Source organism: Chelatococcus daeguensis (assembly GCF_001887265.1).
Classification (GTDB): Bacteria; Pseudomonadota; Alphaproteobacteria; order Rhizobiales; family Beijerinckiaceae; genus Chelatococcus_A; species Chelatococcus_A sambhunathii.
Genome location: NZ_CP018095.1, coordinates 2,186,969 through 2,411,869, shown reverse-complemented (window position 1 = coordinate 2,411,869; position 224,901 = coordinate 2,186,969). Strand labels below are relative to the sequence as shown.

Sequence of the window (224,901 nt, the reverse complement as noted above, 5' to 3'; positions counted from 1 at the left end):
TCGTGCGCATGGCGGTGGAGGACATCGGCCTCGCCGACCCGCAGGCCCTCGTCGTCGCCAATGCGGCGAAGGAGGCCTACGACTTCCTCGGCACGCCGGAGGGAGAACTGGCGCTGGCGCAGGCGGTGATCTATCTCGCTACTGCGCCGAAGTCGAACGCGACCTATGTCGCCTTCAAGGCGGCGAGCCGCGCCGCCAAGGAAGCAGGCTCCCTCATGCCGCCGATGACCATCCTCAACGCGCCGACGCGCTTCATGAAGAACGAGGGCTACGGCGCCGGCTACGCCTACGACCACGACGAGCCGGACGCCTTCTCGGGGCAGGACTACTGGCCGGAGAAGCTCGGGCGCCAGCATTTCTACGAGCCGGTGGAGCGCGGCTTCGAACGCGAGATCCGCAAGCGGCTGGAGTGGTGGGAAAAGCTGAGGGCCGAGCGGCGGCGGTGACTTTGCCCGCTGAAGAGGCTATCGACGGGCAGGGCGCGACGACGCCAGGCCCGGCTGCATTCGGAGCATCGCATGAAGAACACGAGAACCGGCTCCGGTGGCTCAGGCCCGCGCTCCGGCCCAACTGCGCGAAACGGCCGGGGGCAAGGGCGCGCGGGCCGGCCAGCTGCTCGGGGCGCCAAGGGGCCGGGCATCGCGAAGGGCTCGGGCAATGGGTCTGCGCGCGCCACGCCCGGTCCCGAGCGCGCGAAGGCGGCGACCCCCGCCAAGACGCCCCGCGCAGGGCAGGCGCCGGCATCTTCGGCCAAGGCGGGCACCAAGGCGGCGGCCAAGGCGGCAGCGACCGAGACGCTCGTTACCGGCGTGCAGACCCTGACGGTCGCGCCGGATGAAGCGGGCATGCGCCTCGACCGTTTTCTCGTCGCCCGTTTCCCGCAGCTCGCCTTCACCCATATCCAGCGCATCGTGCGCAAGGGCGAGTTGCGCATCGACATGAAGCGCGCCAAGCCGAATGAGCGGCTTGAGGCGGGCCAGAGCGTGCGCGTGCCGCCGCTCAAGCTCGAGGAGAAAAAGCCGGCCGCCCGCACCCCGGCGAAGGACGAGAGCGACGCGACGTTCCTCAAATCCATCACGCTCTACGAGGACAAGGACGTCCTCGTGCTCAACAAGCCCATGGGCCTTGCGGTGCAGGGCGGCTCGGGCACGACACGCCATGTCGACGGCATGCTGGAAGCGCTGCGCGACGCCGAGGGCCAGAAGCCGCGCCTCGTGCACCGGCTCGACAAGGACACGGCCGGCTGCCTCGTCATCGCCAAGACGCGCTTTGCGGCAACGACGCTCGCCAAGTCCTTCCGCTCGCGCTCGGCGCGCAAGATCTACTGGGCGCTGGTCGCCGGCGTGCCGCGCGTGCGGCAGGGCCGCGTCTCCACCTATCTCGCCAGGGAGGAGGCGAGCGACGGCGATGCCCGCATGCGCGTCGCCCTGCACGGAGACGAGGGGGCGAGCCATGCCGTCACCTATTACGCCGTCGTGGACACGGCGGCGCAGAAGCTCTCGTGGCTGTCGCTGAAGCCGGTGACCGGGCGCACGCACCAATTGCGCGCACATACGGCCCATATCGGCCACCCGATCGTCGGCGACCCGAAATATTTCAACGTCGAGAACTGGGAACTGCCGGGCGGCATCCAGAACCGGCTGCATCTGCTGGCGCGGCGCATCGTCATCCCGCATCCGCGCACGGGCAAGCCCATCGACGTGACGGCGCCGCTGCCGCCGCACATGCTGCAGTCGTGGAACCTGCTGGGCTTCGATACGGGCGGCTACGATCCGATCGTCGAGGCGCCGGAGGAGTAGCCGTGCGCTTCCTCGTCTTCGACATCGACGGCACGCTGGTCGACAGCCAGAACCTGCTCGTGGCCGCGCAGGAGGCGACCTTTGCCGCGCACGGGCTGCCGGCACCGAGCCGGGAAGAGGTGCTCTCGGTCGTCGGCCTGTCGCTCGCCGAGACCTTTCGCGCGCTCGCCGGGCCGGATGGGCCGCATGCTGCGCTGGAGGCGACCTATCGGATGACCTTTCCGCGGCTTCTCGCCGAGCCGGCGCTCGCGTCACCGCTCTTTGCCGGGGCCGATGCGCTGGTGCGCGATCTCGCGGGGCGGGAGGATCATCTCCTCGGCATCGCCACCGGCAAGTCGCGGCGCGGCGTGCGCCGGCTGTTCGATGCCCACGGCTGGCACACGCTCTTCGCCAGCGTGCAGACGGCCGACGATGCGCCATCGAAACCCCATCCGGCCATGCTCGAACAGGCGATGGGGGAGGTGGGTGCCGCGCCGGCCGAAACCGTGATGATCGGCGACAGCACCTATGACATGCAGATGGCGCGGGCCGCCGGTTGCCGTGCCGTCGGTGTCGGCTGGGGCTATTGCCGGGTCGATGCCCTGCGGGAGGCGGGGGCGCAGGTGATTGTGGAGTCGATTGAAGAACTTGCGGCCGTTCTTGCCCATTCTGATTCAGCCCGGGCCTTCGGCGCGGCGGTGTGACCGGCGGCTCGGTCGCAGATTCCGCTTTTGCCTGCAAGTCATTGGCGTGGAATCGCTTCCGCGTCGCCGCGTCGGCTTCTACGTGTTAAGGACCCACCATGCGTGACGAACTGACCAGCGACTGGTTTCCCGCGGACGGCGAGACCGTGCGTGACCCGATGCGGGTGGCCCAGCAGTCGATGAAGGCGAACCTGCCGCGCCGCTTCTACAAGGAGGCGGCGGTGGAGGAGCGCGCGGAGGGCTTCGTCCTCGTGCTCGACGGGCGTCCGGCCCGCACGCCCGGCAGGGCGCTCCTGGCGCTGCCGACGCGGACGGTCGGAGAGGCCGTGGCGGCGGAATGGGCGGCACAGGGCGAGCGCATCGACCCCGCGACGATGCCGCTGACACGGCTCGCCAATTCGGCCATCGACGGGGTCGCGCGCGAGATGGCGGCGGTGGCGGCCGATGTCGTGAAATATGCCGGCTCGGACCTCCTGTGCTACCGCGCTGAGGGGCCGGAGCGGCTCGTTGCACGACAGCGGGACGTCTGGGACCCGATCCTCGCCTGGGCGCGGGAAGCGCTCGGCGCGCGTTTCGTGCTGGCCGAGGGCGTGATGTTCGTGGCCCAGCCGGAAGAATCGCTCGCTGCCATGGCGGCCGCGGTCGCCAGGTTCGAGGCTCCCGTGGCGCTCGCGGCGCTCCATGTGCTGACGACGCTCAGCGGCTCGGCCGTCATTGCGCTGGCCGTTGCCCATGGGCACCTGACGGCGGAGGCTGGCTGGCGGGCGTCGCATCTCGACGAAGAGGTGCAGATGGAGATCTGGGGCGAGGATGAGGAGGCGCTGGCGCGCCGCGCCGTCAGATGGCGCGACTTCGCCGCGGCCGCCGGGATGCTGCGGGCGCTCGGCTGACGGGGACCTGCCGCAACCGGCCTTGCACTTATCCGCCTACCGTATCGGTTCCTGCGGCTTTGCCGGCGTGCTAATCACGCAGGCGACAAGGAACCGACCGTGGGGAAGGCGCATGAAGGACATCCTCGAAAGGCTCGAAGAGCGGCGCGCCGGGGCGCGCCTCGGCGGCGGCGAGAAGCGCATCGCCGCCCAGCATGCGCGCGGCAAGCTCACGGCGCGCGAGCGCATCGCCCTGCTGCTCGATACGGGCTCGTTCGAGGAGTTCGACATGTTCGTCGAGCACCGCTGCGTCGATTTCGGCATGGAGGGGACGAAGTTCCCGGGTGACGGCGTCGTCACCGGCTGGGGCACCATCAACGGCCGCACCGTCTTCGTCTTCGCCAAGGACTTCACCGTCTTCGGCGGCTCGCTCTCGGAAACGCACGCGCAGAAGATCACCAAGATCCAGGACATGGCGGTGAAGATGCGCGCGCCGATCATCGGCCTGTTCGATGCCGGCGGCGCCCGCATCCAGGAGGGGGTCGCGGCGCTCGGCGGCTATGGCGAGGTGTTCAAGCGCAACGTCATCGCCTCGGGTGTCATTCCGCAGATCTCGGTCATCATGGGCCCCTGCGCCGGCGGCGACGTCTATTCCCCGGCGATGACCGACTTCATCTTCATGGTGCGCGACACGAGCTACATGTTCGTGACCGGGCCGGACGTGGTGAAGACCGTGACCAACGAGACGGTCACTTCGGAGGAACTCGGCGGCGCCAAGGTGCACACGACGAAGTCCTCCGTCGCCGACGGCGCGTGGGACAACGACGTCGAGGCGCTGCTGCAGATCCGCCGGCTGATGGACTTCCTGCCCGCCAACAACACCGAGGGCGTGCCGGAATGGCCGACCGAGGACGAGGCGGACCGGGTGGAAATGTCGCTCGACACGCTCGTGCCGGACAACCCGAACAAACCCTACGACATGAAGGAACTCGTCCTGAAGATCGCGGATGAGGGCGATTTCTTCGAGATCCAAGAGGCTTATGCCAGGAACATCATCACCGGATTCATCCGGCTCGAGGGGCGCACGGTGGGCGTCGTGGCCAACCAGCCGATGGTGCTCGCCGGCGTGCTCGATGCGGATGCCTCGCGCAAGGCGGCGCGCTTCGTGCGCTTCTGCGACGCCTTCGAGATCCCGATCCTGACCCTTGTCGACGTGCCCGGCTTCCTGCCCGGCACGGCGCAGGAATATGGCGGGCTCATCAAGCACGGGGCGAAGCTGCTCTACGCCTATTCGGAGGCGACCGTGCCGCTCGTCACCGTCATCACCCGCAAGGCCTTCGGCGGCGCCTACGACGTCATGGCCTCGAAGCACGTGGGCGGAGACGTGAACTACGCCTGGCCGACAGCGCAGATCGCTGTGATGGGCGCCAAGGGCGCGGTCGAGATCATCTTCCGGCAGGACATCGGCGATGCCGAGAAGATCGCGGCGCGCACGAAGCAATACGAGGACCGCTTCATGTCGCCCTTCGTCGCCGCCGAGCGCGGCTATATCGACGAGGTGATCATGCCGCATTCGACGCGCCGGCGCGTCGCCCGCGCCTTCGCCATGCTGCGCGCCAAGAAGGCGGAGCAGCCCTGGCGCAAGCACGACAATATTCCGTTGTGAGGGGGATCGCCGCTTCCTCGCGGCGCGGGATAGTAGAGTTCCCACCGTCATGCCCGCGCTTGTCGCGGGCATCCACGCGGCGACGCTGCGCTTGGCTGAAAGGCGTGGATGGCCGGGACAAGCCCGGCCACGACGGGCGGAAAGGGTTCGCGTGAACCGGTATCTGGGGCCGGCGCCTACCGTCCGTCGATCTCCTCCACCGTCCCCAGCGCCGGTTTCTCGTTCTTGCGCAATTCGCGCCCGACGCGCTCCACCGTGCGGAAGACGCGCAGGAAATTGCGTGAGGCGATGCCGGCGATGGCGTCGTCCGACCAGCCGCGGCGGATGAGCTCGGCGAGGAGGTGAGGGAAACGGCTCGCGTCCTCCAGGCCCGGCGGCGTCGGACCGCCGAAGAAGTCGGAGCCGATGCCCACGTGCCGGAGGCCGGCCTTGTCGGCGATATACTCGATGTGATCGCAGAGTTGTTCGAGCGTGCCGCGCGGCCAGGGGCCTGCGTCGCGCGCCCGCGCCGCGACCGCGGCTCCCATGTCGATGTCGTGTCGGCTCTTGCCGAACTCGTCCTTGAGCGGACGCATCCAGTCGCGCGACTGCTGGCCGATGAAGTCCGGCACGAAGGTTGCCATGACGATGCCGCCGTTGCCCCTGACGCGGGCGAGCACGTCGTCGGGCACGTTGCGCGGGTGGTCGCACAGGGCGAAGGCATTCGAGTGGGAGAAGACGACAGGCGCGTGCGAGACGTCGAGCACCTGGCGCATGACGTCGTGCGAGACATGGGCGCAGTCGACGATCATGCCGAGGCGGTTGAGCTCCCGCACCACGGCACGGCCAAAGGCGGTGAGGCCGCCGTGGCGCGGCGCATCGGTGGCTGAATCGACCCAGTCCAGCGTCTCGTTGTGGCAGAGCGTCATCAGCCGCGCGCCGGCGGCGTGCCAGACGCGCAGCGGCGCCAGGCTGTTCTCGAGGCCGACGCCGCCCTCCACCGCGATGAAGGAGGCGATCCTGCCGAGCTTCTTGGCCTTCGCGATGTCGCTCGCCTTCGTCGCCGGCATGAAGACGTCGGGATGCGCCTCCTGCAAGCGCAGGATGACATCGATCTGCTCCAGCGTGGTGCGGCCGGGGTGGGGCACATGAGTCGGGATGAAGGCGGCCCAGAACTGGGCGCTGACGCGGCCGGCGAGGAGGCGTGGGATGTCGGTGTCGCCGTCCTGATGCTCGCGCGTCAGGTCATAGGCGAAGACGTCGCCGCGAGCCCGGACGTCCTCACGAATCACCCATGGCAGGTCGTTGTGGCCGTCGACCAGCGGCAGTGTTTCGAGAAGCCGGAGAGCCTTGTCGAGCGCATCGTCGCGCGCCGGCGACCTGCGAGCCGCAACCTGTACCAATTCTTCTTCCCCCTCGGTAGAGCCGGTCGTCGGGGCCGACGCCACACACTCCGTTGCTCTTCGGTGATTGGCAAGCGGTTGCGGGTCAGGGCTGCCGGGCGAGCCTTGCAGGGGACGCGAGGCTGCAGGTGACGGAGGAGGCGAGGGCGCAAAAAGGCAAGGCCCGGAGCGGGGCGATCCGCGCTCCGGGCCCTCCTTGTCCTTTGAGAGGCTTCAACCGGCCTCGGCCAGCCAGCGTGCGGAGAGATTGACGTCCGCCTGCGTCAGGCCGTGCCCGGCCGGCAGCACCTGGTGCTGCACCGTCGCGCTCGCCTCGCGCAGCAGGCTGGCGAGCCGCCCCGCATCGTCGGCCGGGACGATCGGATCGGCCGACCCCGACAGCATCAGCACGGGCTTGCCGGCAAGGTCGGGCAGCACGTCCGGCACCAGCGGCGTCATGACCCTCAAGAGGACGGCCCCGGCGAGCGCTTCCGGCGCGAGCAGCAGCATCGCCGCGGCGATGTTGGCGCCGTTGGAGAAGCCGAGCGCGATTGGCTGCGCGAGTGCCGTAGCGCTCGCGCGCCTCCTCGACGAAGCCGGCAAGCTCGGCCGCGCGGAGCTTGATGTCCTCGACGTCGAACCGCCCCTCGCCGAAGCGGCGGAAAAAGCGGGGCATGCCGTTCTCCAGCACCTTGCCGCGTGGCGACAGGAGAGCCGCCCCGGGGGCGAGCGTGCGGCCGAGCGGCACGAGGTCGTGCTCGTCGCCGCCGGTGCCGTGCAGCAGGAGGAGCGGCGGGCGCTCAGTGCCGCCAGCTTCGTAGTGATGGATGAAGTCGCTCATCGCAATTATCCCTGCCGTGCCCGCGCGAGGGCGGGCACGGCTCACGGGGGTGATGGTCCGGCTCAGTCGAGCGCGGGCAGGACGGCCTCGATCCGCTCCCGGTCCTTCTCGTAGAAGGGCGGCAGCTTGAGGGAGGTGCCGAGCGCCTCGAAGCTCTCGTCGATGCCAAAGCCCGGATCGTCGGTGGCGATCTCGAAGATGACGCCGCCGGGATCCCGGAAATAGACGGAGCGGAAATAGTTGCGCTCCTTCTGCTCCGTCGTGACGATGCCGAGCTTCTCGCGCAGCGCCTTCGCCATCGCCGCCTGGTCCGCGTCGCCTGCGGCCCGGAAGGCGACATGGTGCACCGAGCCGGCGCCCATCGTGCCGGGCAGGAAGCCGCCGGCAATGCGCAGGTCCACATAGCCGCCGACCTCGGCCTCGCCCCGGTAGCGGACGAGGTTCTCCGTTCGGCCGACTTCCACAAAGCCGAAGACCTCCGTCAGCACCGCGGCCGTGGGCTCCGGCCGGTCGACGAGCAGCGTCACGCCCGCGAAGCCGCGGACGGCGGCTTCCGCCGGGATGTCGGCCGTCGTCCAGGCCCTCGATGCGACGAGGCCTGGCGTTGCGACGAGCGCAAGGCGCATGCCGTCAGGATCCCGAAACGGCAGGACCGTGCGGTCGAAGCGTCTGATGGGTGCCTCATGCGTGACGCCGAGGGTCACGAGCCGCTCCGTCCAGAAGCCGAGCGCTTCCTCGGGGATGAGGAAGGCGGTTTCCAGCGTCTGGCCGACGCCCGGCCGTCCCGGCGCCACATGCGACCATGGGAAGAAGGTGAGGATGGTGCCAGGGTTGCCCTCCTCGTCGCCAAAATAGAAGTGGTAGGTGCTGGGATCGTCGAAGTTCACCGTCTTCTTGACGAAGCGCAGCCCGAGAACGCGAGTGTAGAAGTCGAGGTTGCGCCGCGGATCGCTCGCGATGGCGGTGACGTGGTGGATGCCTGCCGAACGTGCCATGGCTCTGCTCCCTGGCTGCTGTTGTGCTCTTGCTGCCAGATGGCGACGGCAGCGCAAATCCCTAGCCGCGCAAATGCCTCTTGCACCCCTGCAAGCCGGGAACCTCGGCAGGATGGCGACAGTTGCACCGATGACGGTGATTTTCCGTCAACCACGGGCCGTCAACAACGCTTAACCTGAACAAAGATTCACGATTGGCCGTTAAGAACTTGGCGAGTGGTTGGGCGCAGGATCGTTCGCGACAGGAAGCAATCACACCGGCGAAAAGAATGCCGGGGAGGCATCAAACAATGATCAACAAGAACTTCTTCCGTTTCGTCGATGAGATCCTCGACCGTCAGCGCATTACTGCGAAGGACGTGGCGTATCTGCAGCGCGAGATCTTGCCGGATGGCATCGCGTTCCGGGAAGAAGCGGATGTGCTGATCGCGCTCGACCGCGCGGTGAAGGATCAGGATGCATCCTTCGCCGATTGCCTCGTGGCGATGGTGGTGGATTTCGTCGTGTGGGGCGAGCGTCCCACCGGCATCGTGCGCGGCGAGGATGCGCACTGGCTGGTCACCTCTCTCGGCGCCGGTGGCGGGCCGACGGTCAACGCGCTGCGCATCGGCATGGAGGTGGTGCGCGAGGCCCAGCAGGTGGACGAGGTTCTGCTCGCCTTCCTGTTGCGCGGCCAGGGCAATCGCCTGCGACGGGCCTTGGGCGTGCCGGTGAAGGCCATGCCGCGCCGCTTCGCCGCGGCATAAACGGCAGAGTGCGCATCATTTCCCTTTACAAGCCATGCGAGCAGTGACGCATTCTGCGCATGGACCTCAACGATCTCTTCCACAGGCTCGCGGTGTCCCTCGCCGTGGGCCTTCTCGTCGGTGTCGAGCGCCATTGGCGCGAGCGTGACGCGCCGGCCGGCAGCCGCACCGCGGGTGTGCGCACCTTCGCGCTGTTCGGCTTCTTCGGCGGTATCGCCGCGATCACCGCGCAGGCGCTGGCGCCGCAGAACGCACCGGTTGCGGCGATCGTCCTCGTCGCAGCGCTCGCCGTGTTGTCGGCCGCGCTCATCACGTTCAAGCGCCGAGAGGCGGAGGCCGACGCCAATTTCAGCGTCACTGGCGTCGTCGCCGGGCAGGCGACCTTCGTGCTCGGGGCGCTTGCGGTCCTCGGAGATCCGGCCTTCGCAGGGGCCGCGGCCGTCGTCATGACGGCGCTTCTCGCCAGCCGCGAGGTGCTTCACGCGCTGCTGCGGCGCATGCGCTGGAGCGAACTGCGCTCCGCCATCGTGCTCGCCGTCATGACCTTCGTGGCGCTGCCGCTCATTCCCGACGAGCCGCTGCCGCAGTTCATGGGGCTCAACCCGGCGCGGGTCTGGCTGCTTGCCATCATCCTCGCCGGTGTGTCCTTTCTCGGCTATGTCGCGGTGCAGCTCTTCGGCGCGGAACGCGGTCGGCTCGTCGCCGGCGCCACCGGCGGGCTCGTGTCCTCCACGGCAGTGACGCTCGCCAATGCCCGGCTTGCCCGGATGGGGGAGGCGGCGCTGCCGCTCGCCGCCGGCGCGCTCGCGGCGGGGGCGGTGTCCTTCATCCGCACGGCCGTCATCGTCACGGCGGTCGCGCCTGAACTCGGCCGGCTGCTGGCGCCGGGCCTCGGGCTCGGAGCCGCCGTGCTCGTCGCCGGCGCCTGGCTGCTCGCCCGCCGCGAAGGGGCGCCGGCGCAATCGGCCGCCCCCGAGGGCGGCAACCCGTTCGAGCTCGGCGAGGTGCTCAAGCTCGCCGCGCTGCTCGCCTTCGTGCGCGTGGCGGGCGATCTGGCGGCCGAGCATCTCGGCGCCGTGGGCGTCTATGCCGTCGCTGCCGTCTCGGGTCTTGCCGATGTCGATGCGGTGTCGCTCGGCGTGTCCGGCCTCGTGCCCGACCGTCTCGCTCTCGGTGCGGGCGCCATCGCCATCGCCATCGCCGTCGGCAGCAACACGATCGCCAAATGCATCTATGCCGCGACGCTCGGCGGGAGGGCCTATGCCGGGCGCTTCAGCCTCGTGTCCTTGCTCGCGCTTGTCGCGCTCGCCGCCGGCTTTCTTGTCGCCTCTGCACAAATGCCCGGATGAGCATCCGTCTTTCGCCGCAATTGTCGCCCCCGGCGCTCTCGTCTAGAAGCGGAGAGGGGAAACGGTCACCAGGGAAGCGTCCATGTTCTCGAAGATCCTGATTGCCAATCGCGGCGAGATCGCCTGCCGGGTCATCAAGACGGCGCGTCGCATGGGCATCGGGACGGTGGCTGTGTTCTCCGAAGCGGACAGGGACGCGCTGCATGTGGAGATGGCGGATGAGGCCGTCTTCGTCGGGCCGGCGCCCGCCGCCCAGTCCTATCTCGTCATCGAGAAGATCGTCGAGGCCTGCCGGCAGACCGGGGCGGAGGCGGTGCATCCGGGCTACGGCTTCCTGTCCGAGCGGGCGGCCTTCGCCGAGGCGCTGGCAAGCGCCGGCATCACCTTCATCGGGCCCAACCCCAAGGCCATCGAGGCCATGGGCGACAAGATCGAATCGAAGAAATTCGCCAATGCCGCCGAGGTCTCGACCGTGCCGGGCTTTCTCGGCGTCATCGAGAGCCCGGAAGAGGCGGTGAGGATCGCCGACGACATCGGCTATCCGATCATGATCAAGGCCTCGGCGGGCGGCGGCGGCAAGGGCATGCGCATCGCCTATTCGGCGGCCGAGGTGGCGGAGGGCTTCGCCCGCGCCCGCTCGGAGGCGGCATCCTCCTTCGGCGACGACCGGGTGTTCGTGGAAAAATTCATCACCGATCCGCGCCACGTCGAGATCCAGGTCATCGGCGACAAGCACGGCAACGTCGTCTATCTCGGCGAGCGCGAGTGCTCCATCCAGCGCCGCAACCAGAAGGTCATCGAGGAGGCCCCCTCGCCGCTGCTCGACGAGGCGACGCGCCGCAGGATGGGCGAGCAGGCGGTGGCGCTCGCGAAGGCGGTGAACTACGACTCGGCCGGCACGGTCGAGTTCGTGGCGGGCCAGGACCGCTCCTTCTACTTCCTCGAGATGAACACCCGTCTGCAGGTGGAGCATCCGGTGACCGAGATGGTCACCGGCATCGACCTCGTCGAGGAGATGATCCGCATCGCCGCCGGCGAGAAGCTGCGTTTTTCGCAGGAAGACATCCGGCTCGACGGCTGGGCCGTCGAGAGCCGCGTCTATGCCGAGGACCCGACGCGCGGCTTCCTGCCCTCGACGGGCCGGCTCGTCACCTATCGCCCGCCGGCCGAGGGCGAGGCGGACGGGGCGCGGGTGCGCAACGACACCGGCGTCGTGGAAGGGGGCGAGATCTCCATCTACTACGACCCGATGATCGCCAAGCTGATCACCCACGCGCCGACGCGCGCGGCCGCCATCGCGGCTCAGCAGCGGGCGCTCGATGCCTTCGCCATCGACGGCATCCGCCACAACATTCCCTTCCTCTCGGCGCTGATGGCCCATCCGCGCTGGCAGGAGGGCCGCCTGTCGACGGGCTTCATCGCCGAGGAGTTTCCCGAGGGCTTCGAGATGCCGCGGCCGGAGGGGGAGGTCGCCATCCACCTCGCGGCGGTCGCGGCGGCCATCGACCATCTGTTCAACGAGCGCAAGCGCCGCATCTCGGGCCAGTTGCGCTCGGCCAAGCCCGTCAGGTTCGAGCGCGAGCGGGTGGTGATGCTGGGCCGCGAGGCCATCCCGCTCACCATCGACGACAAGGACGGGGCTCTCGTTCTCGCCTTTTCCGACGGGCGCACGGTCGCCGTCGCGTCGTCCTGGCGCCCCGGTGAGCCGGTATGGCACGGCCGCGTCGACGGCAAGGCGATCGCGGTGCAGGTGCGGCCGATCCTCAACGGCGTGGCGCTCGCCCACGCGGGCACGGCGACGGAGGCGCGCGTCTATACCCGGCGCGAGGCCGAGCTTGCCGCCCTGATGCCGGAGAAGGTGGCGGCCGACACCTCGAAGCAGCTGCTCTGCCCCATGCCCGGCCTCGTCAAGGCCATCGCCGTCGCCGAGGGCCAGGAGGTGAAGGCCGGCGAGACGCTCGCCATCGTCGAGGCGATGAAGATGGAGAACGTGCTCAAGGCCGAGCGCGACGGCACGGTCGCGAAGATCCACGCCAAGGAGGGCGACAGCCTCGCGGTGGATGCGGTTATTCTGGAGTTTGCCTGACTACTTGCGCACCAGCACGTAGGCGTAGGCGGACATGCTCCGCCAGTCGCGCCGTGCGGCAAGGGCGTTGAAGGCATCGTCGATCTGCCGCACCACCGGCAGCCGCTTGAAATAGCCATGTCCCCAGAAGGGCTGGATGGCCACGTCCGAGAAGCCGCAGTCCCGCAGCATGGGCAGCATCCGGGCCTCACTGGAGAAGCACCAGTCGTAAACGGCGGGGAACTTGGGGTCGTCGGTCTCTTCGCCCCGGTTGGGATAGAAGGCGCGCACGATGGCGCTCGACAGCCATTCCGGCATCAGATGATTGGCGAGGAAGGGCAACGAATAGAGGGTGGGGAAGAACGCCACCGCCACGCCGCCCGGCGCGAGCAACGTGTGAATATTACGCCAGGCCTGCCGCACGTCCTTCACATGCTCGAAGACCATGCGCGAGAACATCAGGTCGAACTGGCCGGGCGCGATCCCCGCTGCGGCGATGTCTCCCGATACGTCGAAGCAGGCTGTCGGAAAGCCCGGCGGTGCTTTTTCGAGCTCGGTGGCGCTGATGTCGTTGATGGTGAGCGTGATGCCGAGTTCCGCGGCCTCCTCGGCCGTGAACGAAGGGTCACGGCCGCCGCCGATCTCGCACAGGTGGCGAAGGTGGTCGGCCCTGACGAGATCGACGAGCGTGGACTTGTAGTTGGCCCATGCCCATTCGGAATGCCAATCCGGCCGTTGTTTCGCCAGCAATTCGGCAAGGCGGGGGGGCGCCTCACGCGCAGCGGCCATTCCGGTCGCGTTGGCATTCATGGCAATCATTCTCCCAAAGAATCGCCGCCAGTCTGTGCGCAAAATGCCAAGACCGGGTTAATGCGAGGGAGGTCTTCCCTCCCTCGCGGTGCGCTGCCTCAGAAGACCGGCAGGCTGGCCAGGCAGGGCACCGGTACCGGATCGGGCGTCTGCTGGTCGTGCACGATGTTGAGGCCAAGGTGGATCTTGGGATAGGTGCTCGGCGTGATGCCGCTCATCGTTGCGTCGATCCTCACGCCGCTGGTCTCGCCGAGATAGGTATAGGCCACGATACCATTTTCGGTAGAAACGCCCGCCGGCATCTGGATCATGTTGTCGGTCACAAGCATGTGGCCCGCATTCGCGTTGGCCGAGGCTGCAATACCGATGCCGCACCGGCGGATGACGTTGTCGGAAGCGATCAGGTTGCGGGCATAATTGTTCGTTCCGACAACGATGCCGTAGCGGAGGGCGCACTCGACGACATTGCCGTTGACGACGCAGTCGCCTTCCGCACTGATGCCCGTGCCGGTGTCATAGCTCACCGTTGGATTGTTCGACTGCCTGGCATTGCGGACCACGTTGCCGGTGATGCTCGCGAGCCTGCCGCCATTGTTGAAGTTGGTGACGGAGATGCCGCTGCCGCAGGTGTCGATCAGGTTCGAGCCGACGACGGTGCCGACGTCGTTCTCTCCGGATGCGCCGTCCGTCTCTTCGACGTAGATGGCCATCTCGCCCATCGCGTAGATGTTATTGCCGGAGATAATCGTGTCGTTGCAGACGTTGGCTCGCACCGCGCTGAACTTGCAGTAGCGAATCCGGTTGTCCGTCACGGAGCAGCCGTGGGCGCGGTAGAGATTGACGCCGTTGCCGCGCTGGCCGGTGCCGCCGCCTTGCGCCTCAATGTAGGTGATGGCATTGCCGCTCACGGTGCTGCCGTCGAACCGCGGCGAGTATTGCCAGATGAGGATGCCGTTATTGCCGCAGTTTCGAACGACGTTGCCGGTCACCGACAAGCTGACATTGGCCACGCCGAAGATGGCGGTGTCGCAGTTGTAAACCTCGCAACCGGCAATAGCGCCTGCCGGGGAGGTGGGTTCGTCGGTTCCGGTTGTCCCGATCGTCTGGCGCGTTCCGCACTGTTCGAAGACGATCCCCATGCCCGGCGCGCCATGCACCGTACAGCGGTCGATGCGGGTCCTGTGCGCACGATAGGCGGTGATGGCGCCGCCATTGCCGGACTCGGCATAGGGACGGCCGTTTGCGTTGAATGTGATGCCGCGGATCACGCAATCCGGAACATTGTCGATCTCTAGGAAAAAAGTACCAGTCGTGAAGCGCAACGTCACGGTGCCGGGATTGGCTTCCATGACAAGTGGTGCGCCTCCGCCGTTGGAGGTTCTGACCGAGAGGTTGCCCACATCGTAGGTGCCGGCAACGATGAACAGGGGCTTCCCATTGCTTCGCGCAACATTCATCGCATCCTGGAGGGTTCCGACCGTATAGCCGGCCGGCGTGCCGTTCGTGAAGACGATCTTGTCATCGGTTATCGCATACGAGGCCACGAGGGTATCTCCTGATGATAGGGGTACGCGCGCAGGTCGGAACATATAGAGAACAAATCCTAAGATCAAGGAAAATGTTCCTTATCCTCCGCGCGCGATGGCGTGGTAGGCTGTCGGAGGCCGTCGTTGTGGAGTGAGTCATGACCTCCCGCGTCATCGTCCATGCCGTCATCAAGGGTCGCGTGCAGGGCGTCGGCTATCGGGCTTGGACGGCGCGCGAGGCGGGGGCGCGGGGGCTTGCGGGCTGGGTGCGCAACCGGCGCGAGGGCTTCGTCGAGGCGGTCTTCGCCGGGCCGGCCGATGCCGTGGAGGCGATGCTCGCGGCGTGCCGCGCGGGGCCGCTCGGCGCGCGGGTCGAGGCCATCGAGCGCTATGACGAAACGGGGAGCGCGCTCGCTCCGGGGGGCGCGGCGGATGGGTTCACGGTGCTGCCGACGGAGTAGGCGCGGCGCAGGTCAGGCCATGAAGGCGGCGAGGAAGGCCTCGGCGTCCGGCTGCAGCCAGTCCACCGCGCCGGAGATGTAGCCGACGATGCCGCCGCCGCGGTCGACGAGATAGGTGATGGGCATGCCGTAGAGGGCGAAGGGCGCGCCCTTGCGGTTGCCGGCGTCCGAATAGGCGACATCCCCCTCGGGATCGACGAAGACGGGGAGCTTCTCGATGCCGTGGCGCTTCAGGAAGGGCGCGACGGCCCTTGTGCCGTCCCGGTCGAAGGAGATGGCGGCGACGTTGAGGCGCTGCGCATCGATCGTCCGCACGAAGGCCTCGAGGCGCGGCATCTCCTCCCGGCACGGCGGGCACCAGCTCGCCCAGAAATTGAGGAGATGGACGCGCCCGTCCGGCGCGAGCGTGTGCCGGCGGCCCCGGACATCGGTCAGGGCGAGCGCCGGCATCTGCCGGCGCGGCTCCAGCCAGACGAACTGGCTGCCGCCCTGCCGGAGAGAGGGGGCGGCGCGGGCGGGCAGAGCAGGGGCGGCGAGGGCAGCGAGGCCGCCGATGAGGGAGCGGCGGGAGAGGGGGCGTGCGCGCGTCATCGCACCGCCCATAGCTCGACGGGGCGGGCCTGCCAATGGCGCTCGCGCCGATGTGAGGCCCTGCGTGTCGCCGCCCCACGCTTGATGCGGCGCGGGTGCCGGCTATCCTTCGGCAAAGTGCTGCGAGGAGACGCCGTGAGCCGCAACGATTCGATCCGCCCGCGTCCGACGGACAACGCCTTTCTCGGCCCGCTCGACGGCGGCTCGCTCGAGCCGACCTATTCGGGGGCGCTGTCCTTCATGCGCCGGCGCTACAGCCGCGATCTGTCGGCGGCGGACGTCGTCGTGTGGGGCGTGCCGTTCGATTGCGCCACGTCCAACCGGCCGGGGGCGCGCTTCGGGCCGCAGGCGCTGCGCCGCGCCTCCGCGATCTTCGACGGCGATCCGCAGTTCCCCTCCGGGCTCGATCCCTTCGAGGCGCTCACGGTGATCGACTGGGGCGACTGCTCGTTCGACTATCGCCGGCTCGACCAGGTGCACGGCCTCGTCGAGGCGCAGGCGGCGGAGATCGTCGCGGCCGGATGCCATCTCGTGACGCTCGGCGGCGATCATTCCATCACCCTGCCGCTGCTGCGCGCCCATGTGGCCGAGCACGGGCCGCTGGCGCTGGTGCAGTTCGACGCCCACCAGGACACCTGGGAGGACGACGGCGAGGGCACCTCGCACGGCACCTTCGTCACCCGCGCCGAGATGGAGGGGCTGATCGACTGCTCGCGCTCCATCCAGATCGGCATCCGCACCGTGGCGCCGGACGATTTCGGCATCGCCATCGTCGATGCCTACGAGGCGCGCGGGCTCGGCGTCGCCGGCATCGCCCAGCGCATCCGCGAGCGGGTGGGCGAGGGGCCGGCCTATCTGTCGTTCGACATCGACGCGCTCGATCCCGCCTTCGCGCCGGGCACGGGCACCCCGGTCGCCGGCGGCCTTTCGAGCGCCGAGGCGCTGATGGCGCTGTGGAGCCTGCGCGACATCGACTGGCGCGGCATGGACCTCGTCGAGGTGGCGCCGCCCTACGACCATGCTGACATCACCGCCATCGCCGGCGCGACGGTGGTGCAGCACTACCTGCAGATCCTCGCCGAGCGGGCGCGGGGGTGAGTGTTTTCCCTCCCCCCATGCGGGGGAGGATCATGACCTCGACCTTCGTGTGCGATACCCCTCCCCGCGAACGGGAGAGACTGGCCGGGTCGTCATTGACACCGGCGCCCCTTTCCCGGATAAGCGTGCCCATGATCACCGTCGCGCACACCACGCCGAACCGACGCCGCCGCGCCGTCCTTGCGCGCGTGCGATGACGCGACCTCGCGTGTCGTGATCGGAGCCGCGCCCGCAGCGCGGCTTTTTTGTTGCAATTTCGTCCCCATCTTCTGTTACCACCGGCAAACGCTCGAAAACCGTCGCCCGGACAATCGTCAGGAGCCGTCCATGAACGACACCTCGCTTCTCAATCCCGCCCGGGCCAAGGCTGCGGGTGCGCGGGCGCCGCGCGTCTTCATCGACGGTGAGGCCGGCACCACGGGCCTCGGCATCCGCGAGCGGCTCTCGGCGCTGCCGCAGATCGAGCTCAGGTCCATCGCGCCGGAGCTGCGCAAGGACGTGGAGGCGAAGAAGGCGCTGCTCGCCGATGTCGATCTCGTCGTGCTCTGCCTGCCGGACGCGGCCGCCAAGGAGACGGTGGCGCTCGTCGAGGCCCTGGGAGAGGCCGGTCCGCGCGTGCTCGATGCGAGCACCGCCCACCGGGTCGCGCCGGGCTGGGTCTACGGCTTCGCCGAGATGACGCCGGGCCAGCGCGCGGCGATCGCCGGGGCGCGCCTGGTGTCCAATCCGGGCTGCTATCCGACGGGGGTGATCGCGCTTCTGAGGCCGCTCGTCGACGCCGGACTCGTGCCGGCGGATTATCCCGTCACCATCAATGCGGTCAGCGGCTATTCCGGCGGCGGACGCACGATGATCGAGGCCTACGAGGCGGGCACGGCGCCGTCCTTCGAGCTCTACGGCCTCGGCCTCGAGCACAAGCACCTGCCGGAGCTGCAGACCTATTGCGGCCTCTCGCGGCGGCCGATCTTCGTGCCCTCGGTCGGCAATTTCCGCCAGGGCATGCTGGTGTCGATCCCGCTGCATCTCGACACGCTGCCCGAGCGGCCGACGGGGGCCGACCTGCAGGCGGTGCTCGCCACGCGCTATGCGGTGAGCGAGCTCGTCTCGGTCGCCCGGCAGGACGATGCGAGCGTCACGGGCGGCAAGATCGAGCCCGAGGCGCTCAACGACACCGACCGGCTGGAACTCAGGGTCTATGCCAACGAGGCGCGGCGGCAGGCCGTGCTCGTCGCCCGGCTCGACAATCTGGGCAAGGGCGCCTCCGGTGCGGCAGTGCAGAACATCCGGTTGATGCTCGGCGTCTGAAGCTTGCGCGCCATGTGAAAAAGGGCGGGCAAGTGCCCGCCCTTAAACCGGAACTCGTGCCGATGCTCAGCTCTGATAGGCCCGCACCTGCTGCTTCTGCGTGCCGAGGCCCTCGATGCCGAGTTCCACGACCTCGCCGCCCTTGAGGAAGCGCGGCGGCTTCATGCCCATGCCGACGCCGGGAGGCGTGCCGGTGGTGATGACGTCGCCGGGCTCGAGCTTCATGAACTGCGAGATGTAGGACACGAGGAAGGGAACGGAGAAGATCATGGTCTTCGTCGAGCCGTCCTGCACCCGCTCGCCGTTCACTTCGAGCCACATGGACAAGTTCTGCACGTCCTTGATCTCGTCAGTCGTGACGAGCCAGGGGCCGAGGGGACCGAAGGTGGGGCAACCCTTGCCCTTGGCCCACTGACCGCCGCGCTCGATCTGGTACTCGCGCTCCGACACGTCGTTGCAGACGCAGTAGCCGGCCACGTAGTCGAGCGCGTCCTTCTCCTCGACGTAGGACGCCTCCTCGCCGATGACGACGGCGAGCTCGACCTCCCAGTCGGTCTTCTGCGAGCCGCGCGGCACGATCACGTCGTCATTGGGGCCGACGATGCAGGACGGGGCCTTGTTGAAGAGGATCGGCTCCTTCGGGATCGGTGAGTTCGTCTCCGCCGCGTGATCGGCATAGTTGAGGCCCACTGCGATGAAGTTGCGCACGTTGCCGACGCAGGGGCCGAGCCGCGTGCCGGCCGGCACGGCTGGAAGGGTCTTGGGGTCGACGGCGGCGATGCGCGCCAGCGAGGCCCTTGTGAGGGCCTTGCCGGCGAGATCGGGGACGATGCCGGAGATGTCGCGGATCGTGCCCTCGGCGTCGACGATGCCCGGCTTCTCCGCACCCGGATTGCCGTAGCGCACCAACTTCATGGGGTATCCTCCAATTGAAACGTTTCAAGCGGGCGGAGTGTGCTGCGGCGGGGCGCCGATCGCAAGCCGGATCGGCGCAGATACGATGCGCGCAGCGCGTAACCGGCGCTTGTTGCGGTAATGTCACATCAGGCGAAAAGTCGCCAGCCGCACGCTTTTTCCGCGGATGAGAAGGACCTGTGGGCAGGCGCGAAAATCGATATGGTTTCGATATGAACTATACCCATGTGAACCGGATTGGTGTTGTGCGGTGCATCAAAAGGCATGTTTTGATGTGTTTTTTGCGGTGTTAAGACTGAAATGTTAGTCGCCATTTCAGATATTTGTATGTGTACCAATACATTGATTGTCGAAGACGGCCTTGGCAGCATGCGAATCAAGGGCGCTCGCAAGTAACAGACGCCTCCATTGAACGTATGGGTCAGGGGAACATCCATGAGGGATTCTCGGAAATTTCTTACGTGGACGGCCATTTGTTCAGTTTCATTGATCGTTGCTATGGCCGATGCACAGGCTGGCTCCTTCGCGATCCGTGAGCAGAGTGCCACCGGACAGGGCATGTCATTCTCCGGCGTTGCGGCCGGTTCTGCCGGTCTCTCGTCGATGTTCTGGAACCCGGCGACGATCACCATGAGCCCCGGCTTCCGCTTCGAGGGTCATGCGTCGGTGATCTTTCCCGAGGCGAAGATCAATCCGGACCTGCCGACCCTCGGCCTCGTCGGCGCGCTCGGGGGCACCCCCGTCGGGTCCGGCAATATCGGCCAGACGGCCGTCGTGCCGGCCAGCTATGCGAGCTATCAGGTCAACGACCGGCTCTGGCTCGGCGTGTCGATCAATTCGCCCTACGGCTTCATCACCAAGCCGGACCAGAACTGGGCCGGCCAGACCTACGGGCGTTCGTCGAAGGCCTTCTCCATCAACGTCACGCCAACGATCGGCTACAGGGTCACCGACTGGCTCTCCATCGGTGTCGGGCTGCAGGTGCAATATCTCGACGTGACGCTGAAGCGCGCGCTCGGCCTGTCGCCCCTCGCCCCGGCCGCCATCCTCGAGGGCGATGCGTACGGCGTCGGCTACACGCTCGGCCTGACGCTGACGCCGTTCGAGGGCACCGAGATCGGCCTCGGCTTCCGGTCGTCGATCCGTCACCAGCTCGAGGGCAACCTGCACGTGGGGCCGGCGACGATCGTCCCCGTCAAGGCCAATGTGAACCTGCCGGAGGTGCTGACCTTCGGCGTCGCCCAGCGCCTGTCGCCACAGTGGAAGGTGATGGCCGGGGTCGAGTGGACGAACTGGAGCAGGCTCAACATCGTGCCGGTCACGAGCGCGATCAGCGGGACGGCCGTGACGGCGCTGCCGTTCAGCTATCGCGACGGCTGGTTCGCTTCCGTCGGTGCGGAATATCAGGTCAACGATCAACTCGCGCTGCGTGCCGGCCTCGGCTACGAGTGGTCGCCCATCACCGACCGCACGCGTGACGTGCGCATTCCCGACAACGATCGTCTCTGGGCCTCGATCGGCGCCACCTACCAGTGGAACGACCAGCTGTCCTTCGACGTCGGCTACACACACATCTTCGTCAGGGACACGGACATTCGCCTCGTGCCGGGCAATCCGCAGTTCGCGGCGCTGCCCTTCGTCGCCGAGACGAAGCCGTCAGTCGACATCGTCTCCGTGGCGCTCAAGTACCGCTGGGACGAGCCAGCCAAGCCGATCCCCGCGCCGATCGTGCGCAAGTACTGATCGCTTTTCCCGGATTGCCCATGCGAAGGCCCGGGCCGGGTCGCCGGCTCGGGCAAGAAGAAAGGCCGGCGGGCAACCGCCGGCCTTTGCGCGTCGGCGTCCCGCCTCAGTCCCGCATCTTCACATAGGTGCCGGGGGCGTCGCATAGGGGCTCGAGCGGCCCCTCGGCGGGGTCGCGCGCCTTGACCCTTTCGGGGCTCTGGGCGGCAATCCAGTCGATCCAGTCCGGCCACCAGGAGCCGGGCACCTCCTGCGCCTCCTTCAGCCAGTCGTCGAGCTCGCCGCGCGGTTTGCCGTTGACCCAGTGCTGGTACTTCGGCTTGGCCGGCGGATTGACGACGCCGGCGATGTGTCCCGAGCCGGCAAGCACGAAGCGGATGCGCCCGCCGAAGAGCTGCGCGCCAAGGAAGACCGAGCGGGCCGGGGCGATGTGGTCCTCGCGCGTGGCGAGGTGATAGGTGGGTATGGTGACGTCCGACAGTTCGAGCCGCGTATTGCCGAAGTTCATGCGGCCCTTGGCGAGATTGTTCTTCAGGTAGCATTCGCGCATGTAGAACGAATGGTTGGCTGCCGGCATGCGGGTGGAATCGGAGTTCCAGTAGAGCAGGTCGAACGGCAGCGGGGAGACGCCGCGCACGTAGTTGTTGACGATGTAGGGCCATATCAGGTCGTTCGGCCGCAGCATGTTGAAGGCGGTGGCCATGCGCGAGCCCTCGAGATAGCCCCGCTTGGCCATCTCCTGCTCGATGGCCCTGATCTGGTCCTCGTCGACGAAGACCTTGAGATCGCCGGCATGGGTGAAGTCCACCTGGGTGGTCAGGAAGGTGGCGCCGGCGATGCGCGTGTCGCCGTTCGCCGCCATGAAGGCGAGCGTCGCCGCGAGCAGGGTACCGCCGACGCAATAGCCGACGGCCGAGACCTCCTCCTCGCCCGTGTTGCGGGCAATGGCGTCGAGGGCGGCGAAGATGCCCTCGCGCATGTAATCCTCGAAGCTCTTCTCGGCCAGCCGCTCGTCGGGGTTGACCCAGGAGATGCAGAAGACGGTGAGTCCCTGCGCCACCGCCCAGCGGATGAAGGATTTGTCCGGGTTGAGATCGAGGATGTAGTACTTGTTGATCCACGGCGGCACGATGAGGAGCGGCCGGCGCAGCACCTTGTCGGTCGTCGGGCTGTACTGGATGAGTTCCACAAGCTCGTTGCGGAAGATGACCTTGCCGGGCGTGTTGGCGAGATTGATGCCGACCTCGAACCGGTGCGGGTCCGACTGGCGCACCTTGAGCTGGCCGCCGCCGGCCTCCACGTCCTCGGCCAGCATCTGCATGCCACGCACCAGGTTGGCGCCGCTCTCGCGCAGGGTGGTTCGGATGAGCTCCGGATTGGTGGCGATGAAGTTCGACGGGGCGAGCGCGCTTGCGATCTGGCGCACGTAGAACTGCGCCTTGTGACGGGTGTGGTCGTCGAGTCCCTCGGCCTCGGCGGCGAGCCGGTCGGCCCAGTCGGTCGTCAGCAGATAGGCCTGCTTGATGAAATCGAAGAGCGGATTTTCCTCCCACTCGGGGTCAGCGAAGCGCTTGTCCTTCGGGTCCGGCGTGATTACCGGCTCGGCCTGTTCGCCCTGCATGCGCTTGAGGGTCGAGGCCCACAGATCGAGGAAGCGAGAGGTGAGGGCGGACTGGGCCTCGATCGCCTTCTGCGGATCGGACATCCACTTCTCGGCCACATTGCCAAGCGTCTTGACGATGTCGCCTACCTCGTCGGCGGCTCCGCCCTTGGCGCGGCCCTCCTCGTATGGCTTGAGGTAGGCGGCCGCCACCCGGCCAGCTTCCTCCACGAACTGGGCCATGTTGCGCGACAGGGCCTCGAAATCCGGCATCGGCGTGCCGGGTCGCTGGTCGCCCTTATCAGTCATGCGCCCTCCGCCTCTTTCCTCGACGGCATGTCTCGATCCGTTCCCTTTTTCCTCATATTAACCGACAATCTGTGACATGGGCATCATTGACGGGCATGATCGCCGGCATGGGCATCGCGCATATCGACGCAAGACTTGTCGCAGATGGTCCTTTCACAAGAGTTCATACCGATGAGACGTTACCTGCGAGGCCTTTTCCAGTCCGTGCGGGGCAGCCGTGCCCGCAAGGCGCTGCTCGTGCTGCCGCCGCTCGTCCTCGCCGCCTGCACGAGCGGTGGTGAGGCAGTGCGGGATGTCGCCGTCGCCACGGGGCTGCGCGCCGAGGCGCCGCGGTCGGCCGAGTTCGTCGCCCAATCGCGGCCCAGCGACCTCAACTACATGCCCATCGGCGTGCAGCCGCCGGCCCGCGCGATCCGCCCGCGGAGCGCCGATGAGGCCGAGCGGCTGAAGCAGGAGCTGGAGGCGCGGCGGCGGGCAAACGAGGCTGCCGCCTCGGAGGCCAGGGCGCTGTCGGCGGCGCCGGCAGCGCAATAGCCCGGCAGTCATCCCGCAGGCGCGAAAAAACATTCTGCCTTTGGCCGGCCGGGTGCTAAATCAAAGCTGCCGCGCCGGAAGGACTGCGATGCGCGGCCCGATCCAGGGACTTGAGTAGCCATGACCGATTTTCACCGCATCAAGCGTCTGCCGCCCTATGTCTTCGAGCAGGTGAACCGGATCAAGGCCGCAGCCCGAGCCAACGGGGCCGACATCATCGACCTCGGCATGGGCAATCCCGACCTGCCGGCGCCGCGCCATGTCATCGAGAAGCTGGTGGAGACCGCGGGCAAACCGCGTACCGACCGCTATTCCGCCTCCAAGGGGATCGGCGGCCTGCGCCGGGCCCAGGCGGGCTATTACGAGCGCCGCTTCGGCGTGAAGCTCGATCCCGACACCCAGGTCGTTGCCACGCTCGGCTCCAAGGAGGGTTTCGCCAACATGGCGCAGGCCATCACCGGGCCTGGCGATGTCGTGCTCGTCCCCAATCCGAGCTATCCGATCCACGCCTTCGGCTTCCTGATGGCCGGCGGCGCCATCCGCTCCGTGCCGGCCGAGCCGACGCCGGCCTTCTTCCCCGCGCTCGAGCGGGCGGTGGTGCATTCGATTCCCAAGCCCATCGCCGTCGTCGTCTGCTATCCGTCGAACCCCACGGCCTATGTGGCTTCGCTCGACTTCTACAAGGACCTCGTGGCCTTCGCGAAGAAGCACGAGCTCATCGTCCTGTCCGACCTTGCCTATGCCGAGGTCTATTTCGACGGGGAGCCGCCGCCGTCGGTGCTGCAGGTGCCGGGCGCCGTGGACGTCACGGTCGAGTTCACCTCGATGTCGAAGACCTATTCCATGGCCGGCTGGCGCATGGGCTTTGCCGTGGGCAACGAGCGGCTGCTGGCGGCGCTCGCCCGCGTGAAGTCCTATCTCGACTACGGCGCCTATACGCCCGTGCAGGTGGCAGCCACGGCCGCCCTCAACGGGCCGGACGACTGCATCGTCGAGATGCGCGACATCTATCGCCGGCGCCGCGACGCGCTGGTCGATTCCTTCGGCCGGGCGGGCTGGCCGATCCCGACGCCGAGCGCCTCGATGTTTGCCTGGGTGCCGATTCCGGAGCCTTTCCGCGGCCTCGGCAGCCTCGAATTCTCGAAGCTGCTCGTCGAGAAGGCGGATGTCGCCGTCGCGCCGGGCATCGGCTTCGGCGAGCATGGCGACGATTATGTGCGGATCGCCATTGTGGAGAACGAGCAGCGCATCCGCCAGGCCGCCCGCAATATCCGCCGCTTCCTTGAAACGGCGGACAAAACGTTGCACAACGTGGTCCCGCTCGCGGCCCGGCGCTGAGGCGCCGGCCGCGCCGGCTCTCGTTGCCTTTCGTTCCCGCGAGTCTGGTTCACCATGTCGCATGATTTCAGGGTCGGCATCGCCGGCCTCGGCACGGTCGGCGCTTCCGCCGTGCGCATGCTTGTCCGTCAGGACGAGCAGCTCACCGCCCGTCTCGGACGCCGGGTGAGGGTGACCGCCGTGACTGCGCGCGACCGCGCGCGCGAACGCGGCTTCGATCTCGCGGCCCTGACCTGGTTCGACGATCCGGTCGCGCTCGCCCGCAGCGGCGACATCGACTGTTTCGTCGAACTCATTGGCGGGGAGGACGGCCCGGCCCTCGAGGCCGTCACCGCGGCGCTGGAAACCGGCAAGCACGTCGTCACCGCCAACAAGGCGCTGCTAGCGCGGCACGGCGTGACGCTCGCCGCCCTCGCCGAGAAGAAGGACGTGTCGCTCGCCTTCGAGGCCTCCGTCGCCGGGGGCATTCCCGTCATCAAGACGCTGCGCGAGGCACTCGGCGGCAACAGTGTCAGCCGCGTCTACGGCATCCTCAACGGCACCTGCAACTACATCCTGTCGCGCATGGAGGCGGAGGGCCTGTCCTTCGACGACTGCCTCAAGGACGCGCAGAGGCTGGGCTATGCCGAGGCCGATCCGACCTTCGACGTCGGCGGCTTCGACACGGCACACAAGCTTGCGATCCTCACGAGCCTCGCCTTCGGCACCGAGATCGACGCCGAGGCGATCTATGTCGAGGGCATCTCCTCGATCAGCCCCATCGACATCCGCATGGCCGACGAGCTCGGCTATCGCATCAAGCTGCTCGGCGTCGCCGAGCGGACGAAGACCGGCATCGAGCAGCGGGTCCATCCGACGATGGTGCCGAAATCCTCCGCCATCGCACAGGTGATGGGTGTCACCAACGCCGTGACCATCGACGCCGATGCGGTGCGCGAGGTCACGCTCGTCGGCCCAGGGGCGGGGGGCGACGCGACCGCCTCGGCCGTCGTCGCCGACATCTGCGACCTTGCCGCGGGCGGTGCAGTGCCGGCCTTCGGCGTGCCCGTCGGCGCGCTGCGCAAGCCCGAGCGCGCGGCGATGCGCATGCATACCGGCGGCTATTACGTGCGCCTCACCGCCTATGACAGGCCGGGCGCCGCGGCCTCCATCGTCACCCGCATGGCGGAGGCGGACATTTCGCTGGAGAGCATCGTCCAGCACCGGTCGGAGGATGCCGCCCAGCGGGATCCCTCCGGGCGCTCCGGCGCGCCGGTGCCGGTGGTGCTCATCACCTATGCGACGACGGAAGCCGCCATCCGCAGGGCGGTGGACAAGGTGATCGGAGACGGGCATGTCGCCGAGGCGCCACAAGTGATCCGTATTGAACGGGAGTAGGTCGCGGCCGATCGTGCCGCATCCGAGACCATGCACGTACTCTGACCTATCCAGACGGCCGTTCCGGCCCGCTGATCTGAGCGGCCTTTAGGGAGATCCGACCGCGATGAGCGAGATTACCGTCAAGCCGAACCAGCTGATCGAACGCATCCTCACGCTGGAGCTCGTGCGCGTGACCGAGCGCGCCGCCGTAGCGGCGGCGCGGCTGCGTGGGCGCGGCAACGAAAAGGCGGCCGACCAAGCTGCGGTCGATGCCATGCGCCGGGAGCTCAACCGCCTGCCGATCGACGGCACCGTCGTCATCGGCGAGGGCGAGCGCGACGAGGCGCCGATGCTGTTCATCGGCGAGAAGGTCGGCAACACCAAGGGGCCTAAGGTCGACATCGCGGTCGATCCACTCGAGGGCACGACGCTCTGCGCCAAGGACATGCCCGGCGCCATCACTGTCATGGCCATGGCCGAGGCGGGTACGCTGCTCGGCGCGCCCGACGTCTACATGCAGAAGATTGCCGTTGGTCCAGGTTATCCGGACGGGGTGATCGACCTCGACGCCTCGCCGGCGGACAACATCAATGCGCTCGCCAGGGCCAAGGGCGTCAAGCCCAACGAGATCAACGTGCTGATGCTCGACCGGCCGCGCCACGCCGACATGATCGCCGCGGTGCGCAAGACGGGCGCCGGCATCCGCCTTATCACCGATGGCGACGTCGCCGGCGTCATCTTCACGGCGAACCCGGAAGAGACCGGCATCGACATGTATCTCGGCATCGGCGCCGCCCCGGAGGGCGTGCTCGCGGCCGGGGCGCTGCGCTGCGTCGGCGGCCAGATGCAGGCCCGCCTCATCCTCGACACGGCGGAGAAGCTCGACCGAGCGGCCAAGATGGGCGTCACCGACCCGAACAAGAAGTACCAGTTGCTCGATCTCGCTTCGGGCGACGTCATCGTCGCCGCCACAGGCGTCACCAACGGGGCCCTTCTCTCGGGCGTGCGCTTCCGCAAGGACGTGATCGAGACGGAGACGGTGGTCTACCGCTCCGCCACCGGCACCGTGCGCCGCATCAAGGCCGAGCACCGGGAGCTCGCCAAGTTCCATCTGGATTGAGTTTCGGCGGAGCGGTCCGGATGGCCGTCATCCGGTGGAGGAGGCCTGATGTCCGACGTTGGCATTGTCGTGCGGCCGTTCGCGGCCGTGGACCGGGCGGCGTGGGAACCGCTGTGGCAGGGGTATCAGGCCTTCTACCGCATCTGCCTGCCGCCGGCGGTGACGGACGGCACCTTTGCGCGCATGCTCGATCCCGCCGCGCCGATCCATGGCCTCGGCGCCTTCGTCGACGGAGAACTGGCGGCCATCGCGCACTACGTCTTCCACGCCACGACGTGGAGCCTCGCCCCGCGCTGCTACCTCAACGACCTCTTCACGGCCGAGACTCATCGGGGGCGAGGCCTGGCGCGGCGGCTCATCGAGGCGGTCTATGACGCGGCGCGCGCCGCCGGGGCGGAGCGCGTCTACTGGCTGACGCACAAGGATAATGCAGCCGGCCGGGCGCTGTACGACCGCGTGGCGGAGGATGCGGGCTTCATCCAGTACCGCAAGGCGCTGTCCTGAAGCGGTTGGCCCGCCCGTTTGCACCGTGAATAATCGGGCCATGAGCGAATCATCCCTCGCGCGGGCTCCCGTCGATTCCGTAGACAGTCCCGCGGCGGCGTCCCACGCGCCGCGCCCCTTTCTCGGCGTCTCCCGCTCGGCGCTCGGCCGCATGTGGCGCGACCGCTGCGACGAGGTGCAGGCGCTGCAGGCCCTCGCCATGGTGCAGCAGCATGGCCTGCCGGACATGGTGGCGCGCGTGCTCGCCGCGCGTGGCGTCGCCGCTGGCGATGCCGTTCCCTTCCTCGAGCCGCGCCTGCGCGACCTGCTGCCGGACCCTGCCGTGCTGCGCGACATGGAGGCCGCCGTTGCGCGGCTCGCCGCCGCGGCGCAGAGGGGCGAGCAGGTGGCGATCTTCGGCGACTACGACGTCGACGGCGCCTGTTCGGCCGCCCTCATCGGCGGCTTTCTCGGCCGCTGCGGCGTTCCCTACGTCATTCACATCCCTGACCGGCTGACGGAAGGCTACGGGCCCAACACGGCGGCCGTCACGGCGCTGCGGCAGGCAGGAGCGCGCCTTCTCGTCACCGTCGACTGCGGCACCGCGAGCCATGCGGTCTTCGCCCATGCGCGCGAACTCGGCATGGATGTCGTCGTCATCGACCACCACCAGGCGCCGGCGGACCTGCCGCGCGTCGAGGCCCTCGTCAATCCGAACCGGCAGGACGATCTCTCCGGCCTCGGCCATCTCGCTGCGGCGGGGGTGGTCTTCCTCGTGCTCGTCGCGCTCAATCGCGCGCTGAGGGAGGCCGGATTCTGGCGGGCCGACCGGCCCCAGCCCGATCTTCTCGCCGAACTCGACCTCGTAGCGCTGGCGACCGTGGCCGACGTCGTGCCGCTCAAGGGGCTCAACCGTGCCTTCGTGCGCCAGGGGCTCGCCGTCATGCGCCGGCGCGGCCGTGCGGGGCTGACGGCGCTGATGGATACGGCCGCTTTGTCCGGGCCGCCCGAGTCCTGGCATCTCGGTTTCCTGCTCGGGCCGCGCATCAATGCCGGCGGACGGATCGGCGATGCCGCGCTCGGCGCCCGGCTTCTCCTGACGCTCGACGATGCCGTGGCGCGGGAGACCGCGGCGGAACTCGACCGGCTCAACAAGGAACGCCAGGCCATCGAGCTCATCGCCGTCGAAGAGGCGATGGCGCAGGCTGACATGGCGCTCACGGCCGATCCCGACCGGGCGGTGCTTGTGGTGCACGCACCGGACTGGCACCCCGGCGTCGCCGGCCTCGTCGCCGCGCGGGTGAAGGAGCGTTTTCAGAAGCCCGCCTTCGCCTTTGCCGCCAACGGCGACGGGGGCCTCACCGGCTCCGGCCGCTCGATTCCCGGGGTCGATCTCGGCGCTGCGGTGCGCCGGCTGGTCGAGGCGGGGCAGGTGGCGAAGGGCGGCGGCCATGCCATGGCGGCCGGCGTGACGCTTAATAATGACAGCCTGCCGGCCTTCACCGAGGCCATCGACGCCCTGCTGCGCGACAGCGTCGTGGCGGCGGGAGCGGACACGGCTCTCCTGGTCGACGGGGCGATGACCGCCGCCTCCGCCACGGTGGAGCTGATGGCACGGCTCAATGGGGCAGGTCCCTTCGGCTCCGGCCACCCGGAGCCCGTCTTCGCCTTTCCGCATCACATCCTTACCGAGGCGGCCGTCGTCGGTAACGGCCATGTGCGCCTCAAGCTGCGTGCCGGCGACGGCAGCCAGGTCGGCGGCATCGCCTTCCGCGCCGCGGACCAGCCGCTCGGCCGCGCGCTCCTTGCGGCGCGCGGCGAGCGTATCCACGCTGCCGGCAGCCTCGCCATCGACCGCTGGGGCGGGGCGGAGCGCGTCGACCTGCGGGTCACGGACGTGGCGCCCGCCACGCCCGGCAAGGCTGTGGATGGGAACTGATCCACCGTTCTTCCCCGGCGGTTGTGCTTGCCGCGGCCGGCGAACCGCTCTATATGTCGCGCCGCTACCTCGCCTCGCGAGGCCGCGCGCCCATCGTCTAGCGGTCTAGGACGTCGCCCTTTCACGGCGAAAACAGGGGTTCGAGTCCCCTTGGGCGCGCCACTTCAGCGCTTGCCGCAGCCGTGTGGCCGTTTTCGACCCCATCCGCTTCAGGACGGGCTTGCTGCAGTGCGCAAGAACGCTTGCCACTCCGCGCCACATCATCTGTTTGCACTCTTGGGTCCCTCCCGGCGAGGCGCGAGCGCGTCGAGGGCATCGATATCACCGTCATCCAAATCTGTGCAAACTGGAGCCGGGCACGGGGAGGTGACAGATGTACTATGCGCATTCGACGGAGGACGAGTTTCGCCGCAACTGGCAGCCGCTGCGCCAGCATCTGGAGGAAACGGCGGCCCGTGCAGCGGCCCATGGCGCAGCCTTCGGAGCAGGCAAGGCGGCAGGGCTCGCCGCGCTCCTGCATGATGTCGGCAAGTATTCGCCTGACTTTGCGGCCCGGCTCGAGGGCGGCAAGACGAGGGTGGACCACTCGACGGCGGGGGCTGCCCTCGTCCTGGAACTCGCCACGGGCAACGACCGTCTCATGGCGGAGATCATCTCATACGCCATCGCCGGTCATCATGCCGGCCTGCCCGACAAGCGGGGGGAAAGTCTCGCTGCCTTGAGTGACCGGCTGACGGGTTTTTCGCACGCCAGGCTCGACCCTGTCTGGCGCGAGGAACTGGCGCCCGACGCGAGCGGCCTCCTGCCGGCCTTCTCTTGGGAGCCGCCACCGGCGCGCGAGGCGACACATCGCGAAGTGGAGGCTTCCCGAGCGCGCCTCGCCTTCCAGTTCGCCTTTCTCGGCCGCATGCTCTTCTCCTGTCTCGTCGATGCCGACTTCAAGGACACCGAGGCCTTCTACGGTCGCGTCGAGGGGCGACAACTCGAGCGTGAATGGCCAGCGTTGCAGACGGTCCTTCCGGGCCTGCTGGCCGCCTACGAGCGACGGATGGGGGACCTGCGCAACAGCAATTCGGAAGTGAACAGCGTCCGCAGCGCGGTGCTCGACCACGTGCGCAGCCGTGCCGGCGAGGCGCCCGGCCTGTTCACGCTCACCGTGCCGACCGGGGGCGGCAAGACACTCGCTTCGCTCGGCTTCGCGCTCGATCACGCCCGGATCCACGGGCATCGCCGCATCATCTACGCCATTCCCTTCACCTCCATCATCGACCAGACGGCGGAAATTTTCCGGGATATCCTGGGCGCGGCGGTGGTGCTCGAGCATCATTCGGCCATCGACTCCGGTCGGCTGCGGCGCGAAGAGGCGCGCATGGCGGACAGTGATGCCGCGAGCCGGGACAAGCTGAAGCTGGCGATGGAGGACTGGGCCGCACCCGTCGTCGTCACCACGAATGTGCAGCTGTTCGAGAGCCTGTTTGCCGCCCGGCCGTCGCGCTGCCGCAAGCTGCACAACGTCGCCGGCAGCATCATCATCCTCGACGAGGCGCAGACCTTGCCGCGCCCGTTGCTGGCGCCGGCCGTGGCCGCGCTTCGGGAGCTCGCCGCCAATTACCGCTGCAGCATCGTGCTGTGCACGGCGACGCAGCCGGCGCTCGATGCCGACAGGTTCCCGGCCGGCCATCCCGTCGGCCTGCCGCTCGCCGGCCGGGAACTGGCGCCCGAGCCGCAGGACCTGGCCCGCAAGCTTCGGCGCGTGACGCTTCGCTTCGCCGGCGAGATGGACGATGCGGCGCTCGTCGCCGCCCTCATGGACCAGAGCCAGGGCCTCGTCGTCGTCAATAGTCGCAAGCATGCCCTTGCACTCTATCGGTCTGCGCAGGCCGCGGGGCTCGACGGAGCTGTGCATCTTTCGACCCGGCAGCACGCCGTCGACAGGCGCGCCATTCTCGCTGAAATCCGGCGGATGCTGATGGAGGGGCGTCCTTGCCGTGTCATCGCCACCTCGTTGGTGGAAGCGGGTGTCGACCTCGATTTCCCGAAGGTCTGGCGGGCCGAGGCAGGGCTGGATCAGGTGGCGCAGGCGGCCGGCCGCTGCAACCGGGAAGGGCGGCGGCCTCTGGAGGAGAGCATCGTCACGATCTTCACCGCGCCCGACCATCCTCCGCCGTCCGAGATCAAGAGTCTGAGCGGCGATCTCGGGCGCATGGCGGACAAGCACGAGGATCTCCTGTCGCCACAGGCCATGGAGGATTTCTTCGGCGAGGTCTACTGGCGCGTCGGCCCGGAGGGGCTCGACAAGGAGAAGATCCTGTCGCGCTTCCGCATGGGCCCGGGCCGTGGCGGCATCGAGACGGACTTTGCCTATCGCACGGTGGCCGAGAAATTCCGCATGATCGAAAGCGGCATGGAGCCGGTGATTGCGGCGAATACGCCGGAGGCGCGGGAGATCGTGGACAGGCTCGGCGTCGAGACCATTCCGTCCGGGACATTGGCGCGACAGGTGCAGCCCTATGTCGTGCAGGTGCCGCCTCAGGCGCGGATCGCGCTGATGGCAGCCGGTCACGTTGCCTTCCACGCCGAGAAGCTTCGCGCCGACCAATTCGCCGTGCTGGTAGCGGACAGCCTGTATCGGCCCGATGTCGGCCTTTTGTGGGACGATGCGGACTATCTCCGGCCGGAGCAGTGGATGGTATGAGGACAGGTGCGCTCCATGTGCGACAGTCCGCATTCCGGTTAGAGAGAGCTGCCAATCCCTTCAGCATCGGACAAACGCCCATCAGGGAACCCGAGCCGACGCCGCTAGGATATCGGAAATGCTTGCATGGGCCGCCACGGCGCGGTTTACTTTGTGCAGCAAGCGCTTTCTTTCTTCATCGTTTCGCGGTTCTATTGATATGGGGCGATTCAAGGTATTTATTGGAATGAAATGCCTGAATAGAGATATATGATAAAATAAAAAAGTTTTAAAGGAAGTCAGTACTGAGTCAAAATTCGTCCGTCCATGCGTAATCTGCGGGGGTGTTCAGTTCACGTAAGTCTATAGTGGGTTGGGGGGCAATCGTGGCTTATGGAATTCGTCTGCACGTCTCGGGCAATTACGCCTGTTTCACTAGGCCGGAGACCAAGGTTGAGCGCGTTTCCTATGACGTGATGACCCCGTCGGCGGCGCGCGGCATTCTGGAATCGATCCACTGGAAGCCGGCGATCCGCTGGGTCATCGACGCCATCCATGTTTTGAAGCCGGTCCGCTTCCAGTCCATCCGCCGCAACGAGGTGGGCAGCAAGATCCCCGCCGGCACGGTGAGGGCGGCCATGAACCGGGGCAGCCTGGCGGGCCTTGCCCTCAAGGTGGAGGACAGCCGCCAGCAGCGTGCCGCCACCGTCCTCGTCGACGTCGCCTATGTCATCGAGGCTCATTTCGTGCTGACGGACAAGGCCGACGGCGACGAGAGCGAGGGCAAGCATCTCGACATCTTCAACCGCCGGGCCGAGCGTGGCCAGTGCTTCCACCAGCCTTGCCTCGGCACGCGCGAGTTCGCCGCCGCCTTCTCCCTCATCGCGCCGGATGCGCCGATGCCGGCGCCCGAGCCGGAACACCGGACAGACGACCTGGGTTTCGGCCGGCCGCGCGATCTCGGCCTGATGCTGTGGGACATCGACCATCAGGCGGCGGGGCGGCCGTCGCTGTTCTTCCGCGCCCGGCTCGACAACGGCGTGATGCGCGTGCCCCGTCCCGGCTCGCCGGACATTCTGCGCTGAACCTTTCGTGGCCCGCCGCCCGTGACAGGGCGTGGGCGCAAGGATTGCGAAGGTCCCCATGAGCATTCTGGCATCCCTCGCCAAAGCCTACGACCGGCTTCCGAACGTGCCGCCCTTCGGTTTCTCGACCGAGAAGATCGGCTTCGTCATCTCGCTGAACGAGGACGGCAGCGTCGCTTCCGTCACCGATCTGCGCGACGGGACGGGGAAGAAGAAGGTGCCGCGGCTGATGCAGGTGCCGCAACCGGTGAAGCGCACAGTCGCCATCGCGCCGAATTTCCTGTGGGACAAGACCTCCTACCTGCTCGGCGTCACGGCTGGCGAAGGCAAGCGGACGGCGGACGAGCACAGGGCTTTTTGCGAGATGCATCGCGGCGCCCTGGCCGGCACCGCCGATCCCGGTCTCCTGGCTCTTCTCCGCTTTCTCGACCAGTGGTCGCCCGAGCGGTTCACTCAGCCGCTGTGGCCGGAGGAGATGAAGGATCAGAATGTCATCTTCGCGCTCGAGAGTGAGCGGCTGCAGAATATCTACCTGCACGACCGGCCCGCCGCCCGGGCGCTGTGGGTGGACGTCGGTGCGCGAAACGGCGACACCGAAGCGGTGTGCCTCGTCACGGGCACGATGGGCCCGATTGCGCGGCTGCACCCGGCGATCAAGGGGGTGTGGGGCGCGCAATCGTCCGGCGCCTCCATCGTTTCCTTCAACCTCGATGCCTTCACCTCCTACGGCCACGAGCAGGGGGAGAACGCGCCCGTCTCCGAGGCGGCCGCTTTCAAATATGCGACGGCGCTCAACGCCTTCCTCGCCGACGACAGGCATCGCATCCAGATCGGCGATGCCTCCACGGTCTTCTGGGCGGATGCTTCGGATGCGCAGGTGGCGGAGGCGGCCGAAAGCTTCTTCAGCGCCTGGTTCGCATCGCAGCCGGACGAGGGGATCGAGGCCGGCAAGGTCGGCGATGCTCTCGGGCGTATGCGCCGTGGCATCCCGTTGAAGGATATCGAGCCCAAGCTCGCCGAAGGCGTTCGCTTCTACGTACTCGGCCTTGCCCCCAATGCGGCGCGCCTGTCCATCCGCTTCTGGCTGGAGGACGATTTCGGCCGGCTCGCCGGCAATTACGCGCGCTTCGTCTCGGACATGGCGATCGAGCCGCCGCCGCGCGACGGCTATCCCCCGCTCTGGCGCTATCTCGCCGAGACGGCGGTGCTCGGCAAGCGCGAGAACGTGCCGCCCAATCTTGCCGGCGAGTGGATGCGCGCCATCCTCACCGGCACGCCCTATCCGCTGACGCTGCTCGCGACCGTGCTGATGCGCATCCGCGCGGACGGGGAGATCAATGCGCTGAGGGCCGGCATGCTGCGCGCGCTCCTCGTGCGCAATTTCGACATGGATCCCGCACGGACCGGGGCATCGGACAAGACGAAGGAGGCACCCGTGGCGCTCGACCCGCACAACAGGAACAAGGGCTATCTGCTCGGGCGGCTCTTCGCCGCCTACGAGCATGCGCAGATGGCCGCACTCGGCCGCAACGTCAACGCCACGATCAAGGACAAGTTTTACGGCGCGGCCTCCGCACAGCCGCGGAAGGTCTTTGCGCTCTTGGAAAAGGGCTCGGCCAATCATCTGTCCAAGCTCGGCAAGCAGCGGCCGGGCCAGCGCATCTATCTGGAGCGCATCATTGGCGACATCCTCGAGGTGATGGATCCATCCAATGACCCGTTCCCGCCGTCGCTTTCGGCCGCCGAGCAGGCCCTGTTCGGCCTCGGCTACTACCACCAGCGCAACGAATTCTTCCGCAAGACCGATACCGTCACCGAGGAGGCCGCCCAATGACCGCGCTCGCCAATCGCTACGATTTCGTTCTCCTGTTCGATGTCTCCAAGGGCAATCCCAACGGTGATCCCGACGCCGGCAACCTGCCGCGCCTCGATCCCGAGACGAACCATGGGCTCGTCTCGGACGTGAGCCTGAAGCGCAAGATCCGCAACTATGTCGAGCTCGCACGTGATGGCGCGCCCGGTTGCCATATCTATGTGCAGGAAGGCGCCATCCTCAATGAGCAGCATCGCAAGGCCTATGTGGCGCTGCGCCCGGACGACGAGAAGGCGAAGAAGGAGGGCAAGCTCAACCCGAAGAATGACGAGGAAGCGCAGCGGCTGCGCGATTTCATGTGCCGGAACTTCTTCGACGTGCGCACCTTCGGCGCCGTCATGTCCACGGGCATCAACTGCGGCCAGGTGCGTGGCCCCGTGCAGATGACCTTCGCCCAATCCATCGAACCCATCGTGCCGCAGGAAATCTCCATCACGCGCATGGCCGCGACCAACGAGGCAGAGAAGAAGCAGCGGGCGGAAGGCAGCGAAGAGGACAACGGGCGCACCGACAACCGCACGATGGGCCGCAAGCATATCGTGCCCTACGGCCTCTATCGCGCCCATGGCTTCATTTCCGCCAAGCTCGCCGAGCGCACCGGCTTCGGCGAAGCCGATCTCGACCTCCTGCGCGAGGCCCTCGTCTCGATGTTCGAGCATGACCGCTCGGCCGCTCGCGGGGAGATGGCGTCGCGCAAGGTCATCGCCTTCAAGCACGCCAGTGCCCTTGGCAATGCGCCGGCCCATGCCTTGTTCGAACGTGTCGAGATTGGCCGCAACATCGCCGGCGAGCTCCGCAAAATCGACCGGCAGATCGACAATTATCCGCCGGCTCGGGCCTTTTCGGACTATGTCGTGACAATCAACCGCGCCAACCTGCCGGAGGGCGTCGAGGTCATCGAATGGCTGTGATGCCTCATGGCTGATGACGGCCTGCTGCAGCCCGACGAACGGGACGCCGAGCCCATTCCGCTCTCGGCGCTCCAGCATGCCGTCTATTGCCTGCGGCAGGCAGCGCTCATCCATCTCGAACGTCTGTGGGCAGAGAACCGCTTTACGGCGGAGGGGCATGTAATGCACGTCGCTTCTGGCCGACCGGACAGCCGCAGGGCGCGGGGTGTGCGTCGCGAGACGGCGCTCGCCATCGCCTCGCGCCGGCTCGGCATCGCGGGAGTTGCTGATCTCGTCGAGTTCCATCGCGGCCCCGACGGGGAGATTCCTTATCCGGTCGAGTTCAAGCGCGGCAGGCCGAAGTTGCATCGCGCCGACGAGGTGCAGCTCTGCGCGCAGGGCCTGTGCCTCGAGGAGATGACCGGACGGCCGGTGCCCGAAGGGGCCCTCTTCTACGGAGAGACGAAGCGGCGCATCGCGGTGCCCTTCGACGCTGACCTGCGCCGCCTGACCGAGGAGACGATCGCCGACCTGCGCCGGATCTTCCGCAGCCTTGCGACACCGAAAGCGGTCTGGCGGGCGGAACGTTGTCGCGCCTGCTCGCTCATCGAACTGTGCCGGCCCAAGGCCGGCAGCCGCTCGGCTCGCGCTTGGCGAGAAGGCATGGTGGCGTCGCTTCTCGACGGACAAGGGGGTGCCGGTTGAAGAAGCTCCTGAACACGTTCTACGTCACGACGGAGGGCGCGAGCCTTAGGAAGGACGGCGAGAATCTCGTGGCGGAGATCGAGGGCACCGAGCGTGCACGCGTGCCACTGCATATGCTGGCTTCGGTTGTGACCTTCGGCGCCGTCTACATCTCGCCGGCGCTGATCGGAGCTTGCGCGGCAGCGGGAATCACCATCGTGCTCCTGAATCGTAGCGGGCGTTTCCAGGCCCGCGTCGAAGGGCCTGTCGCCGGCAATGTGCTGCTGCGGCGGGCGCAGTATCGCGTCTGCGATACGCCGCTCGACATCGTTCGCAGCCTGGTGCTCGGCAAGACTGCGAACCAGAGATCCGTCCTGATGCGGGCCGTGCGTGACTATGGCGAGGAACTTGCGCCCGAGCAAAAGCAGCGCATGGCCGCGGCGACGGATCGCCTTGCGTCCATCCTGCGCAGGATGAGCCAGTCGGAATGCGATGTCGAGACGCTGCGCGGGGCGGAGGGGGAAGCCGCGAGCCTTTACTTCGGTGTCTTCGATGTCCTCATCCGCTCGCCGGACGCGCAGATGCGCTTTCATGGCCGTTCGCGCCGGCCGCCGCTCGACCCCGTCAATGCCCTGCTGTCCTTTCTCTACACCTTGCTGACCCACGACTGCCGCAGCGCTGCGGAATCGGTGGGCCTCGATCCGGCCGTGGGTTTTCTGCACCGCGACCGCCCCGGACGACCGAGCCTCGCCCTGGACCTCATGGAGGAATTGCGTCCGGTCTTGGCCGACCGTCTGGCGTTGTCGCTCGTCAACCGTCGCCAGCTGCGCGCGCGGGATTTCGAGATACGCGACGGCGGAGGAGTTTGGCTGACGGAAGAGGGGCGCAGAACCGTCCTCACTGCCTGGCAGGAGCGCAAGAAGGAGGAGCGGCGCCATCCCTTTCTGGAGGAGATGGCACCGCTCGGCCTGGTGCCCTATCTGCAGGCCCAGCTTCTGGCCCGGCACCTGCGCGGTGACCTTGACGCCTATCCGCCGTGGCTATGGAAATGAGGCAGGTCGATGATGGTGCTGGTGACCTATGACGTAAACACCTCCGAAGCGGGCGGGGCAGGGCGGCTCCGGCGCGTGGCACGCGCTTGTCGGGATTTCGGCCAGCGGGTCCAATATTCCGTCTTCGAGATCCAGGTCGACCCGGCGCAGTGGACGTTGCTGAAGGCGCGCCTTGAGAAACTCATCGAGCCCGAACGCGACAGCCTGCGCTTTTACTATCTCGGAGCCCATTGGCGCCGACGTGTCGAGCATGTGGGGGCGAAGCCGACCCCCGACCTCGATGGGCCCCTGATCGTCTAGCCGAGCGGGCTTATTCGCAGCCGCGTGCAGCGGCGCCGCCTGTGCGGTGCGAACCGCAAGCGTGCCGGCAAAACCCGTCCCGTTCGCGCAGGCGTCAATTCTCTGACATCGTTGATCTTCTGTTCCGGCGGAAGAAAGATTGCGGGTCGATCTGCCCGGACCGGAATGGGATACGCGATCAACGTTCGCTTTCGCGTGCTATCGCAATTGGATAACAATGAGGGAGTCGCTCCCTACGCGGGGGCGCGGATTGAAACTCGGTGTGGCTGTGGCTGTTCTGGCCCGGCTCCGGTCGCTCCCTACGCGGGGGCGCGGATTGAAACGAGCGGATCATATCGTAATAGGTGCGCAACTCCAGTCGCTCCCTACGCGGGGGCGCGGATTGAAACATCACGTCCGTGAGGCCGGCGAATGCCGTCTGCTGTCGCTCCCTACGCGGGGGCGCGGATTGAAACACGTGTGCAGGAGGTGGCTGAAATCACGGCCGCGGTCGCTCCCTACGCGGGGGCGCGGATTGAAACCGGAAACGCGCGTGTCTGACGTTCTGGCGACCATGTCGCTCCCTACGCGGGGGCGCGGATTGAAACCTCCGCGACCTTCGCCTTCCAGTCCTCGTCCACCGTCGCTCCCTACGCGGGGGCGCGGATTGAAACGGCAAGGCCGCCGATCTGCTTAAGGCGCAGCACCTGTCGCTCCCTACGCGGGGGCGCGGATTGAAACCGGTGGACAGGTCACGAGGCTGCTGAAGGCCGTCTGTCGCTCCCTACGCGGGGGCGCGGATTGAAACTGGCAATGCATTGCGGATGGCTTCGCCGCTGCTATGTCGCTCCCTACGCGGGGGCGCGGATTGAAACCAGAACGGCTTGTGATGTAAATCCAGGCGGTGCGGGTCGCTCCCTACGCGGGGGCGCGGATTGAAACGCCAACAGCGAAGGCGAGACCAATACGCCTGTCCGGTCGCTCCCTACGCGGGGGCGCGGATTGAAACAAAGACATACGAGGGGGCGATGAAAAAAGTGATGGGTCGCTCCCTACGCGGGGGCGCGGATTGAAACGTTGACGTGATCGAGGTGTATGGAGCGGAGTTTGTCGCTCCCTACGCGGGGGCGCGGATTGAAACGATATGAAGCCGGGCGGCGTGCGCAGGAGCGTCGAGTCGCTCCCTACGCGGGGGCGCGGATTGAAACCTCTCCAACGCCCGCGCTTTCGCCGAGCATGTTGGGTCGCTCCCTACGCGGGGGCGCGGATTGAAACATTTCGGCGGCCGATGCAGTGGGCTCGAACCCGCGGTCGCTCCCTACGCGGGGGCGCGGATTGAAACTCCATCTGCGCTGCTCTGCGGCGCATGGGTGCGATCGTCGCTCCCTACGCGGGGGCGCGGATTGAAACCTGCAGTCGGTGCACCGGCTGCAGCGGTATGGGCAGTCGCTCCCTACGCGGGGGCGCGGATTGAAACGTGCTCGATACCGAGTATGCGGCCATCGGCCTGCTGTCGCTCCCTACGCGGGGGCGCGGATTGAAACCGGCTGCAGTCGTGGTCGAACACGATCATCGGGCTCGGCGCAGCGGTGTTGCGGCGGGCTCTCGGCGGATGCGGGCCGCCTGTGCCGTGCGAAGCGTTCGGGGCGCTCTCGCCCCCGATGATGTTGCTCCCGCGGTCAATTCGCTCTGTTGTGGCGTCAGACGCCGTCTTCCCCGTCGTCAATCGGCACGAGGAAGAGCACATCAAGGCCCTCCTCCTCGCCGTCTAGGGGTTCGTCCTCGTCGAATGCCTCCGCGTCCTCCTCCATCATGAGGTCGAAGGTCTCGGCTTCCTCCTCGCTTGCCGGGCGCAGGCTGAGCGGCATGATGCCGTCCCACAGAGGCTCGCCATCGCTCGTCATCTGTCTGAGGTCGTTCCTGAAGGCCTCCTGATCGAAGACGGCGCGGGCCTGTTCCTCGTCGGCGTCGATCACGGCGACAGCCTTGCGGCCGATTTCCAGTGTATACATGTGAGGTCCTTCATCTCGGGAAGCGGCGCGAAAGCCTCTGCGCCGTTCCGGTTGGGGCTGTAGCGCGTCCGGGCCGGCGGCACCAGCGCCATCTCAGCGGGTTTCTGTGTCGGATGCGTGGCGGGGCAGCGCGGGACCAGCGGTCCGGTGATTGCCAAACCGGGCAGCAAAGCTTTGAATGGCGCCGGGGCGCTTCCGCCGCCTCTGATGCCCGGCGATTCGAGGAGGCAACAGGCCGGCGCTTCTCATCCTGATCTTTACAGCTCGTGTTGCGTAATTCCATCCAGCAACCCAAGCCCGGAGAGGGACGATGTCGGAACAACTCGCCGATGTTCAGAAATATGCGAAGAAACCTGTCAACGAAGCCGCGTTGGCAGGTCTCGCCAAGACGTACCAGCTGGTGCTCGGCAGGGCCGACAGCCGTTATGTCGCCTGCTCCGATCCGGACGAATGCGCCCGCATCCGCGAGAACTTCCTGAAGAAAAAGCTGGGACTGACGAGCGGCGATCTCGACGGCGCCATCAAGGCGGTCTGTCAGACGATGAAGGACGACCGCACGAAGTCGCGTCTGACCTTCTATTACCTGTTGGCCGAACATTTCGGAAAGCTGGACACCTTCGCCTGAGGCGGAAGGGTCACGCCGGAACATCCAGCCAAAAAAGGCCGGCGGAGATCCGCCGGCCTTCGGCATCGCGCGCAGCGGCCTCAGCAGTCGCGATAGCGACGGCCACGGTAGTAGTAGGTCTGGCACTGGGGCGCCGTCGCCGCACCGATCATGGCACCACCGGCCGCGCCGATGGCGCCACCGACCAGCGCGCCGCCCGCCGTACCGGTGGCAAGGCCGCCCACGAGGGCGCCGGCGCCGCCGCCGATGAGGGCGCCGCCGACCGCGCGGTCGCCCGGGTTGCTGGTGTTGCAGGCGGCGAGACCGAAGGCCAGTGCGCCCAGAAGAACGATCTTTTTCATGAACGGGCCCCTCGAAAGGAACAAGCGAATCCGGGCGCACCACGCCCGGCATCCTTCCTCATACGTGGCCGGAGCCGGAAAGCAAATGGCCTTTGCGCACCTGAGCGATGCCGCGGCCCCCGCGAATGCCGATCCGGATGTTGACGTGGCGACCCCTGCAGGGCTCGAACCTGCGACCTAGTGCTTAGAAGGCACTTGCTCTATCCAGCTGAGCTAAGGGGCCGTCGCGTGGTTCGCCGGCCGCGTCAGTGCGTCCAGGGTGTCACGCGGTTGAACTTGAAATTGTCCGAATAGGAGATGATGCGGCGCTTCGGGGCAAGCGGCTGCTCGACGCGATAGGCGATGCCGTTGCGGCGCGCGTAGGCTTCGGCCTCTTCCTGGCTGTCGAAGGAGAGCCTGAGTTGCTGGCGCATGTCCGACGAACTCGTCCAGCCCATCAACGGCTCGACCTCGCGCGGCTTCTCCGCCTCGTATTCGAGCAGCCAGCGCTTCGTCTTGGCGGTGCCGGATTGCATGGCCGTCTTCGTCGGCTTGTAGATGCGTGCGATCATTGCTCGGTCGCGGCTTCCTGTGGAAACGGGCTGCAGCCACACCTGACAGACGCCGGAAGGCACCTGCCGGAGCAGCCTCAGACATGATGGTCGGGGCAGCAGGATTTGAACCTGCGACCCTCTGCTCCCAAAGCAGATGCGCTACCAGACTGCGCTATGCCCCGTACCGTTCATGTCCAAGGTTTTCCTAGTGTTTTCGGCGGGCGAAGGCAAGGGCATCGCGTGCACAATCGGAGCGAAAGGGAGCCGAGATGCACAGCGGCGCACAGCTTGGCGCCGAGACGGCTGCTGGGCGGCATCGCGTCCGCGGCTGCGCGGGGCAGCTTCGCATGGCCGGCGGGCAGGACATCTGCGGCGGCCAGACCTGCGGCCATGTCTTAATCATGCGGCGATGCGGCCGACGGGAAGGGCGCGGTCGCGATGACGCTGCCGGCGCAAGGGCCGGGATCGGCGCAAGCGGCAAAGGATCGAAGAAAAGACCCGGAAACCGCACGACACTTGCGGGAGGGCGCATGCGCCCTCCCGCCGGAGAAGGCCTCAGGCGGCCTGGAGGTTGCCGGCCGAGGTCTTGCCGGTGCGGCGGTCCGTCTCGAGTTCGTAGGAGATCTTCTGGCCTTCGTTCAGGCTGCGCAGACCGGCGCGCTCGACGGCGCTGATGTGGACGAACACGTCCTTGCCGCCGTCATCCGGCTGAATGAAGCCATAACCCTTCTGCTCGTTGAACCACTTCACGGTGCCGGTGCTCATTTGTCGTATCCTTCGTCTTCAGGTTGCACGCGGGCGCGCGCACGCCAAGCGGGCGAGCGCCATTGTCGTCGCAGATTTTGGGGAAGAAGTAGGTAGGTGCGCCTGACTGCGAGGCGTGACAGACCAATATTCCGGCCAAATCCCGATAAGGTGACGATAGGGCCCAATTGTGGTCGATGCAAGGCGGTTGGCCGGACGCGTCGGCAGGGATGCCCCAAGGGGCGGAGGGCGTCGGGGCGAGCCATTGCCGGCTGCGCAAGCCGCCGCTAAAACGGCGCTCGTTCGACATGCGAGAGCGCCGGGGCGAGCGCGGAAGCACGGGCGCCGATGGCGGCGCCGGGCGGGATTTCCGGAACGGGCGAGAGAATGGCCTTGATCGGTGAAAGCACGGCGCCAGCCGGTGTGCGCAAAAAGGGCGCGGTGCAGGGCGGCGACTGGGCGCAGCGGCTCGTCGCGGCCCTGAGTGCGAGCCATGCGAGGGCACTCGTCGTCCTCTTCCTCCTGTCCTGCGCGGTCTTCGCGCCGGGTTTCGCTTCCCTCCAGCCGATGGACCGGGACGAGCCCCGCTTCGCCCAGGCGAGCAAGCAGATGCTCGAGACCGGCGATTTCGTCGACATCCGCTTCCAGGACGAGGCGCGTCACAAGAAGCCCGTCGGCATCTACTGGCTGCAGAGCGCGGTCGTCGCCGGGGCGGAGGCGCTCGGCGTCGACAACGCGCGCGCCACCATCGCCTATTATCGCATCCCCTCCTTCCTCGGCGCGGTGGCGACGGTGCTCGTCACCTACTGGGCGGCGCTCGCCTTCGTGTCGCCGGGTGGGGCGCTGCTTGCCGGCGCCTTCATGGCCGCTTCCATCCTCCTCGGCGTCGAGGCGCGGCTCGCCAAGACGGATGCGGTGCTGACAGCCACGACCGTGGTGATGTTCGGCTCCCTGGCGCGGCTCTATCTCTGGCGCGACAGGATCATTCCGGCTGGCACCATAGCCGCCTTCTGGGCTGCCTTCGCCCTCTCCATCCTTGTCAAGGGACCCATCGGCCCCATGGTGGTCGGCCTCGCCGCGGCGGCCCTGTCGGTCCGCGCCCGCGCGGTCGGCTGGCTGAAGGGCCTCAGGCCCGGCTGGGGACTGCTGCTGACGGCGCTCATCGTCGCGCCGTGGTTCATCGCTATCGCCATGAAGACAGGCGGCGCCTTCTTCGATGAATCGGTCGGCAAGGACATGCTGGCCAAGGTCGGCTCGGGCCAGGAGAAGCACTGGGCTCCGCCCGGCTTCTATCTCCTCGCCTTCTTCGGCACGTTCTGGCCGGCGGCCGTGCTCACGGCCATCGCCCTGCCGCTCGCCTGGCGATGGCGGGCGGAGCCCTGGGTCGCGGTGTGCCTCGCCTGGGTGCTGCCGTCCTGGATCATCTTCGAGGCCGTGCCGACCAAGCTGCCGCATTACGTGCTGCCCCTCTATCCGGCCCTTGCCATCTTCACGGTCAAGGTCATGGAGCTCGGCGAGGTCGGGCCGCATCGCCCCGCGGCCGTACCGGCGGCGCTGCTCATTCCCTTCATTCCACTCGGCTTGCTGATTGGCCTCGGCATCGCCGGCCATCAGCTCGACGGGGTGCCGCCCTATGCGGGCATGCCGGGGATGCTCGTCGCCACCCTCGTCGCCGTCTGGGCCTGGCTCGCCTTCCGGCGCGGGGCGGTCATCAAGACGGCGGTGCTCGCCATCGCCGCCTCGCTCGTGCTGTCGGCCTCCGTGTGGGGGCTCACGCAGCCGCTGCTGCGCGCGCTGAAGCTGTCGCCGCGGCTCGCGGAGGCGGTCACATCGATCGGCTGTCCGTCGCCGCAGGTCGTGACGGTCGGCTATCGCGAGCCGAGCCTGGTCTTTCTCGTCGGCACCGATCTGGCGATGGCCTCGGACGGGCAGGCGGCGGCCGCCTTCCTCGACGGCCCCGGGTGCCGCATCGCGCTCGTTGAGGCGCGGGCGGAACAGGAATTCCTTGCGTCGCTCGGCGAGATGGGAAAAACACCACGTCTCGTCACACGGGTGCCGGGATTCAATATCAACGGAGGGCGCAAGCTCGATGTCGGCGTTTACGTCACGGGCGAATGAGGACCATTGCTTGTGAGCCCCGCCGGCTGTCCGGTTGCCTGCAAGGTTTGAGATGAACGATCAATCGCAGATCGATGCCCCGGCACCGCGCGTGAGCATCGTCGTGCCGGTGAAGAACGAGGCTGGCAACATCGCGCCGCTGGTGGCCGAGATCGAGCGCGCCTGCGCCGGCCTTGCCCCCTTCGAGGTGATCTACGTCGATGACGGGTCGAGCGACGGCACCGGCATGGAGCTGGCGCGGCTGGCGGCCGAGCGGCCGTGGCTGAGGCGGTTGCGGCGCGAGCGCTCGGCCGGGCAGAGCGCCGCCGTCCGGGCGGGCGCGCGCGTGGCGCGGGCGCCGATCATCGTGACCATCGACGGCGACGGCCAGAACGACCCCGCCTTCATCCCCAAGCTCGTCGCCGCGCTCGAAGCGGGCGGGCCGGGCGTCGGGCTTGCGGCCGGCCAGCGTCTCGGACGCAAGGACACGGGCTTCAAGCGCATGCAGTCACGCATCGCCAACAAGGTCCGCCGCGCCATCCTCGGCGACGGCACCCGCGATACGGGATGCGGCCTCAAGGCGGTGCGACGGGACATCTTCCTGAGCCTGCCCTACTTCGACGCCATCCATCGCTTCATGCCGGCCCTCGTCAAGCGCGAGGGCTACGACGTGGTGCTCGTCGACGTGGTCGACCGGCCGCGCCTGACCGGGCAGTCCAACTACGGGCTGTTCGACCGTCTGTGGGTCGGGATCCTCGATCTCTGCGGCGTTTGGTGGCTCATCCGCCGCTGCCGGCGGGCGGCGCCCGCCGAGGAGTTGAAGTAATGCTCGTCATCTCGTTGTCGCGCGAAATCGGCGGCTACCTCTACGAGGTCTTCATCGCCAACTTCGACTTCTGGCTGGCGCTTGGCCTCATCGGCCAGCTGCTCTTCGCCATGCGCTTCGTCGTGCAGTGGGTGGCGAGCGAGCGCGAGCAGCGCAGCGTCATCCCGGTCGCCTTCTGGTTCTTCTCCATCGGCGGCGGGCTCATCACGCTCGTCTACGGGCTCTACAAGCGCGAGCCGGTGATCATCCTGGGCCAAGCATTCAGCATCTTCATCTACCTGCGCAACCTCGTCTTCATCACCCGCGAGCGGCGCGCCGCGCGCTCGGCCGCCAAGGGCTGAAGGCGCCGCGCTGGTTGTCGGGCGGGAAACGCAAGCGGGAGCAATGCGTTATGCCCCGTTGCTCGGAAAGTGAATCCGCTTAGCCGGCAGCCTTCAGCCGCGCGAAACCGGCATCGAGATCGGCCTTCAGGTCGTCGAGATCCTCGAGACCGACCTGCAGGCGCAGGCACGGGCCGCCCGGGTTCCAGGCGCTTGCCGTGCGATAGCTGCGGCAGTCGAAGGGGATGATCAGGCTCTCGAAGCCGCCCCACGAAAAGCCCATGCCGAAGAGTTCGAGCCCGTCGAGGAGGGCGGCGACGGCCTTCTGCGATGCCGGATGAAGAACGATGGAGAAGACGCCGGTCGAGCCGAGGAAGTCGCGCTTCCATGTCTCGTGGCCGGGGCAGGAGGTGAGCGCCGGGTGCCGCACCTGCTTCACCTCCGGGCGCGCCTCGAGCCAGGCCGCGAGGTCGAGCGCCTGCTTCTCGGCCTCCTTGAGGCGCAGCTGCATCGTGCGCATGCCGCGCAGGGCGAGGAACGTGTCTTCCGGGCCGGCGCAGGCGCCGAAGGCATCGAAGGTGGCGCGCAGGGCAGGCCAGCAGCGGTCTGTGGCGGAGACGAGGCCGATGAGCAGGTCGGAGTGGCCGCCGAGATACTTGGTGCCGGCCTCGATGGCGATGTCGGCGCCGCGCTCGTGCGGCGGATAGAACAGGGGGGTCGCCCAAGTGTTGTCGAGCAGCACGAGGGCGCCGCGCTGATGGGCTACCTCGGCGATGGCCGGCACGTCCTGCACCTCGAAGGTCTGTGAGCCCGGCGTCTCGGTGAAGACGACCGACGTGTTGTCCTTCATCAGGGCGGCGATGCCGGCGCCGACGAGCGGGTCGAAATAGTCGACCGCGACGCCCATGCGCTTCAGCACCGTGTCGCAGAAATGGCGCGTCGGCTGGTAGACGCTGTCGGTCACGAGCACGTGGTCGCCCGCCTTGACCGAGGCGAGTAGCGCGATCGTGACGGCCGCGAGGCCGGAGGGGACGACGATGGTGCCGGCGGCGCCGGTCAGGTCCGTCCAGGCGCTCTCGAGGGCCGAGATCGTCGGCGTGCCCTTGGTGCCATAGGTATAGCGCGCCTTGCGATGGACCAGCGCGTCCATCGTCGGATAGAGCACGGTCGAACCGCGGTAGACCGGGGTGTTGATGAAGCCGAATTGCTCGTCGGGGTTGCGCCCGGCGGTGACGAGGCGGGTGCGGATGCCGCGCGGTCTATCGGTGCTGGAAGACATGCCTGTGGAAAACCCTGGGGGTCGTGAGCGTGGATGTCCGGATGTTTGGACTGGCGTTCCCGCTGCCGTCAAGCCGTGCCGCTGCGACGGAGCCACGTGTTTTGCGGGGAGAGCGGCGACCGACCGTCGTTCTGCCCCTTTTGTGCCATGAGTTTGTCACGGTTGTGCTTGACCGGCTCAACAAAGTCGAATGTGATGCATAACAGTCCGTGATGCATGGAGCCTGCGCCGGAGATGCCGTCCCCCGCCTGGTCGGGTATGGTGGCCGGTCGCGATGGGCCTGCCCGGAGCGAGGGGAGGTCCGATGAACAGGCCTTTTCCGGTTCCGACGGACCTTCAGAGTGGGAGATTCAATCAATGAAACGTATGATCGCTTCGGTCGTAGTCGGGCTGGCGGCCGGCTTCGCGGCAACGGCCGTTTCGGCTGCGACGCTCGACCAGATCAAGCAGAAAGGCTTCATCCAGTGCGGCGCCAACACCGGCCTTGCCGGTTTCGGCGTGCCGGACGACAAGGGCAACTGGACCGGCCTCGACGTCGACCTGTGCCGTGCGCTGGCCGCGGCCGTCTTCGACGATCCGAACAAGGTCAAGTTCATCCCGCTGTCGGCGAAGGACCGCTTTACGGCCCTTCAGTCGGGCGAGGCGGACGTCCTCATCCGCAACACCACCTGGACGATGTCGCGTGATACCTCGCTCGGCCTCAACTTCACGGGCGTCAACTACTATGACGGCCAGGGCTTCATGGTCCGCAAGAGCCTCGGCATCTCCTCGGCGCTCGAGCTCGACGGCGCCTCGGTGTGCACTCAGCAGGGCACGACGACGGAGCTCAACCTCGCGGACTATTTCCGCGCCAACAACATGAAGTACGAGGTGGTGGCCTTCGCGACGTCGGACGAAACCGTCAAGGCCTATGATTCGGGCCGCTGCGACGCCTTCACCACCGACGCTTCGGGCCTTTATGCCGAGCGCCTGAAGCTGACGAACCCAGATGATCACATCGTCCTGCCGGAGATCATCTCCAAGGAGCCGCTCGGCCCGTCCGTCCGCCATGGCGACGACCAGTGGTTCGACGTGGTGAAGTGGGTGCATTACGCCATGCTCAATGCCGAGGAGCTCGGCGTCACCAAGGCCAATGTCGACGAGCAGCTGAAGTCTGACAATCCCGAGATCAAGCGCCTGCTCGGCGCCGAAGGCAAGTTCGGAGAGGCCATCGGCCTCACCAATGATTGGGCCTACCGGGTCATCAAGCACGTGGGGAACTACGGCGAAATCTTCGAGAAGAACGTGGGCGAGGGATCGCTCCTGAAGATCAAGCGTGGCCTCAACGCGCTGTGGACCAAGGGCGGTCTGCAGTACGCGCCGCCGATCCGCTGAGAAGAGCGGTGCCCCGGGCCGGGGAGGACGGCCCGGGGCACCGGTGACGGTCACAAGCAAGCAACTGCCTGTAAACAGGTTAAGCAGACCGGCGGGCGGGTGCTATAATAACAAACGTCCAAGGTGGGCCGCCAGACGCCTGCCGTTACAAGGGGAATGAAAATGAAAAAAGAACGCAAGATGACGGGAGTGGGGTGCTTCGGCTGTTAGCCTGACCGACAAGCGAACGCCGGCCGACATCTTTCATGTCGGCCGCAATGTAGTTGCCAAGACGGGAGCGTTCCGCACGTTCCCGTGTCGGGAGGCATGTCAGTGACCGACGTTACCCAAAGCACAAGTCCGCGCACGAGTCTGATCAACGACCCCAGGGTGCGCGGCATTGCCTATCAAGTGATCCTCGTCGCCATTCTCGCCCTGCTTATCTACGAGGCGACGACCAATGCCATCGAGAACCTGCGCAGGGCGAGGATCGCCTCGGGGTTCGACTTCCTGTCGACGACGGCGGGTTTCGACGTCAATCAGACGCTCATTCCCTTCAGCAGCTCGGGCGGTTCGACCTATGGCGACGCCTTCATCGTCGGCCTGCTCAACACGCTGCTGGTCGCCGCCATCGGCATCGTGCTGGCCACGATCCTTGGCTTCATCGTGGGCGTCGCGCGCCTGTCGTCCAACTGGATCGTCGCGAAACTCGCCAAGGTCTATGTCGAGGCGATCCGCAACGTGCCGCTGCTGCTGCAGCTGTTCATCTGGTACAACGCGGTGCTGAAGGCGCTGCCCAATCCGCGCCAGTCTTACGAGGTGGGGAGCGGCATTTTCCTCAACAACCGCGGCCTCTTCGCGCCGCAGCCGCTGCTCGAGCCCGGGGCCGGCCTCGTCATCGGCGCAGCCGTCGCGGGCATCGTCGGCGCCTTCATCTTTCGGCGCTGGGCAAGGCGACGCCAAGAGATGACGGGACAGCAGGCGCCCGTCGGCACCGTGGCGCTGGCGCTCATCGTGGGCCTGCCGCTCCTCGTGTTCCTGCTCGCCGGGCGGCCTATCGCCCTCAGCTATCCCGAACTGCGCGGCTTCAATTTTGCGGGCGGGGTGCAGATCTTTCCCGAGTTCGTGGCGCTGCTCGTCGGCTTGTCGACCTATACAGCTGCGTTCATCGCCGAGATCGTGCGTGCTGGCATCCTTGCCGTATCGCGCGGGCAGACCGAGGCAGCGCACGCGCTCGGCCTGCGCGAGGGGCCGACGCTCAGGCTCGTCGTCATCCCGCAGGCGATGCGCGTCATCGTGCCGCCGCTGACCAGCCAGTATCTCAACCTCACCAAGAACTCGTCCCTGGCAGTGGCCATCGGCTATCCGGACCTCGCGCAGGTCTTCATGGGCACCGTGCTCAACCAGACGGGGCAGGCGGTCGAGGTGATCGCGATCACCATGGCGGTCTATCTCGCCATCAGCCTCATCACCTCGCTGGTGATGAACATCTACAACCGCCGTGCGGCGATCGTCGAACGATGAGGAGGTGACGATGGCCATCACGACCGAACCCGTCGCCTACGTCCGTGGCACTCCCATCGCTGAACAGCCGCCGCCGCTGATGGCGCGTGGCTGGGTCGCCTGGGTGCGCGAGAACCTGTTCTCGTCCGTCGGCAACACCATCCTGACGCTGATCGCGCTTTACATCATCTATCTCGTCGTGCCCCCGGCGATCCGCTTCTTCTTCCTCGATGCGGTATGGACGGGCAGCGACCGCGAGGCGTGCCTCGCGGCCAGCGTCGGCCGAGAGGTGGGGGCCTGCTGGGCCTATGTGGACGCCAAGTTCAGCTATTTCGTCTACGGATCCTATCCGTGGGACGAGCGCTGGCGCGTCGACATCGTCTTCGTGCTCGGCGCCATCGGCATCGCTTGGTTGCTGTGGCTCGACGCGCCGAAGCGCAACCTCGGGGCTCTCTACTTCTTCGTCATCTTCCCTGTGGTCGCTTTCATCCTGCTGCGCGGCTCGACGGCCGTCGGCCTCGAGCGGGTCGACACCTCGCTGTGGGGCGGCATCCTCGTGACGCTCGTCGTCTCCATCGTCGGCATCGTCGTGTCGCTGCCGCTCGGCGTGCTGCTCGCTCTCGGCCGGCGCTCGCGCCTGCCGCTCGTCAGGCTCGCCAGCGTCATCTTCATCGAGGTCGTGCGCGGCGTACCGCTGATCACCGTGCTGTTCATGGCCAACACGATGCTGCCGCTCTTCCTGCCGGGCAACATGTCGCCCGACAGGCTGCTGCGGCCGCTGGTGGGCGTCGCGCTCTTCGCCTCCGCCTACATGGCCGAGGTGGTGCGCGGCGGGCTGCAGGCGATCCCCAAGGGCCAGTACGAGGGGGCGATGTCGCTCGGGCTCGGCTACTGGCGGATGATGCGCCTCATCATCCTGCCGCAGGCGCTGCGCATCGTCATCCCCGGCATCGTCAACACCTTCATCGGCCTGTTCAAGGATACGACGCTGGTGTCCATCGTCGGCATCTTCGACCTCATCAAGACCGTCGAGGTGACGCTCGTCGACCCGACCTGGGCGACGCCCGTGACACGGCTCACCGGTTACGCCTTCGCGGGGCTTTTCTATTTCATCTGCTGCTACGGCATGTCGCGCTATTCGCTGGCGGTGGAACGCCGGCTCGCGGCTGGACAAAAGAGGTAAGAAACGATGGCAATGGCAACCGCAACGGACCGTCCGGCCCAGCTCAAGCCCGTTTCGCTGAAGACCGAGACCGCGGTCGAGATGATTGGCGTGCACAAGTGGTACGGCGAGTTCCATGTGCTGCGCGACATCAATCTCAAGGTGACGCGCGGCGAGCGCATCGTCGTGTGCGGTCCATCGGGTTCGGGCAAGTCGACCATGATCCGCTGCATCAATCGGCTTGAGGAGCACCAGCAGGGCAAGATCATCGTCGATGGCGTGGAACTGACCAACGACCTGAAGCGGATCGACGAGATCCGGCGCGACGTCGGCATGGTGTTCCAGCACTTCAACCTGTTCCCGCACCTCACCATCCTCGAGAATTGCACGCTGGCGCCGATCTGGGTGCGCAAGATGCCGAAGAAGGACGCGGAAGAGATCGCGATGCACTATCTCACCCGCGTCAAGATCCCCGAGCAGGCCAACAAATATCCGGGCCAGCTCTCGGGCGGGCAGCAGCAGCGCGTCGCCATCGCGCGCTCGCTGTGCATGAGCCCGAAGATCATGCTGTTCGACGAGCCGACCTCGGCGCTCGACCCGGAGATGGTCAAGGAGGTGCTCGATACCATGGTCACGCTCGCGGAAGAGGGCATGACCATGCTCGTCGTCACCCACGAGATGGGCTTTGCGCGGCAGGTGGCGAACCGCGTCATCTTCATGGATGCGGGACAGATCGTCGAGATGAACACGCCCAACGAGTTCTTCAAGAATCCGCAGCACGAGCGCACCAAGCTCTTCCTCAGCCAGATCCTGCACTGAGGACGGGCCCTTGAGAGCCTGCCGTCCGGGCCGCTTCCCGGGCTGCCGGCTGACGGAGTGCGGGGACCTGCGGAGCGACTCGCTACGTTTGCCGCGTCATGGCCGGGTCCGTCCCGGCCGCCCACGCCTTTGACCTTGCAGGCGTTTCGAGGCGTGCATGCCCTCCAACGAGCCGGCGTGACGGGCGCAGGCATCACTCGTGTCGCCTTGCATCCTCATTGACAGTGCAACAGCGTATGAAAACCATCGGGCGGGCCGGGCGGTCCGCCCGACGGCCTTTGGGGGGAAGAGCATGTTGCGCCTCGTGTTGCTGATCGCTGCCGCCCTTGCGGTTGCCTTCGCGATTTCCTTCATTCTCGGGCGCAGGGGCGTTTTCGTCGCCGCGGCAGCCTTCGTTGTGGGTGCGGCGAGCGGCATCCTCTCGACCATCATCACGGCCTGCAGCCAATGCTGGACAGAGGCGCTGAGCGTCGGCGCCTTCGTGTCCATGCCTTTCTTCGTGGTCGGCTGGTTCGCGCTGGCGCAGGCGGAGGTCGAGCGCCGGCACAGGCGGCTGCTCCTCGGTCTCGGCGCGCTGATGCTGGTGCAGGTCATCTGGGCGGCGCGCATGACAGTGCTCGCCACCTTCCAGGGTGTCTGCCCCTGCGGCGCGCAGCTGTGGTGGCTGCGCACCAGCGAGGTCGCCTCCGTCGGCTTCGACAGGCTGGCGGGACCGTGGTTCATGCTCGAGGCGGTGATGACGCTCGCGGTGCTGTTCAGCGCCGGCCGCCGGCTCGTCGAGGACGCGCCGGCGCGGTGAGCGTCCCGAGCCTCAGGGGCTCCGGTCCTCGGCCGGTTGCCGGTCGAGGATCTCGACGGAATGGCCTTTCAGCTCGACGTCGATCACCCGGCGGGTGAACTTCGCGAGGACGGCAACCCCGCCGGCGGCGAGCAGGAACGTCAGCATCAGGGTTGCGACGTCGCCAAGTTCCATGAGGCCACCGATGGCCCAGCCGGTGGCGACCGCGACACCGAGGATCTCGGTGCCGACGAGAATGACCGCGCTCACGGCGGTCGCGCGGGCGAGGCCCTTCCTGGCAAACTGGACGGACATCGCTCACCTCCGCGGCAATGGCAGAACGGTGGCGGGGTGGGGCACGCACGCAGCCGCGCGCAAGCAGCCGGCAGCGGCCGCAGAATGGGTCGAAGAATACATGGATGTGACCTCGTCAGCCGCCCGACAGGCGGCGAGGCAAGCTCCAGCCGGCATGGCCGACTGCGTGAAACCGGCGCGGCGAACCGCGCCGCCGGTTCACGCCGCGGGCGGGCCCGTCTGCGGACGGGCGCAGGGAGCATGGGAGCGCGCCGGCCAGGCTGCCGGCTGGCCGAATGTGCATCGCGGAGCGGCTTCGGGCGCGGCCGCGGCAGTCGCATGGAGCGTCAGCGGTGCCGGCGGGTCGGAGGGACCGGCGAACGGCTGGCTGCTTCCGCCGCGCGGGGTAAGAACATCGTGGAGGGCGGCCGGCGAGAGATTGCCGCCGGTGGCGACGGCCTGTGCCGTGACGACGATGTCGGGAGACGGCGGCACAAGCGGCCGCCCGCCCTGCAAGGCAAGGAAGAGGATGCCTGCGAGCAGCGCCAGCAATGTCAGCGGTGCGTGGGAGCGCTCCTTCACCGTCCGTGCAACCCTTCTCCTGCCATTTCGGCTTCGCTATAGCGCGCGGCATCGCGGGCCGCAAAGTGGACAGTGGCTGTAGGGGGCTTCGCGCAGCCAGCTAAATCGATATAAGACGCCGCAGTGAGAATGCGATGGGCGCGCTGCGCCCGATGAGCGAGGGGCTGTGATGGAACAGACTTGGCGGTGGTTCGGCCCACAGGATCCGGTAACCTTGGCCGATGTGCGCCAGACCGGTGCCACCGGGATCGTCAGCGCGTTGCACCAGATCACCAGCGGCGAGTCCTGGACCGTCGAGGCCGTCGCGGAGCGGCGCGCCTTGATCGAGCAGGCGGGACTCACCTGGTCCGTCGTCGAGAGCATCCCGGTCCACGACGACATCAAGACCCGCTCGGGCAACTTCCGGCGCTACATCGACAACTGGATCGCCTCGCTGCGCGCTTGCGCCGCCGGCGGCGTCACCACCATCTGCTACAACTTCATGCCAGTGGTGGACTGGACGCGCACCAACCTGATGTGGCAGGTCGCCGACGGCAGCTTTGCCCTGCGCTTCGACATGGTGGATTTCGCCGCTTACGACGTCTTCATCCTGGAGCGTCAGGGCGCCGAGGCGAGCTATCCCAAGGCCATCCTCTCGGCGGCCCGCGCCCGCGTCGCCGCCATGAGCGAGGCCGACAAGGACGCGCTCGAGCGCAACATCATCGCCGGCCTGCCGGGCTCGGATTTTACTCACGACCGCGCGGGCATGCGCAAGCTGCTCTCCGCCTATGACGGCATCGGCCCGGCCGAGTTGCGCGCCAATCTCGTTGCCTTCCTGCAGGAGGTGGCGCCGGTGGCGGAGGAGGTCGGCGCGCGCCTGTGCATCCATCCGGACGATCCGCCGTTCTCGCTCTTCGGCCTTCCGCGCGTCGTCTCCACGGCAGAGGACGCCCGTGCCGTCCTGGCCGCGGCGGACACGCCGGCGAACGGGCTGACCTTCTGCGTCGGATCTTACGGCGCGCGGGCGGACAACGACCTCGTCGCCATGGTGCGCGAATTCGGCCCGCGCATCCACTTCGCCCACCTGCGCAACGTGAAGCGCGAGGACGACGGCTCCTTCTTCGAGGACGACCATCTCGCCGGCTCGTCCGACATGATCGGTGTCATCGGGGCGCTCCTCGACGAGGAGGCGCGCCGCCGTGCCGAGGGGCGGGCGGATGCCGTCATCCCCATGCGGCCGGACCACGGCCACCTCATGCTCGACGATGTCGGCAAGAAGACGAACCCCGGCTATTCCTGCATCGGCCGCCTGCGCGGCCTCGCCGAACTGCGCGGCGCGATGATGGCGCTGCAGCGGGTGCAGGGCAGGGCGTAAGGGGGCGTCGGCCATCGCCGGGGGCATGGCCGCGCTCGTCCATGGCCGTCGTTTGGTAAGACGAAGCCACGGAGTGCAACGCCCCAGTTGTCATGCCCCGCGCCTGATCGGCCGCCTGCGCGACAGGCCGCGCAGCGCAAGTCCCCCGCCGTCATGCCCGCGCCTGTCGCGGGCATCCATGCGGCGACGCTGGCAGGAGCGCAAAAGGCATGGATGGCCGGGACAAGCCCGGCCATGACGGGGGGGGGAGGCGTCGCTCGCGTCCGCGGGCTTCGGCGGTGCGGGGAGGCTTCGGCCGCGATGGCTATCCGTATGCCGTCACCGCGCCATCCAGCCGCCGTCGACCGGCAGCACCGTGCCGGTGACGTAGCCGCTTGCCGGGGCGGCGAAGAAGAGGACGGCGGTGGCGAGGTCCTGCGGCGCGCCCCACCGGCCGGCAGGGATGCGATCCATGAGTTGACGTGTGCGCTCGGGATCCGCCCTGAGGGCCGCCGTGTTGTCCGTCTCCATATAGCCGGGGGCGATGGCGTTGACGGTGATGCCCTTCGGCGCCAGCTCGTTCGCCATGAGCTTGGTGAGGCCGGCGACGCCGTGCTTCGCCGCCGTGTAGGCCGGCACGCGGATGCCGCCTTGGAAGGAGAGGAGCGAGGCGATGTTGACGATGCGGCCCGGCCGGCCGCTCGCCACCATGTGCCGCCCGACCGCCTGCGAGAGCTGGAAGAGGCTCTTGAGGTTCACGGTCATCACCGCGTCCCAGTCCGCCTCCGTATAGTCGAGCACGTTCTCGCGGCGAATGATGCCGGCGTTGTTGACGAGGATGTCGACGCGACCGGCCCTTGCGACGATGTCGGCGACGAGGGCAGGGAAGTCCTGCGGCTTCTCGAGGTCGCACACGACCTCGTGGAAGCTGCAGCCCTGCGCGGCGACGGCACGGGCCGTTTCCGGCATGGGGCGCGAGCCGAGGCCGACGACGTCCGCCCCGGCACTGGCGAGCGCCTCGGCCAGCGCCTTGCCGAGGCCGGTGCGCGCGCCGGTGACGAGGGCGACCTTGCCGGAGAGGTCGAAGAGGCTGGCGAAAGCCGGCGCAGTGCTGGTCGTGGTCGTCATGGGCCGGCTCCTCAGCGCAGGTCCTGCATGGCGATCATGTCCATGTCGGTGAAGGCCTGGTTGTCGCCGGCCATGCTCCAGATGAAGGCATAGCTCGTGGTGCCGGCGCCGCAGTGGATCGACCAGGGCGGGGAGACGATGGCCTCTTCGTTGCGCACGACGAGATGGCGCGTCGCCTCGGGCCGGCCCATCAGGTGCACCGTGAAGGCGTTCTCCGGCAGCTCGAAATAGAGATAGGCCTCCATGCGCCGGTCGTGGGTGTGGGCCGGCATCGTGTTCCAGACGCTGCCGCTCTCAAGGCGGGTGAGGCCCATGACGAGCTGGCAGGTCGGCAGCACGTCCGGATGCAGGTACTGGAAGATGGTGCGCTTGTTGGCGGTCTCCTGGCTGCCGAGCGGGACGGCCTTCGCCGCCTCCTTGGTGATGTGCCGGGCGGGATGGCGCGCGTGGGCCGGGGCCGTGTTGATGTAGAACTTGGCCGGATTGGCCGGATCGACGCTGGCGAAGGTCACGTCGGCGGTGCCGGAGCCGAGATAGAGCGCGTCCTGGAAGCCGAGGTCGAAGGTTGTGCCGTCGGCCGTGATGCGGCCGGGGCCGCCGATGTTGACGAGGCCGAGCTCGCGGCGGGCGAGATGATGCTCGCTGCCGACGAGCCGTGCATGGGCCTCGGTGAAGGCGAGAGGCTCGCCGAGCGGTACGGCGCCGGCGAGCATCAGCCGGTCGTAATGGGTGTAGGTGACGTTGAGCGCGCCGGGCACGAGCAGGCCGGGCACGAGGAAATTCTCGCGCAGCGCTTCCGTGTCGAAGGTCTCCGCCTCGCGCCAGTGGATGGCGTAGCGGGTCTCGATGGACATGGTGGTTCCTTGGGCGGGCATGGGTTGGGCCTCGTGGTTGCGGATGGATGGCGCCGCCGCCGGCTCACTCGAAGAGGTGAGGGTGGTCGGCCTCTACGCGCGGGAGAGCGCGCAGGATCTCGTTGAGGTGGTAGCGCATGGCCTTCTCGGCAGCGTCGGCGTCGCGCGCGTCGATGGCGGTCATGATGGCGCGATGTTGGGTGACGAGCGGGCGCATCGCCTCGGTGCCGGGCAGGGTGAGATAGCAGACCCTGTCCATGTGAGCCTTGAGGTCCTCGATTGCCTGCCAGGCAAGGATGCTGCCCGTGCCCTCGACGAGGGCCAGATGGAACAGTTCGTCCGTGCGCTGGAAGGCTGTATGGTCGCCGCGCTCGGCCGCCTTCTCCTGCAGGTCGAGCAGGTCGTCGATGCGCTGGCGGCTCTGGGAGGAAAAGCCCTCGCAGGCGCGGCGGACGACGGCCGCCTCCACCGCTTCGCGCACAAAGCGCGCCTCCATCATCTGGCGTACGGAGAGAAGGGCAACGACAGTGCCGCGCTGGGGCAGCGTCTCGACCAGGCGTGACCTCGCAAGCGCGATGAGCGCCTCGCGCACCGGCTGGCGCGAGACGCCCCAGCGCTGGGCGATCTCCACCTCCGACAGGCGTGTTCCGGGGGCTATGGCAAGCGTGATGATGGCTCGCCGCAACTCGCGCTCGACGCGTCGCGCCGCCGATTCGAAAGTGGTCTGCGATTCTGCTCGCACGGTTTTCGACCCTATTCAAACGGTTCAAATTATGTTTGAAACGGTTCAAATGGCTGTTGCTCCATATAGCAGAGCATACTACCATACACAAATATACGATTGCGGAGGACGCCGCGGCGGTCGACATTCACTGCCAGGGGCGCAATCTGGAATGACAAGATGGCCGGGCAATACCGGTAGGGGGAAGGGGAGGAGACATGCAGGATCTCGGGCGCTCGCCTGCAGGTTCCGCCGAAATCGCAAAGCGCTTCGTGGCGGCCCGTCGCGCGGCAGTGGCGCTCGATTCCTTTCCCGGTCCGCTGCCCGCTTCCGTTGATGGGGCCTATGCCGTTCAAGACGAAGCGATCCGCCAATGGGGCGCACCCGTCGTGGGCTGGAAGGTCGCGCTCATCCATCCGGACCTTCGCCCGGCCTACGGCGGCGCGGAGCGACTCGTCGGCCCGGTCTTCGCCGGCACGCTGGTCGAGGCGAGAGGGGAAGCGGTGGCCGCGCCGGTGATCGAGGGCGGCTTTGCGGCCATCGAGGCCGAGTTCGCGGTCCGTCTCGGCGCCGACCTGCCGGCGCGCGATGCGCCCTACGGCCTCGACGACGTGACGCAAGCGGTGGACGACCTCTTCCTCGCCGTGGAGGTTGCCAGCAATCCGCTCGCCGTCATCAACGATCTCGGGCCGGCTGCCATTATCAGCGGCTTCGGCAACAATGCCGGCGTCATCCTCGGGCCGGCGGTGAGGGGCTGGCGCGATGCGCCGCTCGAGGCGCTCGCGACCCGTGTCGTGGTTGACGGTGCGACCGTCGGCGAGGGCAGTGCAGCGAAGGTGCCGGGCGGACCCCTCGGCGCCCTCTTCTTCGCCGCCAATTGCCTGTCCGCGCGAGGCGTTGGCCTCAAGACCGGCGATATCGTCTCGACCGGGGCGAGCACGGGCATCCATCCGGTGCGACCGGGCATGGAGGCGATCGTGTCGTGCGGCGCGGCCGGCGACATCCGTCTTTCTGTTACCCGCGCCGTCGGCGAGGGGTGATCCGCGGTCGGCCGGCGCCAGGGGCTCCCCCGCGCCACCGCCGCCGCTGCGGCCTGTCGGGTCCGCCAAGAAAACGAGGGCGAAAAGCCCCGGTTCCATTTCCAGGGAGGCATCTTGAATGCTTAAATTCGGCACTCTCATCGGCACGGCGCTCGCAGCTGCGGCGCTTGCCATCGCGCCCGCGTCGGCGCAGACCGTCCTTCGTTCGGCGGACGTCCACCCCGACGGCTATCCCACCGTCGAGGCCGTGAAATACATGGGCTCCCTGCTCAAGGAGGCCACTAACGGGCGGTATGACATCAAGGTCTTCGTCTCCGAGCAGCTCGGCAGCGAGAAGGACACGATCGAGCAGACGCGCTTCGGCGTGCTCGACCTCAACCGCGTCAACATGGCGCCGTTCAACAACCTCATCCCGGAAACGGGCGTGCTGTCGCTGCCATTCCTCTTCCGTTCGGTCGACCACATGCACAAGGTTGTCGACGGGCCGATCGGCGACGAGATCCTGAAGGCTTTCGAGGCGCATGACCTCGTCGGGCTCGCCTTCTACGATTCCGGCGCACGCAGCCTCTACACGACGAAGAAGCCGGTGCGCAGCCTCGATGACGTGAAGGGGCTCAAGATCCGCGTGCAGCAGTCCGACCTCTTCATCGGCATGGTCAAGGCCATGGGTGGCAATCCGACGCCGATGCCCTACGGCGAGGTCTATTCGGCGCTGCAGACGGGCGTCATCGACGGGGCCGAGAACAACTGGCCGAGCCTCGAGAGCTCCAAGCACTTCGAGGTGGCGAAGTTCTACACGCTCACCGAGCACTCCCTGTCGCCGGAGGTGCTGGTGATGTCGAAGAAGGTGTGGGACAAGCTCTCGCCTGAGGATCAGGCCGCCTTCCGCGACGCGGCGAAGAAGTCCGTCGTCAAGATGCGCGAGCTCTGGCAGGCGCGCGAGAAGAAGTCTGAGGAGATCGTACGGCAGGCCGGCGTCGAGGTGATCACCATCGACAAGAAGCCGTTCGAGGAAGCGATGAAGCCCTTCTACGCCTCCTTCGTGAAGGATCCCAAGCTGCAGGCGCTGGTGGAGAAGATCCGCGCGGTGCAGTGACAACGTCGGTGGATCACTCCGTCCGGGCCATGGATCCGGACGGAGTGGAAGCGCCGGCCCCCGACCGCACACCGTCATGCCCGCGCTCGTCGCGGGCATCCACGCCGTGACGCTCGCGCAGATTGAAGGCGCGGATGGCGACGGCAATGCGTATACGCATTGCCGGCCATGATGGGCGAAGAGGGGTCTCAAGCACCCACGTCGTAGCTTGTGACGAACGGCAAGATCGTGGATGGCCGGGACAAGCCCGGCCATGACGAGCCATAAATGTCGTTCCCAAGCCCCTTTTTAGATACCGGACCGCCATCGGACCGCCCATGACATCCATCCTGACATCCCTGCATCGCCTGCTGCGCGTCCTGTCGACGGTGGCGCTCTGGCTTTCCGCCGCCGGGCTCGTGGCCATGACCGCCGCCGTTGCCTGGCAGGTCTTCGGCCGCTACGTGCTCAACGACACGCCGAGCTGGACGGAGCCGATCTCGCTCCTCCTGATGAGCTGGTTCATCCTGCTCGGGGCGGCTGTGGGGGTGCGCGAGAACTTCCACCTCGGGCTCGACATCGTGCGCTTCTTCGCGCCTGACCGGATGGCACGATTCATGGACGGCATCAGCCTCGTCGCCATCACGGGCTTCGGCATCGCCATGGCGTGGTTCGGCTGGACGCTCGTCGTCGGGACCTGGTCAGCTACCATCCCGGTGCTGGGAATTCCCGGCGGCATCGACTACCTGCCGCTCGTCGTCGGCGGCGGGCTCATCGCCCTTTTCGCCGTCGAGCGGCTCGTCGGCATGATCGCCCACCCGCGCGAAGACATCGTGGCCGCCAAGACCGCCGCGGATCTGGAGGCGCACTGATGGAACTCTGGGTCCTCTTCGGCACGTTCTTCGGCCTGCTCGTCCTCGGCACGCCGGTGGCCTTCTGCCTCGGCATCGCGTCGCTGGCGACTGTGCTTTACATGGGAATGCCGCCGTTCGTCGTCTTCCAGCGGCTCAACTCCGGCATCAACGCCTTTGCGCTGATGGCCATTCCCTTCTTCGTCTATGCCGGCGACCTCATGGTGCGCGGCGGCATCGCCGGCAAGCTGGTGCGCCTCGCGGCCGCCCTCGTCGGCCACCTGCGCGGTGGCCTCGGGCAGGTCAACATCGTCGCCTCCACGCTCTTCGGCGGCGTCTCCGGCTCGGCAGTTGCTGACGCCTCGGCGGTCGGCGGGCTGATGATCCCGCAGATGCGCGAGCGCGGCTATGCCGCCGACTACGGCGTCAACGTCACGGTGACCTCGGCCATCATCGCGCTGATGATCCCGCCCTCGCACAACATGATCATCTATTCGATGTCGGCGGGCGGGCGCATCTCGATCGCCGACCTCTTCACCGCCGGCATCATCCCCGGGCTGCTGCTTGCTGCCGCCCTCATGGTGGCCGCCTATGTGGTTGCCCGGTGGCGCGGCTATCCGGCCGGGGTCTTCCCGGGCTGGGGCGCCATGCTGCCGATCCTCGTCGGGGCGGTGCCGGGCATCCTGCTCATTGGCATCATCTTCGGCGGGGTGCGTTCGGGCGTCTTCACGGCGACCGAGAGCTCATGCATCGCCGTCGTCTATGCGGTGGCGGTCACGGTACTCGTCTATCGCGAGATGGGCTGGCGCGACTTCGTCGAGGCGACGCTGGGCGCCGTGCGCACCACGGCGATGGTTCTGCTCGTCATCGGCAGCGCCGCCTCCTTTGGCTGGCTGCTGGCGCTTCTGCAGGTGCCGACGGCGATGGTGGAGGGCATGCGTGCGCTGTCCGACAATCCCATCGTCATCTTCCTCCTCATCAACCTCATCCTGCTGGTGCTCGGCTGCTTCATGGACATGTCGCCGCTGATCATCATCACGACACCGATCTTCCTGCCGGTCGTCACCGCCTTCGGCATGGACCCGGTGCATTTCGGCGTCATCCTGGTGCTCAACCTCGGCATCGGCCTGTGCACGCCGCCGGTCGGATCCGTGCTTTTCGTCGGTTGCGCCGTCGCTCGTATCGGCATCATGCAGGCGGTCAGGACCATCTGGCCCTTCTACGGGGCGTGTTTCGCCGTGCTGATGCTCGTCACCTACGTGCCGTCGCTGTCGCTGTGGCTCCCGGCCCTCTTCCGGTAACGATGCGAAAACCGTCCGAAAACGTGTGTGTACAAACGAAAACTGTCTTGCAGGTGGCCCGGCGTGGTGAAACCATGCCGGGCCCAACCGATCCGAGACGGTCATGTCTATCCGAGACGTCCTTGAAGCCGTTCGAGACCGCCGCGATGAGCTGGCCGCCCTTACGGCCGACCTGATCCGCATCCCGACCGTCAACCCGCCGGGGGAGAACTATCGCGACTGCGCCGAATTCGTCGGCGAGCGGCTCCGCCGGCGCGGCTTCGACATCGCCTATGTCCGCGCGGAGGGAACGCCCGGCGACAGCGACCGCTATCCGCGCTGGAACGTCATCGCGCGCAAGGAGGGCGCCCGGCCGGGTCCCTGCGTCCATTTCAATTCCCATATCGACGTCGTCGAGGCCGGGGCGGGCTGGACGCGCGACCCCTTCGGCGGCCAGATCGAGGACGGCAAGGTCTACGGCCGCGGTGCCTGCGACATGAAGGGCGGGCTCGCAGCCTCCATCATCGCGGCCGAGGCCTTCATCGATCTCATGCCCGGTTTTCCCGGCGCCATCGAGATCTCCGGCACGGCCGACGAGGAATCGGGCGGCTACGGCGGCGTTGCCTATCTCGCGGGCAAGGGCTTCTTCTCGAAGCCGCGCGTCGATCACGTCATCATTCCCGAGCCGCTCAACAAGGACTGCATCTGCCTCGGCCATCGCGGCGTGTGGTGGGCGAAGATCGAAACGAAGGGCCGCATCGCGCACGGCTCCATGCCCTTCCTCGGTGATTGCGCCGTGCGCCACATGGGCGCGGTCCTCAATGCCTTCGAGTGTGAGCTCATCCCGGCGCTCGCCGCACGCCGCACGGCGATGCCCGTGATCCCGCCGGGCGCGCGCAGTTCGACCCTCAACATCAATTCCATCCACGGCGGGCAAGGCGAGGACCATGACGGCCTGCCGTCGCCCTGCGTGCCGGATTCCGCGCGCATGGTCATCGACCGCCGCTTCCTCATGGAAGAGAAGATCGAGGACGTGAAGGCCGAGGTGATCGGCATCCTCGACCGGCTGGCCAGGGAGCGGAAGGACTTTGCCTACGCCATCGAGGACCTGTTCGAGGTGCAGCCGACGATGACCGACCGCGAGGCGCCCGTGGTGCAGGCCGTTGCGGGCGGGATCCGCGAGGTCATGGGCCAGGAGCCGAGCTATGTCGTCTCGCCCGGCACCTACGACCAGAAGCACGTCGATCGCATCGGTCGGTTGAAGGACTGCATCGCCTATGGTCCGGGCATTCTCGACCTGGCGCACCAGCCGGACGAATATGTCGGCATCGACGACATGGTCGATTCGGCGAGGGTCATGGCGCGCGCCTTGCATGAGCTTCTGGAGGGTGGCGGCAAGGCGTGAGCGTGTTGTGCACGCGCCGTCATGCCCGCACTTGTCGCGGGCATCCACGCCCTGCAGCCTGTGCAGAAGGCGTGGATGGCAATGCAGCGCGGATACGCGCTGCGCTTACGGGAAGTGTCGCAAGTCGGGCAAGCCCGCCTTGCGAGGACGAGCCCGGCGATGACGAAAGGCGTGCCTGGCATGATATCGACAACAAGTGACCTTGCGACGAAGGAGGGGCCGGAATGTATCGCCGTCTGATGCAGCATCTGGTGAGGGGGACGGCCGCTGTCGCCGTATCGGCCGGCATCCTCCTTGGCACGCCGGCCTTGGCGGCGCGGACGGACGTCATTCTCGGCATCCGGCTCGAGCCGCCGCATCTCGACCCGACGGCGGGCGCCGCGGCGGCGATCGCGGAAATCGTCTACAACAACGTCTTCCAGGGCCTGACGCGCATCGACCGCGACGGGACGGTGAAGCCCTCGCTCGCCGAGCGCTGGGAGGTGTCGGAGGACGGCAAGGTCTACACCTTCCACCTGCGGCAGGGCGTGAAGTTCCACGACGGCACGACCTTCGACGCCGAGGACGTGAAGTTCTCGCTCGACAGGGCGCGCGCGGCCGACAGCGTCAACCCGCAGAAAGGCCTTTTCGAGCCCATCGACACCGTCGAGGTGGTGGACCCGCAGACAGTGCGGATCACGCTGAAGCGCCCGAGCGGCAGCCTGCCGTTCAACCTCGGCTGGGCCGCCGCCGTCATCGTCGCGCCCGAGAGCGCCGCCGACAACAAGACGGCGCCGGTCGGCACCGGTCCCTTCAAGCTCGCCGAATGGGTGAAGGGCGACCACGTCACGCTGACGCGCAGCGACGGTTATTGGGGCGAGCCCGTCGCCCTCGAGAAGGCGACCTTCAAGATCATCGGCGACCCGACCGCCTCCTTCGCGGCGCTGATGGCCGGCGATGTCGACGCCTTCCCGATCTTCCCCGCGCCGGAGAACGTGCCGCAGTTCGAGGCCGACCCGCGCTTCACGGTCGTCGTCGGCGACACCGAGGGCAAGACCGTGCTTGCCATGAACAACGGCAAGAAGCCCTTCGACGACATCCGCGTGCGCCGCGCCGTCTCCCACGCCGTCGACCGCAAGGCGCTGATCGAGGGCGCCATGTACGGCTACGGCAAGCCCATCGGCTCGCATTTCGCGCCGCAGGACAAGGGCTATGTCGACCTCACGGGCAAGTATCCGTTCGATCCAGAGAAGGCCAAGGCGCTTCTGAAGGAGGCGGGGGCGGAGAACCTCTCCGTCCGGCTCGTGCTGCCGCCGCCGGACTATGCCCGCCGCGGCGGCGAGGTGCTGGCGGCGCAGCTGCGCAACGTCGGCATTTCGGTCGAGATCGTGCCGATGGAATGGGCGCAGTGGCTGAGCGAAGTGTTCCGCAACAAGAACTTCGACATGACCGTCGTGAGCCACGTGGAGCCGCTCGACCTCGATATCTATGCACGCGACGACTATTACTTCGGCTACAAGGACCTGGACTACCGCGCGCTCTACGAGCGTTTCGTCGCCTCGACCGACGAGAGCGAGCGGCTCGCGCTCCTCGGCCAGTTGCAGGAAAAGCTGGCGGACGACGCCGTCAACGCCTGGCTGTTCCTCCTGCCCAAGATCGGCATCTGGGACGCGCGGCTCGAGGGGCTGTGGGAGAACACCCCGGTGCCGGCCAATGACCTGACGGAAGTCAAGTGGCGCGAGCAGCAGTGATCTCGGTCGTGTCCGGCTCCCCGCTCGCGGCGGCTCCTTCTCCATCTCCCCACCGCAAGCGGGAGGAGGGGGACAGCGTTGCTCGTGTCGCTGACGTCCGCTCGCGAAGCGAAGTAGTCGGACGTCTGTCGATGGCGACGTTCAGGTGGGGCTGACCTGAATGCTCGTCTATCTCGCCAAGCGCCTCGCCTCGCTCGCCGCGACGCTGGTCATCGCTTCGCTCGTCATCTTCGCGGTGATGGAGGTGCTGCCCGGAGATCCCGCCGAGATCATGCTGGGGACCAATGCGCGGCCGGATACGCTTGCGGCGCTCAGGGCCGATTTCGGCCTCGACCGGCCCGCGCCGGAGCGCTATGCGGCCTGGGTGGCAGGTTTCGTCCAGGGGGACCTCGGCCGCAGTTATACCTATTCGGTGCCTGTCGGCGAGCTTGTCGCGCAGCGCCTGTGGGTCAGCCTTCCGCTCGCCGCCATCTCGCTGCTTCTCACCGTCCTCATCGCCGTGCCCGTCGGCGCGCTCGCGGCGACGCGGCGCAACGGACCGGCCGATGTCGGCATCATGGCGGCGACGCAGGTCGGCATAGCGGTGCCGAACTTCTGGTTCGCGATGCTGCTCGTCTTCGTCTTCGCGGTGAGCCTCCGGCTCCTGCCCGCCGGCGGCTTTCCCGGCTGGGGGGCGGGCCTGTGGCCGGCAGGGCGCTCGCTCATGCTGCCGGCGGTGGCGCTCGCCCTGCCGCAGGCGTCGATCCTCGCCCGCGTGATGCGCTCCTCGCTGATCGACGCGCTCGGCGAGGACTATGTGCGCACCGCCCGCGCCAAGGGCCTGAGCCGGGGCGAGGTGGTGCGCCGGCATGCGCTGCGCAACGCGCTCATCCCCGTGCTTACCATCATGGGCCTGCAGTTCTCCTTCCTGCTCGCCGGCACCATCATCATCGAGAATGTCTTCTTCCTGCCGGGCCTCGGCCGCCTCGTCTTCCAGGCCATCACCCAGCGCGACCTCATCGTGGTCAAGAGCATCGTGATGCTGCTCGTCGCGAGCGTCGTCATCGTCAACTTCCTCGTCGAGGTGGCCTATGCCGCCGTCGATCCGCGCCTGAGGAGGCGGGCATGAGCGCGACCATGGCCCCTGGCCGGCGCCGCCTCGCCATCCGCGCGCTCGGCCACCCGAGCTTCCTCCTGGGGGCCGCGATCTCGCTCGTCGTCGCCGCCATGGCGCTCCTGTCCTTCGTGTGGACGCCGCACGACCCGACGGTGCTCGACATTGCCCGCAAGCTGCAGCCGCCCTCGGCGACGCACTGGCTCGGCACCGACCAGTACGGCCGCGACGTCCTGTCGATGATCATGCACGGGGCGGTCACGTCGATGGCCGTGTCCTTCGTGGCGGTGGGCATCGGGCTCGGGCTCGGCGTGCCGCTCGGGCTTCTGGCGGCCGCGCAGCGCGGCCTCGTCGGCGAGGCGGTGATGCGGGCGAACGACTTCGTCTTCGCCTTTCCAGCGCTCATCATCGCCATCATGCTGCGCGACATCTTCGGCCCCGGCGCCGTCAACGCCATGGTCGCCATCGGCATCTTCAACGTGCCGGTCTTCGCGCGGCTCGCCTATGGCGCGGCGCTGCCCCTGTGGACCCGCGAGTTCGTCATGGCGGCGCGTGTCGCCGGCAAGGGCGGCGGGCTCATCACGCTCGAGCATATCCTGCCCAACATGCTGAGCCTCGTCATCGTGCAGGCCACCATCCAGCTCTCGCTCGGCGTGCTGGCCGAGGCGGCCCTCTCCTATGTCGGGCTCGGCGTGCAGCCGCCGGCGCCGAGCTGGGGGCGCATGCTCAACGAGGCGCAGACGCTGATGGCGCTCGCGCCGCGCCTTGCGCTGGTGCCCGGCCTTGCCATCGTCGTCACGGTGATGGGCCTCAACCTCCTCGGCGACGGGTTGCGCGACCTGCTCGACCCGCGCCTTGCCCGGGAGCGCTGAGCGATGGCCATGTTCAGCGTCGAGGGGCTCGACCTTTCCATCTACGGCCTGCCGATCCTCAAGGGGGTCTCGCTCTCGGTGGGCGAGGGCGAGATCCTCGGGCTCGTCGGCGAATCCGGTTCCGGCAAGTCCATGACGGCGCTCGCGGCGATGCAGCTGATGCCGCGCGGTGCCAGCGCGACGGGCCGCATCCTGCTCGACGGCGAGGATCTTCTTTCCAAGAGCGAGGTGCAGATGTGCGCCTTGCGCGGGCGCGACATCGGCATGATCTTCCAGGAGCCGATGACGGCGCTCAATCCGCTGAAGACCATCGGCGCGCAGGTGGCGGAATGCTTTGCCCAGCACCTCGGCGCCCGGCGCGCCGAATGCATGGCCTGGGCCGGGCAGGCGCTGGAGCGGGTCGGCCTGCCGCCGTCGCGCTTTCCGCTCGACCGCTATCCGCACGAGCTCTCCGGCGGCCAGCGCCAAAGGGTTGTCATCGCCATGGCGGTGGCGCTGAAGCCCAAGCTCATCATCGCCGACGAGCCGACGACGGCGCTCGACGTGACGACGCAGGCCCAGATCCTCGAACTGATGCGCGAGCTGGTGGCCGAGGAGGGCACGAGCCTCCTCATAATCACCCACGACCTTGCCGTCGTCGCCGAGATGGCCGACCGCGTCACCGTGATGCGTTACGGCGAGGTGGTAGAGGAGGGCACGACGGCGGCCTTCTTCTCCGGCATGCGGCATCCCTATTCGAAGGCGCTGCTGGAAGCGTCGACTCACGTGCCGGCAAGGCGCAAGTTGACGGCGCCACCGATCCTCCCCCGTGAGGGGGAGGTGGCGCCGCATAGCGGCGACGGAGGGGGCGGCGCGGCTGCCGTCGAGGGCACTGCTCCCAGCCCGGACCCCACCCGTCTCGCGCCGAGAGGCGCGAGCCATCCTCCCCTGAAGGGGAGGGATCAGCCGTATCCGTCACCCTCTCGCCGAGAGGAGGGACCAGGCACTCCTATCCTTGTTGCGCAGTCCGTCGTCCGTGAATATCGCGGCCGGCGCCGGTCGCTCTTCAGCGCGCCCGAGAAGCGGCGCGCCGTCGATGCCGTGAGCCTCGCCGTCCGGCCGGGCGAAAGCGTCGGGCTCGTCGGCGAATCCGGCTGCGGCAAGTCGACCCTCGCGCGCACGCTCATGGCGCTGGAGCCGCCGCAGGGCGGAGCCGTGCTGTTCCGCGGCCGCTCCTTGGCCGGTTTCTCGGCCGCCGATCTCACCGCCATGCGGCGGGCCGTGCAGGTGGTGTTCCAGGATCCCTATGGCTCCTTCGATCCGCGGCACAAGGCCGGCCGGCTCGTCGCCGAGCCGCTCCATCTCCTGCGTGGGGAGATCGACGCGGCGGAACGCAACCGGCGCATCGCCGCGGTGCTGCGCGATGTCGGCCTCAAGCCGGAAGATGCGGACAAATATCCGCACGAATTCTCCGGCGGGCAGCGCCAGCGCCTCGCCATCGCAAGGGCGCTCATCACGCGGCCATCGCTCATCATCCTCGACGAGCCGGTGTCGGCGCTCGACGTCTCCATCCGTGCCCAGGTGCTCGACCTTCTCGCCGACCTGCAGGCGGAGCACGGACTCGCCTATCTCTTCATCTCGCACGATCTTACGGTGGTGCGTGCCATCACCGACCGGGTGCTCGTGATGCGCGCCGGCCGGATCGTGGAAGAGGGGCCGACGGCCGAGGTGTTCGCGGCGCCGCGGCACGCCTATACGCGTGAGCTTCTCGCCGCCTCGCCCGACCTGTCGCGGGCGCTCGCGGCGCGAGCCATGCGGCCTGCGGGGGCGGGCCCGGCGGCGGGCGAGGTCCCCTCGGGCGGCTGAAGCGGCGATAGCTCTTTGCGATTCAATTAAATCGGAAAGAGCGTCTATCTTTTTGAGAATAGAGCATTTTCTTCGCCGAACCGGTATCCACTTCGGCGGAAAATGCTCTAGAACAGCGTCAGCGACAGATCAGCGAACGGATGAACGAGATGACCACTGCCTTTGCGACCGACCGCGTCCTCATCGCCGGCGAATGGCGGGCGCCGGCGAGCCGCGAGACGCTTCCCCTCGTCAATCCTTCCGACGGCAGCGAACTGGCGCGCATCGCCGCCGGCGGCGCCCGCGATGTCGATGCTGCCGTCGGCGCGGCGGAGGAGGCCCTGTCCGGCGCCTGGGGGCGGATGACGGCGACCGAGCGCGGGCGCGTCCTTTCGGCCATGGGGCGGCTCGTGGCCGAGAAGGCGGACGAACTTGCCCGGCTCGAGGCGCTCGATGTCGGCAAGCCGCTGAAGCAGGCGAAGGCCGATGCGCTGGCGCTGGCGCGCTACCTCGAGTTCTACGGCGGCGCGGCCGACAAGGTGCACGGCGAGACCATTCCCTACCTCGACGGCTACACGGTGCTGACCCTGCGCGAGCCGCACGGCGTCACTGGCCATATCGTGCCATGGAACTACCCGATGCAGATCATAGGCCGCTCGGTCGGCGCAGCGCTCGCCATGGGCAATGCGACCGTGCTGAAGCCGGCCGAGGAAGCCTGCCTGACGGCGCTCGCCTTCGCCTATATTGCTGAGGAGGCAGGGCTGCCGGCCGGGGCGCTCAACGTGGTGCCGGGCACGGGCGAGGCCGCGGGGGCGGCGCTCTCGGCGCATCGCGGCGTTCATCACCTCTCCTTCACCGGCTCCGTTGCGACGGGAGCGCTCGTGCAGGCCGCCGCGGCGAAGAACGCGGTGCCGGTGACGCTCGAGCTCGGCGGCAAGTCGCCTCAGGTCGTCTTTGCGGACGCCGACCTCGACGCGGCGCTGCCCTTCCTCGTCAATGCCGGCATCCAGAACGCCGGCCAGACCTGCTCGGCCTCCTCGCGCATCCTCGTCGAGCGCGTCATCTTCGACGAGGTGGTCGCGCGCATGGCGGAGCGCTATCGGGCGCTGAAGGTGGGACCTGCGCTGGCGGACCTCGATGTGGGCCCCATGGTCTCGGCCCGGCAGAAGGAGATCGTCGAGCGCTATATCGGCATCGCCAGGGCCGACGGCCTCGCCATCGCCGGCGAGGGTGGCATCGTGGCGGATGCGCCAGCCGGCGGCTGCTACGTGCGGCCTACGCTCGTCGCCAATGTGTCGGGCGACCACAGGTTGGCGCAGGAGGAGATCTTCGGACCGGTGCAGGTCGTCATCCCCTTCGAGGGCGAGGAGGAGGCCGTGCGCATCGCCAACGGCACCGACTTCGGCCTCGTCGCCGGCGTGTGGACGCGCGACGGCGGCCGCCAGCTGCGCATGGCGCGGGCGCTCAAGTCCGGCCAGGTCTTCATCAATAACTATGGCGCAGGCGGCGGCGTCGAACTGCCCTTCGGCGGCGTCAAGCGCTCCGGCCACGGCCGGGAGAAGGGATTCGAGGCCCTCTATGGCTTTTCGGTGCTGAAGACGGTGGCCATCCTGCACGGCTAGGCGGTCAATAGGGCCGGTTGAAGGACGGCATCACGCATCGTGAAAATCCGTGTTGCGCGATGCCGTCCTCGCTGCCCGGCGGGCGCGCGTCACCTGCCGGTCGATGGGTGCAGGGCCGGCGCAGCCCGGACTGCTTCCGCCTTAGCCGGCGGCATTTCCGGGATTGTTGGCGCCGGCTCCCGGGTTGGCGGCGTTTGCGGGATTGGCCGCGTTGCCCGCGCCGATCCCGGGATTGGCCGGGTTCACGGCAAGGTGCTGCTGGCCGGGCGGGAGCTGCTGGATGGTCTGGGTGAGACCTCGCGTCCAGGCATCGGCCTGGGCGGCAATGCTCTGTCCCGGCAGGTGCGTTCCGGGCATGTATCCGCGCTCCGGGGCGATCTTAAGGGGATTTGGCATGGTCGAATCTCTATTCATGCAAATGGCGGGTGTTGCCCATCCGTGGAATAGACGTTTCTGCAAGTTCTGTCTGTTCTCGATATGGAAATTGCAGGTGCGGCGATCAGTTCAATTCGGAATATATGTTTATATTATACGTGCCATGTGCATTGCATGGCGCGACCTTTGTTTCAACTTCCCTCAAGCGCCCGGTGGCGCTCGGGCCGTGATCAATCCGTAAACACCACCGTGCGCTGGCCGTTGAGGATGACGCGGTCCTCGAGGTGGTAGCGCAGGGCCCGGGCGAGCACGCGCCGCTCAATGTCGCGGCCCTTGCGCACGAGGTCGTCCGGCGTATCGCGGTGACTGATGCGCTCCACGTCCTGCTCGATGATCGGACCCTCGTCGAGGTCCGAGGTGACGTAGTGGGCCGTCGCCCCGATGACCTTCACGCCGCGCGCATGCGCCTGGTGATAGGGCTTGGCGCCCTTGAAGCCGGGCAGGAACGAATGGTGGATGTTGATGCAGCGCCCCGCGAGCTTGGCCGCGAGACCATCGGACAGCACCTGCATGTAGCGCGCAAGCACGACGACCTCGGCCTCGGTCTCGCGGATGAGCTCCCACAGACGGGTTTCCTGCTCGAGCTTCGTCTCCTTCGTCACGGGCAGGTGGTGGAAGGCCGCGCCGTCGAAATCGAGCGAGCCATAGGTTTCGCGCGGGTGGTTGGCGACGACGGCCACGAGATCCATCGGCAATTCGCCGAGGCGCCTGCGATAAAGCAGGTCGACGAGGCAATGGTCGAACCTGGAGACGAGAATCATCACGCGCCGCTTCTCCGCCCGGTCGCGCATCGTCCAGGTCATGGCGAAGCGCTCGGCGACCTCCGAAAAGCTCTTCCTGAGGTCCTCCAGCGTCGGGGCACCGTTCAGCGGGTTGAAGACAACCCGCATGAAGAAGCAGTTGCTCTGCGTGTCGTCGAACTGCTGCGCGTCGAGGATGTTGCATCCCGATTCGAAGAGATGGGTCGAGACCGCCGCAACGATGCCGGGGCGGTTGGCGCAGGACAGCGTGAGGACATAGTGCGGCTGTGACATGGCCGCCCTTTTGAGCCTTTTTCCGGAATCTGCAAGGGCTATGGCGTCGCAGTACCACAGAATTTCGCCGCACGATCAGTCTTGGCTATTGGCGATCGTTCTGATTTGATAAAAGATAGATTAAAATTTAAATCAAAACAGCATTCACGGATCCGACTTCCTCGATACGGGTGACAGGCATGGCCGATATCGGACATCTGCGAGAGGGGATCGACCGATCCCGACCGACCCGAAGGGCCGCGGCCGAAGCGGCAAGGCAGACCGCAACGCGCGACAGGGAGGGGCCACCGCGCACCGATATCGGCACCATCTTTCTGCACTGGCTCGTCGCTATCGCGATGGTCGTGAGCCTGCTGACGGGCCTGCGCATCTCGGCCGATGCGCCCGAGGCAGTGCTCTCCAAGGCGCTGGAACCCATCCTGCCTCAGGGGGAAATCTGGACGGTCCACTTCGTGGCCAGCCTCGTCCTCTTCTTCTCCGCGACGGCCTATGCGCTCTACATGCTGCGCAGCGGCCTGCGCCATCGGGTGGCACTGAAGAAGACGCGAGCGCTCGTCATGCCGGCAGCCAGCCGCCTGCGCTGGGGTGCCGTCAACGTCATCCTGCACTGGGTGGTCTACGGGCTCGTCGCCATCCTGACGGCGACGGGCATCGCGCTGTACATCGGCTACGGTGGCTGGATCGTCGCGGTCCATGCCGCGAGTGCCATTGCCGTGCTGGCCTACATCTTCATTCATGTCGTCGCGCATTTCCTCTATGGCGGATGGCCGCAGATCCTGCGGCTGTTCCGGCCGACGCGGCTCATGGCCAACAGCGGCATGAGGGCCCGGCCCCTGCTGACGGCGGTCCTCGTCGGCGTGCCGGTCGCGGGGGCCATTGCCGCCTTCGACTGGGGCACGCGCGATACGCTGACGGTCGGCGCAGTGGATGATCCGCCGACGCTCGACGGCGTACTCGACGATGCCGCCTGGCGGAGGGCAGGCCCGGTGCGCATCCGCACCCAGCAGGGCGCCAATCTCGGCGGCAGCGGCGAATCGCTCGTCGAGGTACGGGCGGTCCGGGATGCCAACAACATCTACTTCGCCTTCCGCTGGCAGGATCCGACGCGCTCGCTGCGCCGCCTGCCGCTCATCAAGCGGGAGGACGGCTGGCACCTCATCCACGATCACGCCGACATCGCCGATGTGATGAATTTCTATGAGGACAAGCTGTCCGTCATCTTCTCGCGCTCGCAGGCCTTCGGCGGCGGCGCCTCCACCCATCTCGGCCCGCAGCCGCTTTCAGACAAGCCGGGCGCGCTCAACAACCGCGGCCTGCATTACACGACCGACGGCAGCTATATCGACATGTGGCAGTGGAAGGCTTCGCGCGGCGGGCTGCTCGGCCGGGTCGACGACCAGTTCATCGGCCCGCCGATCGAGCCGAAGGAGGCGGACTGGAACAAGACGGCCCGCTATCAGGGCGGCTACACCGGCGATCCGGGCAAGGCCTTCTATGTCTACAACTATGTCTCCGAACCGCCGGGCGGCTATCGCGGCCCCGTCCAGCTGAAGCGCCTGCCGGCCGATTACCGGCAGACCGCCGCCAAGCTCAAGACCTTTGACCTCGACCCGGACAGCAGCGACAGCGAGGGTGCTCAGTGGTGGATGATGGAGGCGGAGACCGTCCCCTATTCGCCGGAGCTCGACGCCGCCATCCCTGTCGGCACGGTGATCCCCGGCGTGCTCATCATGGGCGAGTACAGCGGCGACCGCGCCGACATTGTCGGCGCTGCCCGCTGGTCGGACGGCTGGTGGACGCTGGAAACCAGGCGCGCGCTGACGACAGGCAGCAAATACGACGTCGATTTCGTGCCGGGCGAGCCGTTCTACATGTGGGTCGCCGTTTTCGACCACACCCAGACCCGGCACACGCGCCACGTGCGCCCCGTCAAGCTGGTCATCGAGTGATGCGCCTGCTGCGCGGCGCGGACCCGTGTTGTGCCGCGCCTGCGAGGCGGATGCCGCGCCAGAGGTGAGACATGGCAAGCAAGTGCAATCTGACGGTCAATGGACGCACGGTTCGGGCCAGCGTCGGCGAGACGCTGGTCGATGCGGCCATGGGGGGCTGGATCGCCGTGCCGCACGACTGCTGCTCGGGGCAATGCGAGACTTGCCGCGTGCGCGTCGTCTCCGGGTCGGTCGACGACCAGGGCACCGGGGAGGGCGACACGGTGCTCGCCTGCCAGGCGACGCTCGAAGGCGATGCGGTCATTACCTATGACGAGGTGCCGGAGGCGACCAAGCGCGCGGGCCAGGTGGCAGCGATGCGCGCCCTCTCGCGCGACGTGGTGGAAGTGATCGTCGAGCTGCGCAGCCCGCTCGACTATCTGCCGGGGCAATATGTAAGCGTGACCTTCGCCGGCTTTCCGCCGCGTGACTACAGCCCGACCCTGCGCTGGGACGGCACGCGCGCGGCGCACGAACTCGTCTTCCACATCCGCATGCTGCCGGACGGCATCGTCTCGTCCGAGCTCGGCCGCAGCATCACGCCCGGGCACCGGGTGGATGTGCGAGGGCCATTCGGCCATGCCTTCTTCCGCCGCGGCGACGGGCTCATGGTGCTGGTCGCCGGCGGAACCGGCTGGGCGCCCATCTGGGCCGTGGCGCACGAGGCGGTGCGGGCCCGGCCGCGCCGCGACATCATCGTCATCGTCGGCGCGCGCGACCATGACGGGCTCTACATGCGCCAGTCGCTCGACTGGCTGCGCGACCATGGCGCGCGCGAGGTCATCGCGACATCGCGGCAGGGCGGGGGTGGGCTCGTCCGCTCGGGACGGCCGACGAATTATCTGCCGCTGCTGGGGCCGTCAGACATGGTCTATGTGGCGGGAGCGCCGGGGCTGGTCGATGCCGTCAAGCTGAAGGCGCTGTCGGCCGGTGCCTTCTGCTTCGCCGACCCCTTCCTGCCCAGCCAGCAGCGCATGTCCTTCATGGACAGGATGGCGCGGCTCCTGCGCACGCCCGGCCGCACACCTGTGCCGCAGGATGCCGGCCTGTTCGCTCCGCAGATGGCGGGAGCGGACGACGCCGGCCGCGTGCCGGCCGCACGGCCGGCCAGCCGGCCCGCGGCACGGCGGCCGCTGCAGGAGACGCTGTTCGCCGCTCGGCGGCTGATGCGTCGGGAGTAGGCCAATCGCACACCATGGCTCGTTCCGACGGAAATGAATCAGAACGAGCGCCTATTTTATTATAATGGCAGCCCTTTTCCCGTCCGGCCGGTAGCGCGTTGAGCGGACGACGCACTAGGCTGACACTTCCGTCAGGAAAGTGCGGACGGTCTGGTCGAGGCGGCGGGCCTCTTCGACCATGACAGTCGCCGTGTTAACGACATGAACCGACGTGCTGCGGGCGTCGCCGATCGTCGCCTTGAGGCGGTCGACGCTGTGCGACAGGTCGACGGTGCCGTTGGAGGCGGCATGGACGCTGCCCGCGATCTCCTGCGTCGCCACGGTCTGGCGCTCGATGGAGATCTCGATCGCCTTCGTATGGGTCATGACGTTCTCGAGGGTGCGTGCGATCATCTCGATCGAGCTCACCGCCTCGCCGGTGGCCTCCTGGATGGCCGCGACCTTGCTCGCGATCTCGTCGGTGGCCTTCGCCGTCTGTCCAGCGAGCGCCTTCACCTCGTTGGCGACGATGGCGAAGCCCTTGCCGGCGTCGCCGGCACGGGCGGCCTCGATGGTGGCATTGAGAGCGAGGAGATTGGTCTGGGCCGCGATCTCGTCGATGAGACGCACGACGGCGCCGATCTTGCTCGCCGCCTCCGCCAGGCCGTCGACCTTGGCCGTGGCCGTGCGGGCGACGGCATTGCCGTCGTCGACCACGGTGGCCGTCTCCTGCACCTTGCCGGCGATCTCGGCGATGGAGCTGCTGAGCTGCTCGGTCGCATGTTTCACGAGCGTAACGCTCGAGACCGTGCTTTCCGAGGCGGCGACGGCTTCGACAGCCTCCCTCTCGGCCGCGGCCGAAACGTCGGCAAGCTGGTGTGCCATGGCATCCATCGTATCGATACCGCTACCGACGCGGGCGAGGACCGAACGCATCGTCTCGTCGAAGCGGTGGATGGCCTGTTCCAGAGCTTCCCGCCGCTGCTTGACGGTCTCGGCGAAGGCGACATGCGTGCGCAGCTGGTCGCGCTCCTGCAGCGAGCGCTGGAGCAGCACGACGGCGCGCGCGATATCGCCCACCTCGTCCTTGCGATTGGCGCCCGAGACGTGGGTGCGCCAGTCGCCCTGCGCGACGGCACCGACGGCCTCGGTGATGCGCTCCAACGGCCGGGTAACGTGGCGAGCCGTGGCGAGCGCGATGGCGGCGAAGACGATGAGCGCCAAGCTGGCGCCGCCGACGAGCCAGGCGACGAGCGCGCGCGTCTCGGCGGCTCCGATGCGCACTGTCTCGTCCCTGAGCTGGTAGGCTTCGGTACGGGGCGCGAGGGCGCACACGCTGAGATTCGCGGGAAAGTCGATGCAGCGCGAGAAGAACTGCTGATCGGGCGTCGCGAGCAGGTTTGTATCCTCATGCGCCGAGAAGTTGCCCGTCAGCGGGGGCAGGCCCGAACGGGAGACGACGCGATCTCCGGAAAGCACGGCAACGCCAGTGTTGGTCAGGCGCGAAAACTCGTTGAGAATGGGCTCGCTGGCGCGCAACGCCCGGTGCGCGATGAGCGCGGCCACCACATCGCCGAAATCGTCGAAGATGGGCGTGACGACGATGGCGGCGGCAGGGGCCGGGGCAACGGCACCAACGGCCGTCGCCAGCGCCTCGTCGAGTGGCCTGACCGTCTCGAGGATGCGCGGCCGGCGGCGGTCGTTCTCGGTCATGAGGGGCCGGATCTGCTCTGCGAGCGGGCTTTTCTGCAGTGCGTCGTTCGCGCCGAGAATGTCGAGCCACTGGTCGTGCGCGCCGATCACCCGCATCTTGTTATCGACAACCAGAATGCCGTCGATCTTGGCGACTTCGGCGGCGCGCGAGAGGAGTTCGCTCATCGCCACCACATTGCCCGAGGCGATCGCGCGCGAGACGTCCGCCCTCAGCGCGATGGCGTTGATGCGGTAGGTGACCTCGTCGAAGATGTTCCTGAGGCGCGCTGCCGCGAGCCTCGCGTCGGCCTCCAGTCGTTCGGACAGTTTCGTCTCGGCCAGCGCTTCGAGCTGCATTGCCTGTCGGTTCAGCCCGCGGTCGAGGCGCATGACCGTCAGCGCGACGAGCGCGGCGAAGGCCGCGAGCGCAGTGGCGACGATCGCGATCGTAAAGCGCGTGCCGAGCGAGGAAAGGCTTTTCAAGGCAGGGCCTCACTTCACGGGAACGCCGCCGGCCTGACGCATGGCATCCTGCGCCTCCGGCGAGGACAGGAAGGAAATGAAGTTCAGGGCCTCCGGCGTCACGGTTTTGGGATCGTGAATGATCGCCACGGTCACGGCGCTCGGATAGCCGTCGTCGGTCGGGAACAGCCCGTCGACGCGCAACACCGCCAGCTCATCGGGCAGATTGTTGCTGAACGGGCCGAAGCCGATGGCGCCTTCGACCTCTCGGACCGTGTCGATGCCCTCCTGGGTGGTGAAGGCGGTCTTCGACTTGTCCGTGAAGACGAGCTTGTCCCAACCGGGCATGGAGGCGCGCAGTACCTGAAGAGTGCTGTCGGCGTCCTCGCGGCGTACGACGCGCACGCGCAGGTCCCTGCCGCCCACCTCGCGCCAGTTCTCGACCGCGCCGGAAAAGATCGCCCGGATCTGCGCGCCGGTGAGGGCTGACACACCGGCGCTGCGATTGACATAGAAAGCGGACGGCAGCCTGAGAAACGGCGTCGCCACCAGGCCCTGAGAGCGCTCGGCATCCGTGAGCGGCCGCGCGATGCGCCCGAGAATTTCCTTGCCCGATCCGACGGCCGCGATGCCGCCGCCCGAGCCGATGCTTGGCGGCACGACGATCGTCGTCTGGGGGTTGCGCTGCGTATAGAGCTTGCCGACGGCGCTCAGGATATCGATCCCGTCGCCGGTGCCCACGATACGCAGTTCTGCCGCGGTGGCGGCTGCCGGGGCGCCGAGGCCAACGATTGCGGCGCAGATCAGGCCGACGAGCTTGCGCATGTTTCCTCGTGTCTCGTTATTGCCCGAAGGCTTGCATGATAGGAGACAGAGGGTAATGAAAGGTGAACTTACCGAAAGTTGTAGCGTTCAGTGCAATGCATCCACGCTCGGGCAATTTGTTGGTTAACTGTCGGCTACTTTCACAAGTCAGATCAGTATTTACAATGTATGAGCGTTAAATCGGCGCCACGCGCTCAGGCCGTGTGCTCGGCGAGATTGGCGACAAGGTCGCCGAAGCGCTCGCCCTGGATGATGATGTGCGCCTTCAGGAGGGTCGAGGCGACTTCCGCATCGCCCTGCTCGATGGCGGCCAGGATGCCGTCGTGCTCGGCGAGAGAGGTGCGGATGCGACCGCGGACGCGGAGCTGGAGGCGCCGATAGGGCTTCAGCCGCCGGTGCATCAGCGTCGCCTGCTCGGCGAGGAAGCCGTTGCGGGAGGCCTGGTAGATGGCGTGGTGAAAGCGCTCGTTGGCGTAGTAGTAGCCATCCGCGTCGTCGGCCTCCGCGGCAGCGCGGCAATCCCGCTGCGCCGCCACCAACGCCGTGATGTCGCTGCCGTCGGCCCGGCGGGCGGCGAGGCGGCCGCACATACCCTCGAGCTCGGCCATGACCTCGAACATCTCCATGAGGCGCGAGGGGCCCACCTGTGCGACGACAGCTCCGCGATGCGGGCGGATTTCGACGAGGCCGGTGGTGGCTAGCTGCAGCAGGGCCTCACGGATCGGCGTGCGCGAGACGCCGAAGCGCTGCGCGAGCGTCGCCTCGTCCAGCCGCTCGCCTGCCTTGAGAAGGCCCATCGCGATGTCGTTCTCAAGGGTGTCCCTGAGGACGAAGCCGCGTTTGCCGCTCATGTGACAGCACCATCGCATACGAGACGATCTATATTGTATACAAAATCGTTGACAGCGGATGCAAGTTTGATTTCGATGGCCGTCGAGGCCCGCAAGAGGCCCCGGCTCCCGGGGAGCCAGACCATTTGGAGGAAACGACATGCGCAAGACGTTGTTGGCGACGGCCAGTGCCGTGGCCGTTCTGATCGGCGGCCTGATGCCCGCCGCCGCGGAGATTGTGCTTAAAGCCTCGCACCAGTTCCCGGGCGGCAAGGGAGACCCGCGCGACGAGATGGTGCAGATCATCGCCCGCGAGGTGGAGAAGGCCAATGTCGGCCTCAAGATCCAGGTCTTCCCCGGCGCCTCGCTCTTCAAGCCGAACGAGCAGTGGGGCGCCCTGACCAAGGGGCAGCTCGACATGTCGGCCTTCCCGCTGGACTATGCCTCGGGCCGCCATCCGCAGTTCTCGGCCACCCTGATGCCCGGCCTCGTGCGCAATTACGAGCGCGCCGAGCGGCTCAACAATTCGCCCTTCATGGCGGATATCAAGAAGATCATCGAGGATGCTGGCGCCGTCGTCATCGCCGATGCCTGGCTGTCGGGCGGCTTCGCCTCCAAGAAGAACTGCATCACCGGCCCCGATTCCATCAAGGGACAGGTGACGCGCGCCGCCGGCCCCGCTTTCGAGCAGATGCTGGCCTTGGCCGGCGCCTCGATCTCGTCGATGCCCTCGTCGGAAATCTACACCGGCATGCAAACCGGCGTGCTCGATGCCACCAACACCTCCTCGTCGAGCTTCATCTCCTATCGTCTCTACGAGCAGGTGAAGTGCCTCACGGCGCCGGGCGAGAACGCGCTGTGGTTCATGTATGAGCCGGTGCTGATGTCGAAGCGCGTCTTCGACAAGCTCACGCCCGAGCAGCAGAAGGCGATCCTCGATGCCGGCAAGACGTCGGAAGCCTATTTCAACGAGGAAGCGAAGAAGGGCGACCAACTGCTGATCGACACCTTCAAGAAGGCAGGGGTGGAAGTCGTCGAGATGTCCCAGGCGGACTACGAGGCGTGGCTGAAGGTGGCGCAGGAATCTTCCTACAAGAACTTCGCCGAGAAGGTGAAGGGCGGCCAGGAGCTGATCGAAAAGGCGCTGGCCGTCGAGTGAGGCGAGGCCGGACGGCCGCAGGGGTGCCGGATGGACCTTCTCCCCGCGGGCGGGCAGAGGGTGTACCCGGCGCTCCTCTGCCATGCCCGCGGGGAACGGAACACGCAAATGGTTCGAGCCTTCGTTGCCGGTGTCGACAACGTATCGCGCCTGTTCGGCATCGTCGCCGGCGTCCTCATCGCCGCCGCCATGGTCGTCATCTGCCAGATGATCTTCATGCGCTACGTCTTTCGCGCGCCGACCATCTGGCAGACCGATTTCGTCGTCTTCAGCGCCACGGCGGCCATCTTCCTCGGCGCGCCCTACGTTCTCCTGCGCAAGGGGCACGTCGGGGTCGACGTCATCGAGACCCTGGCCAGCGCGCCGGTGCGGCGGGCGCTCGCCATCCTCGGCGCCTTCCTCGGCCTTGCCTTCTGCATCGCGATGTTCGTCGCTTCCGTCCTCTATTTCCACGAGGCGTGGGAAGGCGGCTGGACCACGTCGACCGTCTGGGCGCCGCCGCTGTGGATCCCGCTCATCCCGCTGCCTGTCGGCTTCGGGCTGCTCAGCCTGCAATACGTTGCGGAGATCCTGAAACTCTTCACCTCGACGCCGGCGGCGCAACGCCTGCCGCACGCCGCAGGAGCCGATGCATGACACTCTCCATCGCTGCCTATGTCATCGTCGGCTCGCTCTTCGCCTTCCTGGCGACGGGCATGCCGATCGCCTTCGCGCTCGGCCTCGCCGCCATCGCGGGGCTCCTGGTGGAGGAAGGCTTCGGCATCTTCGACGTCCTCGGCGAGACCATGTATGCTGGCATCGCCAATCTCGCCTATGTGTCGATCCCGATGTTCGTGCTCATGGGCGCCGCCGTCGCGGCTTCGCCCGCGGGCAAGGACCTCTACGAGGCGCTCGACCGCTGGCTCAACCGCGTGCCGGGCGGGCTCGTGCTGTCGAACCTCGGCGCCTGCGCCATCTTCTCGGGCATGACCGGCTCGAGCCCGGCCACCTGCGCCGCCATCGGCAAGATGGGCATTCCCGAGATGATGAAGCGGGGTTATCCCGCCTCCGTCGCCACCGGCTCCATCTGCGCCGGCGGCACGCTCGGCATCCTCATCCCGCCGTCGGTCACGATGATCGTCTACGGCATCGCCACCGAGACATCGATCGGCCGGCTGTTCCTCGCCGGCGTCATGCCCGGGCTGATGCTGACGGCGATGTTCATGGCCTGGGCGCTGATCGATGCCAAGCGCAAGGGCTTCCGCTTCGGCGCTGCCGGACGCGGGCGCTTCACATTGGTGCAGAAGTTCGCCACGCTGCCACGCGTCCTGCCGTTTCTCGTCATCATCCTCGGCGTGCTCTTCGTGCTCTACGGCGGGGTCGCGACGCCCTCGGAGGCGGCGGGGGCGGGCGCCTTCCTGACGCTCGGCGTCGTCATCATCGTCTACCGGCTGTTCCGGGCCGGGCCCGTCGTCGAGATCTTCGGCACGGCGATGCGCGAGAGCATCATGATCATGATGATCATGGCGGCGGCGGAGCTCTTCGCCTTCGCGCTGTCCTCGCTCTTCATCACCCAGACCATCGCCGGCGCCATTGCCTCGCTTGAGATCAACCGCTGGCTGCTGATGGGCGTCATCAACGTCTTCCTGCTGGTCGCCGGCATGTTCCTGCCGCCCGTCGCGGTCATCGTCATGGCGGCGCCGCTGCTCTTCCCCATCGTGACGCAGGCGGGCTTCGACCCCTACTGGTTCGCGGTGGTGCTGACGATCAACATGGAAGTCGGGCTCATCACGCCGCCCATCGGCCTCAACCTGTTCGTCATCAACGCCATCGCGCCGCAGGTGCCGACGCGGGAGGTGCTGTGGGGCTCGCTGCCATATGTCTTCGTGATGTTCCTCGGTATCCTCCTTCTGTGCATCTTTCCGCAGATCGCCACGTGGCTGCCGGATGTCGTGATGGGGCCCGCAATCTGACAGGATCAAGGAGAGGCGGATGCCGAACTCGTTCTTCAACGAACTCCTGCAGCAGCTCAGCGAGCGAGGTCGTGCCATGCTCGGGCTCGCGCGCGATGCGGCGGCGCGCGGCGACGTCGTGGAACTGTCGGAGCACCTGCTCTCCGGTCGCGGCGAGGCCTCTGGCGTGGCGCTCGCCAAGGCCGTGCTCGACACCTACGCCAATGCCCCGCTCGCCACGCGCCTCGCCTTCCTCACGGCGCTCGCCGAGCGCTTCGGTGCCGATCCGCAGAAGGTCGAGGAGGCGATCACGGCCTATCGCGAGAAGCCGGATGCGGCGACTTTGCACCGCCTGCACACAGCTGCCGAGGCGCGCCGGCAGGAGCTGATGCGCCGCCTCAACCTGGCGCCGGGTGGCACCGCCGCGCTCGTCAGGATGCGCGAGGAACTGATCGAGCATCTGCCGAACCGGCCGGACCTCAGGGCGGTCGATGCCGATTTCGTTCATCTCTTCTCGTCCTGGTTCAACAGGGGATTCCTCGTGCTGCGCCCCATCGACTGGACGACGCCGGCCAACATCCTCGAGAAGATCATCCGCTATGAGGCGGTGCACGAGATCCACGACTGGGACGACCTGCGCCGGCGCCTCGAGCCGCCGGACAGGCGCTGCTTCGCCTTCTTCCATCCGCAACTCGTCGACGAACCGCTGATCTTCGTCGAGGTGGCGCTGACGGCGGAGATCCCCGGCGCCATTGCGCCGCTCCTCGCCAAGGACCGCAAGCCGATCGCGGCCGAGGCGGCGACCACGGCGGTCTTCTATTCCATCTCCAACACCCAGCGCGGGCTCGGCGGCGTCTCCTTCGGCAACTTCCTGATCAAGCAGGTGGTGGACGATCTCAAGCGCGACCTGCCCAACCTCAAGACCTTCGTCACACTGTCGCCGGTGCCGGGCTTTGCGAAATGGCTCGCGCGGGAGCGCGGCTCCGAGGCTTCACAGGCGCTCGATGCCGAGGCGAAGACGGTGCTCGCGGCGCTCGACGAGGAGGGCTGGCACGAGGATCCGGCGACGGCGGAGAAGGTGCGCAAGGTGCTGCTGCCCGCCGCCGCCTGGTATTTCCTCAAGGCCAAGACGCCGAACGGCCGGCCGGTCGATCCGGTGGCGCGCTTCCACCTCGGCAACGGGGCGCGGCTGGAGCGGCTCAACTTCCTCGGCGACACCAGCGCCAAAGGCCTCGGCCAGGCCCATGGCCTGATGGTCAACTATCTCTACGCGCTCGAGGACATCGAGAAGAACCACGAGGCCTTCGCGGGTTCGGGCGAGGTCATCGCCGCCGCGGCGGTGAGGAAGCAGCTGAAGGGCGAGCGGGCGTCACGCACGCTCGTGCCCGTCACCGACTGAACAAGAAGACAGAACGAAGACAAAGCCCATGCCATCCTATCTCTTCGCCCGACTCGCCGCCCGCATGCCGGCTGCCGAGAGGCCCTTCATCGAGACGCCGACCGGGCGGATCATCACCTACGGCGACCTTGTCGCGGGCACCGGCCGGATCGCCCATGCGCTCGTGGCGCGCGGCGTCGGGCCGGGGGACCGGGTGGCGGTGCAGGTGGAGAAGAGCCCCGAGGCGGTCATGCTCTATCTCGCCTGCCTGCGCGCGGGCGCCGTCTTCCTGCCGCTCAACACGGCCTATACGCTCGCCGAGCTCGACTATTTCCTGGGCGATGCCGAACCGGCCCTCGTCGTCTGCGATCCGAAGAGCCGCGACGGGCTCGTGCCCGTCGCCGAGCGCTACGGGGCGCGGGTCGACACGCTCGACGCGGCGGGCAAAGGCAGCCTGACGGAGCGCGCCGCCGGCGAGACGCCCGATTTCGCCGACGTGGAGCGGGGCGCGGACGATCTCGCCGCCATCCTCTACACCTCCGGCACCACCGGGCGCTCGAAGGGCGCCATGCTCAGCCACGACAATCTCCTGTCGAACGCGCTGACGCTCGTGGACTACTGGCGCTTCACCAGCGCCGACGTGCTGCTGCATGCCTTGCCCATCTTCCACACGCACGGGCTCTTCGTGGCGACGAACGTCGTTCTCGCCGCAGGCGCGTCGATGCTCTTCCTGCCGAAATTCGACGCCGACGAGGTGATGCGCCTCCTGCCGAAGGCGACCGCCATGATGGGCGTGCCGACCTTCTACGTGCGCCTCCTGCAGCACGAGGGCCTGACGCGCGAGGCCACCCGCCACATGCGGCTCTTCGTGTCCGGCTCGGCGCCGCTCCTTGCCGACACCCATCGCGAATGGCGCGAGCGCACGGGCCACGCCATCCTCGAGCGCTACGGCATGACCGAGACCAACATGAACACGTCCAATCCCTATGACGGGGACCGGGTCGCCGGCACGGTCGGCTTCCCGTTGCCGGGGGTCACGCTGCGCGTCGTCGATCCAGAAGGCGGGCAGGCGCTGCCGCAGGGCGAGATCGGCATGATCGAGGTCAAGGGGCCCAACGTCTTCAAGGGCTACTGGCGCAACCCGGAGAAGACGAAGGCCGAGTTCCGCGACGACGGCTTCTTCATCACCGGCGACCTCGGCAAGGTCGACGAGCGCGGCTATGTCCACATCGTCGGCCGCGGCAAGGACCTCATCATCACCGGCGGCTACAACGTCTACCCGAAGGAAGTGGAGAGCGAGATCGACGCCATGCCCGGCGTCGTCGAGAGCGCCGTCTTCGGCGTGCCGCACCCGGATTTCGGCGAGGGCGTGACGGCGGCCGTCGTTGCCGAAAAGGGGGCGAGCGTCGACGCCGCCGCCATCGTGAAGGCGCTCGAAGGGCGCCTCGCCAAGTTCAAGCAGCCCAAGCACGTCGTCGTCGTGCCGGAGCTGCCGCGCAACACCATGGGCAAGGTGCAGAAGAACGTGCTGCGGGACACCTACAAGGACCTCTACGCGCGGTGAGGCATCCCGCGCCTGACCGGCGGCCCGCGGCGGCACGAGGGCAATCCCCGACGGTGAGATGACGGCGCGTCCCGCGCCGCCGCGGCCGTTCGGGCGAAGCAGGGAGGAATGGCCGTGAAAGGACTGCTGCTCGCCGGGTTATCCTTCGTCGCACTCGCCGCCGGCGCCGAGGCGCGCGTCGTCGGCTTCGAGGTCACGCGCACCGAGGCGCCGGCCTTCGCCGGCCGCAGCTTCGCGGCGGGCCTCTACGAAAAGATCGTGGCGCGCGTCACCATGGCGGTGAAGCCGGAGGATGCGCGCAACGCCGGCATCGTGGACCTGGCGCTCGCGCCCCGGAACGCCGCCGGCGAAGTGGTCTTCTCGACAGACGTGCACATCCTGAAGCCGGCCGATCCCGCGCGCGGCAACGGCAAGCTCCTCTACGAAGTCACCAACCGCGGCCGCAAGCTCGGGCTCAGCCTACTGAACGATGCCCCGATGGTGAATGACCCGGCCTCGGCCGCCGATGCCGGCAACGGCTTCCTCATGGACCAGGGCTACACGCTCGTCTGGAGCGGATGGCAGGGCGACCTCGCGACCGCCGGCGGGCTTCTGGGCCTCGACGTGCCGACCGTGCCCGGCGTGACGGGGGAGAGCCGCGAGGAATTCGTCTTCGACGACACCAAGGGCACAGAGGGACCGGCGGTTGCCGTCGATCTCTCCTACCCGGCGGCCGATCCTGATCCCGCAAAGGCGCGGCTGACCGTGCGAGCCCGGGAGGGCGATGCGCGCGAGACGCCGGCCGGCCTCTCCTTCACCTATCTGAGCCCGACCCGCATCGAGATTACGAAGGCGCCAGGCTTCGATGCGGGCGCCATCTACGAGTTCATCTACACGGCGAAGAACCCGAAGGTCATGGGCCTCGGCTTTGCCGCCGTGCGCGACCTCGTCTCCTTCCTGCGCTACGAGGGCGCGGCGCCGGACGGGAGCGCCAATCCTCTCGCCACGGACGGCGCGCCGGCCTTGAAGGCCGCCTATGCCATCGGCATCTCCCAGAGCGGCCGCTTCCTGCGCGATCTCCTCTACCAGGGGTTCAACGACGACGAGAGCGGGCGGCCCGTGTTCGACGGCCTGATGCCGCATATCGCCGGCGCGCGCAGAACCTTCACCAATGCGCGCTTCGCCCAGCCGGGCCGCTATTCGCGCGATCACGAGGACCATCTTTATCCGGGCGACGCCTTCCCGTTCTCCTATGCGACGAGCCTCGATCCGATCGGCGGCACCACGGACGGCATCCTGAAGCGCTGCGAGGCCGCCGGCTCCTGCCCCAAGGTGATCCAGACCGACACCGACACGGAGGCGGTGCAGGCGCGCCTGTCGCTCGTCGTCACCGACACGGCCGGCAAGCCCCTGGCGCTGCCGGAGAACGTGCGCGCCTATTACTTCGCCGGGCTGCCGCACTTCACGCCCTTCGGCGCCAAGTCCGCGCCGGTGGCGGCCTGCCAGCTGCCCTCGAACCCGCTGCAAGCGGGCGCGCCCATGCGCGCGCTGCTCGTCGCGCTCGACGCCTGGGTAACCGAGGGCCGGGAGCCGCCGCCGAGCCGCTATCCGGGCCTGGAAGAAGGCACGCTCGTCGCGGCGCAGGAGGCCGGCTACGACGGTATACCAGGCCTGAAATTCGCGGGCGAGCACAACGAAAAGTCACTCGTCGACCACACGCGAATGCCGCCCGTCGCCGGACCGGCCTATCCCGTCTTCCTGCCGCGCGTCGACGCCGACGGGCATGCGGTCGCAGGCATCCGCCTGCCGGTGATCGAGGCGCCGACGGCGACCTATCTCGGCTGGAACCTGCGCAAGGCCGGCTTCGCCGAGGGCGCCATCTGCGGCCTGACCGGCTCCGAAATCCCGCTCGCCCGCACCAGGGCGGCGCGGCAGGAGGCCGGCGACAGACGCCTGTCGCTGGAGGAGCGCTACCCCGATCATGCCGCCTATGTGGCGGCGGTCTCCGCCGCGGCGCGCAAGCTCGCCGACGAGCGGCTGATGCTGCCGGCGGACGCGGATGCGATCGTCCGCGCGGCAGAAGCCTCCGACGTGGCCCGCTGAGGGGGCGGATCAGGCGCCGTATTTTTCGAGGAAGGCCTCGACCGACAGCGCGCGGAAGTCGGGCAGGGCGGCGTGCAGGCGCTCATGGCTCCAGTCCCACCAGGCGAGCGCCATGAGCCGCTCGGCGACGGCGGCCGGGAAACGGGGCCTGATGGGCCTTGCCGGCACGCCCGCGACGATGGCGTAGGGCGCGACGTCCTTCGTGACGACGGCGCCGGAGCCGACGACGGCGCCGGTGCCGATCGTCACCCCCGGCATCACCGTGACGCCGTGGCCGATCCACACGTCATGGCCGAGGGTGACGGGCTGGGCCCGGCGCCAGTCGAAGAACCCGCTCTCGTCCTCCTCTCCCTCGAAATAGGCCGAGGCGCGGTAGGTGAAGTGGGACTGACTCGCCCGCCACATGGGGTGGTTGCCCGGGTTGAGCCGCACCTGGGCGGCGATGGAGCAGAACTTGCCGATCGTGGTGTAGATGACGTCGCCGTCGTTCACGATGTAGCTGTAGTCGCCCATCGTCGTCTCGACGAGGCTCGTGCGCGCGCCGACTTCCGTGTAGCGGCCGAGCGTCGAGCGCAGCACGCTGGCGGTCGGGTGGATCGTCGGCGTTTCGCCGAGGCGCTTGCCCATCATTCGTCTCCCGGGAGGTGGCGCGCAGGTTTCGTGTGCCGATGTGACGTTGTTGTGACGGTATCAACAGTATTGAAAAGTTGTTAGATGGCAAATTGATCAATTTATTGATTGTCATGATAGTGTCGTCTGCTCGATCTAGATAACGCAGCAATCGTGGAGGTTGCTGCATGCTGGTTCTCGAAGGTGTCAGCCGACGTTTCGGTGCGAAGACGGCTGTCGACAGTGTCGAGCTGACCGTGGTTCCCGGCTCGTTCGTGGGCGTCATCGGCCGCTCCGGCGCCGGCAAGTCGACGCTGCTGCGCATGATCAACCGGCTCGTCGACCCGAGCGACGGGCGCATCCGCTGCGGCGATGTGGACGTGACGGGCCTCAGGGGGCGCGAGCTGCGCGACTGGCGGGCGCGCTGCGCCATGATCTTCCAGCAGTTCAACCTCGTCGGCAGGCTCGACGTGCTCACCAACGTGCTCATGGGCCGGCTCAATGCCGCGCCCTCGGCGAAATCCCTCGTGCGCCTGTGGGCGCCGGAGGACAAGGCGATCGCGCTCGCGGCGCTCGAGCAGTTCGACATCGCCGGGCTCGCGGCGCAGCGCGCGGATTCTCTGTCCGGCGGCCAGCAGCAGCGGGTGGCCATTGCCCGCGCGCTCGCGCAGTCGCCCGAGATCATCCTGGCCGACGAGCCGATCGCCTCGCTCGATCCGCGCAACACGCGCATCGTCATGGACGCGCTGCAGCGCATCAACCGCACCTACGGCATCACCGTCATCTGCAATCTGCATTCGCTCGAACTGGCGCGCGGCTACTGCGATCGTCTGGTCGGCATGGCCGCGGGCCGCGTCGTCTTCGACGGCCTGCCGGAAAGCCTGACCGACGACGTGGCGCGCGAGCTCTACGGGCTCGAGGCCGCCGACGTCATCGGCGAGGGCGCAACGTCCTCGGCCGCCGCCGGATGGGGCGCCCGTTCCCCTGTCGCGATCCCGGCCTGAGCGCCGCGATGGACGCCGGCGCAGCGATCCGCGCCGGACCTTACTCTTGAGGAGAGACCACGATGTTGAACCGCCGCGCCCTCATCGGTGCCGCCGCCGCGTCCTTCGCCTTCGCCGGCATGGCCCAGATTCCGGCCTTCGCTGGGGACTGGAAGGCGAAGTATCCCGAGCTCATCTTCTCTGTCGTGCCGGCCGAGAACGCCTCGGGCGTGAACGAGCGCTACGACGACTTCGTCGCCTATCTGTCGAAGGAACTCGGCGTGCCGGTGAAGCTGCGCATCGCCAACGACTATGCCGCGGTCATCGAGGGCCAGAAGGCTGGCAACATCCACATCGCCTATTACGGCCCGGCCTCGCTCTCCCGCGCCGTCAAGGTGACGAACGGCGGCGTCGAGCCCTTCGTGACGACGATCAACTCCGACGGCACGGTCGGCTATTATTCCGTCGCCTATGTGAAGGCGGACAGCCCCTACCAGTCGATCGACGACCTCAAGGGCAAGAACCTCGGCCTCGTCGATCCCAACTCGACTTCGGGCAACAACGTGCCGCGCTTTGCCCTCGACAAGCAGGGCATCGATCCCGAGCAGTTCTTCGGCAAGGTGGTCTATGCTGGCAGCCACGAGAATGCCGTTACCGCGCTTGAGCAGGGCACGGTCGACGTCGCCTTCAACTGGTGGAACTCCGAGAACGATTCCAACCTGACGCGCATGGCCAACAAGGGCATGGCCAAGAAGGAGAACTTCCGGATCATCTACAAGTCGGACCTCATCCAGGGCTCGCCCTACGCCTATCTGACCGACCTGCCGGCGGACCTCAAGCAGGCCATCGCCAAGGCCTTCCAGGAGGCGCCGCAGAAGAACAAGGCCGCCTTCGACAAGCTCTCCGACGGCAAGGACAAGGGTTTCGCGCCGATCACCACGGAGGACTACAAGGCGACCATCGAACTCATCGAGTTCGTCGACCGCCTGAAGCGCAAGAAGGCGTCCTGAGCGCATCCGTTCGGCAGGCCATCCCTGCCGCCCATCGCGCATTCCATCGTCATGGCCGGGCTTGTCCCGGCCATCCATGGCCTTCGACGGCGCTTGCGGTCAGGCGTGGAGGCCCGCAACAGGGACGGGCATGACGGTGTGCTGCCTCCGGCCCACCGGCTGACAAAGCAACCATCTCATGTCGCACGTCATCGCCCGTCTGCCTGAGCCGCGCCTGCGCGCGCTCGAAGATGCCTACGGCGCGGCCGTCGCCGCCAAGCGCCGGCAGGTTCTTCTCGGCGGCCTCATCCTTGCCGCGCTCGTCGGCCTGTCCGCCTGGGCGGGCGAGGTGGACCTTGCGAAGTTCTTCGCCAATCTCTGGCGCTTCCCGAGCTACATCGGCGACATCGTGCCGACGCTCCGGCTCGCCCATCTCGGCGAGGATCTCGCCGAGTGGTATTGGGGGCTCGGCTACTGGCTGCGGCTCATGGGCGAGACGCTGCTCATAGCCTATCTCGGCACCATGCTCGGGGGGCTCTGCGCCATCAGCCTCTGCTTCCTTGCCGCGGCCAATCTCTCGCGCTCGGCGCGGGTGCGCTGGCTGGTGCGGCGTGTGCTCGAATTCTGCCGCACGGTGCCGGAGATCGTCTTCGCGCTCATCTTCGTCGCGGCCTTCGGCCTAGGCCCGGTGCCGGGCGTGCTCGCCATCGCGATCCACACGACCGGGGCGCTCGGCAAGCTCTTTTCCGAAGTCGTCGAGAACATCGACATGAAGCCGGTCGAGGGCGTCTCGGCCACCGGCGCGACCTGGCTGGAGACGGTGCGCTTCGCCGTGCTGCCGCAGGTGCTGTCCAACTTCGCCAGCTATGGCCTCCTGCGCTTCGAGATCAACGTGCGCGGCGCGGCCGTGATGGGCTTCGTCGGCGCCGGCGGCATCGGCCAGGACCTCATCGAATCCATCCGCAAGTTCTACTATTCCGACGTCAGCGCCATCCTCCTCATCATCATCGCCACCGTCATGGTCATCGACCTTGCGACCGAGCGGCTGCGCCATGCGCTGATCGGCATGGAGCGCCGCTCATGAGCGCGACACGGACACAGCGTTTCGAGGCCGAGGCGCTCGCCGGCCTGAGGGGGCTCGCGGCGCGCCATCCTTCCATCTTCCGCGTGAACTGGCCGCGCCGGCTGCTGAGCGTCGCGATCGTCGCCGTGCTCGCGGGCCTGTTCGTCTCGGGCTTCTGGGCGCTCGGCTTCTCCTTCGCCCGCATCGCCGGCGGCCTTGACAAGCTCGTCGAGTTCGCCGGCTTCATGCTGCCGCCGTCGCCGGGCAGCTACGCGACTTTCCTCACCTATCTCATGGCGCTGGCGCAGACGCTGGCGATCGCCTTCCTCGGCACGCTGACGGCGGCGATCCTTGCCTTTCCCTTCGGCTTCCTCGCGGCCAAGAACGTCATCCCGAACGTATTCCTCCATTTTTCGCTGCGTCGCGGGCTCGATGTGGTGCGCGGCGTCGACGTGCTGATCTGGGCGCTCATCTGGATCAATGTCGTCGGGCTCGGGCCCTTCGCCGGCATCCTCGCCGTGGCGACGAGCAATTTCGGCGAGTTCGGCAAGCTCTTCTCCGAGGCCATCGAGGCGATGGACAAGAAGGCCGTGGAAGGCGTCGCCTCGACCGGCGGCGGCAAGCTGCACCAGGTACGCTTCGGCCTCCTGCCGCAGGTCTTCCCGGTCATCGTCAGCCAGGTGCTCTATTATTTCGAATCGAACACCCGCTCGGCCACCATCATCGGCGTGGTCGGCGCCGGCGGCGTCGGCCTGCATCTCTACGAGCAGATCCGCATGCTCGAATGGCAGCACGTCTCCTTCCTCGTTCTGATGATCCTTCTCACGGTGGCAGTGATCGACTTCGTCTCAGGCCGGCTGCGCTTCGCCATCATCGGCAATGCGAAGATCGCGGCCTGAACCGTTTATGTTCGCATCCGCCTATTCCCCCAGCCGGCATCCACTTCGCGGGCGGATGCACTTTGGTGCGCGCTGATCCTCCCCCGTATGGGGGAGGTGGCGCCGCGAAGCGGCGACGGAGGGGGTAGGGGTTGACAACAAGGGCGTCGATCCCGGTCTTGACTCCACCCGTCTCGCGCCTTCGGCGCGATCCACCCTCCCCTTGAGGGGAGGGATCAAGCCAAGAACCTTGCGGCCGGCTTGCATTCGTCCTGCTCTAGCCGTTTTCGACCACTAGCTCGACGCGGTCGGCGGCGAAGACGACGTGGGCCGCCTGCACGGGCGTGCCCGTGCCGTCGACGTTGAGCGCATCGACGACGAAGAGGATGCGCCCCGGCGAGAGGTCGAGCCGCGCCGCATCGTCGCCGGTGGCGAGGCGGGCGGTGATGCGCGTCTCGGCGCGCACGTAGTCCGTCACGCCACAGGCGGCGAGCGCCCGGGTGATCGATCCCGTCTCGAGCAGCACCGCGGCAGCGCCGGCGAAGCGCGGCAGCGGGAAGAACGACGTGCCGCTGGAGACGGGCGTGCCGTCGATGAAGCGGCGCACCTCCGTCCGCAGCACCGGCGCGCCCGGCATGAGGCGCAGGCGCCGGGCCGTCTCCTCGTCGGCCACCGTCTCGGCCGCCGACATCAGCTCGCCGCCCGCCTCGTGGCCTTCGCGCGAGACGATCTCGGTGAAGCGCGTGCGCCGGCCGATGGGGTAGGCGAGGGGCTTCGCCTCCACGAAGGTGCCGCGTCCCTGCGTGGCGCGCAGCAGGCCCTTGGCGGCGAGCGCGGCGATCGCCCGGCGCACGGTGTGGCGGTTGACGGCGAATCGCTCTGCAAGCCGCGCCTCCGTCGGCAGCTGGCTGCCAGGCGTCAGGCGCCCGTTCATCACATCCGCCTCGATGGCATCGGCGATCTGCCGCCAGGCGGTGACGCCAGCGGCGCGGGCGAGCGCGCCGTCGCTCGTCCCGGTCATCGGTTCGTCGCCGAAATCCGCTATGGCCTCGCCCGTCATGGAAGTGTCACTGGACTTTTTCATGTAATTGTCTATACCACTAGACAAATAATTGTTGAAGCGCTGCAACAGGGCAGCGAGGGCGGATGATCATGACCGCAGTCGATCCAGGTGGAATCCATCGAGGTGACGATGATCGGGAAATCGCGGCGCGGCAAGCCGTGATGGCCGTTTCGGCCGCGGCACGGCGCGAGGAGCTGGACAGCGTGCTCGCGGCGCTCGCGCCGCTGCCGGAAGCGAGCGACCTGCGCCGGCCGGAGACGGGGCTCGTCATGACGCGCGGGCGTGCCGGCGGTGACGGGGCGCCGTTCAACCTCGGCGAGGCGACGGTGACGCGCGCGGCGGTGCGCATCGCGGAGGGCGGACGCACCGTCAACGGCTTCGCCTATCACCTCGGCCGCGACGCGGCGCGGGCGCGCGCCGCCGCCATCATCGACGCGCTCTGGCAATTGCCGGGCCGGCGGCAGGCGGTGGAAGCGGCGCTCGCACCGGTGCACGAACGGCTCATGGCCGAGCGCGAGACGGCCGCGCGCCGCACGGCGGCGACGCGCGTCAACTTCTTCACCATGGTCCGCGGAGAGGATTGATGAGCATCGCCCTCGCAGCCGGCTTCACCGAGCCCGTCTTCGATGCGCAGCGCGTCTTCCGCGCTCTCATGGATGCCACCGCGCGGCCGGCGACCGTCCAGCCGCTCGTCACGGACCTTGCGCCGCCGGCGCCGCTGACGCCGGAACTCGCTTCGGTGGCTCTGGCGCTGGCCGACCATGAGGCGCCGCTGTGGCTCGATGCGGCGCTCGCCGCCGTGCCGGCGGTTGCCGCCTATCTGCGCTTCCACACCGGTGCCCGTATCGTCGAGGCGCCCGACGAGGCGGCCTTCGCCCTCGTCGCCGAGCCCGATGCGATGCCGCCGCTCGGCGCCTTCGCCGTGGGCACCGACGAATATCCCGACCGCTCCACCACCGTCGTCATGGCGGTGCGGAGACTCGCGGCGGGGCAGGGGCTCGCCTGCGAGGGGCCGGGCATTCTGGGCCGGGCCGACATCGCCATCGCGCCGCTGCCGGGCGACTTCCTCGTCCAGCGCGCGGCGAACCGGGCGCTCTTCCCGCGCGGTGTCGACTGCGTCTTCGTCGTGCCGGGCTCTGTCGCGGCGCTGCCCCGCACCACGCAGATCCTGCCGGAGGGCTGACATGTATGTTGCGGTCAAGGGCGGCGAAGCCGCCATCGACAACGCCCACCGGCTGCTCGCCCATGCGCGGCGCGGCGACCCCGCCGTGCCGGAGATCTCTCCGGAGCAGATCGGCGGGCAGCTGAAGCTCGCCGCGGACCGGGTGATGGCGGAAGGCTCGCTCTACGACCGGGACCTCGCCGCGCTCGCCATCAAGCAGGCGCGGGGCGATCTCGTCGAGGCCATCTTCCTGGTGCGCGCCTATCGCACGACGCTGCCGCGCTTCGGCTACAGCGAGCCGGTCGACACCGCGGCCATGGCCGTCGAGCGCCGCATCTCCGCCACCTACAAGGACCTGCCGGGCGGACAGGTGCTGGGGCCCACCTTCGACTATACCCACCGGCTGATCGACTTCCTGCTGGCCGCCGGCGCCGCGCCGCCCGAGCCGGCGGAAGCCGCGGCGGGCGAGGGCGAGCCGATGGCGCGCGTCACCGACCTCCTCGACGGCGAGGACCTGATCGAGCGCGAGGTCGCGCCCGACGGCGATACGCCGGTCGGCGACCTGACGCGCGAGCCGCTCGATTTTCCGGCGGAGCGGGACCTGCGCCTGCAGGCGCTCGCCCGCGGCGACGAGGGTTTCCTGCTCGCCCTCGGCTATTCCACCCAGCGCGGTTACGGCCGCACGCATCCCTTCGTCGGCGAGGTGCGCTATGGCGAGGTTGCGGTGGAGTTCGTGCCGGAGGAGCTCGGCTTCGCCGTGCCGCTCGGCACGATCGACGTCACCGAGTGCCAGATGATCAACCAGTTCAAGGGCTCGGCCGAGGTGCCGCCGCAGTTCACGCGCGGCTACGGCCTCGTCTTCGGCCAGAGCGAGCGCAAGGCCATGGCGATGTCGCTGGTCGACCGGGCGCTGCGCGCCCGCGACTTCGGCGAGGAGGTCACGGCCCCGGCGCAGGACGAGGAATTCGTGCTCGCCCATTGCGACAACGTGCAGGCCACCGGCTTCGTCGAGCATCTGAAGCTGCCGCACTACGTCGACTTCCAGGCCGAGCTCGACCTCGTGCGCCGCATGCGCACCGAATATGCCGCCCGCCGTGGCGAGGCGAGCGAGATGAAGGAGGCTGCGGAATGAGCGCGGCGATGCGGGATGATCTTCCTTCTCCCGGCGCAACGGCGGGGAAGGAAACGGACGCCTACAACTTCGCCTATCTCGACGAGCAGACGAAGCGCATGATCCGGCGGGCGATCCTGAAGGCGATCGCCATTCCCGGCTACCAGGTGCCGTTTGCCAGCCGCGAGATGCCGATGCCCTATGGCTGGGGCACCGGCGGCGTGCAGGTGACGGCCGCGGTGCTCGGCCCCGAGGATGTGCTCAAGGTCATCGACCAGGGCTCGGACGACACCACGAACGCCGTCTCCATCCGCCGCTTCTTCGCCAAGACGGCGGGCGTCGAGACGACGACGAAGACAAGGGCGGCGACCGTCATCCAGACGCGCCACCGCATCCCGGAGGAACCGCTGCGGGACGGCCAGATCCTCGTCTACCAGGTGCCGATCCCGGAGCCCCTGCGCTTCCTCGAGCCGCGCGAGACTGAGACGCGCAAGCTGCACGCGCTCGCCGACTACGGGCTGATGCATGTGAAGCTCTACGAGGACATCGCCCGCCACGGCCATATCGCCACGACCTACGCCTATCCGGTCGAGGTCGCCGGCCGCTATGTGATGGATCCCTCGCCGACGCCGAAGTTCGACAACCCCAAGATGGACATGTGCGCGGCGCTGCAGCTCTTCGGCGCCGGGCGTGAGAAGCGGATCTATGCCGTGCCGCCCCACACGCGGGTGAGGAGCCTCGATTTCGAGGACCATCCCTTCCGCATCCAGACCTTCAAGCAGCCCTGTGCACTCTGCGGCGCCGAGGGGGTCTATCTCGACGAGGTGGTGCTCGACGACCGCGGCGGGCGCATGTTCGTCTGCTCCGACACCGATTTCTGCGAGGAGCGCAAGGCGGCCGGACATGGAGGGGCGATGGCAGCGGATGGCGACGCGGCAGGAGAGACCCGATGACCGATCTTCCGCTTTTGTCCGCCCGCGGCCTGACGAAATTTTACGGCGAGCGTCTTGGTTGCCGGGACGTGACCTTCGACCTTCACGAGGGCGAGGTGCTCGCCGTCGTCGGCGAATCGGGCTCGGGCAAGTCGACGCTGCTCGGCCTGCTCGCGACCGAGCTCGCCCCGAGCGCCGGCGCGGTCCACTACCGCATGCGTGACGGGGCGGTGCGCGACCTGTCCGAGCTCACCGAGGCCGAGCGGCGCCTGCTGCTGCGCACGGACTGGGGCTTCGTGCGCCAGGATGCGCGCGAGGGCCTGCGCATGGGCGTCTCGGCCGGCGGCAATGTCGGCGAACGGCTGATGGCCGTCGGCGCCCGGCATTACGGCAATATCCGCGCCGCCGCGAGCGATTGGCTCGCGCGTGTCGAGATCGAAGCCGGCCGCATCGACGACACGCCGAAGAGTTTTTCCGGCGGCATGCGCCAGCGCCTGCAGATCGCCCGCAACCTCGTCACCCATCCGCGCCTCGTCTTCATGGACGAGCCGACCTCGGGCCTCGACGTCTCGGTGCAGGCGCGCCTGCTCGATCTCATCCGCGGCCTCGTGGCGGAACTCGGCCTCGCCGTCATCATCGTGACACACGATCTTGCTGTGGCTCGTCTGCTCTCGCACCGCATAATGGTGATGCGCCGGGGCAGGGTGATCGAGACCGGACTGACCGACCAGGTGCTCGACGACCCGCGCGAGGCCTATACGCAGCTACTCGTTTCCTCGGTGCTGGCAGCATGACGAACGAACAGCCTCTCATCGCCCTCGACGACGTGTCGAAGAGCTTCACGCTCCACCTGCGCGGCGGGCTGGAGCTTGCCGTCGTCTCCGACGTCAGCCTCGCGGTCGCGGCCGGCGAATGCGTCGTCCTCGGCGGGCCCTCGGGCGCCGGCAAGTCGTCGATCCTCAAGATGATCTACGGCAACTACCGCGCCGACCGTGGCCGCATCCTCGTCCGCGACGGGGCGGAGGTGGTCAACGTCGCCAGCGCCGAGCCGCGCCGCATCCTGGCGCTGCGGCGCGACGTCATGGGCTATGTCAGCCAGTTCCTGCGCGTCATCCCGCGCGTCGCGACCCTCGATATCGTGGCCAATGCGGCGCGTGAGAGCGGTATCGGGCAGCAGGAGGCAATGGAGCGGGCGAGGCGCCTGCTCAGCCTCCTCAACGTCCCGGAGCGTCTGTGGCAATTGCCGCCCTCGACCTTCTCGGGCGGCGAGCAGCAGCGCGTCAACATCGCCCGCGGCCTTGCCGCCGACCGGCCGGTGCTGCTCCTCGACGAGCCGACGGCTTCGCTCGACGCGAAGAACCGCGCCGTCGTCGTCGACCTCATCCACGAGAAGAAGCGGGCCGGTACCGCCATTCTCGGCATCTTCCACGACGAGGACGTGCGCGAGGCGGTGGCCGACCGCATCGAGGACGTCACCCGCTTCGCTTCTTCCCGAGCCGCCTGATTGAGAGCCGCCGCCATGACCGCAACGCCCGACAGTTTCGTCATCGAGAACGCCACGCTCATCCTGCCCGACAGGATCGTCCCGGGCGGCTGGCTCGCGGTCTCGGACAGCCGCATCGCCGAGTTCGGCGAGGGCCGGGCGCCGGAGCGCGGCATCGACCTGGCCGGCGACTACCTGCTGCCGGGCCTCGTCGAGCTGCATACCGATCATCTCGAGAGCCACTACGCGCCCCGGCCCAAGGTGCGCTGGCACCCGCTCGCCGCCGTCATGGCCTATGACGCGCAGATCGCGGCGGCCGGCATCACGACGGTGTTCGATTCCCTGCGCATCGGCTCCGACTTCGACAAGGGCTCGCTCGGCGAGGAGGTCTGGACGCTCGCCGATGCCATCAAGACGGCCGTCGCCGAGGGGCACGTGCGCGCCGAGCACCGCACGCACCTGCGCTGCGAGATCTCGTCCCCTGACGTCATCGACCAGGCCGAGCGCTATGTGGCCGAATATCCGGTGCACATGATGTCGCTGATGGACCACACGCCGGGCCAGCGCCAGTTTCGCGACATCGCCGTGTGGAAGACCTATTACAGCGGCAAGAACGGCGTCGGCGACGATGCCATGAACGCGCTCATGGCGCGCCGCCTCGCGATGCACGAGGCGAATGCCGAAACCCACCGGCGCCGCCTCGTCGAGATCGCCCGCGCGCGCGGCGTCGTGCTGGCAAGCCACGACGACGCGACGCCAGAGCATGTGGAGGAGGCGAAGACCGACGGCGTCGCCATCGCGGAATTCCCGACGACGATCGAGGCCGCCCGCGGTTCCCATGCCGCCGGCATCCGGGTGATGATGGGCGGCCCCAACATCGTGCGCGGCGGCTCCCATTCCGGCAGCGTCGCCGCCGAGGCCGTGGCGCGGGAGGGCGTGCTCGACATCATCTCCTCCGATTACGTGCCGGCGAGCCTCCTCATGGCCGCCTTCGATCTGCCGCGCCGGGTGCCGGCCATCTCGCTGCCCGAGGCGGTGGCGACGGTCACGCGCAATCCGGCCCTCGCGACGGGGCTCGCCGACCGCGGCGCGCTCGCCGCCGGGCTTCGGGCCGATCTCGTGTGCGTGCACATGACGGGTGCCGTGCCGGTGGTGCGGCAGGTGTGGCGCGAGGGGCGCCGCGTGGCATGACCATGGAAGCCGAAGCCGGCGATCGCGTGCGCATCACGCTCGGGCGCGGGCTCTTCGTCTGCGTCGTCGGGCCGAGCGGCGCCGGCAAGGACACGCTCATCGACCATGCCCGCCGGCGCCTCGCGGGTGAGGGGGATCGCTTCGTCTTTCCGCGCCGGCTCGTTACCCGCGCGGCGAGCACTGCCGAGGACCATGATGTGCTGAGCGAGGAGGCCTTCGGCGCAGGCGTCGCCGGTGGAGCCTTTTCGCTCTACTGGCGTGCGCACGGCCTCGGCTATGCGCTGCCGCGCAGCGTCGAGGCGGCGCTTGCGGACGGGGCAGTCGTCGTCAGCAACATCTCGCGGGCGCAAGTCGCGGCGGCGCGCGCGGCCTTTGCCCGCATCGCCGTCGTATCGGTGACGGCGCCGGACGCCGTCATCGCCGGACGGCTCGCGGCCCGCGGCCGGGAAAGCGCCGAGACGATCACCGCGCGCCTCGCCCGCGGCAAGGCCGTGATGCCCGACCGGGCGCCGGATCTCACCATCGTCAATGATGGCAGCGTCGAAGCGGCCGGGGAGAAGCTGGTCGCCTTCCTGCGTGGGGCGCTCCGGGATTGAGGGTGCTTCGGAGTGCCTCCGGGCCGCGTATCCGACGCTCTCCGCCCACGGCCTTCGGGCCCCTTGCGCGACGGCAAGGCGTGGATGCCCGCGACGAGCGCGGGCATGACGAAATGAGAGGCGGCCGGCCAGCCGCCGGCTACCCGCCCGGGCAGTCCACCGCCACGATACGGGCGCGCCAGACCTCGGCCGCGGCGCCGAGGGTTGTCGCTTCGCCCGTCCCGTCGGCTTCGGGCAGGCTGGCGCTGTCGGCAAGGTTTGCCGCGATCGTCGCGGGGACGGTCGTGCCGAGCGCGATGCCAGCAACCAGCGTCATCGTCTGCGGCAGAGGCCCGACGATTGCGACCAGAGCGCCGGACCTATCGACGACGGGGGCTCCCGCCATGCCGGGCTGCACCGGGGCAGCGAGGCGCGCCGCGCCGTCGCCCGCCACCTTGAGCACGCCCGGCGTCGCGACGAGCCGGCGCTCGCCGCCCGTGGCGGCATGGCCGAGGATGAAGACCGCCTGCTCCGTGCCCTCCGGCCGGCGCCAGGCGACCGGCGCCGATCCCGTCGCGAAGGCGCCCTCGACGAAGGCGGCGCCGCCGCTCGCCTCGATCTTCACCGGCTTGCCGCCGACCGTCGGCGCCTTGCAGGCACCTGCGGCGGCGCTCGTCAGCGCCCGCCCGCCGTCGAGGACGATGGCCGTGAAGGCATTGCCGCCGGAGACGGTGGGGGCGGGGGATGCCGCACCGCCGGCCCCGGCCGTGGCCGTTGCTGCCGATACGGTCTCGGGCTCCGGCTCGAAACTGTTGGTGATGGCGATGGTGAGCCGGTCGAAGGTCGCGGCGGCGCTCGCCGGATAGGCCATGGTGAAGCCGCGCAGACCGGCGGCGGTTGCGGCAAAGCGCGTGAAGAAGCGCTCGGCGCCTTCCTCGCCGGTGACGACGAACCAGTTGTCGCGCAGCACCTTGTAGGTGATGCGGCGCCCCGGCGCCGCGGCGCTGAGGTCGGCGTAGAGATCCTTGAGGCCGGTGCCGGCCGCGGCCGGGATGAGATCCGTCGTCAGGGCGCCGCCGCCGCGCCTGGCGCGGAAGAGGGAGCCGCCCGGCGTGTCGCTGCGCTCGGCGAGCACCTTCTGCGGCACGCCGATGCGGATGCCGGAGCGGCGATCGTCGATGACGGCAAAGCCGGCGGCATCGCGCTGGCGTTGCGCGGCCGCCAGGAGCGCGTCGCGTTCGGCGGGCGTGAGAATGCCGTCCGCGGTGAGGCGGCTGCGCGTCTCGAAGGCGCGGATGGCATCGAAGCTGCGCTTGCCGAAGGCGCCGTCGAGCGTGCCGTTGTAGTCGCCGGTCCAGACGAGCGCGTCCTGGATGGCCTTGCGGTCGGCCTCCGGCAGCGCCTCGAAGGCCGCACGGGCGGCATCGAGCGCTTCGCCCGCCGCGGGCTGCTGCGCGAGAGCCGGGGTGCCGAGAGGCAGGACCGCTGCGCCGATAAGGAAGCCCATCAGGGCCCCGATGCCGCCCTGCCCACGATCCCGCCGCGTCCGCGCCCGGTTCATGCCCCCGCCTCCCGTTCGTTGCGTCGCGTGACTATGGCAAAACGGCACGGCGACGTCACGGCATGCGTCGCAGCCATGGATTGCGGCTGTGCTTCGAGGCGCTTAGTCTCACGCCCGTCATCGCGGCGGCGCTATTTTTCCTAGGCGTCACCCGAAGGCTCGCCGAGGGAGGGGAGCATGATTCGTGCTGCGCAACTGATTGCCGTCGCCATTGCAACCCTCTGCCTCCTCGCCCTTGCCCCCCCGGTTTCGGCGCAGAAGTCCCTGGTCCGGGACGATCTCGCCAGCGCCGCCGTCAGGCTGCAGGCCGATCTGAAGACGGAGGCGGGAGCGGCTGCGACGCGCCCCGCCGACCAGTTGCGCCGTGACAGCGCCCAGGCACTCGCCCGCGGCGATGCCCGGCAGGCGCTTTCCTCCGCCGCCGCGGCCGTCGCCGCCGATCCGGCCAGCGCTGCCGGCTGGACGGCCTATGCGCGGGCGGCCATGGCCATCTTGCCGGCCAATTACAACGAGCGCTACAGGCTCGCTGAGCGAGCGACAAGTGCCGCTTATGCGGCCTATCAGAACGCGCGCGGGGCCGCGGCCGAGGCCTCGGCGCTGGCGCTTCTCGGCGACGTTTTCGCCTCGCGGCAATACTGGCGCCCGTCGCTCGACGCCTACCGGATGAGCCTCGCGCTCGCCGACGATTCGCACGTGCGGTCGATCTATGAAGGCCTGCGCGAGAAGTACGGCTTCCGCATCCTCGACTATCGGGTCGATTCCGATTCAGCCTCGCCGCGCGTGTGCTTCAACTTCTCGGAGCCGCTGGCGCGCGGCCGCGTCGATTTCGCGCCTTTCGTCGCCGTGACGGGCAGCGCGACGCCCGCCATGACGGGAGAGGACCGCCAGCTCTGCGTCGACGGACTGAAACACGGCGAGCGCTATGCCATCGTGCTGCGCCAGGGCCTGCCCTCGTCCGTCGAGGAGACGCTGCTGCGCAATGCCGACTACGAAATCTACGTGCGCGACCGCTCTCCGCAGGCACGTTTCACCGGCCGCAACTACATCCTGCCGCGCACGGGGCAGGAGGGCATCCCCGTCGTCACAGTGAACACGGACAAGGTGGATGTGGAGCTCTACCGCATCGGCGACCGTAACCTCCTGCCGACCCTGCGCTCCGACGAGTTCATGTCGCAGATCGCTCGTTACACGGCCGACAACATCGCCTCCGACCAGGGGCAGAAGGTCTGGGCCGGCACGCTCGACGTGGCGCGGCGGACCAACGAGGACGTAACGACCGCCTTCCCGGTGCTGGAAGCGACCGGCGGCAAACTGGAACCCGGCGTCTATGTGATGACGGCGCGTCCCTCAGGCGGGCCGCCTGCCGACGAGGATTACAGCCCGGCCGCGACCCAGTGGTTCATCGTCTCCGACATCGGCCTCACGGCGCTCTCCGGTGAGGACGGCGTGCACGTCGTCGCGCGGTCGCTCGCCTCGGCCGGGCCGCTCGCCGGCGCCACGGTCAAGCTCGTTGCCCGCAACAACGAGGTGCTCGGCGAGGTGAAGAGCGACGGCAACGGCCGCGCCGTCTTCGCGCCCGGCCTCTCGCGCGGCAAGGGTGGCCTCGCGCCGGGGCTCGTGGTGGCGACGACAGAGGCCGGCGACTACGCCTTCCTCGACCTCGCGCAGACGCCCTTCGACCTCACCGACCGGGGCGTCGCCGGCCGGCAGACGCCTGGGCCGCTCGATGCGCAGCTCTTCACCGAGCGGGGCGTCTACCGCACGGGCGAGACGGTCCAGGTCACGGCGCTCCTGCGCGATGCGCGTGGCGATGCCGCCGCCGGCCTGCCGCTCACCCTTGTCGCCCGCCGGCCGGACGGCGTCGAATACCGGCGCGTCGCTGTCGACGACCAGGGCCTCGGCGGGCGCGCCTGGTCGCTGGCGATCCTGCCCGGGGCGATGCGCGGCACCTGGCGGCTCACCGCTTATGCGGACCCGAAGGGCGCCGCCATCGGCGAGACCACCTTCCTTGTCGAGGACTATGTGCCGGAGCGGCTGGAACTGACGCTGGCGCCGCAGGAGCCGACGGTCGCCGCCGGCGACGCGGCGAACATCGACGTCACGGCCCGCTATCTCTACGGCGCCCCGGGCGCGGAACTCGAGGTCAGCGGCACCATGACGATCGAGGCCGTACCGAACAATGCGGTGCCGGGGCTCGAGGGCTATGCCGTCGGTCTCGACGACGAGGCCTTCGAGACCGTGATGCAGGAGGTCGAGGAGGGGGTGGAAACGGACGCGGCCGGCAAGGCGGTCTTCGCCGTGCCGCTGCCGGAGGTCTCCGCGCCGCGGCCGCTGCAGGCCATCGTCACCGTCACCGTGGCCGAGCCCGGCGGGCGCGGCGTGGCGCGCTCGCTCACGTTGCCGGTCGCCCAGGCCGGCAATGTCATCGGCGTGCGCAAGCTGTTCACCGATCTCTCCGATGGTGGCATCGCGACCTTCGACGTGGTCGCGGCCACGGGCGAGGGCAAGCGGCTTGCCATGCCGCTGCGCTGGAGCCTCTACCGCATCGACCAGCACTATCAATGGTTCAACCAGGGCGGCGGCTGGTCCTACGAGCCGATCAAGACGACGCGCCGCATCGCCGACGGCGAGATCGAGCCGGGGACCGATGCGCCCGCGCGCATCTCCGCGCCCGTCGGCTGGGGACGTTACCGCCTGGAGATCGAGGCGGGCCGGGGCGAGGCGGCGCCGACGAGCCTGTCCTTCTCCGTCGGCTACAGTGGCTCAGTGAGCGCCGATACGCCGGACGTGCTCGACATGCGCCTCGACAAGGCCTCCTACGCGGCCGGCGAGACGATGGCGATTAGCCTCAAGCCCCGCGCGGCCGGCAAGGCGACGGTGCTCGTCGTCGGCGACAAGGTGCATTGGGAGAAGCTCGTCGATCTCGACCCGGCGGGCACCACGGTCTCGCTCGAGGCGAAGGCCGAGTGGGGGCCGGGGGCCTATGTGGTCGTGCTGGCCCACCGGCCGCTCGATGTCGGGGCCAAGCGCATGCCGGGTCGCGCGCTCGGCCTTGCCTGGTTCTCCGTGGCGCGCGACCAGCGCGACATCGACGTCTCGCTCGATGTGCCACAGGTGATGCAGCCGCGGCAGACGCTCGAGGTGCCGGTGCGGCTCGGCGGGCTCGCAGCGGGGGAGGAGGCCTATGTGACGGTGGCCGCCGTCGACGTCGGCATCCTCAACCTCACGCGCTACGAGGCGCCGCGTCCCGGTGACTACTTCTTCGGCCAGCGGCGTCTCGGCACGGAGATCCGCGACGTCTACGGCTATCTCATCGACGGCATGCAGGGCACGCGCGGCGCCATCCGCTCCGGCGGCGACGCGGGCGCCCCCCAGCTCGACGGCGCTCCGCCGACGCAGGAGCCGGTCGCGCTCTATTCCGGCGTGGTGCGCGCCGGGGCCGACGGTGTCGCGCATGTGTCGTTCGATATGCCGGCCTTCAACGGTACCGTGCGTGTGATGGCGGTGGCGTGGTCGAAGACGCGGGCCGGCTCAGCCACGGCCGATGTCGTGGTGCGCGACCCCGTCGTCGTCTCCGGCACCCTGCCGCGCTTCCTCAACGTGGGCGATACGTCCCGCATCCACCTCGCCATTGACAATCTGGAAGGCGAGGCGGGCGACTATGTGATCGAGGTCGACGCTTCCGGCCCGGTCATCCTGCCGCTCGAGGCGACGCGGCGCACGCTCAAGCTGGAGAAGGGCGCGCGTACGGCGCTGTCGCTGCCGGTCACGGCCGGCGGGCTCGGCGTCGCGAAGCTCACCGCGCGGCTGACGGGGCCGGGCATCGACGTGGCGCAGGACTTCGCCCTCGGCATCGCCCCGGGCACGCCGGCGCTCGCCCATCGCACCGTCCGGCCGCTGCCGGCCGGCGGCAGCGTCTCGATCAGCAGCGACATCCTCGCCGGCCTGATGCCGGGCTCGGGCGTCGCGTCCGTTTCCGTGACCACGCTCGCTGCGCTCGATGTGCCGGGGCTGCTGCAGGCGCTGGACCGCTATCCCTACGGCTGCTCGGAGCAGATCGTCAGCCGGGCTCTGCCGCTGCTCTATGTCAACGAGCTCGCCAGCACCGAGGCCCTGCCGGTCGACACGCAACTCGACGAGCGGGTGCGTGGCGCCGTGGAACGGGTGATGTCGCGCCAGGATTCCAACGGCAGCTTCGGCCTGTGGTCCGTCGGCGGCGACGACATCTGGCTCGACGCCTATGTGACGGACTTCCTGACGCGGGCCCGCGAAAAGGGCTTCGCCGTGCCGCAGACGGCCTTCGACCTCGCGCTCGAGCGGCTGCGCAACTACGTCGCCAACACGACGGAGTTCGATCAGGGCCAAGGCCAGACGCTCGCCTATGCCATCTATGTGCTCGCCCGTAACGGACGGCCGGTGATGGGCGACCTGCGCTATCTCGCCGACGTCAGGCTGCCGCGTTTCGGCAGCGCCATGGCGCAGGCGCAGATCGCCGCGGCGCTCGCGCTGCTCGGCGACCGGCGCCGCGCGGAGACCGCTTTCGCCACCGCCATGTCGACCCTGCGCGGCGAGAAGGACGGTCCGGCCTCTCGGCCGGACTACGGCTCGCGCCTGCGTGACGGTGCCGCCGTCCTCGCTCTCCTCGGCGAAGCGGGCACCGGCGGCGCCGAAATCCAGCAGGCGTCCCTCGTCATCGACGAGGCGCGCGGCACGAGCCGCTACACGAGCACGCAGGAGCAGGCCTGGCTGGTGCTCGCCGCCGGCGCGCTTGCGCGGGACAATGCGCGGCTCAGGCTCACCGTCGATGGCCGCGAGGCCGATGGTCCGTTCTACCGCAACTACCGCGCCGCCCGTCTCGACGAGGGGGCGGTGACGATCGCCAACACGGGCACGCTCGATGCCCGGGTCGTCGTCACGGCCGCCGGCAATCCGACGGCGCGGGAGGGGGCGCTCGCCCGCGGCTACACCGTGGAGCGCAGCTACTATCGTCTCGACGGCACGGCGGTCGATCCCGCAACCGTGCGGCAGAACGAGCGGCTCGTCACCGTGCTCAAGGTGACGGAGAACCAGGCGCGCTTCGCCCGCCTGCTCGTCGTCGATCACCTGCCGGCCGGGTTCGAGATCGACAATCCGAACCTCGTCGACGCCTCCTCCGCAGCGGCGCTATCGTGGCTGCAGACCACGGTGGAGCCGGCGCATGTCGAATATCGCGACGACCGTTTTGTCGCCGCCTTCGACCGTGACAGCAGCCAGTCGGCCTTCATCACCGTCGCCTACATGATCCGCGCGGTGGCGCCGGGCCGCTACGTTCACCCGCCAGCGACGGCCGAGGACATGTACCGCCCCGAGCGCTTCGGCCGCACGGGCTTCGGAACGGTCGAGGTTACGGAGGCGAAGTAGGGGCGGCGCTGGGGCAGTTTCTCCCCTCCCCGCAAGGGGGAGGGAACAGATGAGGCCCGCCGGGGCGCAACGAGAAGGTCGCTGGGATGCCAGCCGGATTGAGCAAGCGACTTGCCGGACTGCTCCGTTCCCGCGCGTTGCGTGGGGTGGTCGCGGGCTGCACCGCGCTGTTCTTTGCGGCCGGCATCGGTCTTGCACAGTTCGCCGCTTCGCTGGGGCCGCTCGATCTGGCACAGGTCGAGGAGCGGTCGACCGTCGTGTCCGACAGGGACGGCCGGCTGCTGCGTGCCTTCACCACGCCGCAGGGCCGCTGGCGCCTGCCGGTCGGCGTCGACGACGTCGATCCGGGCTTCATCGCGCTGCTCACAATCTATGAGGACCGGCGTTTTCGCGCGCATTCCGGCATCGATCCGCTCGCCGTCCTGCGCGCCGCCGGCCAGGTGGCGCTCAACGGGCGCATCGTCTCGGGTGGCTCCACGCTGACCATGCAGGTGGCGCGCCTGCTCGAGCCCCGCGAGGAGCGCGACCTCGTCGCCAAGCTGCGTCAGGCGGTGCGGGCCGTGCAGCTCGAACGGCGCTTCGACAAGGATGCGATCCTCGGCTTCTACCTCACCATGGCGCCGTACGGCGGTAATCTCGAGGGAATCCGCGCCGCGAGCCTCGCCTATTTCGGCAAGGAGCCGAAGCGCCTGTCGCTCGCCGAGGCGGCGCTGCTCGTCGCCCTGCCGCAATCGCCCGAGACGCGCCGGCCGGACCGCTTTCCGGAGGCGGCCCGCGCCGCGCGCGACCGCGTGCTGGCACGGGCGCTCGCCCACGGCGGCATCTCGGAGGCCGAGGCACGGGCAGCCCGCGAGGCGCCGGTGCCGACGCAGCGCCAGCCGGTGCCCATGCTGGCGCCGCATCTCGCCGAGGCGGTGGTGCGTGCCGAGCCCGGCCGGCGCGAGCATCGCCTGACGCTCGATGCGCGCCTGCAGGCGCGGCTCGAGGCGCTGGCGCGCGAGACGGCCGAGCGGGTCGATCCGCGCGCCTCGGCCGCGGTCATCGCCATCGACAATGCGAGCGGTGCCGTGCGCGCCTATGTCGGCGCGGCGGACTATTTTTCGGCCGAACGGGCCGGGGCGGTGGACACCGTGCTCGCCGTGCGCTCGCCGGGCTCGGCGCTGAAGCCGTTCATCTATGCGCTCGCCTTCGAGTGCGGGCTCGCCCATCCCGAGACCGTGCTGGACGACCGGCCGTCCCGCTATGGCATCTATGCGCCGAAGAACTTCGACCTCACCTTCCAGGGCACGGTGACGGCGCGGCACGCGCTACAGCTCTCCCTCAACGTGCCGGCGGTGGAACTGCTGTCGGAGATCGGGCCGGTGCGGCTGCTCGCGCGGCTGCGCTCGGCGGGAGCTGATCTCGTCCTGCCGAAGGAGGCGGCGCCGGGCCTCGCCATCGGACTCGGCGGCGTCGGCGTGCGCCTCATGGACCTCGCGCGCCTCTATGCCGCCTTCGCGCGCGGCGGTGTCGTGCCCGAACTCTGGTGGCGGGAGGAGGGGGCGCCCGCGGGCGAGGCGGCGCGCCTGACCGAGCCGGTCGCCGCCTGGTACGTCGCCGACGTGCTGCGCGGTGCGCCTGCGCCGCAGAACGCGCTGCCGGGCATGATCGCCTACAAGACCGGCACCTCCTACGGCTATCGCGACGCCTGGGCCATCGGCTTCGACCGCAGCACCACCATCGCGGTGTGGATCGGCCGGCCGGACGGCGCGGCGGTGCCCGGCCTCGTCGCCCGACAGGTGGCGGCGCCGATGCTGTTCGAGGCCTTCGCCCGGCGCGGCGGCGCGAGCGAGCCCGTGGCCGAGCCGCCGGGCGTCATCCACGCGACGACGGCGAACCTGCCACCGCCGCTGCGTCACCTGCGCAAGGACGTGCCGAAGACGATCGCGGCCGTCGTCCAGGCGCCGCTGCGCATCGCCTTTCCGCCGGATGGGGCGCGCGTCGACCTCGGTCTCTCGGAGGAGGGGGCCGGAGCGCTCCTCGCGCTCAAGGCGAGCGGCGGCAGCCCGCCCTTCCTGTGGTACGTGAACGGCGCGCCGCTCGGCGCGCACAGCCTGAGGCGCGAGGCCGCATGGGAGGCGGACGGGCGCGGCTTCGCGCGGGTGACGGTAACGGACGGCCGCGGCGCGACAGACAGCGTGACGGTACGGGTGGAATAGGGGCACGGCCGGGCGCTGACACTCCGCCGGTCCAGAGGGATCAGGGATGGCCGCTGGGCAGCTTTTGATCCTGCCTGAATAGCGGGGGAGCGATGCGCTGGAAACCGCGTCCGAGAGCCAGCGCTCCGGCAAAAGTCAAAACGAGTTCGCCGGACCAGAAGAGCCAGAACAGATAGCCGAATTCGTGCGCATCGTGGCTCATGTCGAGGACTTCAGGGGTGTGATAGGCGGTGCAGGCGCCAGGGCCTGAAAGAAGAAGAGCTCCGGTCACAATCCAAATCGGCCTCAGTGGCCGTTCAAGGTTGAATGATGCCGACATGAGTGCGATCGCCGTCGCGAGCATGACTATTGCGAGGCACCGATTTTCTGGAGAATTGTCGGCGATTGCGCCAATGTGATAGACGTTTTCAATCGCGTCTGCCAGTATCCGTCGTATAAATTTTGAAAACGTCATAAACAGCAGAGCAGCCAACCAAAAATAAAAAGATTCTGCCTGCAATATCCATGCTCATGGATCCTGGAAGTCCGCGCCCGCAGCGTTTCGCGTATTCCAGCGTTTCCGTCAATAATCATTAAATGCAACCTAAAAAGGCCGCCCGGAGGCGGCCTTGCTTCTTGTGTCGTCTGCAGCTGCCGGTCACACCGGCAGCGTGTAGGCCGTTTTGACCGTCGTGTAGAACTCCACCGCGTAGCGGCCTTGCTCGCGGGCGCCGTAGGACGAGCCCTTGCTGCCGCCGAAGGGCACGTGGTAGTCGACGCCGGCGGTCGGCAGGTTGACCATGACCATGCCGACCTCGGCGTTGCGCTTGAAGTGGCTGGCGTATTTGAGGCTCGAGGTACAGATGCCCGCCGACAGGCCGAACTCGGTGTCATTGGCGAGGGCGAGGGCCTCGTCATAGTCCCTGGCGCGGATGACGCTGGCAACGGGGCCGAAGATCTCCTCGCGCGAGATGCGCATGGCGTTGGTGCACTCGGTGAAGAGCGCGGGCGCCATGTAGAAGCCAGGCGTCTCGCGGTTCAGCACCTCGCCGCCGGCGACGAGGCGGGCGCCCTCGTCCTGGCCGATCTTGACGTAGGAGAGGTCCTGGTCGAGCTGGTTCTGGTCGACCACCGGGCCGATATGGGTGCCGGCCTTCAGGGCGTCACCGACGACGAGGCCCTTCATGCGCTCGGCCACCGCATCGACGAAGCGGTCATGGATGCCGGCCGTCACGATGACGCGCGAGGAGGCCGTGCAACGCTGGCCCGTGGAGAAGAAGGCGCCGTTGACGGTGCATTCCACCGCCGTCTTGAGGTCGGCGTCGTCGAGCACGACGAGTGGGTTCTTGCCGCCCATCTCGAGCTGGAACTTCTTCATCGTGCCGACGCAGGCCTCGGCCACCTTGCGGCCAGTCGAGACGGAGCCCGTGAAGGTGATGGCGTTGACGTCCCGCGATTTCAGCAGCGTTTCGCCGACGACCGAGCCGCGGCCCATGACGAGGTTGAAGACGCCGGCGGGAATGCCGGCGCGCACGATGATCTCGGACAGGGCATGGGCCGAGCCGGGCACGAGGTCAGCCGGCTTGAACACGACCGTGTTGCCGTAGCAGAGCGCCGGGGCGATCTTCCACGCGGGAATGGCGATGGGGAAGTTCCACGGGGCGATGATGCCGACGACGCCGACCGGCTCGCGCGTGATCTCGATATCGACGCCGGGGCGCACGGAGGCGATCTTGTCGCCGGCGAGGCGCAGCGCTTCCTGCGCGAAGAAGAGGAAGATCTGGCCGGCGCGCACCACCTCGCCGACGCCCTCCGGCAGCGTCTTGCCCTCTTCGCGCGAGAGCAGGCGGCCAAGCTCGTCCTTGCGGGCGAGGATCTCGTCGCCGGCCCTCTTGAGGATGTCGTGACGCTCCTGCGGGGTCGTGCGGGCCCAGGCCGGGAAGGCGGCCTTGGCCGCGGCGATGGCGCGCTCGGTGTCGGCCGCGCTGGCGCGGGAATATTCGCCGATGACGTCATTGGTGTTCGACGGGTTGATGTTTCTGGTGGCGTCGTGCCCGGCGACCCACTCACCGGCGATGAAGTTCTGGAAATGTGCGGTCATGCCTCTTCCTGTCGTTCCTCGATGATTGCCGTTCGGCACTGCACCGGTGCCGCTGTCGGCGCACACCATAAGCGCCCCGGCGCGCATTGCAAAAGCACCGAGCAGTGCATGCCGGGCGTGCGTGCCGCGCGTGGGGATCACGATGTGGGGAACGCCGCACGCTGCCAATCGGGTTCGCGGCAGCTGCGAGAACGGGGCAGGCAGAGGCGCCTCGGTCGTCTTGGCCGGGCTTGTCCCGACCATCCACGCCGTTGACGTTGCTTTCGGTTGAAGGCTTGGATGCCCGCGACGAGCGCGGGCATGACGGCAGGGAAACGGCGTGTAGGTCTGGCTCCACGATCGCCGGGCCGTCACTCCACCGTCGGCTTGGCCCGGCGGACGGACTTCACGGCCGAGCGGCGCTGCTTGCCTTCGAGCCGCCGCTCCCTGGAGGCCTTCGTCGGTTTCGTCGGCCGGCGCGGCTTGGGGCGCACCGCTGCCTGCCGGATCAGGTCCACGAGCCTGTCGAGCGCCTCCTCGCGGTTGCGCAGCTGGCTGCGGTGCGACTGGGCGGTGATCACGATGACCCCTTCCTGCGTCAGGCGGCTGCCCGCGAGCTTCATGAGGCGGATGGCGACGTCGTTCGGCAGGGATGGGGAGCGGCGGGCGTCGAAGCGCAGCTGCACCGCGCTCGCCGTCTTGTTGACGTGCTGGCCGCCGGGGCCGGAGGCACGGATATGGCTTTCCTCGATTTCGCTTTCGTCGATGCTTATATGGTCGGTGATGCGCAGCATGGCGGATCCGGCAGGTCGCGTGCGGGGCGCGCGGCTTGAACCGACCTCGCCCGCCTGATAACTCGTGGCTCGAATTTCCGATGCGGCCGACAGTTCCCGCGTGCGCGGTGCACGCCGGGAGCATGCGGTCCTTTCGTTGAGAGAGACTTGAATGGCCTCCTATCAGTATGTCTACCACATGCGCGGCCTGTCGAAGACCTACCCTGGCGGCAAGAAGGTCCTCGACAACGTGCACCTGTCCTTCTACCCGGGCGCCAAGATCGGCGTGCTGGGCGTCAACGGCGCCGGCAAGTCGACGCTGCTCAAGGTCATGGCCGGGCTCGACAAGGAGTTCACGGGCGAAGCCTGGGCGGCGGAAGGCGCGCGCGTCGGCTACCTGCCGCAGGAGCCGCAGCTCAACCCGACGAAGACCGTGCGCGAGAACGTCATGGAAGGGGTCGCCGGTGAAAAGGCAGTGCTCGAGCGCTACAACGAGCTCGCCATGAACTACTCGGACGAGACGGCCGACGAGATGACGCAGCTGCAGGACGAGATCGAGGCCAAGGGCTTGTGGGACCTCGATTCCAAGGTCGACCAGGCCATGGATGCCCTGCGCTGCCCGCCGGACGATGCGGAGGTCGCCTCGCTGTCGGGCGGCGAAAAGCGTCGCGTTGCGCTGTGCCAGCTGCTTCTCGCCCAGCCGGACCTGCTGCTGCTCGACGAGCCGACCAACCATCTCGACGCCGAGACGGTGGCTTGGCTCGAAGGGCACCTCAGGACCTACCCGGGTGCGATCCTGATCGTCACCCACGACCGCTACTTCCTCGACAACGTCACGGGCTGGATCCTCGAACTCGACCGCGGCCGCGGCATTCCGTACGAGGGCAACTATTCCTCGTGGCTGGAGCAGAAGCAGAAGCGCCTCGCCCAGGAGGGCCGCGAGGAGGAGGCGCGCCAGCGCACGCTGGAGCGCGAGCGCGAGTGGATCTCGGCCTCGCCCAAGGCTCGCCAGGCCAAGAACAAGGCGCGTATCCAGCGCTATGAGGAACTGGTGCGGAAGGCCTCGGAGAAGGCGCCCTCGACGGCCCAGATCGTCATCCCGATTGCCGAGCGGCTGGGCAACAACGTTATCGAGTTCGATGGCCTCACCAAGGGCTTCGGCGATCGGCTGCTCATCGACGGGCTGTCGTTCAAGCTGCCGCCCGGCGGCATCGTCGGCGTCATCGGGCCGAACGGCGCGGGCAAGACGACCCTGTTCCGCATGATCACCGGTCAGGAGACGCCGGACGCCGGCACTATCACCATCGGGGAATCGGTCAAGCTCGGCTATGTCGACCAGTCGCGCGACGCACTCGACGACAACAAGACCGTCTGGGAGGAAATCTCCGGCGGCAACGACGTCATCTATCTCGGCAAGCGCGAGATCAACTCGCGGGCCTATTGCTCGGCCTTCAACTTCAAGGGCGGCGACCAGCAGAAGAAGGTGGGCATGCTCTCGGGCGGCGAGCGCAACCGCGTGCATCTCGCCAAGATGCTGAAGTCGGGCGCCAACGTCCTGCTGCTCGACGAGCCGACCAACGACCTCGACGTCGACACCTTGCGTGCGCTGGAGGAGGCGCTGGAGGATTACGCCGGCTGCGCCGTCATCATCAGCCACGACCGCATGTTCCTCGACCGCGTCGCCACCCACATGCTCGCCTTCGAGGGCGACAGCCATGTGGAGTGGTTCGAGGGCAACTTCGAGGACTACGAGGAAGACAAGAAGCGCCGCCTCGGCATCGATTCCACGATCCCGAAACGTATCCACTACAAGAAGTTCTCGCGCTGAGAGAGACCCTTGTTGCGAGCGCCCGCAGGATGATCCCGCGGGCGCTTTTCTATGCGCTCAGGACGGGGGTCAGCGCGCGCAGCACAGCTGCATAGTGCACGCCGGCGGCGGCGACGACGAAGCCGTGCCAGATGGCCGCCTGAAAGGGCAGGCGTTCGGCAAGATGGAAGACGACGCCGACCGAATAGAGCACGCCTCCGACGGCGATCAGCGCCAGCGTGGTCAGGCCGAGCGCATCCGTCAGCGGGGCAACGGCGACAGCGCCCGCCCAGCCCAGCGTGAGATAGGCGGCGATCGTCAGGCGGTCGAAGCGGCGCGGGAAGAACAGCTTCAGGCAGGCGCCGGCGATGGCCGCGAGCCAGACGAAGCTCGTCAGGCCGACGGCCCAGGGGCCGCCGAGGCCGAGCGTCGTGAAGGGCGTGTAGGTGCCGGCGATCATCAGGAAGATGCCGGCCTGGTCGAACTGGCGCAGCTTCTCCTTGCGCGGCGACGCCGGCGCCAGATTGTAGGCGCAGGAGCAGCCAAGCATGACGAAAAGGCCGAGCGTGTAGAGCGCCACGGCGGGCAGGGCACCATAGGCGCCGCCGTGCAGCACGATGCCGACGAGCACCACCGCGCCGACGCCGGCGGCAACAAGGCCTATGACGTGCACGACCGCATCGGCCACGATCTCGCGGCGCGTGCGCGGCCGGCACGCGAAGGTCGACAATCTCCTTGCTGATCCGGTCGAGCCGGACGACGCGCGCGTCATGCCCCTGGCCGTGAGCTTGGTTGCTGCCTCACGGCACAGGGTGGATGCCGATCATGGCAGCATGCTGACGGCACGAGCCGGCGCTGCTGATCCCGTCTGTCGCAAGTCGGGTGTGCCCGACTTGCTCCTTCCGGACCCCGTCCCGGGCGAGCCCGAGCGTGGCGACGGGAGGTTGCCGGCCGGCGTGCTTCAGCGCGACGGGCCGTCGCCGCGGCGGCGGGCCGGGCGCATGAAACCGATGCCGTCCATGCGCTCGGCGCCGGCCGGGCCATGACCCTGGCCCTGACCACGGTGGTGGTCGCGCTGCTGCGGCTTGCCGCTGCCCTGCGCGGCCTTGGCCGGCCGCTGGCCATCACGGCGGGACGCACCGTCCTGCTGGCGCTGGCCGTTGCCCTGGCCGAGGCCGCTGCCGTGACCATGGCCGTTGCCGTGACCCGGCGCCTTGCCGGCACTGTGGTGGCCCGGCTGCGGCGTGTTGCGGCTGCCGCGCGGAGAGTGCCGGCCCCTGCCAGTGGCGTTCTTGCCGGGGCCGTTCCTGCCGCCGCCGTTGCGGCCCTGTGGGCGGGCTTCGGCGGGCTCCTCCGGCTCGGCGCCCGGATTGGCGCGCCGGTCGGTTGCCGGGATCTTCTGGCGCGTCAGCTTCTCGATGGCCCGGAGATAGGCGCGCTCCTCACCGTCACAGAAGGAGATGGCGCTGCCGTCGGCGCCGGCGCGGGCCGTGCGGCCGATGCGATGCACGTAGGATTCCGGCACGTTCGGCAGGTCGAAGTTGATAACGTGGGTCACGCCGTCGACATCGATGCCGCGGGCGGCGATGTCCGTCGCAACAAGGATGGGCGTCTCGCCGGTGCGGAAGCTGCCGAGCGCGCGCTCGCGCTGCGACTGGCTCTTGTTGCCGTGGATCGCCGCGGCCCGGATGCCGTCCTGTTCGAGGTGGCGCACCACGCGGTCGGCGCCGTGCTTGGTGCGGGTGAAGACGAGCGCGCGGCCGAGCTTCTCGCCCTTCAGGATCTCGGCGAGGAGGTTACGCTTGCGCGCCGTCTCGACGAAGATGACGCGCTGGTCGATGCGCTCGGCCGTCGTCGCGACCGGCGTCACCGAAACCTGCACCGGGTCGTGCAGCAGGTCGGACGCAAGCGCGGCGATCTCCTTCGGCATGGTGGCCGAGAAGAAGAGGTTCTGGCGCTCCTTCGGCAGGCGCTGCACGATCTTCCGGATGGCGTGGATGAAGCCCATGTCGAGCATCTGGTCGGCCTCGTCGAGGACCACGACCTCGGTCTCGGCAAAGCTGACGGCACCCGTCTGCATGTGGTCGATCAGCCGGCCGGGCGTCGCGACCAGCACGTCGAGGCCGCGCGCCAACGCATCGGACTGCGGCCGGTGGCCGACGCCGCCGAAGATCACGGCGGTGCGCAGGTTGAGGTGGCGACCATAGGTGCGGAAGCTCTCGCCGATCTGGCTGGCGAGCTCGCGCGTCGGACTCAGCACGAGCACGCGGCAGCGCCCACGGCCCGGGCGCTTCGGCGCGCTGGCGAGGCGGTGAAGGATGGGGAGGGCGAAGGCCGCCGTCTTGCCCGTGCCCGTCTGGGCGATGCCGAGCAGGTCGCGGCCGGAGAGGACATGGGGAATGGCCTGCGCCTGGATCGGCGTCGGCTGCTCGTAACCCTCGCTCTCCAGTGCCTTGAGCAGCGGTTGGGCGAGGCCGAGATCGGAAAATGAAGTCACTTATCGTCTTTCATGGTGCGCGCCGGACACGCCGCCGGCAACGAGCCGAAGCGGGCGCACGAACGCGGGGAAACGAACGCCCCGCGTGAATTGGGCTGTTCCGGAAGGATCGGTCGCCGGACGAACGGCTCAATCGACGAATGAACGTCGCTCACGCAGCCGAACGTGAAAGGGAAACGATGCGACCCGCGCCACATGTGTCCCCTGGCGGGTGCTTTGTCAAGGACGCCGACCGGCTAGCCGCATTGTACCAACCGCATGGGACTGCACGTACACGGCCGCCTAGCAAGGCCTCCTTGCCGCCCAGACAGGCAGATGCCCGGCCTGCGTGGGAAAGTGTATGCAGTTATGTCTAGACAATTGACAGCGGGGCTGCGGCGTGCTGCCATTCGATGAAGAGGGGTCAACGGACCGGGAGACACGTCATGAAGCGCACTTCGGCATTCGGGCTCGCTGCAGCGATCCTCATCGGCGCGGCGGGCACCGCATCGGCGGCCAACACGCAGGTGGTCATCGGCATGAGCGGCTGGACGGGCTTTGCGCCGCTCACGCTCGCCAAGGAGGCCGGCATCTTCGAGAAGAACGGCCTCGACGTCACCATCAAGAAGATTCCGCAGGCGAGCCGGCACCTCGCCATCGCCTCGGGCGACATCCAGTGCGCCGCGACGACGGTGGAGACCTGGGTGGCGTGGAACGCCAACGGCATCGCCACCAAGCAGATCTTCCAGATGGACAAGTCCTACGGCGCCGATGGCATGGTTGTGCGCAACGACATCCAGTCGATCAAGGACCTGAAGGGCAAGAGCGTCGCGGCCTCCGCGCCGGGCACCTCGCCCTATTTCGTGCTCGCCTGGATGCTGAAGCAGAACGGCCTCTCCGTGAAGGACGTCAAGGTCGTCAATCTCGAGCCCGGTCCCGCGGCCCAGGCCTTCGTCGCCGGCCAGAACGACGCGGCCATGAGCTACGAGCCGTATCTCTCGACCGTGCGCGACAAGCCGGAGGCCGGCAAGATCATCGCCACGACGCTCGACTATCCGGTCGTCATGGACACCTTCGGCTGCACGCCGAAGTTCCTCGAGGAGAACCCGCAAGCGGCCAAGGCGCTCGCCGACAGCTACTTCGAGGCGCTCGACATGATCAAGGCCGACGAGAAGAAGGCCTTCGAGATCATGGGCGCCGACGTGAAGCAGACGGGCGAGCAGTTCGGCAAGTCGGCCCAATACCTGCGCTGGCAGGATCGCGAGGCCAACCGGACCTTCTTTTCCGGCGAGTTCGAGAAGTTCTCCAACGAGGCGGCCGATTTGCTTCTCGAGATCGGCATCATCAAGCAGAAGCCGGACATTTCGAAGATCGTCGACACCAGCTTCATCAAGTGAGCCTTCGGCGGCTTCACCTGAAGCCCGCACCTTCCATGCGACCGGCCGCTCCCTCGCCAGCGAGGGGGCGGAGTGGGCGCGGCTGACCGGAAACGGCACGAGCGGAACGTCATGCTGAGACCACTGGAACCGATCGGGCAGGGCGCGCGCATCGTCCTCGGCATCTCCTTCTTCATCCTCTTCGTACTGGGCTGGGGCTTCGCCACCTTCGGCGGCTATGTCTCCCGCACATTCCTCGCCGATCCGCTCACCATGGTCGCGGACGGCTGGGCGCTCCTAGCCGATCACGGCTTCCTGTTCGACATCGGCGTCACCATCTGGCGCGTGGTCGGCGGCTTCGTGCTGGCGGCCATCGTTGCCGTGCCGCTTGGCATCCTCATGGGCGCCTACAAGCCGATCGAGGCCTTCTTCGAGCCCTTCGTCTCCTTCGCGCGCTATCTGCCGGCCTCGGCCTTCATCCCGCTCCTCATCCTGTGGGCGGGCATCGGCGAGGTGCAGAAGCTGCTCGTCATCTTCATCGGCTCGGTGTTCCAGATCATTCTCATGGTCGCGGTCTCGGTGGGCTCCACCCGGCGTGACCTCGTCGAAGCCGCCTACACGCTCGGCGCACGCGACACGGGCATCGTGCGCCGCGTCATGATCCCGGCCAATGCGCCGGAGATCGCCGAGATCCTGCGCCTCGTCCTCGGCTGGGCGTGGACCTATGTCATCGTCGCCGAGCTCATCGGCTCCTCGTCCGGCATCGGCCACATGATCATCGACAGCCAGGCGCTGCTCGCCACCGGCCAGATCATCTTCGGCATCATCGTCATCGGCCTCATCGGCCTCGTCTCCGATTTCCTGTTCAAGGCGGCCAACCGCTGGCTCTTCCCGTGGAGGCTCGCGTGACCAAGCTCGTCATCGACAACGTCTCGCGCATCTTCCCGGGGGTGCGCGGCGGGGCGCCGGTGACGGCGCTGACGCCGACGAACCTCTCGGTCGCGGCCAACGACTTCATCACCATCCTCGGCCCCTCCGGCTGCGGCAAGTCCACGCTGCTGCGCATCGTCGCCGGGCTCGACAGGCCGAGCGCGGGCGAGGTGCGGCTCGACGGGCGCCGCATCACCGGCCCCGGTGCCGACCGGGGCATGGTGTTCCAGTCCTACACGCTCTTTCCCTGGCTCACGGTGGCGCAGAACATCGCCTTCGGCCTCAGGGAGAAGGGCCGGCGGGAAGCCGAGACCAGGGACATCGTCGCCTCCTATATCGACAAGGTCGGCCTCAGGGGCTTCGAGAACCACTGGCCCAAGCAGCTCTCCGGCGGCATGCAGCAGCGTACGGCGATTGCCCGCGCGCTCGCCAACGACCCCGAGATCCTGTTGCTCGACGAGCCCTTCGGCGCCCTCGACAACCAGACCCGCTCGCTGATGCAGGAGTTGCTGCTCGGCATCTGGGAGCGCGAACGCAAGACGGTACTTTTTGTCACCCATGACATCGAGGAGGCCATCTTTCTCGCGTCACGCGTCATCGTCATGTCGGCTCGGCCGGGGCGCATCAAGGCGGACCTCGCCGTCGACCTGCCGCACCCGCGCGATTACAAGATGAAGACGAGCCCCGAATTCTCGGCGCTGAAGGCGAGACTTACGGAAGAGATCCGTGTTGAAGCGGTGCTGGCGGCGACAGAACACTAAAATTTACGGAAAACTGCGCCGCGCATTTCTTTGCCATTGTTCGGCCTGGGCGCTATCCTTACCAAGTATCGGGTGAGTCGGGCTGCTGTCCGGGCCCGCTTCCCGTCCCTCAGGCGGACAGTCGCGGGGGAGCAATGGCCAATACGCTCAACGAGAGTCCGCTCGGCGTGGCCGTCGGCGAGGTGCGGGCGAAGTGGGGCTGGTTCGTCGCGCTCGGCGTCGGCCTGCTCGTCTTTGGCGGCATAGCCTTCGCGCATCTCTTCGTCGCGACGGTCGCCACGGTCTATTACGTCGGCGCGCTCATGCTCGTCGGCGGCATCATCGAGATCGTGCATGCCTTCGGCGTCAAGACTTGGGGTCGCTTCTTCTTCTGGCTTGCGAGCGGCCTCATCTACGCGGTGGCCGGTTTCTTCGCCTTCTACAACCCGCTTCTCGCCTCCGGCGTGCTGACGCTGCTGCTCGCCGTCTCGCTCATCGTCGCCGGCCTCATCCGCATCTGGGTTGGTTTCAATGCCCGACCGGAGAAGGGCTGGGGCTGGATCGTCGCCGCCGGTCTGCTGACGCTTCTCACGGGTCTCATCATCGCGGCCGGCTGGCCGGTCAACAGCCTGTGGGTGCTGGGCCTGCTGCTTGCGATCGATCTCATCTTCCAGGGCTGGGCCTTCATCGCCTTCGGCCTCGCCCTCAAGGCGGCGCGCTGAGCGTCAGAGGCGCCAGAGGTCGACCGTGTAGACAGTTGCGGGGCCGTCGGCTGCGAGGCTGACGGCCTCCTCGTCGATGACGACGGTGTCGGCGGGGTTCAAGGCCGCCGTGCCGTCATCCGTCCGAAGGGTGACGGCCTCGCGCGTCGCGATGACGAGGAGGAGGTCGCCGAGGCGCGGCAGGGCGCGCGGGCTTTCGACCGCGACCCGCTGCACATGGTGGCGCCAGCGCCCGCGGCGCGTCATCACGTTGAGGTCGGTGATCGGGGCGCCGGCGAGACGCCCGGTCACGGCGACATCGGCCGGGAAAGCACAGGGCGGCGTCGCCGCATCGATGAGGACCTCGCCCCGGCCGTCGAAGGCGAGGGTGAGCGCCGGGCCGTCGAGGAGCGACAGCGTGCGGTCGATCCCCGGAAAGACCGAGAACGGCCCGTCGCTCGCCACGCGCGCCATGCTCACGCGCCAGTCGAAGGTCTCGAGCCCGGCCCCTTCGGGGAAGGCGGCGATCTCGGTGGTCTCGCCGCCGCCGTTCTTCCACGGCATGACGCGATAGTCGCTGGCCCGGAGAATACGCATCAGCCTCACCCCAGCAGATGGCGCGCGATGATGTTGCGCTGGATCTCCGAGGAGCCCTCGTAGATGCGGAAGATGCGGCAGTCGCGCATGTAGCGCTCCAGCGGCAGTGCCGTGGTGAAACCGTAGCCGCCGTGGATCTGGAGCGCCTTATCGGTCACGCGGCCGACCATCTCCGAGGCGTGCAGCTTGGCCATCGATGCTTCCATGGAGAAGCGCTCGCCGGCCTCGCGCTTGCGCGCGGCGGCAAGGCCAAGCTGGCGCGCGGCGGCGATATCGGTCGCCATGTCCGCCAGCATCCATTGCAGGCCCTGGAAATGGGCGATCGGCTCGCCGCCCACCTTGCGCTCTCTTGCCCAGTCGAGCGCCGCGGCCAGTGCGGCCTGGGCGATGCCGACGGCGCAGGCAGCGATCTCGAGCCGCCCGGCGTCGAGCACCTTGAGCGCGGTGCGGAAGCCCTTGCCCTCCTCGCCGAGGCGGTTCTCTGCCGGCACGACGCAATCGAGCGAAACCTCGAAGACATGGCCGCCGCGCAGGCCCATGGTCGGCTCGGGCGCGGAGCAGCGCACGCCGCCCGCCTTCGGCTCGACGACGAAGGCCGAGATGCCGCGCGCGCCGGCGGCCATGTCCGTCTTGGCATAGACGACGATGAAATCGGCCTCGCCGGCATTGGAGATGAAGTGCTTGGTGCCGGTGATGCGGTAGCCGTCGCCCTCGCGCACGGCCCGCGTCGTCATGTCGGCCGGGTTGGAGCCGGCGCCGGGCTCGGTGAGGCCGAAGGCGCCGAGCGCCTGGCCGGCGGCCGCGGCCGGCAGGTAGCGCTGCTGCTGCTCCGCCGTGCCGCCGATGAGGATGGAATCGGTCGCGAGCCAATGGGCCGTGACCATGGAGGCCGTGGAGCCGCAGGCCCCGGCGATGGCCGCCACCGCCTCGAACAGGGCCGTCGCCGGCAGGCCGATGCCGCCGCAGGCCTCGGGCAGGTTGAGGCCCATGATGCCCATCTGCGCAAGCTGCGGCAGATGCATGGTGGCCGAGCGGCCCGTGCGGTCGATCTCCGCGGCGGCCGGGGCAAGCTCGTTACGACTGAAGTCGGCCACGGCCTCGACGAGGGCGGCGGCGTCCTCGGCTGTCATCGCGGGAGCGTTCACGTCCGGTCCTCCAGGTCGGCCAGGATGGCGGCGCGGTCGCCGTCGAGGCGGGGGGCGGCGGCAAGGCCACCGCGCGGCGCGCCGGCGAAGCGTGCCGGCTGCTCGGGCACCTGCCGCATGCCGGCACGAGCGTCGCTCACCTCCTGCAGGAGGCCGCGGGCCTCGGCATGCGGGGAGGCGAGGGCCTCGGCCATGTCGTTGATCTCGGCGGCGGGCACGCCGTGGGCGACGAGGGCCTCCACGGCCTCGCGTGCGCCGAGCCGCCGCGACCAGCCCTCGATGAGGGCGCGCAGCGCCCCCTCGTTGGCGAGGCGGTCGCTGTCGGTGGTGAAGCGCGGGTCCGCCGCAATCTCGGGCGCGCCGATGCAGGCGGCGAGCCGCTGGAACAGCTTGTCGTTGAGCACCGCGAGCACGAAGCTGCCGTCGCGCGCCGCAAAGGCGCCGAAGGGCGCGGACAGGGGATGGCGGTTGCCGACGCGCCGCGGCGCCTCGCCCGTCGCGAGATAGCGGGCGACGACGAGCGGCTGCAGGGCCACCATGGCGTCGAACATGGCAAGGTCGATGTGGCGGCCGCGCCCCGTGCCGTGGCGCTCATGCAGGGCCACGAGCACCGCCCACGAGGCGAAGAGGCCGGCGGCGACGTCGGCGATGGATTCGCCGACGAGGGTCGGCGGCCCGTCCGGCTCGCCCGTCACGGCCATGATGCCGCTCATCGCCTGCAGGATGACGTCGTAGGCCGGGCGCTTCGCCAGCTCCCCCTCCTGGCCGAAGCCGGAGATGGAGGCATAGACGAGGCGCGGGTTGAGCGCGGACAGCTGCGCCCAGCCGATGCCGAGCTTGTCCGCGACGCCGGGGCGGAAGTTTTCGACGACCACGTCCGCCCGGGCGGCCAGCGCATGGGCGACGGCGAGATCTTCTGCCTTGGCGAGGTCGAGGACGATGGAGCGCTTGCCCCGGTTCACCGTGGCGAAGAGCATGCTTTCGCCCTCGACGAAGGGGCCGATGTGGCGATAGTCGTCGCCGCCGGGAGGCTCGACCTTGATCACCTGCGCGCCGAGGTCGGCGAGGAGGGCGGTGCAATAGGGGCCGGCCAGCACGCGGCTGAAATCGAGCACCCTGAGATCGGCCAGCGGCTTCATGGCAGCGCCTCCGCTCATGTCGTTCGCCTCAGGGAAGGCTCGGCAGGTTGAGGCCGTGCTCCCTCGCGCATGCGATGGCGATGTCGTAGCCGGCGTCGGCATGGCGCATCACGCCGGTCGCCGGATCGTTCCACAACACGCGCTCGATGCGCCGCTCCGCCTCCGGCGTGCCGTCGCAGACGATGACCATGCCCGAGTGCTGCGAAAAGCCCATGCCGACACCGCCGCCGTGGTGCAGGGACACCCAGGTGGCGCCCGAGGCGCAGTTGAGGAGAGCATTGAGCAGCGGCCAGTCGGAGACGGCGTCGGAGCCGTCCCGCATCGCCTCCGTCTCGCGGTTGGGCGAGGCGACGGAGCCACTGTCGAGATGGTCGCGGCCGATGACGATGGGGGCCTTCAACTCGCCTTTCGCCACCATCTCGTTGAAGGCGAGGCCGAGGCGGTGGCGGTCGCCGAGGCCGACCCAGCAGATGCGCGCCGGCAGGCCCTGGAACTTGATGCGCTTCTCAGCCATGTCGAGCCAGTTGTGCAGGTGCTTGTTGTCCGGCAGCAGCTCCTTCACCTTGGCATCGGTCCTGTAGATGTCCTCCGGATCGCCCGACAGGGCCGCCCAGCGGAAGGGGCCGATGCCGCGGCAGAACAGCGGGCGGATGTAGGCGGGCACGAAGCCGGGGAAGTCGAAGGCGTCGGCAACGCCTTCCTCGAGCGCCATCTGGCGGATGTTGTTGCCGTAATCGACGGTGGGCACGCCCATCCTGTGGAAGGCGAGCATGGCGCGCACGTGCTCGGCCATGGAGGCCTTGGCGGCCTTCGTCACCACCTTCGGGTCGGCCTCGCGTTTTTCTTCCCACTGCGCGAGCGTCCAGCCCTTCGGCAGGTAGCCGTTGACGGGATCGTGCGCCGAGGTCTGGTCGGTGACGCAGTCGGGCCTCACGCCGCGGCTGACCAGCTCCGGCAGCACCTCGGCGGCATTGCCGAGGAGCGCGACCGAGACCGGCTTCTTCGTGCGCGTGGCCTCCTCGATGATGGCGAGCGCCTCGTCGAGGTCCTTGGCCTGCACATCCACATAGCCGGTGCGCAGGCGGAACTCGATGCTCGACGGGCGGCATTCGATGGCGAGGCACGAGGCGCCGGCCATCACCGCGGCGAGCGGCTGGGCGCCGCCCATGCCGCCGAGGCCGGCGGTGAGGATCCAGCGGCCGGAGAGGTCGCCGCCGTAGTGCCGGCGCCCCATCTCGACGAAGGTCTCGTAGGTGCCCTGCACGATGCCCTGCGAGCCGATGTAGATCCACGAGCCGGCTGTCATCTGGCCGTACATCATGAGGCCTTTTCGATCGAGCTCGTTGAAATGGTCCCAGGTGGCCCAGTGCGGCACGAGGTTGGAATTGGCGATGAGCACACGCGGCGCATCCGGATGGGTGCGGAAAACGCCGACCGGCTTGCCGGACTGGACGAGCAGCGTCTCGTCCGCCTCGAGTTTCTTCAGCGCGGCGACGATGCGGTCGAAGCTCTCCCAGTCGCGCGCGGCGCGGCCGATGCCGCCGTAGACCACGAGTTCGCCCGGCTTCTCGGCGACGTCCGGGTCGAGGTTGTTCATCAGCATGCGCAGTGGCGCCTCCGTCAGCCAGCTCTTGGCGCTGATGTCGCTGCCGCGGGGGGCGCGGATGACGCGGGCATTGTCGATGCGGGTCATGGGGCGAGCTCCGTCATAACGGTGTTTGATGAGGATCGCGCGAAAGTGGTCGGGCGTGGATGCCCGGGACGGGCGCGAGCATGACGGGAAAGAAGCGTCGGCAGCATCAGCGGGCCCCCCTCGCGAAATCGATGCAGGCTTCGAGAATGCGGGTGAGAGCGACGCGCATGGGGGCGGCATAGGCCTCGTCGTAGGCCGCGGGCCAGGAGGTTTCGTCCACGGGGCCGACCGGCTCGCGCATGTAGCCGCGGCAGGCGAGCTCCATCTGGATGGCATGGACGCCGTCCGCCGGGTGGCCGTTGTGGCGGGTGATGAAGCCGCCCTTGAAGCGGCCGTTGACCACGTGGCTGCGGCCGGAGGTGGCGCAGATTTCCGCGACCCTGGCCGTCAGCGCCGGATCGCAGGTCGTGCCGCCGTTGGTGCCGATATTGAAGTTGGGCAGTTCGCCCTCGAAGAGCCTCGGTATGCGCGAGCGGATCGAGTGGCCGTCGTAGACGACGATGCGCGGATGGAGCGCGCGCAGGCGGGCGATCTCGTCGGCGAGCGCCTTGTGATAGGGCTCGAAGAAAAGCGCCTTGCGCCTTGAAATCGAGTCGGATTCGGGCTCCCGACCCGGCTCGTAGAGCGGCTCGCCGTCGAAGGTCGTCGTCGGCACGAGTTCCGTCGTCGCCTGGCCGGGATAGAGCGAGGCGCCGGAGGGATCGCGGTTGACGTCGATGACCGTGCGCGAGATCGCCGTGTGCACGACGGTCGCGCCGAGGCCGGCGGCGAAGTCGTAGAGCCGCTCGATCCACCAGTCGCAGTCCTTGCGGGCGCGCCACGAGGAGACGAGGCCGGCGGCGTATTCCTCCGGGATGTCGGTGCCCGTATGCGGCAGGCTGACGAGGAGCGGGGCCTCGCCGCGGGTGACGGTAAGGAAGGAGGGCGTGCTCACGGCTCGTGCTCCGTCACGGCCGGCAGCGCCGCACCCACGGCCGCCGCGAGGGCGCCGGAGCGGACGAGATCGGTCGCCACCGCGATGTCGGGGGCGAAGTGGCGGTCGTCGGCGAGGTGCGGCACGCGCGCACGCAGCAAGGCGCGCGCCTTCTCCAGCGGCTCGCTCGAGCGCATCGGGGCATGGAAGTCGCAGCCCTGGGCGGCGGCCAGAAGCTCGATGCCGATGACGGCCGCGGCATTCTGCGCCATCGGGATGAGCCGGCGGGCGCCGTGCGTCGCCATGGAGACGTGGTCCTCCTGGTTGGCCGAGGTCGGGATGGAATCGACGCTTGCCGGATAAGCGCGCTGCTTGTTCTCGGAGACGAGGGCGGCGGCCGTGACCTGCGGGATCATGAAGCCTGAGTTGAGTCCGGGCTTCGGCGTGAGGAAGGCCGGCAGGCCGGAGAGGGCCGGATCGACCAGCATGGCGATGCGCCGCTCCGCGAGGGAGCCGATCTCGCACAAGGCCATGGCGATCATGTCGGCAGCGAAGGCGACGGGCTCGGCGTGGAAATTGCCGCCGGAGATGACCTCGCCCGCCTCCGGGAACACGAGCGGATTGTCGGAGACGCCGTTCGCCTCGGTGGCGAGGAAGTCGGCGGCCTTGCGCAGGAGGTCGAGGCAGGCGCCCATCACCTGCGGCTGGCAGCGCAGGCAATAGGGGTCCTGCACCCGGTCGTCGTTTGCGAGATGCGAGGCGCGGATGGCCGAGCCGGCCATGAGGGCGCGCAAGGCGGCCGCGGTCGCCGCCTGGCCGCGGTGGCGGCGCAGGCGCTGGATGCGCTCGTCGAACGGCCCGTCGGAGCCCTTGGCGGCATCGGTGGCGAGCGCCCCGGTGACGAGGGCGGCCTGGAAGACGCGCTCGGCCTCGAACAGCCCGGCGAGCGCCAGCGCCGTCGACACCTGCGTGCCGTTGAGAAGGGCGAGCCCCTCCTTCGGCCCGAGCACGAGGGGCGTGAGGCCCGCATCGGCCAGCGCCTTGTCCGCCGGCACGCGAGCGCCCTCGACGAAGAATTCGCCGACGCCCATCAAGGCCGCCGTCATGTGGGCGAGGGGCGCGAGGTCGCCCGAGGCGCCGACCGAGCCCTGGCCGGGCACGACGGGCACGAGGCCCTTGCCGAGGCAGGCAAGGAGGTGGTGGATCGTCTCCCAGCGCACGCCGGAGGCGCCTTGCGCGAGGCTCGCGAGCTTCAGCGCCATGACGAGGCGCACGACCGGCACGGGCAGCGGTTCGCCGACGCCGGCGGCATGGGAAAGGACGATGTTGCGCTGGAGCGTGGCGAGATCACCGGCCTCGATGCGCACGCTCGCCAGCTTCCCGAAGCCGGTGTTGATGCCGTAGACCGGCTTGCCCTTGGCGATGATGGCATCGATGGTGCGCGCCGCGGCTTCGACGGCCGGGCGGCACGTGTCGTCGAGAGCAATCGGGGCGCCGAGATAGACGCGGCGCCAGTCGGCGAGGGCGACATTCCCGGGGTGAAGGGTGATCGTCTGTTCGGTCATGTCAGGTCACCGGAGGTAGCGGCGGAATGGCCAGAGAACTTCACTTTCCCCTCCAGACCCGGGCGTGGAGCGGATTGAAACCGATGCGATAGACGAGCTCGGCCGGGCGCTCGACGTTCCAGATGGCGAGGTCGCACCACTTGCCGGCTTCGAGCGTGCCGACCTCGCCGAGGCGGCCGAGCGCCCGTGCGGCCTCGCGCGTGACGCCGGCGATACATTCCTCGACCGTCAGGCGGAACAGCGTCGCGCCCATGTTCATGGTGAGCAGCAGCGAAGTCAGCGGCGAGGTGCCGGGATTGCAGTCGGTCGCGAGCGCCATGCGCGTCCCGGCGGCGCGGAAGAGCTCGACTGGCGGCTTCTTCGTTTCGCGGATGAAGTAGAAGGCGCCGGGCAGCAGCACGGCGACCGTGCCGGCGGCGGCCATGGCGGCGGCACCTTCCTCGTCCGTATATTCCAGATGGTCGGCGGACAGCGCGCCGAAGCGGGCGGCGAGTGCGGCGCCGTGGAGGTTGGAGAGCTGGTCGGCGTGCAGCTTCACCGGCAGTCCGCGAGTCCTTGCAGCCTCGAAGACCCGCGCCGTCTCGTCAGGCGAAAAGGCGATGCCCTCGCAGAAGGCGTCGACCGCATCGGCGAGGTCTTCGCCCGCGACGGCCGGCAGCATCTCGTCGACGACCGTCGCGATATAGGCGGCCTTGTCGCCGTTCGCCTCCGGCGGCAGGGCGTGGGCGCCGAGGAAGGTGGTGGTGACGGTGACCGGGCGCGCCTCGCCCAGCCGGCGGGCGGCGCGCAGGCTGCGCAGCTCGGTGTCCCTATCCAGGCCGTAGCCGGACTTGATCTCGACCGTGGTGACGCCTTCGGCGATGAGATGGTCGAGACGGGGCAGGGCACTTGCGACGAGGTCGTCTTCGCTTGCCGCACGGGTCGCCTTCACCGTGGAGACGATGCCGCCGCCTGCGCGAGCGATCTCCTCGTAGCTCGCGCCCGCAAGGCGCATCTCGAATTCCTGCGCACGGTCGCCGCCGAAGACGAGATGGGTGTGGCAGTCGACGAGGCCGGGGGTGACCCAGCGCCCGGCGCAGTCTATGCGCTCTTTCACCTGGAGTGACAGCGGCAGATCAGCCATCGGGCCGGCATAGACGATGCGCCCGTCCTTGCAGGCGAGCGCGCCCTGATCGACGATGCCGAGCCCCGACGTGCCTTCAGCGAGCGTCGCCAGTCGTGCGTTGATCCACAACCTGTCGGCGTCCATGCGGCCTGCTCCCGTCCGTTATTATTGTCTATACATAATCAGCCTGCCGATTTATTGTCTAGACAAAATTGCATGCCGTCGCGCACACTGCCCGTGGCATGAGCGGCCTTTGGCGCTCGTCCTGGCCGTTCTTGCCCCCGACTGTCCGCGCTTTCGGCCTTGCGCCATCGGCGCGGCGTGGATGTGCGCGACAGGCGCGGGGCATGACGGTTGTGGACGCGGGTCGCTGTCAGGGGGAAAGATCATGCAGAAGCTGTTCTTCGATCATGCCCTCCTCGGCGAGGGCTGGGCCGACAATGTCACGATCACCCATGAAGCGGGCACGATCGCGGCCATCGAACGCGACAGCACGCAAGGCGACGCCGCCTATGGCGGCTCCATCGCGCTTCCGGGACTGCCGAACCTGCACAGCCACACTTTTCAGCGTGGCATGGCGGGCCTTGCCGAGACGCGCGGTCCCTCCGGCGACAGCTTCTGGACCTGGCGGCAGGTGATGTACGGCTTCCTCGGCGCCCTGACGCCCGAGGACGTCGAGGCCATTGCAGCCTATGCTTTCCTCGAGATGCTGGAGGGGGGCTTCACCGCGGTGGCGGAGTTCCATTACCTCCATCACGGCCCGGACGGGGCGCCCTATGCCAATCTCGCCGAGCACTGCGAGCGCATCGCCGCCGCCGCCGAGGCGACCGGCATCGGCCTCACGCTCCTGCCGGTGTTCTACGCGCAGGGCGGTTTCGGCGGCCAGCCCGCGGGCGAGGGCCAGCGGCGCTTCCTCAACGATCCGGTACGCTTCGCGCAACTCCTCGAGGGTGCACGCAAGGCGGTCGCGTCCCTGCCCGATGCACGGGTCGGCGTCGCGCCGCACTCGCTGCGCGCCGTCACGCCTGAAAGCCTCGCCGCGATCCTGCCGCTCGCCGGGGATGGGCCGCTCCACATCCACATCGCAGAGCAGGTGAAGGAGGTGGAGGACTGCCTCGCCTGGTCCGGCCTGAGGCCGGTGGAATGGCTGATGGACAACGTGCCGGTCGATGGGCGCTGGTGCCTCATCCACGCCACGCATCTGACCGACGCGGAGGTTGGCGGCATCGCCCGCTCCGGCGCCGTGGCCGGCCTTTGCCCGATCACCGAGGCCAATCTCGGCGACGGCATCTTCGCCGGGGTGGAATTCGCTGGGCAGGGCGGGGTCTATGGCGTCGGTAGCGATTCCAACATCGAGATCACGGCGCCGGGCGAGCTTCGACAGCTCGAATACAGCCAGCGTCTTGCCCTGCGCGGCCGCAACCTCATGGCGCAAAGGCAGGGCGAATCGACCGGCCGAAGGCTCCATGACGAGACCTGCCGCGGCGGCGCGCGCGCGCTCGGCCGCGCCATCGGCGCGCTCGCTCCGGGCCACCGCGCCGACATCGTCGTGCTCGACGGGGCTCACGTCGATCTTGCGCCCATGCGGGGGGACCGCTGGCTCGACGCCTATCTCTTCGTGGCCGGCAAGGCGGCGCTCGACCGTGTCTATGTCGGCGGCCGGCAGGTCGTCGCGGGTGGCCGGCACGCGGCGCGCGAGGCGATCGAGGCGGCGTACCGGCGCACGCTCGCCCGGCTCGTGAAGGCATAGGAGACGGTGGTGAGCATCGCCGAACCGCTGCCGCGCTATGCCGAGATCCGCCGGGCGCTGGAGGAGAAGATCCTCTCCGGCGAGTGGCCGCCCGGCCATCGCGTGCCCTCCGAGCACGACCTCGTCGCGCAGTTCGGCTGCTCGCGCATGACGGTGAACAAGGCCATTTCGGCGCTGGCGGCGGCGGGGCTGGTGGTGCGGCGGCGCCGCTCCGGCTCCTTCGTCGCGGCGCCGAAGTCGCAGGAGACGGTGCTCGAGGTCCATGACATCAAGGCCGAGATCACCGGTTCCGGCCGTGCCTACCGCTACGTGATCCTCGACCGCGAGCGCCGGCGGGCGCGGCCGGAGGATCTTGCGCGGCTCGGGGCGGCCAGGGGCAGCTTCGACGTGGAGGCGCTCACGGTGCTGCATTTCGCCGACGAGCGCCCCTTCGTCCATGAGAGGCGGCTGATCAACCTTGCCGTGGTGCCCGCTGCCGCGCGCGAGGCCTTTGCTGCCTCGCCGCCGGGCACCTGGCTGCTCGAGCAGATCCCCTGGACCGAGGCCGAGCACATCATCCGCGCCGAAAACGCGGGGGCGGACGTGGCCCATCACCTTGCCATCGCCCGCGGCGCGGCCTGCCTCGTCGTGGTGCGGCGCACCTTCCAGGCCGGGGCGACAATCACGGCAGTGACGCTGACCTATCCCGGCGAGCGCCACCAGCTTGTGGCGCGCTTCAGCCCCGCGACGCGGTGAGGGATCGGCTGGCGGCTCGAGAGCCATGTTCCCCGGAGGCATGCAGCGAAGCGGACCGTCATCCGGGGGCCAGCGAATGAAACCTGCCGAAGGCGCTTTTGACAAAGGCCCCTGGACCTGCACCGCACTCCTTCGTGCTGCGGCGCCTCCAGGGAACGAGACGTGACCGCCGAGCCTGCCCCGCGCAGATGCCAAGGCCGGATGCCGTGCATTGCGGCATGGCGCTTATGGGCGGGCTATGGTCTGTTGGCCGCGAAAGCGACATGATTTGCCGCCGGACCAACCGGCGCGCCCGTGATCGAGGGAGATGACTTCGTGCTCGACAGCGTCCTCATCGCCAACCGGGGCGAGATCGCCTGCCGCATCATTCGCACGGCGCGGCAGCTCGGCATGCGCACCATCGCCGTCCATTCGGATGCGGATGCCGACGCGATGTTCGTGCACATGGCGGACGAGGCGCATCGCATCGGCCCCGCGCCGGCGGCCGAGAGCTACCTTCTCATCGACCGCATCATCGCGGTGGCGAAGAAGACCGGCGCCGCCGCCATCCATCCGGGCTACGGCTTTCTCTCCGAGCGGGCGGAATTCGCCGAGGCGTGCGCCGCGAACGGCATCGTCTTCGTCGGCCCGCCAGCCTCCGCCATCCGCGCCATGGGGCTGAAGGACGCGGCCAAGGCGCTCGTCGAGAAGGCGGGTGTGCCGGTGGTGCCGGGCTATCACGGCGCCCGGCAGGAGCCTGATTTCCTGCGCCAGAAGGCCTACGAGATCGGCTATCCCGTGCTCATCAAGGCGGTCGCCGGCGGCGGCGGCAAGGGCATGAAGCGCGTCGACAAGGCGGCCGAGTTCGACGCCGCGCTCGAGAGCGCCCAGCGCGAGGCGCAGAGCGCCTTTGGTGACCCGCGCGTGCTTGTCGAGAAATATGTGCTGTCGCCACGGCACATCGAGATCCAGGTCTTCGCCGACGGGCACGGCAATGTCGTGCACCTCTTCGAGCGCGACTGCTCCCTGCAGCGCCGCCACCAGAAGGTGATCGAGGAGGCGCCGGCGCCGGGCATGACCGAGGAGATGCGCGCCGCCATGGGGCAGGCCGCGACGGAGGCGGCGCGGGCCGTCGGCTATGTGGGGGCCGGCACGGTCGAGTTCATCGCCGACGGGCGCGAGGGCCTGAGGCCGGACCGCTTCTACTTCATGGAGATGAACACGCGCCTGCAGGTGGAGCATCCGGTGACGGAGGCGATCACCGGGCTCGACCTCGTCGAGCTGCAGTTCCGCGTCGCCGCGGGCGAGGCCTTGCCCTTCACGCAGGAGGACCTTGCGATCGCCGGCCATGCCGTTGAGGCGCGGCTCTATGCGGAGGATCCCGAAAAGGGCTTCCTTCCGTCGACCGGCAAGCTCTGGGCGCTCGATTTCGGTGCGGGCGACGACATCCGCATCGACACCGGCGTCGCCGCGGGCGACGCAGTGACACCCTTCTACGATCCGATGATCGCCAAGGTCATCGCCCATGCGCCGACGCGCGCCGAGGCGCTCGACCGGCTGGCCGAGGCGCTCGGCGGCACGACGGTCGCGGGGCCGAAGACCAACATCGCCTTCCTCAAGGCGCTGTGCGAGGCGCCGGAGTTCCGGGACGGGCGTTTCGACACGGGCTTCATCGACCGCAACATCGAGGCGCTCGGCGCCGTGCCGCGGGGCTTCGATGCCGCCGCAGCGGCGGCGGGGGCGCTCGCCCTCGTCCACCGCGAGCGCGAACGCATCGCCTTTTCCGCCGCATCCTCCCTGCGGGACGAGGAGGCGGGCGGCTGGTGGGCCGACGACGGCTTCCAGCTCGTCGGTGCGCGGCGCACCGGCCTGCCGCTTCTCGTCGAGGGCGAGCGGGTCGAGGCCGTGCTCGAGTACGGCCCGGACGGGCCGGCCGTCGCCTTTCCCGGCCATCCGGTGCCGGAGGGCGAGCACGATCTCACGCTGGTCGAGGCGGACGCGGCCATGCTCGTCCTCGCCGAGGGCCGGCAAACGAGCGTCAGGATCTACGACCCCTTCGCCGTCGACCTCGAGCACATGGACGGCGATGGCCTCGTCAAGGCGCCGATGCACGGCAAGCTCGTCGCCGTCTTCGTCGGCGTCGGCGACCGGGTCGAGAAGGGCGAGCGGCTCGCCGTGGTCGAGGCGATGAAGATGGAGCACGTGCTCGTCGCCCCCTGCGCCGGCACGGTGAGCGAGATCGCCGCCGAGCCGGGAGCGCAGGTGGGGGAAGGGGCGCGGCTCATCGTGATCGTGACGGAGGAGGAGGGGTGAGCGCATGGCGCCGCGTTCTCGGGGCCTCCTATAAATCGGCGGAAAACGAACCGGAACAGCCACGGTTGCTGACCGGGGGCGTCGACAGTAGCGTTGTGCGCGGGGGCATGGACGATACGAAGAAGGAAACCTGAGCGGTCCGGCGCCGGCCGCCAACGAGCGGGCTTTCCCGTTCCCACCCATTATCCCCCGCCCCGTGCACCGTCCCCGTTGCCTTGCGCGGCGCCGGCGCTAGATAGTTGGGCCATGGCCCTCCATCTCATCAAGCTCTGCGTCGGGGCAGAATCCATCCGCGACCTCGAGGAGTGGATCGAGGAGCGCATGCGCGAGCGCCGGCGGCAGAAGCTGCCGCAGGAGCAGCTGCACACGACGCGCATGGTGCCCAAGCGCGTCGAGGAGCTTCTCGACGGCGGATCGCTCTATTGGGTCATCAAGGGACAGCTTGCCTGCCGCCAGCGGCTCGTCGCCATCCGCCCCTTCACCGATGGCGAGGGCATCTCGCGCTGCCATCTCGTCATGGAGCCGGTCGTCGTGCCGGTTTCGCCGCGGCCGTATCGTCCCTTCCAGGGCTGGCGCTATCTCACGGCCAAGGATGCGCCGCCCGACCTCGGGGACGGCAGCGCGAGCGCAGCCGAGATGCCCGAGGAACTGCGGCGGGAACTCGCCTCCCTCGGCCTCCTGTAGGTTGCGTGCGCACCCGCACCGCTTTGGCACAGCCTTGCTGGCATCATCGATGCATGAGGATAGCCGATGGAGGCGCTCATGCTGATCGGTGTTGCAGAAGGGGCCGCACGGTCCTTTGAAATCGACGAGCGGGCGGAAGGCTATCTCGTGCGTCCGCGCCAGCGCGATACGGGGCAGGTCGAGATGGAGGCGGGACGTGTGTTCCGCACTGCGGTCGCCGCCTTTGCCTTCGCCGAGCGCGAGGCGCTGCTGGAGCGCTATGCCGAGGCGCGGCTCGAAAGCGGGCCCGACGGGGCCATGCCGCTCGCCCGCGACTGGCACAAGGCCGAATCCCTCTTCTCGACCATCAGCGGCAGCCTCGCGGACGAAGGCTTCAGCGCCGATCTCCTCGTGGCCTGGGCGGCTTACGAGGACGAAGAGGAGCGCCACCGGCTGCACTGACGATGCCGTTGCCTCGGAAACTGATTCCGGAGATTGCCGCAAGCTGCTGAACGGACGCGGTTTTCGTCGCGTCCGTTCGTTGTCAGACGGCGATGTTGTCGATGAGCCGCGTCGCTCCCAGCCGCGCCGCGACGAGGAGGCGTGCCGGCGCCGCAAGGTCGCTGACCGGCGCGAGCGTCTCGGCGTCGCGCAGGGCGAGGTAATCCACGGCGAAGCCGGCTGCCGCAAGAGCATCCTCGCCGGCCGTCACGACGGCCCCGGCATCCTCGCCGGCGCGCAGGCGCGCTGCGCCGTCCTGCAAGGTGCGGTGCAGCGTGGGCGCGAGCGCCCGCTCCTCGTCGGACAGGTAACGGTTGCGCGAGGACAGGGCGAGCCCGTCGGCCTCGCGCACGGTCGGTGCGCCGATGATTTCGGCCGAAAAGTCGAGATCGCGCGCCATGCGGGCGATGACCTTGAGCTGCTGGTAGTCCTTCTCGCCGAAGATGGCGACGTCCGGCAGGGCCTGCAGCAGCAGCTTGGCGACGACGGTGGCGACGCCGGTGAAATGAGTGGGGCGGAACGCGTCCTCGAGCCCGGCGGTAGCCGGGCCGGCAAGGCTCACCGTGGTGGCGAAGCCTGGCGGATACATCTCATCGACGACCGGCGTATAGGCGAGATCCGCGAGGCCTGCGAGCTTGGCGCGGTCTTCGTCGAGCGTGCGGGGATACTTCGCGAAGTCCTCATTGGGCGCGAATTGGGTCGGATTGACGAAGATCGAGACCACGACCCGGTCGGCGAGCGCACGGGCGCGCTCGACCAGTGACAGATGGCCCTCGTGCAGGGCGCCCATGGTCGGCACCAGGGCGACACGCTCGCCCGCCCCGCGCCAGGAGGCGACCGCCTCGCGCAAGCCCTTGACCGTCTCGACCGTCGCGACCCTGTCCATGCCCCTTGTCCCTCCCTTGCCCGGTCTTTGCCGCCGTGCATAGCTTCTGCCTGTAGCAAAGCGGGGCAGCGTCGCCAACAATCATGTTGCAGCGCAAATAAACCCGAGAGGATGCCCCGCTTGCAAGGGCGCCGGTTCGTGCCACATGAAGACAAGAACGAAAGGGAGGCAGCCCGGCCATGGGCGAGAACAAGCGTGACGGCCGCGACAGGGACCTGGCGCAGCGCGGATCATCCGCGCCGGACGTTGGCCCGTCGCGCGACGTCGATGCCTTCCTGAAAGAGGCCAGGGCGGTCGCCACGCCTGCCGCGCCGGCGGGGCGCCTCATCTTCGCGCTCGACGCCACCATGAGCCGGCAGCCGACCTGGGATCTCGCCTGCCAGCTGCAGGCCGAGATGTTCGACACGGCCCTCGCCGGTGGCGGCCTTGCCGTGCAACTCGTCTATTTCCGCGGCTTCGGCGAATGCCGGGCCTCGCGCTGGGTCTCCGATGCGGGGGCCCTGACGGCGCTGATGACACGGATCGACTGCCGTGGCGGCCTGACGCAGATTGGCCGGGTTCTCGCTCATGCACGTAACGAGGTGTCGCGAAGCGGGGCGAAGGTGCTCGTCCTCGTCGGCGACGCTGTCGAGGAGGACGCGGACGGCCTGTGCGCGCTCGCCGGTGAACTCGGCCTGCTCGGCGTGCGCATCTTCGCGTTTCAGGAGGGGCATGACGCGACCGTGACAGGGGTCTTCAAGGAACTTTCCCGCCTGACCGGCGGTGCCTATGCGCGTTTCGACAGCGGTGCGGGTACAACGCTCGCGGCGCTCCTGCGCGGTGCAGCGGCCTATGCCTCCGGCGGCTTGCCGGCGCTGCAGCGGCTCGCCGACCGCGACGGCGGCGAGGTCAGGGGATTGCTGACCGCAATGGGTGGCAAGCGGTGATCGCACTTGCTCTGGGACTTCTCGCGCTGGTGCTCCTGTGGTGGCTCGGGCGCAGCTATGCCAATGCCGACGCCAAGGTGTTGGCGAAGGTTTTGCGAAAGGCCGGCGGCTGGGGAGCGCTCGCCATCGCGGCCGTTCTTCTGATCCGCGGGCGCTTCGACATGGCGCTGGGGCTTGCCGGCCTCGGCTGGTGGCTGCTCGGCCGGCCGGGGGGCGGCTATGCGAGCCCGCGCTCCTGGCCGGGTTCTTGGCCGGGATCCGGGCCCGGCTCGTCGGGCGGCGGGACGCCCCGCGTGTCGCGGGTGCGCTCGGTGATGATCGAGATGGAGCTCGACCATGCGAGCGGCGAGATGGAGGGGACGGTTCTCGCCGGCCCGCGGGAGGGCAGGGCCCTGTCGGGGCTGGGGCGGGAGGAGCTTCTCGCGCTCCGGCGCGAATGCCTGGCCCGCGACATGGACGGTGCGCGCCTCCTAGAGGCTTATCTCGACCGCCGGTTTCCCGCCTGGCGTGAAGACGCTGACGGCGATGCTCACGCGCGGGGCCGCGGCGAGGCGGCTGCGGGCGCGATGACGGAAGAGGAGGCTCGTGAAGTGCTCGGCCTTCCGCCGGGGGCCGGAGAGGCCGACATTCGTCGCGCGCACCGCACGCTCATGAAGAAACTCCATCCCGACCAGGGGGGGTCGACCTACCTGGCCGCCCGGGTGAATCAGGCCAAGGACATCCTGTTGAGCCGACATCGTTGATACTCCGACCGAATGCGGCGTTTCACTCTGTAAGGTTCGGGTGAGCCGTAGGGGCGGCCGGCCCGTTGTCGCGCGGCTCAGCCGCGGGTGGCGAAGCAGGAGAAGCCGCGCCGCTTGAGGGTCTTGCACGCGGCCTGGGCGCTGTCCGGATCGAAACCGGAGAAGCGTGCGCGGTAGAAGGTGGTGCCGTCCTTGACGAACTTCTCGGTGAAGGGCGAGGCATTCGACAGGAGATCGCGGGACTTCTGGCGGGCGTCGCTCAGAATGTCGCGGGCGCGCGCCTCGTCGCCGGTCGCGGCGAGCTGGATCACCCAGCCGGCCGAGCGGGAGGGGGCGTCCTGCTTTACGGGCTCCTCGACTGCCTGTTTCTTCTCGAGATCGGCGATGGCGGAGACGGCAACCGGTGCGGCGGAGGCCACCTGGGTCCCGGCGCGGGGCGCCGGCTGCGGGCCTGCCGACCACTGCATGGACGAGGGCGTCGCGGTCGATCCGGAGGCCGATGCGACGACCGGCCGGATGCTGGACAGGTCGAGCGGGGCGCCGGCCGGCTCGGGGCGTGGCGCGGGAAGCGGAATGGCGGCCGTGGTCTCCACCTCCTCCGCGCGGGCGACGGCGACCGGTGTCGGCGCACGGTCGGCGATGGCCGGCGTCTGCCGCGCGCCGGCATAGGCACGGGGCAGGTTATCCGAGACGAGGTTGGCCATGATCTGATCGCGGGACGCGCCGGAGCGACCGCCGAGGACGACGGCAACGATGTGGCGGGTACTCGTCTTGGCCGAGGTCAGGAGGTTGAAGCCGGAAGCGCGGGTAAAGCCCGTCTTGATGCCGTCGACGCCCTCGACGCGACCGAGCAGCTTGTTGTGATTGCCGTGGGTGCGGCCGGCGTAGGTGAAGCTGCGCCGCTCGAAATAGCCGTAGTAGCGGGGAAAACGATCCTGGATCGCTTGGCCCAGGATGGCGAGGTCGCGCGCCGTGGAGACGTTGGCGGGCGACGAGGGTAGGCCGTGTGGGTTGTAGAAGGTGGTGCGGCTCATGCCAAGCGCGCGTGCCTTGCGCGTCATGAGCTGGGCGAAGGCGCGCTCGGAGCCGCCGATGTTCTCGGCTACCACCATGGCGACGTCGTTGGCCGATTTCGTCACCATGGCCAGAATGGCATTCTCCACAGAGATGCTGGAGCCTGCCTTGAGCCCGAGCTTGGAAGGGGCCTGGGCGGCAGCGTTTGCCGAGACCCTGAGCGGCGTGTCGAGACGCACCCGTCCGGCCTCGAGCTGCTCGAACAGCAGATAGAGCGTCATCACCTTGGTGATGGATGCAGGAATGCGCGGAGCGTCGGCATTGACGGCATGCAGGGTCTTGCCGCTCTTCACGTCGACGACGATGGCCGCATAGGGCGGGTTGTACCCGCCTGAATCCTTCTTCCTGGCCATGGCCGGGGCCGATGGCACGAGGCTGAGCGACGCGGCAAGCCCGACGGCGCCCAGGGCGGCGCCCCAACGCCGCCACCGGGCTGATACGCAACCCATGTTCATTTGTCCGTCCCCGACATCAGACGCCTGAATTGTCTTTCTGCGCCGGATCCTTCGAGACAGTCACCGGCGCGCCACTGTCAACGACGCTAAGTCGACGCGGTTACGGATGCGTTAAACGGGGCAGCGACGGCCATTGTGCGATGCAACAAAATGCATTGACAACGATTGTGCGTTGCACATATATAAAGCGAACCGGCTTCAGGCAGGCGGTTTTTTGGTCACGCCGGACGTGTCTCCGGCCAGCTCAGGGGCGGCGTCTCGTGGCGCCGAAGAGGACATGTTCGCTCAGTTTGACGATCTGCAGAAATTCGGCAAGGAACAGATGGACGTTGCCATGAAGGCTTTCGGCGCTGTCTCCAAGGGCGCCCAGGCGATTGCCGTGGAGGTTGCCGACTATTCGAAGAAAAGCTTCGAGCAGGGCAGCGCCACGGTCGAGAAGCTCGCCGGCGCCAAGACGCTGGACAAGGCCTTCGAGATCCAGTCGGCTTATCTCAAGAGCGCCTACGAAGGCCTCGTCGCCCAGACGAGCAAGCTCGGCGAGCTCTATGCCGACCTCGCCAAGGAAGCGGTGAAGCCCTACGAGGGGCTCTACGCCCGCGCGCAGACCGTCGCGACCACCGGCAAGTGATACCGGCGGCGGCCGGCGCCGCCGATCGATTTATCCTCCCACCTCGAGGCCCGGCCGCGTGCCGGGCCTTTTTCGTGCGCGTTGCCCGGGCGACCGCAGGTGCAGACCTGCTGCCGCCGTCGTTGTTTTTTGATCCGCACACGGCGCCGGACGCACTGGCGAAGCATCTCGCCGGGCATTAGATTAGTCTGGCGCGCCGTCGGGGCGCGCGAGAACGGATCGAGCGCGGGATCATTTGCGGACACGATGCCGACAGGGACTGGGAAGCTGGACGAGCGGGCCGTGGGGCCGACGACGGGCATGACGGAGCGCCGGCGTGGCGGATTGCGTCCCTCACAAGGGAACGATGGTCCGGGTTCGGCGCTTCTAACGAAAACCAAGCCGCGGACGAAGCGGCCCAGCATGTATCGCGTGCTGCTGCTCAACGACGATTACACGCCGATGGAGTTCGTGGTGCACGTCCTGGAGCGCTTCTTCAACAAGGCCCGGGAGGACGCTACCCGGATCATGCTGCACGTGCATCAGAACGGCGTCGGGGAATGCGGCATCTTCACCTATGAGGTTGCCGAGACCAAAGTGACCCAGGTGATGGATTTTGCAAGGCAGCACCAGCACCCGCTGCAATGCGTCATGGAAAAGAAATAGGGGAGAGATCCTTTTGCCCACCTTCTCCCGCAGTCTCGAACAGGCGCTTCACAGGGCGCTGGCCTTCGCCAACGAGCGCCACCACGAGTACGCGACGCTCGAGCATCTGCTGCTTGCCCTGGTCGACGACCAGGATGCGGCTGCGGTGATGCGTGCCTGCAATGTCGATCTCGAGATGCTGCGCCGCAATCTCGTCGAATATGTCGATACCGAGTTGACCAACCTCGTCGCCGACGGGCGCGAGGAATCGAAGCCGACCGCGGGTTTCCAGCGGGTCATCCAGCGCGCCGTCATCCATGTGCAGTCCTCGGGCCGGGAGGAGGTCACGGGTGCGAACGTGCTCGTCGCCATTTTCGCCGAGCGCGAGAGCCACGCGGCCTATTTCCTGCAGGAGCAGGACATGACGCGCTACGATGCGGTCAACTACATCAGCCATGGTATCGCCAAGCGAGCCGGTCTGTCGGAGACGCGCGCGCCGCGCGGTGCCGACGAGGAAGGCGAAGGGCGCTCGTCGAGCACCGACGAGGCGGAGGGGCAGCGCAAGAAGAAGGGCGATGCGCTCGAGGCCTACTGCGTCAACCTCAACAAGAAGGCACGCGAGGGACGTATCGACCCGCTCATCGGCCGAGAGGGCGAGATCCAGCGCACCATCCAGGTGCTGTGCCGCCGGCACAAAAACAATCCGTTGCTCGTCGGCGATCCCGGCGTCGGCAAGACGGCCATCGCCGAGGGGCTCGCCCGCAAGATCGTGATGGGCGAGGTGCCGGAGGTGCTGGCCGATGCGACGGTCTTCGCCCTCGACATGGGCACGCTGCTCGCCGGCACGCGCTACCGCGGCGACTTCGAGGAGCGCCTCAAGCAGGTGATGAAGGAGATCGAGCAGCATCCCGACGCGATCCTCTTCATCGACGAGATCCACACGGTGATCGGCGCCGGGGCGACCTCCGGCGGCGCGATGGATGCGTCGAATCTGCTGAAACCTGCGCTCGCCTCCGGCACGCTGCGCTGCATCGGCTCGACCACCTACAAGGAGTACCGCCAGTACTTCGAGAAGGACCGGGCCCTGGTGCGCCGCTTCCAGAAGATCGACGTCAACGAGCCGAGCGTCCCTGACACCATCGCCATCCTCAAGGGGCTGAAGCCCTATTTCGAGGAGTTCCACAAGCTGCGCTACACCAACGACGCCATCAAGGCGGCGGTGGAGCTGTCGAGCCGCTACATCCACGACCGCAAGCTGCCGGACAAGGCGATCGACGTCATCGACGAGACCGGCGCCTCGCAGATGCTGGTGCCCGAGAGCCGGCGCAAGAAGACGATCGGCGTCAAGGAAATCGAGACGACCATCGCCACCATGGCGCGCATTCCGCCCAAGACGGTGTCGAAGGACGATGCCGAGGTGCTGCAGCACCTCGAGGAGACCCTAAAGCGCGTCGTCTACGGGCAGGAGCGGCCCATCGAGGCGCTGTCGGCCTCCATCAAGCTCGCCCGCGCCGGGCTGCGCGACGCCGAGAAGCCGATCGGCTGCTATCTCTTCGCCGGCCCGACGGGCGTCGGCAAGACCGAGGTGGCGCGCCAGCTGGCGGCGACGCTCGGCGTCGAGCTGCTGCGCTTCGACATGTCCGAGTATATGGAGCGGCACACGGTCTCGCGGCTCATCGGCGCGCCGCCCGGCTATGTCGGCTTCGACCAGGGCGGGCTTCTGACCGACGGTGTCGACCAGCACCCACACTGCGTGCTGCTGCTCGACGAGATCGAGAAGGCCCATCCCGACCTGTTCAACATCCTGTTGCAGGTCATGGACCACGGCAAGCTGACGGACCACAACGGCAAGCAGGTCGATTTCCGCAACGTCATCCTCATCATGACGACGAATGCCGGCGCCGCCGACCTCGCCCGGCCGGCCTACGGCTTCACGCGCACCAAGCGCGAGGGAGACGACCAGGAGGCCGTCAACCGCCTCTTCGCGCCGGAGTTCCGCAACCGCCTCGACGCGATCATCTCCTTCGGCCATCTGCCGAAGGAGGTGGTGGCGAAGGTGGTGGACAAGTTCGTCCTGCAGCTCGAGGCGCAGCTGGCCGACCGCAACGTCACCATCGAGCTCAGCGACGAGGCGCGCGAGTGGCTGGTCGACAACGGCTACGACGAGGCGCTGGGCGCTCGCCCGATGGCACGGCTCATCCAGACGACGATCAAGACGCCTCTCGCCGACGAGGTGTTGTTCGGGCGCCTGAAAAATGGCGGCGCCGTGCGCGTCGTCGTCGTCACCGACGAGACTGGCACGCGCAGCCTTGGCTTCGAGTATCCGGAAGGGCCGGTGACGCCGAAGCCCGAAAAGGACGTGGCCGATGCCGCCAAGCGCCGCAAGGTGAAGCGGGGCTCGACAAAGCCGGTCCGGAAGGTGCAGAAAGGCCGCAAGCCGGGTGGTGGTGAGACAGGAGGGCGGGGCGGCAAGGGCGGCCTGCCGGCGCCGGTCAGCACCGTACCCAAGGTCCCGCTCGTCAGGGGTTGAAGGTGGCAAGCTGGTTTCAGCGTAGACGGGAGCGCCGGCGTCGCCGCCAGCGCACCGAAGAAGTGATGTCCTGGTTCTTCCTGCCGATCATCGTGCTGATCAGCTTCTTCCTTGGCTCGCTCGTCTGGGACCAGGTCAGCGATCCCGCACAGGCCCTGATCAAGGCCGTAGCGAGCGGCGACCTGCTGCGCTGAAGCGTCCTCCTCGCGCCGCGTCAGGCGGCGCGCACATCCTCCAGAAAGGCCGAGATCGCGCGCTCGATCGTTTCCGTCTGGTCCGCCAGGCGGTCGGCGAGGGCGTCCACGTCGCGCGCGGCCGTGCGGGTCGCCTCGGCGGCTTCGGCAACGCTTCTCATGGCCCCTGCGCCGGTGGCCGCCTCGCCCGAGGCGCGATCGACGTTGTCGGCGAGTGCGCGAACGACCCTTTCCTGCTCACGCACGGCGTCCGACACGGTTCCCGCCATGGCGGCCATCTCCACGATGATCGCGTTGACATGGCCGATAGCGTCCACCGCCGTGTCGGATACGGCCTGGATGGCGGCGATCTGGCTGCGGATCTCCTCGGTCGCGGATGCGGTCTGGCTGGCGAGGGTCTTCACCTCGGAAGCGACAACGGCGAACCCCTTGCCGGCTTCGCCCGCGCGAGCCGCCTCGATCGTGGCGTTGAGCGCGAGCAGGTTCGTCTGGTTGGCGATGGCGAGGATCAGCTTCACCACCTCGCCGATGCGATCGGCAGCCGTGGCGAGGTTCTGGACGGTCTCGACGGTCTCGGCAACCTCATCGCGGGCGCGCCCGGCAACGGTTGTCGAGCGGGCGGCCTCCTCGGTGATGCGATCGATCGACTGAGCGAGCGTGCCCGTTGCCGTGGCGGCCGAGGACACGTTGTCGGAGGCCACCGCGACCGCGCTGTCTGCCTCGCTGATGCGTCCGGCCGCCTCGCGTGCTGTGGCGTCAAGCGCATCCGAGGCCGTCCGCAGTTCGGCCGCGGCACGGCGCACCTCGACGAGGCCTGCCTTGGCGGTGGCCTCGAAGCGGGCGATCATCGCCTCGATCTGGGCGGCGCGCTCGTCACGCCTTGCCTGTTCCGCCGCTTCCCGCGCCGTCAGGGCGTCACGCTCCAGAGCATTGTCGCGGAAGACGGCGACGGCTGCCGCCATGCGGGCGATCTCGTTGCGCCCGGGCACGGCGGGGATAGCGATTCCGGTGTCGCCCGCGGCGAGGCGCTGCATGGTCATCGCCAGCCCGTCGAGCGGCCGGCTGATGCTGCGGCCGATCAGCCAGGAGAGGGCGAGGCCGATCACCGCCGAGGCGGCGATCGTCGCGAGGACGACATTGGTCGTCGCATCTGCGATGCGCTGGAGGCGCTGCGTCGCGGCGGCCGATCCACCCAACGCGGTCTGTACGATGGCGGCGACGGCCGGGTCGATGACGTCGGTGGAGAGGGCGAGCTGATCGCCGACGCGCACGAAGAGATCGCGCTTCTCCTGCCAGCTGTCCACCGTGGCGCGGTAGGTCTTCAGGCCATCTACGAGCCCGGCGCGCAGCTCCGGCGTCAGCGTCTCCGCCCGGGCGAGGAGGCGCTCGACGCGGCCGAGCGCAACTTCCATCCGGCCGCGCTCTGTGTCGCCGCCTGTCAGCAGATACTCGCGCTCCGCCCTGCGCAACTGGTCGAAGGCGACGATCAGCCGGTTGAGCTCGGGATCCGGATTGTCGCGCGCGAAATCGACGAGCGACTGCTCCATTGCCTTGGCGGCTGCCTGGAGGTTGCCGCCGAGCCCGCTGTCCGGGCTCGTGCCGAGATCGTTCACGAGGCCTGTGACGGTTCGAAAGGAGGTCTGGACGGCGGTAAGCGCCTTGCCGAGTTCGTCGATCCTCGCGCCAAGGTCGCCGGCCATTGGCAGGGAGCGCAGGGTGGCGAGGGCTTCGGTTGCCTGACGCGCCCCCTCGTCGAACTTGCGCGCGACGACATCGGTGCGCACGCGCAGGTAGTCCTTGACGTCGCCTTCGACCCGCAGCGTCGCGGCGCGGAAGCTCTCGGCAGCGTGGGCAAGATCGGCATAGGCGTCCTTTTCGGCGAGTGCCGCCTCGATCTGCGCGTTGCTCGCGGCGTAGATGGCGCCGATGGTGGCAAAGCCGATGAGGGCCGTGAGGCTGAGGGCGGCGATCCGCATGCGGATCGAAAAGCTGTGGAGCCAGGTTCGGGGCAGCACGCGTCACCTCGTCGAATGGTCGGCACACGGGGCGTGGCTGCCATTCTCGAGTGGCTGGCTGGCGCGAGGCTTGTCCTGCGAGAGACGGGTGGCCTCTGCCCGACAGCGGCCACCGTTCGTGCGGTTCGTCGGGAGGGAATCAGCCGGCGGCGAGGGCCCTGCGGATGCGCTCGGCGTGGGCCTTCAGCGTCTCAGGCGGCGCCATCTCGCCGGTGTGCGGCCTGAGGGGCACGTCCTTCCAGCGCGGCAGGACGTGGACGTGGATGTGAAACACGACCTGGCCGCCGGCGCTCTCGTTGAACTGCTGAATGGTGAGGCCCTCTGCGTCCATGCCGGCCTTCACCGCCCGTGCCACCTTCTGCACACTGATCGCAAGCCGGCCGAGATCCTCGGCGGGGATGTCGAAGATGTTGCGGGCCTCGACCTTGGGGATGACGAGCACGTGACCGTCGGCCCGCGGCATGATGTCCATGAAGGCAAGCGTGTGCTCGTCCTCGTAGACGCGCTCGCACGGCAGTTCGCCGCGGAGGATCCTGGCGAATATGTTGTTGGGGTCGTAGCTGCTCATGCCATCCTCATGGGTCACCGACGGTGCAGGTTTGGCGAGCACCGCCTCCAACGTCAAGCACCGAGCGCGCGTGCCCCTCGACCTTCGTGCCCGTACGGCAGTTCCTCGGCGAGGGCCTCCATCTCCGCTTCGATGGCGATCCGCTCGCGCGCCAGATAGTCGGCCACCGCCCGGCGCAGGCCGGGATGGCCGATGTCGTGCGCCGAATAGGTGAAGGTGGGCTTGTAGCCGCGGGCGAGCTTGTGCTCGCCCTGCGCCCCGGCCTCCACGCGCGTGAGGCCGCGCCGAATGGCAAAGTCGATCGCCTGATAATAGCAGAGCTCGAAGTGCAGGAAGGGGTGATGCTCGATGGCGCCCCAGTTGCGGCCATAGAGGGTGTTGGCGCCGATGAAGTTGAGCGCCCCGGCGATGTAGCGGCCGCCCCGCCGGGCCATGACGAGGAGGATCCTGTCCGCCATGTGCTCCCCGACGAGGGAGAAGAAGGCGCGCGGCAGGTAGGGCCGGCCCCATTTGCGCGAACCGGTGTCCTGGTAGAAGTCGAAGAAAGCGTCCCAGTGGGCTTCCGTGATGTCGCTGCCCGTGAGCGGCTCGACGGCGATGCCGGGGCCGAGCGCATCGCGCCGCTCGCGGCGGATAGCCTTGCGCTTGCGGGCGGACAGGGCGCCGAGAAAATCCTCGAACGAATGATAGCCTTCGTTGGGCCAGTGGAACTGCCGGTCGGTGCGCAGGAGGAAGCCCTCTTCACCGAGGAAGCGCCACTCCTCCTGCGGCAGGAAGGTCACGTGCGCGGACGAGGCACCGATCTCGCGTCGCAATGCCCTGAGGCCGGCGACGAGGCCGTGGCGCGCGGCGTCCGCGCCGGGGCCGGGCCGCGCGAGAAGGCGCCGGCCGGTTGCTGGCGTGAAGGGCACGGACAGCTGGAGCTTCGGGTAATATTGCCCGCCGGCGCGCTCGAAGGCATCGGCCCAGCCGTGGTCGAAGACATATTCGCCGAGCGAGTGCGACTTGCCGTAGCAGGGCGCCACGGCCCGCACGGTGCCGTCCGGTCCTTCGACCGCGAGGTGAAGCGGCGTCCAGCCCGTGCGCCCGCCGACAGCGCCGGATTCTTCGAGGGCGGACAGGAAGGCATGCGAAATGAAAGGGTTATCTGAATCGTGCTGGGAAACCGATTCAAGAGTGGCGGTGCCGCGGCCGGCGCAGGTCCGGTCGTCGTCAGGGGTACGAAAAGTCGCGTTGCGGAAATCGGTCGCCGGTGCTGCTTGATCTGCCGGTTGAGGTTCCTGTGCGGCGCCCTGCGGGTTGGCGCAGGCGTCCCAGTCCGCAGCGGTGATGGCGGAGATCGAGGGAGCGACGCGGACGATGAGGCCCGCGTCGTCGTCGGCTTTCGTCGTCATCGGCTGCGGCGGCTCGCGAATGGGGTCATGCCGCTAAGTTATGTGCGCCAGCCGCCGGCCGGTAGGGTCTCAGGGTACGAAACCCTCGAAGATCATCTGGTCGGCATATTGCATGGCTGTTTCCTTGTCCTCGGGCGTGCGCACGGTCCAGGTCAGCACCGGCATGCCGAAATAGCGCGCCATGTTGGGAGCAGCATGCGGCAGGTCCTTCACGTGCCAGGCAATGAAGTCGGGTCGCGAGTGTTCCATGTGCAGCAGATGGCCTAGGCTCTTCTGCATGGCGGCCGGCAGGCGTGCCCATTCGCCGTGGTCGTAGTTCGCCTCCGCCGTGATGCCGCGCGGGCGCCCCGGCGCAAGCTCGGCGAGCGCCTCGACGATGGCCGGATCGAAGGACATGAGCGCAATCGGGTCGTCCCGGCCGGCAACCACCTCCGCGACCCGCCGCGTCAGGGCGAGGTTACCGTCGAAGCCGCTCTTGATCTCGACGACCACGGGCACGCGGCCGCCGACGAGATCGAGAAAGTCACCCAGGGTCGGAATACGGTCGTCGCTGTCGCGGAAGACGATGCCCGCGAGCGCTGCGGCCGTGCGGGTGTCGATGCGGCCGCTCTCGCCGGTGAGGCGGTCGAGCGTGAAGTCATGGAAGACGACGGCCTCGCCGTCCGCCGTCAATTGCACATCGCATTCAATGGCAAAGCCGCGCGCGACGGCGGCAAGGGCCGCGCCGGGCGTGTTCTCGAGCACGCGGTCGGCGACCACGTGCAGCCCACGGTGCGCCACGGGCTGCGCCGTGAGCCAGGAGGGAGCGGGCATGTGTCGTTCCTCAGGCGACTTCGAAGATGGCCTCGACCTCGACGCAGGCGTCGAGCGGCAGTTCCGCGACGCCGACCGTCGAGCGAGCATGGCGCCCGGCCTCGCCCAGCACCTCGACCATGAGGTCGGAGGCGCCGTTCATGACCCCGGCGAGGCCGGCGAAATCGGGCGTTGCATTGATGAAGCCGCCAAGGCGCACGCAGCGCTTGATCTTCGAGAGGTCGCCGAGGGCGGCGCGGGCCTGCGCGAGCAGATTGATGGCGCACAGCCGCGCCGCCTCCTTGCCGGTCTCGGGCGAGATGCCAGCCCCGAGCTTGCCCTTGTGGGCGTCGGCGAGCTTGCCGTCGAGACCGAGGCAGAGCTGGCCGGAGATGACGAGGAGGTTGCCCGTGCGCACATAGGGCAGGTAGTTCGCGACGGGGGCCGCCGGCGTCGGCAGCGTGATGCCGAGCTCGGCGAGGACGGCGTCGATGGTGCTCATCATCTGTCTCCGAATGTGAATGCCTCGCCCGGCCCGGGCGTCGACCGGGCAAGGTTGTTGCCGATCCGCCGTCATGTCGCAAGTCCGACGTGTGGCAAGCGCCGGCCGAATGCCGTCTTCCGTGCGCGATCCCGATCACGCGGCATTCTCGGCCTCTGTTGCCTTGACCGGTGGGGGCCGCAGCCGTCTAATCAGGACGCCACGACGGAACGATGCCGGCAAGACGCGGCAGTGGAGAATTGCATGAAGGTTTGTCTCGGCACGCTGCTGGCCCTCGGCGTGAGCCTCGGTCCGGTCGCGGCCGCCTCGACGGTGATGCCGCTGGCGCCGCACCGCGTCGTCTATGATCTTACCTTGCTCGCAAGCAAGGGATCGCGCGGCGTGGAGGCCGCCCGCGGGCGCGTCGCCTTCTCCTTCACCGGCAACACCTGCGAGGGCTACGCCCTGACATACCGACAGGTGACGGTGCTCGAAGGCGGGGACATTGGCCAGCGCACATCCGACCTGCGGACCACGACCTTCGAGGACGGCAAGGGGGCGAGCTTCACCTTCAAGACCGAATCGACCTTCAGCGGCGCGCCGGCCAAGCTCGTCGACGGCCAGGCGGAACGGGAGGCGGCGGATGGCCTCGTTGTGCGCACCCGCGCACCGAAACGCGACCGCTTTTCGCTCGATGGCGAGGTGATCTTCCCGACCGAACACCTGCGGCGCATCATCGCCGCTGCCAAGGCCGGCGATACGCTGATCGAGGCACGGGTGTTCGACGGCTCCGATGACGGCCGGCAGATCTACGACACGCTCGCCATCATCGGCCGGCAGAAGGGGGCGGACAACACCGCGAGCCTTGAGGAGGCGGCACGGCATGCGGCGCTGAAGGACATCCCCCGCTGGCCCGTGAAGATCAGCTACTTCACCAAGGAGGGGGAGGGGGAGCGCACGCCGCGCTACCAGCTCTCCTTCGAGCTCTACGAAAACGGCATCAGCCGCGACCTCGTGCTCGACTACGGCGACTTCTCCCTCAAGGGCGAGATGAAGACCCTGGAAATGCTCGAAACGCACCCCTGCGGGGTGCCCTGAGACCTGGAATGGCCGGCGGGCTGCGGCAGTGGGCACGCGTCATCAAGCGGGATGTGCATGCGCTTCATCTCGCCGGCCGCGACCCGCGCGTGCCGTGGTGCACCAAGGCTCTTGCGCTCCTCGTTGCGGCCTATGCGCTGTCGCCGATCGACCTGATCCCGGACTTCATCCCGGTCCTGGGCTATCTCGACGACGTTATCCTCGTGCCGCTCGGCATCCTCGCGGTCGTGAGGCTGATCCCGCCGGGAATCATGGCCGAGCACCGGGAACTGGCGGCTGCGGCCCTGGAGCGGCCGGTGAGCCACGTCGCAGCGGTCGCCATCGTCTGCCTGTGGATCGCGTCCGCAGCGCTGGTGGTCTGGCTGGTGTGGCGTTAGCCCCAATCGCCGGACGCGCCTGCTCCGGCGCTCCCTGCGGCGCGTCAGCGCCGGCTGTCACCCCTCTTGTCCGCCGGCCTGCCGGTTTCGACGGCAAAGCCGATGCCGCGCACGACGGCAGTCCTGCCAAAGCGCTCGCGCAGACTGTCTACCGCCTTCTCCATCCGGGCGAGGCGCACCGATTCCGTGTCGGCGAGGTCGCCCACATCCGCCAGGGCGGAATCGCACAGGTCCGTCGTGCCGATGCCGATGAGGCGAAAGGCGGTGCCGTCGCACTCGCTCGTCAGCATGGGCGCCGCGATGTCGAAGAGCCGGCGGGCGAGCTGGGTCGGCGCGATGCCGGAGCGCGAGCGCGTCCTGGTGCGGAAGTCCGCGGTCTTGAGCTTCAGCGTCACGCTGCGCCCGGCGAAGCCGGCCTTCTTCAGCCTGAGCGACAGCTTCTCCGACAGGCGCCAGAGGATCGGCGCCAGCGTCTCCACATCCCTGATGTCGCGGTCGAAGGTCGTTTCGGCGGAGATGCTCTTGGTCTCGCGCACCGGGTCGACCTTGCGCGTGTCGATGCCGTGGGCGAGGCGGTGCAGCCTCAGGCCGTCCTTGCCGACGAGGGCGACGATCTCGCCCGCGTCCCGGGCCCGGACGTCGTCGATGGTCCTGAGGCCGGCGCGTGCCAGGCGCTCCTGTGTCGCCGCCCCGATGCCGTAGATGATGGAGACCGGCTTGCCGGCGAGGAAGGGCGCGACATCCGCCTCGCCGATGATGGAGAAGCCGCGCGGCTTGTCGAGGTCCGACGCGATCTTGGCGAGGAACTTGTTGACCGACAGGCCGACGGAGATGGTGATGCCGAGCTCGTCCTCCACGCGCCGGGCGAAACGCGCGAGCGTGACGGCCGGGCTCGCCTTGTGCAGGCGCTCGGTGCCGGTGAGGTCGAGGAAGGCCTCGTCGATCGACAACGGCTCGACGAGCGGCGTCATCTCCAGCATCAGGCGGCGCACCTCGCGCCCGACGCGGACGTATTTCTCCATGTCCGGCTTGACCACCACCGCATCGGGGCAGGCCTGCAGCGCCTTGAACATGGGCATCGCGGAGCGCACCCCGTAGGTGCGCGCGATATAGCAGGCGGTCGAGACGACGCCGCGCTTGCCGCCGCCGATGATGACCGGTTTGTCGCGCAGCTCCGGCGCATCGCGCTTCTCGATGGTGGCGTAGAAGGCGTCGCAGTCGACATGGGCGATGGAGAGCCGGTCACGCTCGGGATGGGCGATGACGCGCGGGCTGCCGCAAGCGGGGCAGCGCGGGCGCGGCGGCGCCGTCGCGCTCAGGCAGTCGCGGCAGAAGATGTTCGGCGCGTCGGCCATGATGCAAGCCCCGTGCCCGCCCGAATCCGGCGGGAGAGCATCATCCACCGGCCCTGCCCCGTCGGCAATCGGCAACAGGCTGCCACTGCCCTTCACTGCTCTCTGGCTGTGTCCGGATCGAGGGTGGCCCGGGCGCGTGCAACCTCCTCGGGAGCGAGGTTGTTGTTGGCCGCGAAGGCGAGCAGCAGCGATTCGTCGGCGAGCAGATGGTCAAGGACCGACAGGAGAAAGCGCGGTTCGGCCGCCGCGGCGCGGATGTTCTCCGGACCGAGCCCGGTGAGGGCGAGGAAGCGTCCCAGCCGCTCGGGATCGGCCGCCAAGAAGGAAAGGGCGGTGATGGCGCAGTTTTCCGCCTGCGCTGCGGACAATGACTTGTTCGGCCGCATTTCGTGGATCAGATTTGCCATTCATCAACGGGTGGGCTGCTATCTCTAGCATCGATCGCACAGGGAAGTGAGAGCCCGCCTGTCCTTCGCGGATGGAGCGGGCCCGCCGCGCAAGAGGCGTCGCATATGCCGAAGACCGTTCTCATCGTCGAAGACAACGACCTGAACATGAAGCTGTTCAGCGATCTCCTCGAGGCCCACGGCTATGCGACCCTCAAGACCGCCAGCGGCGTGGAGGCGATGGAAATCGCCCGCGCGAACCGGCCGGACCTCATTCTCATGGACATTCAGCTGCCTGAAGTCTCCGGTCTTGAGGTGACGAAATGGCTGAAGCAGGACGCGGAGCTGAAGGCAATCCCCGTCATTGCCGTCACTGCCTTCGCCATGAAGGGCGACGAGGAGCGCATCCGGGAGGGGGGCTGCGAGGCTTATCTCTCCAAGCCGATTTCGGTCGCAAAATTTCTGGAAACCGTCAGAAACTATCTCGACGCTGCCTGAGACGAGCCATATCGCGCCATGTCCGCCCGGATCCTCGTAGTTGACGATACGCCGACCAACGTGAAGCTGCTTGAAGCGCGGTTGACGGCAGAATATTTCGAGGTCCTCACCGCCTCGAGCGGGCCGCAGGCGCTCGCCCTCTGCGCCGAGGGCCTGTGCGATATCGTGCTGCTCGACGTCATGATGCCCGGCATGGACGGGCTTGAGGTCTGCCGCCGGCTCAAGCACGACCCGGCAACGGCCCATATCCCCGTCGTCATGGTGACGGCGCTCGATGAGCCGAGCGACCGTCTGAGCGGCCTTGAGGCCGGCGCCGACGACTTCCTCACGAAGCCGGTCGACGATCTCGCCCTCATCGCGCGCGTGCGTAGCCTCGTGCGCCTGAAGACCCTCACCGACGAATTGCGCAACCGGGTGCTGGCCTCGCGCGGGCTCGGCATCGTCGACGATCCGTTGGCGGGAGCCACGCTCGAGACCGGGCGCGATGCACAGGTCCTCGTCGTCGAGGACCGGCCGGAGACGGCGGTACGGATGGAGGCGGCGCTCGCCGTTGATCACGCCGTCTGTGTCGTCGCAACGCCGGCGGAGGCGCTCGCGCGGGTGGCGGAGGAGGATTTCGACGTCTTCATCGTCAGCCTCGGCCTGGCCGGGGCAGACGGGCTTCGCCTGTGCAGCAACCTGCGGGCGATGGAGCGTTCACGCAACGCGGTTGTCCTGATGGTGGCCGACGAGAGCCAGCGACCTGCTATCCTGCGCGGGCTCGACATTGGAGTGCACGACTATCTGCTGCGGCCGGTGGAGCACAGCGAACTCGTGGCGCGCGTGCGCACCCAGGTGCGCCGCAAGCGCTATGCCGACAGCCTGCGGGCCAGCGTGCAGGCTTCGCTCGCGCTGGCGGTGCTCGATCCGCTGACGGGTCTGTACAATCGCCGGTATCTCGACGGGAAGCTGCGCACCGCTTTCACCCAGGCGCGGGAGAGTGGCGACGACCTGTCGCTGCTGCTGCTCGACATCGACCGCTTCAAGCTGATCAACGACGGCTTCGGCCACGACGTCGGCGACGAGGTCCTGCGCGAATTCGCCCGGCGTGTGCAGACCCATACCCGCGGCATCGATACGGTCTGCCGCTTCGGAGGCGAGGAGATCGTCGTCATCGTGCCGGGAACGCCGCTCGAAGCTGCCGAGGCCGTCGCCGAGCGGGTCCGGATACGGGTCGAGGGAGAGCCCTTCATCGTGCAGCGCGGCAAGATCGCGCTCGACGTGACCGTCTCCATCGGTGTCGCCAGCCTTCTGCCCGGCGACGGCTCGATCCAGGCGCTCTTCAAGCGGGCCGACATGGCCCTCTACCGGGCGAAGGCCGCAGGCCGCAACCGCGTGGTGGCCGCTGCGGGAGAGGCAGCGTAGGACGCTCGCTCGGAGCGCTTAACCGTGCGCGCAGGTTTGCACCCGTTGAGCCAATTCCGCGATTGCATTCTGGCGCCGCGGATGTAGGTTGTCGGCATGCGAGGCCGCTGGCCCGCAGAAAGTTTCCCTACGGATGCTCAGGTCCGCCGCATCTCCTGGGTCCCGTGGGGTTCGGCCGGCACGGAAGCGGTTACGTGGCCTCCTCGAACCCGCTTCCGGCCGGCCACCTGATTGCTCCGGACTTGCATGCCGGTTTTGCGGTCGTGCCGGCCGGAATCAGAAAGGCGCCCGACGGGCGCCTTTTTATCAGGAGCAGACTTTCGTGGCGCCGCAGGCGGGGCGAGCCCTGCCGCCTCCGGCGCCGGCCTCGCCCGGTTCACTTGATCTTGTGTTCCTTGAACTCGACGTGCTTGCGCGCCACCGGGTCGTACTTCTTGATGGCGAACTTGTCGGTCATCGTGCGGGTATTCTTCTTCGTCACGTAGAAATAGCCCGTGTCGGCGGTCGAGACGAGCTTGATCTTGATCGTCGTAGCCTTGGCCATGGCGGCACCTCTTCAGGCGGGGCTGCTGTGGCAAGCCCGTCGCGAAAAACCAAAAGGGCCGGAGTCGCCCGGCCGTTCGGCTCGGGAGATGCAGCATTCCGCAGCGGAAGTCAAGGCTGCCGGCTGCCGCAAACGATGGGACCGGCGACAGGGGTCGCCGGTCCTCTCTCGCGTTGCGGCGTTCCTGGCGGGCAGCCGGGGCATCGGGTGTCATCCGACGCCGGCCGGCGTGTCAGTCGGCCGCTTCCAGGACGCGCACGACCCGACGGGTCGAGGGGTCGACCACGAGAATCTCGTTCTCAGTGGTCACGTACTCGTAGTCGCGCAGGCTGGGAGCCGTCTCAATAATCTCGGGTGAGAAGTCGTGGAGCACGACGTCCGGCGGCAATTCGGCACCAACGGTGATCTGACGCTCAAGAACGATCGGCGCCGGACGGCGCTCGATCACGTAGCGGCGAACGACTGTCTCCTGTTCCGGCGCGATCTCGATCGTCGGTCCTGTCGTCTCGATGACGGTCGTCTGCGCCATGGCTGCTGTCATGCCCGCAGCAAGGAGTGCGGACGCGAGCAGATAAGGTAGGCGTGTCATTCTTAACTCTCCTTTTCGCCCCGTGAACAAACGCCCCGGGCCGCGGCTGGTTCCCGGGCCGCTCGGGTGCGGGCGAGGCGCAGGATGAGGGTGTGGCGAGAGCGTGTTGCCGAATGGCCCGACTCCGCCTATAGCGGTGGCTTCAAGATGACAGCCACAGCCGCTCCCCGCCCGAGCTTTCCCCACCGGCATCTGCTGGGGATCGAGGGTCTTTCGCCGCTCGACATCACCGCCCTGCTCGACATGGCCGATGAGGCCGTGGAGGTGAGCCGGCAGGTCGAGAAGAAGCGCACCACCTTGCGCGGGCGCACGCAGATCAACCTCTTCTTCGAGCCCTCGACGCGCACGCAGTCGTCCTTCGAGCTCGCGGGCAAGCGCCTCGGCGCCGACGTGATGAACATGTCGGTCTCCTCCTCCTCGGTGAAGAAGGGCGAGACGCTGATCGACACGGCCGCGACGCTGAATGCCATGCGGCCGGACATCATCGTCGTGCGCCACCATGCCGCCGGGGCGGTGCATCTCCTCGCGCGCAAGGTCGACTGCGCCGTCATCAATGCCGGCGACGGCGCCCATGAACATCCGACGCAGGCGCTGCTCGACGCGCTTACCATCCGTCGCAACAAGGGGCGGATCGAGGGGCTGATCGTCGCCATCTGCGGGGACGTGCTGCATTCGCGCGTGGCGCGCTCCAACATCATCCTGCTGCAGGCGCTCGGCGCGCGCGTGCGCTGCGCCGGGCCCTCGACGCTGCTGCCGTCCGGGCTCGAACGCTTCGGCGTCGAGGTCTTCACGGACATGCGCAAGGGGCTGGCGGATGCCGACATCGTGATGATGCTGCGCCTGCAGCGGGAGCGCATGAACGGCTCCTTCGTGCCGTCGGTAAAGGAATATTTCCGCTTCTTCGGCCTCGACCGCGAGAAGCTCGCCTATGCGAAGCCCGACGCCCTTGTCATGCATCCGGGGCCCATGAACCGGGGCGTCGAAATCGATTCGGAGGTAGCCGACGGCGCCCAGTCGCTCATCCGCGAGCAGGTGGAGATGGGGGTCGCAGTGCGCATGGCGACGCTCGAGGCGCTGGCGCGCAACCTTCCGAACGGATGAGGGGGCAGGACCGATGAAGACCCCCACGACACAAGCGCGGGCCCTCGTTTTCACCAATGCCCGCCTCGTCGATCCCGCGAGCGGGCGCGAGGCGGCAGGGGCGCTTCTCGTCGAGAACGGCGTCATCGCGGACGTCGCCTGGGACGAGCCCGGCCGCGCCGGCCCGGCGGAGGCCGAGGTAGTCGACTGCGGCGGGCGTGTGCTGGCGCCGGGCCTCGTCGACATGCGCGCCTTCGTCGGCGAGCCGGGGGCCGAGCACCGCGAGACGCTGAAGACGGCGAGCGAGGCTGCGGCGGCCGGCGGCGTCACCACTGTCGTCTGCATGCCCGATACGGACCCCGTGGTCGACGAGCCGTCGATCGTCGATTTCCTGCTGCGCCGCGCGCGCGACACGGCCGTCGTCAACATTCACCCCGCGGCCGCCCTGACGAAGGGCCTCGAAGGGCGGGAGATGACCGAGTTCGGCCTCCTCATGGAGGCGGGAGCCGTGGCCTTCACGGACGGGGCGCGCTCCGTCACCAATGCCCAGGTGATGCGCCGGGCGCTCACCTATGCGCGGGATTTCGGCGCGCTCATCCTGCACCACACGGAGGATCCCGACCTCGTCGGTAGCGGCGTCATGAACGAGGGCGAACTCGCGAGCCGCCTGGGCTTGCCGGGCGTGCCGCGCGAGGCCGAGATCATCATGCTGGAGCGGGACCTGAGGCTCGTGCAGCTGACAGGCGCGCGCTATCACGCCGCCATGGTGTCCTGCGCCACCTCCATCGCGCTCATCGAGCGGGCGAAGGCCGATGGCCTGCCCGTCACCTGCGGCGTGTCGATCAACAATCTCACCCTCAACGAGAGCGACATTGGCGACTACCGCACCTTCCTCAAGCTCTCGCCGCCGCTGCGCTCGGAGGAGGACAGGCTCGCCGTGGTCGACGCGCTGGCACGCGGCGTCATCGACGTCGTCGTCTCCGACCACAACCCGCAGGACGTGGAGACGAAGCGGCTACCCTTCGCCGAGGCGGCGGACGGGGCGATCGGCCTCGAGACCATGCTGTCGGCGGGGCTGAGGCTCGTCCATGCCGGCCATATCGGCCTTGCCCGCCTGCTCGCGGCCATGGCGAGCCAGCCAGCCGCGCTGCTCGGCCTGCCGGCCGGGCACCTGGCGGCAGGGGCGCCGGCCGATCTCATCCTCATCGACCCCGACGAGCCCTATGTGCTCGACAAGGCGGCCCTGCACTCGCGCTCCAAGAACTCGCCCTTCGACGAGGCGAGGCTCGAGGGGCGCGTGCTGCAGACCTTCGTCGCCGGTCGCAAGGTCCACGACGCATCGCCCGCTTCCTGATGTCCGCGGCAGGGCTTGCGGCCTTTTCGCGCTGCCCGCCCGCGTGCAACATCGGAATCGACGGAACCACAACCGAGGCTGCCCCATGCCCGAAGCGATGAACTGGTCGCTCGCCTGGCCCTATTTTCTCGCTGCGCTCGTCTTCGGCTACCTGCTGGGATCGATCCCGTTCGGTATCCTGCTCACGCGCCTGACCGGCGCCGGTGACCTGCGCAGCATCGGCTCGGGCAATATCGGCGCGACCAACGTGCTGCGCACGGGGCGCAAGGGCCTTGCGGCGGCGACGCTCCTCGGCGACATGCTCAAGGGCACCGCCGCCGTGGTAGTGGCCGCGCAATGGGGGCCTAACACGGCGCTCCTCGCCGCGCTCGGCGCCTTCCTCGGCCATCTCTATCCCGTCTGGCTGCGTTTTCGCGGCGGCAAGGGGGTCGCCACCTTTCTCGGCTGCGCGCTCGGCCTCAAGCCGCTCGTGGCGCTCGTCTTCGCACTCGTGTGGCTGGCGAGCGCCTTTTTGACCCGCTATTCCTCGCTGTCCGCGCTGCTGGCGAGCCTCGCGACCGTCGCGGCCTTCTTCCTGCTCGGCGAGCGGCAGATGGGCGAACTCGCGGTCGTCCTCGTGCTGCTGCTGTGGTGGGCGCACCGGGGCAACATCGTGCGGCTGGTCAAGGGCACCGAGGGCAAGATCGGTCAGAAGGGCTGAAGGCTGCATCGCCCCGGGCGCTGCAACCTTGGCTTGCGTCCGGCGCAGCCGCCGGGCAGTCTCACTCCGTTCAGCGGCGCCGCGTGCCGGCGTGGCCTCAAGGAGATGGGCATGAGCGGATTTCGCCTCGACGACGAGCAGCGCCTCGACTGGCTGCAGCTGCTGCGCAGCGAGGGCATCGGGCCGCGCACCTTCCGCACGCTCATCGGCCGCTATGGCACTGCCGCCGCCGTTCTTCAGGCCCTGCCGGAGCTCGGCCGCCGCCGCGGTCGTCCCATCCGCATGGCGTCGCGCGCCGAAGCCGAGCGGGAGATGGCGCAGGCGCAGCGGTTGGGCGTGCGTTTCGTGGCGCCGTCCGAGCCGGATTATCCGCTGACGCTGAGGGCCATCGACACGGCGCCGCCGCTCATCGGCCTGCGCGGCAACGCTGCCCTGTTCGCGCGGCCGATGGTCTCCATCGTCGGCTCGCGCAATGCCTCCGCGGCCGGCCTCAAGTTCACCCAGCGCCTTGCGCGCGAACTGGGGGAGGCGGGGTTCGTCGTGGTGTCGGGGCTTGCCCGCGGCATCGACACGAGCGCCCACAACGCGAGCCTCGCCACCGGGACGGTCGCCGTCCTCGCCGGTGGGCATGACCGGCTCTACCCGGCCGAGAACGCATCACTGCTCGACGAGATCGTCGCGCGCGGCGTCGTCGTGTCGGAAATGCCGATGGGGTGGGAGCCGCGCGGGCGGGATTTTCCGCGCCGCAACCGGATCGTTTCGGGCCTGTCGCTCGGCGTCGTCGTGGTCGAGGCGGCGCGGCGCTCCGGCTCGCTCATCACCGCCCGGTTCGCGCTGGAGCAGGGGCGGGAGGTGTTCGCCGTCCCCGGCTCGCCGCTCGACCTGCGAGCCGAGGGTACCAATGATCTCATCCGCGAGGGGGCGACGCTCTGCGCGAGCGCTGAGGACGTTGTGCGGGGGCTTGCGCCGCTCGTCGCGAAGCCACCCTCGGGCGACCTAGGGCTGATGGACGCGACTCGCGAGCGGGCGGATCAGGATCCGCTGTGGGACGAACTGGACCTCGACGCGCTGGATGGCGAACCTCTCCGTCCGGAGGGGGAGATAGTCTTGGACATGACCGCGGATCGGCCGGCCGGCAACTATGCCGCGTCGTTCAATGGCGGCGAGACGGCGAGGGACGACATGGGGCGCGTCGTCGGGCTCCTGGGCGCCACGCCCGTCTCGGTCGACGACCTCGTGCGGGCATCCGGGCTGTCGATCCGCTCGGTCCAGCTCGTGCTGTTCGAGCTCGAGCTTGCCGGCAAGCTCGTGCGCCACGGCGGCAACGCCGTATCGCTCGCCTGAAGGCGATACCAGTCAGTCGACAGCTTCCAGCCGGCTCAGCGCGCCGAGTGCCTCGATCCGGGCCATTTCGAGAAAATAGCCCAGGGTGTCGAGCCGTGCCGCGCGCGACATCATCGCCAGTTCGCCACTGAGTTGTGCCACGTAGCTTAGAAGCTCCTGACGGTCATCCCGGAGCGGCTGGGCGGCGGGCCGAGACGCGCGACTTACAGTGCCAGACCGTTCCGGCTGGCGCCGGCCGCCGGTGTGGACGATGGAAAGTTCGGACCTGTTGCGTTTGATATCGCTTGTCATATGCACGATCTGCAACCGACGTTAGTATGAATTGATTATATGCAACCAGTGAATGCATCCTTACCACAGCTGATATACGAAGGCGATGGGTAAAACGCTGCGCATGCTCGCCTTTCACGCAGCGGCCGGGGCAGCCGCTGCAGCGCGCGAGGGTCGTTCAGGCGTCGCCGTCGCGTTCCGTCATGGCCGTGCGGCGCGCCATCGCCAACCGATCGAGCGCGCCCTGCAGGATGTAGCTCGCCGCCATCTTGTCGACGAGATCGGAGCGACGGGCGCGTGAGGCATCGGCCTCGAGCAAGGTGCGGGTGACGGCGGCGGTCGTCAGGCGCTCGTCCCACAGGGCGACGGGCAGGGGAAGATGTGCCGCGAGGTTGCGGACGAAGGCGCGCGTCGCCTGGGCGCGCGGTCCTTCCGATCCGTCCATGTTGAGCGGCAGGCCGATGACGAATCCGCCGACGCCGTGCCTGGTGGCGAGTTCCACGAGCCGCTTCACGTCCGTGGAGAACTTGGTGCGCTTGATCGTCTCGAGGGGCGAGGCGATGCTGCGGCCGACGTCGGACAGCGCGAGGCCGATCGTCCGGATGCCGAGGTCGACGCCGATAAGGCGCTGCCCGCGCGGGAGGGCGTCGAGGTCGGCCAGGGGAACGATCAGGGTGCTCATCGCCGGTCTGGTAGCATGGCAGGGACACGGGGTCATCAGGCCCGCGAGCGCCGCAGGACGGCGAGGATGAGCGCAGCCATGGCGAGCACCTGGAGGAACGCGCCGGCAGCGTGGGAGAATTCCCACTGGCGGCGCAGGATTTCCCAGTTCTCTGGCACGAATGTCCAGTTCCGCGTCGCTGCATTGGCCGGATAGGTCCAGGTCCAGAAGACGGCCTGAGCGCCGATGACAGAGGCGATCGCGACCAGCACGGGCCACAGGACACGCGGCTCGCGGCGCGCCATGACGGCGAGGGCCGCCATGGAGAGCAGTTCGACGAGGATCAGGAAGCCCAGGAGGCTCCAGCCCCTGTAAGCCTGCTGCACGACGAAATAGTCCGCGGCCGGCAGACCGATCTTGTTGGGCAGCTCGAGGAGATGCGCCATGGCGGGGCCGAGGGCGAGCGCCGTCGCTAGCATCGCAACGAAGAAGACGACATCATGAGCTGTTGGATATCGCATTGGATTCTCCCGTCCGGCGGCCGGCAGTCCTTCCACAACAGGAGGCAGATGCGCATGTTCCGCCAGGAGGTGCCGAGAATGCGCCACGGGATGGGAAAAGCAACTGAAGGACAACGGAGCAGACGATGAAGATCACCTGGTACGGGCATTCGGCCTTCCGCCTCGACTTCGGCGGCAGGGGCGTGCTCATCGATCCCTTCTTCACGGGCAACCCGGCCTTCACCGGCAACGTCGACGAGATCGTCGCGGGCGTGTCGCACATCCTGCTCACCCACGGGCACGGTGATCATGTGGGTGACACGCTCGCCATCGCCGAGCGCACGGGCGCGACGGTCGTCACGAACTATGACCTGTGCATGTGGCTTGCCTCGCAGGGACTCGAGAAGTTCGATCCGATGAACACAGGCGGCACCACCCACCAGCCGGGATTTTCCGTCACCCTCGTGCGCGCCGACCATTCGTCAGGCATGGGCGAGGCGGGCGTCAACGTTCCGCTTGGCAACCCCAACGGCCTCATCGTTAAGCCGGAGGGCGGGCCGGTCGTCTATCACATGGGCGACACGGACATCTTCGGTGACATGCAACTCATCGCCGAGATCCACGCGCCGAAGATCGCCATGGTGCCGATCGGCGACCGTTTCACCATGTCGCCCACGACCGCCGCGCTCGCCGTGCGCCGCTTCTTCAAGCTCGATGCCGTCATTCCCTGCCACTACGGCTCCTTCCCCATCATCGAGCAGACGGCGGACAAGTTCGTCGCGGCGATGCAGGGGCATGCGACGCGCGTTATCGTCCCCCAGCGCAACGTGGCCTTCGCAGTGTAGGGGCTCGGGTTCGCCTTGATGCGGCAGTCGCGTGACGAACGGCATTCGGCTATGGTGGCAAAGCGGTTCGCGGTGCCCGTCAAGGTCGGGTGCCGCCGCGCCGCAGGCGATGAAGAGGCGGTCGCAAGCGATGCCCGATGATCGTGCGATGAGCGGTTTTGAGCCGATTCCGGCAGAGGCGGTGGTGCGTCTGCCGCGCAGCCTGCTGCAACCGATGGCGTCAGTGCCTGTGTCCCAAATGCCCGTCGCCGATCCGGCACCTGCCGTTGTCGTCCCACCCGGCGAGCGAGACACACCGCACGCCATTGCGGCCGGGACGCTTAGCGACAAGGACCGGCGGGACGACAACGTCACCCATCTCGAACCGCGCCGGCGGCCGCCTTATTTCGGCCGGCGCGACTGGACGAGTCTCGCCATCGGCGCCATCGCGGTCCTTGGCGTCGGCGCGCTGGTGGCTCGGCTCCATGCCTCCGGCTGGTCGGGCTTCGCGGAGATGTTCGCGAGGCCCTGAGCCCGCCGGGCAGCGGGTTGCCGGGGCGAAGGGCAGGGTGCTATAGCCCGGCGCAATGGCGGTGTTCCGCACCGTCCTCCCGCAATCCATTCAGGTCCGGTCCCATGTCCGTCGACGAGAAGACCGTGCGCCGCATCGCGCACCTTGCACGCATCGCCGTCACCGACGCGGAGGTGCCTCATCTGCAGGGCGAACTCAACGCCATCCTCGCTTTCGTCGAGCAACTCGGCGAGGTCGATGTCGAGGGTGTCGAGCCGATGACATCGGTGACGCCGATGGTCATGAAGAAGCGGGCCGATGCCGTGACCGACGGCGGCTATCCGGAGAAGATCGTGGCCAATGCGCCCATGAGTGAAGACAACTTCTTCATGGTGCCGAAGGTGGTCGAATAGGCCGCAGCCGAATGTTGAGCGGGTGGCCGCCGCGTGGCCACGACGACGAGAGAGCGATAACGTGACCGATCTCACCGATCTTTCCCTCGCCGAGGCGCGCGAGGGGCTTAAGGGCAGGCGCTTTTCCGCCACCGAGCTGACCCGGGCGCATCTTGCCGCCATGGAGAAGGCCGAGGCGCTCAACGCCTATGTGCTGGCAACGCCGGACAAGGCGCTCGCCATGGCGGCCGAGAGCGACCGGCGCATCGCGGCCGGCGAGGCAGGGCCGCTCGAGGGCATTCCGCTCGGCGTCAAGGATCTGTTCGCCACCGAGGGCGTGCGCACGACAGCCTGCAGCGCGATCCTCGACAACTTCCACCCACCGTACGAATCGACGGTGACGCACCAGCTCTGGCGCGACGGCGCGGTGATGCTCGGCAAGCTCAACAACGACGAGTTCGCCATGGGCTCGTCGAACGAGACATCGGCCTTCGGCCCGGTGGTGAACCCATGGCGCCGCAAGGGATCGAACGTGAAGCTCGTGCCCGGCGGCTCCTCCGGCGGCTCGGCGGCGGCCGTTGCGGCGCGCCTGTGCCTCGGTGCCACGGCAACCGATACGGGTGGCTCCATCCGCCAGCCGGCGGCCTTCACCGGCACCGTCGGTATCAAGCCGACCTACGGCCGCTGCTCGCGCTGGGGCATCGTTGCCTTCGCCTCGTCGCTCGACCAGGCGGGCCCGATCGCCAAGACGGTGCGCGACAGCGCCATTCTGCTGCGCTCCATGGCCGGCCACGACCCGAAGGATACGACCTCCGCCGACCTGCCGGTGCCGGATTTTGAGGCGGCGGTGACGCGCGGCGTCAAGGGCCTCAGGATCGGCATCCCAAAGGAGTATCGCCTCGACGGGATGCCGGCCGAGATCGAGGCGCTGTGGCAGAAGGGCGCCGAGTGGCTGAAGGCGGCCGGCGCGGAGATCGTCGAGGTGTCGCTGCCGCACACCAAATATGCGCTGCCGGCCTATTACATCGTGGCGCCGGCGGAGGCCTCGTCGAACCTAGCCCGCTACGACGGCGTGCGCTACGGCCTGCGCGTGCCGGGCAAGGATATCGTCGAGATGTACGAGAAGACCCGCGCCGCCGGCTTCGGCCGCGAGGTCAAGCGCCGCATCATGATCGGCACCTACGTGCTCTCGGCCGGCTATTACGACGCCTATTACCTGCGCGCCCAGAAGGTGCGCACGCTGATCAAGCGCGACTTCGAGCAGGCCTATGCCAGCGGCGTTGACGCCATCCTCGCGCCGGCAACACCCTCATCGGCCTTCGGCCTCGGTGAGAAGGTGGATGCTTCGCCCGTGGAGATGTATCTCAACGACGTCTTCACCGTGACGGTGAACATGGCCGGCCTGCCGGGCATCGCCGTGCCGGCGGGGCTGGACGCGCAGGGCTTGCCACTCGGGCTGCAACTGATCGGCCGGCCCTTCGACGAGGAGACGCTCTTCGCCGCCGGCCAGGTGATCGAGGATGCGGCCGGCCGCATGGCGCTGCCGGAGGCGTGGTGGGCGTGAGCATGGCTGCGGACGAGGCACGGGCCGCAACGGCGCTTGCCCCGCTCAGGGCCGAGATCGATGCCATCGACGCCGATCTCGTGGCGCTCATCGCCAAGCGCATGGCAGTCGTCGAGCGCGTCATCGCCGTCAAGCGCGCCGCGGGCATCCCGGCGCTGCTCAACGACCGGGTGGAGGAGGTGGCTGCCCACGTGCGCCACAGGGCCGCAGCGCTCGGCGCCCCGCCGGACCTCGCCGAGACCGTTTGGCGCGCGATGATGGACTGGATCATCACCTACGAAGACGAGAAGCTCGGACAATGAGGCTGCCCCAGGACCGCCGTGATCCGTCCCGGGGCTTCTTCATCTGTTGTCGGGGCGGCTGCGCACAGCCGTAAGGCCGAGCCGCGTGATGCGGTAGGGACCGCCGCCGGCCGACGCGATGAGGCGCCGCCGTCGCAGGCTCTTGAACATGTCGAGCGTGCAGGCGCTCATCAGCCAGCCCTCGCGGGTGAGACATTCGATCTCGACGAGCCGCCCGTCGTCGTCCTTGTAATGGCGGATCTGGCCGCCCTGTGCGAGCGTATGCAGCACGCGCTGCTCGGTGCGTGAGACGTTCACTGGAAAACTCTGGCGTGATGCCGGCGCCCCTTCGGGCTAATGCTCCCCGTCGTCATGGCCGGGCTTGTCCCGGCCATCCACGTCTTTGATGTTGCGAGAACTTTTCAAGGCGTGGATGCCCGCGACAAGCACGGGGCATGAGGGGCAGATGAGGGCCGTCGGCAGGACAGCAGGGAACCGGACGCACGTCGGCATCCGGTCGGTTGACCGGTCGCCCGCTCTCGTGGAGCGGGCCTCAGCGGGTCTCGGCGTTCCTGCGCATACACTCTCCAGTGACGGCCGGTTCTTAGCCGCCGGGAGGCGTCGGGTCAACGATGCAGGCGTTTGGCGCGGCTTCGGCACTTGACGTGGCGGCTGCGGCGGGCCAAGCGAAGGGCGAGAAGTCAGGACGAGGTTTACGACGCGATGAACGCGCACGCGCGACCGGCAGATGCGAAGAAGCTGATCAAGGGCGCCACCGGCGACTGGGAGGTCATCATCGGCATGGAGATCCATGCGCAGGTGTCATCGCAGTCTAAGCTCTTCTCCGGCGCCTCGACCGCGTTCGGCGGTGAGCCCAACGATCACGTCTCGCTCGTCGATGCGGCGATGCCCGGCATGCTGCCGGTCATCAACGAGGAATGCGTCAAGCAGGCGATCCGCACCGGCCTCGGCCTGAAGGCGCGGATCAACCTGACATCTGTCTTCGACCGCAAGAACTACTTCTATCCCGACCTGCCGCAGGGCTATCAGATCAGCCAGTACAAGAGCCCCATCGTGGGCGAGGGCGAGGTCTTGGTGGATATGCCCGACGGCGAGCAGATCAGCGTCGGCATCGAGCGCCTTCATCTCGAGCAGGATGCCGGCAAGTCGCTGCACGATCAGCATCCGAGCATGAGCTTCGTCGATCTCAACCGCTCGGGGGTGGCGCTGATGGAGATCGTGTCGAAGCCCGACCTGCGCTCGTCCGAGGAAGCCAAGGCCTATGTGACGAAGCTCAGGACCATCCTGCGCTATCTGGGCACTTGCGACGGCGACATGGAGAAGGGCTCGCTCCGGGCGGATGTCAACGTCTCCGTGCGCCGGCCGGGCGAGCCCTTCGGCACGCGCTGCGAGATCAAGAACGTCAATTCCATCCGCTTCATCGGCCAGGCCATCGAATATGAGGCGCGCCGCCAGATCGCCATCCTCGAGGATGGCGGCGTCATCGACCAGGAGACGCGCCTTTTCGACGCGAACAAGGGCGAGACGCGGTCCATGCGCTCGAAGGAGGAGGCGCACGACTACCGCTATTTCCCCGATCCGGACCTGCTGCCGCTCTCCTTCGACCAGCCCTACGTGGATGATCTCGCGCAGCACCTGCCTGAACTACCCGACGAGAAGAAGGCCCGCTTCATCAAGGACTACGGCCTGTCGGCCTATGATGCGGGCGTGCTCGTGGCCGAGCGGGAGACGGCCGATTTCTTCGAGGCGGTGGCCAGGGGGCGCGACGGCAAGACGGCCGCCAACTGGGTGATCAACGAGCTCTTCGGCCGCCTCAACAAGGAGGGGCTCGACGTGGCGCGCTCGCCGGTCTCGGCCGAGCAGCTCGGCGCCATCGTGGAGCTCATCGGCGAGGGCGTCATCTCCGGCAAGATCGCCAAGGACCTCTTCGAGATCGTCTGGAGCGAGGGTGGCGACCCGCGTAAGATCGTCGAGGAGCGCGGCCTGAAGCAGGTGACCGATACCGGCGCCATCGAGGCGGCGATCGACGCCGTGATCGCCGCCAATCCGGACAAGGTGGAGCAGGTCAAGGCCAAGCCCACCATGCTCGGCTGGTTCGTCGGCCAGGTGATGCGCGCAACCGGCGGCAAGGCCAACCCGCAGGCGGTGAACGACATCCTCAAGGCCAAGCTCGGGATTGCGGAGTGATCCTCGTCCGTCCTGCCAGCCGCGGCGACATCGCGGCCGTCAGCGCGCTCCTGGCGCGGACGTGGCACGACACCTACGACGCGATCCTCGGCGCGGACAGCGTCGCGGCCATCACCCGCGAGTGGCATGCGCCAGACCGGCTGGCGGACGAGATCGGCCGGCCCGGCCACGCCTTCTTTGTCGCCGAGACGGCCGGGGCGCTCGCCGGCACGGCGAGCGTCACGGATCGCGGCGACGGGATCGTCTCGATCGACCGGCTCTACGTCGCCCCGGAAGCGCAGGGCCAGGGCATCGGGCGGGCGCTCTTCAGCGCCGCCGTGCGGGCCTTCCCCAAAGCTTCCGTCATTCGGCTGGAGGTTGAGAAGAAGAACGCAAGGGCTTGCCGGTTCTATGAAAAGCGGGGCCTGTCCGCGATAGGTCATCCCGCCGACTGCGGCGGCTGCGGCAACGCCATCGTCTATGAGGGCCGCGGCGTCGCCGCATTGCGTGGCGGGCTCGTGCTGCGGCCGGTGCGCGACGGGGATGCGCAGGACCTTTTCGGGCTGCTCTCCCTGTGCTTCGCCGAATATCCGGGCTGTTTCGTCGATCCGCACGGGGACCTGCCGGATCTCGTCCATCCGGCCCGCAGCTTCGCCGACAAGGGCGGCGCCTACTGGGTGGTCGAAGACCCAGCCGGGCGTGTCGGCGCCTGCGTGGGCGTCGATTTCCCGGCCGCCGGAACCGCCGAGCTGCACCGGCTCTACGTGCGGCCCGATTTGCGCGGCAGTGGCCTCGGCCGCCGGCTCGTGGACCATGTCGAGGCCCATGCGGCCGCGCTCGGCGCTCAGCGGATGATGCTATGGTCCGACACGCGCTTCACCACTGCACATCGGCTCTACGAGCGGCTCGGCTACCGGCGGGCCGGCGAGATCCGTGCGCTGGGCGACATCTCCAACAGCAGCGAATTTTTCTTCGAGAAACCCCTTGTCTGAGACGGATCCCGTCCCTTTCTTCCCCGTCGAGCGGGAAGGACGGCCCCGCTCGCGTCAATGCGGAGACGCAATCGTGTCTGAGATCCTGATTCGCCGGGCTTCGGAGGCCGACCTCGAGGCGATCGTGGGCTTGCACGCGGCCGACGAACTCGGCGGCCATGGGGACCAGTGGACGGCGGCGACGCAACCGGCCTATCGCGAGGCGCTGCGTCGCATCGCCGACAGCCCGGACAACGAGCTCTACGTCACCGTGAGCGATGCCGAGGTCATCGGCTCCTTCCAGCTGACCTTCGTGCCGGCGATCACCAACCGCGGCACCTTGCGTTGTGTGCTCGAGGCCGTGCAGGTCAGGGGTGACCAGCGCTCGCGTGGCGTCGGCGCCATGATGGTCGCCTTCGCCGAGGGCCGCGCGCGGGCGCGCGGCGCCGGCATCGTGCAGCTCACCTCCAACAAGCGGCGGCTCGACGCCCACCGCTTTTACGAGCGGCTCGGCTACAAGCGAAGCCACGAGGGTTTCAAGAAGATCCTATAGGCGCGCCGCGTCAGCGCTTGGCCTGCTTCATGCAGGCGCTGGAGAACTCCCGCCACGTGCGGCTGCCGGTATTGCCGGCGGCCTTCAGAGCGCGCCACTCGGCGCCGCAGGTCTTCATGCGCTCGCGTGCGGCGAGCTGGCCGGGCGTGGGCGCACGCTTTTCCTTCGTCGCGGTCTCCTTCGCCTCGACGGCGCCGGCGGGCGAGGGGGTGGCAACGATGACGATCGACAGCGCGAGGCAAGCGGCGGCAAGGCAGGCACGGGCAAGGCGGGCGAAGGTCGCCATGGCAATGAACTCCTGAAAAAGAGGGTCGGAAACAATCGGAAGGCTGACAACGTTACGGCCAAACGGCCGCATGCCAGATTGCGCACCAGAGCCGCGATTTATGCAAGCCCCGATGAGCCCGGATCGATCGATTTTCCGCGGCACGCCATTGACGCCGGCCCAGGCGGCGGCGCCGCTCGCTTCCGCGGTGGAGCCTTGACACGGATGTGCGCCAGCGCCTTATCGACTCTGATGTGCGCCAGCGCACTTGGCCTGGCCGCAGCGTCGGCCTAGACGAATAATGGAACGCTCGTTCACGAAAGAGGAGCCTGGGTCTGATGACCATCGCACAGAGCAAGCCGATTGACCTCTACTACTGGCCGACGCCGAACGGCTGGAAGATTTCGATCATGCTCGAGGAATGCGGGTTGCCCTATGTCGTGCATTCCGTGAACATCGGCAAGGGCGACCAGTTCAAGCCGGAGTTCCTCGCCATTTCGCCGAACAACAAGATGCCCGCCATTGTCGATCACGACGGGCCCGGCGGCGAGCCCATATCGGTCTTCGAGTCCGGCGCAATCCTTCAATATCTCGGGCGCAAGACCGGCCAGTTCTATCCAACCGACGAGCGCAAGCGCGTCGAGGTGGAGCAGTGGCTGTTCTGGCAGATGGCAGGCCTCGGGCCCATGGCCGGGCAGACGCACCATTTCCGCATCTATGCGCCGGAGAAGATCCCCTACGCCATCGATCGCTACACCAACGAGACCAACCGTCTCTACGGCGTCATGAACAAGCGCCTCGCGGACCGCGAATTCCTTGCCGGCGAGTATTCGATCGCTGACATCGCTTGCGTCGGATGGGCGAAGCTCTGGGACCGGCAGGGACAGGACATCGCCGAGTTCCCGCACCTGAAGCGCTGGCTCGATACGGTGCTGGCCCGTCCTGCCGTGCAGAAGGGCCTCGCCGTCAATTCCGAGGATCGTGGCAAGGTCGACCTATCCAAGGACAAGGAGGCGCAGGCCATCCTTTTCGGCCAGCGCGCGCGCTGAGGCGCGACATCCCTTTTCTTCCGGACTACGCCGCGGCGCGGAGGGCACCGCACGATGGCGGGAGGCGGAAGCGGGTGCTGCTTCCGCCATGCTCCTCATTGGGGGCGTCAGCGCGCGCGGGTCCAGCGCTGCTCCTTGCAGATGAGGCCGCCCATGACACAGCCTTCCACCTTGACCTCGGTGGCGCTCATCGGGGTGAGGAAGGCGGTGTAGGTCTTGCCGTCCTCGGCGTTGTAGATCTCGCCCTTCCAGCGGCCGGAGTCCTCACGGCTCATGCCGAGCAGGACCGGCACGCCGATGAGCGGGCGGTTGCGCTTGCTCGCATCGACGTTGCGCTCGTCGCGCTTCGGCTGGCCGGCTTCGTCGTTCGGCTCGCGCAGCCAGACGATGGTGCCGCACAGCTTGGCGCCGCAACTGGCGATGTTGACACGCGCCTTGCCGCCTTGGGTGAGCCACTGGCCGTTGACCTCCTGCGCCGATGCGGCAGGCGCAGCGAGGGTGAGGCCGATCAGGCCGGCGAGAGACGCAACGGTCGTTCCGAGGCTCCTTGCTGCGTGCTTCATTCTGTCCTCCCTGGGGAAGGCGAGCTTACGGACAGTCGGCCGCTCCGGCCAAGTGCGCCTTTCGCTCTATTGACGCAGGCAGCGCAACCGTGGGGCGGCTTGTGCACTGCGGCGTCGGCGGCTATAAGCCCCGCACCTCATTCAACCTCCAGCGAGCGAAACGAGCGACCGATGGCCCTCGAGCGTACCTTTTCCATCATCAAGCCCGACGCGACCGAGCGCAACCTGACCGGCGCCATCAACGCCGTCATCGAGAAGGCGGGCCTGCGCATCGTCGCCCAGAAGCGCATCCGCATGACCCGGGAGCAGGCCGAGACCTTCTACGCCGTGCACAGGGAGCGCCCCTTCTTCGGCGAACTCGTCGACTTCATGGTCTCCGGCCCGGTCGTCGTGCAGGTGCTCGAGGGGGAGGGCGCCATCGCCAAGTACCGCGAGGTGATGGGTGCAACCAACCCGGCCAACGCCGCCGAGGGCACCATCCGCAAGCTCTTCGCCAAGTCCGTCGGCGAGAACTCGGTGCATGGCTCGGATGCGCCGGAGACGGCGGCGGTGGAGATCGCCCAGTTCTTCGCCGGCAACGAGATCGTCGGCTGACACCTCAGTCGCGCGTGATGCCATGACGAAAGGGCGGGCCTCGGCTCGCCTTTTTTCATGGGGCGCGCACTCGACAGGGCCGGGGTGCTCCCGGCATGATCGCAGGCCGTAACGCAGCTTTCGTGGAACGATGACCGTCCAGCCGAAGATCACCCGCGGGCATTCCGCCTGTCCGCACGACTGCCCCTCCACCTGCGCGCTCGACGTGGAGGTGATCGACGGCAAGACAATCGGCCGCATCCATGGCTCGCGCGACAACAGCTACACGGCCGGTGTCATCTGCGCCAAGGTGGCCCGCTATGCCGAGCGCATCCACCATCCCGACCGGCTGCTTCACCCTTTGAAGCGCACCGGCCCGAAAGGATCAGGCCGGTTCGAGCGCATCTCCTGGGACGAGGCCCTCGACACGGTGGCCGAGCGCTTCCGCGCCGTAGAGGCCGAGCATGGGCCGGAGGCGGTCTGGCCCTATTACTATGCCGGCACCATGGGCCTCGTGATGCGGGACGGCATCAACCGCCTGCGCCACGTCAAGAAATACTCCGGCCAGTTCTCGACCATCTGCACCACCTCGGCCTGGACGGGCTACATCGCCGGCACGGGGCTGCTCGCCGGCGCCGATCCGCGTGAGATGGCGAAGTCCGACTGCGTCGTCATCTGGGGCACCAATGCGGTGCACACCCAGGTCAACGTGATGACCCACGCCCTGCGCGCCCGCAAGGAGCGGGGGGCGAAGATCGTCGCCATCGACATCTACATGAATGCGACGATGAAGCAGGCCGACATGGCGCTGCTGGTCAAGCCCGGCACGGACGGGGCGCTCGCCTGCGCCGTCATGCACGTGCTCTTCCGCGACGGTCATGCGGACCGGGCCTATCTCGCGCAATATACCGACTGCCCCGAGGAGCTCGAGGCGCATCTCAAGACGCGCACGCCCGAATGGGCCGCGGCCGTCACGGGCCTTGCGGTCGAGGAGATCGAGGCCTTCGCCAGGCTCCTCGGCGAGCGGCCGCGGGCCTATTTCCGCCTCGGCTACGGCTTCGCGCGCCAGCGCAACGGCTCGGTCAACATGCATGCCGCGCTCTCGGTGCCCGCGGTGCTCGGCGCCTGGCAGTACGAGGGCGGCGGCGCCTTCCACAGCAACAGCGGCGTCTATGGGTGGCGCAAGACCATGATCGAGGGGCTCGATGCCCTCGATCGCTCGGTGCGCCAGCTCGACCAGTCGCAGATCGGGCGCGTGCTGACGGGGGATGCGGAAGCGCTGCGCGGCGGCGGGCCGGTGAAGGCGCTCCTCATCCAGAACACCAATCCTGTCTCGGTGGCGCCCGAGCAGGAGCTGGTGAAGCGCGGCTTCGCCCGCGAGGACCTGTTCGTCTGCGTGCATGAGCAGTTCATGACCGAGACGGCGCTGATGGCGGACATCGTGCTGCCGGCGACGATGTTCCTCGAGCACGACGACCTCTACCAGGCGGGCGGCCAGCAGCACATCCTGCTCGGGCCGAAGCTGGTCGAGCCGCCGGGCGAGTGCCGCTCCAACCACGAGGTCATTGCCGCGCTGGCCGAACGGCTCGGCGCCGAGCATCCGGGCTTCGCGATGAGCCCGCGCGAATTGATCGACTGGACGCTGGAGAACTCGAAGCGCGGCCGGCTCGCCGAGCTCGAGGAAAACAAGTGGATCGACATCCAGCCGCCGTTCCGGCACGCGCACTTCCTCGACGGCTTCAACTGGCCGGACGGCAAGTTCCGCTTCAAGCCGGACTGGACGAAGGTGCCGGCGCCGCGCAGCGGTCTCTTCGGTCCGCACGAGCACCTGCCGGCCCTGCCGGACCACTGGACCGCGATCGAGACGGCGGACGAGCGCCATCCCTTTCGCCTCGCCACGAGCCCGGCGCGCAACTTTCTCAACTCCTCCTTCACCGAGACGCCGACCTCGGCGCAGAAGGAGGGCGGCCGGCCGGAGCTGTTCATTCATCCGCAGGACGCGGCGGCGAGCGGCATCGAAGATGGCATGCTCGTTGCGATCGGTAATTCGCGCGGCACGGTGCGGCTCCATGCGCGCCTCTATGACGGGGTGCGGCGCGGCGTGCTCATCGCGGAATCGATCTGGCCCAACGCCAGCTTCGTGGACGGCAGGGGCATCAACACGCTGACCGGCGCCGACCAGGTGGCGCCCTACGGCGGCGCGGCCTTCCACGACAACCGCGTCTGGCTCCGACGGGCGGAGCAGATTCGGGCGTAAGGTCTCGACTAGAAGGAGGTTGATCGTGCGTCTTGCGACTGTTTCGGGTGCATTCGTGTTCGCGGTCGCGATGACCGCCGCCTTGCCTGCGCTTGCTTCCGGAACGACGGCACCCTTGCCGCCGTCCGACCCGACGGCCGCCAATCTCTCGCCGGCGCAGATCCGCGAACGGGCCTATGACGCCTGCCTCGTCACCCAGGCGAAGATCATGGCCACGCCGCGCGAGACGCTGCGTGAGCCCTGCCGCTGCTATGCCCGCCGCACCATCGCGGCGATGACGCAGGACGAAATCGCCGCTTTCCGCCAGACCGGCTACTTCAACGACAGCGCGCGTGGAAAGGCGCTCGAAGCGCTCGACGCCTGCAATCTCAGACGGCCTATCTGATCCCGGTCGGTGCGCTCCGGCTCGCCGGCGCCGCAGCCGGCCGTCTTGGATCGTTCAGGACTCTGTTCAGGTTCCGATATGCGGACGTGCACTGCGACGATCAACCGTCCTCGCCGTCATGCCCGCGCCTGTTGCGGGCATCCACGCCCTGACGTCGTGCGACGCTGAAGGCGCGGATGGCCGGGGCGTGCCCGGCCATGACGTGGGGAAGGCCGGCACGCTCGTCGTTCCTGGAGTTCACCCCGGAATCGGCGGGCTGACAAGCGCCTCGTGGGTGGTGAATTCCGCTGCCGGCGGGCCGGCGATGCGGCCGTCAGCGTCGAGCGCGACGGCGCCCGAGGCGACGAGCGCGAGGGCGGCCGGGTAGATGCGGTGCTCCTGCGTGAGAACGCGCGTGGCGAGGCTCGTGGGCGTGTCGCCCGGCACCACCGGCACGGCTGCCTGCATGACGGCCGGGCCGGCGTCAAGCTCCGGCACCACGAAATGCACGGTGCAGCCGTGCAGGCGCACGCCCTCGGCGAGCGCGCGGGCGTGAGTGTCGAGGCCGCGGAAGGCGGGCAGCAGGGAAGGGTGGATGTTGAGCATCCGCCCCGTCCAGCGCTCGACGAACCACGGCGTCAGCACGCGCATGAAGCCGGCGAGGCAGACGATGTCGATGCCGGCCGCGCGCAGGGTCTCGTCCAGAATGCGCTCGAAGGCCGCCCGGTCCTTGCCGTGTGGCTTATGGTCGACGACCGCCGTCGGGACGTTCGCCTCCACGGCCACGGCGAGCCCGGCTGCATCGGGCCGGTTGGACAGGACGAGCGCGATCGTCGCCGGAAAGGCCGGATCGGCGGCTGCCGCGATCAGCGCCGTCATGTTGGAGCCGCGACCGGAGATGAGCACGGCCACGCGCTTCTTGGTCGGGGCGGCGGTCACAGGACGAGATGTCCCGTTGTCGCCACCCGCTCGGTGCCCTCGACGGCCATGACGACCTCGCCGAGCCGGCAGACCGTCTCGCCGGCGTCGGCGAGGTGGCCGACGACAGCATCGGCCTCGTCCGCCGCGGCGATGACGACCATGCCGATACCGCAGTTGAAGGTGCGCAGCATCTCCGCCTCGGCAATGCCGCCCGCATGGGCCAGCCAGCCGAAGACCGGCGGAGCCGCGATGGCGGAGAGGTCGAGCCTGACGCCGAGCCCTTTGGGCAGGACGCGCGGGATGTTGTCCGGAAAGCCGCCGCCGGTGATGTGGGCGAGACCCTTGACGGCGGCGCCGGCCTTCAGCGCGGCGAGGACGGAGCGCACATAGATGCGCGTCGGTGCCAGCAGCGCCCGGCCGACGGGCGTCCCGGGCGCGAAGGGGGCATCGTCCTCCCAGCCGAGGCCAGTGGTCTCGACCACCTTGCGCACCAGCGAGAAGCCGTTCGAGTGAACGCCCGAGGAGGCGAGGCCGAGCACGACGTCGCCCGCGCCGATATCGGGCCGGGGCAGGAGCGTGCCGCGCTCGGCGGCGCCGACGGCGAAGCCGGCAAGATCGTAGTCGCCCTGCGCATAGAGGCCGGGCATCTCGGCCGTCTCACCGCCGATCAGCGCGCAGCCGGCGATGCGGCAGCCCTCGGCGATGCCCTTGACGATGGCGACGCCCGCCTCCGGCTCGAGCTTGCCGGTGGCGTAATAGTCGAGGAAGAAGAGCGGTTCGGCACCCTGCACCACGAGGTCATTGACGCACATGGCGACGAGATCGATGCCGACGGTGTCGTGGATGCCGGTGTCGATGGCGATCTTCACCTTTGTGCCGACGCCGTCGTTGGCCGCAACGAGGATCGGATCGCGAAAGCCTGCCGCCTTCAGATCGAAGAGGCCGCCGAAGCCGCCGATCTCGGTGTCGGCGCCGGGGCGCTTCGTGGCGCGCACGAGCGGCTTTATGGCCTCGACCATGGCGTTGCCGGCATCGATGTCGACGCCGGACTGGGCATAGGTGAGACCGTTCTTCGGGGGCTTCTGCATCGTGACCAGGCTCCGGGGCGCGCGCCGCACGCTCTTTAAGTCCGGGCAGTACGATGCCGGGCGCCGCTGTGCAAGACCCGACACGGGCCCTTGGTGCTTCCGGGGCTCGCACAGCGCGGTCGCGCTGCCTAGATTGTGGGCATCCTCGTCACGACCTGCCACCATGACCCTGCCCAATCTCATCACGATCGCCCGCCTCATCCTCGTGCCCGTCGTCATCGCCATGATCGGTTCGGGACAGTGGCTCGCGGCCTTCGTGCTCTTCGCCGTCGCCGGCCTTTCCGACGCGGTCGACGGCTTCCTCGCGCGGCGCTTCGGCCTGCAGAGCGAACTCGGCGCCTATCTCGACCCGCTCGCCGACAAGGCGCTGCTCATCTCGATCTACGTGAGCCTCGCCGTCGTCGGCGTCCTGCCGGGGTGGGTTGCGATCCTCGTCGTCTTCCGCGACATCATGATCCTGATGGCGATCGTCCTCTCGTGGCTCATGGCGCGGCCGCTCGCCATCCGGCCGCTGTGGGTCAGCAAGATGACGACCGTCGCGCAGATCGGCTTTGCCGGCCTCGTGCTCGGCGCAAGGGCCTTCGGGCTCGATCTCGCCGTTGTCCACGATCTTGCGCTCGCGGCCGTGGCGCTCTTGACGCTGCTGTCGGCGGGCGCCTATCTCGCTCTGTGGCTGCGGCATATGGCCACGTAACCGCGCCCGGTAAGGGTCCGCAAGGAACAGGCGCTGCCGCCGGCAGCTCGGGATATCGCATGATCGCGCAGCGGCAGGTCGTCTTCTGGTTGGTGGCTCTGATCCTCGTCGTCACGGGACTCTACGTGCTGCGCGACATGTTGCTGCCCTTCGTGGCGGGTCTGGCGCTGGCCTATCTGCTCGATCCGCTGGCGGACCGGCTGGAGCGGATCGGCCTCGGCCGGTTGTGGGCGACGCTCCTCATCCTCGGCATCTTCATCCTCCTCTTCATTGTCGCGCTCGTCCTGCTCGTCCCCATTGTCGCCAACCAGCTCGCTGCCTTCATCGGCAAGCTGCCGGAGACGGTGTCGCGCCTGCAGCAGCTGGCCGCCGAGCAGGGGGGCACGCTGCTGGAGCGGCTCGGCGGCCCTGCCGTGCTGCAGGACGTGCAGCAGTCCCTCGGCAACGTCGTCTCGGAGGGGGCGCGCTGGCTCGGCGCCTTCCTGCAATCGCTGTGGTCGGGCGGGCAGGCCATCGTCAACGTCTTCGCCCTGCTCGTCGTGACGCCGGTCGTCGCCTTCTACCTGCTCGTCGACTGGGACCGGATGATCGCGACCCTCGACAACTGGTTGCCGCGTCGGCACGCGCCGACCATCCGCCAGCTCGCCCGCGAGATGGACGGGGCAATCGCCGGCTTCATCCGCGGCCAGGCGCTGGTGTGCATCATCCTCGGCACGTTCTATGCCGTCGGCCTCTCGCTCATCGGCCTCAACTTCGGGGCGCTCATCGGGCTTGGGGCCGGGCTCATCAGCTTCATCCCCTATGTCGGCTCGCTGACTGGCCTCGTGCTCTCCGTCGGCGTCGCCATCGTGCAGTTCTGGCCCGACTACATCATGATCGGCGCGACCCTCGCCATCTTCTTCGCCGGCCAGTTCCTCGAGGGCAACATCCTGTCGCCCAAGCTCGTCGGTCATGCGGTGGGGCTGCACCCGGTCTGGCTGATGTTCGCGCTTTTCGCCTTCGGCTCGCTGTTCGGCTTCGTCGGCCTTCTCCTTGCCGTGCCGATCGCCGCGGCGCTCGGCGTCCTCGCGCGCTTTGCCGTGCGGCAGTATCTGGCAAGCTCGCTCTATGACGAAGGCCTGCCGCCACCGCCCCGGCCGGAGACGGACGCGTGAGCCGGCCCATGGCGGACAAGCCCCGGCAACTGCCGCTCGATCTGGCGCTGATGCCACGCTACGGGGCGGAGGATTTCCTCGTCAGCCCGTGCAACGAGGCCGCTTATGCCCTGATCGAGCGTTGGCCCGACTGGCCGCATCCCGTCCTGCGCCTCGTCGGACCGGAGGGGGCGGGCAAGACGCATCTTGCCGTCATGTGGGCCGAGCGCGCCGGTGCGACTGTCGCCGATGCCGCCGCCGTGACGCTTCCGGCCGTGCCGGAGCTTGCCGGCGCACCGGCTCTGGTAGTGGAGGATTGCGACCGCAGCCCGCTCGACGAGCATGCCTTCTTCCACCTCCTCAACGCCCTGCGCAGCACCGGCAGCAGCCTGCTCTTGACAGCGCGGACGGCGCCGGAGGCCTGGGGCCTTGCCACGCCGGACCTCCTCTCGCGCCTGCGGCAATCGCCGGCGGTCGACATCGGCGCGCCGGACGAGGCGCTCCTGCGCGCCGTCCTCGTCAAGCTTTTCGTCGACCGGCAGCTCGTCGTCGATACCAATGTGGTCGAGTCCATCCTGCCGCGCATGGAGCGGTCGCTCGCCGCTGCCCAGCGCCTCGTCGCCGCCCTCGACCGGGAGGCCTTGAGCCGCGGCCGGCGCATCACGCGCCCGCTCGCCCTTGCTGTCCTCGCCACGCTCGCCATGGGCGAAAGCTGACGCCTCCGTGAAGGTTGCATCCCGGCCGTGCCGGTGGGAGGCTGAGGTGCGGCGTGGTAAGCCGCCGGGCGCCGCATCCGGGCCGTCATGCGTCTGTCTTGGAATGGACGCACAAGGACGAGCCAGGGCGGCAACGACATGACAAGGGAGCGGACGGTGAACCTCGAGGCGATCAAGCCGGCGGGCGGCCAGAGCGAGGCGGTGAAGCTCGATCAGGGCGAGGCCGTTGCGGCCGAGGCGGCCGTTGCCGAGGCGCTGCGCCAGTCGCCCGAACGCTTCATCAACCGCGAACTGTCCTGGCTGCAGTTCAACCGCCGGGTGCTGGAGGAGGCCTCCAACAAGCGCCATCCGCTGCTGGAGCAACTGCGTTTCCTGTCGATCTCCGCCAACAATCTCGACGAGTTCTTCATGGTGCGTGTCGCGGGCCTGCGGGGCCAGGTGCGTTCGGGCGTCATGACGCAGTCGCAGGACGGGCTGACGCCGGCCGAGCAGCTGATGCGCATCGGCGCCGAAGTGTCGGTGCTCGCCAGCGACCAGCAGCGCCGCTGGCGCGAGCTCAGGGACGAACTGCTCGAGAACGGCATCGTTCTCGTCGATGCCGGACAACTGACGAGGGCCGAGCGGCTGTGGCTCGACGATTATTTCCTTCACCACGTTTTCCCGGTGCTGACACCGCTCGCCGTCGATCCGGCCCATCCGTTCCCGTTCATCTCCAACCTCGGCTTCACGCTGGCGCTGGCACTCTTCCGCCAGAGCGACAACCGCTCGCTCAATGCGCTGATCCGCGTGCCGAGTCGGGTGGAGCGCTTCGTACGCCTGCCGGATTTCGCCGAGACGGGGGCCCAGCGCTTCATCGCGCTCGAACAACTCATCGTCCTATTCACGGCCAAGCTCTTCCCCGGCTACACGGTGAAGGGACAGGGGGGCTTCCGCGTCATCCGCGACAGCGACCTCGAAATCGAGGAAGAGGCGGAAGACCTGGTGCGCCTGTTCGAATCGGCCCTCAAGCAGCGTCGCCGCGGCAGCGTCATCCGACTCGAGGTCGAGGCGGCCATGCCCGAGGGGCTGCGTGCCTTCGTCGCCGACGAACTCAATGTGACAACGGACGAGATCTTCGTGGTCGAGGGCATGCTGGCGCTCAACGAGCTCAGCCAGCTCGTCGGGCTCGACCGGCCCGACCTCAAGTTCAAGCCCTACAACCCGCGCTTTCCCGAACGCATCCGCGAGCACGGGGGCGATTGCTTCGCCGCCATCCGCCAGAAGGACATCGTCGTCCACCACCCCTACGAATCCTTCGACGTGGTGGTGCAGTTCCTGCAGCAGGCGGCACGCGATCCCAATGTGGTGGCCATCAAGCAGACGCTCTACCGCACCTCGTCGGACTCGCCCATCGTCAAGGCGCTCGCGGAGGCGGCCGAGGCCGGCAAGTCCGTGACGGCGCTCGTCGAGCTCAAGGCGCGATTCGACGAGGAGGCCAACATCCGCTGGGCGCGGGACCTCGAACGGGCAGGAGCGCAGGTGGTCTTCGGCTTCATCGAGCTCAAGACCCACGCCAAGCTGTCGTCGGTGGTGCGCCGCGAAGGCGGGCAACTCGTCACCTATTGCCATGTCGGCACGGGCAACTACCACCCGATCACGGCGCGCATCTACACCGACCTGTCGTTCTTCACGGCCGACCCCGTCATCGCGCGGGACGTTGCGCGCATCTTCAACTTCATCACCGGCTATGCCGAGCCGGCCGAGCTTGAGCGCATGGCCGTGTCTCCCGTGACGCTGAAGGCGCGCCTCCTCAAGCATATTGAGGAGGAAATCGCCCATGCGAAGGCCGGCCGCCCGGCCCAGATCTGGGGCAAGTGCAACTCGCTGGTCGATTCGACGATCATCGACGCGCTCTACGAGGCGAGCCGGGCCGGCGTGCAGGTCGACTTCATCGTGCGCGGCATCTGCTGCCTCAGGCCCGGCATTCCGGGCCTGTCGGAGAACATCCGCGTCAAGTCCATCGTCGGCCGCTTCCTCGAGCACAGCCGCATCTACGCCTTCGGCAACGGGCACGGGCTGCCGCATGCCAAGGCGCATCTCTACATTTCCTCCGCCGACCTGATGCAGCGAAACCTCGATCGGCGGGTCGAGGCGCTGCTGCCGATCTCTAATCCGACCGTGCACGAGCAGATCCTCGAGCAGATCATGCTCGCCAATCTGCTGGACAACGAGCAGAGCTGGACTGTATTGCCCGATGGGACGAGCAAGCGCATCATCCCGGGCAAGGGGGAGCAGTCCTTCAACGCTCATCAGTACTTCATGACGAACCCGAGTCTGTCTGGACGTGGAAAGTCTCTCAAGGATTCGCGCCCCAGGACCCTCGCCAAGGGATCCTCTGCCTGAACTGCGTGCCCCGGGCCGACTCGACGTCGGCTCACCGGTGGCCATCGTTGATATCGGCTCCAACTCGGTCCGCCTCGTCGCCTACGAGGGCATGACGCGGGCGCCGACGCCGATCTTCAACGAAAAGGTCCTCTGCGGCCTCGGCCGCAGTGTGGCGACGACGAAGCGGCTGCACGACGATGCCGTCGAGAAGGCGCTCAGGGCGCTGGCGCGCTTTCGCGTCCTGTGCGGGCTCATGCAGGTCGCCTCGGTGCACGTGCTGGCGACGGCGGCGGCGCGCGACGCCGAGAACGGGCCGGACTTCCTCGCCCGGGCCGAGGCGGCGATCGGCCATCCCATCGAGCTCATCTCGGGCAGCCGGGAGGCGCAGCTCTCGGCGCTCGGCGTCATGTCCGGCTTCCACGATGCCGACGGCGTCGTCGGCGACATGGGTGGCGGCAGCCTCGAGCTCATCGACGTGCGCGGTTTCGAACTCGGCAAGGGTGTCTCGCTGCCGCTCGGGGGCCTCGCGCTGCAGGACACGACCGGCGGCAACATACGCAAGGCCTCGAAGGTGGTGCGCGACGCCTTCGCCAAGGCTGAGCCGCTGGAGCGCCTGAAGGGGCGCACCTTCTATGCCGTCGGCGGCACGTGGCGCGCCCTGGCGCGCCTGCACATGACGCAGAAAGGCTATCCGCTGCACGTGATGCACGGCTATACGGTGGCGCCGAAGGACGTCACGGACTTCGCCAAGATCGTCGAGCGCGTCGATGCCGACACGCTCGAATCGATCGAGGCCGTCTCGGCGGCCCGCCGGCCCTTGCTCGGCTACGGGGCGCTGCTGCTGGAAGAGATCATCCGCAAGGGCAAACCCAAGAAGGTCGTCATCTCGGCGCAGGGGGTGCGCGAAGGGCTGCTCTACGAGAAGTTGTCCAACGAGGAGCGGCGGACGGATCCGCTGCTCTCCGCGGCGCGCGAGCTCAACCTGCTGCGCTCGCGCGCGCCGATGCACGGCGAGGAACTGATCGGCTGGACGGACAAGCTCGTTGCCTCGCTCCACCTCGACGAGACGGGGGAGGAGCGCCGCCTGCGCCATGCCGCTTGCCTTCTGGCCGACATCGGCTGGCGCGCGCATCCCGACTATCGCGGCGAACAGGGGCTCAACATCATCGCCCATGCCGCCTTCGTGGGCGTCGACCATCCCGGCCGCGCCTTCCTGGCCCTGTCGGTCTTCTTCCGCCATGTCGGCCTGTCGGTGGACGACATCAGCCCGCGCATCCGGGAACTGGTGACGACCCGGATGATCGACCGGGCGCGCATCCTCGGCGGTGCCATGCGAGTCGCCTATCTCGTCTCGGCCGCCATGCCGGGCGTCCTGCCGCGGGCGCCGATCACGGGGCATGGCGGCAAGCTGGTGCTGGCGCTGCCCGGCGACCTCGCTGCGCTCGCGAGCGACCGGCTCTTGAACCGGGTCAAACAGCTCGCACGCCTCGTCGGCCGCGAGCCCCTCATCCAGAATGGCAGGTAGGCCTCGTGGGACTGGAAACGGATTTTACTACAAAGGCCTGTCGCAGAAGTGTCATGCAAGGGTAACGGTTCCGCAATGCCGGGTCTCCACAACGTGCGCGTTGCACAATAGGGATTCGGGGGCAGGCGTGACGACGTTATCGCTGTTGAACGAGAGCCTGTCGGCCATGGGCGAGACAGTGGCCAAAACGCGCGATGCCGCGCAGAGCCTCGCCGCCCTGTCGCAGGACTTCACCCGGTCGGCCCAGTTCCTCGTCGGTGCCCTCGACGAGTTCCTCAGCGAGGCGGCCTAATCAATATTCGATGAGGCGCACGCGCCCGCGGTCCACGGTGAGCGCCAGGCGCCCGGCCTTCAGGGCGAGTGCCTTCTCGCCGAAGAGCTGGCGCCGCCAGCCGGTGAGCGCCGGCACGTCCGCCTCGTCGTCGAGGGCGATGGCCTCGAGGTCATCCACCGTGGCGAGGATCTTCGGGGCGACCCGCTCGTTCTCCGCCACGGCCTTCAACAGCACCTTGAGCATCTCGATGGTGGCGCCGTTGGTGCCGGCCTTGCGGCCGCGCTCGCCGAGGCTGACGGACTTCGGATCGCGCGCCACGCCGCGTGCGACGGCGGCGAGGATGTCGCCGGCCGGGCGCGAGCGCTCGAAGCCGTTGGGGACGGAGCGCAGCGCGCCGAGCGCCTCCGGCGTCGTCGGCGCGTGCACGGCGATGTCGATGAGGGCGTCGTCCTTCATGATGCGCGACCGCGGCACGTTGCGGCTGCGAGCCTCGCGCTCGCGCCAAGCCGCGATCTCCATCAGCACCGCGGCTTCCTTCGGCTTCTTGATGCGCCCCTTGAGGCGCTGCCAGGCATCCTCGGGATGGGTGTCGTAGGTGGCGGGCGCGGTGAGCACCGCCATCTCCTCGTCGAGCCAGCTTTCGCGCCCGCTCTCGGCCAGGTCCGCATGCAGCGCCGCATAGACGGTGCGCAGATGCGTCACGTCCGAGAGGGCATAGGCGAGCTGCTGCTCGCTGAGCGGGCGGCGCGACCAGTCCGTGAAGCGGGAAGACTTGTCGATGCGTGCCTTGGCGAGGTCGTTGACCAGTTGCTCGTAGGACACCGAGTCGCCATAGCCGCAGACCATGGCGGCGACCTGCGTGTCGAAGAGCGGGGTCGGGATGACGCTGCCGCCCTGCCAGATGATCTCGATGTCCTGCCGTGCCGAGTGGAAGACCTTGACCACGTGGGTATCGGCCATCAGCGCATAGAAGGGCGCAAGGTCCATGTCCTCCGCCAGGGGATCGACGAGCACGGCCTCGGCCGGGCTCGCCATCTGGATCAGGCAGAGCTTGGCATAATACGTCGTCTCCCGCAGAAATTCCGTATCCACGGTGACGAAGGGGAATTTGGCGAGGCGGGCACAGGCGGCGGCGAGGGCGTCGGTCGTAGCAATCAAGTCCATGGTATTCGCGCTATAACTCAGACTTGGCCGCTTGTCGCGGCCTATCCTTGACATTCGTGCCGTCTCGTGGGCTTCTCCCGCGGCCGCGCCGTTGCCGCGCGCGGGCGCTCATTCACCCTTCGTCCGATCGTCGAGCCGGAACACCGTGCCCATGCATCGCTACCGTTCACATACCTGCGGCGCGCTCCGCGAAACCCATGTCGGCGAGACCGTTCGCCTCTCGGGCTGGTGCCATCGCATTCGCGACCACGGCGGCGTGCTGTTCATCGATCTGCGCGATCATTACGGGCTGACGCAATGCGTCGTCGATCCGGATTCGCCGGCCTTCAAGGTGGCCGAGACCCTGCGCTCGGAATGGGTGGTGCGCGTCGACGGCAAGGTGCGCAACCGCCCGGCCGGCACCGAGAACCCGGAGCTGCCGACAGGCAACGTCGAGCTCTACATCACGGAGATCGAGGTGCTGGGCCCGGCGGGCGAACTGCCGATGCAGGTCTTCGGCGACCAGAACTTCCCCGAGGAGACGCGGCTCAAGTACCGCTTCCTCGACCTTCGGCGCGAGAAGCTGCACCAGAACATCGTCAAGCGCGGCCAGATCATCGATTCGCTGCGCCGGCGCATGAAGGAGGGCGGCTTCTTCGAGTTCCAGACGCCGATCCTCACCGCCTCCTCGCCGGAGGGGGCGCGCGACTTCCTGGTGCCGAGCCGCCTGCATCCGGGCAAGTTCTACGCCCTTCCGCAGGCGCCGCAGCAGTTCAAGCAGCTGACGATGATCGCCGGCTTCGACCGCTATTTCCAGATCGCGCCCTGCTTCCGCGACGAGGACGCGCGTGCCGACCGCTCGCCGGGCGAGTTCTACCAGCTCGATATCGAGATGAGCTTCGTCACGCAGGAGGACGTGTTCCAGGCGGTGGAGCCGGTGCTGCGCGGCGTCTTCGAGGAATTCGGCGAGGGCCGGCCGGTGACGCCCGTCTTCCCGCGCATTCCCTACGCCGAGGCGATGCTGAAGTACGGCGTCGACAAGCCTGACCTGCGCAACCCCATCATCATCGCCGACGTCACCGCCGAGTTCCTGCGCGAGGACGTGACGTTCAACGCCTTCAAGAACGTCATCAAGGCCGGCGGCGTGGTGCGCGCCATCCCCGCGCCGGGGGCGGCGGGCCAGCCGCGCTCGTTCTTCGACAAGCTCAACGACTGGGCGCGGGGCGAGGGCGCGCCGGGGCTCGGCTACATCGTCTTTGAGGACGAGGGCGGCGAGCTCGTCGGCAGGGGGCCGATCGCCAAGTTCGTGCCGGCCGAGGCGCAGGCGGCCATCGCCATTACCGCCGGCGTGCGAGCGGGCGACGCCGTGTTCTTCTCGGCGGGGGAGGAGGCCAAGGCGGCCGGGCTCGCCGGCAAGGCGCGCACGCGCATCGGCGAGGAGCTCGACCTCATCGACCGCGAGCGCTTCGACCTGTGCTGGATCACCGACTTCCCGATGTTCGAGTGGAACGAGGAGGAGAAGAAGATCGACTTCTCCCACAACCCGTTCTCCATGCCGAACTTCGACCACGACGCCTTCCTGGCGCTCGACCCGGCCGACGAGAAGACGATCCTCGGCATCACGGCCTTCCAGTACGACATCGTCTGCAACGGCGTGGAGCTGTCGTCGGGCGCCATCCGTAACCACCGGCCGGACATCATGCGCAAGGCCTTCGCCATCGCCGGCTACGGCGAGGACGTGCTGGAGGCGAAGTTCGGCGGCATGCTGCGCGCCCTCAGCTACGGCGCCCCGCCGCACGGTGGCATCGCCCCAGGCGTCGACCGCATCGTCATGCTGCTCTGCAACGCGCAGAACCTGCGCGAGGTCGTCCTCTTCCCCATGAACCAGCGGGCGGAGGACCTGATGATGGGCGCGCCGTCCGAGGTGACGATGAAGCAGCTCAGGGAGCTGCACATCCGGCTGAACCTGCCGGAGAAGTGAGCCGAACCGGCAATGTCGAGGGCGCCCCAGCGGGCGCCCTTCCTTTTCGGCGGCGGAGACGGTCCCTTGAGGCGTCAGGCCACCATCGCTTTGCGCTCCTGCCGCTTCTCGAACTCCTTGCCCCAGCGCGACAGCGCGTCGACGGCCTCGTTGAGGCTGCGGCCGAAGTCGGTCGCGGAATATTCCACCTTCTGCACGGCGCCGGGGAAGACCTCGCGGCGGATGAGGTCGTCGGCCTCCATCTCGCGCAGTTGCTGCGCCAGAACCTTCTCGCTCACGCCCGGCAACAGCCGGCGCAGCTCGCCGAAACGGCGGGGCCGGAGCGTCACTTCCCACAGGATGCCCATCTTCCACTTGCCCGAGATGGCATTGAGGGCGCTGGCGAAGCCGCATTCGTCGGTTTCGAGGCGTTTCATTGCAAAACCACTTACCTTGGGGTGAGCGCTTACTTGAAAGTGCGTAATTTACACTGTCGCCAGGCCGCGCCTATCAATCGGCAACCCGGCGGGTGCTGCTCGCCAAGATAGGTGGGGTTTCCCGTCATGACAAAGACTTGTGTCGTCGGCGCCGGCCGCATGGGCTCGGCGTTCGCGAGAGCCTTGCTCGCAGAGGGCATCGAAACGCGCGTATGGAACCGCTCGCCGGAGAAGGTCGCTCCCCTCGTCGCGGCGGGCGCGCACGCCCCTGAATCACTGGCAGAAGCGGTGGCCGCATCGGATGTCGTCATCGTCAATGTCATCGATTATGCGGCGGCGGACGCGCTGCTGCGCATGCTGGCGGTGGAACGCGCGCTCGCCGGCAAGGTGGTGGTGCAGCTCACGTCCGGTTCGTCCCGGCAGGCGCGCGAGGCCGGCCGATGGGCGGCGGAGCGGAGCATCGCCTATCTCGACGGCGCCATCATGGCGACGCCGAACTTCATCGGCGGGGCGGAGACGACGATACTCTACTCCGGCATGCGGCAGGCGTTCGAACGCCATCGCGACGTGCTGCGCGTGTTCGGCGGCAACGGCGTGTTCGTCGGCGAGGATGCGGGCCATGCGTCCGCGCTCGACACGGGGCTGCTGACACAGATGTGGGGCAAGCTCTTCGGCACCCTGCAGGCGCTGGCGGTGGTCCGCGCAGAGGGCATCGGCCTGGAGGCCTATGCCCGATACATGCGGGACTTCCAGCCGGTGGTCGATGCGGCGACCGACGATCTCATCGCGCGGGTGGGCGAGGGGCGCTGGCGCGGCGACGCCGCGACGCTCGCGACCATCGAGGCGCATTACAGCGCCTTCCATCATCTCCTGGCCATCGGCGACGAGCACGGGCTGGACCGCGCGCTTCCGGCGGCACTCGACGGGCTGTTCAAGGCCGCGCTCGCGGCCGGCCACGCGGCGGACGATTTCGCGGCGCTGGTGCGTTTCATCGAGCGGGGCGGGGTGCGCCATGCCGCCTGAAGCGGAGCGGGAGCGCACCGCCCGCTGCACCTGCGGGCAGCTGAGCCTCACGCTCGCCGGGCCGCCGGACCGGGTCTATGCCTGTGGTTGCCGCGAATGCCAGCGGGCGACGGGCTCGGCCTTCGGCTGGCGGGCGCGCTACGGCAAGAGCGCCGTGGTGCGCACCACCGGCGAGCATCGCCGCTTCCGGCGTGGCAGCGATGCGGGGCGCTGGGTGGAGCAAATCTTCTGCCCAGTCTGCGGGACGCAGCTCTACATGGAGGCGGAGGTGATCTCTGACGGGCTCGTCGTGTCGGCCGGGTGTTTCGAGCAAGCGGACGTCGGCCCGCCGGCCGCCCTCTTCAATGCCGGTCGTCGGCCCGACTGGCTGACCCTCGGCGAGGCGATCCCGCTCGTGGAATAGCCTACCGCCGCGCCCCCTCGACCATCATCTGCACGGCCCGCGCCACGTGGTCCGGGTCGTCGTCGATGCGGTTCATCAGGAGGCGGAACCAGTTGAAGCCGAAATAGAGCTCGACGAGCGCCTCGACATTGTCGGGCGCGATCTCGCCGCGCTCCACGGCCCGGTCGAAGACTTCCCGCAGGCGGCACATGTGCTGGGGGACGAAGCGGTCGCGCAACGCGGCGAGGGAGGCGGGGTTGGTCTGCGCCTCGGCGATGAGGGCGCGGAAGGCGCCACCCGAGGGCGTCGTGCGCCAGAAGGTCCAGAGTGCGTTGACGAGCGTGCGCAGGTCCCGCGCCAGCGAGCCCGTGTCGGGCATGGCGATGGCGGCCGCCTTGTCCGCCTGGTAGATGGCGATGAAGAGGTCGGCCTTCGTCGGCCACCAGCGGTAGATCGTCGGCTTGCCCGCGCCCGCGCGGCGCGCCACCTCGTCGATGGAAAAGCCCGCGTAACCTTTTTCCTGCAACAAGGATCGTGCGGCGGCGATGACCGCCGCCTCGCTCGCCGGATTGCGCCGGGCGCCGATCGAGGTGCGGCGGCCGCGCCCGTCTGCCATGCCGGACGGGGAGGGGGCTCCGTCGTCATCGTCCGCGTCGGGCGGGATCGACCTGTCGGCCGGCTCGCTCGGCGGGACGCCCGCCGGCGGACGAGGGGGGCGGGACATGGGGCTCCTCCGGTTTCCTGCAGGTTTTTTTCGCTCCGCCCCTTAACATAACGAAACGGCCCGTTTATATCCATGGCCGAAACGATACGGATCGTTTCGTTTTTTACGGAGACGGTTCCCCATGCCTTCCGCTGTTTCCCCTTCTTCTCCTTCCCCCGCCGCCTCTCCTGCAGCGCAGCCGTCGCGCCTGCGCTTCGCGCTCGCCCTCATTCCCGGGGCCTATGTGCTGATCACCGCCATCCTCTACGGTCTCGGGCCGCTGATGGAGGACTGGCCGGTCTTCCTGCGCACACTCGCCATCGTGCCGCTCATGGTCTTCGGCATGGTCTATGCCGTCATCCCGCTCGTGCGGCGGGCAATGAGCGGGCGGCGCGGCGGCTGAGGCGCGTCAGCTCTCACGCCGGCCATTCGTCCGCTCGACTTGTCTTGCAGCCTGATTTGCGTCAAAGCGACGAAGGGCCGGCCGCCGCCCGCCCTTCGCCTGTTTTCCGGGCTCCGGGCCCTTCTTCGACGGGTTCTGTCTTGCCGCTCGATGCCTCGGCCGTCACGGCGGTCGTCGTCACCCACGATTCGGCCCATTGCCTGCCGGCCTGCCTGGCGGCCGTCGCGGCCTGCGGCGCCGCGGCGATCGTCGTCGATAATGCGAGTCGCGACGGCTCGACCGCGCTTGCCGAGCATCTCGGCGCGCGGGTGATCCGCAGCGCCCGCAACGAGGGCTACGGCCGCGCCAGCAACATCGGCGTGCGGGCCGCCGCGAGCGAATTCGTCCTCATCGTCAATCCGGACCTCGTGCTCGATGCCGGTGCGGTCAAAGCGCTTCTCGCCGCGGCCGAGCGCTATCCCGATGCCGGGCTCCTCGCCCCGCGCATCGAGGAGGCGGACGGGCGCTTCTTCTTCCAGCCGCGCTCGCTGCTCTCGCCCTATCTCCACAATCCTTCCGGGCGCCTCGTGCTGCCGGAGGGGGACTGCTGCGCGCCTTTCCTGTCCGGGGCGGCGCTGTTCTGCCGGCGGGACGTCTTCCTCGCGCTCGGCGGCTTCGACGAGGCGATCTTCCTCTTCTACGAGGATGACGACCTGTGCCGGCGCATGGCCGATTCCGGCCGGGCACTGATCCATGTCGATGCGGCGCGGGCCATGCACGGGCGCGGCCGCTCCAGCGCGCCGGAGCCGGGCCGCATCTTCCGGTCCCGCTGGCACCAGGCGTGGTCGCGCGCCTATGTGTCGCGCAAGTACGGCCTGCCGGATCCGGCGTTTGGCATGTTCGCCGTCAACGCGCTCAAGGCGGCGGGTGCCTGCCTCACCTTCAACCGGCGGCTCATCGAGCGCTACGGCGGCTCGGCCGCCGGGGCGTGGGCATGGCTGACGGGGCGCGGCGCGCTGGCGCGCGAAGGGCTGGACTAGGGAGACAGCCATGTGGATCGAGAAGCTGTGGCGGCGCTGGACCAATCCCCACAACCTCACGCGCCTCTTCCATGCGCGCGAGGCCGCCCGCTTCGGCTGGCAGATCGGCGACTACAGCTATGGCCGGCTGCGCGTGCGACGCTGGGGCGAGGGCGGGTGCCTCGTCATCGGCCCCTACTGTTCCTTCGCCGATGACGTCACCGTCTTCCTCGGCGGCAACCACCGCACCGACTGGGTGACGACCTATCCCTTCTCGGGCCTGCCGGAGCTGTGGCCGGAGGCGCGAGGGTTGCCGACGCCCGAGGCGACGCGCGGCGATGTCGTCATCGGCGCGGACGTGTGGGTGGGCTCGGGCGCGACCATCCTGTCCGGCGTCACCATCGGGCCCGGCGCCGTCATCGGCGCGCGGGCGGTGGTGGCGCGCGACGTGCCGGCCTATGCGGTCGTCGTCGGCAATCCGGCGCGGGTCGTGCGCCGCCGCTTCGACGAGGCGACGGTCGAGGCGCTCGTCGCCACCCGCTGGTGGGAGCGCCCGCGGGCCGAGCTGGTGCCGCTCATGGCGCTCCTCCTGTCCGGCGATACGGCCGCCGTCCTTGCCGCTCTCAGGGGCGCTGGAGACGGGGGGCGAGGCTGAGATTGAGGCTGGCCTGCGGCGGCACGACCTGCTAGGCGGAAGGCCCTGATCGACCGGCTGACGATGCTCGACCGCTATTACGATACCGCCCGCACCGAGGTACTGCCCTTCCTGCCCGCGCGCGTCACGCGCCTGCTCGACGTCGGCTGCGGCGCCGGCGCGACCACGCGGGCTGTGGCGGCTCGCCATGCCGTGACGTGGAAGGGCGGCATCGAGTATGTCGATGCCGTCGCGGCGCAGGCCGAGCCGCATTTCGACCGGCTGTGGCGCGGCGATGCCCAGGCGGCGGCGCTGGAGGCCGAGATCGCGCCCGGCTCGCTCGACCTCGTGCTGTGCCTCGACGTGCTCGAGCACATGGCCGACCCCTGGACGATGGTGAAACGCCTGTCGGCACTCCTTGCGCCGGGAGGACGGCTTATCGTCTCGGTGCCCAATATCCGGCACTGGAAATTCATCTGGCGGTTGCTGATGAAGGGCGATTTCCGCTATCGCGACGCAGGGCTGCTCGATCGCACGCATCTGCGCTTCTTCGTCAAGGAGACGGCGGCGGAACTGGCGACGGTCGGCGGCCTGACGCTGGTCGGCGTGCATTCGGTGCAGCGCTTCCGCTTTCCCGATGCGCGCTGGCTCCTGATGGCGCTGAGCTTCGGCTGGCTGGAGACGCTGCTCGCCAAGCAATGGCTGGTGGTGGCCGAGCGGAAATCGTGATGGGGTCGGGACCGTCGGCAAGGGGCGGTCCGGGGAGGGACGGTATGGCGGACAATATCTCGCAGGATCTGAAATCGGGCGCGCTGTTCTATCACCGCAATCCACGGCCCGGTAAGCTCGAGATCCAGCCCACCAAGCCCCTCGGCAACCAGCGCGATCTCGCGCTCGCCTATTCGCCGGGCGTTGCCGCCGCCTGCCTCGAGATCGTCGCCGACCCGGCCGAGGCCGCCACCGTCACGGCACGGCAGAACCTCGTCGCCGTCGTCTCCAACGGCACGGCGGTGCTCGGCCTCGGCAACATCGGGCCGCTCGCCTCGAAGCCGGTGATGGAGGGCAAGGCGGTCCTCTTCAAGAAGTTCGCCGGCATCGACGTGTTCGACATCGAGCTCGCCGAGACGGCGGTCGACAAGCTGGTCGACGTCGTGGCGGCGCTCGAGCCCACCTTCGGCGGCATCAACCTCGAGGACATCAAGGCGCCCGAGTGTTTCGAGGTGGAGGAGCAGCTGAAGGCCCGCATGGGCATTCCCGTCTTCCACGACGACCAGCACGGCACGGCGATCATCGTCGGCGCGGCCGTGACCAATGCGCTGGAGCTTGCGGGCAAGGCGATCGGCGACGTCAAGATCGTGGCTTCCGGCGCGGGCGCGGCGGCGCTTGCCTGCCTCAACCTGCTCGTCTCGCTCGGCGCCCGGCGCGAGAACATCTGGGTCACGGACATCGAGGGCGTCGTCTACGAGGGGCGCGAGGCGCTGATGGATCGCTGGAAGGCGGCCTATGCCCAGAAGACCGACGCGCGCAAGCTCGACGAGGTGATCGGCGGGGCGGATGTTTTCCTCGGCCTGTCCGCCGCCGGCGTGCTGAAGCCGGAGATGGTGGCGAAGATGGCGGACAAGCCGCTCATCCTGGCGCTCGCCAACCCGAACCCGGAGATCATGCCGGAGGACGCCGTGGCGGTGCGGCCGGACGCCATGATCTGCACCGGCCGCTCGGACTATCCGAACCAGGTCAACAACGTCCTGTGCTTCCCCTACATCTTCCGCGGCGCGCTCGACGTGCATGCCTCGACCATCAACGAGGCCATGAAGGCCGCGGCGGTGGAAGCGATCGCCGCCCTCGCGCGCGAGGCCCCGTCGGAGGTCGTCGCCCGTGCCTATGGAGGGGAGGCGCGCACCTTCGGCGCCGATTCGCTCATCCCGAGCCCGTTCGATCCGCGGCTCATCCTGCGCATCGCGCCGGCCGTGGCGAAGGCCGCCATGGACACGGGCGTGGCGCGCAAGCCGATCGAGGACCTTGAGGCCTATCGGGAATCGCTCGGGCGTTTCGTCTTCCGCTCGGGCTTCATCATGAAGCCGGTCTTTACCCAGGCGAAGGCCGAGCCCAAGCGCGTCATCTATGCCGAGGGCGAGGACGAGCGCGTGCTCAGGGCGGCCCAGGCGGTGATCGAGGACGGCATCGCCCAGCCGATCCTCATCGGCCGCCCGGCCGTCGTCGAGACGCGGCTGAAGCGCTTCGGCCTCTCGATCCGGCCCGGCAAGGATTTCGAGCTCATCAACCCCGAGGACGATCCGCGCTACCGCGACTATGTCGCGACCTATCTCGACGTCGCCGGGCGCAAGGGCATCACGCCGGATGCGGCCAAAACGCTGGTGCGCACCAACACCACCGTCATCGCGGCGGTCGCGCTCGCGCGCGGCGATGCGGATGCCATGCTGTGCGGGCTCGAGGGGCGCTTCCAGTCCCGCCTCAAGCACATCCGCGACATCATCGGCCTGACGCCCGGCGTGCGCGAATTCTCGGCCATGAGCCTCGTCATCACCTCAAAGGGGCACTACTTCCTCGCCGACACGCATGTGCGGCCGGACCCGAGCGCCGAAGAGATCGCCGAGATGACGATGCTGTGCGCCGAGCACGTGACGCGCTTCGGCATCGAGCCGCACATCGCCTTGCTATCGCATTCGGATTTCGGCTCGGCGGATACGCGCTCGGCGCTCAAGATGCGTGAAGCCCTCGGCCTCCTGCGCGACAGGGCGCCGCATCTCGAGGTCGACGGCGAGATGCAGGCGGACACGGCGATCTCGCAGATGGTTCGCGACCGCAAGCTGCCGTCTTCGCGGCTGAAGGGCGAGGCCAACGTGCTCGTCATGCCCAACCTCGACGCCGCCAACATCGCCTTCCAGCTCACCAAGGTGCTGGCCGATGCGCTGCCCGTCGGACCCATTCTGCTCGGGCCGGCCAAGCCCGCGCATGTGCTGACGCCGACGGTAACCGCGCGCGGCATCGTCAACATGACGGCGGTCGCCGTCGTCGAGGCCCAGGCGGCGCACCGCGAGCAGGTGGTGGTTGGGTAGTCGTTGCGTGCCTGCTGCCAGCCGTGAGAGAAGCGCGTAGCGCAGCAGGGGACGACGGCTCTCCCTGCTATGGCTGGGGCTCGTCACCGCCAAAGCGTGAGTTGCTGGACCATCGGGTTTCCAGCCTCGCGGCAGCGCCGCGGCGTGGATGCCCGCGACGAGCGCGGGCATCCACGCCGAGAGGCTGGCACGAGCGCACAAGACGTGGATGGCAACAGCAGCGCGCCTCGCGTCTCTTTGCAGTGACGCAAGTTGGGCAAGCCCGACTTGCGTTGGACAAGCCCGGCCATGACGAGGGAGAAGTTGCGCTTACCATCCCGCGTCGCTGCCGTTCGCAGATGGCATCGCGCCGCTGTGCCCGGCGCTGCCGAGGCCTATTCTGCCTTGGCCTCGATCGTCACCTGCTCGAACAATGTCGCGGGTTCGCCGCCAGCGGCGGCGAAGTCGGCGAGGCCGAGGCCGCCCGCGTTGTTGGCGGTTGCCGTGACGTTGAGCGCGCCGGGCTTGGCGACGAAGCGCGCCACGGCATTGGCGAGCGTCCGTGCGCCCTCGGAATTGCCGAGGAAGGCAGGCACGACGATGGCGGCGCCCATGCCGTATTCCTTGCGCAGGTCGTCCGGCTTGCGCTTCTGCTTCTTCGCCTCCTGCTCCAGGAAGCGCTCGAAGATGCCGCCATTCTCGACGGCGAATGACAGGCGCTTCGCCGTCGCCGACATGAGGGCGACCTGCTGGATGGCCTCGTCCGACGAAAAGATGTCCTTCGTGACATTGCCGAGGAGGGCCGAGAGCGTCACGGCACCCATGTCCTTGCCGTTGAACGACAAAGTCTTGACGGCGAGTTCCTGCTTGTCCGGCGCCCAGGCGGCATCGAGGGCGAACGACAGGTCGAGCGCCTCATAGCCCATGGCGCGCAGCTCCTTGAGCCCGTCCTTGTCGGTGCCCGCGGGCAGGGCCATGGCGAAATGGTCAACGCGCGCGCCGAGTTCGGTCGGGATGTCGTCGACGATATTGCCGGCCTTGAGGTCGATGGCGCCGATCGCCATCTTGATCCGCTCGCCGGCCTTCACGGCCCGCTTGTCCTTGCCGCGGCGCGGCTCGTCCTCGTCGGCCGGGATGTCGATGTCGATGGCCTCGATGCGGGCATGGCCGATCAGGGGCACGAATTTCCGGGCGTCGAGATCCTCGAAATCCGTATCGGGTGCGGCGAGCGCCTCTTTCAGCCGCTCCAGCATCGGGCGCCAGACGATTTCGGAGAAGCTCATGCCGCCGAAGCGCATTTCGGCATCCGGCGTGACGAAGCGCATGCCGGTGACCGAGAAGCTGGGGCCGGTCGCATCGGCGCTCATGGCGATGCGCTCCATCTCGCCGTCGATCGGCTCGCCCTTCTTCTCGTCCTTGCCCTTGAAGGTGAACCCGGAAGCCTCGAAGCCGCCGATCTCGAAAGCCGTCATCATGTCGACGAGGCGCATGAAGAAGGCCTTGCGCTCCGCGGATGACAGCTTCTCGAAGTCGTCCACCTTGCCGAGCGCGTCGATGGTGCCGAGCCAGGAATCGGCCGTCGGGCGCGCCTTGAAGTCGCGGCCGGAGATGCGCGCGACACCGACCTCGTTGCCCTTCGCATCGCGCATGCTGAAGTTCTCGACGCTGAAGGCGCCGTAAAGCCGCTTCGGCTCGGTGTCGCCCGGGCCGGCCTTCTCGCCATAGACGCGGGCTGTCTGCACCGTGTCGAAATCGTCGATGGTGATCGGACCCACGGAGCCGGTGGTCAGCCCCTCCTTCTTCCCGTCAATCCGCATCGTGGCGCGCGGGACGGCGATGGCAGAGATGACGCCTGCCCTGATGTCGCGCATCTCGATGTCGTGATAGGTCACCGTCTGCTGCATGTCGCCGACGGTCTGCTCCATCGTCAGCTCGGGGATGCGCACCGCGCTTGCGGTCAGGGCAGCGAGCCGCTCGGATAAGGGCTGCGTCGCCGCCTTGTCGAAGATGCGGGCAATCGTCGCCTGGTCGAGGTCCGTCCCCGAGACGAGGATGCGCGGCATGCGGAGGGTCAGGCCGTCGAGCACGACAGAGACGCCTTCGAGCGTCACGTCGCCCGCGGCAAGAGCGGAGCTGCCGAGAAGGCCCCGGCCCGGCAGCACGATGCGGTCGATCGAGATCGTCGCGCCCGGCGTGGCGAGACGGAGGCCGTCGACGGCGAGGGGGCCGAACAGCGCACCGGAAACGGCATCGACCGTTCCGGCGGGCGCCAGGATCCGCGACAGCCGCCATGCGGTGAATTCGTCCGCCACCGGCAAGGCGCCGACGAGCGCGATCGCCGCCGCGCCGGCAAGAAGGATGTTCCGGCGCCTGCGTGCGCTGAAAACGGGCCTGGCGGGGCGAACTGCGGATGTCATAGGGAGCTCCTGATCAACGATTGCCCGTTCATCTAGAGGAGCGAGGTTACCATTCGATGTGCGCCAGCGCAGCGTCGGCGCGCGCCGCTGTCCGGCTCGCGTCGAGATTGTCCGCCCGCCGGCAGGGGACGTCGGATCAGAGCGAGAAGGACGTGCCGCAGCCGCAGGAGGCGGTGGCGTGCGGGTTCTCGATCTTGAAGGACTGGCCGATGAGGTCGTCGACGAAATCGACCACCGAGCCGTCGATATATTGCAGGGAGACGGAATCGACGACGACGGCCGCGCCGTCGCGCTCCACGATCACGTCGTCGTCGCTGCTGTTGCGCTCGATATCGAAGGCGTACTGAAAGCCCGAGCAGCCGCCGCCGTTGACGCTGATGCGCAGCATGCTGCCTTCGGGTTCCCCCTTCAGCACCTCCTTGATGCGCCTGGCGGCGCGCTCCGTCACAGTAATTGCCGACATCTCAGGCAAGATCCGTTCATATCCGTGCCGCGAGGCTTGCCTCGCCATTCACTGAAAAGGTAAGTGCGGTCGGCGTCCGCCGCAACAGGGAGCCAGACATGCAAGCGCACGGCGAGCGTTGGCGCGCACCCTATGCCTGCGATCCGGCGGCGAGCCGCGGCCGGCTGATCCGGGAAGAGACGTCGCCGACGCGCAGCGAGTTCCAGCGCGACCGCGACCGCATCATCCATTCCACCGCCTTCCGGCGTCTGAAGCACAAGACGCAGGTCTTCGTCTATCACGAGGGCGACCACTACCGCACGCGGCTCACCCACTCCATCGAGGTGAGCCAGATCGCCCGCGCCATCGCCCGCTCGCTGGGGCTCGACGAGGATCTCGCCGAGGCGCTCGCCCTCTCGCACGACCTCGGCCATACGCCCTTCGGCCATACGGGCGAGGACGCGCTCGATGCCTGCATGGAGGGTTTCGGCGGTTTCGACCACAACGCCCAGGCCCTGCGCATCGTCACCCGGCTCGAGCGGCGCTACGCCACCTTCGACGGCCTCAACCTGACCTGGGAGACGCTCGAGGGGCTCGTCAAGCACAACGGCCCGCTCGTCGATGCGGACGGCCGGCCCTTCGGCCGCTATGGTGAGCGCGGCGTGCCGGGCGCCATCACGGAATACAACGAGCGCGACGACCTGTGGCTCGCGACCCATGCCGGCGGCGAGGCGCAGGCCGCCGCCATCGCCGACGACATCGCCTATGACGCACACGATATCGACGACGGCCTCAGGGCCGAGCTCTTCGCGCTCGACGACCTCAGGGCGGTGCCGTTCCTCGCCGAGCTGCTCGACGACATCGCCCGCCGCTATCCGGGGCTCGAACGCCCGCGCGTCATTCACGAACTCGTGCGCCGGGTGATCACCCGTTTTGTCGAGGATGTGATCGCCGAGAGCGGCCGGCGCCTGGCGCGCCTCGCCCCGGCCGATGCGGATGCCATCCGCCGGGCGGGCTTGCAGGTCGTCGCCTTCTCGCCGGCCATGGCGGCGGCCGACGAGGCCATCAAGGGCTTCCTCTACCCGAACATGTACCGCCATCAGCGCGTCATGCGCGTGCGGCGGGAGGCGGAGGCGGTGGTGCGCGATCTCTTCGGCAAATTCGTGCGCGAGCCGCAGCTGATGCCGGAGGAATGGCGGCTCGACCGAGCCCGGGAGGAGGAGCCGCGCGTCGCCCGGCGCGTCGCGGACTATATCGCCGGCATGACGGACGGCTATGCCCTGCAGGAGCACCGCCGCCTGTTTGACGCAACACCGGAATTGCGCTAGGGCGCCGCCTTCGGAAGGGCGCCCCTGTCGGCGCGGCTTATGTTGTCTCAAGGACGGCCATGAACATCTTCGACGCGTACCAGCGCCGCCTCGCCGGCGCGATCGAGCGGCTCGTCGCCGCGGGCAAGCTGCCTGAGGGGCTCGATCTGTCGCGCGTCGTCGTCGAGCCGCCGCGCGATCCCGCCCACGGCGACCTCGCCACCAATGCCGCCATGGTGCTCGCCAAGCCGGCCGGCACCAATCCGCGCGCGCTCGCGGCCCTCGTCGCCGAGGAGCTGCAGCGGGAGGAGGGCGTCACCGCCGTCGAGATCGCGGGGCCGGGCTTCATCAACCTGCGCCTCGCGCCCGCCGTCTATCAGGACGTGCTGCGGGCGGTCGCCGGCCTCGGCACCGATTTCGGCCGCGGCGCTGCGAGGACCGGCAAGCCGGTCAACGTCGAATATGTCTCGGCCAACCCCACCGGGCCCATGCATGTCGGCCATGGTCGCGGCGCCGTCTTCGGCGATGCGCTCGCCGGGCTCCTGGCCTTCGCCGGGCACGAGGTGACGCGCGAATATTACATCAACGACGCCGGCGCGCAGATCGAGGTCCTCGCCCGTTCCGCCTTCCTGCGCTATCGCGAGGCGCTCGGCGAGGACATTGGCGCCATTCCCGAAGGGCTCTACCCGGGCGATTACCTCAAGCCGGTCGGCGAGGCGCTGAAGGAGCGCCACGGGGCGAGCCTCGTCGACATGGACGAGGCCGCGTGGCTGCCGATCGTGCGCGATGCGGCCATCGACGCGATGATGGCGATGATCCGCGACGACCTCGCCGCGCTCGGCGTCGTGCACGACGTCTTCTTTTCCGAGCGCGCCCTGCACGGCAAGAACGGCGGTGCCATCGCCGAGACGATCGCGAGCCTCGAAGGGCGCGGCTATGTCTACCGCGGGCGCGTGCCGCCACCGAAGGGCCAACTGCCGGAGGACTGGGAAGACCGCGAGCAGTTGCTCTTCCGCGCGACCGATGTCGGCGACGATATCGACCGGCCGCTCATGAAGTCCGACGGCAGCTACACCTATTTCGCCGCTGACGTTGCCTATATGCGCGACAAGTACGAGCGGGGCTTCCGCGAGCTCATCTATGTGCTCGGCGCCGATCACGGCGGCTATGTGAAGCGCCTTCAGGCGGTCGGCCGGGCCATCGGTGGCGAGGATCTCGCGGTCATCGTGCTCCTGTGCCAGCTCGTCAAGCTGCTGCGCGCCGGCGAGCCGGTGAAGATGTCGAAGCGGGCGGGTGACTTCGTCACCCTGCGCGAGGTCATCGACGAGGTCGGCCGCGACGCGGTGCGCTTCATGATGCTGTTCCGCAAGAACGATGCGCCGCTCGACTTCGACCTCGCCAAGGTGGTCGAGCAGTCGAAGGACAACCCCGTATTCTACGTGCAGTATGCCCACGCGCGCTGCGCATCGGTCTTCCGCCAGGCGGCCGAGGCCTTTCCCGATCTCGACATGAACGGCGTGGCGCTGTCGCGTGCGGATCTCACCATTCTCGACGATGCGGCGGAGATTGATCTCGTCAGGCAGATCGCGCAGTATCCGCGCATGATCGAGAGTGCGGCGGCATCGCATGAACCGCACCGGGTGGCGTTCTACCTGCACGATCTCGCCAGCGCGTTCCATAGTCTATGGAACCGCGGCAAGGAGTCGCCCCAATTACGGTTTGTTAATCAAACCGATCGAAAGTCGACCCTGGCGAGGCTGGCGCTCGTGCATGCGGTGCGGTCGATCCTTGCGTCGGGTCTTGCGGTGCTGGGTGTGGCCGCGCCCGAAGAGATGCGCTGAAGGCGACCTGCGTCGCGCTGCCGTAGGCATGGGGCCGGTGCGCGTCAGCTGGTCGATTGATCGGCGCGCTGGTCATGGTCTGCGTGCGGCTGCATGGGCGGTCGGCGCATGGAGTGCGGACAAGGCCCATGAACGAAACAGCGAAATCACGCTTCCTGCTCGATCTCGACGACCTGGAGCGTCAACTGCGCCAGTCGCCCAAGGATGAGCGCGGCTCCCGCGCGGATGATCCGCTCGCAGAACTCGCGCGCATCGTGGGGCAGGACGATCCCTTTCGCGATCTCCTCAACGCCCCGCCGCAGCGGCCAGTGCCGCAGCGGGCCGAGCCGGCCTTCGACTTCGGCGACGTGCCGCTGCGCGGAATGCAGCAGGAGGCCGCTGCCGCCGCCATGCCGGTGGCCGATCCCTTCGAGGCAGCCTTCGAAAAGGCGCTGCTCGGAGATGCTTCCACGTTGCCGCCGCAGAACGCCGCCGCCGGCGGTTTCGACGGCTACCGGGACGATGACTGGGGCGCGCCAGCCGGCCGATCCGCCGTACATATGCCCCAGCAGGCAGACGATGGCGAGTACCAGCCGGCCCAGGTCAGTGCCTATGATCCGCGCTCGTTCGACATCGACCAGGGCTACGTCGAGGAAGGCTATGCCGGCGAGGGCGACGAGGAGCGCGCCCGGCCGCGGCGCGGCCGCAAGGGCCTGATCGCGGTCGCTTCGGTCCTGGCCATGGCGGCCGCGGGCGTCGCCCTGGCGCTCAATTATACGGGCGGGGAGGGCGGCGCCGGCGGAGAGCCGCCGCTGATCAAGGCTGCCGCCGAGCCGGCGAAGATCGCGCCGCAGAACCCCGGCGGTGTCGAAATCCCCAACCAGAACAAGCAGATCTACGAGCGCGCCGATGCGGCCAAGAAGCCGACGGACGCGAATGTCGTTCGCCAGTCGGAGCAGCCGGTCGACGTCAATGCGTTGCTGAACGCCAATGGGGGTGGCGCACCCGATGCGCAGCCCGCCCTCGACGACCTGCGCCTGACGATGCCCGAGGGGTTCGAGGCGGCCAGCCAGTCGATCCCCGGCCTGGGCGATCCCAGGCGCGTGAAGACGGTCGCCGTGCGGCCCGACGGCAGCGTGATCGGCGGCGGGCAGCCTGCTCCGGCGCGGGCGCAGGCCACGGAGCGGCCGCCGATGACCGTTCCGGCGCCGGAGGCAGCAGTCGTGACGCCTTCCACGCCGGAGCCCGTGCCTCAGGCGGCCGAGCCGCCCCGACAGCCGGCACAGCGCACCGCGCCGCTGTCGATCGTGCCGCAGGCATCCCAGCCACAACCGGCGCAGCCCGCGCGCGTTGCTGCCGCTGAACCGGCCGTGCCGGCACCCGATACACGCCCGGCGGCTGCGGTCGCGCCGCGCGGCGGCGATTTCGCGGTGCAGCTCGCGGCCCGGCCCAGCGAGGCCGCGGCGCGCGAATCCTTCGCCCAGCTGCAGCGCCGCTACAGCGATCTCGGCAGCTTCGAGCCGATGATCCGGCGGGCGCAGGTGGGCGAGCGCACCGTTTATCGCCTGCGCGTCGGCCCGATGAGCCGCGACGAGGCGGCGAACCTGTGCTCTTCGCTCCAGTCCCAGGGCGGTGACTGCTTCGTGGCCCGCAACTGACGGGGCGGCCGATCATCGGCATCCATGCGGCGGCGCCTCCCCGGTGGCCGCCGCATCGCGTTGCGGATGGTCGCACTTTTTCGGCCGATCGGATTGGTCTAGATCCGGCGGCATGACCATCCCTGCTGTGACGAGATGCCGGACATGACGGCGATCAAGGCCTTTATCGCCGGCTGTGCCGGCCATGTGCTCAGCCCGGACGAGGCGGCCTTCTTCCGCGAGGCGCAGCCCTGGGGCTTCATCCTCTTTCGGCGCAATGTCGACACGCCGGACCAGGTGCGGCGGCTGACGGACGCCCTGCGCGAGAGCGTCGGGCGCGCCGATGCGCCGGTGCTCGTCGACCAGGAGGGCGGGCGCGTGCAAAGGCTTGCCCCGCCGCACTGGCCGGCCTATCCGCCCGCCGCGGCCTTCGGCCGCCTGCCGGCCAACGACTTCCTGCTCAGGCGCGAGGTGGCGCGGCTCGGGGCGCGGCTCATCGCGCACGACCTCCGGGCCGTCGGCATCACCGTTGATTGCATGCCTGTGCTCGACGTGCCGGTGCCCGGGGCCGACAGCGTCATCGGCGACCGGGCGTACGGGCGCGACGCGCGAGAGGTCGCCGTGCTCGGCCGCGCCTGCGCGGAGGGGCTTCTTGCCGGCGGCGTGCTGCCGGTCGTCAAGCACGTTCCCGGCCACGGCCGCGGCAATGCGGACAGCCACCACGCACTGCCGGTGGTCGAGGCGGTGCGAGAGGATCTGGCGGTGAGCGACTTCCTGCCCTTCCGGGTGCTGGCGGACATGCCGCTCGCCATGTCGGCGCACATCATCTACCGCGCGCTCGACCCGCGCCGGCCGGCGACGGTCTCGCGCCGCGTGATCGGCGAGGTGATCCGCGGGGAGATCGGTTTCGGCGGCCTGCTGATGAGCGACGACATCTCCATGAATGCGCTCGCCGGCACCATCGGCGAGCGCGCGCGCGCCGCGAGCCGCGCCGGTTGCGATATCGTTCTGCATTGCAACGGCAGGCTCGAGGAGATGAAAACAGTAGCCGAAGTGGTTCCAACCCTTGCAGGGATGGCGCGGGCGCGGGCCGCGGCGGCACTCGCGCGCCTCGCGCACGAGCCGGAACCTTTCGATGTGGCGGAGGGCCGCGAGCGGCTGAAGTCCGCGCTTGCCATGGGCAGCGTCGGCGCCGAAACTTGATTCGGGCTGGAGAATCGCCCGCACAACGGTTGATTGATGTCTGTTGTCGAACTGCCCTTCGAGGAGGTTGCCGAGCGCGGCACGAGCGAGCCTGCCCTGATCGTCGATGTCGATGGTTTCGAGGGCCCGCTCGATCTGCTGCTCGAGCTTGCGCGCCGGCAGAAGGTCGATCTCGCGCGCATCTCGATTCTCGCCCTTGCGGAGCAGTACATCGTCTTTATCGAGGAGGCGCGACGCCTTCGCCTGGAACTCGCGGCGGATTACCTCGTCATGGCCGCTTGGCTCGCCTATCTCAAGTCCCGCCTGCTGCTGCCCGAGAAGCCGAAGGGCGACGAGCCGAGTGCATCCGACCTCGCGAGCGCCCTGACCCTGCGTCTGCAGCGGCTCGAAGCCATCCGCGCCGCCGCGCGCCGGCTGTCGGACCTCGACCAGCTCGGCCGCGACGTCTTCGCCCGCGGGGCGCCCGAGCCGATGTCGGTGGTGGCGCGGCCGACCTGGGATGCGACGCTCTACGACCTGCTCGACGCCTATGCCCGCCAGCGCCAGAAGGCGGCGAATGCGCGTGTGACGTTGCGCAAGCGCTTCGTCTGGTCGCTGGTGGAGGCGCGCGACGCGCTGGAGCGGCTCGTCGGCAGCGCACAGGACTGGACGGCGCTGGACGAGTACCTCATCGCCTATGTCGCGGCGCCCGGCATGCAGGCCACGGTGCGCGCCTCGGCCCTGTCGGCCACCCTCGAGATGGTGCGCGAAGGCGTGCTCGACCTGCGCCAGGACGGCGCCTTCGCGCCGCTGTGGATCCGCCGGCGTGCCGGCCTGGGGCAATCCGACAGCGGGGAAGGCGGGGTGGCATGAGCGCCAATGTCGAGCGCTTCGACCGGCACGACGAGGCTGCCGAAGCCTTCGTCCAGGCGCTGCGCATCGCCGAGGCGCTGCTCTTCGCCTCGCGCGAGCCGGTGAGCGAGGCGGCCATCGCCGAGCGGCTGCCGAAGGGAGTCGAGGTCGCCGCCGTGCTCGACCGGCTGCAGCACCTCTATGCCGGGCGCGGGGTCAGCCTGCGGCGGGTGGCGCAGGGCTGGATGTTCCGCACCGCCTCGGACCTGTCCTATCTGCTGGCGCGCGAGCTGGCCGAGCCGAAGAAGCTCTCGCGCGCGGCGCTCGAGACGCTCGCGATCATCGCCTATCACCAGCCCGTGACGCGGGCCGAGATCGAGGACATCCGGGGCGTCGCCACCTCGCGCGGCACGCTCGACCTGCTGCTCGAAACCGGATGGGTGCGTCTGCGCGGCCGGCGCCGCACGCCCGGCCGGCCGGTGACCTACGGCACGACGCCTGCCTTCCTCGCGCATTTCGGGCTCGAGGGCATCGATGATCTGCCTGGGCTTGACGAGCTCAAGGGGGCAGGTTTCTTCGAGGGGCGTCTGCCGTCCGGCTTCTCCGTGCCGGTACCGAGCGACGCGCCGGGGCTTCGCGATGACGAGGATCCGCTGGAGGAGGATCTCTTCTTCCTGCGGGAGCCGGACGTGGACGAGCCGCTGACGGACAGTGACCAGTGACGGATGGGTGATGAGCGACAGCGTGATGCGTGAGCCGGTGCGGTGGCCCTGGCGGGAATGGGGGCCGCGCGGCACGGCGGGGGCGGCCTTCCCGTCCTCGCTCAGCATCGAGGATGTGCACCAGGCCTATGGCGAGGTGGCGGCGTTGTCGGGCGTGTCGCTGTCGGCCGACCCCGGCGAGATCGTCGGGCTGCTCGGCCATTCGGGTTGCGGCAAGACGACGCTGCTGCGCATCGCCGCCGGCATCGAGCGGCCGACGGCCGGCCGGGTGGTGCTCGACGGGCAGGAGGTTGCGGGGCCGAACGCCTTCGTGGAGCCGGAGGCGCGCGGCGTCGGCTTGATGTTTCAGGACTATGCGCTGTTCCCGCACCTGACGAACCTGCGCAATGTCATGTTCGGGCTGCGCCGCCTGCCGCCAGCAGAGGCGGAAAAGGTGGCGCGCCGTGCGCTTGCCCGCGTCGGGCTCGACCGTTATGCGGAGGATTATCCGCACATGCTGTCGGGCGGCGAGCAGCAGCGCGTGGCGCTCGCGCGGGCCGTGGCGCCGCGTCCCGGCATCCTGCTCATGGACGAGCCATTCTCAAACCTCGACCGGCGCATGCGCGACGCGATCCGTGACGAGACGGTGGCCTTGATGCGCGAGACGGGGGCAACGGCCATCGTCGTGACGCACGATCCGGAGGAGGCGATGCGCATCGCCGACCGCATCGTGCTCATGCGCGGCGGCAAGGTGGAGCAGATCGGTACGGCGGAAGAACTCTACCGCCGGCCGCAGTCCCTGTTCGCAGCACGCTTCTTTTGCGATTTCAACGAGCTGCCGGGCGACGTGAAAGCAGGAAGGGTCATGACGCCGCTCGGCGCCTTCCCGGCGCCTGGAGAGCCCGAGGGACAGGCCGTCGTCTGCGTGCGGCCGCAGGGCATCGTTGTCGGTACCCCCGGGGAAGGCATACCGGGGCGGATCACGATGCGGTGTTTCCTTGGGGAGGTCGATCTTCTGCACATTTCGCTCCACGGCCTCGAACGGCCGTTGCAGGCCCGGTTACGCAACGGCGGGCCGTTCCACGAAGGGCAGGACGTGGGTGTGACGATCATGCCTGACGAAGTTCTTGTTTTCGCCGCGGGGGGAGCCTAGTTTCGGGGCGAAGACGGGAGAGCGCTGCGTGGCGCGTGAAGACGCCGGAACGGCGCGTGGAGAAGCAGGTTATGGGTGGCGCAAGCATCTGGCATTGGATTGTCGTCGGTCTGGTCGTTCTGCTGCTCTTCGGGCGCGGCAAGATTTCAGAGATGATGGGTGACGTCGCGAAGGGTATCAAAGCCTTCAAGAAGGGCATGGCCGAGGACGACACCAGCGAGCCTGCGGCTTCGCCGGCGTCCGACAAGGGCAAGGTCATTGAGCATAAGGCGACGCCGACGGCCGAGGTCGACGCGAAGGCGAGCGAGCGCAAGGCCGGTTGATCCGGGACAATCGCGTGTAACAGGTCCGGTCGGGATGCCGCGAGCATCCCGCTGGCTTCGTGACGCAGGCAGTTGAGCGCGCCATGTTCGACATCGGTTGGAGCGAGCTTCTCATCGTCGGGGCGATCGCGCTCATCGTCATCGGTCCGCGCGACCTGCCGCGCACGCTGCGCGCCATCGGGCAGATGACGGCGAAGATCCGCCGCATGGCCGGCGAATTCCAGGGCCAGTTCAACGAGGCCATGCGCGAGGCCGAGCTCGACGAGATCCGGCGCAACGTCGAGAGCGTCAAGGACGTGACCTCGGCCTTCGACAAGCCTTTCAACCCCATCGAGACGGCGCGCAACGAGATCAAGAGCGCCATCGAGGGCGCGGGCACCGTCGCCAAGGAAGACGCGGCCGCCAAGCAAGGCACGGGCAAGGCCGGTGCCGCTGCCGGCCCGGAACTGGTCGATCTGCCGCCGCCGGACCTGCCGGCCGCGCCGGATCCCACCAAGGCGATGGCGGCTGCACCACCGGCCGAGCCGGCGCCCAGGCCGAGGCGCGCGACGAAGGCCGCCGCGACCGCGGCGCCCAAGGCCGTCGAAGCCAAGGCTGCCGCGAAGCCGCGGACAAGCAAGACGGTTGCCGCGAAGCCCAAGGCCGAGGTGACAACCGCCAGGCCGGCGGCATCGAAGGCCCGGCGCACCACAACGAAGAAGAAGACCGTCGCGTCTCCGGCTGACGGGGGCGGCGCATGAGTCAGGAAGACATCGACGCAACGCGCGCACCGCTCATCGAGCATCTGATCGAGCTGCGCTCGCGCCTCATCAAGTCGCTCATCGCCTTCCTCGCGACGTTTTTCCTCAGCTTCCTGTTCGCGAAGCAGATCTACAACGTCCTGATCTGGCCTTACATGTTCGCGGCCGGGCCGGAGGCGCAGATCCAGCTCATCTACACCGCGCCACTCGAATATCTGTTCACGCAGATCAAGATCGCGCTGTTCGGCGCCGCCTTCCTGTCCTTCCCCGTGGTGGCGGCGCAGATCTACATGTTCGTGGCGCCGGGCCTCTACAAGAACGAGCGCGAAGCCTTCCTGCCCTATCTCGTTGCGACACCGATCTTCTTTCTGCTCGGTGCGGCGGTGGTCTTCTTCATCGCCATGCCGATCGTGATGCGTTTCTCCATCGGCCAGCAACAACTCGCCGAGGCCGGCCAGGCCGCGATCACGCTGCTGCCGAAGGTGAGCGAATACCTCTCGCTCATCATGACGCTGATCTTCGCCTTCGGTATCTGCTTCCAGTTACCTGTCATCCTGACGCTGCTTGCGCGGGCCGGGCTCATCGACAGCGCCTTCCTGAAGGACAAGCGGCGCTACGCCATCGTGCTCGTCTTCGTGCTGGCCGCGCTTTTGACACCGCCCGACGTCATCAGCCAGCTCGCCCTTGCCCTGCCGACGCTGCTCCTTTACGAGGCTTCCATCTTCTCCGTCCGCATGGTCGAGAAGAAGCGCGCGGAAGCCGAGGCCGCGCGCGAGGCGGCCTGACGGCAATGCCCGCCGGAGCGGCCGCTGCCTCGTCCATCGGCCGATCCGGATTGCCATGCACGATATCCGTTTCATTCGCGAGAACCCGCAAGCCTTCGACGCCGGCCTTGCCCGCCGCGGCCTCCCGGCCCAGGCCGAGGCCCTGATCGCGCTCGACGAGAAGCGCCGGTCCGTCATCACCGGGCTGCAGGCCGCCCAGGAGCGGCGCAACGCCCTTTCGCGCGAGATCGGCGAGGCGAAGAAGGCGAAGGACGAGGCGCGGGCCGAAGCGCTGATGGCGGAGGTCGCCGCGCTCAAGGATGCGATGCAGGCCGGCGAGACGGCCGAGCGCGCCGCTATCGCCGAGCTCGATGCCGCGCTCGCCGCCATCCCCAACCTGCCCAAGGGGGATGTCCCGGACGGGCCGGACGAGAGCGCCAATGTCGAGCGCCACCGCCATGGCGACAAGCGGGCCTATGCTTTTCAGCCGAAAGAGCATTTCGACCTCGGGGAGGCGCTCGGCCAGATGGATTTCGAGGCTGCGGCCAAGCTCTCGGGCGCGCGCTTCGTGGTGCTCAAGGGGCAACTCGCCCGGCTTGAGCGCGCCCTCGGCCAGTTCATGATCGACTTGCACACCACAGAGCACGGCTACACCGAGGTCAGCCCGCCGCTCCTGGTGCGGGACGAGGCGGTCTATGGCGTCGGTCAACTGCCTAAGTTCGAGGAGGATCTTTTCCGCACCACGGACGATCGTTGGCTGATTTCGACGGCCGAGGTGCCGCTGACGAATCTCGTGCGCGAATCAATTCTTTCCGAGGAGGAGTTGCCCCAGCGCTTTACGGCGCTGACGCCTTGCTTCCGCTCGGAGGCCGGCTCGGCCGGGCGCGACACGCGCGGCATGCTGCGTCAGCATCAATTTGAGAAGGTTGAGCTCGTCTCGATCACGACGCCGGAGGCCTCCGCCGAGGAGCACGAGCGCATGCTCGCCGCGGCCGAGGCCGTGCTGAAGAAGCTCGACCTGCACTACCGCGTCGTGACGCTATGCACCGGCGACATGGGCTTCGCCTCGCAGAAGACCTACGACATCGAGGTATGGCTGCCGGGGCAGGGCGCCTATCGCGAGATTTCGTCCTGCTCGGTCTGCGGCGATTTCCAGGCCCGGCGCATGCGCGCCCGCTACCGGCCGAGGGACGTGAAGGAGCCGCGCTTCGTCCACACGCTCAACGGTTCGGGCACGGCTGTCGGGCGCGCGCTCATCGCCGTCATGGAGACATGGCAGAACGAGGACGGCTCCATCACCGTCCCTCCCGCCCTTGCGGGCTACATGGGCGGGATCACGCGAATCGAGAAGACGGGCTGACATGCGCATCCTTTTGACGAACGACGACGGCATTCACGCTCCCGGCCTCAAGGTGCTGGAGGAGATTGCCCGCGCCCTCTCCGACGACCTGTGGATCTTCGCGCCGGAGACGGACCAGAGCGGCGTCTCGCATTCGCTGTCGCTCAACGACCCGCTGCGCCTGCGCATGGTCAACGAGCGCCACTATGCCGTGCGCGGCACGCCGACGGATTGCGTCATCATGGGCCTGCGCCACGTGATGAAGGACAATCCGCCGGATCTGATCCTGTCCGGCGTCAACCGCGGCCAGAACGTGGCCGAGGACGTGACCTATTCCGGCACCATCGCCGGGGCGATGGAGGGCACGCTGCTCGGCGTGCCGTCGATCGCGCTGTCGCAGGCCTACGGCTCCTACGGGCGCGCGGCCATTCCCTGGGACTGCGCCCGGGCGCATGCTCCCGGCATCATCCGCCGGCTGATCGAGGCAGGCATCGAGCCGGGCATCCTCGTCAATGTCAACTTCCCCGCCTGCGAGCCGCAGGAGGTGAGGGGCACGGCCGTCACGGTACAGGGACGGCGCGACCAGGCCCTTCTCAACATAGAGGAGCGCCGGGACGGGCGCGGCAATCCCTATTACTGGCTTGTCTTCGCCCGCGAGAAGAGAGAGGCGGGCGCCGGCACGGACCTGCGCGCCGTCGCCGAAAACCGCATCTCCATCACCCCGCTCGAGCTCGACCTGACGCACGAGCCGACCATGACGCGCTATGCGCGACTTTTCGGGTAATCCCGACGCCCTCGACGAAGCCGATGCCGACGCCGGGCCGGTGACCGGCGCGGAGGAGACGGTCGCCTTCCTGTTGAGCCTCAGGGCGAAGGGCATCCGCGACACGGCGGTGCTGAGAGCGATGGAGGTCGTGCCGCGCGACATGTTCGCGCCACGGCGCTTCGCCGATCTCGCGCGAGCCGACGTGTCGCTGCCGCTGCCGTGCGGCCAGACGATGACGGCGCCCGGCATCATCGCCGCCATGCTGAAGGCGCTCGCCGTTCAGCGGCATCACCGCGTGCTCGAGATCGGCACCGGCTCGGGCTATCTATCGGCCGTGCTCGGCCATCTCGGGCGCGAGGTCATTTCGATCGAGCGGTTCCGCACGCTGGCGCTTGCGGCGGCCGAGCGCGTCGCCTCGCTCGGCCTGTCGCACGTGCGCATCATGCCCGGCGACGGCCTCGGCATCGGCAATCTCGGCGGTACCTTCGACCGTATCATCCTCAATGGCCTTGTGCCGGCTGCACCGGCCACGCTCACGTCGACCCTGCCGCCGGGTGGACGCCTGGTGACGGCGCGGATCGTGGAGGGGGTCTCGCGCATCGTCATGATCGAGCGCGGAGCCGACGGGGAACTGGTCGAGACGTCGCTGCAGCCGGCGCGCATGCCGCCGCTGGCGCGCGGGCTGGCACGGGCGTTGTGACGGGCGCGTCCCCAGAGCTGTTCCGGCGGCTGTAGGATGACCGACGATGGCGCTGCCGCGGCCGACATCGAAACGGTTGCTTAACCTGAATCCCTTTTAATCACCCCAGATGCGTTGCGTTCTCGTGGGTGGTTCAATGGGTCAGAGCGTTGTCAACGAGCAGTCATGGCTCCTGGTGCGCCTCGCTGCTGTCAGCTTGGTTGCGGGCGTTGCGGCCGGCTGCAGCTCGGACGTGATGCGCTTTACGGAAGATCCGTTCTCGAACCCCTTCAAGGACCCCGGCGTGACCGGCAGCGTGCAGGCCTCGCCGCCTGCCCCCGTCGCCAGCCAGCCGCTTTCCTCTCCCGGCATGGCCTCCACCTACCGGCCGACGCAGCCTGTGCAGCCGGCGGCTTATGTGCCGCCGTCCCAGCCGGTGCGGGCGACCGGCGCGCCCCAGGCCGTCACGGGCAGCGCCAATGGCTGGACCGCACAGGGCGGCAGCGCCATCTATGTCGGCACCGGCGATACGCTCGCGAGCATCTCCGGCCGCTATGGCGTGCCGACGGCCGCCATCCTGGCTGCCAACGGCCTGACCAGCGCATCGCAGATCACTCCGGGGCGCCAGATCATCATCCCCGTTTACAATCCCGGAGCGTCATCCGTCGCCGCTGCCCCGCAGCCGGTGAGGGTCGCCTCCGCCGCCAATGCCGTGCCCGTCGCCGCGCCGGTGGCGGTTCCGGCTCCGCCGCGGGCGGCTCGCCCCGCAGCGTCTGTCAAGGCGGCCGAGCCGTTGGCTGAGAAGCCTGTGCAGGTCGCAAAGCTCGAGCCGAAGGCCGAGCCGAAGTCGCAGGAGATCAAGACGGTGCCGTCACCGCTCCCGGCCGAGGCGGCCAAGCCGGAAGAAAAGGCGTCGGAGCCGACCCGCACGGCGAGCCTCAATCCAGCCGAGGTTGCCGGCGGGCTCGAATTCCGCTGGCCGGCGCGCGGCCGCGTCATTGCCGGCTTCGGCGGCAAGGGCGGCAACGAGGGCATCAATATCGCACTGCCCGAGGGCACGCCCGTCAAGGCCGCCGAGAGCGGCACGGTGGCCTACGCCGGCAGCGAACTCAAGGGATACGGCAATCTCATCCTTATTCGCCACGACAACGGCTGGGTGAGTGCCTACGCTCACAACAGCGAGCTTCTCGTCAAGCGCGGGGAGAGCGTGCGGCGCGGCCAGACCATCGCCAAGTCCGGGCAGACGGGCAATGTCTCCTCGCCCCAGCTGCACTTCGAACTGCGGCGCGGGTCGAGCCCCGTCGATCCGATGCCGCATCTCGCGGGATTGTGAGGCGGACGCGGCGCCGGATGCGGCGATGATGATCGAGGCAAATGATCGGTGCGCGTGAGACCCCGCGCCGATCACAGGAGGCGGGCCCGGTGCGCATCGGGCCCGTTTTCTTTGGTTCAGGCCTCGAGCCTGATGCCGAGACGGCCCGCAAGATCCTGGACGAACTGCCAAGCCGTGCGGCCGGACCGGGCGCCGCGCGTCGTCGCCCATTCGAGCGCTTCGGCGCGCAGGCGCTCGCGGTCGTAAGCGAGGCCGAAATGCGCGGCATAGCCGTTGATCATGTCGAGGTATTCGTCCTGGCTGCACTTGTGGAAGCCGAGCCACAGGCCGAAGCGGTCGGACAGCGACACCTTCTCCTCCACGGCTTCGCCGGGGTTGATGGCGGTCGAACGCTCGTTCTCCATCATGTCGCGCGGCAGGAGGTGGCGGCGGTTGGAGGTGGCGTAGAAGATGACGTTCTGCGGGCGCCCCTCGATGCCGCCCTCGAGGACGGCCTTCAGGGACTTGTAGGACGTGTCGTCGCTGTCGAAGGACAGATCGTCGCAGAAGACGATGAAACGGTGCGGGTCCGCCTTGAGCAGGCTCATCAGGGCCGGCAGACTCTCGATGTCCTCGCGGTGGATCTCGACGAGCTTCAGCGACCGCTCGCCCTTCCGCCGCGCGAGCCGCTCGTTGGTTTCGGCGTGGATGGCCTTGACGAGCGAGGACTTGCCCATGCCGCGCGCGCCCCAGAGCAGCGCGTTGTTGGCCGGCAGGCCGCGGGCGAAGCGCTCGGTATTCTCCGCCAGGACGTCACGCACGCGGTCGATGCCGCGCAGGAGAACGAGGTCCACCCGGTTGACCTTCGGCACGGGATCGAGCCGGGCCGGGGAAGGGTGCCAGACGAAGGCGTCGGCCGCATTGAGGTCGGGGGCCGTCGCTGCGCGCGGAGCGATCCGCTCGAGGGCGTCGGCGATGCGCGTCAGCGTCGACAGGAGCGCGTCCCTGTCGGCGCTTGTTGGGGCGGGCGGTTGTGGGGGCATTCCTCGGCCTGTCTTTCCTCGTTGGACTTGTCGTCGCGCGTGCCCGGCGCGAGGACGGTGGCGATATTCGCACCGGAGCGGTCCTGCGACGAGCCGTGCGCACCGACGTGCGGGCGGTTTGCTTTCGGCGGGCTCATCGTTATAGTCCGCGCGCTCTAATAACCCTTTGCGCCGCATGCATGCCAGCGATGCGGTTTTTCGCCGGAGGTCAGTCAGTGATCACGCCAGCCTTCGCTCAGTCCGCCGGATCCGCCGGCGGGGGCGACATGCTCATTCAGCTCGTTCCGTTCATTCTGATCTTCGTCATCATGTGGTTCCTCATCATCCGGCCGCAGCAGCGGCGGGTGAAGGCCCACCAGGAGATGATCAAGAATGTGCGGCGCGGCGACACCATCGTCACCTCGGGCGGCCTCGTCGCCAAGGTGACCAAGGTGGTCGACGACGGCGAGATCGAGGTGGAGATCGCCGAGGGCGTCAAGGCGCGGCTCGTCCGTGGCATGATCTCTGAGGTTCGCTCCAAGTCCGAGCCGGTCAAGGCCGAGGCAACGAAGAGCTGATCGATACCGCGCGCGGCGACGGCCAGCCGTTGCCGCGCCTTGCCCTGCGTCAAGGCTGTCCCATGCTGCGCTTTTCGACCACCAAGGTCGTCATCATGCTCGCCGTCACGGCTTTCGTCTGCCTTCTGGCAGTGCCGAACCTGATGGCGCCCGATACCCGCACCGCGATCCGCCAGGCCGTTCCGGGCTGGGTGCCGTCGTGGCTTGTGCCGACGCAGGCCATCGTGCTCGGTCTCGATCTGCAGGGCGGCTCGCACGTGCTGCTCGAAGTCGATTCGAACGACCTCGTGCGCTCGCAGGTGGCGACGCTGCGCGACGACGTGCGGCGCGTCCTGCGGGAGACGCGGGTTGCGCCGCAGGGCGGCATCGTGGCGATGCCGCGCGGCGTGCAGCTGCGCCTCGCAGACGCGGCGGACGTCGAGAAGGTGATGCCGCGGCTGCGGGAGCTGTCGCAGCCGATCAGCAACGCGATCATCGGCCAGACGGGCGAGCGCAATATCGACATCACGGCGAACGGCGATTCCATCCAGCTCACGCTGAGCCAGGCCGGCGTCGACGAGCGCGTGCGGCGCGCCGTTGATCAGGCCATCGAGGTGCTACGCCGGCGCGTCGACGCCCTCGGTACGACCGAGCCGAATATCCAGCGCCAGGGCGCGGACCGCATCCTGGTGCAGGTGCCGGGCCTGCAGGATCCGCAGCGGCTGAAGGAAATCCTCGGCCGCACGGCCAAGTTGCAGTTCCGCTTCATGGCCGAAGGCGGGGCGAGCCCATTGGAGGTCGAGATGATGCCGTCGCGCGACAGCGGCGGCCAGATGATGCCGGTCGAGCGCCGCGTCATCGTCGAGGGCGAGGACCTCACCGATGCGCAGCCGGCCTTCGACCAGCGCACCGGCGAGCCCATCGTCAATTTCCGTTTCAATGTGCGCGGCGCCCAGCGCTTCGGCCAGGCGACGAGCGAGAACGTCGGCCGCCCGCTCGCCATCGTGCTCGACAACGAGATCATCTCCGCGCCGCGCATCCTGCAGCCGATCACCGGTGGTTCGGGCCAGATCTCGGGCAACTTCACGGTGGAGCAGGCGAACAACCTCGCCATCCTTCTGCGCGCCGGCGCGCTGCCGGCGAAGCTGACCATTGTCGAAGAGCGTACGGTGGGGCCGGGGCTCGGCCAGGATTCGATCGAGGCCGGCAGGCTCGCCGCCATCGTCGGCACGATCCTCGTCGCCATCTACATGATTGCCTGCTACGGCCTGTTCGGCGTGATGGCCAATATCGCGGTGCTCATCAACGTCATCATGATCCTGGGGCTTCTGTCGGCGTTGGGAGCCACGCTGACGCTGCCGGGCATCGCCGGCATCGTGCTGACGGTTGGCATGGCGGTCGACGCGAACGTGCTCATCTACGAACGCATCCGCGAAGAGCGCCGGATGGGGCGCTCGGTCATCTCGGCGCTCGATGCGGGCTTCAGCCGAGCCCTGTCCACCATCGTCGATTCCAACATCACGACGCTGATTGCGGCGGTCGTCTTGTTCCTGCTCGGCTCCGGGCCGGTGCGCGGCTTCGCCGTCACCCTCTCTGTCGGCATCGTGACGACGGTCTTCACGGCCTTCACCCTGACGCGGCTGATGGTGGCGTTGTGGTTCCGCACCCTGCGCCCGACCACCATTCCGCTTTGATCTGCTGGACCGAGTGAACGAAAACCATGCGTCTCCTGCGCTATATACCGGACGACACCAAGTTCGGCTTCATGCAGTATCGCCGGATCAGCTTTCCGCTGTCGGCGGTGCTGTCGGTCCTGACGATCGTGCTCTTCTTTGCCGTGGGCATGAATTTCGGCATCGACTTCCGCGGCGGCACGCTCATTGAGATGCAGGCGCGGAACGGCGTGGCTGACCCCGGCTCCATCCGCCAGACGGCGGGCGGGCTGGGCTTCGGCGACGTCGAGGTGCAGACCTTCGGCGGCCCCGACGAAGTGCTGATGCGCTTCGGCCTGCAGGGCGACAGCGAGCAGGCGCAGCAATCCTTGGTCAGCGCCGTGCGCGGCGCCTTCGAGGCCGACTATGAATTCCGTCGGGTCGAAGTGGTCGGGCCGCGCGTCTCGGGCGAACTCGTTCAGTCCGGCACGCTCGGTGTCGTGGTGGCGGTCCTTGGCGTTCTCATCTATTTGTGGTTCCGTTTCGAGTGGCAGTTCGCCGTCGGCGCGGTCATCGCCACGCTGCACGATCTCGTCCTGACCATCGGCTTCTTTTCGATCACGCAGCTCGAGTTCAACATGACCTCGATCGCGGCCATCCTGACCATCGTCGGCTATTCGCTAAACGACACGGTGGTGGTCTACGATCGCATCCGCGAGATGCTGCGCAAATACAAACGCCTGTCGCTGCCAGACATCATCGACATCGCCATCAATTCGACGCTCTCGCGCACGATCATGACGGCGACGACGACCTTCCTCGCCCTCCTGGCGCTTGCCGTCTTCGGCGGGGCGGTCATCGAGAGCTTCTCGCTCGCGATGATCTTCGGAGTCGTGATGGGCACCTATTCGTCGATCTTCATTGCCGCCCCGGTGCTCATCTATCTGGGGGCGAAGGTCGGTGGCGAGGGGGAGGCCGGCGAGAAGACGCAGGCCTCCGCGCCGCAGGCGGCGCCCTGACGGGAATTGAGCACGATGGCCGAGCGGCGATACGAGGGCTTCGTACCCGGCCGGCACCAGATCGATGCCTATGGCAACGGCGGCTTCCGTTTTGCGGACATGTCGCACAAGGGCTCGGTCCTGGCGCTGCCTTCCGGCGTCAAGGCATGGGAGGCGACATCGGGTCAGGGGCTCGCCCCGGCCGACTTCCTGGCCGTGCGTGCAGAAGCGGATGACATCGAGCTGCTCATCGTCGGCACGGGCGTCGAGCTCGTGCCCCTCAGCGAGGCCGTGCGCTGGCACCTGCGCGAGCTGCGCATCGCTGTCGAGGTGATGCCGACCGGTGCGGCGGCACGCACCTACAACGTGCTGGTGGCCGAAGGGCGCAAGGTCGCTGCGGCGCTCGTCGCCGTCGCCTGAGCCACCGCGCTGCAGCCAGAAAGGGCCCAGCCGTGAATGACGCCGCCATGCCGAACGTCGCCTTCGCGCATTGCGCCGAGGAGGTCCGCGGTCACGATCCGGACCGGTTCTTCGCCAGCTTGTTCGCGCCGGCCGGGAAGCGGCCCTATCTCCACGCCCTTTACGCCTTCAATCTCGAGATTGCCCGCGTGCGGGAGGTGGTGAGCGACCCGATGCCCGGCGAGGTGCGCCTGCAATGGTGGCGGGACGAGCTCGCGGGACAGGCGCGGGGCGATGCCGAGGGCCATCCGGTCGCCGCGGCGCTGCGGGAAACCGTGGCCCGCTTCCGGCTGCCCGTCGAAGCGCTCGTTGCACTCATCGACGCGCGCAGCTTCGACCTCTACGAAGACCCCATGCCAAGCCTCGGCGACCTCGAGGGCTATTGCGGCGAAACCGCATCGGCGCTGTTCCGCCTCGCATCCCTCATCCTCGCCGATGGCGGCGAGGCCGGGCCGGCCGATGCGGCGGGCCATGCCGGCGTCGCCTACGGCATCACCATGCTGCTGCGCGCCTTCCCTCGGCATGCGGCGCGCGGCCAGCTTTATCTGCCGGCGGATGTCCTTGCCCGTCACGGCCTTTCCCGCATGGAGGCTCTGGCGCGGGACGAGGCGGCGCGGCTCGCGCCGGTTCTCGCCGAGATGCGGGCGCTTGCCGAGGACCACCGGCGGAAGGCGCTCGCCTTCATCGCCGAGGTGCCGGGTGCCGTGCGCCCCGCCTTCCTGCCGCTGGCCGTGGTCGCGCCGTATCTCGCGCGGATGGAGCGGCCCTACGATCCCTTCCGCGACCTTGTCGAGGTGCCGCAATGGCGCCGCCAGTGGGCGCTGTGGCGCCTGGCGCGGCGGCTCGGCTAGAGCCGGATCCGACCAGACTGGTCGACCTGATCGACGAATCCGGCCCAAACTCCACAAAGGATCCTATTCGGCGGCCTGACGGTCTCGCCCGTCGAGCCAGGCGGCAAGGTCCGTCCGCGCGCGGTCGGTCAGCGCCTTCTTCTTGGCGACCGCCTTGTCTTTGCCGCGCAGGCGCCGTCCGTCCGTGCCCTTCGGCGCGGTATCGAGCGGCGGGAAGAGGCCGAAGTTGATGTTCATCGGCTGGTAGGACTGCGGGCCGCCGTCGATGGTGGCGATGTGGCCACCGGTGATGTGGTTGACGAGGGCGCCCAGCGCCGTGGTCGCCGGCGGCGGGTTGAGTGCCTCGCCGAGCCGCTCGGCGGCGGCGAAGCGGCCGGCGAGAAGGCCGATGGCGGCGCTTTCGACATAGCCCTCGCAGCCGGTGATCTGGCCGGCGAAGCGCAGGCGCGGCTCCGCCTTGAGGCGCAATGTGCCGTCGAGCAGCCGGGGCGAATGGATGAAGGTGTTGCGGTGCAGGCCGCCGAGGCGGGCGAATTCCGCATTCTCGAGGCCCGGGATCATGCGGAAGATGCGCGTCTGTTCGGCATATTTCAGCTTCGTCTGGAAACCGACCATGTTGAACAGGGTGCCGAGCGCATTGTCCTGCCGCAGTTGCACCACCGCATAGGGGCGCTCGTCCGGTTTGTGCGGGTTGGTGAGGCCGACCGGCTTCATGGGCCCGTAGCGCAACGTCTCGCGGCCGCGCTCGGCCATCACCTCGACGGGCAGGCAGCCGTCGAAATAGGGCGTGTCCTTCTCCCACTCGCGAAAATCGGTCTTCTCGCCGGCCAGCAGCGCATCGACGAAGGCCTCGTATTCCTCGCGTGTCATGGGGCAGTTGAGGTAGTCGGCGCCGGTGCCGCCGGGACCGGCCTTGTCGTAGCGTGACTGTGCCCAGGCGACCGACATGTCGATGCTGTCGCGGTAGACGATCGGCGCGATCGCGTCGAAGAAGGCGAGCTCGCCTTCGCCGGTGAGGGCACGCACCGCCTCGGCGAGCGCCGGCGAGGTGAGGGGGCCGGTCGCCACGATGACGCTGTCCCAATCGGCCGGCGGCAGGCCGGCGATCTCCTCGCGGGCGATGGTGACGAGCGGGTGCCCGGCGAGAGCCTGGCTCACGGCCCGTGAGAAGCCGTCGCGATCGACGGCGAGCGCGCCGCCGGCCGGCACCTGATGCGCATCGCCCTTGGCCATGATGAGGGAGCCGAGCGCCCGCATCTCCTGGTGCAGGAGGCCCACGGCATTGCTCTCGGCATCATCGGAGCGGAAGGAATTGGAGCAGACGAGCTCGGCGAGGCCTTCGGTCTTGTGGGCCGGCGTCATGCGCACGGGGCGCATCTCGTGCAGGACGACGGGCACGCCGCGCGAGGCGATCTGCCAAGCGGCCTCCGAACCGGCGAGGCCGCCGCCGATGACGTGAATGGGTGTGATCGTGGTCATGCCGCCTATGTGTCCGCAGGCCGGGCCCGCGTCAAGGCGCGCGCCGAGGCCTCGAAAACACGAACGCCCGCTCGTGGCGGGCGTTCCGAACAGACGGTCCGGTGGATGGGCGCAGCTGGCGAAGCCGCCGCGGTGCTCATCCTCAGACGGCAGCGTGCTTCTTCGCGACGAAGGGAATGTCCCAGCGCGAGATGCCGAGGTCGTTAAGCTCGCGGTCGGTCAGACGCGACAGCTCACGGACGGTCTCGCGGTAGCGAATGTACGCCTTGATCTTGGCGAGGATGTACGAAACGAACATGGGGCTCTCCTATTCTTGCGGTCGCGAACTGCTTGTCGCGCCGAACTGGACACACACTAGTTGTTGCGATGCAGCATATAAGTGCGGCAACGCACATTGAGGAGAGGCAAGTTCGTATGACAGACCCGCGTGGCCTGCATAACGGTGCGGCAACCTGTCAAGATTCAGGCACCGTTATGCCCTCTGCGTGGGCAACTGGCCGATTCGAGCCTATTCGGCAGCTTGTTTGCGGCTGCGAAGAGGCCGGCGCTCCAGCACCTCGGCGAGGAAGCGCCCGGTATGGCTCGCCGGCACCTTGCAGATCGCCTCCGGCGGGCCCTCGGCGACGATGGTGCCGCCGCCGTCGCCACCCTCGGGACCCATGTCGATCACCCAGTCGGCGGTCTTGATGACCTCGAGGTTGTGCTCGATGACGACGACGGTGTTGCCCTGGTCGACGAGCTCGTGCAGCACCTCGAGCAGCTTGGCGACGTCGTGGAAATGCAGGCCCGTCGTCGGCTCGTCGAGGATGTAGAGCGTGCGGCCCGTGGCGCGCTTCGACAATTCCTTCGACAGCTTGACGCGCTGGGCCTCGCCGCCCGACAGGGTCGTCGCCTGCTGGCCGACCTTCACGTAGTCGAGCCCGACGCGTGCCAGCGTCTCCATCTTGTCACGGATGGCGGGCACCGCCTTGAACAGCTCCTTCGCCTCCTCGACCGTCATGTCGAGCACGTCGGCGATGGACTTCTCGCGGTACTTCACCTCCAGCGTCTCGCGGTCGTAGCGCTTGCCCTTGCAGACGTCGCAGGTCACGTAGACGTCGGGCAGGAAGTGCATCTCGATCTTGATGACACCGTCGCCCTGGCACGCTTCGCAGCGGCCGCCCTTGACGTTGAAGGAGAAGCGCCCCGGCTGGTAGCCGCGGGCCTTCGCCTCCGGCAGGCCCGCGAACCATTCGCGGATCGGCGTGAAGGCGCCGGTATAGGTCGCCGGGTTGGAGCGCGGCGTGCGGCCGATGGGCGACTGGTCGATGTCGATGACCTTGTCGAGATGCTCCAGCCCCTCGATCGCATCGAAGGGGGCGGGATGCTCGATGGCGCCGTTGAGGCGCCGCGCCACCGCCTTGTAGAGCGTGTCGATGACGAGGGTCGACTTGCCGCCGCCGGACACGCCCGTGACGCAGGTGAAGAGGCCGAGCGGCACGTTGGCCGTCACATTCTTGAGGTTGTTGCCGCGGGCGCCGGCGAGCTTGAGCATGCGGCTCTTCTGCGGCTTGCGCCGCTTCGGCGGCACGGGCACCGAGAGACGCCCGCTCAGATATTGCCCGGTCAGCGAGTTGGGATCCGCGATAATGTCCTCGGGCTTGCCCTGGGCGACGATCTCGCCGCCATGGATGCCGGCGCCGGGGCCGACGTCGACGACATGATCCGCCGTCAGGATCGCGTCCTCGTCGTGCTCCACGACGATGACCGAATTGCCGAGGTCGCGCAGGCGGCGCAGCGTGCCGAGCAGGCGCTCGTTGTCGCGCTGGTGCAGGCCGATGGACGGCTCGTCCAGCACGTAGAGCACGCCCGTGAGGCCGGAGCCGATCTGCGAGGCGAGGCGGATGCGCTGGCTCTCGCCGCCCGACAGCGAGCCCGAGCCGCGCGAGAGGGTGAGGTAGTCGAGCCCGACGTCGAGCAGGAAGGTGAGGCGCTCGCGGATCTCCTTGAGGATGCGCCCGGCGATCTCGTTCTGCTTGTCGCTTAGCTGGTCGGGCAGGATCTCGAACCATCCCCGCGCCTCGGCGACCGACATCTGCGCCACCTCGCCGATGTGCCGGCCGTCGATCTTCACCGCCAGCGCCTCGGGCTTGAGGCGGTGGCCGCCGCAGGCGCCGCAGGGCGTCTCCGACATGAACCGGCCGATCTCTTCGCGGGCCCAGTCGCTCTCGGTCTCCTTCCAGCGGCGCTGCAGGTTGTTGACGACGCCCTCGAAGGGCTTCTTCACCTCGTAGGAGCGCAGGCCGTCGTCATAGGCGAAGCGCACGGCCTCGTCGCCGGTGCCGTAGAGGATGATGTCGCGCGCCTTCTCGGGCAACTCGTCCCACGGCTTCGAGACCGGGAAGTCGAAGTGCCTCCCCAGCGCCTCGAGCGTCTGGCCGTAATAGGGCGAGGTGGACTTCGCCCAGGGTGCGATGGCGCCGCCGCGCAGGGTCAGCCGCCCGTCCGGCACCACGAGGTCGGGGTCGATCTGCATCTCGTGGCCGAGGCCACCGCAGACCGGGCAGGCGCCGAAGGGATTGTTGAAGGAGAAAAGGCGCGGCTCGATCTCGGGGATGGTGAAGCCCGAGACAGGGCAGGCGAAACGCGAGGAGAAGACGAGGCGCCGCGCCTCGCCCTTGTCGTCCTTCTCGTCCGCGAATTCCATCACGGCGATGCCGTCGGCGAGCTCGAGCGCCGTCTCAAGCGATTCCGACAGGCGCGCGGCGATGTCGGGCCGCACGACGAGGCGGTCGACCACCACGTCGATGTCGTGCTTGAGCTTCTTGTCGAGCGCTGGGGCCTCGGCGATCTCGTAGAACTGACCGTCGATCTTCACGCGCTGGAAGCCGCGCTTCATGAAATCGGCGAGCTCCTTGCGGTACTCGCCCTTGCGACCCCGCACCACGGGGGCGAGGAGATAGAGACGGCTCTTCTCCGGCAGGGCGAGCACGCGGTCGACCATCTGGCTGACCGTCTGGCTCTCGATCGGCAGGCCGGTGGCCGGCGAATAGGGTACGCCCGCGCGCGCCCACAGGAGGCGCATGTAGTCGTAGATCTCCGTGACCGTGCCGACGGTGGAGCGAGGGTTCTTCGAGGTGGTCTTCTGCTCGATGGAGATGGCGGGGGAGAGCCCGTCGATCTGGTCGACGTCCGGCTTCTGCATCATCTCCAGGAACTGACGGGCGTAGGCGGAGAGCGACTCGACATAGCGGCGCTGACCTTCGGCATAGATGGTGTCGAAGGCGAGCGACGACTTGCCGGAGCCGGACAGGCCCGTGAAGACGACGAGCTTGTCGCGCGGGATGGTGAGGTCGACGTTCTTGAGATTGTGCTCGCGCGCACCACGGATGGTGATGGTGCGGGTGGCGGCCGCCTCGGCGGCATGGTCGAAGAGATCGTCGATGGGAGCCATGGATCACAAACCGGCTGAGCCGCGCCGAAGACTCGACGCTGCAGAAGAAGAGCAGTCACCGCACCACATGCGGGTTCCTGAGAACCCAGGAAACGCCGTCCTGCAGGGCATGCACGGCCGCATCCCTTCCGAAACGGCAATCGGGCCCGCAAGCGAACCCGATATAATGCGCCTCACGGCGATTGCCCACTGGAACCGGGTCGCCGCCGGCAGGCGCGGCCGGCATTCCTGCCCGCGTTGCTCGGCACGCCGTTGCAAAGGGCGGCTTGCACATTGCGAGTCGGAGCGATAAGAACATAGCAAGAACGATGAGACATGCAACTGTGGACAAGCCGTCATCCCGTCCGCCCGCCGCTATCAGGCGCCGGGGCGGCTCTGGTTTAAGGTCGGTGTCGAAACGAGCGGAGGTGGAGGTATGGCGGGCAGCGTCAACAAGGTGATCCTCATCGGCAATCTGGGACGCGACCCGGAAGTGCGCACGTTCCAGAACGGCAACCGCGTCTGCAACCTGCGCATCGCGACCTCAGAGACGTGGCGGGACAAGACGAGCGGCGAGCGGCGCGAGAAAACCGAATGGCACACGGTCGTCATCTTCAACGAGAACCTGCTGCGCGTGGCCGAGCAGTATCTCAAGAAGGGCTCGAAGGTCTATATCGAAGGTCAGCTCGAAACCCGCAAGGCGACCGATGCCTCGGGCGGGGAACGCTATTTCACCGAGGTTGTGCTGCGCCCGTTCCGCGGCGAACTGACCATTCTCGACAGCCGCGGCGGCGGCGGCGAGATGGGTGAAGACGGCGGCGGCTTCGGCGGCTCGCGCGGCTCGGATTTCGGCCGCGCCTCGCCGATGGAGCGCAAGCCGGCCGCCTCGGGCAGCACAGGCGGCTACTCTGGCGATCTCGACGACGATATCCCCTTCTGATAGCAAGGGTTTCACCGATGCTCGGGCGACGCAGGCATCCGCCGACGTCGCCCGAACTGCGTGAGAGACGAAGGACCGGGCGGCGATGGCGAGCGAGTACGATACGGATGCGATGGTAGCGGGCCTGTCGCGCTGGGTGCTGGAGGAAAGTCCGACCCGCGATGCGGCGGCCGTCAACCGCATGATCGACATCGTAGCCGCGGAGGCGCGGGGGCTGCCGATCGCGGTGGAGCGGCTGCCCGGCAAGCAGGGGCTCGGCGACACACTCGTCATGCGCGCTGGCCCGCGCACGGATGCCAAGGGCATCCTCATCATGTCTCATGTCGACACCGTGCATCCCATGGGGACCATCGACGGGCCGCTGCCGCTGCGGCGCGACGAGGACAAGCTCTACGGGCCGGGCATCTATGACATGAAGGGCGGCGCCTATCTCGCCCTTGAGGCCTTCAAGCGTGTGGCCGCGGCGGGATCGGCACTGCTGCCGATCACCTTCCTGTTCACGCCCGACGAAGAAATAGGCAGCCCCACGACGCGCGAGATCATCGAGGATGAGGCCCGCCGGGCCTCCTATGCGCTGGTGACGGAGCCGGCGCGCGACGGCGGCAAGATCGTTACCGCCCGCAAGGGGGTGGGGCGCTTCGACGTGCGCATCGAGGGGCGGCCGGCCCATTCCGGCACGAGCCACCAGCTCGGCCGCAGCGCCATCCGCGAGGCGGCGCGGCAGATCCTCGACATCGAGGCGATGACCGATTACGCGCGCGGCATCACCACCACCGTCGGCCTCATCTCCGGCGGCACGGCGGCCAACGTCATCCCGCACTTCACCTATTTCTCCGTCGACCTCAGGGTGATCGAGGATGCCGACGGTGTATCGGCGAGCGAAAAGATCCTCGCCCTCAAGCCATACGATCCGGACGTGAAGCTGACGATCACGGGTGGCATGAACCGCCCGGCCTATGTGAAGACCGACGAGATCGGCCGGCTGCTCGCCCATGCGCAGCATCTCGCCGCCGACATCGGTTTCGAGCTCGCCGATTCGCCCATGACCGGCGGCGGCAGCGACGGCAATTTCACGGCGGCGCTCGGCGTGCCGACCCTTGACGGCCTCGGCATCGACGGCGAGGGGGCGCATACGCTCCACGAATACGGCCTCATTTCCTCGCTCGCACCGCGCGGGCAGTTGATGCAGCGCCTGCTCGAAACGCTCGCCTGAAGGCACCGTTGCGCCTGCCCGGCAGGCTCCGGGCAAGCCTCGCCCCGCAATTTCGTCTCCGATGCGGCTTCACTCCCGTCGGCGTCCGGCCGGCGGGTTCTTGTGGCGTGCTTGCCGGAGGCGGGTCGGCTCACCGGCAAAGCTTGGGACGAGACGTCTGAGCATGGACGTGGAACGGGCATCGAAGCGCACGGCCGGGCAGGCGGCCCGCCAACGGCTGGAGGACGAACTTGCCTTCGTCGGTTTCGACCGCAAGGACCGGGAGCGGCTGCGGCAACTGAAGCCCGTGGTGGCGGAGGAACTGCCGGCGATTCTCGACGCGCTCGTCGATCATCTCGGCACCAGCGGCGTGGCGGGTGAGCTCTTCACGCGCAAGGACGTGCGCCGCAACATCCGCACCGTCCTCATCGCGCACTGGTTGCGCGTCTGCGATGCCCGCTTCGACGACGGCTATCGCCAGTCGGTTGGAGCGGTGGCGGAGATGTATGCCAGCCTCGGCCTGTGTCCGCGCCTCTGTCTTGCCGGCTATGCCCGTACCACGAGCGCCCTGACCCGCTCTGTTACCCGGGCGATCCTGCGCTCCCGGCATATCTGGGGCCACAATAGTCTCGGCGCCAATCTCGACCTGGCGCTCGACGCGCTGATCAAGGCCGCGATGTTCGATCTCGACCAGTGCATGGCTGCCATGGAAGCGCGCCGGAAGAGCGTGGAAATGACGCAGCGCGAGACACTTGCAGCGGAATTTGAAACTATGGCTTCAGGTCTGGCCGAAGCTGTGTCACTCGCCTCAAGCGACGTGGCGGCTGCGGCCGAGAGGCTCGTTGCCGCAGCCGGGCAGACGAGCCAGCGCTCCCATCAGGTGGCGGCGGTGGTCGAGGACGCCGGCGCGGGTGCTTCCGCGGTCAACGAGGCGGCCGATATCCTGCGGCAGGCGATCGCGGAGGTGACACGGCGCGCGGGCGAAGCCGCCCAATCGGCCAGCGAGGCGAGCGGGCAGGCCGGGCGCACGAGCGAGACGGTCGGCGCCCTGTCGGAGGCCGCCCGGCGCATCGGCGAGATCCTCGGCGTCATCGAGGCGGTCGCCAAGCAGACCAACCTGCTCGCGCTCAACGCCACCATCGAGGCAGCGCGGGCGGGCGAAGCGGGGCGTGGCTTCGCCGTCGTGGCGGCCGAGGTCAAGCAGCTCGCCCAACAGACGGCGCGTGCGACGGACGATATCGCTGGCCACATCCGCGATATCCAGGCCGTCGTCGGTCGCGCCGTGGACGATATCGGGGCGGTGAGCGCCTGCATCGAGGGGGTCAATACGGCCTCCGCCTCAATCTTTTCTGCCGTCGAGCAACAGAGCGTCGGCGCGGCTGCCATCGGCACACACACGGGCCGCGCCAGCGAAGGCGTGCACCGGGCGAAAGACGAGCTATCGCAACTGGTGGCCGATGCCAATACGGCCGGGCGTCTGGCGCAGGAGGTTGCCGCGGCCTCGCGCGCACTTCTCGCCCGCGCGGACGGCTTCAGGGGAGAGGCAGCTCGTCTCCTGTCGCAACTGCGGGCCGCCTGAACGATCATGCCATCGGTCGGCCTCGACCGCGGCGGCCTGCTGCGTTATCGACAGCGGAGAGGGAGGAGGCGTCGATGAGAGCGTTGCGTTGTGACGAGCCCGGAAAGCTCAGCATCATCGAGCGGGACGAGCCGGTTGCCGGCGAAGGCGAGGCGCTGGTGCGCATCCGCCGGGTGGGCATCTGCGGCACCGACTATCATATCTTTCACGGCAACCAGCCCTATTTCAGCTATCCGCGCGTGATCGGCCACGAGCTCTCCGGCGAGATCGTGACGGCGCCGGAGGGCAGCGCGCTCCGGGCCGGCGAGATCGTCTCCATCAAACCCTATCTTTATTGCGGCGCGTGCCGGGCCTGCCGCCTGGGGCGCACCAACTGTTGCCAGCGGCTCGAGGTGCTCGGCGTGCACCGCGACGGCGGCGCCTGCGACCACATCGCCGTGCCGGTGCGCAATGTCGTCCCCGCCGGCGGACTCGGGCTCGACGAGGCGGCGATGGTCGAGTTCCTCGCCATCGGCGCCCATGGGGTGCGCCGCTCCGGCGCCGGTGCGCAGAGCCGCGTGGCCGTGGTCGGCGCCGGCCCCATCGGCATCGCGGCGGCGATCTTCGCCAAGGCGCGCGGCGCCGACGTGTCGGTGATCGACATGAATGCCCGGCGGCTCGCCTTCTGTGCCGACGAGATCGGCGTCGACAGCGTCTACGAGGTGTCGGCGGATCTCGACGAGCGTCTCAATGCCGCGACGGACGGCGACTTCTTCGACGTCGTCTTCGACGCGACCGGCAGCCCCGCGGCGATGATGAAGGGCTTTTCCCTCGTCGGACACGGAGGCAGCTATGTGCTGCTCTCCATCGTCAATGCCGACATCACCTTCAACGATCCCGCGTTCCACAAGCGCGAGACGACGCTGCTCGGCAGCCGCAACGCGACGCGGGAGGACTTCGAGACGGTGCTTGCGACCATGCGCGCGGGCAAGGTGCCGACCCGCGCCCTCGCAAGCCACCGAGGCAGCCTCGACGAGGCGCCGCAGCTGGTGCCGGCCTGGTCGAAGCCGGAGGCCGGCGTCATCAAGGGACTCATCGAGATCTGACGCGCCCGTAAGGCCGCGGCCTCGTGGCCGGCCGCGGTCATCATTCCGCGTCGAGATGGCGCCGTGCAGGCCGCAGAGCGCCGGCAAAAGGCCGCTTCACGGGCGATCCGAACCAAAGGCGCACCAGCGCGTTGTATCGCTGCGAGCAGGTTCGGATCCGGCCGGGCCGGCCTCGCCCGAGGTGATGCACCGATGGGAACAGTCGGCCTTGACCGTGCAACGAGTGCACCCGCACGCAGCAAGGCGCTGCGCGACACGGGCCGCGCGCTCGGCGGCGCGTTGATCTTCTCCCTGCCAATGCTCATGACGATGGAGATGTGGTGGCTCGGCTTTGCCATGGACCGGCTGCGCCTCGCTCTCCTGCTGGTCGTCTGCCTGCCGCTGCTCATCCTCCTGTCGCGGCGGATCGGCTTCGAGACGACCCGCGCCTGGCGCGAGGATGTGGCCGATGCCCTCTTTGCGCTCGGCATCGGCATGGTGACGAGCGCCGTCGCCCTCGTTGTGTTCGGCGCCATCGGCCCGGGCATGTCCGTTCATGAGATCGCCGGCAAGATCGCCATCCAGGTGGCGCCCGCGAGCATCGGGGCGCTCCTAGCGCGCAGCCAGTTCGGCTCCGAGAGGCGGGGGGAGGAAGACCGGCAAGAGAGTTACTGGGGCGAGATGTTCCTCATGGCGGTGGGTGCCCTGTTCCTGGGCTTCAACGTGGCCCCGACGGAGGAGATGATCGTCATTTCCTACCGGATGACGCCCTGGCACGCGGTGGCGCTTGTCCTGCTCTCGCTGTTCGTCATGCATGGCTTCATCTTCGCCGTGGGCTTCAGGGGCGGCACCGAGCTCACACCGCAGACGCCCTGGTGGAGCGCCTTTGTCCGTTTCACGCTGCCAGGCTACATGCTCGCCATGTTGGTCAGCCTGTACATCCTGTGGACCTTCGGCCGCACCGACGACACCTCGCTCGAACAGGTCATCACCGCGACGATCGTGCTCGGCTTTCCCTCTTCCGCCGGCGCCGCGGCTGCCCGGCTCATCCTTTAGGAGGGCAGGCTGATGCGGACGAACGGAAAGGGCAAGGCCGGCGCTACCGCGAGCTACGAGAAGGCGCTCGAATGGGTCGTCGGCGGCGTCGCTTTCTTCTTTGTCGTCGTGCTGCTGGGCTATCTCTTCGGTCTCGGCGCCTGGGTGGACGGGCAGCCGCCGCGCTTCGCGATCATGGTGGAGAACGTCGAGCAGATCGGCAACGTCTATCAGATGCAGGTGGTGGTAACTAACGAGGGAGACGTCACCGCATCGGACGTGAGGCTGCGCGCGGTGCTGCACCAGGACGTGGGTCCGGACGAGGCGAGGGAGCTGCGCTTCGACTACCTGCCGCAGCGGTCGCAGCGGCGCGGCGCCTTCGTCTTCGAACGGGATCCGCGCAGCGGCGTGACGGTGGACTTGTCCGTGACCAGCTATGTCGAGCCGTGAGATGGGGTGCCGGTCACCGTGGAACGGATTTGGGCAGGGACGCTGTCGGAAAAGTCTCGGTCCGCTCGATGCAGCTCGAGGCCGACTGCTCGTCGAGCTCTTCCAGCAGCCGCAGCCGCGCACGGCTGAGTCGGCTCTTCACCGTGCCGAGGGCACAGCCGCAGATCTCGCCCGCTTCTTCGTAGCTCATGCCGAGAACGCCCACGAGCACGATGATCTCGCGGTGCTGGGGCGGCAGGCGCTGGATGGCTTCATAAAGCTCGCGCCCGCGGGTCGACCATTCCTGCGTCGCGTCGACGCGCAGGCGCGTCGACGCGCAGTCGCTCACCCCCGGGGCCTCCCGTCGGGCAAGCTTCGCCTGCGTGTAGAACGTGTTGCGCATGATGGTGAACAGCCACGATTTCAGGCTGGTGCCGGCTTCGAACTGCTCGATCTTGGCGAGAGCCTTGGTCAAAGTCTCCTGTACGAGGTCGTCAGCATCGCTGGTGTTGCGGCAGAACGTGCGCGCGAAGGCACGCAAGGCAGGAATGAGCGCGACGATCTCGGAGCTAGATTGTTGGTGCGAGGCGTGTCCTTTCTCGAGCCTTCGGTCAGGCTGCATGGCGATTGCCTCCGCAGAATCGTGTGCTGGCATCCGAGCCGCCCCTCCGGCCCGTCCTCTTG

208 protein-coding genes, 3 tRNA genes, 1 pseudogene and 1 CRISPR repeat array (1 of these 213 running past the window's edge) are annotated in these 224,901 nt (G+C 68.2%); of the genes and pseudogenes, 143 read left to right on the top strand and 69 right to left on the bottom strand.

The annotated features are described in order from the left end of the window. The 5 genes from BOQ54_RS11395 to BOQ54_RS11375 form a co-directional block, all read left to right on the top strand. Positions 1–446, top strand: partial view of a replication-associated recombination protein A gene (locus tag BOQ54_RS11395; RefSeq protein ID WP_071923950.1) — the final stretch only. It extends 862 nt beyond the left edge of the window; only the last 446 of its 1,308 coding nucleotides appear in the window; its start codon lies off the left edge, out of view; its stop codon occupies positions 444–446. A 72-nt stretch (positions 447–518) separates the two neighbouring features. After that, complete coding sequence (locus tag BOQ54_RS11390) at positions 519–1,799, top strand: RluA family pseudouridine synthase (protein WP_071923949.1); 1,281 nt, start codon at positions 519–521, stop codon at positions 1,797–1,799. Positions 1,800–1,801: 2 nt separating this feature from the next. Further along, positions 1,802–2,482 carry an HAD-IA family hydrolase gene (locus BOQ54_RS11385; RefSeq protein WP_063187980.1) on the top strand — a complete coding sequence of 227 codons (681 nt, stop codon included), beginning with the start codon at positions 1,802–1,804 and terminating at the stop codon, positions 2,480–2,482. A gap of 98 nt (positions 2,483–2,580) precedes the next feature. After that, on the top strand, positions 2,581–3,372 hold the full coding sequence (locus BOQ54_RS11380; RefSeq protein ID WP_063187978.1) for an ATP12 family chaperone protein: 792 nt from the start codon (positions 2,581–2,583) through the stop codon (positions 3,370–3,372). 112 nt (positions 3,373–3,484) lie between these two features. After that, positions 3,485–5,017 (top strand): acyl-CoA carboxylase subunit beta, encoded by a 1,533-nt coding sequence (locus BOQ54_RS11375; protein WP_055457975.1) that lies wholly within the window; start codon positions 3,485–3,487, stop codon positions 5,015–5,017. A gap of 176 nt (positions 5,018–5,193) precedes the next feature. Here BOQ54_RS11375 and BOQ54_RS11370 read toward each other — a convergent pair whose 3' ends face one another. From BOQ54_RS11370 to BOQ54_RS11360, 3 genes and pseudogenes are all read right to left on the bottom strand, one after another. Then, positions 5,194–6,444, bottom strand: coding sequence for a dipeptidase (locus tag BOQ54_RS11370; RefSeq protein WP_210187182.1), 1,251 nt, complete (start codon positions 6,442–6,444; stop codon positions 5,194–5,196). A 168-nt stretch (positions 6,445–6,612) separates the two neighbouring features. Beyond that, a pseudogene (locus BOQ54_RS11365) lies at positions 6,613–7,219 on the bottom strand (alpha/beta hydrolase). 62 nt (positions 7,220–7,281) lie between these two features. Next, positions 7,282–8,214, bottom strand: coding sequence for a ring-cleaving dioxygenase (locus tag BOQ54_RS11360; RefSeq protein WP_071923947.1), 933 nt, complete (start codon positions 8,212–8,214; stop codon positions 7,282–7,284). Positions 8,215–8,408: 194 nt separating this feature from the next. On the opposite strand from BOQ54_RS11360, the gene BOQ54_RS11355 reads away from it, so the two are divergent. The 3 genes from BOQ54_RS11355 (at position 8,409) to BOQ54_RS11345 (ending at position 12,395) form a co-directional block, all read left to right on the top strand. Beyond that, positions 8,409–8,960 (top strand): hypothetical protein, encoded by a 552-nt coding sequence (locus tag BOQ54_RS11355; protein WP_245316204.1) that lies wholly within the window; start codon positions 8,409–8,411, stop codon positions 8,958–8,960. Positions 8,961–9,019: 59 nt separating this feature from the next. Then, complete coding sequence (locus BOQ54_RS11350; RefSeq protein ID WP_055457980.1) at positions 9,020–10,309, top strand: MgtC/SapB family protein; 1,290 nt, start codon at positions 9,020–9,022, stop codon at positions 10,307–10,309. 82 nt (positions 10,310–10,391) lie between these two features. Further along, positions 10,392–12,395 (top strand): acetyl-CoA carboxylase biotin carboxylase subunit, encoded by a 2,004-nt coding sequence (locus BOQ54_RS11345; RefSeq protein WP_071923946.1) that lies wholly within the window; start codon positions 10,392–10,394, stop codon positions 12,393–12,395. On the opposite strand, the gene BOQ54_RS11340 is transcribed toward BOQ54_RS11345, so the two are convergent. Both BOQ54_RS11340 and BOQ54_RS11335 read right to left on the bottom strand, forming a co-directional pair. After that, positions 12,396–13,184, bottom strand: coding sequence for a class I SAM-dependent methyltransferase (locus BOQ54_RS11340; protein WP_186437982.1), 789 nt, complete (start codon positions 13,182–13,184; stop codon positions 12,396–12,398). A gap of 98 nt (positions 13,185–13,282) precedes the next feature. Then, positions 13,283–14,728, bottom strand: a complete 1,446-nt coding sequence (locus BOQ54_RS11335) for a TIGR03808 family TAT-translocated repetitive protein (protein WP_071923944.1) — start codon at positions 14,726–14,728, stop codon at positions 13,283–13,285. A 140-nt stretch (positions 14,729–14,868) separates the two neighbouring features. Between BOQ54_RS11335 and BOQ54_RS11330 the strand changes: the two genes are divergently transcribed. Beyond that, positions 14,869–15,171: an acylphosphatase gene (locus BOQ54_RS11330; RefSeq protein WP_071923943.1), complete on the top strand. Its 303-nt coding sequence runs from the start codon at positions 14,869–14,871 to the stop codon at positions 15,169–15,171. A gap of 12 nt (positions 15,172–15,183) precedes the next feature. Here the strand turns inward: BOQ54_RS11330 and BOQ54_RS11325 are convergent, their stop codons facing one another. Next, on the bottom strand, positions 15,184–15,762 hold the full coding sequence (locus BOQ54_RS11325; protein ID WP_071924482.1) for a TlpA family protein disulfide reductase: 579 nt from the start codon (positions 15,760–15,762) through the stop codon (positions 15,184–15,186). 135 nt (positions 15,763–15,897) lie between these two features. Here BOQ54_RS11325 and speB point away from each other — a divergent pair, with 135 nt between their 5' ends. Both speB and argC read left to right on the top strand, forming a co-directional pair. Beyond that, a complete protein-coding gene (gene speB / locus BOQ54_RS11320; protein ID WP_055457986.1) occupies positions 15,898–16,860 on the top strand; it encodes an agmatinase in 963 nt (320 codons plus the stop codon). A 327-nt stretch (positions 16,861–17,187) separates the two neighbouring features. Next, positions 17,188–18,165 (top strand): N-acetyl-gamma-glutamyl-phosphate reductase, encoded by a 978-nt coding sequence (argC, locus tag BOQ54_RS11315; RefSeq protein ID WP_071923942.1) that lies wholly within the window; start codon positions 17,188–17,190, stop codon positions 18,163–18,165. Between the two features lie 66 nt (positions 18,166–18,231). Here argC and BOQ54_RS11310 read toward each other — a convergent pair whose 3' ends face one another. Beyond that, positions 18,232–19,080 (bottom strand): fumarylacetoacetate hydrolase family protein, encoded by an 849-nt coding sequence (locus BOQ54_RS11310; RefSeq protein ID WP_071923941.1) that lies wholly within the window; start codon positions 19,078–19,080, stop codon positions 18,232–18,234. A 435-nt stretch (positions 19,081–19,515) separates the two neighbouring features. On the opposite strand from BOQ54_RS11310, the gene BOQ54_RS11305 reads away from it, so the two are divergent. Beyond that, positions 19,516–20,823 (top strand): OmpP1/FadL family transporter, encoded by a 1,308-nt coding sequence (locus BOQ54_RS11305; protein WP_071923940.1) that lies wholly within the window; start codon positions 19,516–19,518, stop codon positions 20,821–20,823. Between the two features lie 106 nt (positions 20,824–20,929). Here BOQ54_RS11305 and BOQ54_RS11300 read toward each other — a convergent pair whose 3' ends face one another. Further along, positions 20,930–22,732, bottom strand: coding sequence for a PHA/PHB synthase family protein (locus BOQ54_RS11300; protein ID WP_071923939.1), 1,803 nt, complete (start codon positions 22,730–22,732; stop codon positions 20,930–20,932). Positions 22,733–22,903: 171 nt separating this feature from the next. Between BOQ54_RS11300 and BOQ54_RS11295 the strand changes: the two genes are divergently transcribed. From BOQ54_RS11295 to cas2, 14 genes are all read left to right on the top strand, one after another. Beyond that, on the top strand, positions 22,904–23,266 hold the full coding sequence (locus tag BOQ54_RS11295) for a hypothetical protein (RefSeq protein WP_071923938.1): 363 nt from the start codon (positions 22,904–22,906) through the stop codon (positions 23,264–23,266). A 120-nt stretch (positions 23,267–23,386) separates the two neighbouring features. Continuing rightward, positions 23,387–24,604: an LL-diaminopimelate aminotransferase gene (locus BOQ54_RS11290; protein WP_055457992.1), complete on the top strand. Its 1,218-nt coding sequence runs from the start codon at positions 23,387–23,389 to the stop codon at positions 24,602–24,604. A gap of 54 nt (positions 24,605–24,658) precedes the next feature. Then, positions 24,659–25,981, top strand: a complete 1,323-nt coding sequence (locus BOQ54_RS11285) for a homoserine dehydrogenase (RefSeq protein ID WP_071923937.1) — start codon at positions 24,659–24,661, stop codon at positions 25,979–25,981. A 106-nt stretch (positions 25,982–26,087) separates the two neighbouring features. Then, on the top strand, positions 26,088–27,083 hold the full coding sequence (gene glpX / locus BOQ54_RS11280) for a class II fructose-bisphosphatase (RefSeq protein ID WP_055457994.1): 996 nt from the start codon (positions 26,088–26,090) through the stop codon (positions 27,081–27,083). 48 nt (positions 27,084–27,131) lie between these two features. Continuing rightward, entirely contained in the window at positions 27,132–27,587 is a 456-nt protein-coding gene (locus BOQ54_RS11275) for a GNAT family N-acetyltransferase (RefSeq protein ID WP_055457995.1), read from the top strand. Between the two features lie 151 nt (positions 27,588–27,738). After that, positions 27,739–29,505, top strand: coding sequence for a single-stranded-DNA-specific exonuclease RecJ (recJ, locus tag BOQ54_RS11270; protein ID WP_245316340.1), 1,767 nt, complete (start codon positions 27,739–27,741; stop codon positions 29,503–29,505). Between the two features lie 86 nt (positions 29,506–29,591). Continuing rightward, positions 29,592–29,667: transfer RNA gene (locus BOQ54_RS11265), tRNA-Glu, on the top strand. Between the two features lie 211 nt (positions 29,668–29,878). Further along, positions 29,879–32,200, top strand: a complete 2,322-nt coding sequence (locus BOQ54_RS11260; RefSeq protein WP_071923935.1) for a CRISPR-associated endonuclease Cas3'' — start codon at positions 29,879–29,881, stop codon at positions 32,198–32,200. 365 nt (positions 32,201–32,565) lie between these two features. Then, positions 32,566–33,264: a type I-C CRISPR-associated protein Cas5c gene (cas5c, locus tag BOQ54_RS11255; protein ID WP_071923934.1), complete on the top strand. Its 699-nt coding sequence runs from the start codon at positions 32,566–32,568 to the stop codon at positions 33,262–33,264. A gap of 58 nt (positions 33,265–33,322) precedes the next feature. After that, complete coding sequence (cas8c, locus tag BOQ54_RS11250; RefSeq protein ID WP_071923933.1) at positions 33,323–35,098, top strand: type I-C CRISPR-associated protein Cas8c/Csd1; 1,776 nt, start codon at positions 33,323–33,325, stop codon at positions 35,096–35,098. Next, positions 35,095–36,048, top strand: coding sequence for a type I-C CRISPR-associated protein Cas7/Csd2 (cas7c, locus tag BOQ54_RS11245; RefSeq protein ID WP_071923932.1), 954 nt, complete (start codon positions 35,095–35,097; stop codon positions 36,046–36,048). The genes cas8c and cas7c overlap by 4 nt, the downstream gene beginning before the upstream one ends. A 6-nt stretch (positions 36,049–36,054) precedes the next feature. After that, positions 36,055–36,732, top strand: a complete 678-nt coding sequence (cas4, locus tag BOQ54_RS11240; RefSeq protein ID WP_055458000.1) for a CRISPR-associated protein Cas4 — start codon at positions 36,055–36,057, stop codon at positions 36,730–36,732. Continuing rightward, positions 36,729–37,763: a type I-C CRISPR-associated endonuclease Cas1c gene (gene cas1c, locus BOQ54_RS11235; protein ID WP_063185265.1), complete on the top strand. Its 1,035-nt coding sequence runs from the start codon at positions 36,729–36,731 to the stop codon at positions 37,761–37,763. Before cas4 ends, cas1c begins: the two co-directional genes overlap by 4 nt. A 9-nt stretch (positions 37,764–37,772) precedes the next feature. Further along, the gene (gene cas2, locus BOQ54_RS11230; protein ID WP_055458001.1) at positions 37,773–38,063 is read left to right on the top strand and encodes a CRISPR-associated endonuclease Cas2; all 291 of its coding nucleotides are present in this window, start codon (positions 37,773–37,775) and stop codon (positions 38,061–38,063) included. Between the two features lie 225 nt (positions 38,064–38,288). Beyond that, positions 38,289–39,586: a CRISPR direct-repeat array (repeat unit 32 nt; unit sequence GTCGCTCCCTACGCGGGGGCGCGGATTGAAAC). 156 nt (positions 39,587–39,742) lie between these two features. Here the strand turns inward: cas2 and BOQ54_RS11225 are convergent. Then, a complete protein-coding gene (locus BOQ54_RS11225) occupies positions 39,743–40,054 on the bottom strand; it encodes a hypothetical protein (RefSeq protein ID WP_055458002.1) in 312 nt (103 codons plus the stop codon). Between the two features lie 310 nt (positions 40,055–40,364). On the opposite strand from BOQ54_RS11225, the gene BOQ54_RS11220 reads away from it, so the two are divergent. Then, positions 40,365–40,679, top strand: a complete 315-nt coding sequence (locus BOQ54_RS11220; RefSeq protein ID WP_055458003.1) for a DUF2853 family protein — start codon at positions 40,365–40,367, stop codon at positions 40,677–40,679. A gap of 80 nt (positions 40,680–40,759) precedes the next feature. On the opposite strand, the gene BOQ54_RS11215 is transcribed toward BOQ54_RS11220, so the two are convergent. From BOQ54_RS11215 to BOQ54_RS11195, 5 genes are all read right to left on the bottom strand, one after another. After that, a complete protein-coding gene (locus BOQ54_RS11215) occupies positions 40,760–41,020 on the bottom strand; it encodes a hypothetical protein (RefSeq protein WP_055458004.1) in 261 nt (86 codons plus the stop codon). A 146-nt stretch (positions 41,021–41,166) separates the two neighbouring features. After that, a tRNA-Arg gene (locus BOQ54_RS11210) sits at positions 41,167–41,243 on the bottom strand. A 22-nt stretch (positions 41,244–41,265) separates the two neighbouring features. After that, positions 41,266–41,571: an ETC complex I subunit gene (locus BOQ54_RS11205; protein ID WP_055458005.1), complete on the bottom strand. Its 306-nt coding sequence runs from the start codon at positions 41,569–41,571 to the stop codon at positions 41,266–41,268. A gap of 87 nt (positions 41,572–41,658) precedes the next feature. Further along, positions 41,659–41,735: transfer RNA gene (locus tag BOQ54_RS11200), tRNA-Pro, on the bottom strand. Positions 41,736–42,108: 373 nt separating this feature from the next. Next, entirely contained in the window at positions 42,109–42,318 is a 210-nt protein-coding gene (locus tag BOQ54_RS11195) for a cold-shock protein (RefSeq protein ID WP_019402418.1), read from the bottom strand. Between the two features lie 366 nt (positions 42,319–42,684). Between BOQ54_RS11195 and BOQ54_RS11190 the strand changes: the two genes are divergently transcribed. The 3 genes from BOQ54_RS11190 to BOQ54_RS11180 are packed head-to-tail and all read left to right on the top strand — an operon-like array spanning position 42,685 to position 45,561. Next, positions 42,685–44,415 (top strand): ArnT family glycosyltransferase, encoded by a 1,731-nt coding sequence (locus tag BOQ54_RS11190; protein WP_071923931.1) that lies wholly within the window; start codon positions 42,685–42,687, stop codon positions 44,413–44,415. A gap of 52 nt (positions 44,416–44,467) precedes the next feature. After that, entirely contained in the window at positions 44,468–45,220 is a 753-nt protein-coding gene (locus tag BOQ54_RS11185; protein ID WP_071923930.1) for a glycosyltransferase family 2 protein, read from the top strand. Further along, entirely contained in the window at positions 45,220–45,561 is a 342-nt protein-coding gene (locus tag BOQ54_RS11180; RefSeq protein WP_055458008.1) for a lipid-A-disaccharide synthase N-terminal domain-containing protein, read from the top strand. The genes BOQ54_RS11185 and BOQ54_RS11180 overlap by 1 nt, the downstream gene beginning before the upstream one ends. Positions 45,562–45,640: 79 nt before the next feature. Here BOQ54_RS11180 and metC read toward each other — a convergent pair whose 3' ends face one another. Continuing rightward, on the bottom strand, positions 45,641–46,819 hold the full coding sequence (gene metC / locus BOQ54_RS11175) for a cystathionine beta-lyase (RefSeq protein WP_055458009.1): 1,179 nt from the start codon (positions 46,817–46,819) through the stop codon (positions 45,641–45,643). Positions 46,820–47,176: 357 nt separating this feature from the next. Between metC and BOQ54_RS11170 the strand changes: the two genes are divergently transcribed. The 5 genes from BOQ54_RS11170 to BOQ54_RS11150 all read left to right on the top strand — a co-directional run bounded on the left by BOQ54_RS11170 (position 47,177) and on the right by BOQ54_RS11150 (position 52,455). Continuing rightward, positions 47,177–48,193 carry an amino acid ABC transporter substrate-binding protein gene (locus tag BOQ54_RS11170; protein WP_055458010.1) on the top strand — a complete coding sequence of 339 codons (1,017 nt, stop codon included), beginning with the start codon at positions 47,177–47,179 and terminating at the stop codon, positions 48,191–48,193. Positions 48,194–48,499: 306 nt separating this feature from the next. Continuing rightward, positions 48,500–49,696, top strand: coding sequence for an amino acid ABC transporter permease (locus BOQ54_RS11165; RefSeq protein ID WP_055458011.1), 1,197 nt, complete (start codon positions 48,500–48,502; stop codon positions 49,694–49,696). A 10-nt stretch (positions 49,697–49,706) separates the two neighbouring features. Next, positions 49,707–50,858, top strand: a complete 1,152-nt coding sequence (locus BOQ54_RS11160; RefSeq protein WP_055458012.1) for an amino acid ABC transporter permease — start codon at positions 49,707–49,709, stop codon at positions 50,856–50,858. Positions 50,859–50,939: 81 nt separating this feature from the next. Beyond that, positions 50,940–51,656 (top strand): amino acid ABC transporter ATP-binding protein, encoded by a 717-nt coding sequence (locus BOQ54_RS11155; RefSeq protein ID WP_145979815.1) that lies wholly within the window; start codon positions 50,940–50,942, stop codon positions 51,654–51,656. A 292-nt stretch (positions 51,657–51,948) separates the two neighbouring features. Further along, positions 51,949–52,455 carry a hypothetical protein gene (locus BOQ54_RS11150; RefSeq protein ID WP_063185252.1) on the top strand — a complete coding sequence of 169 codons (507 nt, stop codon included), beginning with the start codon at positions 51,949–51,951 and terminating at the stop codon, positions 52,453–52,455. A gap of 12 nt (positions 52,456–52,467) precedes the next feature. Here the strand turns inward: BOQ54_RS11150 and BOQ54_RS11145 are convergent, their stop codons facing one another. Together BOQ54_RS11145 and BOQ54_RS11140 are read right to left on the bottom strand one after the other, a co-directional pair. Further along, on the bottom strand, positions 52,468–52,749 hold the full coding sequence (locus BOQ54_RS11145; RefSeq protein ID WP_063185249.1) for a hypothetical protein: 282 nt from the start codon (positions 52,747–52,749) through the stop codon (positions 52,468–52,470). Positions 52,750–52,947: 198 nt separating this feature from the next. Further along, positions 52,948–53,310, bottom strand: coding sequence for a hypothetical protein (locus BOQ54_RS11140; protein WP_063185247.1), 363 nt, complete (start codon positions 53,308–53,310; stop codon positions 52,948–52,950). 169 nt (positions 53,311–53,479) lie between these two features. On the opposite strand from BOQ54_RS11140, the gene uxuA reads away from it, so the two are divergent. Then, entirely contained in the window at positions 53,480–54,664 is a 1,185-nt protein-coding gene (gene uxuA, locus BOQ54_RS11135) for a mannonate dehydratase (RefSeq protein WP_071923928.1), read from the top strand. Positions 54,665–54,982: 318 nt separating this feature from the next. Here the strand turns inward: uxuA and kduD are convergent, their stop codons facing one another. From kduD to BOQ54_RS11120, 3 genes are all read right to left on the bottom strand, one after another. Then, complete coding sequence (gene kduD / locus BOQ54_RS11130) at positions 54,983–55,771, bottom strand: 2-dehydro-3-deoxy-D-gluconate 5-dehydrogenase KduD (protein ID WP_071923927.1); 789 nt, start codon at positions 55,769–55,771, stop codon at positions 54,983–54,985. A gap of 11 nt (positions 55,772–55,782) precedes the next feature. After that, entirely contained in the window at positions 55,783–56,625 is an 843-nt protein-coding gene (gene kduI, locus BOQ54_RS11125) for a 5-dehydro-4-deoxy-D-glucuronate isomerase (RefSeq protein ID WP_071923926.1), read from the bottom strand. 64 nt (positions 56,626–56,689) lie between these two features. Further along, on the bottom strand, positions 56,690–57,367 hold the full coding sequence (locus BOQ54_RS11120) for a GntR family transcriptional regulator (RefSeq protein ID WP_096335324.1): 678 nt from the start codon (positions 57,365–57,367) through the stop codon (positions 56,690–56,692). A 197-nt stretch (positions 57,368–57,564) separates the two neighbouring features. Between BOQ54_RS11120 and BOQ54_RS11115 the strand changes: the two genes are divergently transcribed. The 10 genes from BOQ54_RS11115 to BOQ54_RS11070 all read left to right on the top strand — a co-directional run bounded on the left by BOQ54_RS11115 (position 57,565) and on the right by BOQ54_RS11070 (position 70,138). Next, the gene (locus BOQ54_RS11115; RefSeq protein ID WP_071923925.1) at positions 57,565–58,386 is read left to right on the top strand and encodes a 2-keto-4-pentenoate hydratase; all 822 of its coding nucleotides are present in this window, start codon (positions 57,565–57,567) and stop codon (positions 58,384–58,386) included. A gap of 118 nt (positions 58,387–58,504) precedes the next feature. After that, positions 58,505–59,482 (top strand): TRAP transporter substrate-binding protein, encoded by a 978-nt coding sequence (locus BOQ54_RS11110; protein WP_055458022.1) that lies wholly within the window; start codon positions 58,505–58,507, stop codon positions 59,480–59,482. Between the two features lie 317 nt (positions 59,483–59,799). Continuing rightward, entirely contained in the window at positions 59,800–60,333 is a 534-nt protein-coding gene (locus tag BOQ54_RS11105) for a TRAP transporter small permease (RefSeq protein ID WP_071923924.1), read from the top strand. Beyond that, the gene (locus BOQ54_RS11100) at positions 60,333–61,613 is read left to right on the top strand and encodes a TRAP transporter large permease (RefSeq protein ID WP_063185233.1); all 1,281 of its coding nucleotides are present in this window, start codon (positions 60,333–60,335) and stop codon (positions 61,611–61,613) included. The genes BOQ54_RS11105 and BOQ54_RS11100 overlap by 1 nt, the downstream gene beginning before the upstream one ends. A 103-nt stretch (positions 61,614–61,716) precedes the next feature. Further along, the gene (locus BOQ54_RS11095; protein WP_071923923.1) at positions 61,717–62,997 is read left to right on the top strand and encodes an acetylornithine deacetylase/succinyl-diaminopimelate desuccinylase family protein; all 1,281 of its coding nucleotides are present in this window, start codon (positions 61,717–61,719) and stop codon (positions 62,995–62,997) included. A gap of 224 nt (positions 62,998–63,221) precedes the next feature. Continuing rightward, the gene (locus tag BOQ54_RS11090; protein ID WP_071923922.1) at positions 63,222–64,727 is read left to right on the top strand and encodes an ABC transporter substrate-binding protein; all 1,506 of its coding nucleotides are present in this window, start codon (positions 63,222–63,224) and stop codon (positions 64,725–64,727) included. 160 nt (positions 64,728–64,887) lie between these two features. Next, entirely contained in the window at positions 64,888–65,835 is a 948-nt protein-coding gene (locus BOQ54_RS11085; protein WP_063185229.1) for an ABC transporter permease, read from the top strand. Beyond that, positions 65,832–66,692 (top strand): ABC transporter permease, encoded by an 861-nt coding sequence (locus tag BOQ54_RS11080; protein WP_055458027.1) that lies wholly within the window; start codon positions 65,832–65,834, stop codon positions 66,690–66,692. The genes BOQ54_RS11085 and BOQ54_RS11080 overlap by 4 nt, the downstream gene beginning before the upstream one ends. A gap of 3 nt (positions 66,693–66,695) precedes the next feature. Next, positions 66,696–68,537, top strand: coding sequence for an ABC transporter ATP-binding protein (locus BOQ54_RS11075; RefSeq protein ID WP_071923921.1), 1,842 nt, complete (start codon positions 66,696–66,698; stop codon positions 68,535–68,537). 140 nt (positions 68,538–68,677) lie between these two features. After that, positions 68,678–70,138: an aldehyde dehydrogenase family protein gene (locus BOQ54_RS11070; RefSeq protein WP_145979759.1), complete on the top strand. Its 1,461-nt coding sequence runs from the start codon at positions 68,678–68,680 to the stop codon at positions 70,136–70,138. Positions 70,139–70,279: 141 nt separating this feature from the next. Here BOQ54_RS11070 and BOQ54_RS11065 read toward each other — a convergent pair whose 3' ends face one another. Both BOQ54_RS11065 and purU read right to left on the bottom strand, forming a co-directional pair. Next, positions 70,280–70,495 (bottom strand): hypothetical protein, encoded by a 216-nt coding sequence (locus BOQ54_RS11065; protein ID WP_026015039.1) that lies wholly within the window; start codon positions 70,493–70,495, stop codon positions 70,280–70,282. 248 nt (positions 70,496–70,743) lie between these two features. Beyond that, on the bottom strand, positions 70,744–71,607 hold the full coding sequence (gene purU, locus BOQ54_RS11060; RefSeq protein WP_071923920.1) for a formyltetrahydrofolate deformylase: 864 nt from the start codon (positions 71,605–71,607) through the stop codon (positions 70,744–70,746). 179 nt (positions 71,608–71,786) lie between these two features. Here purU and BOQ54_RS11055 point away from each other — a divergent pair, with 179 nt between their 5' ends. Further along, positions 71,787–73,556, top strand: coding sequence for an ethylbenzene dehydrogenase-related protein (locus BOQ54_RS11055; RefSeq protein WP_055458031.1), 1,770 nt, complete (start codon positions 71,787–71,789; stop codon positions 73,554–73,556). 71 nt (positions 73,557–73,627) lie between these two features. After that, positions 73,628–74,776, top strand: coding sequence for a 2Fe-2S iron-sulfur cluster-binding protein (locus tag BOQ54_RS11050; protein ID WP_055458032.1), 1,149 nt, complete (start codon positions 73,628–73,630; stop codon positions 74,774–74,776). A gap of 114 nt (positions 74,777–74,890) precedes the next feature. Here the strand turns inward: BOQ54_RS11050 and BOQ54_RS11045 are convergent, their stop codons facing one another. The 3 genes from BOQ54_RS11045 to BOQ54_RS11035 form a co-directional block, all read right to left on the bottom strand. Continuing rightward, positions 74,891–76,930 (bottom strand): methyl-accepting chemotaxis protein, encoded by a 2,040-nt coding sequence (locus tag BOQ54_RS11045; RefSeq protein WP_055458033.1) that lies wholly within the window; start codon positions 76,928–76,930, stop codon positions 74,891–74,893. 9 nt (positions 76,931–76,939) lie between these two features. Further along, positions 76,940–77,734, bottom strand: a complete 795-nt coding sequence (locus BOQ54_RS11040) for a PstS family phosphate ABC transporter substrate-binding protein (protein WP_055458034.1) — start codon at positions 77,732–77,734, stop codon at positions 76,940–76,942. A 194-nt stretch (positions 77,735–77,928) separates the two neighbouring features. After that, the gene (locus BOQ54_RS11035; protein WP_071923919.1) at positions 77,929–78,585 is read right to left on the bottom strand and encodes a GntR family transcriptional regulator; all 657 of its coding nucleotides are present in this window, start codon (positions 78,583–78,585) and stop codon (positions 77,929–77,931) included. A 139-nt stretch (positions 78,586–78,724) separates the two neighbouring features. Here BOQ54_RS11035 and dctP point away from each other — a divergent pair, with 139 nt between their 5' ends. The 6 genes from dctP to BOQ54_RS11005 all read left to right on the top strand — a co-directional run bounded on the left by dctP (position 78,725) and on the right by BOQ54_RS11005 (position 86,678). After that, on the top strand, positions 78,725–79,723 hold the full coding sequence (dctP, locus tag BOQ54_RS11030; protein ID WP_055458036.1) for a TRAP transporter substrate-binding protein DctP: 999 nt from the start codon (positions 78,725–78,727) through the stop codon (positions 79,721–79,723). A gap of 108 nt (positions 79,724–79,831) precedes the next feature. Further along, complete coding sequence (locus BOQ54_RS11025) at positions 79,832–80,359, top strand: TRAP transporter small permease subunit (RefSeq protein ID WP_055458037.1); 528 nt, start codon at positions 79,832–79,834, stop codon at positions 80,357–80,359. Continuing rightward, positions 80,356–81,675: a TRAP transporter large permease gene (locus BOQ54_RS11020; RefSeq protein ID WP_055458038.1), complete on the top strand. Its 1,320-nt coding sequence runs from the start codon at positions 80,356–80,358 to the stop codon at positions 81,673–81,675. Before BOQ54_RS11025 ends, BOQ54_RS11020 begins: the two co-directional genes overlap by 4 nt. 19 nt (positions 81,676–81,694) lie before the next feature. Continuing rightward, positions 81,695–83,053: a malonyl-CoA decarboxylase gene (locus BOQ54_RS11015; RefSeq protein WP_063185207.1), complete on the top strand. Its 1,359-nt coding sequence runs from the start codon at positions 81,695–81,697 to the stop codon at positions 83,051–83,053. A 28-nt stretch (positions 83,054–83,081) separates the two neighbouring features. Next, positions 83,082–84,596, top strand: a complete 1,515-nt coding sequence (locus BOQ54_RS11010) for a malonate--CoA ligase (RefSeq protein WP_055458040.1) — start codon at positions 83,082–83,084, stop codon at positions 84,594–84,596. A 114-nt stretch (positions 84,597–84,710) separates the two neighbouring features. After that, positions 84,711–86,678, top strand: a complete 1,968-nt coding sequence (locus tag BOQ54_RS11005) for an alpha/beta hydrolase domain-containing protein (protein ID WP_071924480.1) — start codon at positions 84,711–84,713, stop codon at positions 86,676–86,678. 9 nt (positions 86,679–86,687) lie between these two features. Here the strand turns inward: BOQ54_RS11005 and BOQ54_RS11000 are convergent, their stop codons facing one another. Further along, positions 86,688–87,308, bottom strand: coding sequence for a DapH/DapD/GlmU-related protein (locus BOQ54_RS11000; RefSeq protein ID WP_186437979.1), 621 nt, complete (start codon positions 87,306–87,308; stop codon positions 86,688–86,690). A gap of 167 nt (positions 87,309–87,475) precedes the next feature. Between BOQ54_RS11000 and phnC the strand changes: the two genes are divergently transcribed. The 4 genes from phnC (at position 87,476) to phnE (BOQ54_RS10980) (ending at position 91,221) form a co-directional block, all read left to right on the top strand. Then, positions 87,476–88,291 (top strand): phosphonate ABC transporter ATP-binding protein, encoded by an 816-nt coding sequence (gene phnC, locus BOQ54_RS10995; RefSeq protein ID WP_071923917.1) that lies wholly within the window; start codon positions 87,476–87,478, stop codon positions 88,289–88,291. Positions 88,292–88,353: 62 nt separating this feature from the next. Next, complete coding sequence (phnD, locus tag BOQ54_RS10990) at positions 88,354–89,280, top strand: phosphonate ABC transporter substrate-binding protein (protein ID WP_071923916.1); 927 nt, start codon at positions 88,354–88,356, stop codon at positions 89,278–89,280. 178 nt (positions 89,281–89,458) lie between these two features. Next, positions 89,459–90,343 carry a phosphonate ABC transporter, permease protein PhnE gene (phnE, locus tag BOQ54_RS10985; protein ID WP_071923915.1) on the top strand — a complete coding sequence of 295 codons (885 nt, stop codon included), beginning with the start codon at positions 89,459–89,461 and terminating at the stop codon, positions 90,341–90,343. Then, entirely contained in the window at positions 90,340–91,221 is an 882-nt protein-coding gene (gene phnE / locus BOQ54_RS10980; protein ID WP_071923914.1) for a phosphonate ABC transporter, permease protein PhnE, read from the top strand. The genes phnE (BOQ54_RS10985) and phnE (BOQ54_RS10980) overlap by 4 nt, the downstream gene beginning before the upstream one ends. A gap of 256 nt (positions 91,222–91,477) precedes the next feature. On the opposite strand, the gene phnF is transcribed toward phnE (BOQ54_RS10980), so the two are convergent. Continuing rightward, on the bottom strand, positions 91,478–92,284 hold the full coding sequence (gene phnF / locus BOQ54_RS10975; RefSeq protein ID WP_348626510.1) for a phosphonate metabolism transcriptional regulator PhnF: 807 nt from the start codon (positions 92,282–92,284) through the stop codon (positions 91,478–91,480). Positions 92,285–92,352: 68 nt separating this feature from the next. On the opposite strand from phnF, the gene phnG reads away from it, so the two are divergent. The 8 genes from phnG to phnN are packed head-to-tail and all read left to right on the top strand — an operon-like array spanning position 92,353 to position 98,738. After that, entirely contained in the window at positions 92,353–92,847 is a 495-nt protein-coding gene (gene phnG / locus BOQ54_RS10970) for a phosphonate C-P lyase system protein PhnG (RefSeq protein ID WP_071924479.1), read from the top strand. After that, complete coding sequence (phnH, locus tag BOQ54_RS10965) at positions 92,847–93,446, top strand: phosphonate C-P lyase system protein PhnH (protein WP_071923912.1); 600 nt, start codon at positions 92,847–92,849, stop codon at positions 93,444–93,446. Before phnG ends, phnH begins: the two co-directional genes overlap by 1 nt. Before the next feature lies 1 nt (position 93,447). Next, complete coding sequence (locus BOQ54_RS10960; protein ID WP_071923911.1) at positions 93,448–94,557, top strand: carbon-phosphorus lyase complex subunit PhnI; 1,110 nt, start codon at positions 93,448–93,450, stop codon at positions 94,555–94,557. Positions 94,558–94,565: 8 nt separating this feature from the next. Then, positions 94,566–95,489, top strand: a complete 924-nt coding sequence (locus tag BOQ54_RS10955; protein ID WP_071924478.1) for an alpha-D-ribose 1-methylphosphonate 5-phosphate C-P-lyase PhnJ — start codon at positions 94,566–94,568, stop codon at positions 95,487–95,489. Continuing rightward, positions 95,486–96,262, top strand: coding sequence for a phosphonate C-P lyase system protein PhnK (phnK, locus tag BOQ54_RS10950; RefSeq protein ID WP_055458049.1), 777 nt, complete (start codon positions 95,486–95,488; stop codon positions 96,260–96,262). The genes BOQ54_RS10955 and phnK overlap by 4 nt, the downstream gene beginning before the upstream one ends. Beyond that, positions 96,259–96,972, top strand: coding sequence for a phosphonate C-P lyase system protein PhnL (gene phnL / locus BOQ54_RS10945; protein ID WP_063185190.1), 714 nt, complete (start codon positions 96,259–96,261; stop codon positions 96,970–96,972). Before phnK ends, phnL begins: the two co-directional genes overlap by 4 nt. A gap of 15 nt (positions 96,973–96,987) precedes the next feature. Next, positions 96,988–98,142, top strand: coding sequence for an alpha-D-ribose 1-methylphosphonate 5-triphosphate diphosphatase (locus tag BOQ54_RS10940; RefSeq protein ID WP_071923910.1), 1,155 nt, complete (start codon positions 96,988–96,990; stop codon positions 98,140–98,142). Continuing rightward, entirely contained in the window at positions 98,139–98,738 is a 600-nt protein-coding gene (gene phnN / locus BOQ54_RS10935) for a phosphonate metabolism protein/1,5-bisphosphokinase (PRPP-forming) PhnN (protein ID WP_071923909.1), read from the top strand. Before BOQ54_RS10940 ends, phnN begins: the two co-directional genes overlap by 4 nt. A gap of 139 nt (positions 98,739–98,877) precedes the next feature. Here the strand turns inward: phnN and BOQ54_RS10930 are convergent, their stop codons facing one another. Then, the gene (locus BOQ54_RS10930) at positions 98,878–100,278 is read right to left on the bottom strand and encodes a peptidoglycan-binding domain-containing protein (RefSeq protein ID WP_071923908.1); all 1,401 of its coding nucleotides are present in this window, start codon (positions 100,276–100,278) and stop codon (positions 98,878–98,880) included. A gap of 177 nt (positions 100,279–100,455) precedes the next feature. Here BOQ54_RS10930 and BOQ54_RS10925 point away from each other — a divergent pair, with 177 nt between their 5' ends. Both BOQ54_RS10925 and pbpC read left to right on the top strand, forming a co-directional pair. Then, positions 100,456–105,678 carry an alpha-2-macroglobulin family protein gene (locus tag BOQ54_RS10925; RefSeq protein WP_071923907.1) on the top strand — a complete coding sequence of 1,741 codons (5,223 nt, stop codon included), beginning with the start codon at positions 100,456–100,458 and terminating at the stop codon, positions 105,676–105,678. Positions 105,679–105,764: 86 nt separating this feature from the next. Beyond that, on the top strand, positions 105,765–107,876 hold the full coding sequence (gene pbpC, locus BOQ54_RS10920; protein ID WP_245316200.1) for a penicillin-binding protein 1C: 2,112 nt from the start codon (positions 105,765–105,767) through the stop codon (positions 107,874–107,876). Between the two features lie 40 nt (positions 107,877–107,916). Here pbpC and BOQ54_RS19770 read toward each other — a convergent pair whose 3' ends face one another. The 3 genes from BOQ54_RS19770 to arfB form a co-directional block, all read right to left on the bottom strand. Then, on the bottom strand, positions 107,917–108,375 hold the full coding sequence (locus tag BOQ54_RS19770) for a hypothetical protein (RefSeq protein ID WP_145979758.1): 459 nt from the start codon (positions 108,373–108,375) through the stop codon (positions 107,917–107,919). A gap of 138 nt (positions 108,376–108,513) precedes the next feature. Continuing rightward, positions 108,514–109,956 carry an aldehyde dehydrogenase family protein gene (locus tag BOQ54_RS10915; protein ID WP_071923905.1) on the bottom strand — a complete coding sequence of 481 codons (1,443 nt, stop codon included), beginning with the start codon at positions 109,954–109,956 and terminating at the stop codon, positions 108,514–108,516. A 350-nt stretch (positions 109,957–110,306) separates the two neighbouring features. Further along, complete coding sequence (gene arfB / locus BOQ54_RS10910; protein WP_071923904.1) at positions 110,307–110,729, bottom strand: alternative ribosome rescue aminoacyl-tRNA hydrolase ArfB; 423 nt, start codon at positions 110,727–110,729, stop codon at positions 110,307–110,309. 151 nt (positions 110,730–110,880) lie between these two features. Between arfB and ettA the strand changes: the two genes are divergently transcribed. Beyond that, positions 110,881–112,536, top strand: coding sequence for an energy-dependent translational throttle protein EttA (gene ettA / locus BOQ54_RS10905; RefSeq protein WP_071923903.1), 1,656 nt, complete (start codon positions 110,881–110,883; stop codon positions 112,534–112,536). A 49-nt stretch (positions 112,537–112,585) separates the two neighbouring features. On the opposite strand, the gene trhA is transcribed toward ettA, so the two are convergent. Next, positions 112,586–113,245, bottom strand: coding sequence for a PAQR family membrane homeostasis protein TrhA (gene trhA, locus BOQ54_RS10900; protein ID WP_055458060.1), 660 nt, complete (start codon positions 113,243–113,245; stop codon positions 112,586–112,588). Between the two features lie 231 nt (positions 113,246–113,476). Next, complete coding sequence (locus BOQ54_RS10895; RefSeq protein WP_071923901.1) at positions 113,477–115,012, bottom strand: DEAD/DEAH box helicase; 1,536 nt, start codon at positions 115,010–115,012, stop codon at positions 113,477–113,479. 425 nt (positions 115,013–115,437) lie between these two features. Between BOQ54_RS10895 and BOQ54_RS10890 the strand changes: the two genes are divergently transcribed. The 4 genes from BOQ54_RS10890 (at position 115,438) to BOQ54_RS10875 (ending at position 118,759) form a co-directional block, all read left to right on the top strand. Beyond that, on the top strand, positions 115,438–116,388 hold the full coding sequence (locus BOQ54_RS10890; protein ID WP_055458062.1) for an ABC transporter substrate-binding protein: 951 nt from the start codon (positions 115,438–115,440) through the stop codon (positions 116,386–116,388). A 111-nt stretch (positions 116,389–116,499) separates the two neighbouring features. Further along, positions 116,500–117,276, top strand: a complete 777-nt coding sequence (locus BOQ54_RS10885; protein ID WP_055458063.1) for an ABC transporter permease — start codon at positions 116,500–116,502, stop codon at positions 117,274–117,276. Beyond that, complete coding sequence (locus tag BOQ54_RS10880; RefSeq protein ID WP_019401448.1) at positions 117,273–118,058, top strand: ABC transporter ATP-binding protein; 786 nt, start codon at positions 117,273–117,275, stop codon at positions 118,056–118,058. Before BOQ54_RS10885 ends, BOQ54_RS10880 begins: the two co-directional genes overlap by 4 nt. Positions 118,059–118,192: 134 nt before the next feature. Then, entirely contained in the window at positions 118,193–118,759 is a 567-nt protein-coding gene (locus tag BOQ54_RS10875) for an HdeD family acid-resistance protein (RefSeq protein WP_055458064.1), read from the top strand. 3 nt (positions 118,760–118,762) lie between these two features. On the opposite strand, the gene BOQ54_RS10870 is transcribed toward BOQ54_RS10875, so the two are convergent. The 7 genes from BOQ54_RS10870 to hutI all read right to left on the bottom strand — a co-directional run bounded on the left by BOQ54_RS10870 (position 118,763) and on the right by hutI (position 127,039). Next, the gene (locus BOQ54_RS10870; protein ID WP_071923900.1) at positions 118,763–119,335 is read right to left on the bottom strand and encodes a HutD/Ves family protein; all 573 of its coding nucleotides are present in this window, start codon (positions 119,333–119,335) and stop codon (positions 118,763–118,765) included. A 5-nt stretch (positions 119,336–119,340) separates the two neighbouring features. Beyond that, positions 119,341–120,480: an acyl-CoA dehydrogenase family protein gene (locus BOQ54_RS10865; RefSeq protein ID WP_245316198.1), complete on the bottom strand. Its 1,140-nt coding sequence runs from the start codon at positions 120,478–120,480 to the stop codon at positions 119,341–119,343. Next, complete coding sequence (locus tag BOQ54_RS10860; protein WP_210187181.1) at positions 120,477–121,637, bottom strand: CaiB/BaiF CoA transferase family protein; 1,161 nt, start codon at positions 121,635–121,637, stop codon at positions 120,477–120,479. Before BOQ54_RS10860 ends, BOQ54_RS10865 begins: the two co-directional genes overlap by 4 nt. A gap of 10 nt (positions 121,638–121,647) precedes the next feature. Then, positions 121,648–123,312, bottom strand: coding sequence for a urocanate hydratase (gene hutU, locus BOQ54_RS10855; protein WP_071923897.1), 1,665 nt, complete (start codon positions 123,310–123,312; stop codon positions 121,648–121,650). 106 nt (positions 123,313–123,418) lie between these two features. Beyond that, a complete protein-coding gene (gene hutG / locus BOQ54_RS10850) occupies positions 123,419–124,246 on the bottom strand; it encodes an N-formylglutamate deformylase (protein ID WP_071923896.1) in 828 nt (275 codons plus the stop codon). Further along, entirely contained in the window at positions 124,243–125,790 is a 1,548-nt protein-coding gene (gene hutH, locus BOQ54_RS10845; protein WP_071923895.1) for a histidine ammonia-lyase, read from the bottom strand. Before hutH ends, hutG begins: the two co-directional genes overlap by 4 nt. Positions 125,791–125,830: 40 nt before the next feature. Next, positions 125,831–127,039, bottom strand: a complete 1,209-nt coding sequence (gene hutI / locus BOQ54_RS10840) for an imidazolonepropionase (RefSeq protein WP_071923894.1) — start codon at positions 127,037–127,039, stop codon at positions 125,831–125,833. A gap of 244 nt (positions 127,040–127,283) precedes the next feature. Between hutI and BOQ54_RS10835 the strand changes: the two genes are divergently transcribed. The 5 genes from BOQ54_RS10835 (at position 127,284) to BOQ54_RS10815 (ending at position 132,797) form a co-directional block, all read left to right on the top strand. Further along, positions 127,284–128,645 (top strand): formimidoylglutamate deiminase, encoded by a 1,362-nt coding sequence (locus BOQ54_RS10835; RefSeq protein ID WP_071923893.1) that lies wholly within the window; start codon positions 127,284–127,286, stop codon positions 128,643–128,645. Between the two features lie 6 nt (positions 128,646–128,651). Beyond that, the gene (hutC, locus tag BOQ54_RS10830; protein WP_071923892.1) at positions 128,652–129,380 is read left to right on the top strand and encodes a histidine utilization repressor; all 729 of its coding nucleotides are present in this window, start codon (positions 128,652–128,654) and stop codon (positions 129,378–129,380) included. A gap of 315 nt (positions 129,381–129,695) precedes the next feature. Next, the gene (locus BOQ54_RS10825) at positions 129,696–131,672 is read left to right on the top strand and encodes an acetyl-CoA carboxylase biotin carboxylase subunit (RefSeq protein WP_071924477.1); all 1,977 of its coding nucleotides are present in this window, start codon (positions 129,696–129,698) and stop codon (positions 131,670–131,672) included. Positions 131,673–131,918: 246 nt separating this feature from the next. Further along, positions 131,919–132,356 (top strand): DUF1489 family protein, encoded by a 438-nt coding sequence (locus BOQ54_RS10820; RefSeq protein WP_019403517.1) that lies wholly within the window; start codon positions 131,919–131,921, stop codon positions 132,354–132,356. A 78-nt stretch (positions 132,357–132,434) separates the two neighbouring features. Further along, the gene (locus tag BOQ54_RS10815) at positions 132,435–132,797 is read left to right on the top strand and encodes a hypothetical protein (RefSeq protein WP_141659652.1); all 363 of its coding nucleotides are present in this window, start codon (positions 132,435–132,437) and stop codon (positions 132,795–132,797) included. An 82-nt stretch (positions 132,798–132,879) separates the two neighbouring features. Here BOQ54_RS10815 and panC read toward each other — a convergent pair whose 3' ends face one another. Beyond that, positions 132,880–133,722 carry a pantoate--beta-alanine ligase gene (panC, locus tag BOQ54_RS10810; protein ID WP_063185149.1) on the bottom strand — a complete coding sequence of 281 codons (843 nt, stop codon included), beginning with the start codon at positions 133,720–133,722 and terminating at the stop codon, positions 132,880–132,882. A 179-nt stretch (positions 133,723–133,901) separates the two neighbouring features. Here panC and BOQ54_RS10805 point away from each other — a divergent pair, with 179 nt between their 5' ends. Both BOQ54_RS10805 and BOQ54_RS10800 read left to right on the top strand, forming a co-directional pair. Continuing rightward, a complete protein-coding gene (locus tag BOQ54_RS10805) occupies positions 133,902–134,648 on the top strand; it encodes a hypothetical protein (RefSeq protein WP_071923891.1) in 747 nt (248 codons plus the stop codon). Continuing rightward, positions 134,645–135,391 carry a DnaJ domain-containing protein gene (locus tag BOQ54_RS10800; protein ID WP_055458076.1) on the top strand — a complete coding sequence of 249 codons (747 nt, stop codon included), beginning with the start codon at positions 134,645–134,647 and terminating at the stop codon, positions 135,389–135,391. Before BOQ54_RS10805 ends, BOQ54_RS10800 begins: the two co-directional genes overlap by 4 nt. A 77-nt stretch (positions 135,392–135,468) precedes the next feature. Here the strand turns inward: BOQ54_RS10800 and BOQ54_RS10795 are convergent, their stop codons facing one another. Next, positions 135,469–136,914, bottom strand: a complete 1,446-nt coding sequence (locus tag BOQ54_RS10795; RefSeq protein ID WP_055458462.1) for a D-alanyl-D-alanine carboxypeptidase — start codon at positions 136,912–136,914, stop codon at positions 135,469–135,471. A 283-nt stretch (positions 136,915–137,197) separates the two neighbouring features. Here BOQ54_RS10795 and BOQ54_RS10790 point away from each other — a divergent pair, with 283 nt between their 5' ends. From BOQ54_RS10790 to BOQ54_RS20380, 4 genes are all read left to right on the top strand, one after another. Next, entirely contained in the window at positions 137,198–137,548 is a 351-nt protein-coding gene (locus BOQ54_RS10790; protein WP_055458077.1) for a phasin family protein, read from the top strand. 300 nt (positions 137,549–137,848) lie between these two features. Continuing rightward, positions 137,849–138,193, top strand: coding sequence for an ATP-dependent Clp protease adapter ClpS (gene clpS, locus BOQ54_RS10785; protein WP_055458463.1), 345 nt, complete (start codon positions 137,849–137,851; stop codon positions 138,191–138,193). 13 nt (positions 138,194–138,206) lie between these two features. Continuing rightward, a complete protein-coding gene (clpA, locus tag BOQ54_RS10780; RefSeq protein WP_071923890.1) occupies positions 138,207–140,702 on the top strand; it encodes an ATP-dependent Clp protease ATP-binding subunit ClpA in 2,496 nt (831 codons plus the stop codon). 65 nt (positions 140,703–140,767) lie between these two features. After that, positions 140,768–140,896 carry a hypothetical protein gene (locus tag BOQ54_RS20380; RefSeq protein ID WP_276199658.1) on the top strand — a complete coding sequence of 43 codons (129 nt, stop codon included), beginning with the start codon at positions 140,768–140,770 and terminating at the stop codon, positions 140,894–140,896. A gap of 20 nt (positions 140,897–140,916) precedes the next feature. On the opposite strand, the gene BOQ54_RS10775 is transcribed toward BOQ54_RS20380, so the two are convergent. The 5 genes from BOQ54_RS10775 to BOQ54_RS10755 all read right to left on the bottom strand — a co-directional run bounded on the left by BOQ54_RS10775 (position 140,917) and on the right by BOQ54_RS10755 (position 146,167). Then, positions 140,917–142,911, bottom strand: coding sequence for a methyl-accepting chemotaxis protein (locus tag BOQ54_RS10775; protein WP_055458079.1), 1,995 nt, complete (start codon positions 142,909–142,911; stop codon positions 140,917–140,919). 139 nt (positions 142,912–143,050) lie between these two features. Beyond that, the gene (locus BOQ54_RS10770) at positions 143,051–143,479 is read right to left on the bottom strand and encodes an HIT family protein (RefSeq protein ID WP_071924475.1); all 429 of its coding nucleotides are present in this window, start codon (positions 143,477–143,479) and stop codon (positions 143,051–143,053) included. Positions 143,480–143,532: 53 nt separating this feature from the next. Beyond that, positions 143,533–144,873: a GNAT family N-acetyltransferase gene (locus tag BOQ54_RS10765; RefSeq protein WP_071923889.1), complete on the bottom strand. Its 1,341-nt coding sequence runs from the start codon at positions 144,871–144,873 to the stop codon at positions 143,533–143,535. Between the two features lie 69 nt (positions 144,874–144,942). Further along, a complete protein-coding gene (locus tag BOQ54_RS10760) occupies positions 144,943–145,686 on the bottom strand; it encodes a glycerophosphodiester phosphodiesterase family protein (RefSeq protein WP_071923888.1) in 744 nt (247 codons plus the stop codon). 10 nt (positions 145,687–145,696) lie between these two features. Next, positions 145,697–146,167, bottom strand: coding sequence for a RidA family protein (locus BOQ54_RS10755; protein WP_055458082.1), 471 nt, complete (start codon positions 146,165–146,167; stop codon positions 145,697–145,699). Positions 146,168–146,410: 243 nt separating this feature from the next. On the opposite strand from BOQ54_RS10755, the gene BOQ54_RS10750 reads away from it, so the two are divergent. Together BOQ54_RS10750 and BOQ54_RS10745 are read left to right on the top strand one after the other, a co-directional pair. After that, complete coding sequence (locus BOQ54_RS10750; RefSeq protein ID WP_055458083.1) at positions 146,411–147,244, top strand: cell envelope integrity EipB family protein; 834 nt, start codon at positions 146,411–146,413, stop codon at positions 147,242–147,244. An 8-nt stretch (positions 147,245–147,252) separates the two neighbouring features. Continuing rightward, positions 147,253–147,621: a YkvA family protein gene (locus BOQ54_RS10745; protein ID WP_071923887.1), complete on the top strand. Its 369-nt coding sequence runs from the start codon at positions 147,253–147,255 to the stop codon at positions 147,619–147,621. 44 nt (positions 147,622–147,665) lie between these two features. On the opposite strand, the gene BOQ54_RS10740 is transcribed toward BOQ54_RS10745, so the two are convergent. Together BOQ54_RS10740 and BOQ54_RS10735 are read right to left on the bottom strand one after the other, a co-directional pair. After that, a complete protein-coding gene (locus BOQ54_RS10740; protein WP_186437978.1) occupies positions 147,666–148,976 on the bottom strand; it encodes a DNA polymerase IV in 1,311 nt (436 codons plus the stop codon). Positions 148,977–149,068: 92 nt separating this feature from the next. Beyond that, positions 149,069–149,383 carry a DUF3572 domain-containing protein gene (locus BOQ54_RS10735; RefSeq protein WP_082464695.1) on the bottom strand — a complete coding sequence of 105 codons (315 nt, stop codon included), beginning with the start codon at positions 149,381–149,383 and terminating at the stop codon, positions 149,069–149,071. A gap of 105 nt (positions 149,384–149,488) precedes the next feature. On the opposite strand from BOQ54_RS10735, the gene BOQ54_RS10730 reads away from it, so the two are divergent. Together BOQ54_RS10730 and BOQ54_RS10725 are read left to right on the top strand one after the other, a co-directional pair. Beyond that, the gene (locus BOQ54_RS10730; protein WP_055458085.1) at positions 149,489–149,860 is read left to right on the top strand and encodes a response regulator; all 372 of its coding nucleotides are present in this window, start codon (positions 149,489–149,491) and stop codon (positions 149,858–149,860) included. Between the two features lie 18 nt (positions 149,861–149,878). Then, a complete protein-coding gene (locus BOQ54_RS10725) occupies positions 149,879–151,264 on the top strand; it encodes a PleD family two-component system response regulator (RefSeq protein ID WP_055458086.1) in 1,386 nt (461 codons plus the stop codon). A gap of 376 nt (positions 151,265–151,640) precedes the next feature. Here the strand turns inward: BOQ54_RS10725 and rpmG are convergent, their stop codons facing one another. After that, a complete protein-coding gene (gene rpmG, locus BOQ54_RS10720) occupies positions 151,641–151,808 on the bottom strand; it encodes a 50S ribosomal protein L33 (protein WP_055458087.1) in 168 nt (55 codons plus the stop codon). Positions 151,809–152,040: 232 nt separating this feature from the next. Continuing rightward, on the bottom strand, positions 152,041–152,397 hold the full coding sequence (locus BOQ54_RS10715) for a DUF1236 domain-containing protein (RefSeq protein WP_063185137.1): 357 nt from the start codon (positions 152,395–152,397) through the stop codon (positions 152,041–152,043). A 147-nt stretch (positions 152,398–152,544) separates the two neighbouring features. Here BOQ54_RS10715 and BOQ54_RS10710 point away from each other — a divergent pair, with 147 nt between their 5' ends. From BOQ54_RS10710 to dprA, 4 genes are all read left to right on the top strand, one after another. Then, positions 152,545–153,498 carry an aspartate carbamoyltransferase catalytic subunit gene (locus BOQ54_RS10710; protein WP_063185308.1) on the top strand — a complete coding sequence of 318 codons (954 nt, stop codon included), beginning with the start codon at positions 152,545–152,547 and terminating at the stop codon, positions 153,496–153,498. Between the two features lie 13 nt (positions 153,499–153,511). After that, positions 153,512–154,831: a dihydroorotase gene (locus BOQ54_RS10705; RefSeq protein ID WP_071923886.1), complete on the top strand. Its 1,320-nt coding sequence runs from the start codon at positions 153,512–153,514 to the stop codon at positions 154,829–154,831. Positions 154,832–154,916: 85 nt separating this feature from the next. After that, complete coding sequence (plsY, locus tag BOQ54_RS10700; protein ID WP_063185132.1) at positions 154,917–155,531, top strand: glycerol-3-phosphate 1-O-acyltransferase PlsY; 615 nt, start codon at positions 154,917–154,919, stop codon at positions 155,529–155,531. A gap of 105 nt (positions 155,532–155,636) precedes the next feature. Continuing rightward, positions 155,637–156,875 (top strand): DNA-processing protein DprA, encoded by a 1,239-nt coding sequence (gene dprA / locus BOQ54_RS10695; RefSeq protein ID WP_071923885.1) that lies wholly within the window; start codon positions 155,637–155,639, stop codon positions 156,873–156,875. A 12-nt stretch (positions 156,876–156,887) separates the two neighbouring features. Here the strand turns inward: dprA and BOQ54_RS20375 are convergent, their stop codons facing one another. The 3 genes from BOQ54_RS20375 to BOQ54_RS10685 form a co-directional block, all read right to left on the bottom strand. Beyond that, complete coding sequence (locus BOQ54_RS20375; protein ID WP_276199654.1) at positions 156,888–157,016, bottom strand: hypothetical protein; 129 nt, start codon at positions 157,014–157,016, stop codon at positions 156,888–156,890. A gap of 307 nt (positions 157,017–157,323) precedes the next feature. Continuing rightward, the gene (gene ruvX, locus BOQ54_RS10690; protein WP_071923884.1) at positions 157,324–157,827 is read right to left on the bottom strand and encodes a Holliday junction resolvase RuvX; all 504 of its coding nucleotides are present in this window, start codon (positions 157,825–157,827) and stop codon (positions 157,324–157,326) included. A gap of 35 nt (positions 157,828–157,862) precedes the next feature. After that, a complete protein-coding gene (locus BOQ54_RS10685) occupies positions 157,863–158,327 on the bottom strand; it encodes a DUF1772 domain-containing protein (protein WP_071923883.1) in 465 nt (154 codons plus the stop codon). Positions 158,328–158,452: 125 nt separating this feature from the next. Here BOQ54_RS10685 and BOQ54_RS10680 point away from each other — a divergent pair, with 125 nt between their 5' ends. The 5 genes from BOQ54_RS10680 (at position 158,453) to BOQ54_RS10660 (ending at position 161,899) form a co-directional block, all read left to right on the top strand. Beyond that, a complete protein-coding gene (locus BOQ54_RS10680) occupies positions 158,453–159,151 on the top strand; it encodes a metal-dependent hydrolase (protein WP_071923882.1) in 699 nt (232 codons plus the stop codon). A 148-nt stretch (positions 159,152–159,299) separates the two neighbouring features. Then, entirely contained in the window at positions 159,300–159,662 is a 363-nt protein-coding gene (locus tag BOQ54_RS10675) for a hypothetical protein (RefSeq protein WP_071923881.1), read from the top strand. Positions 159,663–159,766: 104 nt separating this feature from the next. Beyond that, entirely contained in the window at positions 159,767–160,054 is a 288-nt protein-coding gene (gene gatC, locus BOQ54_RS10670) for an Asp-tRNA(Asn)/Glu-tRNA(Gln) amidotransferase subunit GatC (RefSeq protein WP_055458096.1), read from the top strand. Positions 160,055–160,115: 61 nt separating this feature from the next. Further along, positions 160,116–161,597, top strand: a complete 1,482-nt coding sequence (gene gatA / locus BOQ54_RS10665; protein ID WP_071923880.1) for an Asp-tRNA(Asn)/Glu-tRNA(Gln) amidotransferase subunit GatA — start codon at positions 160,116–160,118, stop codon at positions 161,595–161,597. A 2-nt stretch (positions 161,598–161,599) separates the two neighbouring features. After that, positions 161,600–161,899, top strand: coding sequence for a chorismate mutase (locus BOQ54_RS10660; protein ID WP_055458468.1), 300 nt, complete (start codon positions 161,600–161,602; stop codon positions 161,897–161,899). A 39-nt stretch (positions 161,900–161,938) separates the two neighbouring features. Here the strand turns inward: BOQ54_RS10660 and BOQ54_RS10655 are convergent, their stop codons facing one another. Beyond that, complete coding sequence (locus BOQ54_RS10655; RefSeq protein ID WP_055458098.1) at positions 161,939–162,196, bottom strand: YjhX family toxin; 258 nt, start codon at positions 162,194–162,196, stop codon at positions 161,939–161,941. Positions 162,197–162,601: 405 nt separating this feature from the next. On the opposite strand from BOQ54_RS10655, the gene gatB reads away from it, so the two are divergent. From gatB to BOQ54_RS10640, 3 genes are all read left to right on the top strand, one after another. Then, positions 162,602–164,086, top strand: a complete 1,485-nt coding sequence (gene gatB, locus BOQ54_RS10650; protein WP_055458099.1) for an Asp-tRNA(Asn)/Glu-tRNA(Gln) amidotransferase subunit GatB — start codon at positions 162,602–162,604, stop codon at positions 164,084–164,086. Continuing rightward, complete coding sequence (locus BOQ54_RS10645) at positions 164,083–165,057, top strand: GNAT family N-acetyltransferase (RefSeq protein WP_071923879.1); 975 nt, start codon at positions 164,083–164,085, stop codon at positions 165,055–165,057. Before gatB ends, BOQ54_RS10645 begins: the two co-directional genes overlap by 4 nt. 73 nt (positions 165,058–165,130) lie before the next feature. Beyond that, positions 165,131–165,589 (top strand): GNAT family N-acetyltransferase, encoded by a 459-nt coding sequence (locus BOQ54_RS10640; RefSeq protein WP_055458101.1) that lies wholly within the window; start codon positions 165,131–165,133, stop codon positions 165,587–165,589. Positions 165,590–165,599: 10 nt separating this feature from the next. Here the strand turns inward: BOQ54_RS10640 and BOQ54_RS10635 are convergent, their stop codons facing one another. Continuing rightward, positions 165,600–165,875 carry a hypothetical protein gene (locus BOQ54_RS10635; protein ID WP_071923878.1) on the bottom strand — a complete coding sequence of 92 codons (276 nt, stop codon included), beginning with the start codon at positions 165,873–165,875 and terminating at the stop codon, positions 165,600–165,602. Between the two features lie 317 nt (positions 165,876–166,192). On the opposite strand from BOQ54_RS10635, the gene BOQ54_RS10630 reads away from it, so the two are divergent. Beyond that, the gene (locus BOQ54_RS10630) at positions 166,193–166,903 is read left to right on the top strand and encodes a glutathione S-transferase N-terminal domain-containing protein (protein ID WP_055458103.1); all 711 of its coding nucleotides are present in this window, start codon (positions 166,193–166,195) and stop codon (positions 166,901–166,903) included. 107 nt (positions 166,904–167,010) lie between these two features. On the opposite strand, the gene BOQ54_RS10625 is transcribed toward BOQ54_RS10630, so the two are convergent. Continuing rightward, entirely contained in the window at positions 167,011–167,466 is a 456-nt protein-coding gene (locus BOQ54_RS10625; protein WP_063185111.1) for a DUF2147 domain-containing protein, read from the bottom strand. A gap of 171 nt (positions 167,467–167,637) precedes the next feature. Between BOQ54_RS10625 and ndk the strand changes: the two genes are divergently transcribed. The 3 genes from ndk to BOQ54_RS10610 all read left to right on the top strand — a co-directional run bounded on the left by ndk (position 167,638) and on the right by BOQ54_RS10610 (position 170,681). Further along, complete coding sequence (ndk, locus tag BOQ54_RS10620; RefSeq protein ID WP_055458105.1) at positions 167,638–168,060, top strand: nucleoside-diphosphate kinase; 423 nt, start codon at positions 167,638–167,640, stop codon at positions 168,058–168,060. Between the two features lie 130 nt (positions 168,061–168,190). After that, a complete protein-coding gene (locus BOQ54_RS10615) occupies positions 168,191–170,296 on the top strand; it encodes a molybdopterin-containing oxidoreductase family protein (RefSeq protein ID WP_071923877.1) in 2,106 nt (701 codons plus the stop codon). Between the two features lie 25 nt (positions 170,297–170,321). Continuing rightward, on the top strand, positions 170,322–170,681 hold the full coding sequence (locus BOQ54_RS10610; protein ID WP_145979757.1) for a hypothetical protein: 360 nt from the start codon (positions 170,322–170,324) through the stop codon (positions 170,679–170,681). 237 nt (positions 170,682–170,918) lie between these two features. Here BOQ54_RS10610 and purN read toward each other — a convergent pair whose 3' ends face one another. Together purN and purM are read right to left on the bottom strand one after the other, a co-directional pair. After that, the gene (purN, locus tag BOQ54_RS10605) at positions 170,919–171,599 is read right to left on the bottom strand and encodes a phosphoribosylglycinamide formyltransferase (RefSeq protein WP_055458108.1); all 681 of its coding nucleotides are present in this window, start codon (positions 171,597–171,599) and stop codon (positions 170,919–170,921) included. After that, entirely contained in the window at positions 171,596–172,669 is a 1,074-nt protein-coding gene (purM, locus tag BOQ54_RS10600; RefSeq protein WP_071923876.1) for a phosphoribosylformylglycinamidine cyclo-ligase, read from the bottom strand. The genes purN and purM overlap by 4 nt, the downstream gene beginning before the upstream one ends. 163 nt (positions 172,670–172,832) lie before the next feature. Between purM and BOQ54_RS10595 the strand changes: the two genes are divergently transcribed. The 6 genes from BOQ54_RS10595 (at position 172,833) to BOQ54_RS20060 (ending at position 179,393) form a co-directional block, all read left to right on the top strand. Then, positions 172,833–173,363 (top strand): CDP-alcohol phosphatidyltransferase family protein, encoded by a 531-nt coding sequence (locus BOQ54_RS10595; protein WP_083585959.1) that lies wholly within the window; start codon positions 172,833–172,835, stop codon positions 173,361–173,363. Positions 173,364–173,422: 59 nt separating this feature from the next. Beyond that, positions 173,423–174,517, top strand: a complete 1,095-nt coding sequence (locus tag BOQ54_RS10590; protein ID WP_055458111.1) for an AI-2E family transporter — start codon at positions 173,423–173,425, stop codon at positions 174,515–174,517. A gap of 8 nt (positions 174,518–174,525) precedes the next feature. Continuing rightward, positions 174,526–175,212: a DnaA ATPase domain-containing protein gene (locus BOQ54_RS10585; protein WP_071923875.1), complete on the top strand. Its 687-nt coding sequence runs from the start codon at positions 174,526–174,528 to the stop codon at positions 175,210–175,212. A 138-nt stretch (positions 175,213–175,350) separates the two neighbouring features. Next, positions 175,351–177,594, top strand: coding sequence for an RNA degradosome polyphosphate kinase (locus BOQ54_RS10580; RefSeq protein WP_186437977.1), 2,244 nt, complete (start codon positions 175,351–175,353; stop codon positions 177,592–177,594). Between the two features lie 37 nt (positions 177,595–177,631). Next, on the top strand, positions 177,632–179,101 hold the full coding sequence (ppx, locus tag BOQ54_RS10575; RefSeq protein ID WP_145979756.1) for an exopolyphosphatase: 1,470 nt from the start codon (positions 177,632–177,634) through the stop codon (positions 179,099–179,101). 127 nt (positions 179,102–179,228) lie between these two features. Next, on the top strand, positions 179,229–179,393 hold the full coding sequence (locus tag BOQ54_RS20060) for a hypothetical protein (RefSeq protein ID WP_186437976.1): 165 nt from the start codon (positions 179,229–179,231) through the stop codon (positions 179,391–179,393). Here the strand turns inward: BOQ54_RS20060 and rnd are convergent, their stop codons facing one another. Next, complete coding sequence (gene rnd, locus BOQ54_RS10570) at positions 179,394–180,539, bottom strand: ribonuclease D (RefSeq protein ID WP_071923873.1); 1,146 nt, start codon at positions 180,537–180,539, stop codon at positions 179,394–179,396. A gap of 151 nt (positions 180,540–180,690) precedes the next feature. Here rnd and aspS point away from each other — a divergent pair, with 151 nt between their 5' ends. Then, on the top strand, positions 180,691–182,499 hold the full coding sequence (gene aspS, locus BOQ54_RS10565; RefSeq protein WP_071923872.1) for an aspartate--tRNA ligase: 1,809 nt from the start codon (positions 180,691–180,693) through the stop codon (positions 182,497–182,499). A 74-nt stretch (positions 182,500–182,573) separates the two neighbouring features. On the opposite strand, the gene BOQ54_RS10560 is transcribed toward aspS, so the two are convergent. Further along, positions 182,574–182,915, bottom strand: a complete 342-nt coding sequence (locus BOQ54_RS10560) for a winged helix-turn-helix transcriptional regulator (protein ID WP_071923871.1) — start codon at positions 182,913–182,915, stop codon at positions 182,574–182,576. Positions 182,916–183,041: 126 nt separating this feature from the next. On the opposite strand from BOQ54_RS10560, the gene BOQ54_RS10555 reads away from it, so the two are divergent. Both BOQ54_RS10555 and BOQ54_RS10550 read left to right on the top strand, forming a co-directional pair. Next, on the top strand, positions 183,042–183,938 hold the full coding sequence (locus tag BOQ54_RS10555) for an NAD(P)-dependent oxidoreductase (RefSeq protein ID WP_071923870.1): 897 nt from the start codon (positions 183,042–183,044) through the stop codon (positions 183,936–183,938). Beyond that, the gene (locus BOQ54_RS10550) at positions 183,928–184,341 is read left to right on the top strand and encodes a GFA family protein (protein WP_055458118.1); all 414 of its coding nucleotides are present in this window, start codon (positions 183,928–183,930) and stop codon (positions 184,339–184,341) included. Before BOQ54_RS10555 ends, BOQ54_RS10550 begins: the two co-directional genes overlap by 11 nt. A 1-nt stretch (position 184,342) precedes the next feature. On the opposite strand, the gene BOQ54_RS10545 is transcribed toward BOQ54_RS10550, so the two are convergent. Further along, positions 184,343–185,044: a TetR/AcrR family transcriptional regulator gene (locus tag BOQ54_RS10545; protein WP_245316193.1), complete on the bottom strand. Its 702-nt coding sequence runs from the start codon at positions 185,042–185,044 to the stop codon at positions 184,343–184,345. A 121-nt stretch (positions 185,045–185,165) separates the two neighbouring features. On the opposite strand from BOQ54_RS10545, the gene BOQ54_RS10540 reads away from it, so the two are divergent. The 5 genes from BOQ54_RS10540 to BOQ54_RS10520 all read left to right on the top strand — a co-directional run bounded on the left by BOQ54_RS10540 (position 185,166) and on the right by BOQ54_RS10520 (position 190,135). Beyond that, positions 185,166–185,426, top strand: coding sequence for a hypothetical protein (locus BOQ54_RS10540; protein ID WP_071923868.1), 261 nt, complete (start codon positions 185,166–185,168; stop codon positions 185,424–185,426). 140 nt (positions 185,427–185,566) lie between these two features. Beyond that, positions 185,567–186,445: a glycosyltransferase family 2 protein gene (locus BOQ54_RS10535; protein ID WP_055458120.1), complete on the top strand. Its 879-nt coding sequence runs from the start codon at positions 185,567–185,569 to the stop codon at positions 186,443–186,445. 10 nt (positions 186,446–186,455) lie between these two features. Then, entirely contained in the window at positions 186,456–187,079 is a 624-nt protein-coding gene (locus BOQ54_RS10530; RefSeq protein ID WP_186437975.1) for a CatB-related O-acetyltransferase, read from the top strand. A 63-nt stretch (positions 187,080–187,142) separates the two neighbouring features. Continuing rightward, positions 187,143–187,787: a class I SAM-dependent methyltransferase gene (locus tag BOQ54_RS10525; RefSeq protein WP_071923867.1), complete on the top strand. Its 645-nt coding sequence runs from the start codon at positions 187,143–187,145 to the stop codon at positions 187,785–187,787. Positions 187,788–187,831: 44 nt separating this feature from the next. Then, positions 187,832–190,135, top strand: coding sequence for an NADP-dependent malic enzyme (locus BOQ54_RS10520; protein WP_071923866.1), 2,304 nt, complete (start codon positions 187,832–187,834; stop codon positions 190,133–190,135). A 374-nt stretch (positions 190,136–190,509) separates the two neighbouring features. Here the strand turns inward: BOQ54_RS10520 and BOQ54_RS10515 are convergent, their stop codons facing one another. Together BOQ54_RS10515 and erpA are read right to left on the bottom strand one after the other, a co-directional pair. Further along, complete coding sequence (locus tag BOQ54_RS10515; protein WP_071923865.1) at positions 190,510–192,531, bottom strand: hypothetical protein; 2,022 nt, start codon at positions 192,529–192,531, stop codon at positions 190,510–190,512. 136 nt (positions 192,532–192,667) lie between these two features. Next, positions 192,668–192,994, bottom strand: a complete 327-nt coding sequence (erpA, locus tag BOQ54_RS10510; RefSeq protein WP_055458124.1) for an iron-sulfur cluster insertion protein ErpA — start codon at positions 192,992–192,994, stop codon at positions 192,668–192,670. Between the two features lie 98 nt (positions 192,995–193,092). On the opposite strand from erpA, the gene BOQ54_RS10505 reads away from it, so the two are divergent. The 14 genes from BOQ54_RS10505 (at position 193,093) to BOQ54_RS10440 (ending at position 207,569) form a co-directional block, all read left to right on the top strand. Next, positions 193,093–194,301 carry a deoxyguanosinetriphosphate triphosphohydrolase gene (locus BOQ54_RS10505; RefSeq protein ID WP_055458125.1) on the top strand — a complete coding sequence of 403 codons (1,209 nt, stop codon included), beginning with the start codon at positions 193,093–193,095 and terminating at the stop codon, positions 194,299–194,301. Between the two features lie 59 nt (positions 194,302–194,360). Beyond that, on the top strand, positions 194,361–196,121 hold the full coding sequence (gene argS, locus BOQ54_RS10500; RefSeq protein ID WP_055458126.1) for an arginine--tRNA ligase: 1,761 nt from the start codon (positions 194,361–194,363) through the stop codon (positions 196,119–196,121). Between the two features lie 128 nt (positions 196,122–196,249). Further along, positions 196,250–197,758 carry an SPOR domain-containing protein gene (locus tag BOQ54_RS10495; protein ID WP_071923864.1) on the top strand — a complete coding sequence of 503 codons (1,509 nt, stop codon included), beginning with the start codon at positions 196,250–196,252 and terminating at the stop codon, positions 197,756–197,758. 135 nt (positions 197,759–197,893) lie between these two features. Further along, positions 197,894–198,940 carry a beta-N-acetylhexosaminidase gene (gene nagZ, locus BOQ54_RS10490; RefSeq protein WP_145979755.1) on the top strand — a complete coding sequence of 349 codons (1,047 nt, stop codon included), beginning with the start codon at positions 197,894–197,896 and terminating at the stop codon, positions 198,938–198,940. Positions 198,941–198,976: 36 nt separating this feature from the next. Next, complete coding sequence (locus BOQ54_RS10485; protein WP_071923862.1) at positions 198,977–199,792, top strand: segregation and condensation protein A; 816 nt, start codon at positions 198,977–198,979, stop codon at positions 199,790–199,792. Further along, positions 199,789–200,493, top strand: a complete 705-nt coding sequence (scpB, locus tag BOQ54_RS10480) for an SMC-Scp complex subunit ScpB (protein WP_071923861.1) — start codon at positions 199,789–199,791, stop codon at positions 200,491–200,493. Before BOQ54_RS10485 ends, scpB begins: the two co-directional genes overlap by 4 nt. A 10-nt stretch (positions 200,494–200,503) precedes the next feature. After that, positions 200,504–201,625, top strand: a complete 1,122-nt coding sequence (locus tag BOQ54_RS10475; RefSeq protein ID WP_186437974.1) for an ABC transporter ATP-binding protein — start codon at positions 200,504–200,506, stop codon at positions 201,623–201,625. A gap of 71 nt (positions 201,626–201,696) precedes the next feature. Further along, positions 201,697–201,948 carry a twin-arginine translocase TatA/TatE family subunit gene (locus BOQ54_RS10470; protein WP_055458130.1) on the top strand — a complete coding sequence of 84 codons (252 nt, stop codon included), beginning with the start codon at positions 201,697–201,699 and terminating at the stop codon, positions 201,946–201,948. An 83-nt stretch (positions 201,949–202,031) separates the two neighbouring features. Further along, the gene (tatB, locus tag BOQ54_RS10465) at positions 202,032–202,688 is read left to right on the top strand and encodes a Sec-independent protein translocase protein TatB (RefSeq protein ID WP_071923860.1); all 657 of its coding nucleotides are present in this window, start codon (positions 202,032–202,034) and stop codon (positions 202,686–202,688) included. Continuing rightward, positions 202,685–203,473, top strand: a complete 789-nt coding sequence (gene tatC, locus BOQ54_RS10460) for a twin-arginine translocase subunit TatC (RefSeq protein ID WP_055458132.1) — start codon at positions 202,685–202,687, stop codon at positions 203,471–203,473. The genes tatB and tatC overlap by 4 nt, the downstream gene beginning before the upstream one ends. 55 nt (positions 203,474–203,528) lie before the next feature. After that, complete coding sequence (serS, locus tag BOQ54_RS10455; protein ID WP_083585957.1) at positions 203,529–204,812, top strand: serine--tRNA ligase; 1,284 nt, start codon at positions 203,529–203,531, stop codon at positions 204,810–204,812. A gap of 1 nt (position 204,813) precedes the next feature. Further along, positions 204,814–205,575: a 5'/3'-nucleotidase SurE gene (gene surE, locus BOQ54_RS10450; RefSeq protein WP_071923859.1), complete on the top strand. Its 762-nt coding sequence runs from the start codon at positions 204,814–204,816 to the stop codon at positions 205,573–205,575. Further along, positions 205,556–206,257 (top strand): protein-L-isoaspartate O-methyltransferase family protein, encoded by a 702-nt coding sequence (locus BOQ54_RS10445; protein WP_083585956.1) that lies wholly within the window; start codon positions 205,556–205,558, stop codon positions 206,255–206,257. The genes surE and BOQ54_RS10445 overlap by 20 nt, the downstream gene beginning before the upstream one ends. A 136-nt stretch (positions 206,258–206,393) precedes the next feature. After that, the gene (locus BOQ54_RS10440; protein ID WP_063185067.1) at positions 206,394–207,569 is read left to right on the top strand and encodes a M23 family metallopeptidase; all 1,176 of its coding nucleotides are present in this window, start codon (positions 206,394–206,396) and stop codon (positions 207,567–207,569) included. Between the two features lie 116 nt (positions 207,570–207,685). Here the strand turns inward: BOQ54_RS10440 and BOQ54_RS10435 are convergent, their stop codons facing one another. Then, positions 207,686–208,591 carry an ATP-binding protein gene (locus BOQ54_RS10435; protein ID WP_071923858.1) on the bottom strand — a complete coding sequence of 302 codons (906 nt, stop codon included), beginning with the start codon at positions 208,589–208,591 and terminating at the stop codon, positions 207,686–207,688. A gap of 266 nt (positions 208,592–208,857) precedes the next feature. Between BOQ54_RS10435 and yajC the strand changes: the two genes are divergently transcribed. The 5 genes from yajC to BOQ54_RS10410 all read left to right on the top strand — a co-directional run bounded on the left by yajC (position 208,858) and on the right by BOQ54_RS10410 (position 213,087). Next, positions 208,858–209,148 carry a preprotein translocase subunit YajC gene (gene yajC / locus BOQ54_RS10430; protein ID WP_183316164.1) on the top strand — a complete coding sequence of 97 codons (291 nt, stop codon included), beginning with the start codon at positions 208,858–208,860 and terminating at the stop codon, positions 209,146–209,148. Positions 209,149–209,210: 62 nt separating this feature from the next. Then, positions 209,211–210,821: a protein translocase subunit SecD gene (secD, locus tag BOQ54_RS10425; RefSeq protein ID WP_071923857.1), complete on the top strand. Its 1,611-nt coding sequence runs from the start codon at positions 209,211–209,213 to the stop codon at positions 210,819–210,821. Positions 210,822–210,847: 26 nt separating this feature from the next. Further along, positions 210,848–211,798, top strand: a complete 951-nt coding sequence (gene secF / locus BOQ54_RS10420) for a protein translocase subunit SecF (RefSeq protein WP_055458139.1) — start codon at positions 210,848–210,850, stop codon at positions 211,796–211,798. Positions 211,799–211,813: 15 nt separating this feature from the next. After that, positions 211,814–212,197 carry an Mth938-like domain-containing protein gene (locus BOQ54_RS10415; protein WP_055458140.1) on the top strand — a complete coding sequence of 128 codons (384 nt, stop codon included), beginning with the start codon at positions 211,814–211,816 and terminating at the stop codon, positions 212,195–212,197. Positions 212,198–212,244: 47 nt separating this feature from the next. Then, positions 212,245–213,087 (top strand): phytoene/squalene synthase family protein, encoded by an 843-nt coding sequence (locus BOQ54_RS10410; RefSeq protein WP_071923856.1) that lies wholly within the window; start codon positions 212,245–212,247, stop codon positions 213,085–213,087. Positions 213,088–213,150: 63 nt separating this feature from the next. On the opposite strand, the gene trmFO is transcribed toward BOQ54_RS10410, so the two are convergent. From trmFO to uvrA, 3 genes are all read right to left on the bottom strand, one after another. Then, entirely contained in the window at positions 213,151–214,566 is a 1,416-nt protein-coding gene (gene trmFO / locus BOQ54_RS10405; protein WP_071923855.1) for a methylenetetrahydrofolate--tRNA-(uracil(54)-C(5))-methyltransferase (FADH(2)-oxidizing) TrmFO, read from the bottom strand. Positions 214,567–214,708: 142 nt separating this feature from the next. Then, entirely contained in the window at positions 214,709–214,864 is a 156-nt protein-coding gene (locus tag BOQ54_RS10400) for a DUF1127 domain-containing protein (RefSeq protein ID WP_019401899.1), read from the bottom strand. Between the two features lie 210 nt (positions 214,865–215,074). Beyond that, complete coding sequence (uvrA, locus tag BOQ54_RS10395) at positions 215,075–217,999, bottom strand: excinuclease ABC subunit UvrA (RefSeq protein ID WP_071923854.1); 2,925 nt, start codon at positions 217,997–217,999, stop codon at positions 215,075–215,077. A gap of 415 nt (positions 218,000–218,414) precedes the next feature. Here uvrA and ssb point away from each other — a divergent pair, with 415 nt between their 5' ends. The 6 genes from ssb to BOQ54_RS10365 all read left to right on the top strand — a co-directional run bounded on the left by ssb (position 218,415) and on the right by BOQ54_RS10365 (position 224,238). Continuing rightward, positions 218,415–218,918, top strand: coding sequence for a single-stranded DNA-binding protein (ssb, locus tag BOQ54_RS10390; RefSeq protein WP_055458144.1), 504 nt, complete (start codon positions 218,415–218,417; stop codon positions 218,916–218,918). 85 nt (positions 218,919–219,003) lie between these two features. Continuing rightward, positions 219,004–220,131, top strand: a complete 1,128-nt coding sequence (locus BOQ54_RS10385) for a M20 family metallopeptidase (RefSeq protein WP_071923853.1) — start codon at positions 219,004–219,006, stop codon at positions 220,129–220,131. Between the two features lie 163 nt (positions 220,132–220,294). Further along, the gene (locus BOQ54_RS20370; RefSeq protein WP_071923852.1) at positions 220,295–221,689 is read left to right on the top strand and encodes a globin-coupled sensor protein; all 1,395 of its coding nucleotides are present in this window, start codon (positions 220,295–220,297) and stop codon (positions 221,687–221,689) included. A 74-nt stretch (positions 221,690–221,763) separates the two neighbouring features. Then, on the top strand, positions 221,764–222,774 hold the full coding sequence (locus BOQ54_RS10375; protein ID WP_071923851.1) for a zinc-binding alcohol dehydrogenase family protein: 1,011 nt from the start codon (positions 221,764–221,766) through the stop codon (positions 222,772–222,774). Positions 222,775–222,966: 192 nt separating this feature from the next. Further along, complete coding sequence (locus tag BOQ54_RS10370) at positions 222,967–223,809, top strand: TIGR02587 family membrane protein (RefSeq protein WP_055458148.1); 843 nt, start codon at positions 222,967–222,969, stop codon at positions 223,807–223,809. Between the two features lie 12 nt (positions 223,810–223,821). Continuing rightward, positions 223,822–224,238, top strand: coding sequence for a hypothetical protein (locus BOQ54_RS10365; RefSeq protein ID WP_055458149.1), 417 nt, complete (start codon positions 223,822–223,824; stop codon positions 224,236–224,238). Positions 224,239–224,251: 13 nt separating this feature from the next. On the opposite strand, the gene BOQ54_RS10360 is transcribed toward BOQ54_RS10365, so the two are convergent. After that, the gene (locus tag BOQ54_RS10360; protein WP_055458150.1) at positions 224,252–224,839 is read right to left on the bottom strand and encodes a sigma-70 family RNA polymerase sigma factor; all 588 of its coding nucleotides are present in this window, start codon (positions 224,837–224,839) and stop codon (positions 224,252–224,254) included. Positions 224,840–224,901 lie beyond the last annotated feature (62 nt).

What these genes read in the sequence shown, in the direction of transcription:
- BOQ54_RS11390 (WP_071923949.1), top strand. Translation starts at nt 519, where the DNA reads ATGAAGAACACGAGAACCGGCTCCGGTGGCTCAGGCCCGCGCTCCGGC.
- BOQ54_RS11380 (WP_063187978.1), top strand. Translation starts at nt 2,581, where the DNA reads ATGCGTGACGAACTGACCAGCGACTGGTTTCCCGCGGACGGCGAGACC.
- BOQ54_RS11375 (WP_055457975.1), top strand. Translation starts at nt 3,485, where the DNA reads ATGAAGGACATCCTCGAAAGGCTCGAAGAGCGGCGCGCCGGGGCGCGC.
- BOQ54_RS11360 (WP_071923947.1), bottom strand. Translation starts at nt 8,214, where the DNA reads ATGGCACGTTCGGCAGGCATCCACCACGTCACCGCCATCGCGAGCGAT.
- BOQ54_RS11350 (WP_055457980.1), top strand. Translation starts at nt 9,020, where the DNA reads ATGGACCTCAACGATCTCTTCCACAGGCTCGCGGTGTCCCTCGCCGTG.
- BOQ54_RS11345 (WP_071923946.1), top strand. Translation starts at nt 10,392, where the DNA reads ATGTTCTCGAAGATCCTGATTGCCAATCGCGGCGAGATCGCCTGCCGG.
- BOQ54_RS11340 (WP_186437982.1), bottom strand. Translation starts at nt 13,184, where the DNA reads ATGAATGCCAACGCGACCGGAATGGCCGCTGCGCGTGAGGCGCCCCCC.
- BOQ54_RS11330 (WP_071923943.1), top strand. Translation starts at nt 14,869, where the DNA reads ATGACCTCCCGCGTCATCGTCCATGCCGTCATCAAGGGTCGCGTGCAG.
- BOQ54_RS11325 (WP_071924482.1), bottom strand. Translation starts at nt 15,762, where the DNA reads ATGACGCGCGCACGCCCCCTCTCCCGCCGCTCCCTCATCGGCGGCCTC.
- argC (WP_071923942.1), top strand. Translation starts at nt 17,188, where the DNA reads ATGAACGACACCTCGCTTCTCAATCCCGCCCGGGCCAAGGCTGCGGGT.
- BOQ54_RS11310 (WP_071923941.1), bottom strand. Translation starts at nt 19,080, where the DNA reads ATGAAGTTGGTGCGCTACGGCAATCCGGGTGCGGAGAAGCCGGGCATC.
- BOQ54_RS11305 (WP_071923940.1), top strand. Translation starts at nt 19,516, where the DNA reads ATGAGGGATTCTCGGAAATTTCTTACGTGGACGGCCATTTGTTCAGTT.
- BOQ54_RS11300 (WP_071923939.1), bottom strand. Translation starts at nt 22,732, where the DNA reads ATGACTGATAAGGGCGACCAGCGACCCGGCACGCCGATGCCGGATTTC.
- BOQ54_RS11295 (WP_071923938.1), top strand. Translation starts at nt 22,904, where the DNA reads ATGAGACGTTACCTGCGAGGCCTTTTCCAGTCCGTGCGGGGCAGCCGT.
- BOQ54_RS11290 (WP_055457992.1), top strand. Translation starts at nt 23,387, where the DNA reads ATGACCGATTTTCACCGCATCAAGCGTCTGCCGCCCTATGTCTTCGAG.
- BOQ54_RS11285 (WP_071923937.1), top strand. Translation starts at nt 24,659, where the DNA reads ATGTCGCATGATTTCAGGGTCGGCATCGCCGGCCTCGGCACGGTCGGC.
- glpX (WP_055457994.1), top strand. Translation starts at nt 26,088, where the DNA reads ATGAGCGAGATTACCGTCAAGCCGAACCAGCTGATCGAACGCATCCTC.
- BOQ54_RS11275 (WP_055457995.1), top strand. Translation starts at nt 27,132, where the DNA reads ATGTCCGACGTTGGCATTGTCGTGCGGCCGTTCGCGGCCGTGGACCGG.
- recJ (WP_245316340.1), top strand. Translation starts at nt 27,739, where the DNA reads ATGTGGCGCGACCGCTGCGACGAGGTGCAGGCGCTGCAGGCCCTCGCC.
- BOQ54_RS11260 (WP_071923935.1), top strand. Translation starts at nt 29,879, where the DNA reads ATGTACTATGCGCATTCGACGGAGGACGAGTTTCGCCGCAACTGGCAG.
- cas8c (WP_071923933.1), top strand. Translation starts at nt 33,323, where the DNA reads ATGAGCATTCTGGCATCCCTCGCCAAAGCCTACGACCGGCTTCCGAAC.
- cas7c (WP_071923932.1), top strand. Translation starts at nt 35,095, where the DNA reads ATGACCGCGCTCGCCAATCGCTACGATTTCGTTCTCCTGTTCGATGTC.
- cas4 (WP_055458000.1), top strand. Translation starts at nt 36,055, where the DNA reads ATGGCTGATGACGGCCTGCTGCAGCCCGACGAACGGGACGCCGAGCCC.
- cas2 (WP_055458001.1), top strand. Translation starts at nt 37,773, where the DNA reads ATGATGGTGCTGGTGACCTATGACGTAAACACCTCCGAAGCGGGCGGG.
- BOQ54_RS11225 (WP_055458002.1), bottom strand. Translation starts at nt 40,054, where the DNA reads ATGTATACACTGGAAATCGGCCGCAAGGCTGTCGCCGTGATCGACGCC.
- BOQ54_RS11220 (WP_055458003.1), top strand. Translation starts at nt 40,365, where the DNA reads ATGTCGGAACAACTCGCCGATGTTCAGAAATATGCGAAGAAACCTGTC.
- BOQ54_RS11215 (WP_055458004.1), bottom strand. Translation starts at nt 41,020, where the DNA reads ATGAAAAAGATCGTTCTTCTGGGCGCACTGGCCTTCGGTCTCGCCGCC.
- BOQ54_RS11205 (WP_055458005.1), bottom strand. Translation starts at nt 41,571, where the DNA reads ATGATCGCACGCATCTACAAGCCGACGAAGACGGCCATGCAATCCGGC.
- BOQ54_RS11195 (WP_019402418.1), bottom strand. Translation starts at nt 42,318, where the DNA reads ATGAGCACCGGCACCGTGAAGTGGTTCAACGAGCAGAAGGGTTATGGC.
- BOQ54_RS11190 (WP_071923931.1), top strand. Translation starts at nt 42,685, where the DNA reads ATGGCCTTGATCGGTGAAAGCACGGCGCCAGCCGGTGTGCGCAAAAAG.
- BOQ54_RS11185 (WP_071923930.1), top strand. Translation starts at nt 44,468, where the DNA reads ATGAACGATCAATCGCAGATCGATGCCCCGGCACCGCGCGTGAGCATC.
- BOQ54_RS11180 (WP_055458008.1), top strand. Translation starts at nt 45,220, where the DNA reads ATGCTCGTCATCTCGTTGTCGCGCGAAATCGGCGGCTACCTCTACGAG.
- metC (WP_055458009.1), bottom strand. Translation starts at nt 46,819, where the DNA reads ATGTCTTCCAGCACCGATAGACCGCGCGGCATCCGCACCCGCCTCGTC.
- BOQ54_RS11170 (WP_055458010.1), top strand. Translation starts at nt 47,177, where the DNA reads ATGAAACGTATGATCGCTTCGGTCGTAGTCGGGCTGGCGGCCGGCTTC.
- BOQ54_RS11165 (WP_055458011.1), top strand. Translation starts at nt 48,500, where the DNA reads ATGTCAGTGACCGACGTTACCCAAAGCACAAGTCCGCGCACGAGTCTG.
- BOQ54_RS11160 (WP_055458012.1), top strand. Translation starts at nt 49,707, where the DNA reads ATGGCCATCACGACCGAACCCGTCGCCTACGTCCGTGGCACTCCCATC.
- BOQ54_RS11155 (WP_145979815.1), top strand. Translation starts at nt 50,940, where the DNA reads ATGATTGGCGTGCACAAGTGGTACGGCGAGTTCCATGTGCTGCGCGAC.
- BOQ54_RS11150 (WP_063185252.1), top strand. Translation starts at nt 51,949, where the DNA reads ATGTTGCGCCTCGTGTTGCTGATCGCTGCCGCCCTTGCGGTTGCCTTC.
- BOQ54_RS11145 (WP_063185249.1), bottom strand. Translation starts at nt 52,749, where the DNA reads ATGTCCGTCCAGTTTGCCAGGAAGGGCCTCGCCCGCGCGACCGCCGTG.
- uxuA (WP_071923928.1), top strand. Translation starts at nt 53,480, where the DNA reads ATGGAACAGACTTGGCGGTGGTTCGGCCCACAGGATCCGGTAACCTTG.
- kduD (WP_071923927.1), bottom strand. Translation starts at nt 55,771, where the DNA reads ATGACGACCACGACCAGCACTGCGCCGGCTTTCGCCAGCCTCTTCGAC.
- kduI (WP_071923926.1), bottom strand. Translation starts at nt 56,625, where the DNA reads ATGTCCATCGAGACCCGCTACGCCATCCACTGGCGCGAGGCGGAGACC.
- BOQ54_RS11115 (WP_071923925.1), top strand. Translation starts at nt 57,565, where the DNA reads ATGCAGGATCTCGGGCGCTCGCCTGCAGGTTCCGCCGAAATCGCAAAG.
- BOQ54_RS11110 (WP_055458022.1), top strand. Translation starts at nt 58,505, where the DNA reads ATGCTTAAATTCGGCACTCTCATCGGCACGGCGCTCGCAGCTGCGGCG.
- BOQ54_RS11105 (WP_071923924.1), top strand. Translation starts at nt 59,800, where the DNA reads ATGACATCCATCCTGACATCCCTGCATCGCCTGCTGCGCGTCCTGTCG.
- BOQ54_RS11100 (WP_063185233.1), top strand. Translation starts at nt 60,333, where the DNA reads ATGGAACTCTGGGTCCTCTTCGGCACGTTCTTCGGCCTGCTCGTCCTC.
- BOQ54_RS11095 (WP_071923923.1), top strand. Translation starts at nt 61,717, where the DNA reads ATGTCTATCCGAGACGTCCTTGAAGCCGTTCGAGACCGCCGCGATGAG.
- BOQ54_RS11090 (WP_071923922.1), top strand. Translation starts at nt 63,222, where the DNA reads ATGTATCGCCGTCTGATGCAGCATCTGGTGAGGGGGACGGCCGCTGTC.
- BOQ54_RS11085 (WP_063185229.1), top strand. Translation starts at nt 64,888, where the DNA reads ATGCTCGTCTATCTCGCCAAGCGCCTCGCCTCGCTCGCCGCGACGCTG.
- BOQ54_RS11080 (WP_055458027.1), top strand. Translation starts at nt 65,832, where the DNA reads ATGAGCGCGACCATGGCCCCTGGCCGGCGCCGCCTCGCCATCCGCGCG.
- BOQ54_RS11075 (WP_071923921.1), top strand. Translation starts at nt 66,696, where the DNA reads ATGGCCATGTTCAGCGTCGAGGGGCTCGACCTTTCCATCTACGGCCTG.
- BOQ54_RS11070 (WP_145979759.1), top strand. Translation starts at nt 68,678, where the DNA reads ATGAACGAGATGACCACTGCCTTTGCGACCGACCGCGTCCTCATCGCC.
- BOQ54_RS11065 (WP_026015039.1), bottom strand. Translation starts at nt 70,495, where the DNA reads ATGCCCGGAACGCACCTGCCGGGACAGAGCATTGCCGCCCAGGCCGAT.
- purU (WP_071923920.1), bottom strand. Translation starts at nt 71,607, where the DNA reads ATGTCACAGCCGCACTATGTCCTCACGCTGTCCTGCGCCAACCGCCCC.
- BOQ54_RS11055 (WP_055458031.1), top strand. Translation starts at nt 71,787, where the DNA reads ATGGCCGATATCGGACATCTGCGAGAGGGGATCGACCGATCCCGACCG.
- BOQ54_RS11050 (WP_055458032.1), top strand. Translation starts at nt 73,628, where the DNA reads ATGGCAAGCAAGTGCAATCTGACGGTCAATGGACGCACGGTTCGGGCC.
- BOQ54_RS11040 (WP_055458034.1), bottom strand. Translation starts at nt 77,734, where the DNA reads ATGCGCAAGCTCGTCGGCCTGATCTGCGCCGCAATCGTTGGCCTCGGC.
- BOQ54_RS11035 (WP_071923919.1), bottom strand. Translation starts at nt 78,585, where the DNA reads ATGAGCGGCAAACGCGGCTTCGTCCTCAGGGACACCCTTGAGAACGAC.
- dctP (WP_055458036.1), top strand. Translation starts at nt 78,725, where the DNA reads ATGCGCAAGACGTTGTTGGCGACGGCCAGTGCCGTGGCCGTTCTGATC.
- BOQ54_RS11025 (WP_055458037.1), top strand. Translation starts at nt 79,832, where the DNA reads ATGGTTCGAGCCTTCGTTGCCGGTGTCGACAACGTATCGCGCCTGTTC.
- BOQ54_RS11020 (WP_055458038.1), top strand. Translation starts at nt 80,356, where the DNA reads ATGACACTCTCCATCGCTGCCTATGTCATCGTCGGCTCGCTCTTCGCC.
- BOQ54_RS11015 (WP_063185207.1), top strand. Translation starts at nt 81,695, where the DNA reads ATGCCGAACTCGTTCTTCAACGAACTCCTGCAGCAGCTCAGCGAGCGA.
- BOQ54_RS11010 (WP_055458040.1), top strand. Translation starts at nt 83,082, where the DNA reads ATGCCATCCTATCTCTTCGCCCGACTCGCCGCCCGCATGCCGGCTGCC.
- BOQ54_RS11000 (WP_186437979.1), bottom strand. Translation starts at nt 87,308, where the DNA reads ATGATGGGCAAGCGCCTCGGCGAAACGCCGACGATCCACCCGACCGCC.
- phnC (WP_071923917.1), top strand. Translation starts at nt 87,476, where the DNA reads ATGCTGGTTCTCGAAGGTGTCAGCCGACGTTTCGGTGCGAAGACGGCT.
- phnD (WP_071923916.1), top strand. Translation starts at nt 88,354, where the DNA reads ATGTTGAACCGCCGCGCCCTCATCGGTGCCGCCGCCGCGTCCTTCGCC.
- phnE (WP_071923915.1), top strand. Translation starts at nt 89,459, where the DNA reads ATGTCGCACGTCATCGCCCGTCTGCCTGAGCCGCGCCTGCGCGCGCTC.
- phnE (WP_071923914.1), top strand. Translation starts at nt 90,340, where the DNA reads ATGAGCGCGACACGGACACAGCGTTTCGAGGCCGAGGCGCTCGCCGGC.
- phnF (WP_348626510.1), bottom strand. Translation starts at nt 92,284, where the DNA reads ATGAAAAAGTCCAGTGACACTTCCATGACGGGCGAGGCCATAGCGGAT.
- phnG (WP_071924479.1), top strand. Translation starts at nt 92,353, where the DNA reads ATGACCGCAGTCGATCCAGGTGGAATCCATCGAGGTGACGATGATCGG.
- phnH (WP_071923912.1), top strand. Translation starts at nt 92,847, where the DNA reads ATGAGCATCGCCCTCGCAGCCGGCTTCACCGAGCCCGTCTTCGATGCG.
- BOQ54_RS10960 (WP_071923911.1), top strand. Translation starts at nt 93,448, where the DNA reads ATGTATGTTGCGGTCAAGGGCGGCGAAGCCGCCATCGACAACGCCCAC.
- BOQ54_RS10955 (WP_071924478.1), top strand. Translation starts at nt 94,566, where the DNA reads ATGCGGGATGATCTTCCTTCTCCCGGCGCAACGGCGGGGAAGGAAACG.
- phnK (WP_055458049.1), top strand. Translation starts at nt 95,486, where the DNA reads ATGACCGATCTTCCGCTTTTGTCCGCCCGCGGCCTGACGAAATTTTAC.
- phnL (WP_063185190.1), top strand. Translation starts at nt 96,259, where the DNA reads ATGACGAACGAACAGCCTCTCATCGCCCTCGACGACGTGTCGAAGAGC.
- BOQ54_RS10940 (WP_071923910.1), top strand. Translation starts at nt 96,988, where the DNA reads ATGACCGCAACGCCCGACAGTTTCGTCATCGAGAACGCCACGCTCATC.
- phnN (WP_071923909.1), top strand. Translation starts at nt 98,139, where the DNA reads ATGACCATGGAAGCCGAAGCCGGCGATCGCGTGCGCATCACGCTCGGG.
- BOQ54_RS10930 (WP_071923908.1), bottom strand. Translation starts at nt 100,278, where the DNA reads ATGAACCGGGCGCGGACGCGGCGGGATCGTGGGCAGGGCGGCATCGGG.
- BOQ54_RS10925 (WP_071923907.1), top strand. Translation starts at nt 100,456, where the DNA reads ATGATTCGTGCTGCGCAACTGATTGCCGTCGCCATTGCAACCCTCTGC.
- pbpC (WP_245316200.1), top strand. Translation starts at nt 105,765, where the DNA reads ATGCCAGCCGGATTGAGCAAGCGACTTGCCGGACTGCTCCGTTCCCGC.
- BOQ54_RS10915 (WP_071923905.1), bottom strand. Translation starts at nt 109,956, where the DNA reads ATGACCGCACATTTCCAGAACTTCATCGCCGGTGAGTGGGTCGCCGGG.
- arfB (WP_071923904.1), bottom strand. Translation starts at nt 110,729, where the DNA reads ATGCTGCGCATCACCGACCATATAAGCATCGACGAAAGCGAAATCGAG.
- ettA (WP_071923903.1), top strand. Translation starts at nt 110,881, where the DNA reads ATGGCCTCCTATCAGTATGTCTACCACATGCGCGGCCTGTCGAAGACC.
- BOQ54_RS10890 (WP_055458062.1), top strand. Translation starts at nt 115,438, where the DNA reads ATGAAGCGCACTTCGGCATTCGGGCTCGCTGCAGCGATCCTCATCGGC.
- BOQ54_RS10885 (WP_055458063.1), top strand. Translation starts at nt 116,500, where the DNA reads ATGCTGAGACCACTGGAACCGATCGGGCAGGGCGCGCGCATCGTCCTC.
- BOQ54_RS10875 (WP_055458064.1), top strand. Translation starts at nt 118,193, where the DNA reads ATGGCCAATACGCTCAACGAGAGTCCGCTCGGCGTGGCCGTCGGCGAG.
- BOQ54_RS10870 (WP_071923900.1), bottom strand. Translation starts at nt 119,335, where the DNA reads ATGCGTATTCTCCGGGCCAGCGACTATCGCGTCATGCCGTGGAAGAAC.
- BOQ54_RS10860 (WP_210187181.1), bottom strand. Translation starts at nt 121,637, where the DNA reads ATGAGCGGAGGCGCTGCCATGAAGCCGCTGGCCGATCTCAGGGTGCTC.
- hutU (WP_071923897.1), bottom strand. Translation starts at nt 123,312, where the DNA reads ATGACCCGCATCGACAATGCCCGCGTCATCCGCGCCCCCCGCGGCAGC.
- hutH (WP_071923895.1), bottom strand. Translation starts at nt 125,790, where the DNA reads ATGACCGAACAGACGATCACCCTTCACCCCGGGAATGTCGCCCTCGCC.
- hutI (WP_071923894.1), bottom strand. Translation starts at nt 127,039, where the DNA reads ATGGACGCCGACAGGTTGTGGATCAACGCACGACTGGCGACGCTCGCT.
- BOQ54_RS10835 (WP_071923893.1), top strand. Translation starts at nt 127,284, where the DNA reads ATGCAGAAGCTGTTCTTCGATCATGCCCTCCTCGGCGAGGGCTGGGCC.
- BOQ54_RS10820 (WP_019403517.1), top strand. Translation starts at nt 131,919, where the DNA reads ATGGCCCTCCATCTCATCAAGCTCTGCGTCGGGGCAGAATCCATCCGC.
- BOQ54_RS10815 (WP_141659652.1), top strand. Translation starts at nt 132,435, where the DNA reads ATGCTGATCGGTGTTGCAGAAGGGGCCGCACGGTCCTTTGAAATCGAC.
- panC (WP_063185149.1), bottom strand. Translation starts at nt 133,722, where the DNA reads ATGGACAGGGTCGCGACGGTCGAGACGGTCAAGGGCTTGCGCGAGGCG.
- BOQ54_RS10805 (WP_071923891.1), top strand. Translation starts at nt 133,902, where the DNA reads ATGGGCGAGAACAAGCGTGACGGCCGCGACAGGGACCTGGCGCAGCGC.
- BOQ54_RS10795 (WP_055458462.1), bottom strand. Translation starts at nt 136,914, where the DNA reads ATGGGTTGCGTATCAGCCCGGTGGCGGCGTTGGGGCGCCGCCCTGGGC.
- BOQ54_RS10790 (WP_055458077.1), top strand. Translation starts at nt 137,198, where the DNA reads ATGTTCGCTCAGTTTGACGATCTGCAGAAATTCGGCAAGGAACAGATG.
- clpS (WP_055458463.1), top strand. Translation starts at nt 137,849, where the DNA reads ATGACGGAGCGCCGGCGTGGCGGATTGCGTCCCTCACAAGGGAACGAT.
- BOQ54_RS20380 (WP_276199658.1), top strand. Translation starts at nt 140,768, where the DNA reads ATGTCCTGGTTCTTCCTGCCGATCATCGTGCTGATCAGCTTCTTCCTT.
- BOQ54_RS10770 (WP_071924475.1), bottom strand. Translation starts at nt 143,479, where the DNA reads ATGAGCAGCTACGACCCCAACAACATATTCGCCAGGATCCTCCGCGGC.
- BOQ54_RS10765 (WP_071923889.1), bottom strand. Translation starts at nt 144,873, where the DNA reads ATGACGACGAAAGCCGACGACGACGCGGGCCTCATCGTCCGCGTCGCT.
- BOQ54_RS10760 (WP_071923888.1), bottom strand. Translation starts at nt 145,686, where the DNA reads ATGCCCGCTCCCTCCTGGCTCACGGCGCAGCCCGTGGCGCACCGTGGG.
- BOQ54_RS10755 (WP_055458082.1), bottom strand. Translation starts at nt 146,167, where the DNA reads ATGAGCACCATCGACGCCGTCCTCGCCGAGCTCGGCATCACGCTGCCG.
- BOQ54_RS10750 (WP_055458083.1), top strand. Translation starts at nt 146,411, where the DNA reads ATGAAGGTTTGTCTCGGCACGCTGCTGGCCCTCGGCGTGAGCCTCGGT.
- BOQ54_RS10745 (WP_071923887.1), top strand. Translation starts at nt 147,253, where the DNA reads ATGGCCGGCGGGCTGCGGCAGTGGGCACGCGTCATCAAGCGGGATGTG.
- BOQ54_RS10740 (WP_186437978.1), bottom strand. Translation starts at nt 148,976, where the DNA reads ATGGCCGACGCGCCGAACATCTTCTGCCGCGACTGCCTGAGCGCGACG.
- BOQ54_RS10735 (WP_082464695.1), bottom strand. Translation starts at nt 149,383, where the DNA reads ATGGCAAATCTGATCCACGAAATGCGGCCGAACAAGTCATTGTCCGCA.
- BOQ54_RS10730 (WP_055458085.1), top strand. Translation starts at nt 149,489, where the DNA reads ATGCCGAAGACCGTTCTCATCGTCGAAGACAACGACCTGAACATGAAG.
- BOQ54_RS10725 (WP_055458086.1), top strand. Translation starts at nt 149,879, where the DNA reads ATGTCCGCCCGGATCCTCGTAGTTGACGATACGCCGACCAACGTGAAG.
- rpmG (WP_055458087.1), bottom strand. Translation starts at nt 151,808, where the DNA reads ATGGCCAAGGCTACGACGATCAAGATCAAGCTCGTCTCGACCGCCGAC.
- BOQ54_RS10715 (WP_063185137.1), bottom strand. Translation starts at nt 152,397, where the DNA reads ATGACACGCCTACCTTATCTGCTCGCGTCCGCACTCCTTGCTGCGGGC.
- BOQ54_RS10710 (WP_063185308.1), top strand. Translation starts at nt 152,545, where the DNA reads ATGACAGCCACAGCCGCTCCCCGCCCGAGCTTTCCCCACCGGCATCTG.
- BOQ54_RS10705 (WP_071923886.1), top strand. Translation starts at nt 153,512, where the DNA reads ATGAAGACCCCCACGACACAAGCGCGGGCCCTCGTTTTCACCAATGCC.
- plsY (WP_063185132.1), top strand. Translation starts at nt 154,917, where the DNA reads ATGCCCGAAGCGATGAACTGGTCGCTCGCCTGGCCCTATTTTCTCGCT.
- dprA (WP_071923885.1), top strand. Translation starts at nt 155,637, where the DNA reads ATGGGCATGAGCGGATTTCGCCTCGACGACGAGCAGCGCCTCGACTGG.
- ruvX (WP_071923884.1), bottom strand. Translation starts at nt 157,827, where the DNA reads ATGAGCACCCTGATCGTTCCCCTGGCCGACCTCGACGCCCTCCCGCGC.
- BOQ54_RS10685 (WP_071923883.1), bottom strand. Translation starts at nt 158,327, where the DNA reads ATGCGATATCCAACAGCTCATGATGTCGTCTTCTTCGTTGCGATGCTA.
- BOQ54_RS10680 (WP_071923882.1), top strand. Translation starts at nt 158,453, where the DNA reads ATGAAGATCACCTGGTACGGGCATTCGGCCTTCCGCCTCGACTTCGGC.
- BOQ54_RS10675 (WP_071923881.1), top strand. Translation starts at nt 159,300, where the DNA reads ATGAGCGGTTTTGAGCCGATTCCGGCAGAGGCGGTGGTGCGTCTGCCG.
- gatC (WP_055458096.1), top strand. Translation starts at nt 159,767, where the DNA reads ATGTCCGTCGACGAGAAGACCGTGCGCCGCATCGCGCACCTTGCACGC.
- BOQ54_RS10660 (WP_055458468.1), top strand. Translation starts at nt 161,600, where the DNA reads ATGGCTGCGGACGAGGCACGGGCCGCAACGGCGCTTGCCCCGCTCAGG.
- gatB (WP_055458099.1), top strand. Translation starts at nt 162,602, where the DNA reads ATGAACGCGCACGCGCGACCGGCAGATGCGAAGAAGCTGATCAAGGGC.
- BOQ54_RS10635 (WP_071923878.1), bottom strand. Translation starts at nt 165,875, where the DNA reads ATGGCGACCTTCGCCCGCCTTGCCCGTGCCTGCCTTGCCGCCGCTTGC.
- BOQ54_RS10630 (WP_055458103.1), top strand. Translation starts at nt 166,193, where the DNA reads ATGACCATCGCACAGAGCAAGCCGATTGACCTCTACTACTGGCCGACG.
- BOQ54_RS10625 (WP_063185111.1), bottom strand. Translation starts at nt 167,466, where the DNA reads ATGAAGCACGCAGCAAGGAGCCTCGGAACGACCGTTGCGTCTCTCGCC.
- ndk (WP_055458105.1), top strand. Translation starts at nt 167,638, where the DNA reads ATGGCCCTCGAGCGTACCTTTTCCATCATCAAGCCCGACGCGACCGAG.
- BOQ54_RS10615 (WP_071923877.1), top strand. Translation starts at nt 168,191, where the DNA reads ATGACCGTCCAGCCGAAGATCACCCGCGGGCATTCCGCCTGTCCGCAC.
- purM (WP_071923876.1), bottom strand. Translation starts at nt 172,669, where the DNA reads ATGCAGAAGCCCCCGAAGAACGGTCTCACCTATGCCCAGTCCGGCGTC.
- BOQ54_RS10595 (WP_083585959.1), top strand. Translation starts at nt 172,833, where the DNA reads ATGACCCTGCCCAATCTCATCACGATCGCCCGCCTCATCCTCGTGCCC.
- BOQ54_RS10590 (WP_055458111.1), top strand. Translation starts at nt 173,423, where the DNA reads ATGATCGCGCAGCGGCAGGTCGTCTTCTGGTTGGTGGCTCTGATCCTC.
- BOQ54_RS10585 (WP_071923875.1), top strand. Translation starts at nt 174,526, where the DNA reads ATGGCGGACAAGCCCCGGCAACTGCCGCTCGATCTGGCGCTGATGCCA.
- BOQ54_RS10580 (WP_186437977.1), top strand. Translation starts at nt 175,351, where the DNA reads ATGACAAGGGAGCGGACGGTGAACCTCGAGGCGATCAAGCCGGCGGGC.
- rnd (WP_071923873.1), bottom strand. Translation starts at nt 180,539, where the DNA reads ATGGACTTGATTGCTACGACCGACGCCCTCGCCGCCGCCTGTGCCCGC.
- aspS (WP_071923872.1), top strand. Translation starts at nt 180,691, where the DNA reads ATGCATCGCTACCGTTCACATACCTGCGGCGCGCTCCGCGAAACCCAT.
- BOQ54_RS10560 (WP_071923871.1), bottom strand. Translation starts at nt 182,915, where the DNA reads ATGAAACGCCTCGAAACCGACGAATGCGGCTTCGCCAGCGCCCTCAAT.
- BOQ54_RS10555 (WP_071923870.1), top strand. Translation starts at nt 183,042, where the DNA reads ATGACAAAGACTTGTGTCGTCGGCGCCGGCCGCATGGGCTCGGCGTTC.
- BOQ54_RS10550 (WP_055458118.1), top strand. Translation starts at nt 183,928, where the DNA reads ATGCCGCCTGAAGCGGAGCGGGAGCGCACCGCCCGCTGCACCTGCGGG.
- BOQ54_RS10545 (WP_245316193.1), bottom strand. Translation starts at nt 185,044, where the DNA reads ATGTCCCGCCCCCCTCGTCCGCCGGCGGGCGTCCCGCCGAGCGAGCCG.
- BOQ54_RS10540 (WP_071923868.1), top strand. Translation starts at nt 185,166, where the DNA reads ATGCCTTCCGCTGTTTCCCCTTCTTCTCCTTCCCCCGCCGCCTCTCCT.
- BOQ54_RS10530 (WP_186437975.1), top strand. Translation starts at nt 186,456, where the DNA reads ATGTGGATCGAGAAGCTGTGGCGGCGCTGGACCAATCCCCACAACCTC.
- BOQ54_RS10525 (WP_071923867.1), top strand. Translation starts at nt 187,143, where the DNA reads ATGCTCGACCGCTATTACGATACCGCCCGCACCGAGGTACTGCCCTTC.
- BOQ54_RS10520 (WP_071923866.1), top strand. Translation starts at nt 187,832, where the DNA reads ATGGCGGACAATATCTCGCAGGATCTGAAATCGGGCGCGCTGTTCTAT.
- BOQ54_RS10515 (WP_071923865.1), bottom strand. Translation starts at nt 192,531, where the DNA reads ATGACATCCGCAGTTCGCCCCGCCAGGCCCGTTTTCAGCGCACGCAGG.
- erpA (WP_055458124.1), bottom strand. Translation starts at nt 192,994, where the DNA reads ATGTCGGCAATTACTGTGACGGAGCGCGCCGCCAGGCGCATCAAGGAG.
- BOQ54_RS10505 (WP_055458125.1), top strand. Translation starts at nt 193,093, where the DNA reads ATGCAAGCGCACGGCGAGCGTTGGCGCGCACCCTATGCCTGCGATCCG.
- argS (WP_055458126.1), top strand. Translation starts at nt 194,361, where the DNA reads ATGAACATCTTCGACGCGTACCAGCGCCGCCTCGCCGGCGCGATCGAG.
- BOQ54_RS10495 (WP_071923864.1), top strand. Translation starts at nt 196,250, where the DNA reads ATGAACGAAACAGCGAAATCACGCTTCCTGCTCGATCTCGACGACCTG.
- nagZ (WP_145979755.1), top strand. Translation starts at nt 197,894, where the DNA reads ATGCCGGACATGACGGCGATCAAGGCCTTTATCGCCGGCTGTGCCGGC.
- BOQ54_RS10485 (WP_071923862.1), top strand. Translation starts at nt 198,977, where the DNA reads ATGTCTGTTGTCGAACTGCCCTTCGAGGAGGTTGCCGAGCGCGGCACG.
- scpB (WP_071923861.1), top strand. Translation starts at nt 199,789, where the DNA reads ATGAGCGCCAATGTCGAGCGCTTCGACCGGCACGACGAGGCTGCCGAA.
- BOQ54_RS10475 (WP_186437974.1), top strand. Translation starts at nt 200,504, where the DNA reads ATGAGCGACAGCGTGATGCGTGAGCCGGTGCGGTGGCCCTGGCGGGAA.
- BOQ54_RS10470 (WP_055458130.1), top strand. Translation starts at nt 201,697, where the DNA reads ATGGGTGGCGCAAGCATCTGGCATTGGATTGTCGTCGGTCTGGTCGTT.
- tatB (WP_071923860.1), top strand. Translation starts at nt 202,032, where the DNA reads ATGTTCGACATCGGTTGGAGCGAGCTTCTCATCGTCGGGGCGATCGCG.
- tatC (WP_055458132.1), top strand. Translation starts at nt 202,685, where the DNA reads ATGAGTCAGGAAGACATCGACGCAACGCGCGCACCGCTCATCGAGCAT.
- serS (WP_083585957.1), top strand. Translation starts at nt 203,529, where the DNA reads ATGCACGATATCCGTTTCATTCGCGAGAACCCGCAAGCCTTCGACGCC.
- surE (WP_071923859.1), top strand. Translation starts at nt 204,814, where the DNA reads ATGCGCATCCTTTTGACGAACGACGACGGCATTCACGCTCCCGGCCTC.
- BOQ54_RS10445 (WP_083585956.1), top strand. Translation starts at nt 205,556, where the DNA reads ATGCGCGACTTTTCGGGTAATCCCGACGCCCTCGACGAAGCCGATGCC.
- BOQ54_RS10440 (WP_063185067.1), top strand. Translation starts at nt 206,394, where the DNA reads ATGGGTCAGAGCGTTGTCAACGAGCAGTCATGGCTCCTGGTGCGCCTC.
- BOQ54_RS10435 (WP_071923858.1), bottom strand. Translation starts at nt 208,591, where the DNA reads ATGCCCCCACAACCGCCCGCCCCAACAAGCGCCGACAGGGACGCGCTC.
- yajC (WP_183316164.1), top strand. Translation starts at nt 208,858, where the DNA reads ATGCTCATTCAGCTCGTTCCGTTCATTCTGATCTTCGTCATCATGTGG.
- secD (WP_071923857.1), top strand. Translation starts at nt 209,211, where the DNA reads ATGCTGCGCTTTTCGACCACCAAGGTCGTCATCATGCTCGCCGTCACG.
- secF (WP_055458139.1), top strand. Translation starts at nt 210,848, where the DNA reads ATGCGTCTCCTGCGCTATATACCGGACGACACCAAGTTCGGCTTCATG.
- BOQ54_RS10415 (WP_055458140.1), top strand. Translation starts at nt 211,814, where the DNA reads ATGGCCGAGCGGCGATACGAGGGCTTCGTACCCGGCCGGCACCAGATC.
- BOQ54_RS10410 (WP_071923856.1), top strand. Translation starts at nt 212,245, where the DNA reads ATGCCGAACGTCGCCTTCGCGCATTGCGCCGAGGAGGTCCGCGGTCAC.
- trmFO (WP_071923855.1), bottom strand. Translation starts at nt 214,566, where the DNA reads ATGACCACGATCACACCCATTCACGTCATCGGCGGCGGCCTCGCCGGT.
- BOQ54_RS10400 (WP_019401899.1), bottom strand. Translation starts at nt 214,864, where the DNA reads ATGTTCGTTTCGTACATCCTCGCCAAGATCAAGGCGTACATTCGCTAC.
- uvrA (WP_071923854.1), bottom strand. Translation starts at nt 217,999, where the DNA reads ATGGCTCCCATCGACGATCTCTTCGACCATGCCGCCGAGGCGGCCGCC.
- ssb (WP_055458144.1), top strand. Translation starts at nt 218,415, where the DNA reads ATGGCGGGCAGCGTCAACAAGGTGATCCTCATCGGCAATCTGGGACGC.
- BOQ54_RS10385 (WP_071923853.1), top strand. Translation starts at nt 219,004, where the DNA reads ATGGCGAGCGAGTACGATACGGATGCGATGGTAGCGGGCCTGTCGCGC.
- BOQ54_RS20370 (WP_071923852.1), top strand. Translation starts at nt 220,295, where the DNA reads ATGGACGTGGAACGGGCATCGAAGCGCACGGCCGGGCAGGCGGCCCGC.
- BOQ54_RS10375 (WP_071923851.1), top strand. Translation starts at nt 221,764, where the DNA reads ATGAGAGCGTTGCGTTGTGACGAGCCCGGAAAGCTCAGCATCATCGAG.
- BOQ54_RS10370 (WP_055458148.1), top strand. Translation starts at nt 222,967, where the DNA reads ATGGGAACAGTCGGCCTTGACCGTGCAACGAGTGCACCCGCACGCAGC.
- BOQ54_RS10365 (WP_055458149.1), top strand. Translation starts at nt 223,822, where the DNA reads ATGCGGACGAACGGAAAGGGCAAGGCCGGCGCTACCGCGAGCTACGAG.
- BOQ54_RS10360 (WP_055458150.1), bottom strand. Translation starts at nt 224,839, where the DNA reads ATGCAGCCTGACCGAAGGCTCGAGAAAGGACACGCCTCGCACCAACAA.